Below are 230,686 nucleotides of genomic sequence, written 5' to 3'. Positions count from 1 at the left end.
AGCAATTGGATGCCGACGGGCAGCCCGTCCTCGTCGGCCAGGCCGCCGGGAAGGGACAGACCCGGGACTCCGGCCAGGTTGGCTGGGATGGTGGCGACGTCGTTGAGGTACATGGCCAGGGGGTCGTCCAGCTTCTCGCCAAGGCGGAATGCCGTGGTGGGCGCAGTGGGCGAAATCAGGACGTCGGCCACGGTGAAGGCGGCGTCGAAGTCGCGCTGCACCAGCGTGCGCACCTTCTGGGCCGAACCGTAGTAGGCGTCGTAGTAGCCGGCGCTCAGGGCGTAGGTGCCCAGGATGATGCGTCGTTTGACTTCGTCGCCGAAACCGGCGGCGCGGGTGGCGCCCATGACGCGTTCGATGGTCATGGGGCCGTCCTCGGGCAGGACGCGCAGGCCGTACCGGACGCCGTCGAACTTGGCGAGGTTGGAGGACGCCTCGGAGGGCATGATCAGGTAGTAGGCGCCCAGGGCGTACTGGAAGTTGGGGCAGGAGACCTCAACGATTTCCGCGCCGGCCTCCTTGAGGAGCTCCAGGGAGTCGTTGAAGCGGTTTTCGACGCCGGCCTGGTAGCCCTCGCCGTGGAGTTCCTTGATGATGCCGATCCGCATGCCCTCAACGCTGCCGGTTTTGGCCGCGGCCACGAGGTCTGCCAGCGGGTCCGGAAGGGAGGTGGAGTCGCGGGGGTCGTGCCCGCCGATGACCTCGTGCAGGAGGGCCGAGTCCAGGACCGTCCTTGAAACCGGGCCGATCTGGTCCAGCGAGGACGCCATGGCGATGGCGCCGTAGCGGGAAACGCTGCCGTAGGTCGGCTTCACACCGACGGTGCCGGTGACTGCCCCGGGCTGGCGGATGGACCCGCCGGTATCGGTGCCGAGGGCGAGGGGTGCTTCGAAGGCCGCGACGGCGGCAGCGGAGCCGCCGCCGGAGCCGCCCGGGATCCGGTCCAGGTCCCACGGGTTGCGGGTGGGCCCGTAGGCGGAATGTTCAGTGGAGGAGCCCATGGCGAACTCGTCCAGGTTGGTCTTGCCCAGGATGGGCATCTTCGCCGCGCGGAGGCGTTCCACCACAGTGGCGTCGTAGGGGCTGTGCCAGCCCTCGAGGATTTTGGAGCCGGCTGTGGTGGGCTGGCCCACCGTAACGATGAGGTCCTTAACGGCGATCGGGACGCCGGCCAGGACATGCAGGGATTCGGCCTCTGCACCGCCCGCAGCACGGATGGCGTCCACCTCGGCGGCGACGGCGAGGGCTTCCTCGGCGTTGACGTGCAGGAAAGCGTTGACGCCGCGTTCCCCGCCGTCAACAGCAGCGATCCGGTCCAGGTACGCCTGGGTGACCTCGACGGAGGTGACCTCACCGGCAGCCAGCTTTTCGGCCAGCCGGGCGGCGGAGAGGCGGATGAGTTCGTTGTTGTCAGTCATGCTTATGCCTCATCCAGGATTGCCGGGACCTTGAAACGGTTTTCGTCGGAGTCCGGTGCGCCGGAGAGCGCCTGTTCCGCGGTGAAGGTGTGGCCCACAACGTCCTCGCGGAACACGTTGTTCAGCGGGATGGGGTGGGACGTCGCCGGGACGTCGTCACCGGCAGCCTGGCTCACGGACTTGACCGAATCAACGATGACCGCGAGTTCTCCGGCCATCCTGTCCAGCTCTTGGGCACTCATCTCAATGTGAGCGAGCCGCGCGAGATGCGCAACGTCGTCACGGTTGATCGCAGCCATGGATCTCCCCTGCAAAGTTTGAATTGATTTCCGACCCATTCTAGTGGGGAAACGATGATGCCCGTCTGACGGCCCCCAGCGGGCGTCAGACGGGCACCTTCATACCGGCCGGCGCCCACGAGGGGCAGCAGCACGGCAGCTACAGACTAACCGATTCCGATGGCTCCGGTCAGCATGCCAATTCCCAGCATGACCAGGGACACCACGGCGCTGCGCCACAGCACCTTCTTGTGGTGGTCGCCGAGGTCAACCTTGGCAAGCGACACCAGGAGCAGGATTGCGGGAACCAGCGGGCTCTGCATGTGGAACGGCTGGCCGGTGATGGAGGCGCGGGCCATCTCGGCTGCGCTGATCCCGTAATGGGCGGCGGTCTCGCTCAGGACGGGGAGAACACCGAAGTAGAAGGCGTCGTTGCTCATGAAGAACGTCATGGGGATGCTGAGGATGCCGGTGATGACCGCCAGGAACGGGCCCATGGACGTGGGGATGATTTGTACCAGCCACGCGGACATGGCTTCCACCATGCCGGTGCCGGTGAGGACGCCGGTCAGGACTGCCGCGGCCATAACCATGCTGACCACCGCCACGATCGACGGCGCGTGGGCCACGATCTGGGTGGCCTGGTCCTTGACGTTGGGGAAGTTCACCAGCAGGGCGATGGCGGAGCCCACCATAAACACGTACGGCAGGGGCACGAGGTCGGCGATCAGCATGCCCATAACGGCGACGGTCAGGCCGAGGTTGAACCACTGCAGCTTGGGGCGCAGGGTCTTGCGGTTCGGGTCCAATGCGGTGTCCGCCATGGCGGTGTCGCTGTCATCCACCAGGTCTTCGGTGCGTTCGAGCACGGCCACGCCGGAGCCGGTTGAACCGGCGACGGCGGGAGCTGCTCCGGCAGGAGCTGTTCCGGAAGGGCCGGACCCCTTGCGTCCGCGGCCGGTTCCGGAACCGCCGGCGGGAGCGCCGCCGTCGAACCCTTCAGCGGTGAAAGGCTCTGCCGTAGACGGCGCTTCCCAGATTTCCGGGGCAGTGGCCCGGAGGCGGTTGCGCTCCTGCAGGCCAAGCAGCCAAGCAAAGGCCAGGACGACGGCGATGCCGGCGAGGAGGGAGGGAAGCATCGGGACAAAGACATCGTTGACGTCGATCTTCAACGCGCTGGCGGCGCGGGCCGTGGGGCCGCCCCAGGGAACGATGTTCATGGTGCCGTTAGCCAGGCCGGCCACACAGGTAAGGACCACGGGGCTCATCTTCAGCCGGAGGTAGATCGGCAGCATGGCGGCCGTGGTGAGGATGAAGGTGGTGGAGCCGTCGCCGTCGAGGGACACGGCGGCCGCGAGGATGGCGGTACCCAGCACTACCTTGGCGGGGTCGTTGCCCAGCTTGCGGAGGATAAACCGGACCAGCGGGTCAAAAAGCCCCACGTCGATCATCAGCCCGAAGTAGATGATGGCGAACATCAGCAGGGCTGCTGTTGAGGTCATGGCCTTCATCGAGTCCATCACCATGTCGCCGATGCCAAGGCCGGCACCGGCGAAAAGACCAAAAACAGTAGGGACGATGATCAACGCCAGCACTGGCGTCAACTTTTTCGTCATGATCAGCACCATGAATACCGCGATCATTGCGAATCCAAGTAATACCAGCACGGCCGGCTCCTTCTTAGTGAACAGCGGCACAGCGTTGTGACGCGTGCTACAGACTGTAGAGTGGCCGCCGTCACGGCCGTGCCTTTGGCTCAATTGATTGGCATACTGCTTATTGCGAGCATTTTGCTCATTCTGCTCACAGCACCCCGCACGCCCCGGCGGGCCACCCGAAACAAGGAGGATCATGCAGCGTTCCAGCCCCAGCGCGCCGCTGCGGTTCTCCACCCAGACGCTCCTGCTCCAACTTGCGGTGGTCCTTCTGGTGGTTCTGCTCAGCGCCGGCGTCCACGCCTGGCTGACCTATGACAGGGTGGGCAGCGAGGCGGAGAACCAGGCGCTGACGCTTGCCCGGACGGTGGCCTCGGACCCCTCGGTGCGGGCGGACGTGCTGGCCATCAGTGAACAGGCCGGCACTCCCCCGGCTGCCGAACTGGCCGCCGGGCCGCTGATGGCGTCGGCCGAAGCAGCACGGACCCGGACCGGTGCCCTGTTTGTGGTCATCACCGACGAAACGGGCCTTCGGCTGGCGCATCCGGACCCCCAGCGGCTCGGGGAACGGGTGAGTACGGATCCGTCCGAGGCCCTGTCCGGCCGCGAGGTGACCACCAGGAACACCGGGACGCTCGGCCCGTCGGCCGGGGCCAAGGTGCCCGTCTACGCTCCGGGCAGCACCACTGTGGTGGGCGAGGTCAGCGTGGGCTACTCGATGGAGACAGTAGGCCAAAGCGTGGCACGCGACATTGGCCCGGTTGCCCTCACCGCCACAGGTGCCCTCATCGCCGGCGTCCTGGGATCCTTCCTGCTGCGCCGCCGCCTCCAGCGCCTCACCTTGGGCCTGGAACCGGAGGAAATCAGCAGCCTGGTCCACGACCAGGTGGCAGTTCTCCAGGGCGTGGACGACGGCGTGATCGGCGTTTCGGCCGACGGCCGGATCAGTGTCTTCAACGCCGCAGCGCAGCGGCTGCTGGACTTGCCGGACCTGACCGGAACCGCGTGGGAGGAGGCACCGCTGCCGGACCAGCTGAAGTCCCTGACCCGGCCCGGCCCCGGCCCGGATGCCGCCCTGGAACTGGTGGCCGGCGGGCGGGTTTTGGTGGCCAACGCCCGCAAGGCACTCCACCGGCGTGAGGACCTGGGCTGGGTGGTGATGCTCCGCGACCGGACAGAACTGCAGCAGCTCACCCGGCAGTTGGACGCCGTGGGCACCATGTCCACTGCCCTGCGGGCGCAGCGCCATGAGTTCGCCAACCAGCTGCACACCATCGCCGGGCTTATGAGCATCGGAGAGCACCAGCAGGCACGCGGGTACCTTGCGCAGCTGGCGGCGACGGGACCGCTGAAGTTCCCGGTTGACCAGGCCGAGCTGCTTCAGGACCCTTACCTCCAGGCCTTCGTGGGAGCGAAGGGGGTGGAGGCCGACGAGCGGGGCGTGGCCTTGCGCATCGGACCGGAAACCCTGGTCCGCGGCCAGGTCACCGATGCCCAGGACGTCACCACCGTGCTGGGAAACCTGATCGATAACGCCGTCAACGCGGCCGTCGCAGGCTCAGCTCGGGACCGTTGGGTTGAACTGGAAGTCATGGATGACCCGGGCGACGACGGCGGCACCCTCCACGTGGTGGTCGCGGACTCCGGCGACGGGCTGGCTGAGGGGACGGATGCGGAAGCCGTTTTCGCCGAGGGTTTCACCACCGCTTCCGGTCCCGTCCGTGCAGGCGGCGGCCAGGGCTTCGGGCTGGCCTTGGCGCGGCAGCTCGCGCGGCGACGCGGCGGTGACGTTAAACTGCTGGATCCGGGCACCCGCGGCGGGCCCGGAGCCGTCTTTATGGCCACGCTCCCCGGCACCACAGCCGGAATCAGGAATGCAGAACAGACGGACGCAGGGCTGAAGGATGCAGCCGGAAAGGACAACGATGGCTGAGGACTTTCGGGTGCTGATCGTGGATGACGATTTCCACGTCGCGAAGCTGCACGCCGCCTATGTGGATTCGGTGGCGGGCTTCCTGGCGCTGGCACCGGTGGGAACGGCGTCGCTCGCGCTCCAGGCCATTCACAGCCTTCGGCCGGACCTGGTGCTGCTGGACGTCTATCTCCCGGACGCCTCCGGCCTGGACCTGCTGCAGCAACTGGATGTTGACACCATGATCCTCAGTGCGGCCTCGGACGCTGCCTCCGTCCGGGTGGCGTTCCGCCGGGGCGCGCTGGGCTACCTGCTGAAGCCGTTCACGTCCGAGTCACTGTCCCAGCAGCTGCGTTCCTATGCACGGTACCGGCGCCTGCTGGGCCAGCCCGGCGCCCTTGACCAGGATGCGGTGGAGCGGGCCAAGCGCGCCCTGATCCCCGGCGACGTCACGCCGTCGTCAAAGCCCCGCTCGGCGACGGAAGCAGCGGTGCTTGAATCGCTGGTGCCGGGTGAGCAGTATTCGGCAGCGGAAGTGGCCGGCCGGGTGGGTGTTTCCCGGGCAACGGCGCAGCGGTACCTGTCCTCGCTGGCCGACGACGGCGCAGTGGACATCCAGCTGCGCTACGGGACCACCGGCAGGCCGGAGCACCGCTACGGCCTGCCGGTGGCACCGTAAGCCGAAAGGGGTATAGGGCTAGCTTGCGCTCTTCTGCGCCACGAGCTCGATTTCCACCAGCATCTCCGGATGCAGGAACGGAAGGACATGGACCAGGGCCAGGGTGGGCCGGATGTCGCCGAAAACCTCGCCGTGGGCCCGCCCCGCTTCTTCCCACTGGCTGATGTCCGTCAGGTACAGCTTGGACTGCACCACGTCCTCGAAACCGAAGCCGGCGTCCGCCAGGACCTTGCCGAGCTTCTGCAGGATGAACTGGGTCTGGGTGTAGAAGTCATTGCCCACGATGCCGTCCTCGCCGCTCGCGGCGGTGGCGGAAATGTAGAGGGTGTTGTCCACCTGGACGGCCCGGGAGTAGCCGAGGGTCTGTTCCCAAACGGAGCCGGTGCCGAAGGTTTTGCGCATGGTGGGCCTTTCGAAGCTGGAGTGAGTCGGCACCACTTTAGGGCGGCTAGAGGTCCAGCCGGTAAACCAGCAGTTTTATGTCAGTCCCAGGCACGAACCAGTCCCGTTCCGGGACCCTGGCGAACCCGGTTTTGCTGTACAGGCCGCGGGCGCTTTCCCAGGTGCTCCCGGTGGTCAGGGACACACCATTGACCCCGTCCAGTTCCCTGGCGTGTTCCAGGATCGCCGCCATCATGGCCTTGCCGGCACCGCTGCGCTGCACGGCCGGATCCACCACCAGCATGCGGAACTCCAGCTCATCGTGCAGGGCGATGTCCGCGTAGGGCTCACCGGCGCGGGCAAGCGTGACGGATCCGACCACCTGCCCGGCCCGTTCGGCCACCCACACGGTTGCCTGGCCTGCCCGCAGTGCAACGTCCTGGACCTTGCGCATATAGGGGTGGTCGGCGTCGTCAAAGTACCCGGCAGCCAGGTAGGAATCCCTGGTGATGCGGGCAACGGCGTCGAAATCTGTTTCGACGGCGGGACGGACAGTTATCTGCGAATGCACCCGTCAATGGTAGTGCTACCAGCCAGTAGCAGTGTGCAAAACGGGGGTTTCCGTGACTGAACTATCACCCCGTTGAGCGGGCCAGGGCCCAGATGCCGCCTCAGAGCGGGAACTTGCCGGACAGCTCCAGGCTCGCCGCGCACGTCCAGGCATCCAGGCGTTCCTGGTCGCTGGGCCCGCCGTCGAGCGGACTGGTCAGCCGGGGCCGGCGGACCCAGCAGCCGGCTTCCTCGGCGATCAGTGCCCCGGCTGCAAAGTCGTGCTCGTTCAGCCCCCGCTCACCGAACGCGTCGTGGGTGCCGTCCGCCACCAGGCACAGGTCCAAGGCGGCTGATCCCAACCTGCGGACGTCCGCAAAACCCTCCAGCAGTTCGGCGAACTGGGCGGCCTGTTCGGAGCGGACCTGCGGGTCGTAGTTGAACCCGGTGGCGAGGATCTGGCCCTTGCGCCCGGGGACCGGCCCCTGGAGCCGGGTCAGGGCGCCGTATTCCTCCAGCCACGCGCCCTCGCCGCGGGCAGCGTAGTACACGCGCCCCAACGCAGGGGCATTAACGACGCCGGCCAGCCAGACGCCGTTGGCATCGGCCACTGCCACCGAGGTGCCGTAGTAGACGATATTGCGGATGAAGTTGGTGGTGCCGTCCAGCGGGTCGATGGACCAGCGGTAGCCGGTGGCCTCCGCCGGCCTGGTGGTTCCGTGCTCTTCACCGGTGATGCTGTCATTGGGACGGGACGCGGAAATGACGTCCCGGACCGCATGCTCTGCGGCAACGTCGAAGGCGGTGACCCAATCACCGGCGTCACCCTTGTTGCTGGCCTGAAGGGCCTCGGCGCTGCGGCCGGCCAGGACTGCGGCGCCGGCGGCGGCAGCGCGTTTGGCTACCTCCAGCAACCCGGCAGGCGATACCTGGGCGCCGGCTCCCCCAACGCCGCTTCCGGGATTACCGCCGCTCACGGGGTTGCCTCCGCCGCGGCTGCGTCTGCCGCGTCACCCAGTGCTGCAGCGTCCCCGAGTGCTGCCGGACCGCCGGCCAGGAGTTGCCGGAAGCCGTCCTCGTCCAGGACTGGAACGCCAAGCTGCTCGGCCTTGTCCAGCTTGGTGCCGGCGTTCTCGCCCGCCACCACGTAGCTGGTGTTCTTGGAAACGGACCCTGAGGCCTTGCCGCCGCGGATGAGGATGGCTTCCTTCGCCTCGTCCCGGCTGAAGTTCGGCAGCGAGCCGGTGACCACCACGGTCAGTCCGTCCAGCGTGCGGGGCACGGATTCGTCCCGCTCGTCTTCCATCCTGACGCCTGCTGCGGCCCACCGGTCGATAATTTCCAGGTGCCAGTCCTCGGCGAACCATTCCTTCAGTGCGGCGGCGATGGTGGGTCCCACTCCGTCCACATGGGCCAGTTCCTCCTCCGATGCTTTCCGGATCGCGTCCATCGTGCCGAAGGCCGTGGCCAGCGCCCGGGAGGCGCGCGGCCCGACGTGCCGGATGGACAGCGCCACCAGCACCCGCCACAAGGGCTGGGTTTTGGCCTTCTCGAGTTCGCGGAAAAGCTTCTCGGTGGTGGCGGTGGGCTTGGACGGCGATTTCGCGGTGCCCTTGCTGTAGAAGTACGGCACCAGCTCGTATTCCCCGGTGGCCACACCCTTGGAGCGCTTTTCACGCCGGATCCTGACCTCGGCCAGCAGTTCCGGCGTGAGATCGAACAGTGCCGCCTCGGTGGTCATCGGCGGGACGTCCGGTTCCGCCGGTTGGGTCAGGGCGATGGCCGCTTCCCAGCCCAGGGCTTCAATGTCGAAAGCACCGCGGCCGGCGAGGTGGAACACCCGCTCGCGCAGCTGGGAAGGGCAGGATTTTGAGTTGGGGCAGCGGATGTCCACGTCGCCCTCCTTGGCCGGGGCCAGGGGCGTGGCGCAGGAGGGGCATTCGGTGGGCATCACGAAGTCGCGGACCGGAGGATCCTGCTGGTCCCGCAGGGCCAGGACCGGGCCCACGATTTCCGGAATGACGTCGCCCGCCTTGCGCAGGATAACGATGTCGCCGATCTTCACGCCTTTGGCCTTGACCACGTCCTGGTTGTGCAGGGTAGCCATCTCCACGGTGGAGCCGGCGACTTTCACGGGCTCCATCATGCCGAAGGGCGTGACGCGTCCGGTGCGGCCCACGTTGACCTGGATGTCCAGGAGCTTGGTGTGGACTTCCTCGGGCGGGTATTTGTAGGCGACCGCCCACCGGGGCACGCGGGTGGTGTAGCCGAGGGCACGCTGGGTGGCGAAATCGTCAACCTTGACCACAATGCCGTCAATCTCGTGCAGCAGCTTGTGGCGCTTGTCCCCGTACCGTTTGATGAAGCCAAGGACCTCGTCCAGGCTCCCCAGCACTTCGGAATAGGGGCTGACCGGCAGGCCCCAGTCCCTCAATAAGTCATAGGTTTCGGACTGGCTGCGCGCCTGGAGTCCTTCACGGGCACCGATGCCGTGAACGAACATCTTCAGGGGCCGCTTGGCCGTCTCGGCCGGGTCCTTCTGGCGGAGTGAACCGGCTGCGGCGTTGCGGGGGTTGGCCAGGGGCGCTTTGCCGGCTTCGATCAGGGCTTCATTGAACTCGGCGAACGCCTGCGACGGGATAAACACCTCGCCCCTGATCTCCATCTCCGCAGGAAACCCCTGACCGCTCAACTCCTGCGGGATTTCCTTGATGGTGAGCACGTTGTGGGTGATGTCCTCACCGGTGGTACCGTCACCACGGGTAGCGGCGCGCACCAGCTTGCCGTCCCGGTACAGCAGGTTGACCGCGAGGCCGTCAATCTTCAGTTCGGTCAGCCACGCCGGCTGCTGCGAGCCGTCTCCCAGTTTGGCGATGCCGGCCGATGCTTTGGTGAGCCAGGCCTCGAGTTCCTCCAGGGAGAAGACGTCCTCGAGGCTGTACATCCGCTGCAGGTGCTCCACGGCGGCGAAGGCCGCCGAGACTTCCCCTCCCACCTCCTGGGTGGGTGAGTCGTTGGACACCAGCTCCGGATGAAGGGCTTCGATCTCCTCCAGCCGCCGAAACAGTTCGTCGAATTCGGCGTCGGAAACCAGGGGGGTGTCCTCCTGGTAATACGCGAACCGATACTTCCGGACGAGGTCGACGAGGTTCTCGTATTCCTCGCGGACCGACTCACTGGGGATGGCTTCCGGTTCGCCGGGGGCGGCGGTCCGGGTGGCGGTCTGTTCTAAGGGGCCTGGTCCTGTGCTCACAGACCTATCTTGCCCTACCCCGGCAGCTGGACGCTGGCAGCGGGGCTGCCTGGCCCTGGGGACGCCGTCGGCGCCTGGACAGGTCAGTGCGCTCCGACGCGCTGCCTGCCCCACCACGTAAGGGCGGCGCCGGCCACACCCACCAGCAGGACGCCGGCGGTGATCGGGAGGAGTTCGGGACCACCGGGGCCCCGGCCGTCCGCAGGGGAAACGGCAGCCACCTGCGTGGCCTTGGCCGACTTCGTGACCGGGGTGTTCCAGTTCGAGGCGCTGGCGGGGCCGTTCGACGGCGTGGGGCCGGCGCTCGCTGTGGAGTCCTCGGGGGCAGCCTGGACCGGGTCAGTTTCTTCCGGGTCAGTTTCTACCGGCGCCGGAGCAGCGGAAGGGTCGGCTGGAGCGGGAACAATTGCCGGCGCAGCAGGCGCGGCAGGCTGCTCCGGCGGTGCAGGGGCTGCGGGTTGGGCGGGCGGGGGTGCCGGTTCCTTTGCCTTCCGCGGCCGCTCGGTCTCCGCGGGGGTCGAATCTTCCCCGAGGACAGGCAGGCAGAGAATCAGCTGGCATTCGGCGGGAGCCTGCGTGGAAGATGGTGTGGCGGCAGGCGTTGGATGCGGAGAATCAGCTGCTGCCGGGCCGCCCGGAAAGAGGCCCACGAAGATCGCCAGAACCGTTGCTGATGCCGACGCCGAGGCAATGCGGAGGACCTGTGAGGACGGGGTCATTGCTACCTTTCGATGCGCGCAGTCCCCCCACCGCGGCTTTCTGGTGTTCCCGGTAGTCTTCTACACCGCGCTGCGGGGCCGCAAATCCTCCGGCCCCGCGGCCCTGCCGTTGCGTGCCCGTCAGTCCCTGTTTTCGGGCGGCAATGCCACCTGGATCTTGCGCGCCTTTCCGCGGCCCACCACGTACCCCCGGCCAGGGATGAAATCCGGGCTGACCCGGCCCAGGGACGTGTTCAACAGGCTGTCGCCCTCGATGTCGCCAGGATTCAGCAGCAGTCCCCGGCGGCCCGACTTGAAGGGCTGCGCCAGGGACCAGGCCGAGGACCAGGTGGAGGTTTCGGATTCCCCGATGACCCACTGGTCGGCTTTGATGGAAGCGGTGACCAGTTGGCCCACCCCGGATTCGGCCAGGGTGTCCGTGAACTCCGTCAGCCCCTCGATGAAGATCCCCAGCGCGCCCGGGTTTCCCGAGGAATGCTCCACCAGGTCTTCCACCACCTCAGCAACATCGTCGGCGCCTACCACCGAGCGGTTCCAGATGGGCAAGGAGGCGACGGCGGACCGCCGGGCCCCGATGTAGATGAGCTCCGTCCCGGGGTTGGACCGGCGGAGGGCGTAGGCGAGGGTCACCAGTGCGACCGTACGGCCTGCACCGGGAGGGCCGGCGAGGAGCAGCGGGCCCCTCGCCATGATCCCGGCCGGCTGGAGCGTTTCGTCGTCCACACCAATGACGGGCAGGTCGGGACCGCCGGCAGGAAGGACGTCCAGGTCCACCTGGTCCGGCAACCGTTCGATGCCGGGGGCCTTATCCAGGCCCTGGCGCAGCATCGCTTCACTGAGCTTGTGCACCTCGCGGGCCTGCAGGGCAAGGTTGGAGTTCCCGCCCAGGACGGCGAGCTGGACTTCCAGGCCGTCCAGCAAGCCCCGGCCGGGCGGTGATCCGGCACCAAGCACATCCCGGGGGACGTCCAGGGAAATGTAGTCGTCCTCAGAGGACAGGCGCAGCACCAGGCGGCGCTGGATGGAAGCCAGCAGGGAGGCAGGGACCGCATTGGGCCTGTCCCCCGTGACCACCAGGTGGATGCCCAGGGCCCGGCCGTCGGTGGCCAGCTGGAGGAAGATGTCCCACAGTGCGGACAGCCGGCTGTGTTCGTACAGGTCCCGGAAGGCGGACATGCCGTCCACCAGGACAAAGATCCGCTTCTCTCCGGGCCTGTTGGCGAGCTTCCGGTACTCCACGATGGTGGACGCACGCACCTCGGCGAAGGCCGCGGAGCGCTGCTCGGCGATGTCCTGCAGCAGGCGCAGCAGGCGCCCGACGCGTTCGACGTCGTCGCCACTGATGATCTGTCCAACGTGGGGCAGCTCCTCAAGCATCCGCAGCCCCGAGGATCCGCAGTCGATCCCGTAGACGTGGACGGGCCCGCCCCGGGGGGTTACCGCGGCGGCAATGGCAATGCCCCGGAGGGCGGCCGATTTGCCTGATCCGCCCGTTCCGTAGATGGCCATGTTGCCGTCTTTGTCCGGTTCGTAGAAGACGGTGGGCTGGTCCTGGCGGACGGGGTCATCTGCCACCCCGAGGAGCAGTTGTTCGTCGGTGCGGGGGTTGGGCAGCTTTGAGAAGTCGTAGGTTTTGGCCAGTTCGTCCAGCCAGGGTTTGCGCGGCGGCCGGATGGCCAGTGTGCCGGCGGCACGGACGATGGTTGCGGTCATCCTGGCGATGTCATTCGGGCCGGCCGGCGCCTCGACTTCCGGCCTTTCGGGGGCCGGCGCCTCCCAGCTGGGTCCGGAGCCGAACGCCATTTCCACGACGTCGATCTGGGGCCGCTGGGGCCTATCCGTAGTCCAGCCGCCGGCGTAGCCGGTCTGGAAGCCCTGGATCCGGCCGGGTCCGGTCTTCGCAGCGCCGCGGCCCGGAATGGAGGGGTCGAAGTAGGCGGCATCGGGGACGCCGAGGATGTCCGTGGCGTCGTCCTCGTCCGCCATCCGCAGCGCCACCCGGAGGTTGGTGTTGGCCCGCAGGCTGTCCTTGATCACACCGGCCGGGCGCTGGGTGGCCAGGATGAGGTGCAGGCCCAGGGACCGGCCGCGTGCTGCAACATCCACCACGCCATCCACGAACTCCGGAACCTCATTGGCGAGCGCCGCGAATTCGTCCACGATGATGATCAGGTACGGCGGCGCTTCCGGGTCGGCCTCGCGCTGCAGTGCCAGCAGGTCCTTGGCCTTCTTGCGGTTCAGCAGCTGCTCGCGGTGATGGAGTTCGGCGCGGAGCGAGGTGAGGGCGCGGCGGACCAGGTGCGGCGAAAGGTCCGTTACCAGCCCCACGGTGTGGGGCAGGTTGATGCAGTCCGCGAACGCCGCTCCGCCTTTATAGTCAACGAACAGGAAACTGACCCTGTCCGGGCTGTAGGCAGCCGCCATGCCCATCACCCACGACTGCAGGAACTCGGACTTGCCGGCGCCGGTGGTTCCGCCCACCAGGGCGTGCGGGCCCTCGTTCTTCAGGTCCAGGTAGAGCGGTTCAATACCCTTGGAGCCCACCAGGGCGCGCAGCGTGCCGTTGTCCTTGCGGTTGGCCACCGCGCTGGCGTGCACGGAATTGTTTTCCGTCCAGCGCTCGGCAATGGCCTGGGGGTTGTCCAGGAAGTCCTTGCCAATCAGCGTGGCATAGGAGACGGCGCGCGGGAGGTCGGAATCGTCGGTGACGGGCTTGCCCACATCCACCACGGGAGTCAGCATCCGGGCAAGCTGGGCGGCAAGCTCCGCGTCCACGCTTTCGCAGCTGACGGGATAGGTGTGGCGGCCAAGGCGCACCTGCCCGGTGGTGGTGCCGTGCTCGCCGTCCACCGCCATGAAGTCGCGGCAGGCAGCAGGCAGTGCTTGGATGCTGGTGGCGACCCACAGCACGTGGACGCCGGCGTCGGGTCCGCGTTCGGCCAGGCGGGTGAGCCGCCCCCGGTCCACGGGGGCGTCGTCCTCCACGATGACGAGCACCGCAGGAACCACTGGCTCCTCCACCTCGTGCTTGGCCGGGTCCAGCCCCGGGCGAAGGTCCGGGCCGGCCCGCTTCGCGGCAGCCTCCCTTGCCTCCACCAGGTCCTCGAGCCGGGCCACCAGGGATGCGCCGCCGGCAGAACCGGCAGCAAGGTGGTCACCGGACAGGGGGCTGTGCCCGGAACCGACATGCGGCAGCCACTGCAGCCAGTTCCAGCGTTCCCGGGACTGGGCGGACGTGATGGCCGTGAGCACCACCTCGGCCGGCGAGTGCAAACCGGCAAGCTGGAGCACCATGCCGCGTGCCACGTCGTCCACCAGCCCGCGGGCACCGGCGATGCCCAGCGAGCCGGCCGTCCGGAACTGGGACACCACCGGAACGCCCTCGATGTCCCGGAACTGTTTGAGGCAGTCCTGGATTTCGCGGGCGTACTCCGCCTCGGTGTCGTTGTTCGGCGGTTCCTCCATGCGGATGCGCGACGGGGCAGTACCCAGGCCAAAACGCAGGCCCAGGAACCCGTGGTGTTCGGGCCGGTGGGTCCAGAGCAGCGGACCCAGTTTGTAAATGGCGTCAACGGTGTCGCTGACGGAAGGTGCTTCCTGCAGCCGGACGGCGCGTTCCACATGCTGGAGTTCGGTGATGTCCTCGCGGAAGGCGGCCATGGAAGCACGGAAGTGCTTAAGCTGTTCCTTCTGCTGGCGCCGGCTCCGCATCTTCTGGTCCACATAGTGGCCCAGAATGAACAGCGGCATCATCATCATGAACAGCACCGAGAGCGGGTTGCTGGTAACGGCGAAGATCACGGCGCCCATCAGCAGCGGAGCGATCATCATGATGTACGGGAACGGGTTGTCTTCCGGACGCTTCGGTCCGGCCGGCACCACGCGCTTGGGTTCCTCAAACCGGGGAACGACGCGCGGTGACCGGTTAAAGTCCACCAGGGGCGACGTCGGCGCTGCCGCCCGGTTATGTCCCAGCGGAACCACAGTGATGGTGGTGTCGCCCAGCGTCACGGTATCCGAGGAGTTGAGGGTGGCACGCGTCACCGCAAGGCCATCCATCAGGAGCCCGTTCGCCGAGTTGGTGTCCACGATTTCCACGGCCTCCCCTACCGTGATGCGGGCGTGGCGTTTGGACGTCAGTGGATCCGTCAGCCGGATGTCCACGTCCCGGTCCCGGCCGATGTAGCTGGTGCCCGAAGGCAGCGGAAATTCGCTGCCGACGTCGGGCCCTGAGAGGACGCGCAGGGTGGCGGCCGCCGGGCCGCGGTTCGCCCCCGGGGCACCGAAGTGCTCGCTGACCTGGGCCAGCGACACCACGGAGCCGGGCCGCAGCCCGGATTCAAGGAGGTTCTCTTCGCGGGCGAGGATGTTGCCGCGCATGCCGCCGCCCACAAACGCTTCTTCGATGCGCAGCGAGAGGTTCTCCGGGGGCGGTGTTCCCTTGCGGGCAGGGTCCGCCGCCCACAGCACTGTTGCCACATCGGCCACCGTTGCAAGGCCGTCAACGGTGATGGCCAGGTCCTTGGCCTCGGCCGGATCCCGGCGGAGTGTCAGCCGGATCCTCATCCTTCGTCCACGCCCCTCATCTTCTCGAGGAGGTGCAGGTCATCGGCCGTGACGAGGTGCGAGGTGACGGCGTGTTCCACGAGCCGGGCGCGGCGGTTGGTGGCAAGTTTGCCGCCGCCACCGCGCAGGCCTGCGACGCCCACCCGGTCCAGCTTGTCGCACACATTGTCGAGCTTGCGGTTGAAGCGCGTCAGCGCCCAGCCGAGCGTCTTGGCGGCCGCGGCCGAGGACGGGATGGCGCTGAACCCGGTCCCCTCGCGCCGGAGCATGGGTTCGGCGAGCGCTACGATGAGCGCCTTTTGCGAGTCGGTGAACACCACCGGACCGATGGTGGTATCGCCGTTGCTGTCCTCGTCCCGCGCCTCCTGGCGGAAGGACGGCGTTTTCAGGTGCACGGCGAATTCGTAGGTGGTGGGCCCTGCCGTGAAGATGATGTTGGTGTGGCTGAAGACCAGCGGGATCCGGGCACCGGGCGAGAGCCAGGCCTGCATGCCGCCCGAACCGTCCGCCACAGTGGCCGAGAGCATGCTGCCCACGTTGCTGAGCCACCAGATTCCGTCGTAGCGGGCCACCTGCAGGAACTGCCGGTGCAGGTACGGGTTGTCGTCCAGCTCAAGGTCGCCTTCACGGCCAATGTTGAAGACGTCCTCGTCGGATGGCTCGTACCACTCCCCACAGAAATCTATTGCCAGATCCCCCATTTTCCGTGCCTCCTCGTCGGGCAAAACTTTGCGTATCGTCGTCATGCTGCTGATTGTGCTGGTGCAGGCTGTGCTGGTTCCCGGTTGTCTTGTTACCGGGGCAGGGCCGGGGCTCATGTACCGATGCGGCTCATGTGCCGGTGCAGGCGATGGAGCCCGCTTCCAGCGGGGAGAAGGCTCCATCCGAGCGGACGATCATCACCTGCACGCAGGTCTCCCCCGACGGATTGGTTTTCACGCGTACCGGAGGCTGTGCGATGGACTGGTATTCCCCGCCGCCGCCGATGGTGTAGACCCGCCATTTGTAGGTGTCGCCCTCTTTGGGCTGCGGGTTAACCCAGGTGAAGGACGCGTCGCCGTCGCCGCCTACGGTTCCGGTGAGGCCTTCCACGTCCGGTACCGTGCCGTTGTCCAGGGCATCGGCGGGCTGCCTGCTGGCTTCCTGGCTTTGAACTGCCTTGGGTGCTTCCGGTGCGGCGTTGGCCATCACGATGCCCACCACCGCAGCGAGGGCCAGGAGGGTTCCACCGGCGGCAGCCAGCCAGAGGTTGCGCTTTCCGTGGTCCGCGCCGGGAGCCGGAGCCTCTGCCGGTTCCCCGGTGCTCGCCGGGCGGTGGACGGTAGTGTCGGCAACGTCGGCGCCCTCCTGGGGACCGGCGTCGGGAGCCTTCCCCTGGGCGGCTGCCGTGGTGCTGCCCGAAGCACCGCGCAGAACTGTGGACTGCGCCCACTCCTGGGGCTGGGGTGAGGGAGCAAACGGAGCCACCGGTGCCAGGGCGGCGGGCGGGGTAACCCGCGACGGCGGGGCTTCCGCTGCCGGGGCTTCCGGCCGCGTGCGTGCCGGGAAGGTGGGGGCACTGCCCGTCCGTTCAGGATCGATGGCCGCGATGCTCCGGACGCGGGTTTCCTCGAAGCCGTCGTCCGGGTGGCTCTCCTCCTGGTGCGGCTCTTCAAGGACTTCGAAGGGCGTTACCGAGAGGTTAAGCTCAGCCTGGATGCGCTGCAGGGCCAGGGCGAAGGCGTGCGCGGACGAGTAGCGGGACTGCGGAGACTTCGCCATGGCCGTGGACAGGGCCAGTTCCAGCGATTCGGGGACGTCGGCCCGGCCCAGCTGCGGCACCGGGACGTTGCTGATCCGGTTGATCAGCTCCCGCTGGGAATTGTCCGCGCCCGGCATCACAAAGGGCGAGCGGCCGGCCAGCAGGGTGTACAGCGTTGCGCCGAGGGCCCACACGTCCACCATGACGCCGTCCACGTTGCCGTCGGAGAACTGTTCCGGCGGGGACCAGGGGATGGACATCCCGGAATCGTCCTCGTTGTCGCCGGCGAGGGTTCCGGAGATCCCAAAGTCCGTCAGGGCGGGACGGTTGTAGTCGGTCACCAGGATATTGGCGGGCTTGATGTCCCGGTGGGCGATGCCGGCGCGGTGGGCTGTTTCGACGGCGGATGCCACCTGGATGCCGACCGCCAGCACTTCGTCCACACTGAACCGCTGCCGCCGGTACCGTACGTCCAGGCTGGGCCGGGAGCAGTACTCCATCGCCAGGTAGGAATGCCCGGCGTCGGTCACCTCAGCTTCGAAGATGGTGACGATGTAGGGGTGGGAGGACAGCTGCGCCATCAGGTTGGCCTCGGACTCGAACCGGCGGCGGGCGCCCTCGGTCTTCAGGTCCGAGAGCAGCACCTTGACGGCAACCTTCCGCCGGGGCCTGTCCTGCTCATAAAGGTAGACGTCGGAAAACCCGCCGGAACCGAGCAGGCTGATATACGTGAACCCCGGAATGTGGGGCGGCGGCGCAGGCGGCCGTTTGGAACTCAAGGAATCTCCTCAAAGCGCAGGGAGATGTTGTCTCCCAGTTCAGCGATATCACCGTCAAGCAGGATGGCCATCTCGTTCTGGGCCAGGCGGCGCGGGGCCTGGCCTTCGCGGACCAGGACGGTTCCATTGGTGGCCTTCAGGTCGCAGAGCATCACGTGCCAGCCCTCCAGCCGGACTTCGACATGAGAGCGCGAAATGTCTCCGCCGGGGCTGGCAACCTGGACCAGCCGGGGCATCACCCCGCCCTGGACCCGGGAAACCGATGGCTGCCGGCCGATCACCAGCGACTGGTCAAGGTCCACCAGTTCTCCGGTGGAAATCCGCATCCGTCCCAGGCGGGGCCGGGCAACCTGGACGGCGTCCGGCAGCAGTGCAGCGCCGCAGGTGGCGCAGTGGGCGCTGGTCGGTGGATTCGCGTGGTCCTGCGGGCAGACCCGGGCCAGGACCAGGGGTCCTGCAGCGGATGCGTCACTCACTGCTGCTGCAGGACGCGGGGACATTCCGGGCAGTTGGCTTTTTATGACCGTCTGCCCGTCGTGGTCTGTGTCGTAGTCACCGATCACGGCCTGCGGCGCCGGTTTCGCGGGGGCTGCCTCGCCGGCGGCGGGGACTGCTGCCAGCATCGGTGACGGCGCTGCTGGTACTGGTGACGGCGTTGCTGGTACAGGTGACGGCGCTGCTGGTACTGGTGACGGCGTTGCAGGTGCAGGCAGGGGCGGCAGGGCTGCCGCCGGTGCCGGTTGGCTGTCCGTTCCGCCTGTCCGCCAGGGGACGGAATCGATGAGGCCGCCGGCAGCGGGCGGCGTGGAAGGCTGGCCGGATTCGCGGGCGGCAGGAACGTACGGGGCAGCAGCCTCGGCTGCCGCCGGCACCTGGTCCACTCCCTCCTCCGGCGGGTTCCCTCCCTGCACGGCAGGCCCGGAGCCAGTGGCGTCTGCCGGTGGCTCCGCTTCCTCCACGACGTCGGCGTCGGGATCATCGCGCACCGCGGCGTCTTCAATAGTGCGTACAACGGTCCGCTCCCACAGGTGGTCGTAGGAGCTGGTCACGTCGCTGGCCGGGACCGGGGCGGTCGACCCTGTGACGCCGTCGGAAGAGCTGCCCTCCTGCACTGCCGCGGCGTCCAATCCTGTGGCGCCGTGGGATGCGATGCCGCCCGACCCTGTGGGGCCGTCAGGTGCTTCACCCTCCGACCTGGTGGCGCCGTCGGAGGCTGCGCCGGCGGATACTGCGCCGGCGGATGCCGCCACGCCATCGGCTGCCCCGGATTCCTCGAAATCCTCGTCAATCACCGCGTACACCGTCTCAGCCGAGGCGCCGTGCTCGGGTGCGGCGGTTAGCTCTGGAAGCTGTGCGACTTCCTCTTGTTCCGCAGGTCCACGTGCCGGCCGGGGCACCTGGTGAATCCTGACTTCCTGCTGAGGCTGGACTTCCTGGTGAGCCTGGACTTCCTGCTCAGGGAGGACCGAAACGTCGTCGTCCAAGGCTTCAACGGCCAGGGCTTCAACGGCTGCGGCACCGGTGGTGGCAGCGGCACCGTGAGTTCCGTGCTCTTCCGGAAGCAGCAGGGACTGCAGCAGCACCACGCCTTCGGCCAGCGGCAGCTCCGGGAGGCCGTCGTGCGCGGTGCCGCCGGCAGCCGGAATCGTCAGTTGGCACAGTCCGGGCAGGGCGAGGGGCCGTTCGGTCCAGGTGGTGACGTCCCGGCCGTTAAGCTGCACTACGCCGTCGGGCGATTGGACTGTCACGTCCAGGTCCCCCCGAAGGAACACGCGAAGGGGGCCGTTGAAGTCGAGAAGGCCGAACGAAGGGATGTTCGCCAGGGATCCCCCGTGGCTGTTCGTCACTGCATGCAGTACCTCGTGCACCTCCGGTCCGGTTGCCAGCAGGTCCCAGAGTGCAGCAACCAGGGCCGGCGGGGTATCCGGTCCCAGGAGGACGGCCGTGCGGGAGCGGATAATACCGAGCCAGGTCCCGGGAAGGTAACTGGTCCCGGGGATGTAACTAGTGGCTGCCATCGCCCGGGTCCCCGCTTTCGCTTGCAGGGACGGAATCCGGCGCGGGCTGCGCTGATGGCGGGACTGCTGATGGCGCGGCTGCTGGTGATTGGGCCGTCTGCTGGGCCGCCTGCGACCGAGGCAGCGTCACTTCGTCCTCGGCTGCGTCCGGGCGCGGGGCTGTGGCGGCTGCGCCGGCATCGTTCAGCACGTTCCGGGCGTCCACGACGATCGCCGTCACGTTATCCCTGCCGCCGCTGCGGAGGGAGGCCTGGATCAGTTCATCCACGGCGTCCTGGGGATGGCCCACGGTGCTGAGGACCCTGAAGATCTGCTCGTCCGTCAGCTCGCCGGTCAGTCCGTCGGAGCAGATGAGGATGCGGTCCCCCTCCTCCACCGGCAGAAGCCAGTAGTCCGCTTCCGTCTCGTCACCGGTACCCAGTGCCCGCGTCACCACATGCCGCCGCGGATGGACGGTGGCCTGCTCCGTGGTAATCTCCCCGGCGTCCACGAGCTCCTGGACCTCCGAGTGGTCCACGCTGATCTGTTCGAACTTTCCCTGGCTCAGGCGGTAGGTCCGGGAGTCCCCGATGTTCATGACCAGCCAGTAGGGCATGCCCATCTGCTCCACAATGACTGCACCGGCCAGGGTGGTGCCGGCCCGGGCACCGGTGGCCTCGCGGATGGAGCTGTCCGCCCGGACCAGGTACTCCTGAAGAACGGCTGCCGTGACGCTCCGCTCGCCCGTGGCGAGCTGGGGAATCGCGGCGAGGGCGCGGACACACATTCCGCTGGCAATCTCGCCGGCTTCATGGCCGCCCATCCCGTCCGCCACTGCGAACACAGGGTCAGAGGCAATGTAGGAATCCTCGTTCAGCTCGCGACGGAGTCCCCGGTCCGTCCCGTAACCGACGCTCAGGTTTGGCCCCGCCCCCGGTTCGACGCTGGAGGGAACGCTTGCGGGTTGTTGGTTCATGCCTGTCCTAGGTAAAAAGTGCGGTCTCCAAAGTGGACACTGGATCCCGGGGTAACAAATGCGGGGACTCCCGGCTGGAGTGGCGTGCGGTGGCCGTCGGGGGTGGTCACTGCGCTGCCGTTGGTCGAATTCCGGTCCGTCACCCAGATACCGGCTCCGTCCGTCAGCAGATGGAGGTGGGTCTTGGAAATGGACCGGCCGGGGTCGTCGACGGCGAGCAGCTGGGCCTGCTGTTCACCCGACTGGCCCACGGGGTTCCGGCCGACCAGCACGCTGCGGTCCAGCTGGAAGTCGCGGCCGTCGTCCAGCCGGATCCGAAGGACGGCGACGGGCGCAGGGGCGGCCGCTCCCGGGCGCACCTGGGTGCGGTCAACGTCGTCGTCCGGATGGTGCTGCCGGGCCCGCGGTTCCGGAACGTGAATTCCAGGGACCTGCTGCGGAGCCTGGAACTGCAGGACATGGGCCTGCGGTGTCTGTGCCTGCTGTGCCTGGGGAGTTCCTGCAGGGCTGGACACCGGCGCGTGCTGGACCGGGGTGTGGGCCGGCTGGGCATCAATCACCTTAGGCACGTTCGCGCTGGGCACCGGCGCGTGCTGAACCGGGGTGTGGGCCGGCTGGGCATCAATCACCTTAGGCACGCTGGCGCCGGCCACCGGCGATAACACCTGCTGCACGGGCGGCAGATCCATGGGCGCGAAGCTGTAGGGTCCCTGGATTCCGCCGGTGGTGATCGGGTTCCGCCCGGCCTTGACGTCAAAGGCCAGCGTCTTGGCTGCGGCATCGTGCCAGCCACGCAATTTGCCGTTTCTGTCCCACGTGTTGGAGACCACCACCAGCACGGCCCAGACCCCGCCCGCCAGCACCAGCGGAGCGAGGATCAGCAGGGCCGCCCCGAACCATGTAAAGACCACCACGAGGACCGCGACGAGCAGCGCCAGGAGGATGCCTGCACCCGTGATCAAGCCACGCAGGAAAACCGCACGGGCACCGGGGGCGTAGCCGTCGTTGTCAGCGCTGCGGATTCCCATGAGCAGGTTCCCGGGGGTTTTGCCCGTCCGGGCTTCCATGCCCATCACAGCCACCAGGTAGACAAGGGTGAGTCCCAGGCCAATGCTGCCGAACAGCACAAGGGACGCTGTGTCGTAAATAATGAACCCGCCGCTTCGGGTGCGCGTTATCCCGGCGAAGCCAAGGGCAAACGTCACCACCAGCACTGCCAGGGGCGGCAGCCAGTCAATGACGGCAGCGCCAAGCCGCTTGCCCGCCGCCGCCGGAACAAGCTGAAGATTCACTGCCATTCCCGTTCCTCCCCCTGGACCGGATCCCACCTGCACGATGGACCCGCCGGCGCTCCCCTGGCCCGTGCCCGCATTCACGATGCCCGGAGCCTGAAGCGCCCGGGGCCTTTCCACTACCGGGATAGTACCGGGAATCCCGGACGGGCGCGCAGCGGCAGGCGGTGCTTGCGGGTCCGGCACCGGCTCAACCCTGCCGAGGCTGCGCGCTGCCCGGTTGGGCAGCGGCGCCCCGCAGGCAGTGCAAAAGGCGGCTCCGCCGCGGACCAGTTGCCGGCAGTGCGGGCAGCGCACGGTGTCGTCTGTCACTGGGTACTGCGTCCCTGGATCGGGGATTCCTGCGTGGCTTCCGGCGTTGGAGATCCCGGTGTGGGAGATTCCGGTGACCCGGATAGCGGAGCCGTGGTGTCCGGCGCCGGCACTTCGCCTGCGGCACTGCCGGAAGGACGACGGCGGCCAGTTCCCTTAAGCAACGGCCGAACCGGCAGTACCAGCCTGGCCCCGCGGAGGTTAAGGACATGCCGGGCGTCGGCGAGCAGCGAGCGGGGAGAGAACCTCGCCTGCTGCCGGCGCCAGAACCCCACTGTGGAGGTCATTTCCTTCAGCGAACCGTCAACAATGGTCCAGTATTCGCGGACCTCGTCCTCGCTGGGCTGGCCGGCGCCAAAAATCGATGCGTCGGCGCGCCGCGCGAGCATGGTGGTGGTACCGCCACTGGTCGGGAATGCCTCGGCGAGCACGGCGGCGCTTTCGCGGCGCGTTGAACGGGTATCGACGGCAGCTCCCATGTCGGTGGCAAGGCTCACCACCTCATTCCAGCCTCCCCCAACCCGCTGTGCGGCGTCGCCGTCCCTGAAACGGGCCTTCCGTCGTCGTGATTTCATCAGGGCAATCAGCAACAGCGGCAGGGCGAGGATCGACAGCGGGATCAGGGCAATGCCCAGCGCGCCCAGCAGGGCGCCCCAGAACAGCCAGGGGTTGTTCTTTTTCTGGTCCGCGTCCAGGGCATCGGGTGAGGAGTCCGGCGGCAGGTCAGCAGGTTCCTGCGGCGGTGGCGGCGGCTGCAGGACCTGGGGCTTGGGCTTGGACTTGTTCTCCGGGTCCGGCGGAATGGGGACGTTGTCCTTGGGCGGAGTGGGGTCGAAGCTGACCCAGCCCACCCGCTCAAACGCAACCTCCACCCAGGCGTGCACGTTCTTGCCGGTGATCTTGACCTCGCCCGCCCCGTTTTCGGGGCTGGTGGGATCAGGATAGAAGCCCATCACCACGCGGGACGGGATGCCCAGGTGGCGCAGCATCAGGGACATCGCCACGGCGTACTGTTCATCGTCGCCGAGCATCTGCTTTGCCGTCAAGAGGTTCCTGATCCGGGCCGAACCGTGGCCGGAGACGCTGGGCAGCTGGCCTTCACTGACCAGTCCGTTGCTGAAGGCGCCCGTCTTCTGGAAGTGGGCTTCGATCTGGCGGACGCGGTCAATGGCGGTGGGGGCATCTGCTGAGAGGTCGTTGGCCTGCGACCCCACCACCGGCGGAACCTCAACGGCCTCGGGAAGGGACACCGGCGCGAAATCGTACTGCGTCAGCTGCCCATGTTCGAGCTTGACCGGATCGGACACCCGGACGCTGTACGAATCGCCCCGGGACAAGCCGTTGGTGGTGACGGCAGTATCGGTGCCGGAGTTGAAGTAGAGGCCCTGGGCCGCCGCCGAACCGCCCCGGTCAAAGCTGAGGCCGGTGGTCTTGCGGCCGCCGGGAACGAAGAAGCCCTGGTAGTCCTCGATGGTGATGCCAATGGAGTACTCGTTGGTGGGAACCGCAGCGGAGGTGTCGGCGAGGGTGTTGATGGACTGGGCATCCCCCACCTTGCTGAAGTTGCCGGAGCCGTTGGGGTCCATGGTGTAGTTGGTGCCGTTGAAGGCATCCAGGGCCCCCAACCTGACCCGGGCGTCGCGCGGAAGCCCCTTGACCACAAACAGGGTGTCATCCTTCTTGTCCTTGACGAACGTCCGGAAACTGGCCAGCGGAGTGATGTAGTCCTTGGGATCGAACGGCGGGACCACAACGTTCCGGAGGACCTTCCGGTCACCTCCGGCCGTCACCAGCGGAGCGGACAGCGCGGTGACGGCCACGCTGACGGCGATGACGCCGGCGGCCATGCCCAGCCTGCGGATTTTGGCCCGCCGGAGCGTGGCGGAATCCGTCTGGGGGTTGTTGACCGCGACTTTCCCGGACGTGTTTCTCCGCAGGGCATCCCGGCGGAACGTTGCCCAGGCGATCCCGAGGACGGTCAGGCCGATGCCGCGTTCAAGGGTGAGGAAGGCTGCGTTCGTGCTGAAGGCGATGCCCGTCACGAAGAGGACCAGTACCGGGATCAGCGGGAGGTAGGGGCTCCTGGCCCGCCAGGTCAGGACGGCCGCCACGAGCCCTGTGACCAGGGAACTGAGGAACGGGACAATGAGGACACCACCCGCTGTTCCCACCGGAACGCCGACAGTCAGCATGTCCTTCCAGGCGAACACGATGCCCAAAAGAAGGGTCCGGAGCGAGTCCAGGGTGGGCACGAAGCCGGCGATGGCCGAGTCCGGCACCGCCAGCAGCGTCCCGAAGACGAGGTAGGCGCCGAGGGCAAGGGCGGTGGTGATGAGCAGGCCCAAGCGCAGGTGCGCGTTGAGGACGCCGATGGCCAGGCCCAGGATGATCCCGCCGAATCCCGACAGGAGGTAGTAAGGATCGCCGCCGAAGCTGAGTCCGAACCCGAGCAGGCCCAGCCCCAGGAGTGCGGTCAGGGCGCCGGCGTCGAGCAGGAAATGCCAGAGTGGCTGGCCGTCTGCAAAAGCTGATTCCGGCGCGTTGCGCGATGGCTGCCGCGCGGACGGGGTGCGTGGGCGCAGGCCTGGTGCCGAGGTCATGCTGCCGCCTTCCGGAGGACGATGCCGAGATCGTCGAGGTCGCCCAGGGTGAGCACTGTCAGGTCGGCGATGTTGGCCCTGCTGGATGCCGCGCCGGCCTCGACGCGGACGGCGAGGCTGCGGACACCGGGCGGCACGGAGGCGGCGGCGGACCGGAGCTGGGTGGCGGTGACGTTGCTGCCGACAACAAAGAAGACCACGGAGGCGTTGGGAACGGTGTCGGCCAACGTCCTGGCGAGGTCGACGGCGGTGCGGCGCATGGGTGCTCCGACGATCCTGGTCATGTCATCGAGCATGGTCCGGCCGGTTTCGCAGCGCAGCGGGCCTTTCTGGGTGAGGACGTCCAGTTCACGCTGCTCGCGGATTGCCTGGCGTCCGATGGAGGCGGCCGCGGAGATGGCCATCTCGAATTCCGCCTCCGACGCGTATTCGTCAGTGTTGATGGACAGCGAGACGGCCAGGTGGGCGCGGCGGGTCTCTTCGAACTGGCGGACCATCAGCTTGTTGGTCCGTGCGGTTGTTTTCCAGTGGATGTGCCTCCTGTCATCGCCGGGGACATAGTCCCGCAGCGCGTGGAAGGACACATCGGCGCTGGAAAGTTCGGTGGTGGGCATGCCTTCCAGGTCCCGGATGAATCCGGCGGCGGAGCCGGCAAGGGCAACGGTCCGGGGGTGGACAAAGAGGTCCTCCGGTTCGGTCCACAGGACCTGCCGGCGCAGGAGGTGCAGCGGGTCCGCCCGCACCGAGCGCACGGGCCCGACGACGATCACGGCGCGGCGTGCAGTGGGAATGGTAAAGAGGTCCTCGTGGACCTGCTGCGGCTTCATGCGGGGCAGGTGGAAGACGGCCGTGACGCCGCCCACCGGCAGCTCCACCGCTGCGGGCAGCAGCGGGCGGTTGGAGGTGTTGGCAACGGCGATGCTGCCCACGGCGCTGTCGCCCACGGCAACGCGGGTCCGGGCGAGGTCCAGGACCACGCCGTAGGTGGACCGGCCGAGGATGAATCCCACAGCGATCACGAACATCACAAAGGCTGCGACCGCTGCTGCTTTTGCTTCCTGCCACCCGTAGGCCTGCCCGGCTGTCCAGAGCAGGACGGCGGCGCCAAGGACTGACCAGCCCAGAATACTGACCACCGAAAGTACGGGCCAGGCGTACTTCAGCCAGGCCGCGCGGACAGCACGCCAGGCCGGCGCCAGGGCGAGTCCTGCAGTTGTACCGGCCTCACCCCAGACGGACGAGGGGTGCAGCGCGGTGGGGTGGCCGATCCTGGGGAAGGGGTGCTTGAGACGCTCCGCGATCCGGGTCAACGGGGTGCCGCTGGACATATGTGTGCCTTCGTTGTTGCGCTTGGTTTGGGTTGTGCCGGGTTGGGAGTGCGGCGTCAGACGTTGGTTCGCTGCTGGGGAGCAGCGACGTCCGCGAGGATGCGGGTCAGGACGGCCTCAGCAGTGGCTCCGGAGAATTCGGCTTCGGGGTCCATCACAAAGCGGTGGGACCACACCACCGGAGCAAGTTCCTTGACGTCGTCTGGAAGGACGAAGTTGCGTCCCTGGGCTGCTGCCCACACCTTTGCGGCCCTGACCATGGCCAGTGCGCCCCGCACCGAGACTCCAAGCCGGGTTTCCGGCGCGCTGCGGGTCTCTTCGCAGAGCCGGGAGATGTACTCGAGGACCGCGGTGTCCACGTGGGCCGTTGCGGCCAGGTCCGCCATGTCCGCGATTGCCTGCGTGGTGATGACGGCCGATAGCTCCTTGGACCGGTCCTTCAAGTTGGATCCGCCCAGGAGCCGGACGGTGGAGGCGTGGTCCGGGTAGCCGATGGAGGTCTTGATCAGGAAGCGGTCCAGCTGCGCTTCCGGCAAACGGTAGGTGCCGGCCTGTTCGATGGGGTTCTGCGTAGCCATCACCATAAACGGGCGGCCGGCGGAGTAGGTGACGCCGTCAACGGTGACCCGGGATTCCTCCATGACCTCCAGCAGTGCCGACTGGGTTTTGGGCGAAGCGCGGTTGATTTCGTCGGCCAGGACGATGTTGTTGAAGATCGGGCCCTTGTGGAACTCGAACTTCTGCGTCTTCTGGTCATAGATGGTCACACCGGTGACGTCCGAGGGCAGCAGGTCCGGGGTGAACTGGATGCGGTTGTTGGAGCCCTGCACCGTGGCGGCCAGGGCCCGGGCGAGGGAGGTCTTGCCGGTGCCCGGCGCGTCCTCGAACAGGACGTGCCCCTCGGCAAGCATGGCGGTGAAGGTCAGCCGGATGACGTGTTCCTTGCCCAGCACAGCCTGGCCGACATTGGCAACAAGCTTCTCGAAGGTGCCTGCAAACCATTCGGCCTGCTCGGTGGTCATGGTCATGAGTAAGTCCTTTTCAGTCTTGGTGGTGCTCGAAGTGGATCGGTATGCCTAGCGTTGCGGCATGCCCGCGGGCGGACCCTGGCCGTCCCGGTTGGTGGTGTCGTGCCGGACGTAGTTTCCTTGGGCGGGGCCGGTGGTCAGGTGGTACCAGATGCCCGAGGGGTTCTCGGATGTCTTGTACCAGACCACGTAGAAGTCCGATTGCGATGGCGTGTTCTCCGGCAGCCACTTACCGCCGCCGACGCAGGACGACGGGTTGCCCGCCCGGAAGCTGTCGACGCCGTAACCGGGCTCGGTGCAGCTGCGCACCGGTGTGGCGGTGATGGTCCAGGATGTGGGGACGGGGGGCGGTGGTTCTGCCCCGCTGCGGGAGGTATCGCTGCCAATGCGGCCGGCCTGGCCGGCGCTCATGGCGCGGACCTCAAGCTTGTGGGTCTCACTGAAGCCCACACTCTTGGAGAAGGAGCGCTGCTCGGTGTTTTGCCACGGTCCGTTGTCCAGGCTGTACTGGTAACCCGTCACGGCGCGGCCGTTGCCGTCCGGCTGGTTCCAGGTCCAGGAGACAGTTTTGTCTCCAACGCCGCTGCTGTTGCTGCCAGTAACGTTCGGGGCGAAGGCGAGGCCATATGGATTGACGGAGTTGGACGGGGCGCTTGCGTCACCTGCAGCAGAACTGCGGGACGAAACCGCCCATACCACAACCGCTGTATTCGTTCCATTTGGGGCGGCCACCACACCTCCACCTGCAGGGATGCTGCCGCTTCCACCCCCTGAGGTAAGGCTGTATCGGTAGGAAATTTCGCCGGCGGTGGAGCCGTTCCGCTGCGCATCCGTTAGCTGGGGGAAGCGCACATCGATCTTGCCGCCATTGCCGTTTGTTTCCACCAGTGATGCCGTGGGAGCGGCCACGGTTCCGGGCTTGCCTACGGCCCGGATGGCCGCCGACTGCGCGCTGGTCCCGCTGGTTCCGGCCTTGTTGGTGGCGGACACCGTGAAGGTGTAGTTGGCCTCGGAGTTGTCCACCGTGACGTTCTGCGAGGTGCCGGCGACCTGCTGGCTGGACACCACCGCGCCGCCGCGGAGGGTGGTGAGGGTGTAGGCCGAGACGGCGTCGCCATTGTTGTTTGGCGCCGTCCAGGTGACCTTCAGCTGGCTTTGCGCCCCAAGGGAACCTGCCTGGGAAGCCGTGGGGGCTGCAGGCGTTGCCGGCACGCCGGCCGGCACTTCGGCAGCCGAGTACGGGCTCCACTCGGAGGGCTCCTTGGCATCGTTGCGCGCCAGGACCCGGACTTTGTAGGAGACGCCGTTCTGCAGGCCCTTCCAGACGTAGCTGACAGCGGTCAGGTTCTGGATCTGGGCGTTCTGGCCGGCCGGCGGCGGAGAGATCTCCAGGTCGTAGGACTTGACCGGTGATCCCTTGCTCGCCGGCGCGGTCCAGTTGATGGACAGTTCCTTGTCGCCAAACTTCAGCGACGGCGCCAGGGGGGTATCCGGCTTCACGTCCGGACGCACCTCTGCTGAGGCGGGTGAACGGTCCGATTCGCCGAACTCATTGGTGGCCGTCACCTGGAAGTGGTACTTGGTGTTGTTCACCAGGCCGTTGAGGGTGCAGGTGTTGGCCGGGCAGTCCTGCTGGAACCCGCCCTCGCCGTAGACGGTGTACTTGGTAATGGGCGAGCCGCGGTCCGCCGGTGCGGACCAGGTGAGCAGTGCCGTCTGGTCCCCCACGCTCTGCGCCTGCGCGGTGGCGGGGGCCTGCGGCTTGTCCTTGACGGTGAGCCGGACGCGGGCAGTAGCCTGCCGGGACGGGTCCTCCGTTTTGTCGGACACCGTGTAGGACACCACCATCGTTCCGGTGAAGCCGGGTGCGGGGGTCACGGTCACGGAATCACCGTTCACCTCAACGTTGCCGCTGCCCGTTTCGGCGCCGGCCGCGATGATCTTCAGCGCGGTCTCCGGGAACGGGTTAGCGTCGTTGGCCAGGACGTTCACTGTCACAGGCTTGCCGGCGGCAGCGTTGGGTTCCAGGTCGTCGTTGGCCACCGGCTTGGGCCGGTTCGAAGCCGTCACCGCCAGCTGGTACGTTGCGGTGGCTTCGAGGCCGCGCGGGTCCCTGGCCTTGACCTGGACGGCGGCGGTGGTTCCGGTGCCGCTGGAATCGGCAGCCGACACCTTCAGGTTTTTGCCGTCAACCCTGGCGTTGAATCCGGTGGGTGAACCGCCCACCAGTTCGTACTTCATCTTCTCGACGTCGTCGCCGTCCGGGTCCGAGGTCAGCTTGCCCAGGTCCGTGCTGGCGGAGTCCCCCTTGGGGATGTCCACGCTGGCACCCAGCAGCTCCGGCGGGTTGTTTTTGCTGGGATCCGGCAGCACCTTGGTGCGGATGCTGAGCGTGGACTTCAGACCGGCAGGATCATCCGGTCCGGTTCCGTCCGTCACCTCAAAGGTGAGTGAACCCGGGCCGACGTAGTCCGTGCCGGCCGTGTACTTCAGGCCCGTGCCGTCACCGGTCACCGGGTCAGCGCCGTCGGCCCCGATGAGTTTGATCCGGTCAGCCTGGGTCAGGCGCGGAGAGCGGCCTTCCCGGACCTTTACCCATTCGTCGAGGTCGACGTCCATGGACTGGCCGGCGACAACCTCGATGACCTCGTCCTTGGCCAAAGTGGGAAGCTGCTGGCCGAGGCCCGGTACCCAGATGACCGCCGTCGACTGCTGGCCGTCCACGTCCTCCACGGTGTACGGAATGAGCTGTGGCTGCTCGGTGAGGTCCACGATCATGGTGCCTTCGGCGCCGGGCCGGGCAGTGGTGGCCTCGGTGCTGACCCGCAGGTTCTCCCCCACGCCGTCGGGGTCCTCATCGTTTTTCAGGACGGGGACGTCGACGGCGGTCTTCCCCATGGTCTGGGCGGACGTCACCCTGTCATCCCGGGCGATGGGGGCCTTGAGGGGCACGTTGTTGTCCACCACAACACGGATGGTCGCCTGCGCCGACGAGTCCCTGTCGTCGGCGATGGTGTAGCGCACATTGACGGTTCCGGCTTCACCCGGCGCGAGCAGGATGATCCGGCCGCTCGTCCTGCTGACGGTTGCCTGGAGGGCAGGATCAGCTTCGATGCCGTCGGTGAGGATGCGGATCAGGTCTCCGTCGGGATCGGTGTCGTTCCCGGTGGCGTCGACGGCGATCTGGCGCCCGGGGCGTACCCGAACTTCGTCGTCCACGGGCGTTGGTTTCTGGTTGATCTCGCCGCGGGGTGCGATGCCGACAGTGACTGTTCCGGTATTGACGGCCCCTTGCCGGTCCACCACTTTGTACCGGAACGTGTCCGTGCCGGCACCGTCACCGGCAGCGGTGAAGTCGATGAAGTTGCTGCCGACGGTCGCCGTGCCCATGGCCGGAGTGCTGTCGATCCCGGTCAGCTGCACCGAGTCGCCGTCGGGATCAATACCGTCCAGCGGGACGGGAATCCGGACAGTGCCGGCGGCCACCACACGGGCAGTGAGGTTGCGCGGCTGCGGGCGCGAGTTCTCAGCGCCTTCCAGCGGCAGGATATGGATGGTCACCGCCGCGGCGCTCTTCTGGCCCTGCGGGTCCACGGCGTTGTAGATGGCCCGGACTGTCTTGGGCTGGCTGCCGGCGATAAAGCGGAGGGTGTCCTCCGAGACAAAGCTCTTCCCGTCCAGGGGATCCACGCCCTGCGGCAAGGCCGGATCGACCGTGAGTTCCTGGCCCTGCGGGTGGGTGTCGTTGTCCAGCACCGGAATGGTGACGACGTCGTTGACCCGGACGTTCACCTCGTCCGGCTTCGGCTGGGGTGCTTCCACCACGCTGGGCGCCGGGACCGGCACCACGGAGACGCTGCCGGTGGCAGACTTTTTCCCGTTGGACATCGTGTATTCGAAGAGAATCGGGTCCTTGGTTCCCAGGATGTCGGTGATGCGCAGGACGCTGTGGTTGATCACGCTGACGGACGCCGTCGAATTTTCCGGCAGCTTCACGGACTGCAGGACCAGCACACCGCCGGAAGGATCGGAGTCGTTCGCCAACGGATCCACCAGAACGCTGCCGCCCGTGGGCATCAGCGCCACGTCGTGGACGGCAACCGGGTTGCCCGTATCGTCACCGGATTCCACGTCGACGCGGATCAGGCCCTGGCTGCTTTGCGGACCGTTGCTGGCGATGTACGTGAGATAGACCGGGCCGGGGGTGGTGCTGCGGAACGTAAAGGTGCCGCCGTCGGTCACAGGGCCCAGTTCGGCGGGGCCGTTGGCTTCCACCTGGGCAAGCCGGAGGGCACCTCCGTTGGGGTCCACGTCATTTTTCAGCGGCCCGATGACCAGGTCCTGGCCCACCACGGCGGTGACGTGGTCGGCGTTGACTACCGGTGCCAGTGCTCCGGGCGGCTGGACGTTGACCACGACTTTTCCGGTGACGGTGGCGCGGCCGTCCCAGATTGTGACTTCCACGTTCTTTTTCCCGGCTGTTGCGCCGGAGTCCTGGAAGGTGAGCAGGCCGTCGCGGCGGACCTTCACCTGATCCTGCTCGTTGTCAGCCTTGGCGTCGAGGAGGACCAGGTCATCGCCGTCGGGGTCGATCCAGTCCGTGAGGATGTTCTGGCTGACGGTTTTGCCCTGCTCCACGAGCAGGGTGGTTGAGTCGCCGCGCTTGAACTGCGGCGGCTTGTTCTCCTCCGGAGCCATCACGCTGAGGGTCACCTGGCCGGCGGCGGAGAGGCCGCGGCCGTCCGAGGCGTTGTAGCTGAACGTCTCGGTCCCTGGCTTGGCATCGGCAGGGACCGAGACCTGGAAGGCGGTGCCGCCGTAGATGTTTTCCAGCGTTCCGGTTTGGGGACCGGAGCCTGCTATGGCTGCGGTAAGGACGTCGCCGTCGGGGTCGGAATCATTGTCCAGGACACTGAGGATGGTGGTTCGTCCGGGTCGCACGCCGACGGCGTCGGGCTTGGTTTCCGGCGGACGGTTGGGTTTGGTGCGGTCCGGCAGGACGTTGATGGTGTTGTTGTCCGCCGATTCCTGGTCCTGCTCGTCGGACTCGTTCTTGGGCGGGATGACGTCGTCCCAGTTGTTGACCAGCTGCATGTTCTGGTTCACCAGCCAGACATTGCCGGAGTTCACATCGTTCAGGACCACCAGGTCCCGGTTCACCCGGAAAACATACGACGGCGAGGCACTCGCCTTGGGCACGTCCACGTTTTTGTCATCAGCGTCGTTCGTGCAGTCTCGGACGTACTTGTTGGCACCGGACCAGGCCGCGTGGACACACCCGCCCAGCTGGACGGGCGCGGCCGGGACGCCCTCGCCGTCGAACGCCACCGTTTTTGCCGTGCCGCCGTCGAGGGGCTGCTTCAGCAACGCCTTCTGCGTGGAAATCGCCACAAAATCACTGGCGGGACCGCCCTGCTGCAGCTTTGCCTCGCGGGCGTTATCCAACTGCAGGCGCCTGCCACCGGGCAGGATGAGCTTCCCCGCGGCCGCATCAAGGACAACCGGCTTGTCCCCCACCACGGTCAGCTGCAGGTCCCCCGCACCCTTTAGCTCGCCCCAGGTTTCGGACTCCGAGGACGTGACTTCACCGTTGGCGTCAACCCCGGTGACCGTCACCACCCCTGACTTCGGATCCGCCGAGTAGATCCGGTCATCCTCCCCCACAGCCGAAACAATGCCCTCGGAGCCCACCAGCACCGGCTCGGTGGCCTCCTCGTCAAAACCATTGACAGTGGACGGCGACACCGCCCACACCTTCCCCGATGCCGCGTCCGTCACCGAAATTACCTCTGAGCCGAAACTGACATCAGCCGCGCCCGGCAACTGCTTGTCCCCGCCCAGGCGCATATTCGCAGGCGACACCTGGTTCAACGTCGAACCGGTTTCGTCATCCACAAACACATCCCCGGCATCCTGCAGGATGTCGAAGGTAGTCGACGCCGGCGTCACCGCACCATCCAAGACCCGCGACGGGTAATTCAACCGCCCCACCGCATTCTTGGACTTCGAAACCACCCACACGCCACCGTCGTTCAACTCCACCTCAGTGGTCTTAAACCCCGGATAGAGCACAGCTCCGGTCACCACAACAGCCACGGCGGCACCAAAGGCAGTGCCGGTGACAATTTTTTTCTGGCGCCTTTTGAGACCCAGCTTCCCCAGCATCGTTGTCACAGCTTTTCTATTTCCCTGAAGTTTGTGGCCCCCCGGCCGAACCGTCCAGCGACCCGGTACCGGGCTCCCTGTTCCCGCGCTAGCCTACCCAAGCGTGGCCGGGGCCGCGATGGGCAGCGCTCCCCCAGGGCCTTACCTGCGGCGATGTCCGTGATCAGCATTGCGGGATCCCGTGGCCCTCGGGCTCACCCAAGGTGGTGTTGCCCACCTGGACGGTGCGGCCCACGTATCGGCCGTCGGGATGGGAATTGATGCGGTACCACTTGTACGTACCGCGGGCGTCGGGCACTGTACGCCACATGAAGCAGTTGACTGTAAAAGCCGGACCTGAGCCGTAAATCCAGGGATAGTCGCGGATAACACCGTCGCAGGTATGTTCCGCGCTCGTCGGCGACCTCCATGAGGTTTGGCCTGAGGCTGCCGCGTCCGTGCACGTGCGGTACCCAACGATCGAGTTGTCCCAATTAGTCTTGGCCGGCCCGGATCTGGCAGTCGCTCCGGCAACGGCTCCGCCTGTGCCCATGGAGTTCACGGTCTGCACCTGGATCGAGTGAGGTTCGTCGAAGCCGCCTGTGTTCACTGTCCGGCTTCCCGACGCCGCGACCCTTTCCCAGCCCCGGCCGTCAATGTTTATCTGTGTATAGGCGACGTCGTTCGTCGCCGTCGATGGCGAGGTCCAACTGAAGGACAATGACTTCTGGTTCTGTCCACCGTCCTGGCCCGAGGCGGAGGGCGTACCCGGAGAACCGTATGGCGTGGCGTTGGCGGGGGCGCTGGCGTTTGAACTTGGCGCCACACTGGAGTTGGCAACCACAGTGATGGAGGTGGCCGTACCGTTCGTGAAACCACCCACAGTCTGCCCGGGCCGGATGGGACCGCTCTGGCCGGTGCTGGCGTTGTAGGTGTAGCTGACCTCGCCATACGCGGAACCGTTGCGTTCGGCCGCTGTCAGTTCCTTGAAGTTGATGGTCAGTTGGCGCCCAGCCCCTGCAGTATCCGCAGCGGTGGCACTCACCCCTGAAACCTGGCCCAGCTTGCCGGTGGCTCGCCGGGGCGCGGAATTGGGGCTGACAGCCCCCTTGCCTGCCTTATTCTCGGCCTGGACCGTAAACGTGTACTCGGCTTCGGAGTTGTTTGCCGTGAAGTTGGCCGTGCGCACGGTGCCCGCGATGGTCTGGGTCTGCGGCGCCCCGCCGCCACCGGCCATAGTGACGTAGTAATTCCTGATTGCGTCCCCGTTGGTATCGGGTTCGGTCCAGTTCACCCGCAACTGGTTGGTGGTCCCGACGGAGGAGGCCACGGCTGAGGTCGGCGCCGCAGGTGCAGCCGGCACCCCGGCCGGGTTGTCTTCGGAGGAGTAAATCCCCCAGTCGGACGGGCCCAGTTCGTTGACTGCCTGGGCGCGCACCTTGTAACGGACGCCGTTTGTCAGGCCGGGCCAGGTGTAGGTCAGGCCAGTCACGCCGTTCTTCACGGCGACGCCGCTGGCAGGCGGCGGCGAGATCTCCAGGTTGTAGCTCTTGACGGCCGAGCCCTCGGTCCTGGCAGGTGCCCAGTTGATGACCATGTTGGTGTCGCCGGCCTGCACCATGGGCGCCTCGGGCGGGGACGGCTTTTCGTCGGGACGGATTTCGTTCGACTGCGCAGACGGCTGGGAGTCGCCCACCTCGTTGGTGGCAATCACCGTGAAGACATACTTCACATCGTTGGTGAGCCCGCTGAGTGTGCAGGTGGTGGTGGCGCACTTTTGCTCGAAACCGTTGTTGGACCGGACCGTGTATCCGGTAATCGTTGCTCCGTTATCCGACGGCGGGGCCCACTTGAGCACTGCAGTCCGGCTGCGTACATCTGTGGCGTTGGGAGCCGAGGGCGCGTCCGGCTTGTCCCGGACCGTGATCCTGACGCGGCCGTTCGCCTGGCGGGAGGGATCGTCAGTTTTGTCCGCGACGGTGTAGCGGAGCACCAAAACACCCTTGAATCCCTCGGCGGGCGTCACCGTGACGGAATTTCCGCTACTGACCGGCTGCCCGGCGGCTGAGCCCGTTTCGACACTGACCGAGACGATCTTCAGCGGGGTGTCGCTGAAGGGGTTGAAGTCGTTGGCAAGGACGTTGATCGTCTCGGCCCGGCCGGCGTTTGCCTTGTCGACAGTGTCTTCACTGGCTGTGGGGAGTGGCCTGTTGGAGGCCACAACCGTGGCCGTTACCGAAGCCTTGACCGGTTCCGAGCGGCCGTCCGTGACCTTCAGCGGGATGCTCCCCTTACGGCCTACGGACAAGCCCGCTGCGGCACTGACTTTGAGCGTCTGCCCCTCAATGCTTGCGGTAAAGCCTTCGGGCGTGGTCCCGTCCAACTCGAAGGTGAGCTTCTCCTGGTCTCCGGCGTCCACGTCCTTCGCCAGGTTGCCCAGTTCCAGGCTGGCCGTTTCGGCCTTCGGCACCTCAAGGTCGGTTCCGCTGAATGTGGGCTCATGGTTTGCTGCCGGGTCCGGGATGACCCGGGTGATGATGGTCAGGGTGGATTTCAGGCCCTGCGGATCTTCCGGGCCGGACCCGTCCGTCACTTCGAACGTCACGGAGCCCGGGCCCACGTAGTCCTTGAGGGCCGCGTAGCGCAGGGCGTCGCCGTTTCCGGCGATGACGTCCAGGGTGTCAGCGCCCTGGACGCGGACCTTGTCCGCCTGCGTGATCCGGGGTGAACGCCCTTCGCGGACTTTGACGTACTCACTGAGGTCGAGCTTGATTTCCTTGCCGGCCATCACTTCCACAGCGTCGGTACGGGCAAGGGTGGGGTGCTCTTCACCTTGACCGGGCACCCAGATGACAGCCGTGGCGCTCTGGCCGTCAACGTCGGTGACGGTGTACGGGACCAACTGGTCTCCCGGCGCCAGGCTGACCACAACGTTGCCGTCGCCGCCCGGGCGCGCATTCGGGTTGCCGTCCGGCAGGCTGATTTTGAGATCCGCGGCCACGCCGTCGGGGTCCGAATCGTTCTTCAGGACCGGCACGTCGACGGCGGACTTGCCCAGCGTCTCGGCTGGAGTGATGACATCGTCCTTTGCCAGCGGAGCCTTGAGGGCGGCGTCGGGGCTGACCCTGACACGGATCACTGCACCGCCCTGGGCTTTTTTGTCGTCCTGGATCTTGTAACTGACGTTCTGATTGCCGGCGGTGCCGGGAGCCGTGAGCACTACCCTGCCGTCAGCAGTCTCGACGCCGAGTTCAGCCGGGGCTTCAAGGGCGTTGGAGACGAGCCCGATGGGGTCGCCGTCGGGGTCGGAATCGTTGGTGAGTGCGTCGACGGCGATCTTGCGTCCGGGGCGGACGTCAACGGAATCGTCCACGGCGATGGGTTTCTGGTTGTTGGCTTCGGGAGGTGCGATCCCCACAATCACCGTGCCGGTGTTCTCGGCGCCGATCCGGTCCCGGACGCGGTATGTGAAGGTATCTGTCCCGGCCGCCGTGCCCGTGGCTGTGAATTCGAGGTAGCCGTCCTTCGCCACGGCCGTGCCCATGGCGGGGGCTTTGTCCACCCCGATCAGCTGCACCGAATCGCCGTCCGAGTCGATGCCGTCCAACGGCACCGGGATCCGGACCACCATTCCGGAGACCACACGGGCGGTGAGGTTCTTTGGCTCCGGACGGCTGTTCCGCTCGTCGTCGCGCGCGCGGATGCGGATGGTCACCTGTTGTGAATCCGACTGGCCGGATTCATTGGTGACCTTGTAAATCGCGTAGACGGTCTTGGGCACGTCTCCGGCGATGAAGCGCAACGAGTCCCCGGACTGGAACATCCGCCCGTCGGCCTCGTCGGGCTTCTGTGCCAACGCCGGGTCAAGCGCGAGCTTTCCGCCGTTGGGGTCGGAGTCGTTCTCGAGGACAGGGATGGTCACCACGTCGCCCACCCGGACCGACACTTCATCTGGTTTCGCTTGCGGAGCCTGGAGCTTTGCCGGGGCCGGCACCACCAGGACTGCGATGTCGCCGCTGGCCGAGGACTTGCCATTCGAGATTGTGTACCTGACATTAAGTTGGCCCTGAGCGCGCACGTCCGTAATCCTGATCACGGAGTGGTCCAGCACCGAAACACTGACCGGCAACCCGTCAGCAGCTGTGACGGACTGCACCACGAGCACACCGCCGGAGGGGTCGGAGTCGTTGCCGAGGACGTCCACCAGTACGGTTCCGCCGCTGGGCAGCAGTGCTACGTCGCGCACCGCCACGGGGGCGCTGTCCCCGTCTCCCGAGACCACGTCAATCCGGACCAGCTGCTGCGCGCTCCCGGGGCCGTTGGTCACAAGGTAGGACACGTAGTGCGTGCCCACGGATGCGGAGTTGAAGGTGAAGGTCTGCTGGTCCGCCCCCATGGTGGCTGTGGAGTTGCCATCCGGCGTGACTTGGGCGAGGCGGAGCGCACCCCCTTGCGGGTCCGAGTCGTTCTTCAGTGGTGCAATCACCGTGTTGACGCCTGCGAGGGCAACCACGTGGTCCGCATTTGCGACCGGCGGCAAATCGCCGGGGCCGCGCACGTCTACGGTCACCTTGCCTTCCGTGGTGGATTCGCCGTCGGAAACTGTTAAGGTGACCACCTTGCGGCCGGGGTCAGTGCCGGCGTCCTGGAAGGTGAGCAGTCCGTCGGGCCGGACTTTGACCTGGTCCCGGGGATCGCTGCCCGCAGCGGCGACTACATACAGATCGTCGCCGTCGGGATCGATCCAATCGGTGAGGATGTTCTGAGTGACACTTTTGCCGGCCTGCACCACCAGGGTGGTGTTGCGGTTCGGCTTCTGCCGCGGAGCCGAGTTCTCCCCCGGCGGCACAATATTGAGCGTGACGTCGGAGGAAGCGCTGAGGCCCCGGCCGTCGTCCACCGTGTATTTGAAGGTCTCGGAACCCGTCCTGTCCGCAGGCACTGTCACTTGGAAGCCGGTGGAGCCGTAGATCGGAGCCAGCAACCCGGACTTGATTTGCTCGGCGCGGACCGTCAGGATGTCGCCGTCGGCGTCGGTGTCGTTGTCCAGCACGGGCAGGATCACCGTCCTTCCGGCGCGGACGCCGAAAGTGTCCGGGTTCGCCACCGGAGGAGTATTGGGTTTGGTGCGGTCCGGCAGCACCGTCTGCTGGACTTCGTCGGCGGAGTCCTTGTCCGCGTCATCCGAGGTTTCCTTGGGCGGGATAACGTCGTCCCAGTTGTTGACCAGCTGCATGTTCTGGTTCACCAGCCAGACATTGCCGGAGTTCACATCGTTCAGGACCACCAGGTCCCGGTTCACCCGGAAAACATACGACGGCGAGGCACTCGCCTTGGGCACGTCCACGTTTTTGTCATCAGCGTCGTTCGTGCAGTCTCGGACGTACTTGTTGGCACCGGACCAGGCCGCGTGGACACACCCGCCCAGCTGGACGGGCGCGGCCGGGACGCCCTCGCCGTCGAACGCCACTGTTTTTGCCGTGCCGCCGTCGAGGGGCTGCTTCAGCAACGCCTTCTGCGTGGAAATCGCCACAAAATCACTGGCGGGACCGCCCTGCTGCAGCTTTGCCTCGCGGGCGTTATCCAACTGCAGGCGCCTGCCACCGGGCAGGATGAGCTTCCCCGCGGCCGCATCAAGGACAACCGGCTTGTCCCCCACCACGGTCAGCTGCAGGTCCCCCGCACCCTTTAGCTCGCCCCAGGTTTCGGACTCCGAGGACGTGACTTCACCGTTGGCGTCAACCCCGGTGACCGTCACCACCCCTGACTTCGGATCCGCCGAGTAGATCCGGTCATCCTCCCCCACAGCCGAAACAATGCCCTCGGAGCCCACCAGCACCGGCTCGGTGGCCTCCTCGTCAAAACCATTGACAGTGGACGGCGACACCGCCCACACCTTCCCCGATGCCGCGTCCGTCACCGAAATTACCTCTGAGCCGAAACTGACATCAGCCGCGCCCGGCAACTGCTTGTCCCCGCCCAGGCGCATATTCGCAGGCGACACCTGGTTCAACGTCGAACCGGTTTCGTCATCCACAAACACATCCCCGGCATCCTGCAGGATGTCGAAGGTAGTCGACGCCGGCGTCACCGCACCATCCAAGACCCGCGACGGGTAATTCAACCGCCCCACCGCATTCTTGGACTTCGAAACCACCCACACGCCACCGTCGTTCAACTCCACCTCGGTGGTCTTAAACCCCGGGTAGACCACCGCCCCAACCACCAGCACGGCGAGAGCCAGCCCCAGGACGGTACCGCTGAAAAGACGCGATTGCAGGAGCGGACGGCGAGGTGCCGGCGTGATGGAGGCGCGTTTAGCGCGCGCTCGTCCGCGAAAGTTCATGGAACGGTTCCCCCAGGTAGACCCCGGCAATGGCCGGCTTCCGGCATTTACAGCCGGGCACAACAAATATAACGGAATAAACCAACAAATGGATAAATGTGTGCCGTTAGTCCAGGACCAGCCCTTTGCCAAGCCCGCGGGTGAGGCGCACCGGGCGGATCTCGCCGAAACCACGGACGTTCTCGGGCGGCTGCGGCACCATCACAAACCGTTCGTCGTGCTCCAGGGCCGAGGCAGTCATGGAGTCCACGAGCACCGTGCCCGGGTCCGCCAGCGTGGTGAGTCGGGCCGCAAGGTTCACGGTGGGGCCGTAGATATCGCCGAGCCGGGACAGGATCCTGCCCCAGACCATCGCCACCCGGGCTTCCGGCAGAATCTCGTCCTCGGTGAAGGCCTGGGCGAGTGCCAAGGAGATTTCGGCACCGGCCGCGGGCGTTTCCGCGATGTAGAGGACTTCGTCGCCCACGGTCTTGACCAGGCGGCCACCGCCAACAGAGATGATTTCCGCGCACTTGTTTTCAAACCGCTGGACCAGCCGGGCCAGGGTCTTTTCGTTCATCCGGCGGGACAGGCTGGTGTAGGAAACCAGGTCCGCGAAGCCGACAGCACGTGCCAGGGGCAACGGGGCGTCGTCCTCGTCGCCTTCGCGGCCTTCTTCACTGGCCTGCAGGCCGGCTTCGGCGCGGACGGCGAGCCGCTGGACGCCGGCGTTGAGCTGGCGGCGCCAGGAGTAGACCAGCATTTCCTCCAGCGCATCCACCAGCGCCGGAAGTTCATTCACCAGGCGCTTGCGGGCAACGGCATCGGTGACGCCCTGTTCGTGCACCATGTCTTCCACCAGGGCCTCGATCTGCCAGACCACCATGCGGTCCGTCATTTGCCCGATGGAGCGGGTGACGGAGATGGCCGCTTCCTCCGTCAGCTTTCCTGAACGGACCAGGTCCACCACGTTGGAGAGTGCTGCCTGGTCACGCTCCGTGAAAGCAACATCCTCGTCGCCGAAGTTGGGAAACCCCAAGGCACGCCAAAGTTTGCGCGCCGACAGCAGGGACAGTCCCGCACCGGCGGCGACTTCACGACGGCGGAGCTTGCGTTCCCCGCCCAGCAGGCGGGCTTCCAGGGCCTTCATGGCCAGCCTTTCGGCGGACATGGTGCCGGTGGCCGGGTGGGCGTCAGCGGCGGGAGCGGGGGCGATGGATTCGACGCGTTCCTGCTGGTGCTCATCGTTCATCTGGTCCACCTTCTCTCATTTCCCACGGCAAAGCCCCGGCGGGGTAATCCGTTGTTCCGCCCGGCTGGGCATCGTCCTCGTCCGGCAGGTCCTCGATGGCATCGAGGATGAAGTCCCGGAACCTGGCCACTTCCGGCACATCCCGGAAGGTGACCACTCCCTGGTGTCCGATTTCCAAGGATATATTCCCGGAACGGAAGAGGCGTTGCAGGACCGACTCATGGACAGTCAGGTTTCGGACCGATGCCAGGTTCACCTGCTGGTCCTGCCGCTTCCACATACCGGACCTCGCCACCATCCTCCTGCTGGTCAGCGTATAGCGGGTCCCGTGCCACCGCAGGAGCCGGGGCAGGCAGAAGCCCAGCCACACCGAAGCAGCCGCGAGGATGCAGCCCGTCACGAGCCAAGGTGTCCAACGGCCGGAAAGAACGGGAACTGCCCGCCCGGCTTCGCCGCGAATCACCCAGGCCGAGAAATAGGCCGCAATTGCCGGCGAGAGGATAAAGGCAGCCGCGGCACCTGCGAGTTTCCTCGGCTGCGGGCGGGTGGTGACAATCACCTGTTCGCCCGGGACAAGGCTTTTACGCATAACCGCCTTGGCCGGAGGCGTCCGGGGAGGTCCACGGCCGCAGGTGCACCACATCCCCGGCGGTGACAACGTGCTCGCGGGAGTCGCGGTCCACCACCAGCAGCGACCCGTAGTCGTCGAGCCGGGACGCGTGGCCGATGATTTCGTGGTCTCCCGGAAGCTGGGCGCGCACCTGCTTGCCCAGGGTGACCATGGCCGCCTCAACCCGCTTGTGCAGTGAGGTGCCGCCCGCCATCCCTGCCGCCGGGTCGCCGTCGGCATTGCAGAAGCTGCGGTACAGGACAGCAAACTTCGACAGGTAGCTTTTCAGGAGCAGGGTCCGGTCCACCGTGGTGGCGTCCTCCAGCATCACGGAGGTGGCGGTGGGGACCGGAAGGTCCGCTGCGCTGAGGGTGACGTTCAGGCCGGTTCCCAGGATGACGGGCGGCACGGAACCATCCACCATGGGACCAAGTTGCGCCAGGATGCCCGCGATCTTCCTGCCCCGCACCAGCACATCATTGGGCCACTTCAGCTCGGCAGGGATACCGGCCGTTTCCAGGAGGGTTTCGCGCAGGGCCAGGGCGGCAACCAGTGACAGCCAGGAATAGGTCTGCGTGGGCAACGGCCGCCCCTCTGCGTTGGCGGGCCGCAGGACAACGGAGGCGGAAATGGAGCTCAGCGGCGGCGCTTCCCAGTGCCGGTCCAGCCGGCCGCGTGCTGCCGTCTGATATTCGGCAGTGAGCACGGACAGGTCGGGCCAGGCAGCAGGCTCGACGGTGACGGACCGAAGGAGGTCAGCATTGGTGGACCCGGTGGAGTCCACTACCTCCAGCCGGGGGATGCCGGTGGCGGACAGGAAGTCCTGATCCGCCAGGTCCCTCCGGTTCAGGGGCGTACCGGGGGTCTGTGCGTCATCCATAGCTAAATCCTACCGAGCTAAATCCTCCCGCTACGCGCCAGTGCTGCCCGCTACAGGAAGATGTCCGGAACCAGCCGGTCCTCCGGTGCCCCCAGGCTGTAGGGACGGAAGTCCTCCACGCCGGCTGCGGCCAGCACCTCTTCATCGGTGTAGAAGTTGCCGCTGGCGGCACCGCCGGGGCGAAGATTGGCGCCGGTCAATACGGCGTGGGCGGCATCAGCCATGATCTGCGGCCCGCGGGCGGCCTGGACCATGTGGTGGCCGCGGGGCATGTTGCGGATGGCTGCTGTATCGATCAGGGTGCACGGCCACAGTGAGTTGACGCTGATACCGTCGCCCTTCAGCTCCTCTGCGAGCCCCAGGGTGGTCAGGCTCATCCCGTACTTAGCCATGGTGTAGGCCAGGTGCTTTCCGGCCCAGTGCGGATCAAGGTTCAGCGGGGGTGAAAGCGTAAGGATGTGACCGCCGGCGGAGGCGCGCAGCACCGGCAATGCCAGTTTGGACAGCAGGAACGTCCCGCGGACATTGATGTCCTGCATCAGGTCGTACTTTTTCATGTCCACGGCATCGGTGCCGGACAGGTCTATGGCAGAGGCGTTGTTCACAACGATGTCGATGCCCCCGAAGCGGTCCAGGGCCGCAGAAACAGCTCCCGCGACGTCCTCGTCACGCCGGACGTCGCCAACCAGCGGAAGCGCCTGGCCGCCAGCCGCCTCCAACTGTTCGGCTGCCGTGTAGACGGTGCCTTCGAGTTTCGGATGCGGCTCCCCGGTCTTGGCCAGCAGCACTATGTTGGCGCCGTCCTGCGCCGCCCTGGTGGCGATGGCCAGCCCGATTCCACGGCTTCCGCCGGAGATCAGGATGGTGCGACCACGGAGGGTACCGGAGGGCTGGTAGGGGCTTGCAGGCGATCCCGAAGCGTCGTTGCTCAAAGTCATAAAACCACTCTAACCCAGTTATGTTACTGGCGAGTAACATAACTGGGCGGGCGGCGGCACGGCAGAAAATTGTAGGTTTTCTACAGCGGCGGGCGTCAGAAGCGTCACTAGACTAGCCAGCAGGGTTCGTTTTTTGTGTGGATGCTACTTAACTCCCGCATCAGACCTGCCACGAAGGACAGCGCCACAGGACCAATCTGCTACAGAGCCGGAGATATTTTGATGAGCCACGATCTGACAACGACAGCGGGAAAGATCGCCGATTTCCGCGACCGCCAGGCCCGTGCTGAACAGCCCTCCGGCCCCGAAGCGATCGAAAAGCAGCACGCCCGCGGCAAGAACACTGCCCGGGAACGCATCGCCCTCCTGCTCGATGAAGACTCCTTCGTGGAATTCGATGCCCTGGCGGTACACCGCTCCACTGCATTCGGGATGGAAAAGAAGAAGCCGCTGGGCGACGGCCTGGTCTCCGGGTACGGCACCGTGGACGGTCGCCCCGTAGCCGTTTACAGCCAGGACTTCTCCGTTTACGGCGGCTCCCTCAGCCAGGTCAACGGCGAAAAGATCGTCAAGGTGCAGGAGTTCGCACTTCGCAACGGCTGCCCCGTGGTGGGCATCCTGGACGGCGGCGGAGCCCGCATCCAGGAAGGCGTGGCCTCACTGGCCATGTTCGCCGATATCTTCCGCAACAACGTCCACGCCTCCGGTGTGGTGCCGCAGATCTCCCTGATCATGGGCCCCTCCGCCGGCGGTGCGGCCTACTCCCCCGCCCTCACCGACTACGTGGTGATGGTGGACAAAACCTCGCACATGTTCATCACCGGCCCGGACGTCATCAAGACCGTCACCGGCGAGGACGTGGACATGGAAACCCTGGGCGGCGCACGCCAGCACAACGCCACCACGGGCACCTCCACCTATCTTGCCTCCGACGAAGCCGACGCCATCGAATTCGTGCGTGAACTGCTGGACTTCCTGCCCTCCAACAACCTCGCCGAGGCACCCGTGCTGGAACACCAGCAGGAGCTGGAGGTCGACGACGACGACCTCGCCCTGGACACGCTGATCCCGGATTCAGCGAACCAGCCCTACGACATGCGCAGCGTTGTTGAGCAGATCGTGGACGACGCCCACTTCCTGGAGATGCAGGCCCTGTACGCGCCCAACGTGATGATCGGGTACGGCCGGGTGGAGGGCCACACGGTTGGCATCGTGGCCAACCAGCCCCTGCAGTTCGCGGGCACCCTGGACATCGCTGCTTCCGAAAAGGCCGCCCGCTTTGTCCGCCACTGCGACGCGTTCAACATCCCCATCATCACCCTGGTGGACGTCCCCGGGTTCCTGCCCGGCAAGGACCAGGAATTCCAGGGCATCATCCGCCGCGGCGCCAAGCTCCTGTACGCGTACGCCGAGGCTACCGTCCCCAAGCTCACTGTGATCACCCGCAAGGCCTATGGCGGCGCTTACATCGTGATGGGCTCCAAGAAGTTGGGCGCGGACCTGAACCTGGCGTGGCCCACCGCGCAGATCGGCGTGATGGGTGCGCAGGGGGCCGTGAACATCCTTTACCGCCGCGACCTCGTAGCCGTTGCCGAAGCCGGCGGAGACGTCGAGGCGCGGCGGGCCGAAGTGATCCGGCAGTACGAGGAAGAGCTTCTGAACCCGTACCAGGCAGCCGAACTGGGCTATGTCGACGCCGTCATCGCCCCCTCCGAAACCAGGACCCAGATCATCAAGGGGCTGCGTGCGCTCCGCGACAAACGCGCCAGCCTTCCCACCAAGAAGCATGGGAACATCCCGCTGTGACCGTCCCCACCGGCTCCCGGCCCTCGCAAGCTCAAGCCGGGTCCCTCGCCGGCGTGGGCCCAGCCACCGAGCCTGCCGCCCCCCTGCTGTCTGTTGTTAAAGGCCAGCCGACGGCCGAGGAACTGGCGGCACTGACCGCCGTCGTCCTTTCCCTGGGAGGCGGGGAGCCCGCACCCGCCGGCAAGCCGTCGGTGCGGCACTGGGTGCGCCGGCAGCAGCTGCGGCTGGCCCCTACGCCGGGGCCCGGGGCGTGGAAGCGAAGCCGTGGCTGAAAGGCGTACCTTCCCGCCTTTCGGGCGCTAGTCTCGTGGTGTGACTACAGACGCTGCTCCCGCCGCCCGCCCGAAAACCCGCATCGATGCCGTCGCGGACGAATACACGGACACGCTCATCCGGCTCAACCCGTCCTTCGCCACCACCCTCGGCGTGCCCGGCCACGAGACCGAATACCAGGATTTCTCCCCCGCCGGCATCGCGGAGTTCGCGGAGGCTGCCCGGAAGGCCCTCACCGACCTTGAGGGACTCGAGCCCGAGGACGACGTCGACGCCGTCACCCTTGACGCCATGCAGGAGCGGCTGGGCCTGCAGCTGCTGATCCATGCCTCCGGCTGGGAGTACGCGGACCTGAACAACATCGCCTCCCCCGCCCAGGACATCCGTGCCATCTTCGATCTCATGCCCACGGAAACAGAGCAGGACTGGCGGCACATCGCCGGCCGCGCATCTAACGTCCCGGGGGCTATTGCCGGCTACATCGACTCCCTGCGGCAGGCGAGGGACGCCGGCCGGGTTTCGGCCGCGCGCCAGGTAAACATAGTTATTGAGCAGACCACAAAGTACGCAGCGGAGGACGGCTTCTTCGCGAAGCTCGCGGCCGGAGCATCCACTGCCGCCGGGCCGCTGCCCGCCGCCGTTCAGGAGGAGCTCGACGCCGGTGCTGCCGCCGCCCGGAGCGCCTACGCCGGACTGGCCGGGTTCCTCCGGACCGAGCTGCTGCCCGCCGCGCCCGCAAAGGACGCCGTGGGCCGGGCCAGGTATACGCTGGCCTCGCGTTCCTTCCTTGGCGCAACCGTGGACCTGGAGGAAACCTACGCCTGGGGCGTAGAGGAACTCGACCGCCTCATCGCCCAGCAGGAACACGTGGCGCACACCATCAAGGCCGGTGCCACCATCGCCGAGGCCAAGGAGATCCTGAACAACGATCCCGCGCGCCAGCTCAAGGGTAAGGAAGCGCTGCGGGAGTGGATGCAGGAACTTTCAGACAAAGCCGTGGCGGAACTGGCCGGCGTCCACTTCGACATACCCGATGCCATGAGGAAACTCGAGTGCCTCATCGCCCCCACCGATGAGGGCGGCATCTACTACACCGGCCCGTCGGACGACTTCAGCCGTCCCGGCCGCATGTGGTGGTCCGTCCCCGCCGGTGAGGACACCTTTACCACCTGGGCCGAGACCACCACGGTGTTCCATGAAGGCGTTCCCGGCCACCACCTCCAGGTGGCCACTGCCACCTACCGCCGCGAACTGCTGAACAAATGGCGCCGGAACGTCTGCTGGACCTCCGGCCACGGCGAGGGCTGGGCACTCTACGCCGAGAAGCTCATGCAGGAACTGGGCTACCTGGCCGATCCCGGTGACCACATGGGCATGCTGGACATGCAGCGGATGCGCGCCGCCCGCGTGGTGTTCGACATCGGCGTCCACCTCGAACTCGAAGTCCCCGAACGCTGGGGCACCGGCACCTGGACCGCGGACAAGGGCTACGAATTCCTGAAACAGAACCTCCCCATCAGCGAAGGACAGCTCAACTTCGAGTTCACCCGATACCTCGGCTGGCCAGGCCAGGCACCCTCCTACAAGGTAGGCCAGCGCCTCTGGGAACAGATCCGCGCAGAACTCGAAGCCCGCCCCGGCTTCGACCTGAAGGAGTTCCACACAAGGGCTTTGAACATCGGCTCTGTTGGACTCGATACCCTGCGGCGGGCACTGCTCTGATAGTCCTTACCCCGTGGCCCCAAGGGGCCCCTCCTCGGCGCGCTGCTCGTTCCTCGCTTTGACGCGCGCTGCCGGAGGGCCCCCTTGTGTCCACTTTGAGCGAGACATTAACCACAGCGCGGGTGGGAATACTTAACAAAGCTCCTTCAAACCCTTGATTTCGCGGGGATTTTTTACTGCTGGAGAAACTTGGGCCGCGTAATATTTCTCAATGTTCGCTCGTCGTGATATGGAGCCGGAACCTATCGTATTCGGGTGAGCACTCAAACCCGCCCCTCAGAATCCGCAGGAAAGACCGGCTTCCAGCTCCCCAAGTGGGCTGGCTTGTTCGGCTTCCAAATCATCGCCGCCCTCATCGTCGGGCTTGGCCTCGGACTGCTGGCCAAGTACACCGGCAGCACCAAAGCCAGCCCCAACGGCCTCGGCGCCACACTGCAGACCATCGGCTCCAGCTACGTGTCCCTGCTGCAGACCGCCGTCGTGCCCCTGATCTTCACCGCCGTCGTCAGCTCCATCTCCAACCTCCGCCAGGTCTCCAACGCCGCCAAGCTCGCGTGGAACACCCTGCTGTGGTTCGCCATCACTTCCCTGATCGCCGTGCTGATCGGCATCGGCCTGGGTGTCCTGCTGCAGCCCGGCGCCAATACCGGCATCACCGAGGAAGCCAAGTACTCCGGCAAGTCCGGTGACTGGTGGGCCTTCCTGGTAGGCCTCTTCCCCAAGAACTTCCTCGGCCTGGGCGCCAGCTCCACCGTTGCCGAGTCCGGCGCCGTCACCACCTCGGTCAGCTTCAACGTGCTCCAGATCCTGGTGATCGCCATCGCCGTCGGTGTTGCCGCACTCAAGGTAGGCAAGGCCGCCGAGCCGTTCCTGAACCTGAACGCCTCTGCACTGGCCGTCATCCAGAAGGTGCTGTGGTGGATCATCCGCGTCGCACCGCTGGGTACCGTGGGCCTCATCGGCAACGCCGTGGCTGTCTACGGCTGGGACACCATCGGCTCGCTGGGCAAGTTCACCTTCGCCATCTACGTAGGCCTGGCCCTGGTCATCTTCGCGGTCTACCCCATCCTGGTCCGCACCCACGGACTGTCGGTCAAGCAATACTTCTCCGGCGTGTGGCCCGCCGTCCAGCTGGCCTTCGTCTCCCGCTCCTCGGTGGGCACCCTGCCCCTGACCCAGCGTGTGACCGAACGCAGCCTCGGTGTCCCCCGCGCCTACGCTTCCTTCGCCGTGCCGCTGGGCGCCACCACCAAGATGGACGGCTGCGCGGCAATCTACCCCGCCATCTCCGCCATCTTCGTCGCCCAGTTCTTCGGCATCCAGCTCGACTTCAGCCAGTACCTGCTGATCGCACTGGTATCGGTCCTGGGCTCTGCCGCAACGGCCGGCACCACCGGCGCCGTGGTGATGCTCACGCTGACCCTGTCCACGCTGGGACTGCCGCTTGCCGGCGTCGGCCTGCTCCTCGCCATCGATCCCATCCTGGACATGGGCCGCACCGCGGTGAACGTCGCCGGCCAGGCGCTCGTCCCCACCATCGTGGCCAAGCGCCAGGGCATCCTGGACGAGGAGCTGTACAACGCTCCCCGCAACGGCACACCTTTTGTTGACGACACTGCGGACACCGCCGCTGCCGCCCCGTCCGACGGAACCTCCACGGACACCACAACGCGCGAACTGGCGGACGCGAAGGCCTAAGGGTCTTGCGCTCACCCCTGCAGTAGAAAAAAGTCCCCTGGAATTTCCCCGGGGACTTTTTTTATGCCGTCAACACCTCAGCGGCCGCCGCCGATGACGCCGTTTTCCACCGCCTTGGTCACGGCGTCAGCCTCGGCCTGAGTCAGCTTTCCGTCCGCCACGGCCTGGTCCAGCCGCGTTGTGAGAGCCGCGGCCTTCTCTGCTCGTTTCTCCGCGCGGAGCTCCGCCAAGGCTGCGGTGACCTTGGACTCCTCGATGCCCAGCGTCCCGGACAGCGATGTGGCCAAGGCTGCGTCACGGGTGGCGGCATCGGGCTTCGTGCCTTCTGTGGGCGGGGTTGCGGGCTTGTTCGCTTCACGGAAAGCCTGCAGCGCCTCCGTCACTTTGGCTTCCTCCACCCCGAGCTTCTCTGCCAACGCGGATGCCTGTGCGATGCCGCGCTCCCCACCGCGGCCGCCGTGCCTGCCCATGCCTCCGCCCGGCGCGGTGCTGGTGCTCCCGTCCGCGGATGCGCTGGAGCTGGCACTGGGTGCCGGAGCCGGTGTTGTGGTGGCGGACGCTACGCCGGCAACTCCGATTCCGCCAACAAGGGCAAGCGCCGTGGCTGACAGCCCGAGGGTCATTTTCTTTGTGCGTGACATCTTCTTGTCTCCTGGATCCGCCGTCAGTGACGGCTGCTGATGGTTCGCCTCCTTCGAGGCACCACCAGCATCCCGAGGCAGGTTCTGGAAGAGCTGTTCGGAACCTTTCAGCTACCTGTGAAAGTGGGCGTACAAAAACTTGCCCACAGTGCAAACTTGCACATAGTGTAAAGGCGTGACCACTTCCGTCAGCCCGGCTGCTCCCTCGCCCGCAGGCCCTACCCGCCGCGAGTTGAACAAGGCTGCCACCCGGCAGGCGATCACGGACGCCGCCCTGTCGCTGCTGCAGAGCCGTGGCCCGGGCAGCTTCACGGTGGAGGACATCGCCGATGCCGCGGGAATTTCCCGGCGCACCTTCTTCAACTACTTCAGCAGCACCGACGCCGCCCTCGCCTCCGTCACCCACGGCTTCCTGGACAACGCCATCCAGCAGTTTCGGCTCCGCCCGGCCGAGGAACCCATCCTGCAGTCGGCCCAGGCAGCCCTGATGGCCCTGGCAGATCCCATGACCGTGGCTCCTTTGGCCGAGCTGTTTACCCTCACCCAGCAGAGCAGCCTGATGGCCCATTCAGAACTTGAAGCGTGGGACCACTGCAGGGAGCAGATCACCGCTGTGGCCAGGGAACGAGCGGCCGGAACGCCCGGCGCCGACGACGAGCTCTACCTCCGTGCCTTGGCGGGCTCCGTGATTTCCTGCGGCAAAGCGGCCATGGAAGTCTGGTTCACCCGCCGCGGCGCCGACCTCTCACCGGCGTCGCTCGCCGAACTCCGGCAACTGCTGATTGACGCCATGGCGCTCCTGGGTTCCGGTTTCACGGCAGTCCAACCCCCTTCCCCTTCACGTTCCGACTCCCGTTCCTCCTGATCAGATCGGTTACCCTTCATGGCACTGCTCCTTTACCGCTTGGGCAAGTTCTCCCACCGCCGCCGCTGGCTGGTCATCTCGCTGTGGCTGGCCGCCCTGGTGGCCGTGGGCGGCTCGGCCGCGGCCTTCCACGGCACGCTGTCCAACAACTTCCAGATTCCGGGCACCGAAACCCAGCGCATCGCGGACAAGCTGAAGGAAGAACTTCCCTCAGCATCCGGCGGCACCGCCACCATCGTTTTTGAAGCGCCCGACGGCGGATTCACCGCCGAAAGCCGCGCCGCCGTCACCAACGCGTTGAAGAAGCTTGAGACCGTCCCGGACGTCCGCGGCACGGTGGATCCGTTCGCAACCCAGGCGCAAGTGGACCAGGCCGGACGGGCCATTACCGCTGGCGAACAGCAGCTTGCGGCGGGCCAGGCACAATTGGACGCCTCCCGCGCCGAGCTGGACGCCGGCAAGGCGCAGCTTGCAGCCGCCGAACAGCAGCTGGCTGCAGCCGGCGCCCCGGCAACCCTCATCGAGGCACAGCTTGGCCAGCAGCAAGCTGCGCTCGCGGAAGGACAGGCAAAGCTCGACGCCGGCGCCCGGGAACTGGAAGCCAGCAAGGCGAAGCTGGAACTGGGTAAGCGCCAGGCAGAAGCTTCCTCGGCCATCCGGTTCGTCTCCGAGGACGGCCGCGCCGCCGTAGCGCAGGTACAGTTCAGCACCTCCATCAACGGCCTGAGCCCCGACGTCCGCCAGCAGGTCCAGGACATTGCCCATGAAACCTCGGCAGCCGGCGTCACCGCCTATGCCAGCAAGGAAATCACCGAGGACATTTCGGAACTCTTCGGCGCCGCAGAGATCATCGGCATCGCCGTCGCGGCCCTGGTGCTGATCATCATGCTGGGGACGCTGATCGCCGCCGGGCTGCCGCTGCTCATGGCAGTGGTGGGTGTCGGCGTGGGCGTCGGAATCACCTTCGCCCTCTCCGGCCTCTTCGACATGAGCTCCATCTCCCCCATGCTTGCCCTCATGCTGGGCCTGGCCGTGGGAATCGACTACTCCCTGTTCATCGTCAACCGGCACCGGACGCAGCTCCTCGCCGGCATGGCACAGGAGGAATCGGTAGCCCGCGCCACCGGCACCTCAGGAAACGCAGTGGTTTTCGCGGGCCTCACGGTGATCATCGCCCTGGCTGCGCTGGTGGTCCCCGGGCTTCCCTTCCTTGCCGTGATGGGCCTGGCTGCGGCCGGAACCGTGGCAGTGGCCGTGCTGGTGGCCATCACGCTCACGCCGGCCATGCTGTCCCTGATCGGACGCCGCATTATCTCCCGGCGCGCCTGGGCCAAAGCAGAAGCCCACAATGCCCAACCTGGCCATGAAGCTGACGATGAAGCCCAGGACCGCGAGCGCAGCACCCGCGGCTGGGGCGGCCTCGTCACCCGGTATCCTGTGCTGGCGCTCCTGGCCGGTGTGCTCCTCCTGGGTACCCTCGCCCTGCCCGCCACCCAACTGCAGCTTGCACTGCCCGATGGCGGTTCCGAGCCGGTGGAGTCCGAGGCGTACCAGGCCTATGACCTGACAGCCCGCAGCTTCGGCGAAGGCGTCACCGGCCCCATCGTGGCCGTGGGTGAGTTCCCGGCGGACCTGGACGATTCACAGGCGCAGGCCCTGCAGTACGACGTCGCAGACAAGCTCCGCGCCGTGGACAACGTGGTGGCCGCCGTACCCGTTGCCCTCAGTGACGACCGCCGCACCGCGGTATTCCAGGTCCTTCCAGAAGAAGGACCCGCCAGCGCCAGCACCGTGCAGGTGGTCTCCGAACTGCGCGGCCTTAACGACGAAATCCAGTCCGAGTACAACGTGGCGATGGGCCTGACGGGGCAGACTGCCGGGAACGTGGATGTCTCCACCAAGCTCGGTGACGCCCTGCCGCCCTACCTGGCGATCGTCGTCGGGCTTTCCCTGCTCCTCCTGCTGCTGGTGTTCCGCTCCATCGTTGTCCCGCTGCTCGCAACGGGCGGATTCCTGCTCTCCCTCGCCGCTGCATTCGGGGCCGTGGTGGCGGTGTACCAGTGGGGCTGGCTGGGAGGCGTGTTCGACGTCGCCAACCCCGGCGCCGTCCTGAGCTTCCTGCCCATCATCCTGATCGGCGTGCTCTTTGGACTGGCCATGGACTACCAGGTGTTCATTGCCTCGGGAATGCGTGAAGCGTACATGCACGGGTCCTCCGCCAAGCAGGCGGTCCGGGTGGGATTCCGGCATGCAGCCGCAGTGGTGACGGCGGCGGCGATCATTATGGTCAGTGTGTTCGCCGGCTTCATCTTCAGCCACCTCACCATGGTGCGGCCGCTTGGCTTCGCGATGGCGTTCGGCGTGCTGCTTGATGCCTTTGTGGTGCGCATGACCATCGTTCCTGCCGTGATGTACCTGCTGGGAGAGAAGTCCTGGTGGCTCCCCCGCTGGCTGGACCGGATCCTGCCGGACGTCGACGTGGAGGGCGCCAAGCTCAGCCGGCCCGAGGCGGCCCCGGCACCACAGGCGCTGGTCCACTAGGCTGAAACTGTGGTCCGCCTGATTCTCGCTTCCCAGTCCCCCGCCCGCACCAAACTCCTCGCCGAGGCCGGCATCAGGCATACGGTCCTGGTGTCGGACGTCGATGAGGATGCGGTCCAGGCGCGGTACGGCGTCACCGACGCGCACGACACCGCACTGCTGCTGGCCCGGGCGAAAGCGGAGGCTGTGGCGGCGCTGCCGGAAGCGGAGGGGGCGCTGGTACTCGGGTGCGACTCCGTGTTCGAGTTCGACGGCGAGGCGCACGGCAAACCGTACACTGCCGCCGTCGCCCGTGAGCGCATGCTGCGGATGAGCGGCAACGCCGGGGTCCTGCATACAGGGCATTGGCTGGTGGACTGCCGCGATACAGACCCCGACGACGGCGCAGCCCCCGGCACCGGCGCCACCCTGGGAACGGTGGCATCGGCGGAGGTTTCCTTCCTGGACATGGATGTGGCGGAGATCGATGCCTACATCGCCACCGGCGAGCCGCTGCACTGCGCCGGGTCCTTCACCATCGATGGCCTCGGCGGGGCGTTCATCCGAAAGGTCGACGGCGACCCGCACGCCGTCGTCGGCCTGTCCGTCTCCACGCTCCGCGGCTTGCTCGCCCAGGCGCAGGTGCGCATCACCGAACTCTGGCAGCCTGCGTAAAGCGGGACGATTTCGGGAAGTCTTGTAGCTTCCCTACAAAGCAACGCCGCTTTACACGCGGATTCCGCAAGTAATATCGGCGGAACCCTCAAAACCGCGCTAGGCTCCCTGAAGGAAAGAAGGAGACGCCTTGTCAGCAAATTTGGAGCAGTCCGCACGTCCCACGCAGTCGACCCTCACAAAGGTGCTGATCGCCAACCGCGGTGAAATCGCGGTACGCATCATCCGCGCCGCCCGTGATGAAGGCATCGCCTCCGTTGCCGTCTACGCCGACGCAGACCGCGACGCGCTGCACGTCCGCCTTGCTGACGAAGCCTACGCGCTGGGCGGGAACACCGCCGCCGAGTCCTACCTGGTGATGGACAAGATCATCGACGCAGCGCGCCAGTCCGGCGCCGATGCCATCCACCCCGGCTACGGATTCCTGGCCGAAAACGCCCAGTTCGCTGCCCGGGTGATCGAGGCCGGCATCACGTGGATCGGCCCGTCCCCGGAGGCCATCTCCGCCCTCGGCGACAAGGTCCAGGCCCGGCACATCGCAGAGAAGGTGGGCGCACCCCAGGTCCCCGGCACCGCGGACCCCGTCAAGTCCGCCGAGGAAATCCTTGACTTCGTGGACCAGTACGGGCTGCCCGTGGCCATCAAGGCAGCCTTCGGCGGCGGCGGGCGCGGCATCAAGGTGGCCCGCAGCCGCGACGAGATTCCCGAACTCTTTGAATCCGCTGTCCGTGAGGCCACTGCCGCCTTCGGCCGCGGCGAGTGCTTCATCGAGCGCTTCCTGGATGCGCCCCGCCATGTGGAAACGCAGTGCCTGGCCGACGCGCACGGAAACGTTGTGGTGGTCTCCACGCGCGACTGCTCGCTGCAGCGCCGCAACCAGAAGCTCGTGGAGGAGGCGCCGGCCCCGTTCCTGACCGAGGAGCAGAACCGCCGCCTGTACGAGTCCTCCAAGGCCATCCTGAAAGAGGCCGGCTACCTCGGCGCCGGCACCTGCGAATTCCTGGTGGGCCAGGACGGCACCATCTCCTTCCTTGAGGTGAACACCCGCCTGCAGGTGGAGCACTGTGTTTCCGAGGAAGTCACCGGCATCGACCTGGTGCGCGAGCAGTTCCGCCTGGCCCGCGGCGAGGAACTCGGCTACGACGATCCCGAAGTCCGTGGCCACTCCTTTGAATTCCGCATCACCGGCGAAGACCCGGGCCGGAACTTCCTGCCGGCCCCGGGCACTCTCCGGGTCCTGAAGAACCCCACCGGCCCCGGCATCCGCATCGACTCCGGTGTGGAGCAGGGCGATGTGATCAGCGGCAACTTTGATTCAATGCTGTCCAAGCTCATCGTGACGGGTGCCAGCCGGCCGCAGGCCCTGCAGCGGGCCCGCCGCGCCCTCGAAGAGATGGTGGTCGAGGGCATCCCCACGGTGATCCCGTTCGACCTTGCCGTGGTCTCGGACCCCGCATTCGCGCCGGCCGAGGGCCCCTTCCGCGTGCACACACGCTGGATCGAAACCGAGTTTGTCAACAACCTCCCGGCCTGGACCCCCGACGGCGGCGCCGGCACCGACGTGGACGCCGAAGAGCGGCAGCGCGTGGTGGTTGAAGTGGGCGGCAAACGGCTTGAGGTAGTACTCCCGGCCTCGCTCGGTTCCGTGGGAACCGGCTCCGCCGGCACTGCTCCCAAGGCCGGCAAGTCGAAGAAGCGCTCCCGCTCGGGCGGTACGGCAGCAGCGACCGGCAACGCGCTGACTTCCCCCATGCAGGGCACCATCGTCAAGGTGGCCGTGGCGGACGGCGATGTTGTGGCCGAGGGAGACCTCGTTGTGGTCCTCGAAGCGATGAAGATGGAGCAGCCGCTGACGGCACACCGCTCCGGAACCATCACCGGCCTCACCGCCGCACCCGGGGAAACGGTGTCAGCCGGCGCCGTCATCGCCACCATCGAAGACTAGCAAGCGCCGGAGGCCCCCCATGCTCGCACCAAGTTTTGAAGAAGAAGTGGACCGCTACCATCTGGCCGTCCCCGAAATCACCCGGGGCAACCCCGGACCTGTGAAGGAACTGTACTCGCGGCTTGACGACGTCACGCTGGCGAACCCCTTCGGCGGCATTGCCCGCGGCTGGGCGCAGGTGGAAGCCCGGCTGGACCAGGCTGCCCGCCAGTTCCAGGACGGCGAGATGCTCGGGTTCGACACCATCACGTCCTACACAGCACGCGACACTGCTTTCCTGGTGGAGACGGAACATTTCCGTGCGCGGCTGGACGGCGCCGCCGTCGCCGAGGAGTTCGCGCTCCGCGTGACCAGTGTCTTCCGCCGCGAGGAAGGGTACTGGAAGCTTGTGCACCGCCATGCTGATCCCGCTGCCCGGCCGCAGTCCCGCCGGTCCCTGAGCCAGCCCGCCAACAGCTGACAGGTTCCGGCGGAAGAGGCAGACTTAGCAGATGCTGCCTTTTCTGCTCCTGGCGTCAAGGGCCGAAGACGCCGCTGCTGAGGACGAATACGCCGCCTATCTGCGCTACGGCGGGCTGGAGCCCCAGGAGTTACGGCGCATCCGGCTGGAGGCCGCACCCCTGCCTGAGCTGGACCTCGCGGATTACTCGGGGGTGATCGTGGGCGGCAGCCCGTTCACGTCCAGCGACCCGCCGGAGCACAAGACTCCGACGCAGCACCGGGTGGAACGCGAATTGTCCGGTCTCCTGGACCAGCTGGTGGCCCGGGACTTCCCGTTCCTCGGTGCCTGCTATGGCGTTGGCACCCTGGGGACGCACCAGGGCGCCGTGATCGACAGGACCTTCGGAGAACCACTCGGCGCCGCGGAGGTTGAGCTGACGGACGCGGGCCTGGAGGATCCGGTGCTGGCCGGCATGCCCAGGAGGTTCACCGCCTTCACGGGGCACAAGGAGGCCTGCACGGTCCTGCCGCCGCACGCCGTACTGCTGGCCAGGTCCGCCGCCTGTCCAGTCCAGATGTTCCGCATCCGCAGGAACCTCTACGCCACCCAGTTCCACCCCGAACTGGACGTGGACGGCCTCGTCACGAGGATCGACATCTACCGCCACGCCGGCTACTTTCCGCCGGAGGCGGCGGAGGAGTTGATGGCGCAGGCCCGGCAGTTCACCGTCACCGAGCCGATGAACATCCTGAAGAATTTCGTGGCCCATTACGCCTCGGGGACGTAGAAATGCCCGGCGGGTCCGTGGACCACGCCGGGCATTTCCGGTCAATCAAGGGCGATATCTCAGGCCACGTTGTTCTCGTAGTCCACGTCGCGGGTTTCCTTGCTGACGAACAGTGCGATGAGGGTCAGCACGGCCATGGAAGTCAGGTAAATCCCCACCAGTACCGGGCTGCCGTCCGCCAGTTCCCACAGCGCCACGGCAATGAACGGAGCCACCGCTGCGCCCAGGATGCTGGAGAAGTTGTAGCTCACAGCCGATCCTGTGTAGCGGACGTTGGTGGGGAACAGCTCCGGCAGAAGCGCACCCATCGGCCCGAAGGTCAGGCCCATCAGGGAGAAGCCGATGACCAGCAGTGCCATGGTGCCAATGAATCCGCCGCTGAACAGCGGGACAAAAAGCAGGCCGAAAACGAAGATGCCGCCCGTGACCGCAAGAAGCATCTTGCGCCGGCCGTATTTCTCAGCCAGCGGCCCGGAGACCAGCGTGAAGATTCCGAAGAATACGACGCCGGCGATCAGCATCCACAGGAAGTCGTTCCGGGTGTAGCCCAGGCCGGGAACGAAGGCAGCCGCGGCGGCCTCCGTCATCGGCTTTCCAGCCTTTTCGGCGGCTGCCCGGGCATCCTCGAGGCTGTCCGGCCGGGTGCCGTAGGTCAGGGTGAACGTGGTCATCAGGTAGAAGAGCACGTAGGTGGCAAGCATGATGAACGTGCCAAGGATCAGCTGGCGCCAGCTCGTCTTGAACACCCGGCCCAGGGGCAGCTTGGCCACCTCGTTGGACTCAAGGACCTTGGTGAAGGCCGGAGTTTCGATCAGTTTCAGGCGGACGTAGAGGCCGATGATGACCATCACGGCACTGAGCAGGAACGGCACGCGCCAGCCCCAGGACTGGAAGTCAGCCGGGGACAGCGCGTAGCTGAAGACCAGGAAGATCACGTTGGCGATGATAAAGCCGATGGGGGCGCCCAGCTGCGGGAAGGTGCCGTAGATGGCGCGCTTGTTGGCCGGAGCGTTCTCCGTGGCCAGCAGCGCGGCGCCGCTCCATTCGCCACCCAGGGCCAGGCCCTGGGCGAACCGCATAACCACCAGCAGTGCCGGAGCCCAGAATCCCCAGCCTGGTACCAGCGCGGTGGGCAGGCAGCCGATCAGGAACGTCGCAATGCCCATGGTCAGCAGGGATGCCACCAGTGTGCCCTTGCGCCCGAACTTGTCGCCAAAGTGGCCAAAAACAATGGAACCCAGCGGGCGGGCGACAAATGCCACCCCAAAGACGGCAAAGGAGCTCAGGAGCTGGGTGGTTTCATTCTGGTTGGGGAAGAACAGCTGCGGGAAAACCAGTACGGCTGCCGTCGCGTAGACGTAGAAGTCGTAGAACTCCACTGTGGTGCCGATCAGGCTGGCGACGATCACGCGGCCGCGTGAATTCACCGGCTGCGGGGGTCCGGGCACCGTGGAGGTATTGGGGGATGACATAGGTAAACGCTTTCGTGAGAACCGGCCAGGCCGTGCCTTCAGGCCCGGCTCGAAATAGTTAGAGTTCAATATTAGTTCCCGCGGTCCAGTCAATGGACGAAAGGTCCACTATCCGGACATGTGCCGTGCGTCTCACTGTGTGGCCATCCTGCCAGCCTCACGTCCGTCCCGGGCCGCCGATAGGCAAATGTCACAGCGCGTTAACAAACATCGTCGGTCCACGAAACGCGGTGTCCCTACCTTGGAGGAACAACATCCCCCCGAAGGAGGTACCCCGTGACTGTTGACCGCACCGCTGATGCCGGCCCCGGCAATTCCCTTGATTTGGACGAAGCCGCAAGGCCCGGAACCCCCGCATCCGCCAGCGCACAGCCCGGCTCTACCCGCACCACAGACGCACCCGCCCTTGAATTCCGCCCCGGCCGCTGGATCGCCAACTGGGATGCCGAGAACAAGGACCAGTGGGAATCCGCAGGCCGCACCATTGCGCGCCGCAACCTCAACTGGTCAATCTTCGCCGAGTTCCTCGGCTTCGTTGTGTGGCAGCTCTGGTCCATCGTGGTGGTCCAGCTGCCCGCAGCAGGCTTCAACTTCTCCACTTCCGAAATTTTCTGGCTGATCTCCATGCCCAGCCTGGTGGGCGCAACCCTGCGCATCCCCTACACCTTTATGGTCCCCCGCTTCGGCGGCCGCAACTGGACCATCGTTTCCGCCCTGCTCCTCCTGATCCCCTCCATCGGCCTGGCACTGTGCGTCTCCAACCCGGAAACCCCGTTCGGCGTCATGCTGCTCGTGGCGGCCCTCGCCGGCTTCGGCGGCGGAAACTTCGCCAGCTCCATGGCCAACATCACCTTCTTCTATCCGGCACGGGAAAAGGGATGGGCGCTGGGCCTGAACGCCGCCGGCGGCAACATGGGTGCCGCCGTCGCACAGCTCGCTGTCCCGATCGTGATCACCCTGCTGGCCGTAGGCACCGTCAACCTGCCCATGGCCGGCTGGATGTGGGTGCCGTTCATCCTGGTGGCAGCCTTCGGCGCCTGGAAGTTCATGGACAACCTCACCAGCGCCAAGGGTGACATCGCGGGTTCAGTGGCTGCACTGAAGGAACCGCACCTGTGGATCATGGCCCTGCTGTACATCGGAACCTTCGGCTCCTTCATCGGCTTCGCCGGTGTGTTCCCCAAGCTCATCAAGGACTACTTCCCGGCCTTCTCCTCCATCGGAGTAGGCACCGTGGCACTCTCGCTGGCCTTCCTCGGCCCGCTGGTCGGCTCGCTGGCACGGCCGTACGGCGGACGCATGGCCGACAGGATGGGCGGCGCACGCATGACCGTGGCTGCCTTCGCTTCCATGGCCATCATCACCCTCACCATGATCTGGACCCTGCCGCTGAAGAACTTCTGGCTCTTCCTGGTCCTCTTCCTGATGCTCTTCACCGCCAGCGGCTTCGGCAACGGCGCAACCTACCGGATGATCCCCATCATCTTCGCCACCTCCAGCCGGGCCGCGAAGACCGGAGCCAGCACCGTGCAGACCCAGCGGCTCGCGTCCTCCGCCCTCGGCCTCATCTCGGCCATCGGCGCGTACGGCGGCTTTGTGATTCCACAGGTGCTGAACGCCTCCAACACCGCCAGCGGATCCTACACACCGGCCTTCTACGGATTCGTCGGGGCTTACGTCCTGATGCTGGTTGTCTGCTGGGCCTTCTACATCCGCAACGCCAACCGAAATGCGATGGGACACGTCTAAGATGACCAAAAGCGCCGACACGCACTGCCCTTACTGCGCCCTGCAGTGCGCCATGACGCTCACGTCTCCAGCGGAACTGGCCCCGGCTTCCCAGCCGGGGTCAGTCCCCGTGTCAGCACCGCCGGCAGCCGGGAGGCCCGGCCTTGGGGTGCCCGGCAAGGCACCCCTCGAGGTGAGCGGCCGGGACTTTCCCACCAACCGCGGCGGCCTCTGCCGCAAGGGCTGGACCTCCGCCGCCCTTTTGAACCACCCGGGCCGGATTACCGAGCCCCTCCTGAAGGGCGCCGACGGCGTCCACCGCCCCATCAGCTGGGACCATGCCCTGGACCTTGCGGCGTCCGCCGTTAAGGCCGCCCGCGCCCGCTACGGGCGGGACTCAGTGGGCGTTTTCGGCGGCGGCGGCCTCACCAACGAAAAGGCGTACATGCTGGGCAAGTTCGCCCGGCTCGCCCTGGGCACCTCGCGCATCGACTACAACGGACGGTTCTGCATGTCCTCGGCTGCGGCCGCGGGGATGCGGGCCTTCGGTGTTGACCGCGGCCTGCCCTTCCCGCTCGAAGCACTGGACACCGCGAGCACCATCCTGATGCTGGGTTCCAACGTGGCCGAAACCATGCCGCCCTTCGTCCAGCACCTGAAGGGAACGCGCGACGCCGGCGGGCTGGTCGTGGTGGATCCGCGCCGCTCAGCCACGGCCGCCTTTACAGCCGACGGCGGCGGCCTGCACCTCCAGCCCCTCCCGGGAACCGACCTCGCCCTCCTGCTGGGCATCTCCCACGTCGTCATCCACGAGAACCTGGTGGACACCACCTACCTCGAGGAACGTACCTCGGGCTACAGCGCCGTGGCCCGCAGCGTGAACTCCTTCTGGCCCGAACGGGTGCAGTCCATCACCGGCGTCCCCGCGGAACTGATCCGTGAAACCGCACGCCGGCTCGCCGAGGGTGCGCGAAAGGGCGGCAGCTACATCCTCACCGGCCGTGGCGTGGAGCAGCATGTGGATGGCACCGATACCGCCACGGCTGCCATCAACCTCAGCCTCCTGCTCGGCCTGCCCGGATCGGCCCGCAGCGGCTACGGCACCCTCACCGGCCAGGGCAACGGCCAGGGCGGCCGGGAGCACGGCCAAAAGGCGGACCAGCTCCCCGGCTACCGCAAGATCACCGATCCCGCCGCCCGCACCCACGTAGCCAAGGTGTGGGGCGTTCCGGAAAACCTGATCCCCGGGCCCGGCCTGCCGGCAGTCCAGCTGCTTCAGTCACTGGGAAAGCCCGACGGCGTCCGCTGCCTTTTTGTCCACGCCTCCAATATCGTGGTGGCCTCCCCCGACGCCAACGCCGTCATCAACGGCCTGCGCAGCCTGGACTTCCTGATGGTCTGCGACTTCTTTATGTCCGAGACTGCGGCCGAGGCAGACCTCATTCTTCCCGTGCTGCAATGGGCGGAGGAGGAAGGCACGCTGACCAACCTCGAAGGCCGTGTCCTCCGCCGCCGCCGCGCCCTCACCCCGCCCGCCGGGGCCCGCAGCGAGCTCTGGATCATGGCACGGCTGGCTGAAGCCCTCGAAGCCCCGTCCACGTACAGCGAAGACCCGGAAACAGTGTTCGAGGAACTCCGGCTCGCTTCAGCCGGCGGACTCGCAGACTACTCCGGCATCGACTACGCCATGCTGGACCGCGGTGAAGCGGCCTACTGGCCCTATCCGTCCGGCAGCAAGGGAACCCCACGGCTATTCCAGGACAAGTTTGCCCACGCCGACGGCAAAGCCGTGATGACCCCGGTGACGCCCCGCCGTCGTCGTACTCCCGCCGGGACCCCCGTTAGGGACGCCCCAGCTCCGGGCGCGAAAACCATGACCCTCATCACCGGCCGCCTCCTGGAGCACTACCAGTCCGGCGCGCAGACCCGCCGGGTGGCTGAACTGCTGGAGGCCCGGCCCGAGGCCAGGCTGCAGCTCCATCCGGCCGCTGCGGCGGCCATGGGCATCACCGAAGGCGTGCTCGTCTCGGTGGCCAATGAGCGCGGCGAGGTTCTGTGCCGGGCTGAGCTCAGCACGGCAATCCGCCCGGATACCGTCTTCCTGCCGTTCCACTTCCCCGAGCTTGAGAGCGCCAACCGCCTCACCGAGGCCGCCACGGACCCCATCTCCGGAATGCCCGAATTCAAGTTCAACAAGGTGTGGGTCCGGCTGGCTGCCACACCCGTTTCAACCAACGTGCTTCAAACGACGGAGGCCTCATGAGCGAGCAAGTTGTCATCGTAGGATTCGGGCCGGTGGCTGCCCGGCTGGTTGATGAACTCCTGCCTGCCGTCCGCAGCGGTTCCCTGAACCTCACCGTGGTGGGCGCGGAAGCGGAAGCCGCGTACAACCGCGTACTGGTTGCCGACCTCGGCGTGGGGCGGACCACCGCTGACGCCCTGGCGCTTTCCGACGCCGACGCCCTGGCTGCAGAGGGCGTGGACGTCCGGCTGGGCGTACGCGTCCGCCGCGTGGACCGTGCCAGGCAACAGGTCCTCCTGTCCGACGGTGCCGTGGCGCACTACGACCGGCTGGTTTTCGCCACCGGTTCGCGTCCGGTGATTCCCAACCTGACCGGCATCAACCCGGATCCCACCTCGCCGGTCCTCCCCGCGGGAGTTACTGCGCTCCGCGACCTCCGTGATGCGGAGGTGCTGCGAAAGGCTGTGGACGGCGGCAAACGGGTGGTGGTCCTGGGCGGCGGCGTGCTCGGGCTGGAGACGGCCCTGGCCGCGGCGGAAGAAGGCGCCACCGTCACGGTGGTCCACAACGGGCCCCACCCGCTGGGCCGGAACATCGACCGCGGCGGCGGCACCGTCCTCGCTGCCAGCCTCAGGCGCTGCGGCGTCCGGATGGCCGGCAACGCGCGCTCCACCGGGGTGGAGCACAACGGGACCGACGGCGGGTTCTCGGCCCTGCTGCTTGACGACGGCTCCGCGATCGACGGCGACCTCCTTGTCATCTCGTGCGGGGTCCGTCCCCGCACGGAACTGGCAGAGGGCTGCGGGCTGTCCACCTCCGCCGGGATCCTGGTGGACCACCGGCTGCGGGCCCACCACGAACCGCACATCTTCGCCATCGGCGACTGCGCCGAAGTCCGTTGCGCCGCTCCGGACTGCGCGCGGTGCCGGAACGCCAAAGGCCCGTCCGGCTTGGTGGGCCCCGGGTGGCGCCAGGCCGAATGGCTCGCCGAGTACCTCACGCTCCTGGCATCCGCTGCTCCAGAGGCAGCAGAGCTGTTGCCGGAATTGCCCGCCGAGCAGGCCGGCGTCATTGTCCTGAAGGCACGCGGCATGAACATGGCTGTGGCCGGCGACAACACTGCTGAACCGTGGGACGAAGAGATCCTCACGGCCGGTGCCGTCAACGGCCGGCCCCGGCTGCAGATTGCCCAGTGGGCGGACCCTGAGCACGGCCGCTACGTGAAGATGACCACCCGCGGCGGCGTCCTGGAGGGCCTCGTCGCCGTGGGCATGCCGCGGACCGCGGCCGAGCTGGTCGGCCTGTTTGAACGCGGCGCGGAACTCCCCGCCGACAGGTCGCTGCTGCTCCGCCTCGACGGGCCGGACCAGCTCCCGGGTGCGGCTGCGGATCCCGGGGGAACCGTCTGCCGGTGTGCGGGCGTCAGCGGGGCCGCCATCGCGGGCGCGGTGGAGGAAGGCTGCTCAACCGTGGCCGAGGTGTCCAAGGCAACCCGGGCCGGCACCGGCTGCGGAGGCTGCCACGAGGACATCAGGGGGCTCATCGAAAAACACTTCTCCCCAGCCGCCCCCTAACCTCGCACGGCCGCACCGGCGGCCGGCAATTGAGCGTGTCGAAGCCGGTGCTCTTACGCAGGGGCCTTTGGAATGATAATCCAGAGCGCGATGTAGACCAATTCGCCGATCCCCACCAGGCCGAAGATCACGAAGCCCAGCCGGACGAGGAATTTCGGGAGCCCGAACCGGGCTGCAAGGGCAGCGCAGACGCCGCCGATGATCTTGCCGCTGCGGGGACGTACAAGTGCCATTGACATGGCCCCGCCCTACCCTTCAGCCCGTGCTTGATCGGCGGCGAGCTCCCCGCCGGCCACTGCCTCGGCGTACTTCGTGAGGTCCGGCCCCGGCTGGAAGTCCACAAACTGGTCCTTCAGCTGCTCGAAAAGGAACTTGTACACCTCGTCCTTGTCCGCGTTGGACAAAGTGGTTGCTGCCTCCCGGACCGCTTCCTGCAGGGCCCTGTCAGCGTCGAGCAGGATCTTCTCCCGGGCCTGCTCATTCCATGTAACGTCCTTCAGTTCCACGAACTTCTCCTTGCGTCGGTGGCTGATGCAGGGACGGCCGGGAAATTCCTGATGAAATTCCCGGCCGGTCCTTTGAGGAGTCTATGCAGTTGCCATGGGAGCGGTCCAGACTCCCGGTGCGGGCAACACCACCTACAGGTGGACGTGCAGGCGGCGTGCCCCCGGTGCGGGCAACACCACCTACAGGTGGACGTGCAGGCGGCGTGCGGCCTCGGAAATAGATCCGGTCAGGGACGGGTACACGGTGAAGGTGCTGGCAACATCGTCCACGTGCAGCTTTTGCTTGACGGCGATGGAGATCGGGAAGATCAGCTCGGAAGCGTTCGGCCCCACCACAACGCCTCCGATCACTGTGCCCGAACCCTTTCGGGCGAAGATCTTCACAAAGCCGTCCTTGTGGTTGCGCATCTTGGCGCGGGCGTTGCTGCGCAGGGAAAGCTTGACCACGTCGCCCTGGTATTTGCCGGAGTCGATCTCCGCCTCGGACACACCAACGTTCGCAATCTCCGGCGAGGTGAAGATGTTGGATGCCACCTGGTGCAGCTTGAGCGGGGTGACGGTGTCGCCCATAAAGTGGGCCACGGCGATGCGTCCCTGCATGGCCGCCACAGAGGCCAGCGGCAACACCCCGGTGCAGTCACCCGCGGCGTAAATGTTGGGCGCCGAGGTCCGGGAAACGCCGTCCACCTTGATGTGGCCGCTCTCGCTGAGCGCCACGCCGGCCTCTTCGAGTCCGATGCCGGCAGTGTTGGGAATGGAGCCCAGGCACAGCAGGCAGTGGCTGCCGGTGACCTTGGAGCCGTCGCTGAGGGTGACCACCACGCCGTCGTCCGTCCGTTCCACGGTTTCCGCGCGGGAGCGGGACAGGACCCGGACGCCGCGGCGCTCGAACACTTCCTCCAGCACTACTGCCGCGTCCACGTCGGAGCCCGGGAGCACCCGGTCGCGGCTGGAAATGAGTGTCACCTTGGAGCCCAGGCCGTTGTACGCGGAGGCAAACTCGGCCCCGGTCACGCCCGAACCCACCACGATCAGGTCCTCGGGCAGCTCATCGAGGTCGTAAATCTGTGTCCAGTTCAGGATCCGGTCGCCGTCCGGGCGGGCGGTGGCAAGCTCACGCGGATGGGCGCCCACCGCAAGGAGGATGGTGTCCGCCTCGACCGTCTCGGTGCCCTCGGCCGTGAGGACCTCGATGGTGTGGTCATCCACGAGCCGGCCGGACCCGGCAAGGATGCGCACGCCCTGCTGGACCAGGCCGTCGTGGATGTCCTTGGACTGGCTGCGGGCCAGGTTAAGGAGGCGGTCATTGATGTGTTTGAGGTCCGCGCGCATCACGGGCACAAAGTCGCCGCCGTCGACGTCGAACTTCACTCCCAGCTCCCCCGCCTCGGCGACGCGGGTCATCAGGTCCGCCGTCGCAATCAGCGTCTTGGACGGGACGACGTCGGTCAGCACGGCTGAGCCGCCCAGCCCCGCCCGTTCGATGATCGTTACCTGCGCTCCGAGCGAGGCGGCCACCATGGCGGCTTCGTATCCGCCGGGACCACCTCCCAGAATTGCGATCCGGGGTGAGCTGAAATCTGGATGCGTAGTCACAATCAACCATTCTCCCGCATCCGCAGCCGGACCACCAAAGAAAACGGTCTCTGGCGGATCCGGCCAAAGGGTGGGCGCGCGCGGAGCGGCAGGATAACTTGTACCAGTGAGTACAACAGACTTCCTGAAGACCGATCCGTTCGCTGCCGCACGCGCCGCCGCCGAGTACATTGCCGAAGAAACAGGCGTGGACAGCCACGACGTCGCCCTCGTGCTTGGTTCCGGCTGGGCCGAGGCAGCCGACCTCATCGGCGAAACCACCGCCACCCTGTCCGCCGAGGAGGTCCCAGGCTTCCACGCTCCCGCTGTTGTTGGGCACGTGGGCACCATCCGCTCGGTGCTCACCAAGGAGGGCAAACGGGCGCTGGTCCTGGGCGCGCGGACCCACTACTACGAGGGCAAGGGCGTCCGTGCCGTCGTGCACGGCATCAGGACGGCGGCAGCTGCGGGCTGCAGCACCCTGGTACTGACCAATGGCTGCGGCGGGCTGAACGAAAACTGGGCCCCCGGGACGCCAGTGCTGATCAGCGATCACATCAATCTCACCGCCGCCTCACCTTTGGAGGGCGCCACGTTCGTTGACCTGACAGATCTCTACTCCGCCAGGATCCGTGGACTGGCCCGCGAAGTTGATGCAACCCTGGAGGAGGGTGTCTACGCCCAGTTCCCCGGCCCGCACTACGAGACGCCTGCCGAGGTGCAGTACGCCAAGCGCATCGGGGCCGACCTGGTGGGAATGTCCACGGCCTTGGAGGCCATTGCCGGACGCCACGCCGGGATGGAAGTCTTCGGTATCTCACTCGTGACCAACCTTGCCGCCGGCATCAGCCCGCAGCCCCTCAGCCACGAGGAAGTCCTTGAGTCAGGACAGGCTGCAGGCCCGCGGATTTCCAAACTCCTTGCCGAAATCATCGCCAAACTCTGAAGCACCAGCACGGTGTCACTTCAGGCCCAATACTGGTCGCTTTTTGGGCGGTACCTGACCCCGCGTTGCACGAAGTGAGGGAGCAATGACGATAGCGTTATGCCCATGACGTCCTCCGATGCCGATTCCCGCCTGCTGACCGAAGCCCGCGAATGGGCTGCCCAGGACCCGGATGCGGAAACCTCGGCTTCCCTCCTGGAACTCGTCCGGCTCGTTGGAGAAGGCGCCCCGGCGGCCCGGCAGGAACTCGAAGACAGCTTCCGCGGGACCCTGCAGTTCGGCACCGCCGGCTTGCGGGCGGCGCTGGGCCCCGGACCCAACCGGATGAACCGGGTGGTGGTGCGCCGGGCCGCCGCCGGCCTGGCGGACTTCCTCATTCAGGCAGTGGGCGAAGCGTCGCCGGGGACCCGGCCGCGCGCCGTCGTCGGCTATGACGCCCGGTACAACTCGGATATCTTCGCTGAAGAAACCGCCGCCATCTTTACCGCGGCCGGAATAGAAACTTTCCTGATGCCGGCGGCGCTGCCCACTCCCCTGCTGGCTTACGCGGTGCGGGCCCTGGAGTGCGACGGCGGCGTGATGGTCACGGCCAGCCACAACCCGCCGCAGGACAACGGCTACAAGGTGTATCTGGGCCGCCATGCCGTCACGGAGAGCGGCAACGGCGCGCAGATCGTGGCGCCTTATGACGAGCAGATCGCGGCCCGGATTAACGCTGTGGGGCCGGTGGAGTCCATTGTTCTCGCCTCCAGCGGCTGGACTGTGCTCGACGGGTCCCTGGCCGCGGGTTACGAGCAGGCAACCGCGGCATTGGTCCTTCCGGAGCGCTTCCCCGCCCGTGACCTGCGCATCGTTCTCACGCCGATGCACGGTGTGGGCGGCGAAACCGCGAAGGCGGTGCTGAAGGCTGCCGGTTTCACCGACGTTACGCTTGTGGCCGAGCAGGCAGAACCGGACCCGGACTTTCCCACCGTCAGTTTCCCGAACCCGGAGGAACCCGGAGCGCTGGACCTGGCGCTGGAAACGGCAGAGCGGCTCGCCGCTGACATCGTAATTGCCAATGATCCCGACGCCGACAGGGCTGCGGTTGCGGCGAAGGATCCCGATACCGGGGCCTGGCGGATGCTCCGCGGAGACGAAGTTGGCGCGCTGCTCGGAGCCCACATCGCGGCGAGGCTGGCCGCAGCTGACGGTGTTGAAGGCGGCCGGGACAGCCACGGTGTGTTCGCGAATTCGATCGTGTCATCACGGCTCCTGGCGCGGATCGCTGCCGCGGCAGGCTACGCGCATGAAGAAACGTTGACAGGATTCAAGTGGATTTCGCGCGTGCCCGGCCTGCTGTACGGCTATGAGGAAGCCCTGGGCTACTGCGTGGCGCCTGATGTTGTGAAGGACAAGGACGGCATCTCCGCGGCGGTGCTGATCGCGGAACTTGCGGCCGCCGCCAAGGCTGACGGGAAGACTGTCTTTGACACCCTGGACGAGCTGTACCTGCAGCACGGCCTGCACGCCAGCGACCAGCTCAGCATCCGGGTGGCGGACCTGGGTCTCCTGGACGCCATGATGAACCGGCTCCGGGTCAGCCCGCCGGAGTCCTTCGGGTCATCCGCGGTGGAGGTTTTCACGGACCTGGCGGAGGGCGGCGGGCAGCTTCCTCCCACCGACGGGCTCCTTTACCTCACAAGGGACCTCACCCGGGTGATCATCCGGCCCAGCGGCACCGAGCCCAAGCTCAAGTGCTACCTCGAAGTGATTCACCACGTAGGTACCGCGGCCGAACTGCCGGAAGCCCGGCTGGCAGCGCGGGCAGCGCTGGATGAGGTGCTGCAGGACGTCAGTGAGGCCCTGGGGCTTTAGCCCGGGCCCCTGCGCTAAAACCTGTTAAAGCTCGATCTCGATGAAACCGTCGGTGATCCGGGTGCTGAACGTTGCAAGGCTCAGGCCCGGGGTACTGAAGCATTCGCCGGTCTCCAGGTCGTAGACCTCTTTGTGCAGCGGTGAAGCGATGGTGGGACGGGCGCCCCGTGATCCTAGGATTCCCCGCGCCATCACATGGGCACCGGTGGCCGGGTCCTCGTGTGCCACCGCGAAAACTTCGTTGGGTCCGGTGCGGAAGAGTGCGATCTGTCGTCCCGCGATGAGGGCTGCTTCGCCCCAGGCGGGTTCCAGGTCATCCACCAGGCAGACGCGGTGCCAGTCGGCGCCGGTTACGGCCTCGTCGATGCCGGCTGCGAGTGCCCCAAGTTCCAGTGTTGCCGTCATGTTGGCCCCTCTCCCTGTGCGTGTAGTCCTTGCGATTGGCTGCCTCTGCGGCCGTGTTCCACGCTAGGCTCCCGGTGTTTCAAGGGGGTGCAGTGAATGTGTCCGGCGCGTAAAAGACACCTCACGCCGCCGGAAACGCGTTCGTGATGCAGAAGTTAAGTTGACGAAACAATTGGGAAACTGAAGCGAAACTGCGTCTCCCTAGTCTGGATGGACAGCTCGACAGAGAAGGCTGCAGGAACACACTGCGGCCCATGCGAAAGGCCCACAGTGACCGAACAGACTTCAAGCACAGAGACTCCGCGCCGCATTGTCGTCGCCGGCGGCGGCCCCGCGGCCCACCGTTTTGCGGACGCCATGCATGCCCGTGGCCTCGATGGCTGGCATGTCACGGTCCTCACTGAGGAAGCCCACCTCCCCTACGACCGCGTCGCACTCAGCAAGGCCCTGACGGAAATGGACTACGACCTCACCCTGGGTGAGGCGAGCATGTGGGACCACGAGGCCATGTCCCTGAAGACCGGCGAGCGCGTCGTCAAAATCCACCACGAAGCCAAGTACGTGGAGACCGCGGCGGGCAACGCCTTCGAATACGACGAACTTGTAGTCGCGACCGGTTCGAATGCCGCCCGCCTGCCGATCCCCGGCGCCGAGCACACCCACGTCTACCGCACGCTGGAAGATGTCTGGGCCATCAACAAGGCCATTGCCGAACTCACCGAAAAGCTCGGCCGCAAGGTCAACGCGGTCACCATCGGTGGCGGCCTTCTCGGGCTCGAGTCGGCGGCCGGCACGGAGCAGCTGGGAGCCAACCCCATCGTCATCGACGGTTCCCAGTGGCTCATGGCCACCCAGCTTGACGAAGGCGCCGGCCAGGCAATGGGCCGGCTCATCAAGGCCAAGGGCTTCGAGGTCCACGGCGGCGTCTTCCCGTCGGAAGTCTTGTCGGACGACGACGGACAGGTCACCGGCGTCCTGATGGCTGACGGCCGCGTCATCGAAGCAGACCTCGTCATTGTCGCCATCGGCGTCCGGCCGCGCGACGAACTGTTCCGGGCGGCCGAAGGCGAGGAGCAGCTGTTCAGCCTCGGCCCGCGCGGCGGCGTGGTCATCAACGACTACTGCGCCACGGAAGTACCCGGCATCTGGGCCATCGGTGAAGTGGCCAACTTCGAAGGCATGTGCCTGGGCCTCGTGGCCCCCGCCAACACCATGGCCGAGATCGTGGCCGACCGCCTCCACGGCGGCGACGCAACCTTCCCCGGCTTTGACACCGCCACGAAGCTGAAGCTCTCCGGGGTGGACGTCGCCAGCTTCGGTGACGCCTTCGCCAAGACGGAGCACGCCCTGGAAATTGTCTACGCCGACCCTGCCCGCGGCGTGTACCAGAAGATCGTCACCACGGACGATGCCAAGACCCTCCTGGGCGGCATCTTCGTGGGCGACGCTTCACCGTACATGTCCCTGCGTCCGCTGCTGGGCCGCGAACTTCCCGCCGAGCCGGGTGCGTTCCTCAGCGCCGCGGGCGGCGGCGAAGCCCCCGAAACTGAACTGCCGGACGACGCCACCCTCTGCTCCTGCAACAACGTCACCGCCGGCAGCATCCGGGACGCCATCAACGGCTGCGGTGCCTGCGAGGGCAACGCCCCCGTCCAGGAACTGGGCGAGCTGAAGGGCTGCACCCGGGCCGGGACGCGGGGCGGATCCTGCGTGCCCATGCTGAAGAAGCTGCTGGAAACCGAGCTGACCAAGTCCGGCGTCGAGGTTTCGAAGGCCCTGTGCGAGCACATCGAGCTTTCCCGCCAGGAACTGTTCGACGCCATCCGCGTCCTGGAACTGACCTCGTTCGAAGAGATCATGGCCAAGTACGGCACCGGCGCGGGCTGCGACATTTGCAAGCCGACCATCGCCAACATCCTGGCCAGCCAGCACAGCGCGTACGTCCTGGACGCCGGCCGCGGCACTCTGCAGGACACGAACGACCGCGCCCTGGCCAACATGCAGAAGGACGGCACCTACTCGGTGGTCCCCCGCATCGCCGGCGGCGAGATCACTCCCAAGAAGCTGGGCGTCATCGCAGCCGTCGCCGAAAAGTACAACCTGTACACCAAGATCACCGGCGGCCAGCGGATCGACATGTTCGGGGCCCGCCTGGAGCAGTTGCCGGAGATCTGGAAGGAACTGGTGGACGCCGGCTTCGAATCCGGCCAGGCCTACGGCAAGAGCCTGCGCACGGTGAAGTCCTGCGTCGGGTCCACCTGGTGCCGCTTCGGCGTCCAGGATTCCGTGGCCATGGCCATCCAGCTGGAACTGCGCTACCGCGGCCTGCGCAGCCCGCACAAGCTGAAGATGGGCGTCTCCGGCTGCGCCCGTGAATGCGCCGAGGCCCGCGGCAAGGACGTCGGAGTGATCGCCACCGCCGACGGCTGGAACCTGTACGTCGGCGGCAACGGCGGCGCCACCCCGGCACACGCCCAGCTGCTCGCCAAGGACCTGGACGATGAGACGCTGATCAAGTACATCGACCGTTACTTCATGTACTACATCCGCACAGCGGACCGCCTGCAGCGCACGGCCCGCTGGCAGGAAGAGCTCGACGGCGGCATCAAGCACGTCGAGGACGTGGTGGTCAAGGACACCCTGGGCATCGCCGCGGACCTTGAAGATGCCATGGCGAAGCACGTGGACACCTATGTCGACGAGTGGGCGGACACCCTCAAGGACCCCGAGCGCCTGCGCCGGTTCCGTTCCTTCGTCAACGCCCCCGACCAGAAGGATGACTCCATCACCTTCGTCCCGGACGAGCGCGGCCAGATGCGCCCGGCTACGCCCGAGGAAAAGGGCAAGGTCCTGATCGGGGCCTCCATTCCCGTCCGGCCCACCACGCCCGACCTGCTGGACAAGAACGAGGTATAGGCATGCAGCTCAGCATTGATCTCACCGGCCGCGAGGTCCTGGTCACCGGCTCTGACCACGCCGCACGCCAGGCGGTCCGCCGCTACGAAGCCGCCGGCGCCGTCGTCTACCGCCTCAGCACCCCCCACGGTGCCGGCCACGATGGCCCGCTGCCCGAACGTCCCTTCCTGGTCGCCGCGGTCGACGACGGCCAGCCGGGCTGGGAGGCCCTGCTGGGCAGGTGCCGGGACACCGGGATTCCGGTCGCCGCCGAGCCGGCGGCCGGACCCGTTGGCCACGTCACCCTCGTGGGTGGCGGCCCCGGAACAGCCGAGTTGCTCACCGTCGGTGCCGTCAACGCCCTCCGTGACGCCGACGTCGTCTTTTATGACCGCCTCGCCCCGTGCCAGGAGCTGGCATCCCTGACCTCGGCCGAACTGGTGGATGTAGGCAAGAAACCCGGGCACCACAAGGTCAGCCAGGGCGACATCGAAAAGCTGATGGTGGAAAGTGCCCTCGCAGGCAACAACGTGGTCCGGCTCAAGGGCGGCGACCCTTATGTCTTTGGCCGCGGCGGCGAGGAAGTCGCTTCCTGCGTTGCCGCCGGGGTGCCCGTACGCGTCATCTCCGGTGTTACGAGTGCCATCTCCGTTCCGGCGGCCGCCGGAATCCCGGTCACGCACCGGGAAGTCAGCCACATGTTCACCGTTGTCTCCGGGCACGCCCCGCTGACCGAAAAGGAGCACGGCCACCTGGCCGGCCTGGGCGGGACCATCGTTGTCCTGATGGGCATCGGTACCCTCCACCAGCTCGCAGCCGGACTCCGCAGGGCCGGGATGCGCGCCGATATGCCCATGGCCGTTGTTGAACGCGGTTACCGGCCCGGGCAGCGCACCACCATCGCGGACCTTGGCACCATCACCACCGCAGCCGCTGGCTGCAGCAACCCGGCTGTGCTGGTCATCGGCGAGGTGGTTCGGGTGGCGGAAGCCAACCGTGGGCACGCTGAGGCCGCCGCCGACCTGGACAGGCTGGCGGCCTCGCTGCTGGGCTCGTGAAAGGATTGACCTCCATGACTGCACTTGCACCGGCCGAAACTCCGCAGGTTGAAGAAGCGCCCGACGCCACAGAAGCTCCGCTGGAGGGTTTCCGCATTGGTGTCACCTCGCACCGGCGCTCGCAGGACCTGATTGAGGCCCTGGAACGCCGCGGCGCGGAGGTGCTGCATGCTCCCGCGCTGAAAATCGCTCCCGTGCAGGAGGACATGCGCCTCATCGAGGACACCAGGGCCATCATCGCGGCCAAGCCGGACCTCTGCATCGCCACTACCGCTTACGGCATGCGCCGGTGGTGCGAGGCCGCTGATTCCTTCGGGATCGGCGACGAGCTGTTGGAAACCCTGGGTGCCTGCCGGATGCTCGTCCGCGGCCCCAAAGCCCGCGGCGCCGTGCGCGCGGCAGGGCTTGCCGACGTCGGTATCAGCAGCGACGAAACCACCGCGACACTGGTAGACATGCTGCTCACCGAGGGCGTCCGGGGCAAGACCGTAGCCGTCCAGCTGCACGGCTACACCGACGTCCGGCAGCTGGAGCGGTTGCGTATGTCCGGTGCCAACGTCCTGACGGTCACGCCCTACCGCTGGGTGAAGCCCGACGGCGAGGACAGGCTTCCCCGGCTCATCGAGGCCGCGTGCAGCGGCAACCTGGACGTCCTGACATTTACCAGCGCCCCGGCCGTGGATGCCATGTGGAGCACAGCCCACGAGATGGGCGTATACAAACAGCTGATCGAAAGCCTGAAGACCAACGTCACCACCGCCGTGGTGGGGCCGGTCACGGCGCAGCCCCTGCTCGACGCCGGGGTGACGCCGCTGGTTCCGGAACGGTTCCGGATGGGCGCGCTCATCCGGCTGGTGTGTGAGCACCTCGCCCTGAACCACGTCCGGCGGCTGGATACCAGGTCCGGCAACATCGAACTGCGTGGGCGCAGCCTGCGGATTGACGGCCAGCCCGTGGAACTGGCCCCCGCCCCGCTGCTGCTGCTCCGGGCACTGCTTGGCGCCGGAGGTGCCGTCCTGTCCCGCGAATCGCTGTCCGAACTGCTGGAACTGCGTGGCTCCGTCCACGCCCTGGACATGACTGTCAGCCGGCTCCGTTCCTCACTGCCGGATGGACGGCTGGTGGAGACGGTGGTTAAACGGGGCTACCGCATCCGGGTCTAGCCTGTACTGCATCCAGCTGTGCGGCCGCGGCGAATGTGTCGGTTGCCGGACGGATGAGAAGCACGTCACAGGTTCTGTTACCGGCCGGTAAACACTGGCGAACACAGGGCCGATAAACGGCAACTGCAGGGAAACACGCCGGAAAAAGCAACGGCCTACGCTGGTTCCATCACGAAGTTCCGGCCGTTTCACGGCCGCCAGCGAAAGGGCCAGCACATGTCCGCTCCGGCACCCTCCACCTCCACTGCTCCCGCCACCCGCATCGTCATCGCAGGAGCTGGTCCGGCCGCACAGGCTCTCGTCCGCCAGCTTGACCGCGCCCGGTTCACCGGCACCATCACTGTGCTGAGCAACCGGGACGACACCCCGGAGGAACTGCTGGAGCTGGCGCTCCTCCCCCAGGTCTCCGTCCGCTTCGGCCAGCCGGCCAGCCACATCGACCCGGAAAACCGGACTGTCGCCACGGCGGACGGCATGGAATTCAGCTACGACCAGCTGGTCATCGCCACCGGATCGGCACCGGTGGCCAGCCCGGTGGAGGGCGCCAGCGGCTGCCTTAGCTACTCCACCATTGATGACGCGGCCCGCATCGGCGAAGCCGTCAGTGAAGTGACGAGGGAACTTGGCAGGCGCCCGCTAGGGATCCTCGTGGGCACAGGTGCTGCTGCCGGCCAGGCTGAAGCAGTGCTTCGGGCCAGGGGCGTACGCCCCATCCGCACTACTGCCCGGCCGGCCGCCGTAATGCCCGGTGCAACAGCGTCAGGTTTCGCGGCGTCCGGTGTGGTCTTCGAGGACGGCAGCAGCATGTACGGCGACCTGGTGGTCCTGGCCGAGGAGCGGGTGTCCCGGGACGGGCTCGCCGCCAGCGCAGGCCTGCGGACTGCGCCCACCGGCGGGATTGTCATTAACCAGGACTTCCGGACGTCCGTCCCCGGCGTCTGGGCCATCGGTGACGCGGCAGCGTTCGACGGCGTCCGCCTGGGCCTGCTGGTTGCTGCCGCTTCCGCGGCGGGTGCCTGCGCCACCCAGCTGCTTACGGCTTCTGCTCCTGCCGCTTTGCCGGCCGCTGCCTGATGGAGGACGGCGCCCGGCCGGGCTTCCCGCGGAGGGCGGCTCCGGCTGTGGCAAGATGGTTCCCGAAACGAGTCATGGGCGTTACAACGCCCGGCCCAAGGGCCCCTGGAGAGGACCATCATGAGCAACGAAGCCACCCCTTCCGTTGAAACTGCAGCCGCAGGTTCCGGCAGCATCGCGTCCTTTATCGACCACACGCTGCTGAAACCCGAAGCTGGAGAGGCTGACGTCCTCAAGGTTTGTGCGGAAGCGGCCGAATACCACTTCAAGTCGGTGTGCGTTAACCCCATTTGGGTGAAAACAGTCAAGAAGGCCCTCAAGGGGACCGGCGTCCTGACCTGTTCCGTGGTGGGCTTCCCGCTGGGTGCCACCCCCACCGACGTCAAGACCTTTGAAGCCCGCGGTGCGGTGCTGGACGGTGCTGACGAGGTGGACATGGTCATCAACATTGCTGCCGCCAGGGCCGGGGACAAGGGTGCCCTGGTTGAGGACATCTCTGCGGTGGCGGAGGCTGTCCACGCCAGCGGCGCGATCCTCAAGGTCATTATCGAAACAGCGCTGCTCGACGACGCCCGGAAGGTTCTTGCCTGCGAGGCCGCGGTGGAGGCCGGGGCTGATTTCGTGAAGACGTCAACAGGCTTCAACGGAGGAGGTGCAACCGCGGAGGACATCGCCCTGATGCGCCGTACTGTGGGCCCCGACCTCGGTGTGAAGGCCTCCGGCGGTGTGCGTTCCCTCGAGGACGCGCAGGCTATGATTGCTGCAGGTGCAACACGTATTGGTGCCAGCTCCGGAATTGCCATCGTCAAGGGTGAACAGGGTTCATCCTCCTACTGACAGCAGCCGGAGTCGCCACAGATTGAGGCCCCCGCGGCCAAGGAGGAATGAATGTCCAGCAAGATCACGGCTTCCAACCAGGGCCCCGCATCTCACGAAGGGTCGCTCCAGACCCCCCAGAATGAGAACAAGCTTGCCACCAGTGTCATTCTCTTTGTGGTATGCATGGCCTTGTTCCTGGGCGCCATCTACTCGCTGTCCTTCCTCACGCTCGACAACCCGTGGCCGATGGCCGTCTGCATCGGGCTCTTCGGCCTGACCTACTGGATCCCGCAGACCATCCTGGGCCGCTCCGACTCAGCCGGCGAGCACTGATCCCAAGTAAGTAGCAGTAACTGTCGTTTTGAACGCTCATAGCGACACTTAGTGCTACCCAGTTGGGCAGCAAGCCAACGAAACCCCCGGGACCTCTGTCCCGGGGGTTTCTGCGTACCTAGAACCACATCCGGGTCCAGGCCTCCGCAGCGGCTGCAACCCTGGGCCATTGGCCTTGGGCTATGGACCACCCTGCCACGCACAGCCCCACCATCGCGTAGGCACTGACCGGGATCAGCAGCAGCCATTCACGCTTTGATCCTGCACGGCCCAGCAACGGCAGGGAAAGCGCGCCGTTGGGACGCCAGACCTGGCGCAGCAGCGGCACCTTGCGCAACGGCTTGGGCGGGCGGATGACGATCGGCCACAGCAGCGGCACGCCTCCGGTGGTAATCAGGTCACCGACGATATGGACCACCACGCCGGTCAGCATCGAGACGGGAAGCCACGTCCACTGGTCCGGCGCGAACCAGGTCACCAGCCCGGCCATCACCAGCCCGAAAATCCAGTTGGTGAGGAACCCGGACCTGGGGAAAAGCTTGAGCGCCTTCGCCGCGATGTTGATCATAAACATGCACAGCAGCCCCGCCCCCACGGACAGCAGTCCCCATTCCGTCTGCAGCTGGAACTGCCCGGCCAGGGTGGCCAGCAGCACAAAGAATGCCGCCCCGAGCACGGAGTGGGTGCCCTGCCGGTGCCCGCCGCTGGCATTCTCAATCCCGACGGCGATTACGTTGGACAGCGGCGGCAGGGAATTCGCCACGGTGCTGTGCCTGTGGTCCCAGTCGCACACCAGGGCCGTTCCCGCCGTCGCCATCCCGCCGATCAGGATTCCGGTGGCGTCCAGCGGGTACCAACCGAGCGTGTACGGCCCTGTTGAGGCAATAGCTACCCACGCCGCGGCTCCCGACGCGGCGTGATGTCCTCCCATCAAGTCCTAACCGCTTACTGCCGGAGCGGCCAGTGGTGCGTCCGAGAAGATGTTCCGGATGACGCCGTTGGCCCATTCGAGGATTTCCGCGTCCTGTAGGTCCCGGCCGCCGATCTTGGCGGTCTTTGGTTTGGGAATCAGCACGGCATCGAGGGCTGGCTTGGACTGGGACCCCGGGTACATCCGGTTCAGGCGCATGACCTTGGACTCCGGAAGGGTGGCTGGCGAGAACTTGATGAAGTTGCCCTGCAGTGCCACGTCCGACAATCCGGCTTCCCGGGCACCGACGCGGAAGCGGGCCACGGACACAAGGTTCTGGGCAGGCAGCGGCGGCTCGCCGTACCGGTCCACGAGCTCGGCCAGGACTTCGTCGATGGCCTCGTTGGTGAGCGCCGACGCGAGTTTGCGGTAGGCCTCCAGGCGCAGCCGCTCCCCCGGCACGTAGTCGTGCGGCAGGTGGGCATTAACCGGGAGTTCGATCTTCATTTCGGCGGCCTTCTCCTCAGCCTCGCCGCGGAAGTCTGCCACCGCCTCGCCCACCAGGCGGATGTAAAGGTCGAAGCCCACGCCCTGGATGTGCCCGGACTGCTCGCCGCCCAGCAGGTTGCCGGCACCGCGGATTTCCAGGTCCTTCATGGCCAGCTGCATGCCCGCGCCGAGCTCGTTGTGCGTGGCGACGGCCTTGAGCCGTTCGAGCGCCACCTCGCCCAGCGGCTTCTCGGAGGGGTACAGGAAGTAGGCGTAGGCGCGTTCGCGGCCGCGCCCCACGCGGCCACGGAGCTGGTGCAGCTGGGACAGTCCATACTTGTCTGCGCCGTCCACGATCAGGGTGTTGGCGTTGGAGATGTCCAGGCCGGTTTCGATGATGGTGGTGCACACCAGCACGTCAAAACGCTTCTCCCAGAAGTCCACGATGATCTGTTCCAGGCGGCTTTCGGACATCTGGCCGTGGGCCACCTCCACCCGCGCTTCCGGCACCAGCTCACGGATCTTGGCCGCGGTGCGTTCAATGGTGGACACCCGGTTGTGGACCAGGAACACCTGGCCTTCGCGCATCAGCTCACGCCGGATGGCGGCGGAGGCCTGCTTGTCCGTGTAAGGCCCCACGTAGGTCAGGACGGGGTGGCGTTCCTCGGGCGGTGTGGCCAGGGTGGACGTTTCCCGGATGCCGGTGAGGGACATCTCCAGCGTGCGGGGGATGGGGGTGGCGCTCATGGCCAGCACGTCCACGTTGGTGCGCATCTTCTTGAGCGCTTCCTTGTGCTCCACACCGAAACGCTGTTCCTCGTCCACAATCACCAGGCCCAGGTCCTTGAATTCAAAGTCCTTGGACAGCAGGCGGTGGGTACCGATGACGACGTCGACCGTCCCGTTCTTGACGCCCTCCGCCGTCTCCTTCGCTTCCTTGCCTGCCTGGAAGCGGGACAAAGGCTTCACGCGCAGGGGGAAGCCCGAGAACCGCTCGGTGAAGGTTTCATAGTGCTGCTGGGCCAGCAGGGTGGTGGGGACGAGCACCGCCACCTGTTTGCCGTCCTGAACCGCCTTGAAGGCGGCGCGCACGGCGATCTCCGTCTTGCCGTAGCCCACGTCGCCGGAAACCAGCCGGTCCATGGGGATCTCACGTTCCATGTCCGCCTTGACCTCGTTGATGGTGGTCAGCTGGTCCGGCGTCTCCACGTAGGGGAAGGCTTCCTCGAGTTCGCGCTGCCATGGGGTGTCCGGCCCAAAGGCGTGTCCGCGCGATGCCATCCGGGCCGAGTACAGCCGGATCAGTTCGCCGGCGATCTCCTTGACGGCTTTCCGGGCCTTGGACTTGGTGCTCGCCCAGTCGGCACCGCCCATCTTGCTCAGCACGGGGGTGTCGCCGCCAACGTACCGCGTCACCTGGTCCAGCTGGTCGGTGGGCACAAACAGCCGGTCTCCCGGCGCGCCGCGCTTGGAAGGGGCGTATTCCAGGACCAGGTACTCGCGCACACCGTCGCCACCGCCGGCGACTTTTCGCTGGATCAACTCGACAAAGCGTCCAATGCCGTGCTGCTCATGCACCACGTGGTCCCCCGCCACCAGCTGCAGCGGATCCACCGCGTTGCGGCGCTTGGACGGCATGCGGCGCATGTCCTTGGTGGATCCGGCCGACGTCCGTCCCAGCAGGTCAGCTTCCGTCAGCAGGCCCAGCTTCAGCCCGTCCAGGACAAAACCGCGTCCGACGGCGGCAGTGGTCACTTCGATGATGCCCGCCTGGGGCTCGTGGTCCAGGCTGTCCACGCGGGCGCACGGGATGTCGTTCTCATGGAACAGCTCCGCCAGCCGCTGCGCGGGCCCGGGACCTTCGGTGGCCACAACAATCCGCCACTGGTCGCGGACGTGGGAGCCGATGAAGTCCATCATCTCCGCCACGTCGCCCTGGTAGCCCCGCGGTTCCCGCGCATGCAGGTTCAGGACGTCGATCTCGGGCAGCAGTTCCTCGTCCTGGGCGAGCGAGGTGATGGACCACCAGGACACTCCGTGCTCCAGGGAGGAGCTGCGCGTTTCGGTCAGCGACCGGAAGCTGGCGGAATGGAGCGCAGCACTTGCCTGCGAGCTCAGGTCCAACGGGGCAGTTCCGCCGTCCGAGGCGGTGGACCAGGCCGCCTCGAGGAATTCCTCATTGGTGGCAGCGAGGTCGTGGGCGCGGGTACGGACCTTCTCCGGCTCGATGATCACCGAAATGGAACCCGCAGGCAGCTGCTCCACGAAAGGAACCATCGAGTCCACCAGCACCGGGGCCAGGGACTCCATGCCCTCCACGGTGATGCCGCCGGCGATCTTTTCCAGCATGTCCGCCGCGGCCGGAAGCTGGGATTTGAGGGTGGCTGCCCGCGACATCACCGAAGGGGTGATGAGGATTTCCCGGCAGGGCGGCGCGTGCAGCTCCGTGGGGTGGTGGAGCCCGGGTGAGGACAGCGAGCGCTGGTCGGCGACGGCGAACCAGCGCATCTGGTCCACTTCGTCACCGAAGAATTCAACCCGGATGGGGTGGTCCTCCGTGGGTGGAAAGACGTCGATGATGCCGCCGCGGACCGCGAACTCCCCACGGTGCGTCACCATGTCCACACGGGCGTATGCGGCGTCTGCCAGGCTCCGCACCACGTCGGTGAAGGGCATCTCCTGGCCTACCTTCAGCGTGACCGGAACCAGCTCACCCAAGCCGGCCACCACGGGCTGGACCACGGCGCGGACCGGCGCCACCACCACACGGAGCGGCCCCGCCGTCGAGGTTTCCGGGTGCGCAAGGCGGCGCAGCACGGAGAGGCGGCGGCCCACGGTGTCCGAGCGCGGGGAGAGCCGTTCGTGCGGGAGTGTTTCCCAGCTGGGGAACTCTGCCACGGCCTCGGCGGGAAGGTAGGCCCGCAGCGCGGCGGCCAGGTCCTCTGCCTCCCGGCCGGTAGCGGTGACGGCCAGCACCACGCCCGGCCCGCCGCCGTCGTGCCCGTTGTCGCCAGCCCCTTCGGCAGCGGCCGCGATGCCGTCAGCCATTTCGGCGAGCAGCACCGGACGGAGCCCTGCCGGTGCGCTGATCTGGTAGTCCTGGCCCCGGACGTCGAAGCCGCGGGCGGCCTCGGCCCGGACGCGGGCAAAGGTCTGGTCCGGGGCGAGGGCGCGGCGCAGTCCGTCCAGCGACGGGCCTGCGCTGGAATGGCCGGCGGTGGACGGGCCGGGAAGGCTCATGGCAGAAGCTCCTGTGGTGTTCAGTGGATCGCAGGCAACGCGAAAACCCGAAATTCGCTTCGAATCCCGGGTAAACCCAGCCTACCCTCCTGCGCTGACATGGCGGGCTGATGGGGCGCGGTTAGGCTGGCAATGGCCAGGAAGGCAGGCAGGGCGGCCGTCCAGGCGCGCTGCGGCTCCGAACAGCTTAAGGACGAAGAGGAGACAGCATGACCGGAACCAGCAATACCCAGCGTTCACCCAAAACTGTCCTGGTTACCGGGTCCACCGGCTACATCGGCGGCCGGCTGGTGCCAAAGCTCCTGGAGGAGGGCCACAGCGTCAAAGTCCTGGTGCGCTCCCCTGACAAAATTGCCGGTGTCCCGTGGCGCGAGAGGGTGGAGCTTGTGGAAAGCAGCCTGGACGACGGCGACGCGTTGCGGGCGGCGCTTTCCGGCGTCGACGTCTTTTACTACCTGGTGCATTCCATGGCTGCCGGGGCAGGCTTCGAAGCCAAGGAACAGGCGATGGCACGGGCGGCGGCGGAGGCCGCAGCCGCCGCGGACGTTGGCCGGATCATCTACCTGGGCGGTCTCCACCCCAAGGGCGTGGACCTGTCCACCCATATGCGCTCCCGCGAGGCCGTGGGCAAAGTGTTCCTGGACTGTCCGGTGGACGCCATCGTGTTCCAGGCGGGAGTGGTGATCGGTTCCGGTTCGGCCTCCTTCGAAATGATCCGCCACCTCTCCGAGACATTGCCGCTGATGCCGGCACCCAGCTGGGTCCGCAACCGGATCGAGGCCATCGCCGTGCGGGACGTGCTGTACTACCTCGTGTCAGCGGCATCTTTGGAGGGACCCATCAACCGCACGTTCGACGTTGGTTGCCGCCAGGTGCTGACGTATGCCGGAATGATGAAGGAGTACGCCGCCGAAGCGGGCTTGCCGTACCGGGTGGTGCTGGCACTGCCTGTCCCTGCGCCGAAGCTTGCCGGGATGTGGGTGGCCCTGACCACTCCCATCCCGCTGTCCATGGCCGTGCCCCTGGTCCAGTCCCTCCAGCACGACGCAGTGTCCAATGAGCACGACATCGACGAGTACATCCCGCGGCCCGACGGCGGCCTCACCGGCTACCGCACCGCCGTCGCCCTGGCCCTTGGCAAGGAACGCGACGGCCAGGTGGAGACCACGTGGGCCAACGCCGGGGTGGCCGCCGATCCCCTGCCCAGCGACCCCGACTGGGCCGGCCACAAGGTATACATCGACGAACGGACCTTCCACGGCGACGTGGATCCCGCCCACGTATGGACGGTCATCGAGGGTATCGGCGGCCGGAACGGCTGGTACTCCCTGCCGCTGGCCTGGCAGGTCCGCGGCTGGCTGGACAAGCTCACGGGCGGCGCCGGACTGCTCCGCGGACGCCGGCACCCCCACACGCTGGCCTCCGGAGAGGTAGTTGACTGGTGGCGGGTGGAGCGGATCGACCACGGAAAGCTGCTGCGGCTCCGCGCGGAGATGCGCGCTCCCGGCAGGGCATGGCTGGAGCTGTCCGTGGAGCCGGACGGGAATGGCAGCCGCTACCGCCAGCGGGCCATCTTCTTCCCCAAGGGCCTCAGCGGGCGGCTGTACTGGCTGGCCGTCCTTCCCTTCCACAGCCTGATCTTTCCGGCCATGGCAAGGAACATCACCGGAGCGGCCCGGAACATGGTGGATGCGGAATGGGCAGCCCGGACCCCGTAGGATGTTTGGAGCCTAATCCGATCCCACGTCCCAGGAGGACCCATGGCCTTGAGCGCAACCACCACCCTTCCGCACTCCGTCCCCAACGTTGCAGCTGTCCTGGTGGATGAAGATTTCCAGCGCCACGTCAGCCAGCTTGTAGGCGGCAGCCTCGAATCCTTCACGGTCGACGGCGACGTTGCCGGGGCGTTCAGCGCCACGTCCGTGCGTACCCTTCCCACCACCCGGCTTCCCGAGTTCGCCCGCAAGTTCGTGGGTGAGCACCTCAAGGTGACGCAGGTGGAAAACTGGGATGCCCCCGCGGCGGACGGTTCCCGCCAAAGCAACATCTCGCTGAAGATCGCCGGAGCCCCCGTAGACGTTACCGCCGTGCAGCGGCTCGTTGCTGCCGACGGCGGCACGCGCGTAGAGCTTGAAGGCGAAGTAAAGTCTTCGGTGCCGTTCCTCGGCGGAAAGATTGCCGACGCCGCAGAACCCATGGTTGCCAAGGCACTGAACCTCCAGGCCAAGCAGGCACAGGCCTGGCTGGAAAGCCACTAGTCCGTGGAGCTGCCCGTCTTCGCCGCGCTGGTCCTGGTCATCGCCGGCCTCTGGTCCCTGGTGGTCTGGCCTCAATTCCTGCGCAGGGTCATGAAGGATTCCCGCGCCCGGGACGCCGCCGGCAAGGCCACGAAGTTCCTCACCGTACACGTGGTGCTGGTCAGCATCTCCATGGTGCTGGGGGCGGCCACCGCCATCATCGGCATCATGGGCCTGTTCAGCTAGGTTCGTTCTTAAAGACGTCCGGCCCTCCTTCCCGCGGGAAGGAGGGCCGGACGTCTTTGAGTCAAAACTGTTGTCAGGCGGCCTGGTTGAGCGCGTCCTCGGCGGCAACCCAGGAGATCATGGCGCACTTGACGCGGGCGGCGTACCGCGCCACTCCCTCAAATGCCGCGGCGTCACCGAGGATTTCGGGATCGGCGGGTATCTTGCCCCGGGACCGGAGGACCTCGCGGAAGTTGTCGATCACCTCGTGCATCTCGGCCACTGTCATTCCCTCGGCCAGGTCCGTGAGGACGGAGGCGGACGCCATGGAAATGGAGCAGCCTGCGCCGTCCCAGGCAATCTGTGCCACTTTGCCGTCGGCTACGGCCAGGCGCAGGGTTACTTCGTCGCCGCAGACGGGGTTCAGCTGGTGTGACTGCCCCGTGGTGGCGCCGTCCGGTGCTTTCGTCCCGGCCAGTCCGCTGCCATGGCGGGCTTTGGAATGGTCAAGGATGATCTGCTGGTACAGGTGGTCAAGGCTCATGTCATACCTTCGATGTGCGTCTGCGTTTGATGTGTTAGGCGCGGAAGTAGGCGCGCACGCCCGCAACGGCATCCAGGAACTGGTCCACGTCGTCGGTGGTGTTGTACAGGTAAGCGCTGGCCCGGGTGGTGGCTGTCAGTCCCAGCCGGCGGTGCAGCGGCTGGGCGCAGTGATGGCCAACACGCACGGCGATTCCCCGCGAATCGAGGAACTGGCCCACATCATGGGCGTGCACTCCTTCGACGTCGAACGCGGCGAGCCCTATCCGGTCCTGCCCGGCAGCAGGGCCCAGGACCCGGATTCCCGGAATGGTCTCCAGCCCGGTGATCATCCGCTGGCCCAGCTCAGCCTCCCAGCGGTGGATCCGGTCCAACCCTGTTTCGGTCAGGTAGTTCGCTGCAGCAGCCAGCGCCACAGCCTGGGAGATCCGCTGGGTTCCGGCCTCAAAGCGCTGGGGCGCGGGGAGGTATTCAGCGCGTTCCATGGTCACCGTGGTGATCATGGAACCACCTGTCAGGAACGGCGGCAGGATGTCCAGGACGTCCTGCCGTCCGTAAAGTACGCCGATTCCCGTGGGGGCGAGCATCTTGTGGCCGGAAAAGACAGCGAAGTCGATGTCCAGATCCTTGACGTCCAAGGGCATATGGGGTGCAGACTGGCAGGCGTCCAGGACCACCAGGGCGCCCGCGTTGCGGCCCAGGGCGGTCAGTTCCCGGACGGGGTTGATGGTGCCCAGGACGTTGGAGGCGTGCGTAAAAGCCAGCACCTTGGTACGCCCACCGACGATGTCCGGGGCGAGGTCCATGCGGAGGCTTCCGGCGTCGTCCACGGGAATGTAGCGCAGGGCCGCCCCGGTACGGAAGGCAAGTTCCTGCCACGGTATGAGGTTCGCGTGGTGCTCCATCTCCGTCACCACGATCTCGTCGCCCGGGTTCAGCGCGAGGTCCTTCAGCCGGGCATCACCCCGCCCTTGTGCGGCCCAGAGGCCGGCATTGGACAGCGCATAACTGAGCAGGTTGAGGCCCTCGGTGGCATTGGAGGTCCAGATAATTTCGGAGTAATCGGCGCCTACGAAGTCGGCCACGGTCTGCCGGGCGTCCTCGAATGCTTCGGTGGCCTCGACCGCAAGATGGTGGGCGCCCCGGTGCACGGCAGCATTGCGCTGCTCATAGAATTCCTGCTCGGCTTCGATGACACTCAGCGGATTCTGCGACGTGGCTCCGGAGTCCAGGTAGATCAGCGGGCGTCCGTTGACCAGCTGGTCCAGGACCGGGAAGTCATTGCGGATGCGCTGCACCTCGGCGTTATCCATGACCGGCAAGGCGCGTTCCAGTGTGGCTGGCGTTGATACTACGGCCAAAACTAACTCCTTGAGATGCCAACGGATGACACTCAATTGTCCCACAGCACGGCTGTGGCGGCCGCCTGGAGGGGCAGCCGCCACAGTCGCTCCGGGCTTCAGCCCGCGGAATGAAGGGCCGGCGACGGCTGGGGGGAGAGTCTCGGTCTCAGAAGACTCTGACGCCGCCGGCCCCGTCCAGCCCGGCCCACAAGGACCGGAAGTTTGTCGGGACGGAGGAGCTTGTTCTGCTGTAAGCAACTTGTGCGGCTTCTTTTGCGCCGTTCCTTTTGCTTCCTTAAGTAAATACTCCGGCGCCAACCCTGCACACGAGTAGGGTGTACTCGAATTCGTCGTCCCCGGACTACCGGGGCACCCCGCGGTACCCGCATTACTGCGGTGGCAGCCGGTCGAAGGGCTGAGCCGGCATGCAGCCTCGCGGCTTGAGTAGGCGGAAGGGGCAGGGGGAAGGTGTTGGGCAGCCCTTATTTGGGGAGGGCTGACTCGAGCTCGTCACGGCTGCGTACACCCAGCTTTACGTACGTCCGGTACAGGTGCCCTTCCACCGTGCGTACAGAGACCATCAGCCGTTGGGCGATTTCCCTGTCAGTAAGGCCCTGCACGGCCAAGCCGACGATGTCCTGCTCGCGGCGGGTGAGGTGGACGGCGGGAGCAGCAGCGATGAAGCGCCCTTCCCTGAACCGCTCCCCCAGTTCGTGGTCGCATTTTTCGCGCAGCGCCACTGCCTGCCTGGACCGCCGGCGTTCTCCGGCCTGCTCCAGGAGGGTACTCGCGCGGGCATAAGCCTCGCGCGCGAGATTCACAAAGCCTGATTCCTCGAGTGAGCTGGCCGTGTCCATCAGGGCATCCCTATCAGCGGCTTCCCAGCCGGTTGCCAGTGCCAGCATCGCCTGGGCGTATCGCCCTTCTATCGCCTGCGCCACCGACTGCACCATTGGAATGACCGATGGGTCACCCAGGTCCCAGCAGATGGACAGGATTTCGAGCAGGGTTCCGGCCCTTGAAGTGGCATCATGCGTGGTGGCCAGGGTATGGAGCGTTGCCAGCCCCTTGCCGTCCCGGGACAGATATTCGGAGGCAGCGGCACCGTATGCTGAAGCCAGCAGCTCGTGGGCGGGCCCTCCGGCCACTGCGTCGGTGAAGTCCTCTTCGAGTCGTTTGGCCTGCGCTGCATCACCCAGCCGTGCTGCCGCGTAGAAGCCCAGCGAAGACCCGAAGCGGAACAGCTGCAGCGGATCGTTCAACCTCAGCGACTCCACGGCCGGCAGCAGCACCTGGTACGCCCGCTCCATCCGGCCTTGCCGCAGAAGCGAGTAGCCGCGAAGCACCTCCAGGCTTCCGTTGAAGGTGGCGGCTCCGCGCGCATGGCCAGCCGCATAATTATCGAGTTCGCGCTCGGCCGACTCCCATTCGCCCATCGCCAGATAATCAATCACCAGCCGGCCCAGCACGAACTCGGTGAAAAAGAACAGGCTGTCCTCCAGCGCAGGCAGCTCCGAGGCAGCCAGGAGGGCGGAATCCAGCCCCTGGCCAGCCCGGCCGGCTGCAGCAAGGGCGTGGGCCAGAAGCGCCTCGCCAAGCGCCCTGACGGCTTCGCTTCCGGCTTCCTCGGAGGCTGTGTTCCGGATCTCCCCGACCTCAGCGGTGAGCGCCCCGGCATCCACAGCCGCGCCCAGCTGCAGGAGGTGCAGGACCTGCAGGAGCCAGTCCTGCCGTTTCTGCTCTCCGTCAACAGGCTGTTGAGTGTTTAGGCCCTCGGCCAATGCGTTCAAGGACTGGCCGGCGGCCTGGTGGGCCGCTGCGCGGAGCAGGAGGACGGCGGGGCCCTCGGCGTCTTCGGAAAGCTGACGCCAGCAGGCATCAAGAAGGTGGGCGGCCTGGCCGTAGGCACCCTCGTTGTAGAGGGCGCGTGCTTGGATGGCCCTGGCCAATGGCACCAGTGCGGGATCCTGGATTTTGGCTGCGATGGAACGGGCGCTGACGTTGCGGAACCGCCTCAGGGCCTCGCGGGCAGCGTCAAGCATTTCGGGGTCCGAGACGCGCAGCCCGCACTCAAAAGCCCACTCTACGGACCTGAGCTTGCCCTCCCCGCGCAGGACCGTGCCGTTCTGGTGGACCCGGATCTTTTCGAGCAGCTGCAGGCTTCGCGACACCGAGAGTGTATTCCGGATGGCGGTGGCGAAGAGGGCATTCCAGATGGACAGTTCAGCCGGCACTCCGGAACTCTCGGTGATCATCTGCTGGTCGAGGAGAGAGCGGACCACCGCGGCCCCGCTGATGTCCTCGATTACCTTCCGGCCCACGGGTCCGGCAAGCGCGATGAGCTTCAGCGCCTCCTGTTCCTCCGGCGCCCGCCGGATGTGGTCCTTGGTCACTACTGCCGTGAGTTGGCCGCCGTCGGCGGGCAACGGACCAAGCAGCATCCAGATGCCGTTCCGCTTGGCCAGGACACCGCTTTCGGCAGCGTCGTGCAGCAGTGCGTCGAGGATGCGGGGATTGCCGCCTGAAGCGATCCACACTGAATCCACTGTGGCCGCCGGCACCGTTCCATCCAGGACGTGGTCGAGTACTTCCTCAATCTGTTCCCTGTTCAGGGGCCGAAGGTCCACCCGCTCGGCAAGGCCGTCGTACCAGAGCTGGTCCAGCGGCTGCGGGAGGCCCGGCCGGGGCCTGGCAGCAGCTACCACAGTTGCCCAACCTGCCGAGATCAGGTCCGCCAGTACCCCGGCAGAGGAGTCGTCCAGGTGGTGGGCATCATCCACCACCAGAAGGACCGGGGCGCCCCTGCCGCCCTTCAGCTTCTCGAAGTACGTCCACATGGAACGCAGAACCGCCACGGGTGAGACCGACTCTTCGGCGCTCAGCTCTCCGGTATACGGCGTCAGTACGCCGAAGGGCACAGTGGCCAAGGCAGAACTGCCATGAATCTGCAGGATGTTGAGCTCTCCGGAAAGCCGCTCCAGGATCGCCTCAGTCAGGGACGTCTTACCGATCCCGGGCCCCGCCATCACAAAAACCGCATGACTGGTCCCGTTCCGGACAATGTTGCAGATGCGTTCCAAAGGCTCGCGCCGGCCGGTGACGGGGCGGTGTGCCGGTTTGTGGCCGTTAGACGAGTCCAGTCAGATCACCCCTGGAAGTTACGCCAAGCTTGGTGAAGACCTGGTACAGGTGGCCTTCCACCGTGCGGACGGACACACCCATTTCCAGGGCGATGTCACGGTTGGACGCCCCGCGGCCGGCCAGCCGTGCGATCTGGCGCTCCCGGGCGGTCAGCAGAGGGCTGCCACTGCTGGGCACGATGGGAAGATTCGCCACAGTGGCAGCCAGGATGTCCAGCCGGGCCTGGGCGGTCCGGGCGGAAATGGTATCTCCGTCCTGCCGGGCGAAGTCCACCGCCAACGCCATGCAACGGGCCTCCACGGTGTCCAGTTCGAGGGTGGCCGCGATTTCCCCTGCTGCGAGAAGGATTTTGGCATCCTTGGTCCGGCTCCCCACCGCCAACAGCCGGGCGACTTCCGCCAGCGGTCCCTGCCGGTGATCCGAGATCTCCTCCAGGAGGCGGAAGTCGGCATCGCTGCCGTTCACGGTGGCTGCCAGCAGGCTGATCCCGGCGTTTGTGTAAAGACCGGCCTCCATGTTCCGCCGGGCGGACTGTTTCAAGCCGGCAGCGGACTCGGAATCGCCCAGCCAGCGCCCCGCAACCAGGGCGCAGAACTCGATGATGCTCTCCGTGGAGAAACTTGACTTGCCCGGTATCCGCTGGAGTTTGGCCAGGAATCTGCGTGCCTGGGCAGCATTGCCCGTCTGCGCGTGGGCCAGTGCCGTGGCTGCGTAGGCACAGCGAAGGGCATTCTGGAGCGGCTGGAGCTCAAGCTGCGCCACCGCCGAAATCAGGGGGTCCAGGGCAGCGCCACCCCGGCCGGAATAAACATAGGCGAGCCCGACGGCCAGTTCAGTGGCCGCGCTCCGGTACGGGAGGCGGTCGTATTCACCGCCGTGGTGTGGACCCAGGAGGTCGATGCAACGCCGCCACTGCCCGGCCGTCAGCAACACCAGGTAGGCCTCCCTGGTGTATTGCTCGCGCAAACCCACCACGTGCGAAGCGTCCGTTATCTGGCCCCCAAGCTGCCGCATCAGGCTCAGCGCATCCATTTCCCGTCCGGTCAGCGCCAACGCCGTCATCAGGATGACGGCGGACTGCATCCGGTGGGCTGTGTCCGGGTTCCGTGCCGGATCTGCAGCGGCCTCCAGCTCGGGAATCATGGCCGCGTAGTCACCGACGAACGCGCGGTATTCGAACTCGCTGAGCGCCACGCGGTGGGCGGCAGCCACTGCCGGGTGGGGCCAGGCTGCGTTGTTAGCCACGGCGTCCAGCCGCTCACGGGCTTCGGCCAGAAGGGCCGGGACGTTGCCTGCCTGGTCCGGAAGCCACAACATCACCTTGGCTTTGGCCGCCACCACCCGTGCGTATTCCTCGACACCGACATCCTCAAGTTCCGGCTGGGAGATATCGTCCAAGGCAGCAAGTGCCTGGATGGGCAGGTCCAGTTGAAGATATGCGGCAGCCTTCTGGCGCTGGGCGGGTACCCACTCCTGGTCTGTCCGCTTCAACATGTCTGCGTAGGTCAAGGCGAAGCGGGGATCAAAGAGCTGGACGGCGGCTTCGGCAGCGGCGAGGGCCAGTGCGGAGCTCAGCTCAGCTTCACACTCGTGTGTCCACGCGGCGAAGGCCATCAGTTCCTCGACGGTCATGTTCGCCGGCTCGGGTTCCGTACCGCCCAAAAGCCCGCTGCGCAGTTCCCGGCGCCGGGCAATGCTTAGCCATGACCGCACGACGTCGCCGATGTATTTTTCACGCAAAGCAACCCAGCGGTGGTCCGAATCATCGATCTCCAGCAGGCCGGCGTCCTCCATGTCCGCCACCACTTCGGCGGGGTAAATGGCAGTGAGCCTGGAGAGTTCCACCCGCCTGGCGCAGGAGAGCATCTCAATGACTTCCCTGGTTTCCGGGGTCTCCCTCGACCAGCGGGACCTGACGATGTCGTCAAGGCTGGCGGCGCCGTCGAGTACCACCTTGTCCCGGAGGGTCCAGACGGAGTCGGACAAAACGAGGTTTCCCGAGAGCCGCTGTTCGGTGACAAGTGCCTTCAACAGCAGGGGGTTGCCGCCCACCATGTGGTGATAGGTGCTGACCAGCGATGCAGACACCCGTTGGCCCAGCAGGGACAACAGAACCTGGCGGGTCTGCAGCTCGTTGAGGTTGTTGAGCCGGACCTCAGTCAGGCGACGGTCGGTGAGCAGCCAGTGGAAGTCGGCGGGAAGGTCACTGATCTTTGGGGCAACGGCGATGATTTTGGCTGTGCCGGTCAGAAGGACGTTCAGGAGCACGCCCGCGCTCATATCGTCAATGCTTCCGGAGGTGTCCAGTGTGATGATGCAGCGCCGGCCGGCGGCGTCGCTCCGGATCAGCGACGTGATCCCACGCAGGATGGCTGTGGGAGATCCCATGTAGGCCTGGGGCAGGCGCGCCAGCAGGAAGGAGAGGCAGCCGTACGGTGTGTTGGCGCCGGCGGGCCCGCTTCGGAGTTGCAGGGACCAGACGTCGGGGCCGAGGTCTGAAACGGCGGCCCGGGCGAGGGAGGACTTTCCTACACCCCGCCCTCCGGTGATAACAACACCCAGCGAGTCTTCGCTGACCAGCGCTGTTCGGACGGCTTCAAGGTTTGCGCCGCGGGCAGGCGCCGACCACTGTTGCGCCCCGGGCGCGCCGGAATTTTCGGTATGCAGCCCAACGTCGTGAGATGTTGCCCCACGCCCCCAGCTAAGTGGCTCGATTGACATGAACTTATCCCCTACGTCCCGCGATAGCGGGATGTAGCCCCATTGCTCCCCCGCCTACGAAAAGACTACCCGTGGCGCAGACAAGGAAACAGGTAGGCGGGGGTTTAAGTTTTTATGTTGCTAGCGCTCGGACTTCGCAGGATGGAATTTCTGCTGCGCGGATGTGAGCCCTTCCCGCAGCAATAGCTCCACCGCGTCAGCGGCTTCGTCCAGCAGGAAAGGCAGTTCCTTGAGCTCGGCAGTGCCAAAATCACGCAGGACGTAGTCCGCAGTGTCCATTCGGCCCGGCGGCCTGCCGACCCCCACCCGGACCCGCAGATAGTCCTTGGTGCCAAGCGCTTTGGAGATGTCCCGCAGCCCGTTGTGGCCGCCTTCTCCCCCGCCGGTCTTGAGTTTCACCGTATTGAAGGGAATATCGATTTCGTCGTGTACCGCCACCACATGGTCCGGCGTGATGCCGTAGAAGCTTGCCAGCGCCGAGACCGGCCCGCCTGAAACATTCATGTAGCTCATGGGTTTCGCCAGCACCACCCGCGGACTGCCGATGCCGAGCCTGCCCTCCACCACTTGGGCCCGGGCTTTGTGCGTCTTGAATCCCGCGCCCACGCGTCCGGCGAGTTCGTCAAGGACCATCTGTCCGACGTTATGCCTGTTGCCCTGGTATTGCGCACCCGGGTTTCCGAGGCCAACGATCAACCAGGTGTCAGTCATGAATCAATCCTAAGCGGAGGTTTGTGGTGAGGACGGCGGGGCAGACACGGCAGTGGCCGGACCCTGGGGATCCGGCCACTGTTGAAACGTGCAGGCTGTTACTCTGCTGCTGCCTCGGAGGAAGCACCAGCGGCTTCTTCGGTGCCTTCCTCGGCGGACTCGGTGGCCTCGGAGATGTTCACCACGAGGGCATCGGCATCGGCGAGGAGGACTGCGCCCTTGGGCAGGACCAGGTCGGACGCGTGGATGTGCTCGCCGGCGGTGCGGCCTTCGATGCTGACCTCGACGGCGGTGGGCAGGTGGGTTGCCTCGGCCTCAAGGGAGATGACGGTGAGTTCCTGGTTGAAGACGTTGCCCGGAGCAAGCTCGCCGACGACGTGGACCGGAATGTCAACGGTCACCTTTTCACCCTGGCGGACGGTGAGGAGGTCGATGTGCTCGATGATCTGCTTGATCGGGTCGCGCTGGACGTCCTTGACCAGGGCCAGGTGGCTCTCGCCGTTGATGTCCAGCGACAGCAGGGCGTTGGCGGTACGGACGGCCAGGGTGGTGGCCTTCGCCGGGAGGGTCACGTGGATGGGCTCTGCGCCATGGCCGTAGATGACGGCCGGGATGAGGTTCGCCATACGGGCGCGGCGGGCGTAGCCCTTGCCGAATTCGGTGCGTACTTCTGCTGCGAGCTTCTGCTCAGACATGGATATCTCCTTGAAAACTAAACGGTGTTCAGCAAGGGCGGAGGTCTGTTGCGACCTTCAACGCCGGGCGGCCGTGGCCGGGCCCATCTTCGAAGGGAGATTCAGACCCAGTCGATAACGGAGACTGCGGTCCGGTTTCCGTGCATACGGTTACCGGCACTCTCCCTCGCCAAGGTATCGCTGAAGAGTCTACCAGCGCCGCCCGTGATTCATGAAAACGGCCCCGCTCCCGGCAGCCGAACGATCGGCCACCGGGCGCAGGGCCCTGTTAACTAAGGGTCAGGCTTTGCCGTCGAACAGGCTGGTGACGGACCCGTCGTCGAAGACTTCCCGGACGGCACGGGCGATCAGCGGAGCGATGGACAGCACGGTCAGCTGCGGGAAGCGCTGTGACGCGGTGAGCGGCAGCGTGTTGGTGACCACCACTTCCCGGGCGCCCGACTCCGAAAGGCGCTGGGCTGCCGGCTCGGAGAAGACAGCGTGCGTGGCGGCGATAATAACGTCCTTGGCGCCGGCGTTCTTGAGCACGTTGACGGCACCGGAAATGGTGCCGCCGGTATCGATCATGTCGTCGATCAGGACGCAGGTGCGTCCTTCGATCTGGCCCACCACTGTCTTCGAAACGGCCTGGTTGGGAACGGTGAGGTCCCGGCTCTTGTGCACGAACGCCAGCGGGGCGCCGCCCAGGCGTTCCGCCCACTGCTCCGCAACCCGGACGCGGCCGGTGTCCGGCGAGACCACGGTGATGTTTTCGGCGTCCACCCTGGTCCGGATGTAGTCCGCCAGCAGCGGGATGGCCATCAGGTGGTCCACCGGGCCGTCAAAGAAGCCCTGGATCTGCGAGGTGTGCAGGTCCACGCTCATGATGCGGTCGGCGCCGGCGGTTTTGTACAGGTCGGCCACCAGGCGGGCCGAGATGGGCTCGCGGCCGCGTCCCTTTTTGTCCTGGCGCGCGTAAGGGTAGAACGGCGACACAACCGTAATGCGCTTGGCGGAGGCACGCTTCAGCGAGTCGATCATGATCAGCTGTTCCATGAGCCAATTGTTCAGCGGTGCGGGGTGTGCCTGGATGACAAAAGCGTCGGTTCCGCGGACACTCTCGCCGGCGCGGACGTAGATCTCACCGTTGGCGAAGTCGTAGGCGTCTACCGGGAGGAGGTCGGTGCCGAGCTCCTTGGCGATCTCCCGGGCCAGTTCGGGGTGGGCGCGGCCTGTAGCGAGCACCAGCTTCTTTTCGCCGCGTGCCGTAATTTCGCTCATTATTGGTTGCCCTCTTCTGTAGATGCCGGGGTACTTGAGGAATCTGTGGTGGCTGCCTGGGCCAGTTCGGCGGAGCGCGTACCAGGGCGGTTGGCCGCCACCCAGCCCTCGGTGTTGCTCTGGGCGGCAACCGTCAGCGCGAGCGCGCCCGCCGGGACGTCCTTGCGGATCACCGCGCCGGCGCCGCTGTAGGCGCCGTCCCCCACGGTGACCGGGGCAACGAATACTGTGTTTGAGCCTGTCCTGACGCCTGAGCCAATGACCGTCCGGTGCTTCTTGTCGCCGTCGTAATTGGCTGTGATATTTCCGCAGCCGATGTTGGTGTCCTCGCCGATTTCGGCGTCGCCGGCATAGCCGAGGTGGGAGAGCTTGGAACCACGGCCGATGGTGACGTTCTTCGTTTCGTAGAACGCGCCGATCTTGCCGCTTTCGCCCAGGACAGTGCCGGGGCGCAGGTAGGTGAAGGGGCCGACGGCGGCGTCCGGGCCGATGATCGCCCCTGATCCGTGCGTCCGGACCACCTTGGCACCTTCACCGATGGTGACGTCCGTGAGAGTGGTGTCGGGGCCGACGACGGCGTCCCTCGCCACCGTGGTGGCGCCGTGCAGTTGGGTGTTGGGCAGGATCCGGACGTCCTCGTCAAGGGTCACGGAAGAGTCGATCCAGGTGGTTGCCGGATCCACAACTGTCACCCCGGCCCGCATCCAGGCCTCGACGATGCGGCGGTTCAACTCCGCGCCCAGGGCGGAGAGCTGCACGCGGTCGTTGGCGCCTTCCACCTGCCATCGGTCAGCGGTGACGACGGCGGCGACGCGGCCGCCCGCCTGCCTTGCCAGTCCGAGGACGTCGGTGAGGTACTTCTCGCCCTGGGAGTTGTCTGTGGTGACATGCGTAAGTGCGTCACGGAGGACGGCAGCGTCAAAGGCGTAGATGCCGGAGTTGACCTCGCCGATGAGCCGCTGGGCGTCGGAGGCGTCCTTGTGTTCAACGATGCCGGTGACGGTACCGTCGTCGCCGCGCAGGATGCGGCCGTAGCCGGTGGCGTCGTCAAGGACTGCCGTGAGGACGGTGACAGCATTGGCTTCGCGTTCGTGCGTGGCCACGAGTTCGGCCAGCAGCTGACCGGAGAGGAGCGGCACGTCGCCGTAGGTCACCACAACGGTTCCGGTGAGGTGCTGTTCGCCGTCCAGGGCCTGGAGGGCGACCTCCACGGCACGTCCGGTGCCGGGAATCTCATCCTGGTCCACGATGACGGCAGCAGGATCGAGCTCTGAGAGGTGGCGGGCCACCAGGTCACGTTCATGGCGGACCACGATGGCGAGCTGGCGGGGATTGATGCTCCGTGCGGCGAGCAGCGCGTGGCCCACCATGGACCGGCCGCCAATCTCATGCAGGATCTTGGGAGTGCGCGATTTCATCCGGGTACCGGCGCCTGCCGCCAGAACGATGACCGCGGCCGGTCCGGTATTCTCGGGGATCACGTACGGGCTCTCCTTGCTAAGTTACGCTGGCGTTTTTCGGTGCTCCCGCGGCCTGAAGCCGTCCCGGCACCGAATGTCATCCTACTGATGGCTCCTCGCACAGCAGTTCCGCCCATAGGATTCGAACCTATACTCCACGGCTCCAAAGGCCGGGGTGCTGCCATTACACCAGAGCGGACCGTGCCGTGGCGCGCGGCCGGGCACAAGTAGTTATTTTGCCACGGGTTCGGGGCGCCGCGCGACATGGGCCGTTCATCCCCCGTCCTTGCCCCGCTTCTCCCCCCTGGTTCGCCCATTGTTCGGCATGGCGGGCGGCTGCAATTCGGCGGGGGCGGGTAGTGCATGATGGAAATGTGAGCAACAACCCTCCGCGGACACGGATGACCGGCCTTCAGCGGCGGAGCCAGCTGATCGACATCGGGCGGGGCCTTTTCGCAGTCCGCGGACTTGACGGCACCACAATTGAGGAGATCGCCGCCTGCGCGGGAGTATCCAAGCCGGTCATCTATGAGCACTTCGGATCCAAGGAAGGCCTGTACACGCAGGTAGTGGACTTCGAGTTCCGGATCCTCCTGGACGCCATCAACGCCGCCCTTACCGCGGAGGCGAAGCCGCGCGTCCTGGTGGAACGGGCCGCCCTGGCGCTGCTCACCTACATCGAGGACCGCACCGAAGGGTTCCGGATCCTGATGCGGGATGCCCCGCCGTCGCAGCCCGAGGGCGCCTTCTCCACCCTGCTCTCCCACGTCACCGCCAAAGTGGAACACATCCTCTCCGACGAGTTCGACCGCCGGGGCTTCAGCGCCCAGGACGGCGCCATGTACGCCCAGATGCTCGTCGGCATGGTCGCGATGACCGGCCAATGGTGGCAGGACAGCCGCCAGCCCGACAAACACACTGTTGCGGCCCACCTGGTAAACCTCGCCTGGAACGGCCTCACCGGCCTCAAGAAGGACCCCGAGCTAAAGTCCGAGGGCTAAGCTTTCTGATCACCTCCGGGACAGGTTAGGTCGCCTCCGGGACGTGCGTGTGGTTGCCTTCGCGACGCAGGGGCCCTTCGCCATCGGCCCGTGGGTACGTTCGCGGCGCAGGAGACCTTCGCCGTCGCTTAGACACGACGCATAGGGGCACCTGCGGTCGCTGGGCGACCTCCGGCGTCCGATGCGCCGCGATGCGCTCCTACGCGAAGGCCCCCCGCGCCACTTGTGCTGAAAGTTGCGTTTCCGCGTTCGGCACCGCGCCGCGGCAGCCGTACACCTTACTTCGGGCGCCCTCCACAAGTACCCCTGCCGAATGTCCCGCGCGGGCTTCCTGCTGTTCCACAACCGGAGGTGAGGCTCGTGGTCGGGAGGTGGTCTATCGGATAGGTGACTTCCGCACGCCGGAGGCGGTCCTTCGGAAAGGAGCGCATCGCGGGACATCGGAGCGCGGAGGTCGCCCAGCGACCGGAGCGGTCCCTATGTCCTGTGTCTAAGCGACGCCGAAGGGCCGGCTCCGGCACCCAACCCGGGCACAGCCGGTCGCAAGAAGCGATTACTCGCCGAGGACCTCGAGGGCCTCAAGCCATTCGAGTTCGAGGGCTTCGCGTTCCCCTGCGAGGTCCTTGAGCTTTTTGTTTTGGTCGGCCAGGGCGTCGAAGTCCGATTGTTCGGTGCTCTTGACCATTTGGTCGTGGAGCTTCTTTTCCTGCTGTTCCAGTTTCCCGAGCTGGCGTTCGATGCGGTTCTTGGCCTTGCGCGCGTCCCGTTTTTCGGCCTCGGACGGTCCTGCGGGAGCCGCCTCAGCAGTGGCTGAACCGCCGCTGGTGACGGGGTTGCCGCCGCCGGTGACCGTGGACCCGGCCAGGGCGGACTCGCGCAGCTCCAGGTACTGGTCCACGCCGCGCGGGAGGGCGCGGATCTTGCCGTCGCCCAGCAGCGCCATCTGATGGTCCGTCACGCGCTCCAGGAGGTAACGGTCGTGGCTCACCACAACGAGTGTCCCCGGCCAGCCGTCCAGGACGTCCTCGACGGCGGCGAGGGTATCGGTGTCGAGGTCGTTGGTGGGCTCGTCGAGCATCAGCACGTTGGGCTCCCCCACCAGCAGGCGCAGCAGCTGGAGACGGCGGCGCTCACCGCCGGAAAGGTCCCGCACGGGAGTCCACTGCTTCTCATTCGTGAAGCCAAGCTGCTCCACCAGCTGGCCCGCCGTGAACTCCTTGCCGCCCACGTTGATGGACCGTTTCTCGCGCTCGATCACTTCGATAACGCGCAGGTCCGAGACGTCGTCGAGCTCTTTGACCTCCTGGGTAAGCACCGCAGTAACCACGGTCTTGCCACGCTTGAGCCTGCCCGACGTGGGCTCGATCTGGCCGTTCAGGAGCTTGAGCAGGGTGGTCTTGCCGGCGCCGTTGACGCCCACCAGGCCCAGCCGCTCACCAGGTGCCAGCCTCAGGGTGATGTTGTCGAAGAGTTTCTGCCCTTCTTCACCCCCAAGGAAGTCCAGCGAAACGTTCTCCAAATCCAGGACGTCCTTGCCCAGGCGCGCAGTCGCCATTTTGCTCAGCGCCATGGAATCCCTGGGCTCGGGCACATCGGCGATGAGCGCGTTCGCCGCTTCAATCCGGAACTTCGGTTTGGCGGTGCGGGCAGGCGCGCCGCGGCGAAGCCAGGCGAGTTCCTTCTTGACCAGCTGCTGGCGCTTGCTTTCCATCACGGTGGCCGAGCGGTCACGCTCGGCGCGGGCCAGCACGTACGCTGCATAGCCGCCGTCGAAAGGATCCACGATGCCATCGTGGACTTCCCAGGTCTTGTTGCAGACCTCGTCGAGGAACCAGCGGTCGTGGGTGACCACCAGGAAAGCGCCCTGGTTCGCACGCCACCGGGTCTTCAGGTGCCGGGAAAGCCAGGCAACGCCCTCGACGTCGAGGTGGTTGGTGGGCTCATCGAGCATGATGACGTCATGGTCCTCGATCAGGAGCTTGGCCAGGGCCACCCGCCGCTTCTGCCCGCCGGACAGGGCGTGGACGTTGGCGTGCCAGTCGACGTCGGACACCAGGCCGCCCATGATCTCGCGGATCTGCGGGTTCCGCGCCCACTCATAATCCGCCTGGTCCCCCACGATAGCGGCGCCCACCGTCAGGTCGCCGTCGAGCACGTCGCTTTGGTCCAGGTAGCCCACGTTGACGTCGCCACGCTTGGTGACACGCCCGGAATCCGGCGTGGACCGCAGGGCCAGCAGTCGCATCAGGGTGGACTTTCCGTCACCGTTCCGGCCCACCATGCCGATCCGGTCGCCCTCTTCGAGTCCGAGGGTGATGCCGTCCAGGACGGTGCGGGTTGCGTAGGAGACCGTCAGGTTCTCGCCGCCAAGAAGGTGTGCCAAAAGGGAACTGCTTTCTGCTGCTGAGTAGGAACTGAAGGTTTTACAGAAGGATGTCGGACATGATGCGGGCCCCCGGAACCGGGCCGTGGACGGCGAGGGCCGTCAGCCCGTAGCGCCGCAGGTTTTCCGCCAGGCCTTCCGCGGCGACAGGATCATCGGCCAGCAGGGCCACCGTGGGACCCGAGCCTGAGACGATGCCTGCGATGGCTCCGTGTGCTTCGCCAATTCCCAGCGTATCGCGCAACGAAGGCGCCAGCTCAATGGAAGCCCGTTGGAGGTCATTGACCAGGACACGGCTGAGGGCTTCGGCGTCCCCGCTGCGGAGGGCGGTGAGAATCTGCGGATCTACCCCTGTTGGTTCGGCAACGTCGATGCCCTCTGCAGCCCGCAGGCGGTCCAGCGTCCTGTACACCTCGGGCGTGGGGAGGCCGTAATCCGCCGTGACCAGGACCCAGTCAGTCTGCGCCTTGGCCAGGGCCGGGGAAAGCTCATCGCCCAGGCCCAGGCCCACGGCTGTCCCGCCGAGCAGCGAGAAAGGAACGTCAGCACCCAATTCGGCCGCAAGGTGCGCCAGTTCCTCCCGGGACAGCCCACTGTTCCACAGTGCGTCACAGGCCAGGAGCGTGGCCGCAGCGTCAGCGGAACCGCCGCCCATGCCGCCCGCCACTGGCACCCGCTTCGTGATTTCCAGATGGACGCCCGTGGCATGCTCGGAAACGTCCGCCATGATGGCTGCCGCCTTGTACGCCAGGTTGTTCTGGTCCAGGGGGATATCGACGTCGTCCAGGTCCAGGGTGCTGTCCGGGCTGAGGGCCACCGTAATCCCGGGGGCTTCGGTGCTGGTGGCCGTTACTTCCTCGTACAGCGATACGGCCAGGTAGACGCTGGCCACGGAATGGTAGCCGTCGGGCCGGAGCGGTCCGACGTCCAGGGAAACGTTGACCTTCCCCGGAGCCTTGGCACGGACAGTCCTGGCGGCAAACCGCCCTGCCGGTGCGTTCATGGCCGGGCCTCACGCGCTTCCGCGATCCTCGCGAAGGCTGCAATGTCGATCACTTCGCCCCTGGCTGTGGGGTCGACGCCGGCAGCCACCAGGCAGCGTTCGGCTTCTGCGGCGCTCCCGGCCCAGCCCGCGAGGGCGGCGCGGAGCGTCTTGCGCCGCTGAGCGAAGGCAGCGTCCACCACGGCGAAGACCTGCTCACGGCCGGCGGTGGTGGCCGGGGGTTCATGACGGACAAAGGACACCAGCCCGGAGTGGATCTTGGGTGCGGGCCAGAACACGTTCATGCCAATCACACCGGCCTTGCGCATCCGGCTGTACCAAGCAGCCTTCACCGACGGCACACCATAGGTTTTGGATCCCGGCCCGGCAGCGAGGCGGTCAGCCACCTCGTCCTGGACCATGACCAGGCCATGCTGGAGGCTGGGGAAATGCTGCAGCAGATGCAGCACAACGGGCACGGCCACGTTGTAGGGCAGATTGGCCACCAGGGCGGTTGGCTGGACCGGAAGTTCCGTGACTTTCATGGCATCGGCCTGCACCAGGTGGAAGCTGCCGGCTGCGGCCGGGCGCCATTCCTTCACCGTGGCTGGAAGCTTTGCGGCCAGCACCGGGTCGATTTCGACTGCCACTACCGAAGCGGCGGCGTCCAGCAGCCCCAGAGTCAACGATCCGAGGCCAGGCCCCACCTCCAGCACGGTTTCGTCCGGGCCAACGCCCGCCGCGGCAACGATCCTGCGAATAGTGTTGCCATCAATCACGAAGTTCTGGCCTAGGGTTTTCGTGGGGCGGATACCGATCTCTTCCGCCAGCCGGCGTATGTCGGAAGCACCAAAAAGCGGTGCGGGCGCGGCGGGGATGGGTTCAGTCACCTAGGTATCCTATCCCGGGCGGCACTTGCTCCCGGCCCGTTTAAGTGCTGCGGCCGGGCCCGGAGATCCGGACCCGGCCGCACTTCCCCGCGGGGAGTTGACGTCTTCTTGTGTCAGCTGGTGGCAGCCCAGCCGCAGCCCCATGGCTGCAGGCCCCGCTGTGCGTACACGCGGTTGGCGATGTCGATTTGCTGGGCCTTCGTGGCAAGGCTCGCGTTGGGAGCGTATGCGCCGCCGCCGGCTCCAAGCCAGGTCCTGATGTCGAACTGGAGGCCGCCGTAATAGCCGTTGCCGGTGTTGATAGACCAGTTTCCGGTTGATTCACACTGGGCAATCTTGTCCCACATGGCCTCATTCATCATGGCCGGGGCAGCGGCACCGGTGTTGGCACCGGCAGAGGCAGCAGGGGCTGCCGGGGCAGCTTTGGCTACGGGCTCCGGCTTGGCCTTGGTACCCACCGTGATCTTCTCGGTCACAGGCTGGGCGGTAACGGTTTCGGACACCAGGGTGCGGGACGCTTCGCGGCCGTCAACCAGCACGAGCTTGAAGGTCTTTTCGACCTTCCCTGCGGAGCCTGCCTGGGTGACTTCCTTTTCACCCTTGAACATCTCGGCGCTCTCGATGGTCTCCGACGTGAACGGGACGTCGGCGGTGGTCACTGCAGTCTGGCCGGTGTCCACGCGGGAGACCTTGATGACCATGTTGTTGACAACGTGGGCGTTGGCGGGCTGGGAAGAACGGTCATTGGCACCGAGGGTCAGGCCTGCATCTTCAAGTACCTTGCCCACCGTGGCGGCAGTTGTGGTGGCCGTCTCCACTTTGCCGTCGGCAACAATGCTCACTGACTTGGGAGTGGAAATGGAGACGAAGGACCCTGCAACCGAGAGCTGGGCGTCTGTGGGCACAGAAATCGACGACGCACTTGCGACACCGAGCTCGGTCACCAGTCCGGCAACGTCCTGGGCAGTGGTGTTCACGGTCTTTTCGGCGCCGTCCAGGCTGACCTTGACTTCCTTGGCCATGTTGACGTTGATGACCGTGCCGTTCTGGACAGTGGCATCAACGGACGGGGAAACCCGGTCCGCGGGCTTCAGCTCGACGTTGGCGCTCTTGACTACCTGTCCCACAGTTCCGCCGAAGGTCTGGACGGACGTTACCTTGCCGTCGACGTTCAGCGTGATGGTTTTGTTATTGCCGACGAAGGCTACGAGGCCCACCACCAGCGCGCACAGCACCAGGAGTTGCGTTCCAATCTTGATAAAGCTGAACTTGCCGTCCGTTGTGAAGAACTTGACCACGATTGCCCGTAACTTTAGGTCCTTCCGGGCACGGGGAGAGCGCAATAAAATGCCCGGTACCACCTGAAAAAGGGGTAGTCCGGGCATCTTCGCACCGCCACACTCCGCACAGCAGGCAGGCTGGAATCAGGCCCAGCAGATCCTGCTGCAAATGAAGTGAATTTACCCGGTGGCCTTCCCCGACCCCGGCTAATAGTTTTCCACTGTAACCGTAGCGTTATAAACTGGCCAAGAATTGTGCATACCCGGTATTGCCAGATGCGTTGGCTGGTGGTGTGACGTTAATCCCAGGATCCGTACGCCCGCACCGTGTTTTGACTGATTTGGGCGCCCAGCGCGGCAAGGTCCGTACCTGTCAATTCGGCCATGGCACGCACAGTGTAGGGGACCATGTAGCTGGCGTTCGGACGGCCCCGGTGCGGATGCGGAGTAAGGAAGGGAGCGTCCGTCTCCACCAGGACCAGTTCCGGGTCCGCGACGGCGAGCGCGGCCCGCAGGTTCGCTGCGTTCTTGAAGGTCAATGTGCCGGCGAAGGACATCCACCAGCCTTCCTTGTTACACGTGGCCGCCAGCTCCTCATCACCGGAAAAGCAATGGAAAACCACGCGTTCAGGGGCTCCTTCTTCCTTCAGCACCTGCACAACGTCACTGTGGGCATCCCGGTCGTGAATCTGCAGCGTCAGGTCCAGCCGCTTGGCGATATCTATGTGGCGGCGGAAGGAGTACCGCTGGTGCGCCAGGCCCTCGCCCTCGGTGCGGAAAAAGTCGAGCCCCGTCTCGCCGATGGCCCGGACGCGAGGATGAGCCGCCAGCCGCTCAATCTCCGCCAGAGCCTCTTCCAGTTCACCGCGTTCGGCATAGCGCGGAGCGTCGTTGGGGTGAAGCGCCACAGCTCCGAGCAGCCGGTCGTCCAGGTCCACTGCCTGGACCGTGAACCGCGAGGATTCCAGATCGCAGCCCACCTGGACCGCCCCCTGGACGCCTACCGCCGCGGCGGCGTCAAGCGCTTCTTTGATCCCCACCGGCGCTTTTCCGTCCGGGAAGTCCAGGTGCGTGTGGTTGTCCATAACTGGCACCGGCAAAGGCTCCGGAGCAGGGGGAAATTCCCGTTGCGAAGAACTGCCTGCTTCCGGAGCGCCGCCGTCAGCGGAAGCACGGTAAGCGGCGGGAATCAGCGGATTGCACATCCATCAAGCCTAAACCGCTAAGTTGGCCGCATATTTGTTGGAACTCTCTGTTAGCTGCGGCAGTTGTGTTAGTAGTCTGGTACGAACACATGCGGACGCCCACCGACGGGCGAAGGCAGGGCTCTCTGTCCCGTCCAGGTGAACCCGGGCTGAAAGGTTGCCGATGGAATCCCACCGACGCACTGCCAACGATGTGAGCGCCACGAACCGCAACCTGGCGGGGTTCACGGACCCCGTCAGCCGCCTCAACGGGCACCGGCCCAACGCGATGGACAGTACATCCTTCCACGCCGCGAGCCAGCGGATCCTGGACACCATCAACACGGTGATCGACGGGAAGTCCGATGCCGCGAAGCTGGCATTAACGGTCCTGCTGGCCCAGGGCCACCTGCTCCTGGAAGATGTGCCGGGTGTGGGAAAGACGCTTCTGGCCAAGACACTCGCCCGGACCATCGACTGCACGGTCAACCGGATCCAGTTCACCCCGGACCTGCTGCCCTCCGACGTCACCGGCGTTTCCATCTACAACCAGTCCTCCAGGCTCTTCGAGTTCCGCCCAGGTGCGGTGTTCGCCAATATCGTGATCGGCGACGAGATCAACCGGGCGTCAGCGAAGACCCAGTCAGCCCTGCTCGAGTGTATGGAGGAGCACCAGGTGACGGTGGACGGCAAGTCCTACCGGCTTGACGAGCCGTTCATGGTGGTGGCAACGCAAAACCCGATCGAGATGGAGGGCACGTACCCGCTGCCCGAAGCCCAGCGGGACCGCTTTATGGCACGCATTTCCATGGGCTACCCGGACAAGGACTCCGAGATCGAAATGCTCGAGACCCACCAGGCAACGTCACCCCTTGCCAAGGTAGCGGCAGTGGTAACCACTGCCGACGTGGCAGCCATGATCGCCATGGTGCAGCAGGTCTACGTCTCGCAGGCAGTCAAGGAGTACACCGTGTCCGTGGGCAGGGCCACCCGGGAGAGTCCTCTGCTTCGTCTGGGCGCGAGTCCCCGGTCCATGCTGCAGCTGCTGCGGGCTGCCAAGGCCACGGCGGCCCTGGACGGCCGGGACTTTGTCCTGCCGGACGACGTCGTGGATGTTGCGGAAGCTGTGCTGGCGCACCGGATCATCCTTGACCGGAAGGCCGCCGGAGCCGGCGAAACCCCGCACAGCGTTCTCCGTGCCATCCTGTCCCGGCTGCCCGTCACACACAGGCCGGCCGACGCCGGAAACAAGGCTTCCGCGGCCACGGGCAGAACCACCCGTGTGGCAGGCCTGAGCAGGAACCACTAGGCGGGTTTCCCATGGCGCTGCTGGACAGACTGCCCCGACACCTCTTCACCCAGCGCGGCTGGGGCATGCTGGCTGCAGGGGCCGCAGCACTTGCCGCTGCGCAAGTGATGGGCCGGAGGGACCTGTTAAGCCTGGCAGTACTGCTGTTCGTGCTTCCGCTGGTCTCCCTCGCGGGGATCCGGCTGGTGAAGCCCCGCTTCCAGGTGTACCGCGAATTCAACCCCTCTCCGGTGGAAACATCGGCCTCCACTACCGTCCGGCTCGCGGTAGCGCGGACCGGGGCAGCCAGCGGCAGGGCCACCATGGAGGAAAAGCTGCCTCCCCGGTTCGGTGAGTCGCCCGCCTTCCGGTTTCCGTCCCGCTCCGCCAACGGCGGCACCAGCAGGTACGAGTACCACCTCCACTCCGCCCAGCGCGGCCAGTTCCTGATCGGACCCGTGACTGCCGAATTTACCGACCCGTTCGGACTGTCCCTGCACCGGCAGGCAATAGACGACGGCGACACGCTCACCGTCACGCCCGCCGCCGTTGTGCTTCCCCTGACCGGGCTGGCCGGCGCCCGCGGCAACGACGGCGTCACGGCGACCAGGATCCGGGCAAATCCCAGCGACGACGACGTCATGACCCGCGAATACCGGCATGGAGATCCGATGCGCCGGGTGCACTGGGCCGCTACTGCACGCCACGGCTCCCTGATGGTGCGGCAGGAGGAATCCGTCACCACGCCCGAAGCCACGATCATCCTGGACCACAGATTCACCGCGTTCTCCGGGGGTTCAGGTGTGGTACCCGCAGGAAGCGCAGCCCAGGACGGCTACGCCATGATCAGCAGCGAAACCTTCGAGTGGGCCGTAGTTGCTGCCATGTCGATCAGCGCCCACCTGGCCGAGCGGAACTACGCCCTGCGCCTCCTGGACGCGCGCGGGGAACCTGCGTTCCTGCATTCGCCCTCCGCTCCCGAACCCGAGGTGGAGGAGTACAGCGGGGCATCCGGGCTCCAGTCCATCGCTGAAAGTCTCGCGGCAATTCAACTCACCGGTCCGCATGCCCGCCGCGACTCCGGACGCAAAGGCATCGCCGGTCCCCGGGAATCGCACGGACACCAGGACTCCGGACCGCCACCCTTTGAGGACAACCTGATGGACAAGTTGTCAGCGCACCGCATGCGGGGACCCCTGATTGCTGTCCTGGGCAGGATCTCACCCTTGGATGCTTTGTCCCTCGCCCCGGCCGCCGGCTACGGCACCAACGCCTTTGCCATCATTATCACCGAGCGGCCCGTCGAATTCGAGGACGCACTCGACAAGCTGCGGCAGGGAGGCTGGCGGGCTGCTGCCGTGCCGCCGTCAGTATCCGTGGCAGCCGCCTGGAACCAGTTCGACCAGGACGTCGCCTTGCCGGAAACTCCGGCAACAGAGGTCCGCCGGGGAGCGGAGGTGACAGGATGACCATTGCACCGCCCCGGAATTCGGGAACGGACCGGCAACCCGTGCTGCCCGCAGGGAACTCAGCAGGACGACCCCGCGTTGGCGCCTACCCCTGGATGATGGCAGGCTCAATTGCCGTGGCAGTGGCTGGCGCCGCCCTTTCCCTGAACGGAGTCCTGAGGGGCTGGGGCTGGTACTGGCCCGTTGTCACCACCGTGCTGGTAGTCTGCCTCAGCCTGGCCGCCCTGCGTTCGGCCCGGGCACAGCCCCTGCTGGTGACAGCCGGCGGGTTCCTTGCCCTGGGCGCCATCCTCACCCTGACGTTCTTCCGCGGCTCCAGCATTGCCGGTGTCTTCCCTACCGGAGCCAGCGTCGCCGAGCTGGACCGGTTGATCCGCCGGGCCAGTGAAACAGTTCTGTCCGAAACAGCACCCGTCGCCCCCAACGTGGGGATCGTTATGGTGATCTGCGCCGTCCTGGGCCTGGCTGTCATCCTTGTTGACGCGCTCGCCGTGCCGCTGGGTATGCCTGCCGCCACGGGTGCTGGATTGCTGGCCATCCTCGTGGTACCTGCCATGATCAAGCCGCAGAGCGTCGGCTTTTGGGGGTTCACGGCCGCCGTGGCGGGGTACCTGATGATCCTGGCATGCAGCCAGTGGTTTGTTCCGGATTCCCGGGGCCCTGTCGATTCAGCCCGCAACCCGGGCCAGGTCCGGAGGGCTGCCTTGACGGGGTCCGTGGCGCTGGTTGCCACCATGCTGGTGCCGATGGCGATCCCGGGCTTCGACCAGGGCACGTTCCCGCAGGGCTCACGGCTCAATCCGTGGGGCAACTCCACTGGCCTTAACCCGATGATCACCCTGGGCAACAGCCTGCGCACTCCTGCCGGCACCGGACGGATCACGTATGCCACCAATTCCAAGGCCCCGCTGTACCTGCGGACCGTCACCGTGGACCATTTCGACGGCGACTCCTGGGGCCCGGATGACCGCAACGCGTCCCGGCGCCCCCTTGGCAGCCAGATCGATCCCGGCTACACCGTCCTCGCCGACGAACAGCAGCCTGTAGTCACGGCTATCGACGCCGGAACCTTCACCAGCCCCTATCTGCCGGCACCGTACCCGCCCGAATCAGTGCGGGGCCTGGATGGCCGGTGGACCTGGGATCCCGCCACGTTGAGCATCAAGGGGACGGACACTACCACCCGGCGGCAGGAGTACCTGGTCACTTCCTCCGTTCCAAAGCTGACGGCCGGGCTGCTGGCGCGGTCCTCGTCAGACGTGCAAGGCATCTCCGAGGACTTCACCAGGATTCCCGGCAACGTGCCCGATATCGTTCGGACAACGGCCAGTACGGTGGCAGGTCCCAGCGCCACGCCCTACGAGAAAGCGATGGCCATCCAGAAGTACCTCCGGTCCCCGGAGTTCACCTACTCCCTGCAATCACCTGTGCAGGGCGGATATGACGGAAACGGGCTCTCGGTCCTGGCGGACTTCCTGGAACAGAAGAGCGGCTACTGCATCCATTACGCGTCCGCAATGGCCGTGATGGCCCGGCTGGAGGGAATCCCTAGCCGCATTGCAGTGGGCTTCGCCCCAGGCAGGTTGACCGGCGCCACTGTTTCCGTGGCCGGACAGGGCGCACTGCCCGAATACGAGGTGGATGCGAGGGACGCCCACGCCTGGCCGGAACTGTACTTCCAGGGACTGGGATGGGTGCCTTTTGAGCCAACGCCGTCCCGCGGGGTTGTGCCTGACTACGCTACGGAAGCATCCGCCCCGTCAGCCCCGGGCGCCCTTGAGAACAATGACGACCTTGTCCCGGAGGCCACGCCGGCACCTGCCCCGGCACCCAGCGCCGCTCCCCTGCCCGCCCCGGGTGGAGGCGGGGGCACTGAAGCCGGAATACAGCTCGTGCCGTTGCTTCTGGGCCTGGGCGGTGTCCTGGGGGCCGCGCTTCTCGCCGCGGCGCCGCGCCTGGCCAGGACAGGCCTCCGGGCACGGCGGCTTCGACCGGCAGAACCAGGCACGGCCGCGGTGCTGGCCTGGAGCGAAGTGGTGGACCTGGGAACGGACTATGGCCTGCCGCCGAAGTCCAGTGAGACCCCGCGAGCCTACAGCGCGCGCTTGCGTGAATCCGGGCTGCTGGGGGAACCCCGGGGACTTGACGACGCTGCCCATCAGGCCGCCGCCGCGTTGACCTCAAACTTCGAACGCCGCGAGTATGGGCCTCCGCCGGCAGGCCCCGAAGTCCCTGAAGGCACCGGCCGCACCGATCCGGGGCCACAAGCCGCTGAGCAGGACGTAACCGGCGCCCGGATCGCGGCACTTGAAGCAGCGTTGCGGGCCCATGCCCCCGCCCTGCGGCGACTGCGCGCCTTGTGGGTGCCGCCGTCGGTGATTGGACGGCTGGGACGCCTGCTGACGGCGCCGTTCCGGACTGCCGGAGCAGCGACGGTCCACATGGCGAAAGCCGCCACCCGCTTCTGGTCAGCGCGCTGGCCCGCGCGTTCCTGACTTCCCGGCAGGCGGCGGCTTTGCCGTCGTGAAGGAAGGCCTACACTGCGTACGGGTCAGCGATGCCGATGTACTGCGTGTAGAGGTATTCCTCGATGCCTTCAAGTCCGCCTTCACGCCCGAGGCCGGACTGCTTGACGCCGCCGAAGGGTGCTGCGGCGTTGGAGATAACGCCGGCGTTCAGGCCCAGCATGCCGGTTTCGAGCCGTTCGCCCATCCGGATGCCGCGGTTGAGGTCCTTCGTGAAGACGTAGGCCACCAGCCCGTATTCGGTGTTGTTGGCCAGCCGGACGGCGTCGTCTTCGGTGCTGAAGGTGGTGATCGGGGCCACTGGGCCGAAGATTTCCTCGGCCAGGATCCGGGTGCCCTCGGTAACGCCGGAGAGGATGGTGGGCTGGTAGAAGTAGCCCGGACCCTCCACCCGGCCGCCACCCAGAACCGCCTTGGCACCGGATGCGACGGCGTCCGAGACCAGTTCATGGACCTTGTCCCGGCTCTTGGCGTCGATCAGCGGGCCCACCTTGGACTCGGGCTCGGTGCCGCGGGCTGTGGTCATGTCCTTCATCTTCGCGGCGAACTTTTCCGCGAATTCAGCGGCGATGGATTCGTGGACGATGAAGCGGTTGGCCGCGGTGCAGGCCTCGCCCATGTTCCGCAGCTTCGCGAGCATGGCTCCGGCGACGGCAGCGTCAAGGTCAGCGTCCTCGAAGACCACGAAGGGGGCGTTGCCGCCGAGCTCCATGGAGGTCCGCAGCACAGTTTCGGAAGCGTCCGCCAGCAGGCGGCGGCCCACTTCGGTGGAGCCGGTGAAGGACAGTTTGCGGAGCCGGGAGTCCTTGATCAACGGACCGGTGGTGGCGCCGGCGGTAGAGGTGGGAATGACGTTTAGGACGCCGGCGGGCAGCCCGGCCTCCATCATGACGGCGGCGAACAGTTGGGAAGTCAGCGGTGTAAGGTTCGCGGACTTCAGCACCATGGTGCAGCCCGCGGCCACCGCGGGAGCGATCTTGCGCGTGGCCATGGCCAGCGGGAAGTTCCACGGCGTGATCAGCAGGCAGGGGCCCACCGGCTTCTTGGTGACCAGCAGCCGGGATTTGCCGTCAGGGGACACGGAATAGCGGCCGAAGGCGCGGACGGCTTCCTCCGAGAACCAGCGCAGGAATTCGGCGCCGTAGGTGACTTCGCCCCGGGCTTCCGCGAGCGGCTTGCCCATCTCCATGGTCATGAGCAGCGCGAAGTCCTCAGCCCGCTCCGTCACGAGCTCAAAGGCGCGGCGCAGGATTTCGCCGCGCTCACGCGCGGGAACCTTCGCCCAGGACTCCTGGGCGGCAGCGGCCGCGTCCAGGGCCGCGGCACCATCTTCAGGTCCGGCGTCGGCAATGCTCAACAGCACCTTGCCCGTGGCTGGATCTTCGACGTCGAAGGTCTTGCCCGAAGCGGCAGCCCGCCACTCACCATTGATAAGCAGGCCGGTGGGAACAGAGGCCAAAAGGGCGCTTTCGCGTTCTGCGGAAACGGCCGGCTGTGCAGTGACAGTCACGATGACTCCCTCGTCAGTAGGGTTATTGCAGCCCAGGTCGTCGGCCGGAGTGGCCGCCGTCGTCAAGGCTGATTAGTTGCCAGACTACTGCTGTGCCACCTGCGGGTCTACGCCTTCACGCACTACGGAAAGACGGAAGGGCTGTGCACCTGCACAGCCCTTCCCCGGCCGCCAGCGGCCCGCTTTAGCGGGCGGCGAGCACGGCGGAGTAGAGCTCGCGCTTGCTCACCCGGACGTCTTCCGCCACGGCCGCAACAGCCTCCTTAAGGCGGATCCCCTGGGACACAAGTTCGTTGACCGCGGCCACGTGGTCCTCCGGAGTCCCCGGAGCCTGTTCAGGTGCGCCGGCCAGGACAACGGCGATTTCACCGCGGACTTCGGTGGTCTCCGCCCATTGCAGAAGCTCCCCGAGCGAACCCCGGATGACTTCTTCGTAGGTTTTGGTCAATTCCCGGCATACGGCGACGCGCCGCTCAGCGCCGAAGCGTTCACGCAGCGCCCGCAGCATCACCTCCAGCCGGTGCGGCGCTTCGAAGAACACCATCGTTCGGCGCTCCCTCGCAAGGTCAGCCAGGCGGGATGCCCTTTCGCCTGCCTTTCGGGGCAGGAATCCCTCGAAGCAGAAACGGTCCGTGGGCAGGCCGGACAGCGCCAGCGCCGTCAGGACAGCCGACGGGCCGGGCACCGCAGTGACGGTAAGCCCGCCTGCGACTGCCCCTTCCACCAGCCGGAACCCGGGATCGGACACCGACGGCATCCCTGCGTCGGTGACCATCACCAGGGTCTTGCCTGCCCTCACCTGTTCAAGAAGCTCGGCTGTCTTCGCTGCCTCGTTGTGCTCGTGATAGCTGATCACCCGCCCGGCCACAGTGACGCCCAGGCTTTGCACCAGCCGGTGCAGGCGGCGGGTGTCTTCGGCGGCAACGATGTCGGCTGTGCCCAGCAGCTCCACCAGGCGGGCGGACGCATCACCCGTATTACCGATCGGGGTGGCCGCCAGCACGATCCGGCCTCCAGGAGGCGCTGGTACCGCGGCTGCCTCCGAACCCCGTGACGGCTGTCCTTCGGCTTCCTCCTCGGGGGTGGCGGTGCCGGAAGCGGGAAAGGGGCTGGGGTTAGGGTCCACGCCACCAGCCTACTGCTGCGGGCGCGGCCGGCCGCAAACGGTAGCATGGGGCTCGTGACGCAGACCTCGACGCGGCCGGCCGGGGCCGAACACGCCACATCCCCGGAGTCCGCCAGTTCACCCCCCGGAACTGTTGCCCGGCCGGGAAACCCGCCGGACCGTCCGTGGGTCATCCGGCCGTCACAGGCCTTCACGGCGGAGTCCCTGCGCGCGCGGCTGCTGGGGTCCGTCCACAGCTGGCGGGACTACCCGCCGTCGCTGCGGCTTTGGTTCCTGGTGGTTCCCCTCCTGACTGCGGCAGCCGGCGGCGTCCTGCGGTTTGTCCGGCTTGAGGTGCCGCAAAAGCTTGTCTTTGACGAAACGTATTACGTCAAGGATGCCTACTCGTACCTGATCAGCGGTTATGAGCGCAGCTGGCCGGACAAAGCCAATGATTCCTTTAACGCAGGCAACCCAGCTTTGCTCCTGGATTCTCCTGAGTACGTTGTCCACCCCCCGGTGGGAAAGTGGATGATCGCCGCCGGCATGTGGCTCTTCGGTGCAGACAACTCCTTCGGTTGGCGCTTCGCCGCGGCCCTGACCGGCACCTTGTCCATCCTGCTCCTGGCCCTGATAACGCTCAAACTCTTCCGTTCACTTCCGCTGGCGGCTGCCGCGGGACTCCTCCTGGCCGTGGACGGCCATCACCTGGTGATGTCGCGGACATCGCTGCTGGATATCTTCCTGATGTTCTGGATCCTCGCAGCGTTTGGCGCCTTGCTGATGGACCGGGATGACGGCCGACGTCGGCTGGCCGCACGGCTGGCGAACGCTGCCTCCGCCAACGGGGGACTTCCCACGCCCGCGCAGCTGCTGTCCGGGCCATGGCTGGGGATCCGCTGGTGGCGGATCGCGGCCGGAATCTTCTTGGGGCTCGCCGTCGGGACCAAGTGGTCAGGTTTGTTCTTCCTGGCCGGTTTCGGCATCCTCACCGTCCTGTGGGACCTCAGCGCCCGTCGGGTGGCGGGGATCCGCGGCTGGATCAGCGGCGGCGTGATCAAGGACGGCATCCCGGCGTTCCTGAGCGTGGTCCCGGTCGCCGCGCTGGTTTACGCCGCCACCTGGACCGGCTGGTTCCGCTCAGAGGACGCCTACTTCCGCCGCTGGGCGCTGAGCAATCCGTCAGCGGAGTGGGGCTGGCTGCCGGATTCGATCCGGTCCCTGGCGCACTACCACCTGGAAGCGTACAAGTTCCACCAGGGCCTGGGGTCCGAGCATCCCTATGAGGCGAGCGCCTGGAGTTGGCTGCTGATGGGCAGGCCTACGTCGTTCTTCTATGAATCACCGGAACGCGGCACACCGGGCTGCGACGTGGACAAGTGCACATCCGCCATCCTGTCCGTGGGAAATCCCCTCATCTGGTGGGCGGCAGCCATATCCCTGATAGTGCTCTTGTTCTGGTGGGCGGGGCGCCGGGACTGGCGGGCGGGAGCGGTGCTGGCCGGTGTCGCCGCCGGGTACCTGCCCTGGTTCCTGTACCCGGAACGCACCATGTTCTACTTCTACGCCGTGTCCTTTGAACCGTTCCTGGTGCTGGCCCTCGTCTATTGCCTGGGCCTGGTCCTGGGCAGGACGACGGACCCGCCCTGGCGCCGGCGGTCCGGGCTGTACCTGGTGGCCTTGTTCGTTGCGGCTGCAGTCCTGCTGGCAGCCTTCTTCTATCCTGTCTGGGCCGCCGAAGTCATCCCGTACCAGGAGTGGCGGCTCAGGATGTGGATGCCCTCCTGGATCTAGGGCAGGATGGCAGGAGAGCCCCGACGGAGCCGCTGCCGCGGCATGGCAGCGGAACGGAGACCCCAGTGAGAGAAGCGAGCACCGAACTGCTGGTTGAGCTTGATGCCGCCAGTAACGTCACGGACCTGCTGCTGGAGCAACAGGCCGCCAATCCGGCCCGCGCCCTCTACCGGCGCAAGGGGCCGAACGGCTGGATGGACGTCACGGCGCAAAAATTCCTGCAGGATGTCAGCGCCCTTGCCAAGGGCCTGATCGCCGGCGGACTCGAGCCGGGCGACACGGTTGCCGTTATGTCCGCCACCTCCTACGAATGGACGCTGGTTGATTTCGCCATCTGGTTTGCCGGCGGCGTGACCGTTCCCATTTATGAGACGTCCTCCCCCAGCCAGGTGGAATGGATCCTCCACGACGCCGGAGTGCGGCGTGTCTTCGCCGAGGACCGTGCCAAGGTGCGGCTTGTGACGGATGTCCTTGCCGGTTCCGCGCTGCTCCGGGACCGCCTCGTCAACGTGGTCCGGATGGACTTCGACGGCGAAGCCCCCGATCTCGCGAGCCTGGCCGCCGCCGGCACGGGTGTCACCGATGCGGAGCTGGAACGGCACCGGAGCCGGGCAGGGCTGGATGACGTGGCGTCCCTGGTTTATACCTCCGGAACCACCGGCAACCCCAAAGGCTGCGAAATCACCCACGGCAACTTCGCCCTGGTGGCAAAGAACATCGCCGCGTTCCTCCCGGAACTGCTGCTCCAGGACCAGGCGCGCACCCTGATGTTCCTGCCGCTCGCCCACGTCCTGGCCCGGGCGGTGCAGGTGGTCTGCCTCACCGCCGGCGCTACCCTGGGGCACACCCCGGGGGCCGCCCAGCTCCTGGAGGACCTGGCCACGTTCCGGCCCACGTTCCTGCTGGTGGTTCCGCGGATTTTCGAAAAGGTCCGCGCCACCGCAGCGCACAAGGCAACAGTGGCGGGCAAGGCGCGGCTTTTCGACGCCGCGTCGGCAACAGCCATTGAGTACTCGCAGGAGGAAGACAGGCGCAGCCGGGGCGAGGGCAGCGGTCCCGGTCTGCTCTGCCGGATCCGCCACGGAATCTTCGACAGGCTGCTGTATCCCCGGCTTCGCCAGGCCTTCGGCGGCCAGGTGGGGTACACCGTGTCAGGCGCCAGTGCCCTTGCGCCGGAGGACGCCCATTTCTTCCGTGGTGCCGGGATTCCTGTCCTTGAGGGGTACGGCCTGACTGAGACCACGGCACCGTGCACTGCCAATACGCCTTCTCTCACGCGGGTGGGATCAGTGGGCATCCCCATCCCCGGCACCACTGTCCGGGTAGCCGACGACGGCGAGATCCTGGTCAAGGGCATCGGCGTCTTCCGGGGTTACCACGCCAACCAGGCGGCGAACGCTGAGGCCTTCGTGGACGGCTTCTTCCGCACCGGCGACCTCGGGGAGCTTGACCCCCAGGGCTTCCTGACCATCACAGGGCGGAAAAAGGACCTGCTCGTCACCGCCGGCGGCAAGAACATTGCACCCGGGCCATTGGAGGAAAGGATCCGCGCTCACCAGTTGGTGGCCCACGCCGTGGTGGTGGGCGACCGAAAGCCTTTTGTCTCGGCGCTCGTAAGCCTGGACCCGGAAGGCCTGGACAACTGGCGTTCCGAGCAGGGGCTGCCCGCCCTTGCCATGCAGGATGCCGTCAAGGACGCGCAGGTAGCGGCAGCAATACAGGAGGCGGTGGATCAGGCGAACCAATTGGTGTCCAAAGCAGAGTCCATCCGCAAGTTCACCGTGCTGGATGCCCAGTTCACCGTGGAGTCAGGTCACCTGACGCCTTCCCTCAAGCTGAAGCGTTCCGCCGTCGTGCATGACTACGAAACCGAAATCGCCAGGCTATACGCTTGATCGGTTGACTGATCGGCCGGCTGTCCGGCTACGCCTGGTGGGCTGCCTGCTCTGCGGCCGGTTCATCCTTGGCGAGGCCGCGGCGCCGGCGTGTTGGCCACGTGAGGATCAACGTGACGAGCGCAGTCAACAGCACCAGGCCTGCGATCACCATTCCGGCGTCAATCCAGAACTGGCCGGGGAACAGCCGGATCAGGGTGTCGTCAAGGCTGAATGTCCATGATCCCTCCGCGAAGAAGATCCGGTGGAACTCGGTAAAGAACTGCTGCCAGCCCAGCACGGCCAGGGAACCGAGGCCCAGGATCAGAACGAGCGTGATGATGGAGCCGGCAAAGAGGCCCCTGCGGACTCCCCCGGTGCTTCGCCTGCGCAGGTAGAGGACAGCGATGAGGCTTACCAGGATTAGCAGCACGCCGGCACCAAAGGTGGACAGGATCACCAGCTTGACGTCCGCCATGTGGCTGACTTCGCCGTCCTTGAACAGCTTGTCGCCGCCGCGGTGCACCAGGTCCCCCAGGTAGCGTGGGCCTGCCCAGTTGCTGAGGTAATCAACCGCGTAGGAGCCGTAGGTCATCCTGTCGTCGGTGCTGAACCCGTAGCCGTCCCCGGGAAATCCCGGACGGTTGTACTCCACCCACAGGAACAGCGGGCTGGTCACGGCACGGACAGCAAGGATGAGCAGGATCAGTGGGAAGAAGAGGGCAAGCAGGACCTGCATCACCCGCGGCGCCACCGGTTTGGCATTGGCGGCACTCTCACGCTGGGCGTTGCGGCGCTCCACCTCTTCCTCCGGCGGCCGGACCTGCAGCGCGGAGGTGGGCAGCCGTTCCTTGAACACCGGAGAGCTGTCTTGCCCGGATGCGCGCCCTGAATCCTCCATGGCGGACTCTGCGGCTTTTCGGTCAGCCCGGCTCTCCGGCTGGAGGGCTTGGCGGGCCTCCGGGGCCGGGGCGGCCATGGCAGCGGTTGCGGCGGTCGTGGACGAGCCTCCGGCGCCTGCCTCGGTTGGGCCGCCGTCTGTCGCGGAGGAACCGGCGCCGGCAGTCCCGGCGTGCACCGGCGTCGTGCCTTGCCTGTACCCGGATAGGTCCTCCGGGGCTTCCGCGTCTGAATCACCGGAGCGGTCTGCGGCAGAACTCCCCGTGCCTGAGCCGGCGGGGGTCAACCACGAAAACGCAGGCTCGTCAGAATCCCCTGATGTGTCAAGGACCGGTTCCGGCTGCGGTTCGGCGCGCCTGGCGCGGGCAGGAGTTTCGTCTTTCACATCAGCGTCACTTCCGTTGGGTTTCCGCGCCAGGTTCTTGGTCCGCCGGCACGCTTCATCTGTTGACGAGCCTACCGTCCGGGCTTCCGGCTGTGCGAGGAACCACCCCGCATCGATTACAACGATTCAGGCAGCGATTTCCGAATAGCCTGCGTCTTCCCGGCGGAGGCCGCCGCGTTCCCCTGCCTGGTAGGCGTGCCGTCCGCAGGTGAGGACGTACAGCCAGTAGCCGGCCAGCACCGCCGCCCCGATGCCAATCTTTGCCCAGACCGGCAGCGCGCTGGGTGTGACGAACCCTTCCACCAGCCCGGAGACGAACAGCACCAGGACCAGGCCCAGGGCTACGGTGATCAGGGACCTGCCTTCCTCGGCAACCGCCCGGCCCCGCGTGCGGGGACCCGGCGAGACCATGGCCCAGAAGATCCGGAGGCCGGCGGCGCAGGCGATGAACACCGCAGTGAGTTCCATCAGGCCGTGCGGCAGGATGTAGCTGTAGAAGACATCCGACTTTCCCGCGGCCGCGAAGATGCCGGCGGCTATCCCCACTCCTTGGGCGTTGCTGAACAGGATCATCGGCACCCACACGCCGGTGATCCCCAGGGCTACAGCCTGGGCGCTGATCCAGGCGTTGTTGGTCCAGACCGCGCCGGCGAAGGACGCAGCAGGATTCGCTGAGTAATAGTTGATGAAGTCTTCCTCGACGTACTGGCGGGCCGCCGCTTCGGACGCCACCGCCCGCAGGGCTTCGGGCGAGCTGCTGATCCAAAGTGCGTAGGCCGCGCCGATCAGGACAAAGGCTGCCCCGCAGGCCAAGGTGAGCCAGGTGAGCCGGTAGAAGGCAGCGGGAAGGGCCACCACAAAAAACCGTGCCAGATCCTCCATTACGTTGGACCGCGCACCGGTGAAGCGCGTTCGCGCCTGTGCAAGCGTGGCGGACAGGGAGGCGGACAGTCCGCTTTCCGGGGCCAGCGACCGGATGAGGGAGAGGTGGGCGGAGGTGGACTGGTACAGCGTCAGCAGTTCATCTGCTTCCGGCCCGCTGAGCCTGCCCTTGTAGGCAAGTTCATGCAGCCGCGACCATCTGTCCGCGTTGACGGCGGAGAACGCGTCCATGTCCACGGCACCAGCCTAGCGGCCCGCACTAGACTATGAGCGTCCCGTAAGCCGCGAGGAACAGGAACAGCGTGAGTTCGATCGTCACCGGTGAGGCCGTTGTCCTGGAGTTGCGTCCGGCATCGTTTGCGGCCCGCGCGCTGGGCCTGCTCCTGGACATGGCCTTGAGCATCGTTTTGCTGGTGGTCATCCTGATCGGAATAGCGGCCGCGGGCGAGGACCTGGACGAGGCCGCCCTGCGGGCCTTGATGCTGGCCAGTGTTGTCTTCTGCCTGGTCATCGTTCCGGTGGCGGTGGAAACCCTGAGCCGCGGGCTGTCGCTGGGCAAGCTCGCAGCGGGCCTGCGGGTGGTGCGGGATGACGGCGGCGCCATCCGGTTCCGGCACGCACTCATCCGCGGCCTGACGGGGTTCCTCGAGATCTACCTGACCTTTGGCGGGCTTGCCATTGCCGTGGCCCTGTTCAATAACAGGTCCCGCCGGCTGGGCGACCTGATGGCCGGGACCTACGCAATCCGCAGCCGTGTCCCGGTTGAAGAGGCCACGCCGGTGCTCGTTCCGCCCAGGCTGCGGTCCTGGGCCGGCGCAGCGGATATCGGACGGATTCCGGACGCGACGGCCCGCCGGGCATCCCAGTTCATCCGCCAGGCCGGCCGGATGGCGCCCCTGTCCAGGGCGGGCATGGCCGAGTCAATCGCCACCGAGCTCGCCGCCCATGTTGCCCCGCCCCCGCCGCCCGGGACCAGTCCCGGCGACTACCTTGCCGCCGTCGTGGCTGAGCGGCGGAGCAGGGAGCTCGCCAGGTTGTCGCAGGCACGACGGCGGAGCGCTGAGACGGGTGAGCGGCTGCACCGTCTGCCTTTCGGCAGCTAGGCGCTAATTGTCGTATTCGCTCCACGGGATGTTCCAGTCGCCGAAACCGTCCGTGTCGGCCGCGTAGTCGCCCTCGGTGTTGACGATTTGGACGACGTCGCCGGTGCCCATGTTGTCAAAGACCCAGGCGGCGCCGTCGGGAGCGAACCCGATGCAGCCATGCGAGACGTTCGTGTTGCCAATGAAAGGGAACGCGGACGGCAGGGCCTGGTGGAGGTAGGCGCCGCTGAGCGTAAGCCGGATGGTGTACTCGACGTCCACGTCCCCGTAATAGGCGGGGTCGTCCGGCTTCAGTCCGATGCTCGAGGCCCGGAAGCGGTCATAGCGCTTCTTCTCCATCAGCACGCCGTAGCCCCGGGCGGACGGGAAGCGCTGGTCCCCCATGCTCACCGGAAGCGTCCTGACCACCTGGTCGTTGACACTCAGCGTAAAAGTATGGGCCGCAGCGTCCGCCACCGCCACCTTCTTATCGCCGATGGAAACGTTCACCTTTTTGTTGAAGTTGGCAATCTGGCCGTTGCCCAGGTCTACGCCGAACAGCTTCATGTCCATGGTGATGGTGGAGTTCGCCGCCCAGAAGCTCTCCGCCCGGTACCGCACCATCGTGTCGCTGTACCAGTGGAAGGCGCCCACCTGGCCGGCACTGCTGGTGATGCTGATGGCCTTTTCCACGGCCTCGCGGTTGACCACAGGTTCACTGAAGATGACCTGCAGCGGCTGCCCGACGCCCACCTTCATGCCGTCCAGCGGGTAGATGGCGGCGTCCGCCTCATGGGAACTGGACACGGTACTGAAGGATTGTGTGGTGCTGGTTTCGCGTCCGGCGCCGTCTTTCACCACGTACGTGTAGCTGTAGTCCGTGTTGAACTTCAGGGGGCCGGACGCCGTCCAGCCTGTCCCCGCGGCGTCGATGCTGCCCTCCACCGTCTCGCCCGCGGTGCTGGTGAGCGTCACGCGTTCAATGGTGCCGTTGGCCACCTTCAAGGACACCGGGGCGGCCGGGTTCACCTGCTTGGAACCGTTCGCGGGCGCGGCGTCAAGCTTCACGGGCGCAATGACGGGCGAAGCGATGCCGGGCGATGTCCGGACCGCGGTCCCTGCCTCGGATTCGATGGCTCCGCGGGCGATTCCCGGCGCCACTGCAGCGAAGACGCCGCCCACGGCGGCGAGGAGGCAGACAGCGACCACCACAAGAATCTTTTTGACCCTACCCGGACGGCGGGGTTGGACTTCAGGCTCCATATTTTGATCCTAGGCGCAGAAAGTAACAGCCCGGGTGTTCTCGGCACCCGGGCACTTTACTTCTTAGTAACGATAGTGCTCGGGCTTGTACGGGCCGGCGACGTCCAGATCCAGGTACTCAGCCTGGTCCTTGGTCAGTTCGGTCAACTCCACACCCAGGGCGTCCAGGTGCAGGCGGGCCACCTTTTCGTCCAGGACCTTCGGCAGGACGTAGACCTGGTTTTCGTACTCGCGCTCTCCTTCGGGCTGGTCCTTCTTGGTCCACAGCTCGATCTGGGCGATGGTCTGGTTGGCGAACGAGTTGCTCATCACGAAGGACGGGTGCCCCGTGGCGTTGCCCAGGTTCAGCAGGCGGCCTTCGGAGAGGACAATGATGGACCGCTCGGCGTCAGTCCCCGCTTCGAAAACCCATTCGTGGACCTGCGGCTTGATTTCAACCTTCTTGATGCCGGGGATCCTGGCGAGTCCGGCCATGTCGATCTCGTTGTCGAAGTGGCCGATGTTGCCCACGATCGCCTTGTTCTTCATGCCCGCCATGTGCTCGGCCATGATGACATCCTTGTTGCCGGTGGTGGTGATGAAGATATCGCCTGTGGCCAGGACGGATTCAAGCTTGGCCACCTGGTAGCCGTCCATCGCAGCCTGCAATGCGCAGATGGGGTCGATCTCGGTGACGATGACGCGCGAACCCTGGCCGCGCAGTGCCTCCGCTGCGCCCTTGCCGACGTCGCCGTAGCCGCAGACGACGGCGACCTTGCCGCCCATGAGCACGTCCGTTGCCCGGTTGATGCCGTCCGGCAGTGAGTGCCGGATGCCGTACTTGTTGTCGAACTTGCTCTTGGTGACGGAGTCGTTGACATTGATGGCGGGGAAGAGCAGCTTGCCCTGTTCAGCCAACTGGTACAGGCGGTGCACACCGGTGGTGGTTTCTTCGCTGACGCCCTTGATGGTGGCGGCCGTGCGGGTCCACTTGTGCGGGTCCGCTGCGAGTGAGCGGCGAAGGACGTCAAGGAAGATGCCGTACTCTTCCGAATCGGTGGGGTCGGCGGAGGGGACGTTGCCCACTGCTTCGAATTCGGCGCCCTTGTGCACCAGCATGGTGGCGTCTCCGCCGTCGTCCAGGATCATGTTGGGGCCAAGTTCCGGGTTGGTTTCCGCGCCGGGCCAGGTGAGGATCTGCTCGGCAGTCCACCAGTACTCCTCCAGGGTTTCGCCCTTCCAGGCGAACACGGGCACGCCCTGGGGGTCCTCCACCGTGCCCTTTCCGACCACTACAGCGGCGGCGGCCTCATCCTGCGTGGAGAAGATGTTGCAGGAAGCCCAGCGGACCTCGGCACCCAGTGCCGTGAGGGTTTCGATCAGCACCGCGGTCTGCACCGTCATATGCAGCGATCCTGCGATCCGCGCACCCTTCAGCGGCTGGGTGGGTCCGAACTCCTCGCGGAGGGACATGAGGCCGGGCATTTCGTGCTCTGCCAGGCGGATCTGGTGCCTGCCGGCCTCGGCCAGAGAGATATCGGCAACCTTGTAATCAAAAGCCATGGGTGAATCCTTTACTCTGCCCGGCGGTGGCCGGGTGCTGCTTGCGGCGCCCGGCGCGGGAGCCGCGGCGTGGATGCCTGTGGTGTGGTGCTGTTGGAGGGCTAGGCGGGTGTGCCGGCGGCTGGGTCGTGCTGGTCTAAACCCGCCGCAGCCGCTGCTGCCAGCAGTTCGGGCGGAAGAAGGAGGGGGATGCCGTCCTCGATGGCGTAGCGGGGCTTCACTCCGGATTCGTCCGCAACGGCTGCAACGAGTTCCTCGCCGTCCTGGATCAGGGACGCCCCTGTCACAGGGCAACGCAGGATGGACAGGAGTTCAGGACTGATCTTTGGCATTACTCATGCTCCCTGGCGGGCGCTCTGGCGCCGGTAGCGGACGGAATTGCAGCTTCCAGCCTACCGCCAGATGCCCGTCAGGACGGTTCCCGCAGTACGCGGAGGTGGCCCCTGCGGGTGCCTTCCGCCCCGGCCGGTGCTTCCAGTGCCGAATGGGGGCCGCGTTTGCCGGACGTTGGCTGGGTCTGGGCCGGCAAGGCAGCGGCATCGCGGACCGCATTGGCCAGGGCCAGGAGGTCGTCCGGTCCCGGTTGCTGCGGAGTTGAGGGCATGGCCAGGCGCAGAACCTCCCAGCCCCGCGGGACGGTAAGGGAATCGGCGTGCTGCTCGCACAGATCGTAACAGTGGGGCTCGGCGTAGGTGGCCAGCGGCCCAAGGACCGCGGTGGAATCCGCGTAGACGTACGTCAGGGTAGCTACCGCTGACTGGCGGCACGCAGATCTTGAACACTGACGGATAGCTCCCACGACATCACAGACTACTCCGTGCAGGCTGCAAAACCCTGCATTGTCGCCCCGGGTCGACGCGCCCTCAGGTGGGCGGGCCATGTGTCGCGTAAATCCTCCCCCGGGTTTACAGTCAATGTATGCAGTCATCGAACCATGAATCAGGCTTTACGGTCCGGTTGGCTGAGCCGGATACCCGCACGGACCAGCGCACGGCGTCCCCTGGCAGAAGCTTTATGATGCGCCGCCGAAACCGCCACGGGCGGGGTCTTCGGGGCGAAGTGATGCTCCCCACCCATCCTGGTTACCGCACACGCTCGGACCGCTTTGATGACATGGTGATGGACTCCGCGCAACGGCTTCACGACATCTGGGGCAAGACCCTGGATGGCGTCCGCTTTGGCGTCGATGAGATCCCGCCGGACCTGGAGCAGTTGGCGGCCAATGCAGCCACTCCCCCCATGGGTTCCTACACCCCTGCCACCGGCGAGGACGGGCCGATGATTACCGTCTACCGGCGCGTGGTTGAGCAGGCGTGCGGGAGCGTGGAGGAACTCCAGGACCTGGTCCATGACGTGGTGGTGGAGCATACGGCTGAGATGCTGGGTGTTGCCCCGGAAACCCTCGATCCGGTGTACCGGCGCAGGTACTGAACCCGGCATCAGCAAGTCTTGCCCCGCTGCATCAGCAGGGTCCTGTGACGGAATTGCAGGCTCAGTAACTCAGGGTGACAGGTACCGTTTCCTGGCCCGCCGCCGCCGGCAGGAAGGCCAGGGAGGAGACGTCATTCCTTCCCTCCTGCTGCAACAGCAGGGCCCCGTAGGCGGCGTCGCCCGAAGCCGACACCACATAGCCCACGACGTCGGAATCCTCAACCTTTTCGGGAATGGTGATGGACGCCGTCGTTCCGCCGGCGATATCGGCGGTGGACGGCGCCCGGACCTTACCGTCGGCAGTGATCGCCGAATAGGTGATGGTGGCGCGGTTGTCGAGAGCGCCGAAAACCAGGTGGCGCTGGCCCCCCTGTGGAACGGGGACCACGTGCTGACTGCCCAGCCTGACTCCCGACGCCGCCCACGCGACGTCTGCTGGCTGGGTGTCCTGGAGGCCGCGGGTGACCCGGGCAGCGGCCACGAACGTGACATCCGACGAGGCAACCACGGTGTAATGGCCGGCCGGGACGCCGGTCAGCGGGATTTCCGTGACGGTGCCCGCTTTGGCAGTCATGACTCCGCCATTGGGCAATGCCTTCTGGCCGTCGCGCCCGTAGAGCTTGACCTCCACCACGGCGTCTGAAGGGCCGGGCACGGTGAGCTGCAGGGCGGGACCTGCGTCCTCGTACCCCGATCTTCCGGTGAGCGCCGCTACCTGGCCCGGGTCCTGGATATCAACGCCGGTCATGACCTGCCGGACGGCCGGCGCTGCTCCGGGTGCGATGAAGTCCACGCCGCCAGGGGTCAGGCCCCGGAGGACACTCTGCTGGATCACGGCTGCAACAGGGCCTCCGGCGCTGCGCACGTGCACGGTCAGCTGGGCCTCCCCCGGAGCCAGGCCGGCCAGAACCACAGGCCGCGACGTACCGGGCGCCACCAGAAGTCCCCGGCTGCCGGGTGCCTGGATCTGCCCGCCGGACCCGAACAGCTCCAGGCTGACCGTGGCCGGGGTGGTGGAAGCGTTAGTCAGGACAAGCACTGACGTACGGCCCACAGTGGTACCCGCGCCGGCCAGCCATTGATCGTTGGATGGCTGCAGGCAGTTGGCTGCTGCGGTACCCTGCAGGTCGCCGTCCGTTGCCGTGAACTTCATGGCCGCTGCGGCCGACGCCTTCTGGCTTGCCAGGGCGTCGGCGCTGAGGACGCTCACCTGGTCAACGGAACGGCCCGCCACCACACCTGCGAGAATTTCCTGGGAATTGCCCGCGGCACTGGGCTGGGCCTGCTCCTTGGCGATCTCGACAGTTGTTGTTCCGCGCAGGTCCGACAGCCGGCTGGCCGGCAGCACTCCACCGGCACTGAGTACTGCCCCGGTGACCGAGCTGGCGGCAGTTGCGGACTTGGGGCTGAATTGCGGATCGGTGCCCGCGTCAGTGCCTTCAAGCAGCCGGGCCGGGCCTGGACAGACTCCGACGCTGCTGCCGGCAGGAACTGCCGACACCCCGGCGGGAACGGTACGGCTGGAAACGGGCTGCGGGAGTACGGAGCCGGCTGCCACCACGGCTCCTGCACCGGCGATGATAACGGCGGCGGACGCCAGGCTGGAAAACAACGCATTCCGCCCCTTGGCCGCCGGGCGCTTCGACGGCTCGGTGCTTTCCTTGGTTTCGTCGCCGGCGGCGCCGCTTCCCTCTGGTGCCTCCGCTGACATGGAAGTGTTATGCATTCTGGCGTTCCTTACGCAGCGAGCCTTCGTCCCGGGAAAGACCCGTCCTCTGGCGCCGGGCAGGCATCGGCACCGCGAGCATGACCGTCAGCCCGATGACGATGGCCTGGGCGATCCCGGACCACAGGGCCCACGGGTTTTCGTATCGCACGGTCAGGTGGCCCGCCGAGGCCGGAAGGGTGAAAGCCTGGGACCATCCGGACGTTGTGGCTGTCAGCCTGCGGCCGTCCAGCCACGCACTCCAGCCGGGATCTGACCGTTCCGCCAGCACCACCAACCGGCCCTCCGGCCCCTCCGGAACAGCAGCATCAACGTCGTCGTACCCCGAAGGGACCAGCGCGATGGCGGCGCCACCCGGGTCGACAACCCGCACGCGGTGGGCAACATCCGCTGCTTCGAGCACAGGCTGGTTCAGCGGGGAGATCCGCCACAGCCAGCCGACGTCGGTCTGCCCCACCGCAATAAGCCCGGGTACCGCGTCCATCCTGCTGGCAGTGAGCTGGGCAGCTGTGTCTGCTGCCCGAAGAACCACAAAGCCGGCGCCGAGCTGTTCCAGGTCGCTCCGGGGGTCCACGCCTTGGCCGGCCACCAGCGTTGCCACCACGCGACGGACCGCGGCAGTGACGTCGTCGTCATCGCGCACTGTTTCCGATCCCGGACGGCCGAGGATGTTGCGCGCGGAGGCGATGGCCGAGAGGCTATCGAGCGTTGTTCCCGCGCCGCGCATTAGGGAAGCGTTATACGTGCCGTTCTCACCGGTGCTGATCAAGAGCGTGCGCGTCTGTTCGGGCCCGGTTCCGCGGTCGGTGGCCGTGGCCGGGAGAATGCGAATGCCGGCAGCCTCCACGAGGCGGGGCGTGCCGAGGGCAGCGGAAGCCGGCGGCATTTGGGCCGTCGCAACAGAGGGACGGAGGATGTTCTGCGCAGACCAGGCAGCCATTCCTGCAAGGGGTCCTGCAAGCAGGAGCACCATGCCGAATGCTGTCGCTGACTGCAGGGCCGTCTTGTGTTTCAGGCTGCCGGCCGCCGCCGCGTTTGCCATTCCCAGAAGCCGTTCTGCTCCCAGGAGGCCGGCACCCAGCAGGGCGAACGCTGCTGCAGAAACCGCCGGTCCGGGGAAGGTTGCCACCATGGAGTCGGCATTCATGCCGACAGCCACCTGCCCTGCGAGTCAGCCTCCGGCCAGGGCAACAGTGGCGACAATCCACAGGGACCTGGCAGTACGGGCCCGGTTACCGGGCAGGCATATGCCCGCCACTGCCAGGAGCAGGACGGGGACGGCAAGAAGGAGGGCCAGCAACAGGGCCCAGGGCACGGTGCCGGCCGCAAAATAGGGCAGTCCGGCCAGTCCGCCGTGTGAATCGAATTCAAGCGGCTGGCCAAGCAGCTGCTGCCATAGCGGAGCGGCGTCGAAACCCAGGGGGACGCCGGGATCAGCCAGCAGGGCCCGCGGCCTGTCCAGGGCTGAAAGGCCGAACGGGATGAACAGGGCCGCGGTGGGCAGCAATGCCCACCACACCGTCCGGCCGCGGCGGCCGAGCAGGAGCCCGCAAAGAACGATCACCACTGTGGCCGGTATCAGCAGGGACGGCGCGGACGCGGTAACAACAGCCAGCGCCAGGCCGGCCGCCGCTGCCGACGTCCAGGACGGCATTCCGTTGATCCCTGGTTTGACCGGGGGCCGGTCGGTGAAACGGCGGTCACCGGGAGCCGGCAGCTGGAACCGGCCTTGCCCTACCGCGGAGCCGGTGGCCCGCAGCAGGGCCAGGGCGACCAGTGGAATCATGATGTGCGCAATAAGGGCCCCGGCCCGGCCCTGGTTGAGGGCCACCTGCAGGGCGGGGGCAGCCGCCCAGAAAAGTGCTGCTGCCAGGCGGAGCCGGCGGCGTACTGTCAGTCCGCCTGCCGCAAACCACGCCGTCAGGCCGGACAGCGGCGTGCCGAGCAGCAGCAGCCAGGCCATGGCGGCGTTGGCGTCGCCGCCGCCCAGAACGCCCAGGATCCAAAGGACGTAGCCGAAAGGGTCCCCACGGCCCGAAAGCCCGGCACCCAGCGAGATCCACCAACTGGACGCATGGTGCCAGATGTCGCCCAGGCCGCTTGAAACGGGAATGAGCGCCCCGCCCGACACACCGGGGGCACCGAAGAGTCCGGTCAAACCCAGGAGGGAGGTGACGGACGCAACGATTACGGCGGCCAGGGCACCATTGCCCACCCAGCCACGCTTGCTGGTGGCAAGCGCCGCGAAGTCATCTGATGCGTCTCCGCTGGGCTGGTGCGCCAGAGGGTCCTGCACAAGGTCGTCCACAGGGCTGCCGTCCGAGCCCAGGGCCTCCATCAGGGAGCGTCGATGGCTCCATACCTCACGGCGGGGTGTCTGGAGCTTCCGGATGACGGACCGGCGGATCCGGCGCGTCTTCCTGGCGTTCGCGCTAGCCCTCACCACGGCGCGGGGGCGGCCCAGCGCTGCAAGGGTCGCACCAAGCTGCGTGATACCGTGCGCGGGATCCTTTACGGCGATACTCAACACCAGTTTGAAAATGCTGCCGAGAAGGGCAGCCGCGCCGTGGACGGGCACCATCCACAGCGGCGCGTGCTTCAGCCGCAGGTGGACCTGGGCTTTCCTCGCTGCGGCAGTGTTGCCCAGCGCGTGCGGGCGGTGCGCGACGTGGTACATCCTGGCCGCGGGTACAACCACTACGCGGTGTCCTGCCAGGCGGTTGCGCCAGCAGAAATCGACGTCGTCTCCGCTGCCGGGCAGGGCGGGATCGAAACCGCCGAGTTGTTCCCAGATGTCACGGCGCACCAGCATTCCGGCGGAATTCACGGCAAAGGTATCGGTGCGGCCGTCGTATTGCCCCTGGTCGAGTTCGTCAGCGTCGATCAGGGTCAGCCGCTCCGCCCAGCGGCTGGTTGAAAGGCCGACGTCCACCAGCTTGCGGCCCTCGTGCCAGTCCAACTGCTTGCAGCCGGCAACTGTCACGGACGGTGCCCGTTCGACTGCGAGGAGAAGTTCGGCGAGGGCTTCAGGAGCCGGCGCGGCGTCGTCGTGAAGCAGCCAGATCCACTCTGACCTGCCGTTGCCGTGATCTCCAACCCAGGGGGCGAGTCGGGCAAGGCCGGTGGATACCGCGGCGCCCATTCCACTCTTCCCGCGGTGGGTTACTACATGTGCCCCGCCCAGGGCCTGCTCAAGGAGGACCTTGGAATTGTCGCGGGACCCGGTATCGACGCCGATGGTGTAGTCCGCGCGCCGGGTCTGGTCCGCCAGGGCTGCCAGGGTTCTGGGGAGATAATCACTGCCGTTGTGGGCAACCACAACGGCAGTGACGTGAACATCCTGATGAATTAGATTGCTCGCTTCCTTAGCCGCCGGCGCTCACGCTCGGAAAGGCCTCCCCAGATGCCGAACCGTTCATCGTTGGCCAGGGCGTACTCAAGGCACTGGGACCGCACGTTGCAGGCACCGCAGACCTTTTTGGCGTCGCGGGTGGAGCCACCCTTTTCGGGGAAGAACGCCTCGGGATCGGTTTGGGCGCACAGCGCATCCGTCTGCCAGCCGAGCTCGCCTTCGTCGCCAAAGTCCTGCTGGAAAGGCAGCCCGATCCAAACTGGCTGCGCCGGTCCGGCAGTCAGCTCCATTGGAGGATCGAGCTCGTCCTCGGGGTCCTGCCCGCCGCCCAGGAGTGCTTCATGCGCGGCGAGGAAAGCTGTGGCCTGGTCCTGCAGGAAGTCCTTGTTGTTCGTGTTGAACCGCTCCGCAGCATCAGGATCCGCCGGGTCTACATACCAATCACTGGGCACCCCCCGCGCACGGTATTTGGCCGTTGCCTGACCGGCTACGACGGCATCTTCCTGGATACGCTCTGCTTGCCCCACGGCGACCCTCCTGATGTTGCAGCCTCTGCCTGGATACATGGACACTCGGTTGTGTGCCGGTATTTACGCAGTTGCCTTTAGTTATCTAATTACACGCGTGTAACTAGGGTGAGTCAAGCCGCTGCCCGGATAATAATCACCAGCAGCAACCAATATGGTGCACGCCACGCCCGGTATTTTTTCCCGAACACCACCATTCCGGCCGGCATCAGCGGGTCAGGCGGCGGAAAGCTTCCAAAAAACGCCTGTTGGCGCGGAAAATACCCGGCTGCCGGAAAATTAGCAAGCACGCTTAGCATCAGAAAACGTGATAAATATCACGTCGCTGCCCAGTATTCGGCGGGGCGCAGCCTGCTTTGGTGACCTGCTGTGGTGCCGGTGGCAGGATTGAGGCATGACTACCCCGGCAATCGATCTGATGACCAGCCTTCGATCAGGCAACTCCACTGCTCCACGCCTCACCTGGTACGGCCCGGACTCGGAGCGCGTTGAGCTGTCCGGAAAGGTGCTGGACAACTGGGTGGCCAAAACCAGCAACCTCCTCCAGGACGAACTGGACGCCGAACCCGGCATGCGGCTGGCGCTCGACCTGCCTGCGCACTGGAAGGGCATGGTCTGGGCACTTGCCGCCTGGCAGCTCGGCCTTGAAACGGTCCTGGACGGCGGCACGGCGGACCTGCTGGCCACCACCCGGCCGGAGCCGGCAGCAGGACAGTATGGTGCCGTCGTGGCAGTTGCCCTGCCCGCGCTTGCCATGCGCTGGGACGGCACCCTTCCGGCAGGTTGCCTGGATTATGCAGCGGAAGTGCGCTCCCACGGAGACGTGTTTATGCAGCACGCCGAGGCCGACCCCTCGGCGTGCGCGATTGTGGGGCAGGACGGCCGCCGGCACCTCCACCAGGACCTGCTTGACGGGTTTGCAGTCCCGCACGAAGAGGGCGTGCGGTTGCACATCCCGGGGCGGGACGGGCTGGAGGCAGCGCTGGCCAACGCACTGGGCGCGTGGCGGCGCGGGGGTTCTGTGGTGATAACGCACCCCGATGTTGAGCCCACTGACAAGCTGCTCGCGGCGGAACGCATCCACGGCAACTGAACGGCTGCTTTGCTGCCTGGCCTACTTCTGGGGCTGGGCCGGGTCCTCCGTGAGGGGCCCGGGCTCCGCCACAGCGGCACCATCGCCGGTGTCCCTGCTGCCATGGTGGTGGAGTTCGATGAGCTCGTGGTCGTGTGAGAACTCCGGTTCCTGGTCCAGTTCCTTGTTGAACACCAGGAACCGGTAGGCAAAGAACCTAACCACAGTGGCCACCAGGATGCCCGCTACTCCCGCGAAGAAGAGCATGTTCTTGTCCGTGACGCCCAGGCCATATTTGGCAAGGGCGGTAAAGCCTGTGGAGATGCCGATGCCTATCCCGTTGATGAGGATGAACATCAGGAACTCGCGGAGTACGTTGTCCTGCCGCCGGTGCCGGAAGGTCCAAAGGCGGTTCGCAATCCAGGAGAAGATCGTTGCCACGGACGCGCCGACAAAGCGCGCCTTGGCCTCGCTGTCGGTCATTGGGCCGTGCATGAGGTAATACGTCATACCGTTGTCGATGACGAAAGCCACACCGCCGACGGCGCCGAACTTGGCCACTTCACGCCAAAAGAGCGAGGCGAGCCCCCGGATGCGATCTGCAAGCGTGCTAAACATGACCCTCCATGGCCGTTGAACGATGGGCCACACGGCCAGAGGTCCATTTTAGCCCGTCAAATTCCTGTGGCGGTCCGGCAACCACCCCTAATGCCGTGCCACAGAACGGTCCGGGAGCCCAAAAGACCACCGAAGAAGGCAGGGAACGCGGGATCCGGGCAGGTCTTCGGTAGGCTGGCCCATGTGACTTTTCCAGTAATAGGTGTAGTTGGCGGCGGCCAACTTGCGCGAATGATGGCCCCAGCCGCAACCGCACTCGGCTTCGAACTCCGCGTCCTTGCCGAAGGCGACGACGTTTCAGCCGTCTCGGCAGTGTCCTCCTCACCGGTGGGCGACTACAAGGACCTGCAGACCCTCCTGGAGTTCTCCGAGGGCCTGGACGTCATGACCTTTGACCACGAGCATGTTCCCACGGCGCATCTGCGGGCGCTGCAGGAAGCCGGCGTGAACGTCCAGCCCGGCCCCGATGCCCTGGTCCATGCGCAGGACAAGCTGGTAATGCGCGCCGCCATTGACCGGCTGGAACTTCCCAACCCCGCCTGGGCTTCGGTGGCGGACGTGGCCGCGCTTGTCAGCTTCGGGGAGGAGACCGGATGGCCTGTGGTTTTGAAGACTCCCCGCGGCGGCTACGACGGCAAAGGTGTCCGGATCATTTCCTCCGCGGAGGAGGCTGCCGAAACCACTGAATGGTTTGAGGCCATGAGCCCCCTCCTGGCAGAAGCAAAAGTTGATTTCACCCGTGAGCTTTCCGCCTTGGTTGCCAGGACGCCCGACGGCGAAGCCCGGGCCTGGCCCGTGGTGCACACCATCCAGGTTGACGGGGTCTGCGACGAAGTCATCGCACCTGCCCTGGACATTCCGGTGGAGGTTGCGGCCGCCGCTGAGGATGCAGCCTTGCGGATAGCCCAGGAACTGGGCGTGACAGGGGTCCTCGCGGTGGAACTCTTCGAAACCCCGGGCATCGGGTCAGGGTTCCTCATCAATGAACTTGCCATGCGCCCGCACAACACCGGGCACTGGACACAGGACGGGTCGGTCACCAGCCAGTTCGAACAGCACCTTCGCGCGGTCCTTAACCTCCCGCTGGGTGCCACCGATGTGCTGGGTCCGGTAGTGGTGATGAAGAACTTCCTGGGCGGCGACAACCAGGACCTGTTTTCCGCCTTCCCGCTGGCGCTGGCCAGCGAACCGGCGGCCAAGGTGCACTGCTACGGCAAGTCTGTGCGCCCGGGCCGAAAGATCGGCCACGTTAACCTGGTGGGCTCGTCCACAACAGAGGTTGATTCCGTTCGACGCCGGGCAGGCACCGTAGCGGGCATCCTCCGGGACGGGCGGGTACCCGTCGAAGAACCACCAGCAATTTTTGAGGAGAAAGCATGAGTCCCGAAGCCACGCCCGCCCCCGGTCCCGCCGGCAACCCGCTGGTGGGCCTGGTGATGGGATCGGACTCGGACTGGCCGGTCATGGAAGCGGCGGCTGACGCCCTGGCAGAGTTCGGCATTCCGTTCGAAGCTGACGTTGTGTCCGCCCACCGGATGCCTACCGAAATGATCCGCTACGGCCAGACAGCTCACGAGCGCGGGCTGAGGGTGATTATCGCCGGCGCCGGCGGTGCCGCCCATTTGCCGGGGATGCTGGCCAGCGTCACTCCGCTCCCCGTGATCGGAGTGCCGGTCCCGCTGAAGACCCTGGACGGCATGGACTCCCTGCTCTCCATCGTTCAGATGCCTGCCGGCGTTCCCGTGGCTACGGTTTCCATCGCCGGAGCCCGTAATGCCGGACTCCTGGCGGTCCGAATGCTCGCAGCAGGCACCGATGAGCTTGCGGCATCACTGCGCGCCGACCTCCTCGAATTCGCCGCAGACCTCAATGCCGTGGCCGCCCGCAAGGGAGCCAACCTGCGGCAAAAGGTCAGCGAGGTTTTCGCCGAAGGCAACGGTCCGCTCCGGGGCAGCCGTTAGGAAGGCGGCCATGACCAGCAGCAAGGTCCAGCAGTCCCTTTCCGGCGCAGCGCTCACCGACCCCGTCCGCTACCCGGCCAGTGCTTCCTTTCCGGTCCGGACCAAGCGCGGCTTCGTCCTTGTGCTTCTGACCCTCCTGGTCCCAGGCAGCGCGCAGCTTGTGGCCGGGGACCGTAAACTGGGCCGCGCGGCATTGAGGGTGACGCTCTGTGCCTGGGCAGCCCTGGTGCTTGCGGTGCTCCTGCTGCTGCTCAACCGGACCCTGCTCATCAACATCATCACCAACCCCTTCGCCTCGCTGGCACTGGTGATCCTGCTGGTGGCACTCGCTGCCGGCTGGGCAATCCTGTTTATCAACACCCTGCGGCTCATCCGCCCGGTCCTGCTGGCGCCGCAGGCGCGGCCCGCCGTCGTGATTGCCCTGGTGTTGGCGATGGTCCTTGGCAGCGGGTCCCTTGGTTACGCTGCATACCTGCTCAATGTGGGACGGAACGCGATCGGCAGCATCTTCTCCTCCGGCCCCGCCATCGACCCGGTGGAGGGCCGCTACAACTTCCTGATGATGGGAGGCGACGCCGGTGAGGACCGTACCGGCAGGCGCCCGGACAGCCTGTCCGTCCTCAGCGTGGACGCCGAGACGGGCCAGACCGCGATCATCTCCGTGCCGCGTAACCTGCAGAACGCCCAGTTCAGCGAGGACTCCCCCATGCGCACCGTCTATCCGGACGGCTACAACTGCGGGGATGAGTGCCTGATCAATGCCATCAACACTGAAGTGACCAACGAGTACGCTGACCTTTACCCGGGCGTGGCCGACCCCGGTGCGCAGGCAACCCTTGAAGCCGTCTCCGGAACGCTGGGGATTACTGTCCAGGCGTACGTTTTGGTGGACATGCAAGGCTTCTCCTCCCTCATCGACGCCATGGGCGGCATCAGGATCAAGGCCGGCGGCTGGGTTCCCATGAGCGGCTTCTTCGACGATTACACCCAGACCCACGGTATGCCCCTCGGGTGGATCCCGGCCGGGGAGCAAACGCTCAATGGAGACCAGGCGCTGTGGTACGGACGGTCGCGCGAGTATGTGGACGACTACTCCCGCATCCAGCGCCAGCAATGCGTGCAGCAGGCCATGCTGAAGCAGCTGGATCCCGCCACGCTGCTGGCCAAGTTCGAGGACATCGCCAACGCGGGAACCAAGGTGGTGGAATCCAACGTCTCCTCGTCCCAGTTGGGCAGCTTCGTGGACCTCGCCATCAAGGCGAAAGGCCAGGACGTCAAACGGCTCACCATCGGCCCGCCGGATTTCGATGCCTCCTTCTCCACGGTTCCGGACTTCGACGAGATCCACGCCCGGGTGGACGAATTGCTGGCATCCGCGTCCGCGCAGGGGGCGCAGTCGGCAGGAGTTCCCGACGACGCCATGGTGGTCCCGGCCGCAGGCGCCGGGCCTGTCCAGGCGGCCGGAGCCTCGCCCGCCAGCGTGCTCGCAGGCGGCGCCGCAAAACAGCAGCCCACGCCGTCGGACTTTGTTCCGGTGACCACCACTCCCGACGGCGAGCCGATTACGGAAGAGATGCTGACCCAGCTCAAGCGCGAAGGAAACGAGGAGGCCATCCGGCAGCTCGTGGCCACGAACGGCCAATGCGCGCCGTTGTAGCCGACATCCACATCAGACCTACCTAGGAAACGGACACTGCCTTGTACGAGATTGATAATGTCCTCCGGGACTATGCCTGGGGATCGACGACGGCGATCGCCGCCTTGCTCGGGCGGCCGGAGTCTGGCGGACCGGAAGCAGAGTTGTGGATTGGCGCGCATCCGGACTCACCATCCATGGCCCACGTGCCCGATGACGGGTCCACGGTCACCCTCGATGCCCTGATCGCGGGCGACCCCGAGCATTTCCTCGGCGCGGACTCCGTGGCGCGGTTTGGTCCGCGGTTGCCGTTCCTTGCCAAAATTCTGGCGGCTGCCCAGCCGCTCTCCCTGCAGGTCCACCCAAGCCTGGAGCAGGCGAAGGCGGGCTTCGCACGGGAGAACGCCCAGGGCCTCGCCGCCGACGCCCCCAACCGGAATTACCGGGATGACAACCACAAGCCCGAGATGATTCTTGCCCTGACGCCGTTTGAGGCCCTATGCGGTTTCCGCCCGGCGGGCCAGGCCCGGGAGATCCTCCAGCACGTGGCCGCAGCCTTTGACGCCGTGGAGGGCGAGCCGCCCGCGCTGATCAGCTCACTGCTGGCGGATCTTGAGGACAGCAACGAAGGCGCCGGTTTGCGGAAGGCCTTCGAGCGCCTGATCTCCGGCGGCACGTCCGTGGCTGAGGACACGGCCCTGGTGGTGGCCGCGCTGCTTTCCGGAACCCCGCTGGCTCCCTACGACGCCGAACTTTCAACGGCCATCAGCCTTAATGAGAAGTACCCCGGCGATCCGGGAGTCCTGATCTCGCTGCTGCTGAACCGTATCTCGCTTGAGCCGGGTGAGGCGGTCTACCTGCCGGCCGGGAATGTCCACGCCTATCTGCATGGCCTTGGCGTTGAAGTCATGGCGTCCTCTGACAACGTCCTGCGGGGCGGACTCACCCCAAAGCACATTGATGTCCCCGAACTGCTGCGGACCATCGATTTCCACCCCGTGGCCGTGCCGATGCTTGAGCCCGAGCGGACCGTCATGGACCAGGAACTCTTCCGACCGCCTTTCGAGGAGTTCCAGCTGCAGCGCATTGAACTCACCCCGGAAGCAGGGCCTGTCCCGCTGGCACAGTCCGGCGCGGCAGTGGTGATCGTGGTTGCCGGAAACGTCTACCTGGATTCACCCAAGGGCGACCTCCAGTTGTCCCGGGGCGGGAGCGCTTTCCTGGCTGCCGCCGAGGCGCCCGTCAATGTTCATCCGGTAGCCGGCAGTACCGAACCCGCGCTGGCATTCGCTGTCACTACCGGGTTGCGGGAGGGTCTCGCCCGCGCCTAGCAAAAGGGCGACGACGGCACCATGGCGGGTGCCGTCGTCGCCCTTGTTCCTGGCGCTGTCCTGGCGCTGCCAGCTGTCCTGGCGCTGCCAACTGTCCTGGCGCTGCTAGCTGCCCGGGCGCACCCTCTGGATCAGTGGACGGACCTTCCCGGCAGCAGTCTTCAGGAGCCGGCGTGCGGTTTGGAGTCCGCGGCGTGCCAGGGGCATGGCCTGCGCATATGCCGGGTACAGCGGGGAGAGCGGCTTCTCCCAGGTTCCCAGGAGCATGTTCTCGTGCTTCGCGAACTGCTTTTTGAAGTCGGAGATGCCGTCGTTGAGGAGGCCGTTAAAGTCGTAACGTCCGCAGCCGTCCTCGCGCATCGCCTGCAGGGCCGCCCATTTCACACCGTAATTGACGCGCTGCTTCTGCCCTTCCGCGGAGACACCGCCGTACAGCTCGAAAGCGGTGGAACCGCTCTTGGCGAGCCAGACGAACGCCAGCAACTGCTCGCCGTCGAAGGCCCCGATTATGGGTGAGCCGTCCCCCATGTTCCGGAAGATGTCCCGGTAGTACTGGTCCTCGTGGATCCCGAACCCGGCGCGTTCGGCCGTCTCGTGGTAGATCGCGAGCACCTGCTCAAGTTCGGCGTCATTCTTCACCTTGCGGAACTCGACGTCGCTGCGCATCGACTTGCGGATGTTCGCACGGGTGGACTTGGACATGTCAGCCATGAGTTCGTCATCGGACCTGCTGAGGTCAAGGATCAGCGTGCGCGGGATCAGTACCGTATTGGTGGATGAACGGAACCCTGCATCTTTCACCGCGGCCGCGTACGGCGAGTCCTGGTCCCAGTCCGGTTCAATGCTGAGGGCCACTCCGCGGTGGCGGGCGGCGGCGTGCCCGGCAAGGCTGTCGAGGACGGCCTGGGTATTCTCCGGCGCACACATGGGCCCGCGGGGAATGTAGACCAGTGCGCGGAAGGGCAGCGGCAGCCGCCGGATCAGCAGCTGGGCGCAGCCGATGGTGTTGTCGCCATCGTTCAGCAGCACCCGGTCTACGGACCAGCCGTGCATGGCCTTGGTCTCACCCCAGCCCCAGAGCTGTTGCGGGTGCCCCTGGAACCGGTCGACGTATTCGTCCCAAAGGGCGCGGTCAGTACAGGGCACAACAGCTGGAATCATGGCTTAAACCCTATACCAACGCATTAACGCCAAAGCCCCGGAATGCGCTGGGCGCTTTCCGGGGCTTCGTTTGGCGTGGGCGGCTATGGATCAGCTCTTGCGGGCGTAGCCTTCCCACTTGCTGGCCTGGTGTTCGCCGTCAACAAAGCGGATGGTGCCGGACTTGGAACGCATCACGATGGACTGGGTCAGGACCTTGTCCTTGGAGTAGCGGACGCCCTTGAGCAGGTCGCCGTCGGTGATGCCGGTGGCAGCGAAGTAGCAGTTGTCGCTGGAGACGAGGTCGTTGGTGGAGAGGACCCGTTCCAGATCGTGGCCGGCGTCGATGGCCTTCTGCTTCTCTTCGTCGCTGGTGGGCCACAGCCGGCCCTGGATGACGCCGCCCAGCGACTTGATGGCACAAGCCGCCACGATGCCCTCGGGGGTGCCGCCGATGCCCATCAGGGCGTCCACGCCAGTGCCCGAGCGGGCCGCTGCGATGGCGCCGGCAACGTCACCGTCCATGATGAACTTGGTGCGGGCGCCGGCCTCGCGGATTTCCTCCACCAGCGGGCGGTGGCGGTCGCGGTCGAGGATCATAACGTTGAGCTGGTTGACCTTGACGCCCTTGGCCTTGGCGATCAGGTGCAGGTTCTGCTTCACGGGGAGGCGGAGGTCCACCATGTCCGCGGCTTCAGGACCGGTGACCAGCTTCTCCATGTAGAACACGGCGGAGGGGTCGAACATCGATCCGCGCTCGGCCACAGCCAGGACGGCCAGGGCATTGTTGATGCCCAGTGCGGTGAGCCTGGTTCCATCGATGGGGTCCACTGCCACATCGCATTCCGGACCGGTGCCATCTCCCACGCGTTCGCCGTTGAAGAGCATGGGGGCTTCGTCTTTTTCGCCTTCGCCGATGACCACTACGCCGTTGAAGTGGACGGTCTGAAGGAAGGAGCGCATGGCGTCAACCGCAGCGCCGTCGGCCGTGTTCTTGTCGCCGAAGCCTACCCAGTGTCCGCCGGCGATTGCTGCCGCTTCGGTAACGCGGACCAGCTCGAGGGCAAGGTTGCGGTCCGGCTCATCGTTGCCCACCGCCAGGGAGGGGGAGATCGTGGAGTACTTCTGGGTCATGGACGCTGGTGACACGTGAACCTCTTCTTCGAGTGGCGATCATTGAACCCGCCCAGCCGGAACAGCCGCGCGGTGATTCCTCTGATATCGATCATAGTCGCGGCACCGGGTTCCGGCTGCGGGATGACGCGGCCGCGCAATGTAGTCCGGGGGTAGTTGCCGGAGCGGCAGCGGCCCCGGCGGACCGAGTGTGAGTTGCGGACCGGCATGGGCGACTATAGAGGGGTGAATGAAATGCAGGAAAAGACCAGTCCCTCCCCCGAACCAGCAGGATCCGGAAGCAACAGCGGATCCAGCGCGGCCGGAGGGCAGGGCCCGGTCAAGCCTGTCATTCCGGCGGCGGCAGCCAAGCGGGCCAACGCCTCAGTGATCGGCATGATCATTGCCCTGGTGCTGAGCATCGCCGCGTTCCTGCCCATCATCCTGATGAACCCCTCCCCGAAGAGCGACGGCTACCGACCCAATATAGACGTCAGCGCCGCGGCCCGGAATGCAACGGACGTGGCAGGATTCACGCCGGTAGCGCCGGACACCGGCAACTCCTTCCGGCCCAACTACGCCAGATGGGAAGGGGGCACGGGAAGCGGCGTGCCTGCATGGGAGGTCGGCTACATAACGCCGAAGGAGTCCTTCATTGGACTGGTCCAGACCCGTACGGCCAACCCCACCTGGCTGCTTCAGCAAACGAACAATGCCCCTGTTACCGGCTCCCGCAACGCAGGCGGCCGGGAATGGGAGCTCCGCGATACTGGCAAGGGTGAGAAATCAATGGTGCTGGAATACCGCGGCACCACGGTCATCCTCACCGGCGCCGCCCCGCTGGACGAGTTCGGCACCCTGGCAGACGCCGTCGTGAAGTCCCTGGACAGCAATCCTGCCGTCACAGTTTCACCTGCGGCCACCACCGCCCCCTAAAGTAAGCAAGGTGACTACCTATCTGACTCCTGCCCTTGCCTGGCGCCGGATGCGCGAAGGAAATGAACGCTTCGTCGCCGGCCAGTCCTCCCACCCGAACCAGGACTCCTCGCGCCGGTCCTCGCTTGTGGAGAACCAGCACCCGTTCGCCGTGATTTTCGGCTGCTCGGACTCCCGGCTCGCCGCCGAGATCATTTTCGACGTCGGACTGGGTGACGTTTTTGTGGTCCGTACGGCTGGGCAGGTTATTGACGACGCCGTCCTCGGCTCGCTGGAGTACAGCGTGGGTGTGCTCGGCGTACCGCTGATCGCCATCCTGGGACACGACAGCTGCGGTGCCGTCAGCGCCACCAAGGCCGCGGTTGACACCGGCGAGATGCCCCCGGGCTTCATTCGCGACCTGGTGGAGCGCATCACGCCGTCGGTCCTCACCTCCATGCGCCAGGACAAGCATGAGGTCAACGACATGGTGGTAGAGCACGTCAAGCAGACATCCAAACGGTTGGTGGACAGCTCACGTGTGATTTCGGACGCAATTGAAAGCGGTCGCACCGCGGTCATCGGCCTCTCGTACAGCTTGGCGGAGGGGCGCGCCAACGTTGTTTCCGGGATCGGTGAGCTGTAGGGCGGGGGTAAAAACCCGCCCGTAGCATGCTCTTCACGGTTTTCGATGGGGTGCCGGATCGCCCTAAGCTAGCCCCATGACTTCCACTGAAGAGTTCCGCATTGAACATGACACGATGGGCGAAGTCCGCGTCCCCGTGAACGCACTGTACCGCGCGCAGACGCAGCGGGCAGTGGAGAATTTCCCTATTTCCGGCAAGACTCTGGAACGTGCCCACATTGAAGCGCTGGCCCGGGTCAAGAAGGCTGCCGCCCAGGCCAACGCTGAACTGGGTGTGCTCGACGGCGAGCTTGCCAAGGCCATCGCAGACGCCGCTGATGCGGTGGCCACCGGAAAGTACGACGGTGATTTCCCCATCGACGTCTTCCAGACCGGCTCCGGCACGTCCTCGAACATGAACACGAACGAGGTCATCGCCGAGCTTGCCACCCGTGCCCTGAAGGCCGCCGGCAGCGAGAAGGTGGTCCACCCGAACGACCACGTCAACGCCTCGCAGTCCTCCAACGACGTCTTCCCGACGTCCGTGCACGTAGCAGCGACGTCCGCCCTGATCAACGACCTCATTCCTGCCCTCGGCTACCTGGCCGAGTCACTGGAGCGCAAGGCCGTGGAGTTCAAGGACGTCGTGAAGTCCGGCCGCACCCACCTCATGGATGCCACACCCGTGACGCTTGGCCAGGAGTTCGGCGGCTACGCGGCACAGGTGCGCTACGGCATTGAGCGCATTAACGCTTCCCTCCCCCGCGTCGCCGAGGTTCCCCTGGGCGGCACGGCCGTGGGCACCGGCATCAACACCCCGGCCGGCTTCCCGGAGCGGGTCATCGAACTGCTGGCGACGGACACCGGACTGCCCCTGACTGAGGCCCGCGACCACTTCGAGGCCCAGGCCAACCGTGACGGCCTCATCGAGGCGTCCAGCCAGCTGCGCAACATCGCGATCTCGTTCATGAAGATCAACAACGATCTCCGCTGGATGGGCTCGGGCCCCAACACCGGCCTCGGCGAAATCGCCATTCCGGACCTGCAGCCGGGCTCTTCGATCATGCCCGGCAAGGTCAACCCGGTCATCTGCGAGGCATCCATCATGGTGGCCGCCCAGGTCATCGGCAACGACACCGCCATCGCGTGGTCCGGCACCAACGGCGCCTTCGAGCTGAACGTTGGCATCCCGGTCATGGCCTCCAACCTGCTCGAGTCCATCCGCCTGCTGGCCAACACCAGCCGCGTGATGGCGGACAAGATGATCGACGGCATCACCGCCAACGTGGAGCGCGCCCGCTTCCTCGCCGAAGCCTCCCCGTCCATCGTGACGCCGCTGAACAAGTACATCGGCTACGAGAACGCGGCCAAGATCGCCAAGACGGCCGTGGCCGAAGGCCTCACCGTCCGCCAGGCCACAGAGAAGCTCGGCTTCGTGGGTGACGGCGAAGGCAAGGTCTCCGAAGCCGACCTTGAGAAGGCCCTGGACGTGACCACCATGACCGCCCCTGCCCACAAGGCCTAAGCCCCAGCGCCACCTGCCTGCGGCGGCCCCGCTTACGACGACGGCCGGTACTTTTCACACGAAAGGTACCGGCCGTCGTCGTACTGCTTTCCCCTCCAATTAGCCTCTAGGTCAGCTAAAGTTGCACCAATAGGGGATGAGTGCAAAACTTTACTTTGTGAATGAAAGTGCAGTTATTGTAGGCGGCCTCCGTGAACGGAAGCGCGCCGCTACACGTGCAGCCATCACTGCCGCGGCACGGGCACTGACGGGCGAACGGGGACTTAATGGCTACACGGTGGAGGAAGTGTGCGGGCGCGCCGGCATCTCCCGCCGCACGTTCTTCAACTACTTTCCCACTAAGGAAGATGCGATCATCGGCCACGCGGACGATGACATCCCCGCCGACGTCATCGCGGAATTCATCGAAGGCGGCGCCTCGTCCCCTCCCGGCGAGATCTCCCCCACCCTGTTCCAGGACCTGGTGCGGCTCTCCCTGCAACTTTCCGAGGACATGGCCGGCTCCGAGGAGGAAACCCGGCAGCTGATCGCCGTGGTTAAGAAGGAACCCCAGCTGATCCTCAGGATCATCGGAATCACCGAACAGCGCGAAGCCCAGTTCGCCCGGGACGTCGCCCGCCGTGAAGGCGTAGCCGCCGACCATCCCGTGGTGCAGATGGCTGTGGTGCTGCTGGGCACCATCGCCCGCAAGAGCAGCATGGCCTACTTCTCCGACGGCAACACCCGGCCCTACCGGGATCTGCTGATGGAGAACATCACGGCCGCCAGCACACTCTTCTCCCAGCCCCTCGGGCACCCTGAAATCCCCGCCGCAGAAGGACAACCATGAGTATCGCCGTCAGTAAGAGGACAACAGCAGCGGGTCCCCTGTTGCTCACCCAAAAACGTATCTGGATCATCTTCTCGGCGCTTATCGCCGGCATGCTGCTCTCGAGCCTGGACCAGACCATCGTCTCCACCGCGATGCCTACCATCGTGGGCAAACTGGGCGGCGTGGAACACCAGGCCTGGATCACCACCGCGTACCTGCTCGCCACCACAATCGTGATGCCGATTTACGGCAAGTTCGGTGACGTCCTCGGCCGGCGGAACCTGTTTCTTGTAGCCATCGCGTTGTTCACGCTCGCCTCGGTGGGCTGTGCCCTTGCCACGGATTTCTGGGGCTTCGTGATCTTCCGGGCCGTCCAGGGCCTGGGCGGCGGCGGCCTGATGATCCTCTCGCAGGCGATCATTGCCGACATCGTGCCGGCCAAGGACCGCGGCAAGTACATGGGGCCGCTGGGCGCCATCTTCGGCCTTTCCGCCGTGGCTCATTGCCGACATCGTGCCGGCCAAGGACCGCGGCAAGTACATGGGGCCGCTGGGCGCCATCTTCGGCCTTTCCGCCGTGGCCGGCCCCCTGCTGGGTGGATTCTTCGTGGACCACCTGACGTGGGAATGGGCTTTTTACATCAACATCCCCATCGGCATCGCAGCCTTCGCCATCGCCTGGTTCACACTGACACTGCCGAACAAGAAGGCTGAAAAGCGGATCGACATCCTGGGTGTTGTGCTGCTGTCCGCAGCCACCACCTGCCTCATCTTCTTCACCGACTTTGGCGGCAAGAAGGACGAGGGCTGGGATTCCCCCCTCACCTGGGCCTTTGGTGCGGGCATGGTCCTGTCCGCCGCAGCCTTCGTTATGGTGGAGCGCCGGGCCGAGGATCCCATCATCCCGCTGAGCCTGTTCCGCAACCGGATCTTCGTCAACGCCACGGCCATCGGCTTCACCCTTGGCCTGGGCATGTTCTCCGCGATTGCTTTCGTCCCCACGTTCCTGCAGATGTCCTCCGGCATCATTGCCGACATCGTGCCGGCCAAGGACCGCGGCAAGTACATGGGGCCGCTGGGCGCCATCTTCGGCCTTTCCGCCGTGGCCGGCCCCCTGCTGGGTGGATTCTTCGTGGACCACCTGACGTGGGAGTGGGCTTTTTACATCAACATCCCCATCGGCATCGCAGCTTTCGCCATCGCCTGGTTCACATTGACACTGCCGAACAAGAAGGCTGAAAAGCGGATCGACATCCTGGGTGTGGTGCTGCTGTCCGCAGCCACCACCTGCCTCATCTTCTTCACCGACTTTGGCGGAAAGAAGGACGAGGGCTGGGACTCCCCCCTCACCTGGGCCTTTGGTGCCGGCATGGTCCTGTCCGCCGCAGCCTTCGTTGTGGTGGAGCGCCGGGCCGAAGATCCGATCATCCCGCTGAGCCTGTTCCGCAACCGGATCTTCGTCAACGCCACGGCCATCGGCTTCACCCTTGGCCTGGGCATGTTCTCCGCGATTGCTTTCGTCCCCACGTTCCTGCAGATGTCCTCCGGCACCAGTACGCCCATCTGGGTCATCTGCGTCCAGCTGTTCATCTTCGGAGCCGGCCTGGGCCTGATCATGCAGGTAGTGGTCCTAGTGGTGCAGAACTCCGTCCCCGCGGACCAGATCGGCACCGCCACGAGCACCAACAACTACTTCCGTGAAGTGGGCGCCGCCATGGGTGTTGCAGTTTTCGGCGCGATTTTCACCAACCGCCTCTCCGAGTCCCTCACCAGCGCCTTCACCGGTGCAGGCGCGTCGGCGGACCAGGCTGCCCAATCCACCAGTACCCTGGACCCGCAGGCGCTGAGCCAGCTTCCGGACCAGCTGCGTGATGCAATCGTCAACGCCTACGCCGAGTCGCTCGCCCCGGTCTTCTGGTACCTGATCCCGTTCATCGCGGTTGCCTTGATCCTGGCCGTCACGCTGAAGCAAATCCCCTTGTCGGACACTGCCGGAATGGTGGCCCGCGGCGAAGCCGTGGGCGGCGAGGAGGCCGAACGCCTTGCCGCCGGTCTGCCGGTGTCAGCGTCGGAGGGAAAGCCGGCGGCCGCTGGGCTGCCGGACAATGCCAAAGACGACGACGGCGAGCTGGTCTCCCAGCGCAACTGACCGCCGTCGTACCGCCAGCCTGCATGCCGCCGGCTGAAAGCCAGCAGGGGCGCCGCAATCTTTGGGGGTTGCGGCGCCCCCGCGCTGTCCCGAGGCGGATTCCTGAGTGTCAACGGTCAGGGTTCGAAGTGGGCGGCGTCGGCCGGAGCGAGGGCGCGGTGGATGCTGGTGAGGTGCCCGGGCATCAGCTCAGGGAGCTCATTGACGCCGAACCAGCCGACCGCCAGGGATTCGTCGTCATTCACGCGGGCAGTCCCGGAGACGTAGCGGCAGCGGAACACCACGTCCAGGAACTCGCACACATCGCCGTTGGGGTAAGTGAACGGGCCTACAGCCCCCACAGACACAAGCCGCTCCGGTTCCGCCACGACAGCCGTTTCCTCAAAGATCTCCCGCACCAGGCCTCGCGCTGGCTCCTCTCCCGGCTCCAGCATTCCGCTGACCAGCGCCCACTGTTTGTTGTCGGCCCTCTGGGCGAGCAGGACACGTCCCGAATCATCGATCACTACGCCCCGGACGCCGGGAACCCAAAGCGGATCGTTGCCGATTTTCTTGCGGAGTTTCAGGATGTAGTCAGGCGCAGGCATCCCGCCAGCCTACCGAACTGACAGGCCGCTGTACCGGCACGGAGGTAAGTTCAGGGCCACGTGGCAGGTTGGGTCATGCCGGCAGCAGCATGGCCGCAGCGGCACCGGCGAGCATAAACGGACCGAACGGGATGGACGATTTCAGCGTCCCCCTGCGTGCAGCCAGAAGGGCGATTGACCAGAGCCCGCCGAGGAGGAACGCCAGGAAAGTACCTGCAAACAGGTGCCCCCAGCCGAGATAACCGAGGTACATCCCCAGGACCCCAGCGAGTTTCACATCCCCGAAACCCATGCCGGGCGGATACGCGAACCGCAGTATGAAGTAAAAGAGCCACAGGATCGCGGCTCCGGCCACAACCCGGAGCGCCGGTACAGCCATGAGTCCCGCCAGGGAACCTGCAGTGCCATGGCCTGCGCCGGCCCCGGCTCCGGCAAAGGCCGCTGCCGCGAGGAGCAGGACACCGGCCACGGCGTAGGAGGGGAAGACGATCCGATTGGGCAGGAGGTGATGCCGGACGTCAATCACCGTGAGCCGGACGGCCATAACCGCGAAGTAGGCGCAGGCAGCGAGCACCAGCCAGAAGGCCAGCGGGGTGTCCTGCCATAGTTCGCCCAGTCGTTGGATCACCCTCGGATGCTACTGGATTTCCGCCCGCCGCCGCACCGCCCACGCGTAAACTGTGGATATGGCGACGTGGGACTCCCGGCACCGGATGGATCCGGCCAGCACTTCAGCCGCCGCGCACCCTGCCCTGTTCCGGAACCTTTGCACGTCCTCGCCCTGGAAATGGCAGTCCCTGCGCTTTGAGTATTGGGATGAGCCCTTCGCGGATGCGCCTAGCCCGACGGCGTCCCTGGTGCGGGCGTGGCTTCGGCGGCCAGGCGCACTCCGTCTTGAAACCGCGGACGGACTTGTCCTGCACAGCACCACAGGAATCAACGATTCCCGGGACGGCCTCTATGTCAGTGCCACCCGGAAGTCCTGGCTTTTGCCACCGCACCTGGTGACGCCCGTTTACGACGACCATGGCCTGGTGCGCAGGCGGCCGGAAGCAGCCTACGGCGAGCCAGGATTCGGCAACGGGCGGTTCTCCGCGGCCTTGGATCCCGTGGAAGTGGCCGGGAACGCCCCTGTGCCTCTGGAGTTTCCCGGCAGCAATGCGGTGGAAATACAGGAAGTCCAGCAGCAGGAGCACGAAGGACGCCCTGTCCTTGAAGCAGTTGTGGTCCCTACAGCCGCATACCATCCCGCCCATCCGGCAGCGCCGCTGTGCCTTCCCGGCAGATCCCGGATCCGGGTGGACCTGGGCACTGGTGTGTGCGTGGCGAGTCAGTCCCTGGAGCCCGGGAGGGAGGGATACGGTCACTGGCTGCGCATCCTCGCGGTGGACGAGTACATGCTGGACGACCTCTTCCTGGCCCAGTCAATGAATCTCACCGACGTCCGGCAGCACATCCCCTGGGAGGTCCCTGCCTGACTGTTACAAGCCGCAGCAGGTCGCATCGGCTAGGCTTCGCTGATGACATCACTGAGCGACGTTTGGCCACTTTTCGGCCTGAGGCTGGCCACACCACGGCTGGAACTCCGCCCCATCCAGGACCAGGAAATTCCTGCGGCCGTTGCAGCAGCGCAGAGCGGCATCCACGAGGCAGGCAGGAGCCCGTTCAGCACTCCGTGGACAGAGCTTCCGGCAGATGAACTGGCGCCCAACATGGCCCGCTGGTACTGGCGCTGCCGGGCCGAATGCTCCCCCGAATCCTGGACCCTGCTCCTGGGCATCTGGCACGAGGGCGCCTTCATCGGCTGCCAGGACGTCGGCGCCAAGGACTTCGCCGCACTCAAAACCGTCACCACAGGCTCCTGGCTTAAGCAGTCAATGCAGGGCCGCGGCCTGGGCAAGGAGATGCGCGCCGCCGTCGCCCTCTATTCCTTTGACTGGTTGGGCGCCGAAGTAGCAGAGTCCGAAGCAGCGACGTGGAACGAAGCCTCCCTCGGCGTCTCCCGCTCCCTCGGCTACGAACTGAACGGCACCACCAGGAAAGCCTGGGGCACCAAGGTCGAAACAGTCCAGCACGTCCGCCTCACCCCGGAGACCTTCAAACGCCCCGACTGGGAACTCCAAGTTAGCGGCCATGAACCTGCAGCTGCGTTCCTGAAGGTCACCTGAGCTCCTTGCTGTGGCTGGGTTCGCCATGCCACCGTCCTTCTCCGTCGCTTAGGTTCGCCGCAGCTGGGTTCGTCCGCCCCCAGCGCTTCGCCGTCGCTTAGACACCTCCCGCCGCGCTGCTACGGTCGCTGGGCGACCTAAGCAACGCTCTGGTCGGCGATGCGCTCCTACGCGAAGCACTGGGACCGGACGTGTGCCGAGGCGTCCGGCTTGTAGGTGGTCGGGAAGTGCGAGATTTCCAGCTGGTGTGGCCTCGGTCCTTCTCGGCGATGCCCTGGGACCAGACGCGTGCCAAGGCCCACGTCAGTGCGGGCGCGCACACGTCGGGTTACGGTCCTTCGCGTAGGAGCGCATCGCGGCGCATCGGGCGCCGGAGGTCGCTCAGCGACCGCAGGTGCCCCTATGTGGCGTGTCTAAGCGACGGCGAAGGGCCGTTGCCCGGCGGAACCCAGCAACGGCCCCTCGTCTACGTGACTTAGCCTTCGAGCAGTTCCGTGACCAGGGCTGCTATTGGCGAGCGTTCTGAGCGGGTCAGGGTGATGTGGCCGAAGAGGGGGTGTCCTTTCAGGGTTTCGACGACGGCGGCGATTCCGTCGTGGCGTCCGACGCGGAGGTTGTCGCGCTGGGCGACGTCGTGGGTCAGGACGATCTTCGAGTTCTGGCCGATGCGGCTCATGACGGTCAGCAGGACGTTCTTTTCGAGTGACTGGGCCTCGTCAACGATCACGAAGGCGTCGTGGAGGGAGCGCCCGCGGATGTGGGTGAGGGGCATAACCTCGAGCATGCCGCGGTCCATGACCTCCTCCACCACTTCCTGACTGACCAGCGCCCCGAGGGTGTCGAAAACCGCCTGCGCCCAGGGGTTCATCTTTTCGGACTCGGAGCCGGGCAGGTAGCCAAGTTCCTGGCCGCCCACGGCGTACAGGGGCCGGAAAACGATCACCTTACGGTGCTCCCGGCGCTCGAGAACCGCTTCCAGGCCGGCGCACAAGGCCAGGGCAGACTTGCCGGTGCCTGCCCGGCCTCCGATGGAGACGATGCCGACGGCGGGATCCATCAGCATGTCGATGGCGAGCCGCTGCTCCGCGGACCGTCCGTGCAGTCCGAATACGTCGCGGTCGCCCTTCACCAGGCGGACCTGCTTGTCCGGGCCTACCCGGCCGAGCGCGGAGCCGCGGTTTGACAGCAGGACCAGGCCGGTGTTGACGGGCAGTTCCGCTGCCGCCGGAATAAACACGGGTTCGTGGCCGTAGAGCGTGGAAATCTCCTGCTCGCCGGCCTCCACCTCGGCCACGCCGGTCCAGCCGGAGTCCTTCACCAACTCGTTGCGGTATTCGTCGGCGGTAAGCCCCATGGCTGAAGCCTTGACCCGCATGGGCAGGTCCTTGGACACCACGGTGACGTCCCTGCCTTCGTTTGCGAGGTTCTTTGCCACCGCGAGAATACGGCTGTCATTGTCGCCGCTGCGGAACCCCAGCGGCAGCACCTCGGCGGAGATGTGGTTCAGTTCCACCATGAGGGTGCCGCCGTCGTCGCCGATGGGGATCGGCTGGCTCAAGCCGCCGTGTTTGACCCGAAGATCGTCAAGGAGCCGGAGCGCCTTCCGCGCAAAGTAGCCAAGTTCAGGGTCGTGCCGCTTGGCCTCAAGCTCGGTAATGACCACCACCGGCACGATCACCTCATGCTCAGCAAAGCGCAGCAGCGCGCGCGGGTCGGACAGCAGGACGGAGGTGTCGATCACGAAGGTGTGGATGTTGGCTTCCCTTCCGGAAACAGCAAAACCGGCCGCAGCATCTTTCGCTGCGCCGGTTTCTGACGTGGCTCGCATGGCGCGAGAGGTAGCTTTCCCGCCCTGGCCGAAAAGGACCTCGGGCAGTTGTTCAGAAGTAGCCACATCGACTCCAGCCCCGGGCGCATGCCCGGATTTGTTAGTGGTGAGGCGGCTCGGCCAAGAGGCCGGGTCCGGCCTCCCATACACCCGGTGCGATGTCTCGCTCCATGTACTGGCCTCCCCGATCAGCCGGCGGTTTTGCCTGCTGATGGATATAACGTAAATCCATCGGAAGTAATTTCCGCAACCATTACGCGGCGATTCCTGTTGCAGCCGTGTGAACTGTCGGTGAACCCGGAATGTCAGGTGCCGAAGCGGCGCTGCCGGCCTGCATAGTCCCGGAGGGCGCGCAGGAAGTCCACTTTGCGGAATGCCGGCCACAGCGCCTCGCAGAAGTAGAACTCGCTGTAGGCGCTCTGCCACATCAGGAACCCGGAGAGCCGTTGTTCGCCGGACGTGCGGATCACCAGGTCCGGATCCGGCTGCCCCCGGGTGTAGAGGAACCGGGAGATATCGTCCACGCACAGGTCGTCGGCGAGCTTGCCAATATCGGCGCCCCTGGCGACGGCGTCGTGCAGCAGTTCCCGCACGGCGTCAACGATTTCCCGGCGTCCGCCGTACCCCACCGCCACGTTGACATGGATCTTTTCCCGGACCGGGGTGCGTGCCGTGAGCTTGTTCAGCCGCTCGGCAAGATAGTCCGGCAGCAGCTCAGGTGCACCCATGGCGTGCACTGATATGTTCGCGTCGTCGTCAAGCCGGTCCAGGGTGTTGGCGATGATGCCCATGAGGAGGTCCAGTTCTTCGCTGGACCGGTTCATGTTGTCGGTGGACAGCATGTATAGCGTGACCACCTTGACCCCAAGTTCCTGGCACCAGCCAAGGAATTCGTGGACCTTGTCTGCGCCTGCCTGATGGCCTTGGCTGGTGGGCGCGTTGAACTGTTTGGCCCAGCGCCGGTTGCCGTCAACCATCACACCAATGTGCCGGGGGATGCGGTCGCGCGCGAGGTCCTTGAGCAGCCGGCGCTCGTAAAAGCCATAGAGGAACCCGGGCAACTCCACGCGGCCTCTCACCTGACTTCCTTGCTGTACGTTCGGCTTGCACATCCTAGGCTACCGTCCGGCGCGGACGGGGACGGTCTTCTGCGCGCCGCCCTGCACCAATCCCTTGTTACTCATGGGTAACTCACCGGCCCGTAAGTTATTCTGGAGCCATGAACAGCGACACCCCGGACGGTCCCCGGACGCCGCAGCCCAAGGACATTGCAGGCGCGGGAGCCAGCCCGGATACGAACGCCGGCACCTCCCCCATGGACGACGCAGCCGTGCGCCTGGCCGAGCTCCTGATGATCAAGCCGAAGTGGCGCGGCTGGATCCACACCGTGACGGCTCCACTGGCACTCGCGGCGGGGATTGTCCTCGTCCTCCTGGCTCCGACCGTTGACCGCAAGATCACGTCGGCCATCTACGCGGCCACTGGAGTGCTGCTGTTCGGGGTCAGCGCCGTGTACCACCGAGGCAACTGGTCCCCGCGGGTAAAAATGACGCTCAAGCGGCTGGACCATACCAACATCATGCTGGTGATCGCAGGCAGCTACACGCCGCTCGCCTGGACCCTGCTGGAACGGGCCCAGGCCATCCTTCTGCTATGGGTAATCTGGTCGGGTGCAATTCTTGGCGTGTTGTTCCGGCTGCTTTGGACCCAGGCACCCCGCTGGCTGTATGTTCCGATCTACATCGCCCTCGGCTGCGGCGCGCTGTTCTATCTTCCGCAGTTTTTCCAGGCCAGCGCGCCCGCCGCCGTCCTCATCTGCGTGGGCGGCGTGCTGTACATCACCGGCGCGGTCTTTTACGCCCTGAAAAAGCCCAACATCAGCTACCACCACTTTGGCTTCCACGAACTCTTCCATGCCTTGACCGTGGTGGCCTTCGCTACGCATTTCACAGCCATAGCCCTGGCAGTGCTCAGCTAACGCTGCCACGGGCTGCCCGGTACCTGCCAGCCGGCACCACGGGCCGGATAAGGCCTCCGCCGCTTTCAATGTCGGCGGCAGTGGCCGCGGCGAGGCGCTCCTCCTCCACCAGGGCCGTGGCTACCACGAAGAAAGCCGTCATGATGAAGCCCATGAGGCCCGGCGCCCGCCCGGCCCTCGGAGAGGCCCCCACGCAAGGAGGGCGGGGGCAGGGGGCGAGGGGGTTGGCAGCCAGGATGAGGAGCAGACGATGCACCTTCTACGGCACGGGTGTCAGCAGGCAGCACATCGGCGCCCGGATCCGGGCGCATCCTCTACACGGCATAGCAATGCCTGCCGCCCTATCTTAGCCCCGCGAACAGGTCCTTCTCCGGGAGCTCGGACGGCACCCGGGACTGGATGAGTGAGTAATCTTCCCAGGGCCACGCCCGGCGCTGCATTTCCGGGGATACGGCAAAGAAGAACCCCAGCGGATCCACCTGCGTACGGTGTGCCCGCAGGGCGTCGTCGCGCACTTCGAAAAAGTCTCCGCAGTCCACCTGCGTGGTGGTGAGATGGGAGGCAGGCGGCGGAGTGTGGCCTTCGGCGTCGGACTCCAGCCATGCCGCGAGCCGCTCGGCGTAAGGGGACTGGAGGCCCGCCTCCTCAAGGGCGAAATGCAGCGCACGGAATCGTTCCGGACTGAAGGCGCGGTCGTAGTACAGCTTGCCCGGTTCCCAGGGTTCGCCAGCGTCCGGATAACGGGCAGGGTCACCGGCCGCGTCAAAAGCCTCAACGGCAACCCTGTGCGCCATGATGTGGTCCGGGTGCGGATAGCCGCCGTTCTCGTCATAGCTGAGGATGACGTGGGGCTTGAAGGAGCGCACCAGCCGGACCAGCGGGGCGGCCGCATGGTGCAGCGGCAGGGTGGCGAAGGACCCGGCCGGCAGGGGCGGAAGCGGATCACCTTCGGGCAGGCCCGAATCCACAAAGCCCAGCCACCGCTGCTTGATCCCCAGGATCCGGGCTGCCCGTTCCATCTCCAGGCGCCTGGCACCCGCCATGTCCCGCTTGGGATGGGGCTCGCCTTCCACAGCAGGGTTCTGGATGTCCCCCCGCGAGCCGTCCGTGCAGGTGGCCACCATCACCTCCACCCCCGACGCTGCGTACATGGCCATTGTGGCCGCACCCTTGCTGGACTCGTCGTCGGGGTGGGCATGGACGGCGAGCAGCCGGAGCGGTGCGTGGGAGTTACTGGACGCTGTCATCGAAGGACGGCTCCTTATTCTTCATTGCGGCTTGTGGCTGCTGAACGGTTGCTGAACGGGCGGGGACTGCAAGGCCTGCTATGCCACCGGCCGGGAAAGCTCCGCCGGAAGGGGCACTAAACTGGTCTGGTGACTTCCCCGGACCAGCCGGCCCATTCCGAGCCCGCGAACACTAGCCTAGCCAATCGTTATGGTGCTAAAAAGCGCCGGTTCTCCCCTGCCGCCAAGCGCACGATAGGGGGCGCCGCCCTGGCCGCAGGGATCGGCTTTATGGCCTGGGTTTCCACGTCGAATGCCCTCACTGAGGTGAGCTTCAAGGACATCGGCTATGTCACCACGGACGCCACGCTTGCTGAGGTGGACTTCCAGGTGACCCGGCAACCTGGAACCTCGGTGCAGTGCGCCATCAAGGCGCTGGATTCCAAATACGCCGTGGTGGGGTGGAAAGTTGTGGACATTCCGCCTTCGGAGGCAAATGGTACGGCCGACGGCGGGCGAACGGTTTCGCAGCGGGTCCCGGTCAGGACCGAGTCACAGTCCGTATCCGGCGTGGTGGACAGCTGCTGGATTTCCGGCGGCTCCGGGCAGAAGATGTGATGCGCGCCGCTTCCTTGTTGGGTTAAATCCACAGGATTGACTACAATGGAGCAATACCTTTACCCCGCTGAGCTGGTTACTGTTCCACAAGTGGCCACCGTGGCGGGGTCTTTTGCATGTAGGACCATTAGAGGAGAAGTCCGTGTCTACCACCAACAGCGCAGCTGCAGCCTGGCTTACCCAGGAAGCTTTTGACCGCCTGAAGGCAGAGCTGGACCACCTTTCCGGCGCTGGCCGGGCGGAGATCGTCCAGAAAATTGAATCAGCCCGGCAAGAGGGTGACCTCAAGGAAAACGGCGGCTACCATGCGGCCAAGGAGGAGCAGGGCAAGATCGAGGCCCGCATCCGCCAGCTGACGGCCCTGCTTCGGGACGCCCACGTTGGCGAGTCTCCGGCAGATGACGGAATCGTGGAACCCGGCATGATCGTCGTCGCCAGGATTGCCGGTGACGAAGAGACCTTCCTGCTCGGTTCCCGCGAGATCGCAGGCGATTCCGATCTTGACGTCTTCAGCGAGAAGTCTCCGCTGGGTGCCGCCATCCTTGGGCACAAGGAAGGCGACACGTTGAGCTACACGGCGCCCAACGGCAAGGACATCAAAGTGGAAATCCTTTCCGCCAAGCCGTACGCGGCATAGGCGCAGGCCTTTAAGAAACGCTGGCCGTCCGGAAGGGCGGCCAGCGTTTCACTTTAATGGGGAAGGCTCCGGGCGGAGGTCAGGACCTGGTGTCTGCTGCATCTTTGCGGGGCCGCAGGAGCAGCGCGGCCACCACTCCCCCGGCTGCGCCGCCGAGATGTGCCTGCCAGGAGACGAAGCCCGAAACCAGCGGGAGGACGCCCAGCAGGATGCTGCCGTAGCCCATAAACAGCACAACGGCCAGCAGGATCTGCCGCCAGCTGCGGTTGAAAAAGCCCCGGACCAGCAGGAAAGAGAACAGTCCGAAGACCAGGCCGGAAGCGCCCACGGTGATGCCGCCATTCCCGATCAGCCAGACTGTCAGCCCTGATCCGAGCCAGCTGAAGGCCAACGCCGTCAGGAAGACCCGGAGTCCGGAGAGGAAGACCAGGAAGCCGAAAATTATCAGCGGCAGGCTGTTGGACAGCAGGTGGTTCAGGTTGGCGTGCAGGAGCGGGAAGGTGAAGATGTCCAGCAGCCCGTCGGCGCTTCTGGGCCGCAGGCCGAATGTGCGGTTCAATGAACGCAGCATCAGCGCGTTGAACAGTTCTATGGCGAACAGGAGGGCAACAAAGCCGCCCAGCACCAGCAGTCCGCCTTTTGCCCGGGCGGCAATGGTCCGCCGCTCCCAGCCTCCGCTTCCCGTCAGTCCGGCCATGGCGCGTCCTAGTGCACCACTATGGGCTGGAAACCCTCGGCGCGGAGCGCGCTCAGGACCTGCTCGCAGTGCTCGTGGCCCTTGGTTTCCAGGTTGACGGTGATGGAGACGTCGCCCATGCTGATTGACCCGCCCACCCGGGTATGGTCCAGCCCGGTGACGTTTGCGTCGTTCTCGGCGATGATCCGGGCGATGGTGGCAAGCGAACCCGGCCTGTCGTCCAGCATCATGCGGACGGTCATGTAACGCCCGGCTGCGGAGAGGCCCCGCTGGATGACTTTAAGCATCAGCATGGGGTCGATGTTGCCGCCCGAGAGGACCACGGCCGTGGTGCCCGGGTTCTCGATCTTGCCGTCCATGAGTGCGGCCACACCTACAGCGCCGGCAGGCTCCACCACCATCTTCGCGCGCTCCAGGAGGAAAATCAGCGCACGTGCCAGAGAGTCTTCGCTGACCGTTACGACGTCGTCCACCAGTTCACGGATGATGCTGAAGGGAAGCTGCCCCGGGCGGCCGACGGCAATGCCGTCGGCCATGGTGGACACCTTTTTCAACGGAACGAGTGCATCGGCAGCAAGTGAGGGCGGATACGCAGCAGCGTTCTCCGCCTGCACGCCGATGATACGGATCTCCCGGCCCAGTTCCCTGGCCCGGGCTTTGATGGCGACGGCGACACCCGCCAGGAGTCCCCCGCCGCCCACGCCCATCAGCACGGTGTCAACGTTGGGTACCTGCTCCAGGATTTCGAGTCCCAGCGTGCCTTGGCCTGCGACGACATCCACGTTGTCGAACGGGTGGACGAAGACAGTTCCGGTTTCGTTGCTGTACCGCTGGGCTTCGGCGAGCGCTTCGTCGACATTGTGCCCGTGCAGGATAACTTCTGCCCCGTGGCTGCGGGTGGCAGCCAGTTTCGGCAGGGCTACTCCCAGGGGCATGTAGATGCGGGCTTTGATCCCGAGGCTCTTGGCTGCCACGGCCACACCCTGGGCGTGGTTGCCTGCGGACGCGGCCACCACGCCGCGCTTTTTCTCTTCCGGGGACAGCCGCGCCATCCGCACGTAGGCGCCGCGGACCTTGAACGATCCTGCCCGCTGGAGGTTTTCGCATTTGAAGTAGACGTCCCCGCCGACGAGGGCACCCAGCGCCCGTGATGATTCCACCGGGGTCCGCGCAATAATCCCGTCGAGCAGCTTCTGCGCCTCCAGGACATCGTCCAGCGTGACGGGAAGGGTTTCAAGGATGTTCACGGACTAATCTCCTCTGGATTTCGGCCCCGGCGCCGCGTCGTTGGAACGGGCGCCAGGTTGTTCTGCGTCGGTGCTGGCTGCGGCGTCCTTGCCGCCTTTGAGGGCGTCCGGCGGGTCGACACGCGTAATGGTGTTGTCCGGGCCGGCGCCGGCAGCCACCGAGCCTGCAGGTGATGCCAACACCTGTTCATGTTCCCACGTTCTGGCGGCGATGTAGCGAACGGCCGAATTTGCGACGGCGAGAATGGGCACCGAGAACAGCGCTCCCGGAATTCCGGCCAGGTAGGAACCGGCCGCTACCGAGAGGATCACTGCCACCGGATGCAGGGCTACCGCCTTGCCCATCACGAGTGGCTGAAGGATGTGGCTTTCCAGCTGCTGGACTAGCAGCACGATTCCGAGCATAACAAGGGCGTTGATGGGGCCGTTGGCTACCAGCGCGAGCAGTACTGCGATGGCACCGGTCACCAGGGCGCCAACGATCGGGATAAACGAACCTATAAACACCAGCACACTCAGGGGCAGCGCCAGCGGGACGCCGATAATCGCCGCACCCAGGCCGATGCCCACAGCATCCACGAAGGCCACAAACATCTGGATACGGGCATAGCTGACCATCGAAGCCCAGCCCTTGCGCCCGGCCCCGAACGTCGCCGCCCGCGCCTTCCGTGGCAGCAGCCGGACGAGGAACGCCCAGATCCGGTCACCCTCGAGCAGGAAAAAGATGAGGACGAAGAGCGCAAGGACCAATCCCGCAGCGAAATGTCCTGCGCTGCTGCCAAAGGACAGTGCCCCGCTGAGGATATTGCTGGTGTTGTCCTGCAGCGCCGTACTGGCCTCCTGCAGGTACTTATCGATCTGGTCGGCCGTCAGGTGGAGGGGCCCCTCGGACAACCAGTTCTGGATCTGCCGGATACCGGTCAGCGCTTCGGACCAGAGTTCCCCGAAGCCCGCGACCAGTTGCCTGCCCACCAGCGCCAGCGATCCGCCGATCAGGCCCAGGAAGCCCACCACCGTGATGGCCACAGCAGCGCCACCCGGGACCCGGCGGCGTTTCAGCCAGCCCACCACAGGGCTCAGCAGGCCGGCCAGGAGGGCGGCGACCATTACCGGGATGATGAGGAAACTGATTCCCCGCAGCAGCCATACCAGGGCGCCGCCCACAAGGAGGATGAGTCCCAGGCGCCAGGCCCATGATGCGGCGATGCGCACTCCGTAGGGAATGTCCTTGTCCAGTTCACGGTCCGTCAGGACGCGCAGCGGCGGCGTCCCGCTTGCCGGTGCAGCGGATGGTTGCCGTACGGGAAGTTGAGGGTCGGGCGAAACGGGATCCTCGGCTGGCGTCATAGCCTAATAATTCCCCAGCCACGGCCTAATGGGAAACTGCTAGCCGGCGGCACCGGAACTGTAGTCGATACCCCACGACATCGTGAAGGATTCCCCCGGCTGCAGCCAGCGGAGGCCGTCGCCGGAGTTGAACGCATTGGCGGGACCGGTCATGGGTTCAACAGCCACCGCGCGGCTGCGGCCCGGGTACAGGGTACTGACATAGACGTGGACGTACTGGCAGGATTCGTCCTGCCAGAGGCTCACCTGCCGGCCGTCCGGAGCCGCCAGAGTGTGCCGTGCCTTCCCCCCTTCGAACTGCAGGCCGGTCAGGGCGACGTCCACGTTCAGCGGGGCAACATGCAGACCCGCCCGGAAGTCGGTGTCACCCTCGACGGGTGCGCTGCCGCGCGGAATGAGGCGCTCGTCTGCCAGCAACTGGGTGTCAGCGGACACGGTCAACACCAGTTCCTCAACTGCGGTGTCCCCCAGCCGCAGATACGGGTGGGCACCCAGGACGAACGGCGCCGCCTTTTTGGAATCGTTGGCCAGCGTCTGGCGGACAACAAGGCCGAGGTCTTCGGTGAGGAGGTACTGCACCCGGTGGCGCGCCAGGAAGGGGTAACCGTGCTGGGGAAAAATGGTGGCCTCGAGCGTAACGGAATGTTCGGACTCATCAACCAGCGCGTAGGAGGCGTTGCGGAGGAGTCCGTGGCTTGCGTTGTTGCGTGCCACCTCGGTGATGGCCAGCTGCTGCTTCTTGCCGTCCAGGAACCAGGTGCCGTCTTCAACGCGATTGGCCCACGGCGCAAGCGTGATCCCTGACCCGCCGGGCGGGATCTCATCGTCGCCGTACGTTTCCGTCAGCTGGACGCCGGACCTGCTGAACAAGCGGAGTCCGGCGGCCAGTTCGGTGACCACTGCCAAGGCGTCTCCCCGGCGGAGTTCGTACTGCCGGCCGGTGGCATACGCCCGGTAGCCTGAAGCGACGCTGGTTTCGAGGGGTGAATCGGAAGTCATGAGCAATACCGTACAGCGCGGCCCGGCTGCATGCATTCAAGACTTGTTGCATTTTGTTAGTTTCTATTCCTTTTTGGGCGAACCGTGGCACAATGGTGTTAAGTTGCAGCGATACCAACAGGACGGGTTTCATGACGGGAATTACCAGCACCAGGCTCTCCGATGGCAGGGAGCTGATCTATTTTGACGACGCCCATGCCTCCAAAGCGCGGACCGCTGACACAACCACTGACCACCGTGCCCTGCCTCCCAGGGGCGAGCCGGGTGAGGTCCGCTTCGATGCCCTCACCGATGAATGGGTGGCGGTAGCAGCCCACCGCCAAAGCCGCACCCACCTCCCGCCCGCAGACCAATGCCCGATCTGCCCCACCACGGCCAGCAATCCATCGGAGATACCGGCTGACGACTACGACGTCGTGGTGTTCGAAAACCGCTTCCCGTCCCTCGGTCCCGCTCTCGGCACCGTGCCCGCGGAAGCGGCCTGGGGAACAACGGGCCCGGCTTACGGCCGCTGCGAAGTGGTGGCGTTCACCCCGGCACACACCGGGTCCTTCAGCGGTCTGAGTGAAGCCCGCTCCCGCACAGTGATTGAGGCATGGGCGCAGCGCACCGCTGCCCTGAGTGCCCTGCCGGGAATCAAACAGGTTTTCCCTTTCGAAAACCGTGGCGCGGATATCGGCGTCACTCTCCACCATCCCCACGGCCAGATCTATGCCTACCCCTACGTGACCCCGCGCGCCGGCGTCCTCGGCGCCGCTGCCCGGAAGTTCTTCGACGCGGCGGACGGCCGTGAAACTCTCACCGGCTCACTGCTGCGCTCTGAACGCGAGGACGGCAGCCGGATGGTCATGGAAGGCGAAAACTTCAGCGCCTACGTCCCGTTTGCGGCGCGCTGGCCGCTCGAGATCCACCTGGTTCCGCACCGCCAGGTTCCGGACCTGGCGGCGCTGAGCGGGGAGGAAAAGGATGAACTGGCGCACGTCTACCTTGATCTGCTCAAGCGGCTGGATGCCCTCTACCCCACACCCACGCCGTACATCTCCGCATGGCACCAGGCCCCGCTGGACGCACTGCTGCGTCCCGCAAGCTATCTCCACCTCCAGCTGACGTCGCCGCGGCGTGCCGCCGACAAGCTCAAGTTCCTCGCGGGGTCGGAGGCAGCCATGGGAGCCTTTATCAATGACACCACCCCGGAAAGCGTGGCGGAGCGCCTGCGCAATGTCACCGTTCCAGCTTCAACACCCTCCCCGGCTGCCTTTCGGGCAGCCCTGCCCGAAGGAGCCCCCGCTTGAGTGCCGCATCTGACCCGCTGACCGCACCGGAAAGCACTGCTGTCGAAGACCTCGCCGCCCGGTTTACCCGGGAGTTCGGCGGGGTCGCGGCGGGAGTCTGGCAGGCGCCGGGGCGGGTGAACCTTATCGGGGAGCACACGGACTACAACGAGGGTTTTGTCCTGCCTTTCGCCATCGACCGGACAGCCCGCGTGGCGGTAGCCGTCCGCCCTGACAACACCGTGCGGCTCTTGTCCACCTACGGCGACCAGGGCGTGGTCACCACGTCGCTGGATTCCCTGCAGCCTGGTTCGGCCAAGGGCTGGACCAAATATCCGCTGGGCGTTATGTGGGCGCTCCGGCAGCGGGGCATCGGTGTTCCGGGCGTTGACCTGCTGCTGGACTCGAACGTCCCGCTGGGCGCTGGGCTTTCCTCCTCCCACGCCATCGAGTGCGCCGTCATCTCCGCCTTGAACGAACTGACCGGCGCAGGGCTGGAAGCCGAGGACATGGTCCTCGCCACACAGCAGGCCGAAAACGACTTCGTGGGTGCGCCCACGGGAATCATGGACCAGTCCGCCTCGCTGCGGGGGTCAAAGGGCCACGCCGTGTTCCTGGACTGCAGGGACCAGCATGTCAGCCTGGTTCCGTTTGAGACGGAACCGGCAGACCTGGTGATGCTGGTCATTGACACCAAGGTGTCCCATTCGCATGCCGACGGCGGCTACGCTTCGCGCCGGGCATCCTGCGAGCTGGGGGCTGAGGTTTTGGGAGTGAAGGCACTGCGTGACGTGCAGGTGGCCGACCTCGAGGAGGCAGCCGGGCTGCTGGACGAAGTGACGTTCCGCCGGGTGCGCCACGTGGTCACCGAGAATGACCGCGTCCTCCAGACTGTGGACCTCCTCGCGGGCCAGGGGCCGGCGGCGATCGGCCCCCTCCTGGACGCGAGCCACGCCTCCATGCGCGATGACTTTGAAATCTCCTGCCCCGAACTGGACTTGGCCGTGGAGGCTTCGCGCGCGAATGGAGCCATTGGTGCCCGGATGACCGGCGGCGGGTTTGGCGGCGCCGCCATTGCTCTCACTCCGGTCGGCGCGGAGCAAAAGGTGCGCGACGCCGTCGTCCAGGCTTTCGCCGGTGCCGGCTTCACCGCACCTGACATCTTCACGGTGACGCCGGCGGCGGGCGCCATACGGATCGCCTAGGTCCGACACAACGGCTGAGGGCCCCACCGGAAGGTGGGGCCCTCAGCTTTTGCGGCTTTACCGCAGGAGGCGTCCGACGGCGGGACGCCGCTTTTGCGGTTAGTCGTCCCCGCGCAGGATGGCGAGCAGGCGGATGATTTCCACGTACAGCCACACGAGGGTGACGGTGAGGCCGAAGGCCGCCGTCCACGAGAAGCGCTGCGGAGCGCCGCTGCGGACGCCCGCTTCGATGCTGGTGAAGTCCATGATCAGCGAGAAGGCTGCGAGGCCAATGGCAAGCAGGCCGATGAAAACACCCAGCGGAATGCCGAAGATTTCGATCTCGGTGCGCAGGCCGAAAGGCGACTGGACCGCGCCGGTCCACATCATCACCATGTTGATCAGTGCAAAGACCGCGTAGCCGATGACAGCAATCATAAAGAACCGCATGGCCTTGGGCGTGGCGCGGACCTTGCCGCTCTTGAACAGAACGAGGGTCACGGCGAACACGGACAGGGTGCCGATCACTGCCTGCAGGCCAACGCCCGGGAACTGCGCGTCGAGGATACGGGTCAGGCCGCCGAGGAAGAGGCCTTCCAGTCCGGCGTAAGCGAGGATGAGGGCCGGTGAAGGCTGCTTTTTGAAAGTGTTGACCAGTGCCAGGACGAAGCCGCCCAGTGCGCCCACGATCATTAAAAGCGAAGCAAGGCCCATGCTGACGAACATGGTGACGGCGGCACCGGCAACCACGACGCCAAGGCAGGCCGCCGTCTTGACGATGACGGCGTCGAACGTCATCCGGCCGGTGTCAGCCGGACCCGCCGCAGGCTGGTTGTACATCTGCTGCAGCTGCGCGTCGGTCATGGGCTGCTGCCCGTAGCCCTGCTGGCCGTAGGGCGCCTGGCCGTAAGGAGCCTGGCCATACGGCTGCTGGCCATAAGGAGCCTGGCCATAGGGAGCCTGCGGGACAGGCGGTGCCTGGGTGGCTCCACGGAAGCTTTTTCCGTTGAAGATCGGGTTGCCGCCAAGTGCCATTGCGGGATTCCTCCATTGATGGGATGTGTTTGTGAACCTTATGGTTTACGCTACCAATTTTCACGTCGCGGCACCGCTAAAAGTTCCCTGCTGCCGCGGGTGCAACCCAACCGTGACGTGCCGAAACCGCACTGAGGGTGGGCGACCAGAGCTCACTGGCCGGTCGGGACGTCCGGGAAGCACCGTGGCTCAACAAAGGTTTCCTCCTGCTCTCCCACGGTTTCGGGCCCACGGTACACCGCAGTTGTTACCTGATCGCTATGCTGACGCCTCCAATCAGGGCATTTATAGGTTCTTCCGCGCTGTAGCATAAGCCAAGCAGGGTGACGGAACTCACATGCGTGGCGGGTGCAGGGCGTTATGGCATCATCCCAGCCCTGCATCCGTTCGCAGCGGCTGCAATGGCGCAGCCGAGACCGCCCCCAAGTGGAGGTTTTCAATTTGAGAAGTACATCCCAAGGCCTGCCGGCCGGAGGACGCCGCGGGTTGCTAAGACTTTTGGGAGCCATCAGCGCCTCCATCCTGGCAATCCTCCTCGTGGCGGCCCCGGCATCCCAGGCCACTTCCCCCTCACCGACACCATCCCCGTCGAACCAAACCTTCCAGAACAACATCAGCGGATTTCTCCGTGACGATACCCGTGCACCGCTGGCGGACGTGACCATCACCGCCAAGAGCGGCGACTTCACCGGTACCACCAAGTCGTCCGCCAACGGGTCCTGGAGCATTGGGGTGCCCGAGCAGGGGACCTACACGGTGGAGCTGGACGAATCGACCCTGCCTGAGGGCATTACCCTGGCCGAGGGCCAGGAGAATCCCCGTGACGTCACGTTCAGCCAGACGTCCAATCTGTCGGTCATCTTCGCCTTCGGCAAAGGCATCGTGGTCCAGGAGCAGGACTTCGGACAAAACCTGCTCAACCGGCTCGTGGCCGGATTGAGTTTTGGGCTGCTGCTGGCGCTGGCGTCCGTAGGCCTCTCGCTCATCTTCGGTACCACAGGACTGACCAACTTCGCCCACGGCGAGATGGTCACCCTCGGTGCGGTACTGGTGTTTGCCTTCAATGCGATCGGCCTTCCGTTCTGGCTGGCCATCATCCTCTCCCTGCTGGGCGGCGGGTTGTTCGGCTACGTCCAGGACAGGGGGCTGTGGCGGCCCCTGCGTCGCCGCGGCACCAGCTTGGTGCCAATGATGATCGTCAGTATCGGCCTTGCCCTTGCCGTGCGGTATGTCATCCAGTTCTTCTTCGGCGGGGCCACCCAACAGCTGCCGTTCGCCCAAAGCCCTGAGATTCAGCTCGGCCCGGTATCCATATCACCCAACAACCTCTGGTCCCTGGGCATCAGCGCGGTGGTCATCGCCCTCATCGGCATCGTGCTGCTGAAAACCAGGCTGGGCAAAGCCACCCGCGCGGTGGCGGACAACCCCGCCCTCGCTGCGGCGTCGGGAATCGACGTCGACGGCGTGGTCCGGCTGGTCTGGATCACCGGCGGCATGCTGGCCTCGCTCGGCGGCATCCTGTGGGCCTATTACCGTCCAGGCGTCACGTTCGACATGGGCTCCGCCATCCTGCTGCTGATCTTTGCCGGCGTAACCCTCGGCGGGCTCGGCACCGTTTTCGGCGCCCTGATCGGTTCAATCATCGTCGGCATCTTTGTGGAGCTGACCACCGTGTTCGGCCTCGCTGCCGACCTCAAATATGTGGGAGCCCTGTTCATCATGATCGTTGTCCTCTTGTTCCGGCCGCAGGGAATCCTGGGCCGACGCGAGCGCGTGGGTTAGGAGACAGCCATGGACTTTGGATTCATTCTTGCCAGTGCCGCCACTGAGATTTTCAGCCCGACGACGGCCGCCTACGCCCTGGCCGCACTCGGCCTCGCGGTACATTTCGGGTACTCAGGGCTGCTCAACTTCGGCCAGGCGGGCTTTATGGCCGTAGGTGCCTATGGCTTCGCGATCTCCACCCTCAGCTTCGGCGTCCCGTTCTTCGTTGGGCTGCTGATTGCCGTCATTGCCTCGGCCATTTTTGCGCTGCTGCTTGGCATCCCCACCCTGAGGCTCCGTGCCGACTACCTGGCCATCGTCACCATTGCGGCGGCCGAAATCGTGCGGTACATCGTCACCACCAACCAGCTCACTTCGGTCACCGGATCGGCCAACGGCCTGGCGGCCTTCGAGGGCGGGTTCTACTCCATGAACCCGTTCCCTGAAGGCTCCTACTTCGGCATGAACAACCGTGACTTCTTTATCCGCGTGGTGGGATGGGCGCTGGTGGTCATCTGCTGCACGCTCGTGTGGCTGTTGATGCGCAGCCCTTGGGGCCGGGTGCTCAAAGGCATCCGCGAAGACGAGAACGCCGTACGCTCGCTGGGCAAGAACGTCTACGCCTACAAGATGCAGGCCCTTATCATCGGCGGCGTGCTGGGCGCCCTCGCCGGCATGGTCTTCACGCTTCCCCGCGGAGCGGTACAACCGGCAAACTACGGAACGGAACTTACGTTCTTCCTCTATACCTGCCTCCTGCTTGGTGGCATGGCCACGGTCCTCGGACCGGTCATCGGCGCCATGATCTTCTGGGTGGTTTTGTCCTTGACCCAGGGGATCCTCTATGGCCTGATCGAATCAGGTGCCGTTACGTGGCTTAACACGGTCCAGGCCGGGCAGCTGCGCTACATCCTGGTTGGTGTCGCCCTCATGCTGCTGATGATCTTCAGGCCGCAGGGCGTCTTCGGAAACAAGAAGGAGCTGGCGTTCGCATGAGCAAGCACAGTGAAGAAATCACCACCCCACGGGCCGGGGAACCGGACTACATGACAGACACCCGTCCCATAGCTGCCGGCGAAACCGCTCCCGGGTGCAAGAAGCGGGACCCTATCGTCGTGGCCGAAAACGTCACCCGGAGCTTCGGCGGCATCAATGCGGTGGACGTTGAGTACCTCGAGATCCCCCGCCATAAGATCACTGCACTCATTGGCCCCAACGGAGCCGGCAAAACCACCCTCTTCAACCTGCTGACGGGTTTTGATACGCCCAACAGCGGCAAATGGCAGTTCGAAGGCCAGAGCCTGGCCGGGGTGTCCCCGTACAAGGTGGCGCGGATGGGAATGGTGCGCACGTTCCAGCTCACCAAGGTCATGGGCAAGCTCACCGTGATGGAGAACATGCGCCTCGGCGCGGCAAACCAGCCCGGTGAAAGCCTCGCCAAGGCCCTGTTCAAGGGAATCTGGGGCGGCAGGGAAAAGCAAATTACTGCCGAAGCGGATGTCCTGCTGGAGAAGTTCAAGCTCGACGCCAAAAAGGACGACTACGCGGCTTCCCTTTCCGGCGGGCAGCGCAAGCTCCTGGAGATGGCACGCTCCCTCATGGTCCGGCCCAAGCTTGTGATGCTTGATGAGCCCATGGCAGGCGTTAATCCCGCGCTGACGCAGTCCCTGCTGGACCACATCAAGAACCTCAAAGCCGAAGGCATGACGGTCCTCTTCGTCGAACACGACATGCACATGGTCCGGCACATCGCCGACTGGGTGGTGGTCATGGCTGAAGGAAAGGTGGTTGCCGAAGGTCCTCCCGGGGAGGTCATGAAGAACCCCGCAGTCATCGACGCCTACCTGGGCGCCCACCACGACGTTGACCTTGGAGACTCCGAGGGCATCAAGGAGCTGGCAGCGGAACTCGTGGCTGATGAGGAATCCATCGTTGGAACAGAAAATGCGGGCATCATCGCGGTGGACGTAGTGGCCGCAGAGGGCGGCGAACCTGCCCGCAGCGACGACGGCGGGCCACAGCGCGAACAACCCCGCGGCCGCCACGGAAGCACGGAGACCGGCAGCGCAGAGAAGGATGGCCAATGAGCAGCACCAGCACGGCACCCGCCGCACAGCCAGTCAGCGACAGCGACTCGGTGGTTAAGGTCACCGATCTTGTGGCCGGTTACCTTCCCGGGGTCAATATCCTGAACGGCTGCAGCATCGAGGCCCGCAAAGGTGAACTGATCGGCATCATCGGGCCCAACGGAGCCGGCAAGTCCACACTGCTGAAAGCGATGTTCGGCCTCGTCAAGGTTCATTCCGGAACAGTAATTGTGCGTGGGCAGGACATCACCGGGCTGAAAGCGAACAAACTCGTGTCCCGGGGCGTAGGTTTCGTTCCGCAAACCAACAACGTGTTCGCCACCCTCACCATCGAGGAAAACCTGCAGATGGGAATGTTCCAGCGGCCCAAGGACTTCGCGGAGCGGTTCGACTTCGTCACCGGCCTGTTTCCTGAACTCGGCAAGCGCCGCGCCCAGCGCGCCGGCTCCCTCTCAGGCGGCGAGCGCCAGATGGTGGCCATGGGCAGGGCACTGATGATGGATCCGGCGGTGCTGCTGCTCGACGAACCGTCCGCGGGCCTTTCCCCCGTCAAGCAAGACGAAACCTTCCTGCGTGTGCACGAGATCAACCGCGCCGGCGTCTCGGTGATCATGGTGGAACAGAACGCCCGGCGGTGCCTCCAGATCTGCGACCGCGGCTACGTCCTGGACCAGGGCAGGGATGCCTACACCGGCACGGGACGCGAACTCATGAAGGACCCCAAGGTCATTCAGCTGTATCTGGGCACGCTGGCCGATACGGTCGAGTAACAACAAAAGGCCACATACAAAGAGCCCCTGTCCGGCTGGACAGGGGCTCTTTGGTGTATCAGGAGTAGTGATTACAGCTTGCCGAACTCTGACTGGAGGGGTTTGAGCTTGTTGTCGTTGGTGTACTCGTAGATGCCGATGTAGGCCTCGGTCGGGTCACCGGCGTCGGAGAACGTCACGGGGCCGGACTGGCCGTCGTAATCGATGTCCTTGCCCTCGCGCAGCAGGGTGACGCAGGAGGGGAAGCTGGTGCACTTCTCCCCGGCCTCCGAGACTCCCTTGAGCTGCTTGGCGATTTCAGGGCCGCTGGTGCTTCCGGCAGCTTCAGCCGCCAGCGCGATCAGGTTCACGGCATCGTAGGATTCACCACCGTAGGTGAAGTCCTTCAGCGCCGGGTCCACTTCAAGAAGCTTCTTGGTGAAGGATTCGTTGGCAAACGTTCCCGGGAAGGTGCCGTGGGCTCCGAGCATGGTGCCTGCCTGGAAGTCCTTGCTGTAATCCGAGGTGTTGCCGTCCACCAGGAACATCTGGGTGGGCTTTACGCCCTTGCCGGTCATCAGCGGAACGATGCTCTTGGCCTGGTCGAAAGTGATCAGGGCGATGGCATCGGGCTTGGCTGCGATGACCTTGTCCACCTGGCTGCTGAACTGGGTATCGCCCTCATTGAACAGCTCCTCGGCGACGACCTTGCCACCGGCCGATTCGAAGGCTGCCTTGATGTTGGTCGCGAGCCCCGTGCCGTAGGCGTCATTCAGGACGATCATGCCGACCGTCTGGGCGCCACAGGTGGCCATGTAGTTGCCCAGGACCTTGCCCTGGAGAACGTCCGACGGCGCTGTGCGCCAGTACAGGTCCTTGTCATCCCACGTGGTGAAGTCCGGTGAGGTGTTGGCGGGAGAGAACTGGAGCACGTTGGCGCCCGTGATCTGGTTGATGACCGTCTTGGAGACGCCGGAGGAGGCTGCACCGATGATGGCGTTGACGCCCTGGCCGAGCAAAGCTGCTGTGGACTGGGTTGCGATGTCCGTCTTGGTGTCACCGGAGTCGCGGTGTACCACTTCAACGGGCTTACCGAGGACGCCGCCGGCGTCGTTGACTTCCTTGACACCGAGGTTAACGCCCGCGATTTCCGGCGGGCCGAGGTACGCCAGCGAACCCGTGGTGGGCAGGAGGGAGCCGAGCTTCAGCGCAGTCTCGGTTGTGCCCTTGGACGGTGGGACCGCGCCGCCCGCGCCAGTGGGCTGGGCGGTGCTTCCACCGGTGGAGCCGGGGGCAGGGCAGGCAATTCCTGCCGCCGAACCGGTGGCGGTTTCGGACGCCGTGGGTGTGGACGAACCGCCGCAAGCCGTTGCCATAAAGGCGACGCCGATGCCAAGCACTGTCAGCTTGGCAACGCGGGTTCCCGCCTGGGGGAATAAAGTCATTTACGAGCTCCTCGATCTAAAGGTGCGAACGGCCTTTGACACGAAAAATCAGGTGTTCCTGATTTAGCTTCAAGCTAGTGCATATCCAGGGCGAAGATAAGTGACTGAGGTCACATCCTTATAACAGTCGTTGCATATGTGGAATTAAATGCGGGAAGCCGCCCGCGCAGCGGACGGCTTCCTCTGTCACCCGGCGCTCTGCGCCAGGTTCTGCCAAGTACCCCAGGTGGGACTCGAACCCACAACACGCGGATTTTAAGTCCGCTGCCTCTGCCAATTGGGCTACTGGGGCAACGGCTCAATGGCATCCCGTCAGAGGCGCGTGAACGGTTCGGCATACCGGAAGGTCCCCCGGACCCCGCCATGCCACAGCGCGAGCGGCAGAAGCTGGAAATAATCACCCCACGCCTCCTCCGGCGGGAGCACACCCATGGTGGCGGCCGGGACGAAACCGAAACGGGAGTAGTAGTCGGGGCTGCCCAGCAGAGCGATGCCGATCTCCCCCGCAGCGTTCGCCCTCTCGATGCTCTCCTTCATCAGGGCAGTGCCGATGCCCTGCCTTTGGAGCCGCGGCGTGACTCCAAGAGGGCCCAGGCCCAAGAGTTCCTGGTCCCCCGCCCACCCGCGGGTGCTGATCACGTGCCCCACCACCTGGCCGTCAAGCACCGCAACGACGCTGAGCCCGGGGAGGTACTCCTCGGCGTCAAAGAGCTCCCGGAGCACGTTGACTTCAACCGGTTCCCCGTCCGCCGGGAGCCCGGTGGCCGGGGAGATGGCGAAGGCGTCCGCTGTCAGGGCGAGGATCGCGTCCCGGTCGGCTGGAGTCTCGTCGCGCAGCACCAGCCCGGGCGGGGGCAGCTGCCCATGATCCTGAACCTGCCCCCGCCCGGAGAGTTCAGCCAGCACCCCAAGGGCGCGTCCGGCGTCGGCCACCGGCACGAGCAGGTGGTCGTGATGGAACCCGGCCAGGACGTTGCAGCTGATTCTCGCATCCGTGAGGGCCTTGCTCACGGCGGCAGTCAATCCGACGGCTTCCAGTGCCGAGTGGATCTGCAACGTGATCCACGCGGCGACGAAGTCGTAGGACAGCCCTTCCTTGTCCGCCTCGGCACGGGGCAGGACCACAGTAAGGCCCTCTGCTTCCCTGACCGCCGCTTCGATTCCGGGCGCCAGCGGCCGTCCATGCGGCCACAGGACGTAAACGTATTCGCCCGGCCGCCGCACCGGGTGCATCCCTGCCAGCAGGGCCTGAAGGTTCATCTCGCCAGTCATGCTGCCCAGTCTAGAAGGCGCGGCAGCGGGCTGCCCGGTAAGCAGCCGCTATCAGGCTGCCGGGCAAACGCAAACGGCGGCCATCCCCGGAAGGGGACAGCCGCCGTCGTGCATTAAAGCCGGGCCGGTCTATTTGGCGTTGGCCGTAACCGATTCCTTGGAGTCCACCGCAGTGGAACCGGAGCCGCCGGCCACCGGGGCAGGGGCGCCGGGCGCGGCGGCAGCGGGCGCGGCGGCCGGCTTCGGAGCCGGGGTAGCTGCGGCCACGAAAGCACCGCGCGGGTTGTCCAGGTCCATCAGCTGCGTGGTGTCGCGGCCTGCGAAGAAGCTGATGATCCAGTTGAAGATCACCCGGAACTTGCGCTCGAACGTGGGCATGGCCATGCCGTGGTAGCCGCGGTGCGCGAGCCAGGCGAGTCCGCCCTTGAGCCCGATGCTGCCCACAAGATTGATGTTGGCAACGCCCTTCCACTCACCGAAGCCGGCAACAGCGCCCAGGTTCTTGTGCTTGTAGTCCTTCAGCGGCTTGTCCCAGCGGGAGGCCCAAAGGTTCTTGGCGAGGCGCTTCGCCTGGCGGAGCGCGTGCTGGGCGTTGGGGACGCAGGTACCGTCCGGGAGGCCCTTGCCGGTGAGGTCGGGAACGGCGGCGACGTCCCCTGCTGCCCAGGCGTTGTCGATGATGCCTTCATCGCCGGCAACCCGGAGGTCCGGCAGGACGCGGACGCGGCCGCGCGGTTCGAGCGGGAAGTCGGTGGACCGGACCATGGGGTTGGCCTGCACGCCGGCGGTCCACACGAGGGTGTCCGTTTCGAACTCCTGCGCGGGGGTCTTGTCCGGGAGGTTAATGAGCTTGAGGCTGCCCTCAGCGTTGTCCAGGGACGTGTTGAGGAGTACCTCGATGCCGCGGCTGCGGAGGTGCTCCACAACCCATTCCGCCTGCTTGGCGGTAACTTCGGGCATGATCCGGCCCATGGCTTCAACCAGGACGAAGCGGACTTCCTCCTGCTTGATGCGCGGGTTGTTCCGAACGGCGGCACGGGCAAGGTCCTCCATCTCGGTGATGCACTCGATGCCGGCAAACCCGCCGCCCACCACAACAAAGGTGAGGGCCTTGGCTCGGGCTGCGGGGTCGGTCATCGTGGAGGCAACTTCGATGCGCTCCAGGACCTTGTTGCGGAGGGCAACAGCTTCCTCGATGGTCTTCAGGCCGATGCCCTTGTCCGCGAGGCCCTTGATGGGGAACGTGCGGGTGATGGCACCTGCCGCCATCACAACGTCGAAGTAGGGAACCTCGAAGTGCGCACCGCCGTCGGCGGGAGCCACCACAGCCGTGCGGTTGGCGTGGTCGATCGAGGTCACGCGGCCCTGGATCAGTTCGGTCTGCTTGAGGTGCTGGCGGTGGGAGACCACAGCGTGGCGCGCCTCGATGTTGCCGCCGGCCACCTCGGGCAGGAACGGCTGGTAGGTCATGTAGGGCAGTGGATCCACGAGGGTGACGATGCCACCGGCATTCGCGATCTTCTTCTGCAGTTTGAGTGCTACGTACAGGCCGACGTACCCGCCGCCGACGACGAGTACCCTGGGACGGTCCTGGAGCTCTGGGGTGGTTGCCATAGTTTAAGGATACAGCAGTTTGTGAAAATCTTCACTAACTGCCGGACAGGCTTCCCGCCTCAGGTTTCCGGCTGGATTCGACGCTGTCCATCACGCCGGTGTCAGGCTCTTCCGCCACCGCTCCCGGGCTCCTCGCCGCCCGCCGGAGTTGAACGACGGCTGCCGCGATGATCGCCACGAACAAGAGGCTGAAACCGATCACGACGGCGGCGCCGAGGGCAGTGTCCCGCTGCGACGGCGGCTTGGCCGCGGGCACGGTGGCCTCCGGCAGGGTAGGCACGGCGCTGGGGACTTCCGAGGTAGGCAGCGGGGCGGGGGTGGCGAGGTTACCCCGCCGGTGAACGCGGATCCATTCCGCAATGGAGCCAAGCGGGTTGGCGCCTGCCTCCGGAACGTTGCCCTTCAAAGCCGCCTCGGCATCGAGCACACCGAAGCCGTACAGGGGGTCCTTGCCGGGTGCTCCGGCGTCCTTTGCAGTCGTAACAATCCTGTTGATGACCTGCTTTGCGGACATCTCCGGCCACTTGGACCGGATCAGCGCCGCAACGCCGGAGACAATGGGCGTCGCACCCGAGGTGCCTGCCCATTCCGCATAGCTGCCGCCGGGAAGACCGCCCAGCAGGTTTTCAGCGGGCGCCGCAACCCCGATGCTGATTCCCTGGGAGGATGCGTCAACGCTGGCTGCGCCCTTGCGGTCCACGCCGGCGACGGTGAGGACGCCGGGAATGGTGGCAGGAGCGCCCACCTGCGTGTTGCCACCCACCCGGTTGCCAGCCGCTGCCACGATCACGACGTCTTTTTGCTCTGCGTAGAGAAAGGCGGCGTCCCAGCTTTGCGGCCACTCCGTCGTGGTGCTGCCCAGGGAAATGTTGATGACCTTTGCACCGTTGTCCACCGCCCAGCGGACAGCCTCGGGAATCTGGTCCTGGTCGCTTTTACCCGAGGGATTCGCTGAGCCCAGCCAGGTGGAAACCGCAAGGATCTGGGCCTCCGGGGCCACGCCTATGATTCCGTCGGGGGGAACAGCTGCGGGGCCGGGTGTTGGACTGGCAGTGGCGTCCGCGGGCTGATGGCCCCGTCCGGCAAGCATGGTGGCCACGAGGGTGCCGTGTTCAGTCTTGGAGCCCACACCTTTTTGGCCGTTGGGCTGCCCCGAACCGGAGGCGTCGTAGCCGCCGGCAACTGCTCCCTTAAGGTCGGGATGCTGGGCGTCCACGCCGCTGTCGATGACGGCAACTTTCACGCCGGCGCCCTTGGAAACCTCCCAGGCCTTGGTGATGCCGGACTCGCCCAGCCAGTACTGCTTGTCGCGCCATTCATCCGCGTGGGCTGCCGGGGCGGTGAGAAGACCGGTGACAAGGCAGCCGCCGGCCAGGACCAGCGCGAGCAGTGCTGCGCCGGCCCGTTCAAGCGGTTGCATTCCAGTGGTGTGTTTCTGCATGGGCCGTCAGCCGATGCTCAGGGCAATGCCGTCGAGAATGTCGTGTTCGCTGGCGGTGGCTGTTGCAATGCGCCCGCCGGTCAACCCGGCCAGCCGCTCAAGGATGCGCCGCCAGACCAGTCCGCCTGCACCGATGACGTCCACCCGGCCCGGATGCATGTAGGGCAGCGCAGCCCGGGCTGAACGCGTCATGGTGAGGAGATCGGTGCCGGCAGCACGGACCGTGTCCAGGGGAAGTTCCCTGCCGTGGATCGCGTTGGGCGAATATTCCGTCAGCCGAAGGGCGTGGGCAGTGATGGTGGTGATGGAGCCGGCAACGCCGACGACGGCGGTGGCGCGTTCCAGCGGAACGTCCTGTCCGGCGCGGGCGATGGCGGCGTACACATCAGCTTCCGCGGCGGCTATCTGTTCGGGGCTGGGCGGGTCCTGGCGCAGATGCCGTTCGGTCAGCCGCACACAGCCGATATCCACTGATTTTGCTGCTGTCACGCCGGCTGCCGTGCCCAGGACGAATTCGGTACTTCCGCCGCCCAGGTCAACTACCAGCACCTCCTGGCCGTCCAGGATGGGCAGGACGCTGCTGGCGCCGGCAAAGGACAGCGCGGCTTCCTCGTCACCGGAAATCACCTCAGGTTCCACGCCCAGGAGCTCCCGGATGCCGTCCACGAAGACGTCCCTGTTCCGCGCGTCACGGCTGGCAGAGGTGGCAACGAAACGTACCTTGCCGGCACCGTGCTGCTGGATCAGGCGGGCGTAGTCGGCGGCCGCCGCGAAGGTGCGCTCGAGCGCTTCGGGAGCCAGTTCGCCGGTGGCATCCACTCCTTGGCCCAGCCGCACCACACGCATCTCGCGCACCACGTCCTTGAGGCTGGTGGTCCCGTTGCTGCGTTCGATGTCGGCGATGAGGAGGCGGATGGAGTTGGTGCCGCAGTCAATGGCGGCGACGCGGGTCATTGCCCGGCCTCTGCAGTGCCGGAGGCCTTCCGAACGGGCGCGGGACGGCCTACGATGTCCGGCAACCCCTGCGGTCCGTGGCGGCTGAGGTCCCGGGACGGGGCTTCACCGGTAGTGTCCCATGCGCCTTCGCAGTAACACGCGTCGGCGGTCCACCACTCGCTGATGGCGGAGATGGTCTGGTCCCCCAGCGGATTGACTCCCGGACCGGCCGCGAGTGAGTGCCCCACCAGGACGTGGAGGCATTTGACGCGGGTGGGCATGCCGCCGGCGGAGATCCCATCGATTTCGGGGACGGCTCCGATCCCGGACCGTTCACCGATGTCCGAGCGTGCCTTCAGGTACGCGTTGTGGGCAGAGCGGTAGGCGGCCGCCAGTACGTCATCGCCGGCCAGTTGCTCGTTCATCACGTTCATAACGCCCGCGGCTTCGAGCCGGGAAACTGCAGAGGTAATGACCGGATGCGTCAGGTAGAAGGTGGTGGGGAACGGGGTTCCGTTGCCGAGGCGGGGAGCGGTGGCGGCCACCAGCGGGTTGCCGCAGACGCAGCGCGCAGGAATCTCCACGACGTCCCTGACCGGCCGTCCCAGCTGGCGGCTCAGTACTTCCAGGTCTTGCGGTGATGGTTGGCGGGATTCATCCCGGGCGGCTGCCGTGTTGGGTTCCACTGTCGCGGGCCGTCCTTCCTTTTGCGGTTCAGTCTGTGGCCGCGCGCGTGATGGACTCCCACAGGGAATCCACCCACGGCAGATCGGCGGGGTCTTGTGCTGCTGCACCGGTTTGGCTACTGCTTTCCCCGGCCGGCACATCGCTGCCGAAGACCCAGTAGCCGGTTTCGCCCGGCATAACCATGTTAATGCGGTCGCGGGCCTGCTGTTTCACGTAGTTGGGGTCCTGCCACCGGGAAACCTGCTGCCGGAGGCTGTTGCCTTCGGCCTCGCGGGCGGCAATGTCAGCGTTCAGGGCCGCTATTTCAGCCCTTTTGTCGAAGAATATCTTCACCGTGGGAGCCAGCATGATGGTGATGGCAATCATGACCACCGCCAGCGCGAGCATCCGTCCGGAAAACGCCTTGGCCGGAACGGGCTGCTGGTCTTCGGGCGTTTCGGCGCCGGCCGCCGGTGCGGCGCCTTGGGAATTGCTCCCCTTTCCTGCGCCGGCAGGCGAGGTAGCGCCGTGTGGCCCCGGGGCCTTCCTGGAGCCGGGCGAGTGGGCACCCGCTGCGTTGCCGGCCGTCGGTGCGGCAGCTTTCCGGCCGGCCCCGTTGGTGCCGGGCTTCTCTTTGGCGGAACGGAAATCCGCCCGGATGACAGCTGCTTCGTGGTCCGTTTCCTGGTTTGACCGCGGTGTGCCCGATCGGGAAGAGGCGACCTTTGGAACTTTGGGACGGCGGGTAGCCATGACACTCCTGAAACACGCAGCCTGCCTGGGCCGCCGCTAGCTGGGCTGAAACTATGTTGCCGAAACAACAACAGTGGCTATGGTCTTTCAACCATAGCCACCGCCTCGTTGTTTATGCGGCTACTAGCCCTTGAAACGCGGGAACGCGCTGCGGCCTGCGTAGCGTGCGGCATCGTCGAGTTCCTCTTCGATGCGCAGCAGCTGGTTGTACTTGGCAACGCGCTCGGAGCGGGCCGGTGCGCCGGTCTTGATCTGGCCGGCGTTGGTGGCCACCGAGATGTCGGCGATGGTGGTGTCCTCGGTTTCGCCGGAGCGGTGCGAGGTGATGGTGGTGTAGCCGGCACGCTGGGCCAGGCTCACTGCGTCAAGCGTTTCGGTGAGGGAACCGATCTGGTTGACCTTGACCAGCAGCGAGTTGGCGGTCTTGGTGTCAATGCCGCGCTGCAGGATGGCGGGGTTGGTGACGAAGAGGTCATCGCCCACCAGCTGCACCTTGTCGCCGATGGAGTCGGTGAGGGTCTTCCAGCCGTCCCAGTCGTTTTCGTCCAGCGGGTCCTCGATGGAGACCAGCGGGTAGTCAGCGACGAGTTCGGTGTAGTAAGCGCTCATCTCGGCGGAGGTCAGCGACTTGCCTTCGAACTGGTAGGCGCCGTCGGTGAAGAACTCGGAGGAGGCGACGTCCAGGGCCGGCGCGATGTCCTTGCCCGGGGTGTAGCCGGCGTTCTTGATGGCTTCCTGGATCAGGTCCAGCGCTGCACGGTTGGACGGCAGGTTCGGGGCGAAGCCGCCTTCGTCGCCGAGGCCGGTTGCGAGGCCCTTTTCCTTCAGCACGGACTTGAGGGCGTGGTAAACCTCAACGCCCCAGCGCAGGCCCTCGGAGAAGGTCTCCGCACCCAGCGGGACAACCATGAATTCCTGGATGTCGACATCGGAATCAGCGTGCGAGCCGCCGTTGAGGATGTTCATCAGCGGAACCGGCAGGACGTGGGCGTTCGGACCGCCCAGGTACTTGTACAGGGGCAGATCTGCCGAGGCGGCAGCTGCGTTCGCAACGGCCAGGGAAACGCCCAGGATGGCGTTGGCGCCCAGCTTGCCCTTGTTCGGCGTGCCGTCCAGGTCCAGCATTGCCTGGTCGATGCTGCGCTGGTCCGTGGCGTCGAACCCGGTCAGGGCCGGGGCGATCTGGTCGATGATGGCGTCAACAGCCTTCTGGACACCCTTGCCGAGGTAACGGCCCTTGTCGCCGTCACGCAGCTCAACGGCCTCGTGCTCGCCGGTGGAAGCACCGGACGGCACTGCAGCGCGGCCGATCTGGCCGTCGGAGAGCAGTACTTCAACTTCTACTGTGGGATTGCCGCGGGAATCGAGGATCTCGCGGGCGTGGATGGCATCGATAAGCGCCATGAATTTGCTCCTTATGGGCGATTAACGGGGGGATCTTGCAGAAAGACTCGACGTACTCGTCACGGACCAGCGTAGTCGAGAGTGGTCCGGGTTACGGAAACCTATCCAGCCCCCGGACGTCATGATATTGCGGTTATCTCTGGTGGTGCTGCTCGGGGACACGCTGCTGGTAGGTCCGGACCGCGCCGCGCAGGGCACGCTCAGCGTCCAATCCGCTGGCCCGGGCGGAATGCACGACGGCGAGCAGCAGCTCGCCGAGTTCTTCTTCGGACGTGAAGGGGCCAACGTTTGCCGGCGGTTGAAGTTGCGGAAACCCCGCCCTGGCCGCGCGGTCAACGGATTTTTGGGCCCGGGCCAGCGCCGGGAGGGCCAGCGGGATCCCTTCAAACGGATCCCGCCGCTCCGGCCGCTCGGCGCGCTTGACGGCGTCCCACTTCTGGACGATCTTATCAATGGTGGCCGGAAAGTTATCCTGCAGGGAGCCGTCCGGGCGGAACACATGGGGGTTCCGGCGGACCATCTTGGCACTGAGCCCGCGCGCGACGTCGTCGAACGTGAAGGCGCCGCGCTCCTCGGCAAGCCGGGCGTGCAGCACCACCTGGAGCAGGACGTCGCCCAGCTCGCCCTGGAGTTCGGCGTCGGCGGCCTCAGCCGTGGTGCCGCCAGAGGTTCCGGCCTCAATCGTTTCGGCAACCTCAAAGGCCTCTTCGAGGAGGTACTCCACCAGCGACGCGTGGGTGAGCGCCCCCATCCACGGGCAGTGTTCCCGGAGGGAAGCGACTATCCCCAGCAGCTCCCCCACCGGGGAGCTGCTCGTGGAGCTGCTGGGGAACTCCCCCAGCGGGGAGCTGCTCGGGGAGCTGCTGGGGAGCTCCCCCACCGGGGAGCTGCCGGCGTCCGGCTCGTTAGCCAAGGTTCGCGTAAGCGTCGTTGATGTACTCCACCAGGGCTTCCTTCTCCTCCAACGGCAGGAAGGATGCCTCGGCGGCGTTCAGGGTCAGCTCCAGCAGGTCGTCGAGATCGTAGTCGAAGGTTTCCACCAGGAGGTCGAACTCGTCCGTCAGGGTGACCCCGCTCATCAGGCGGTTGTCGGTGTTGATGGTGACGTTGAAGCCGAGCTGGTACAGCATGTCCAGCGGGTGGCTTTCGATGCCGTCGCCGAACCCCGCGATCGCACCGGTCTGGAGATTGGAGGACGGGCAGATTTCCAGGGCAATACCTCGGTCGCGGACCCAGCTGGAGAGGTCGCCGAGGGTCACCAGTCCGATGGTGTCCTCGGTCTCGTCATCGTCGTCGAACTCCACCATGATGTCCTCGGCGATCCTGACGCCGTGTCCCAGCCGGAGCGCCCGGCCATCCACCAGGGCTGACTGGATGCTCTCCAGGCCGGCGGCCTCGCCCGCGTGCACGGTGGCCGGGAAGTTGTTCTGCGCCAGGTAGGTGAAGGCCTCCCTGAAGCGGGAGGGCAGGAACCCGTCTTCGGCTCCGGCGATGTCAAAGCCAACAGCGCCTTTGTTGCGATGCCGGACTGCGAGTTCAGCGATCTCCTGGCCGCGGTCGGCGTGGCGCATGGCCGTGATGAGCTGGCCCACCTGGATTTCCCGTCCGGTCTCCCCCACGGCCTCGACGCCCGCCTCAAGGCCTTCCTGCACCGCTTCCACGGCTTCATCCAGTGTGAGGCCGTTCTGCAGATGCTGCTCGGGGGCCCACCGTACTTCGCCGTACACCACGCCGTCGTCGGCGAGGTCCTCGACGAATTCCTTCGCGACGCGGAAGAGGCCTTCGGCGGTCTGCATCACGGCGACGGTGTGGTCGAACGTCTCAAGGTAGCGGACCAGGGAGCCGGAGTCCGCCGACTCGCGGAACCACTGGCCCAGCGCCACCGGATCGGTGGACGGAAGGGTGTGGCCAACTGCCTCGGCCAGTTCGATGATGGTGGCCGGACGGAGTCCTCCGTCCAGGTGGTCATGAAGTGAAACCTTCGGGAGGTTCTTCAGGTCAAAATCGATGGCAGGGGCAGCGTCAACAATAGGCTCAGTCACGTTCCCACCTTAGGGTGGGCAGGGGTTCAATGCCAGCGGCTACATGGCGGCAGGCTTCCCGTCCGCGGCCGCGGGTGTCAGGAGGGCGTTGCCTCCGGTTTGGCTGTCCCGTGTCCCGTCCGGGCCGGCGTCGAGCCACTCATCCACGTCCTGGGCGTCGTTGCGGGCAAGGTGCTTGTGCCACCACCGGAGCAGGTGGTCGATGAGGATGCCGAGCACAATCGCGAACACCACCGCTATGCCCGCACTGAGCAGGGGGTTGTCGTGCAGCCACGGGAAGGAACTGGCCAGCAGTCCGATGCCGATGGAATAGCCTACCCACGTGATGCAGGCGAAGGCGTCCAGCAGGAAGAAGCGGCGGTGGGCGAAGCCGGTGCTTCCAGCCACGTAGTTCACGGCCACCCGGCCCCAGGGGATGTAGCGGGCAGTGAAGATCAGCACCGCTCCGCGCTTCTCGAGTTCATAGCGGGCCCAGCCGAAGGCCTTCTGGACCTTGGGCCGGCGCATCCATTTCCACCGGTTCAGGCCAATCCGGCGTCCGAGCATAAAAGCCATGTTGTCCCCGGCGATGGCACCGACCAGGGCGGTGATGCCCAGGATCCAGAGATTGGGTTCCCCACTGTGCCGGGAGAACGCCGCAAGGGCCACGATGAGGGTTTCGCTGGGGACCACCATGGCGAAGCCGTCCACAAAGAAGAACAGCAGCAGTACCGGGTAGATCCACCACTGGCCCGCTGCATGGAGCACAGCCTCATTAATAAACTCCACGCGGTCTTGCTCCTATGCAAAATGGCACAGCCAAAAGTGACGCAGCCAAAGCGGAAATCGTTCCTAAGTGTCCCACGGCCGCGGCGCAACACGCTACGCCACTGCCTGCCCGAACAACGGTTGAACTACGCTTCCGGTTCCTTCATCTGCTCCACCATGGGCGCCTTTCGCCGGACCCGGTTGATAACGAGGTCCACCACGATCCCCAGCGCCACTGCGCAGATGATGGCGATGGCGGCGCCCAGGAGGTGGTTGTCTTCAAACCACTGGCCGAAGAACAGCCCGATTCCCACCGAGTAGGCCGCCCACAGGGTGGCCGAGAGGACCGTCAGCCCCACGAAGCGCAGGTGCGGATAATGCGTGACCCCGGCTGTGAGGTTCACAGCTACCCGTCCGATCGGGACGAACCGCGCCACGAGAATGAGCGAGGCCGGGCGCTTGCGCAGCTCCCGGCCTGCCCACCGGAAGGCGCTTTGCATCCGCGGGCCCCGCATCCACGACCACCTGTTGGTTCCTACCCTGCGGCCGATCAGGTACGCAATGTTGTCGCCGGTGAAGGCGCCAAGGGCAGCCACCAGCATCAGGAGCCAGGGGTTGGGTACATCCGCGGTGGCAGCCACTGCGGAGAGGCCCACCACCACTGATTCACTCGGTACGGGCGGAAAGAAGCCGTCAATGATGCAGCAGGCCAAAACAAGGAACAGCACCCAGGGCTGTCCGGCTGCCGCGAGGATGAAGTCATTGATGGCCTGCATGGGTCCCTATGCTATGCGGTCAATGATCAGGCGCTGGGCCGGCCGCGATCCCTCGGGGGCGATGACTGCTGCGTTCTCGAGCGCTTCCTTTGCCCTGGCAAACCGTTCCGGAGTGTCCGTGAGGAGGGTCATCAGGGGCTCTCCCGCCCGGACTACGGCACCGGGCTTGGCATGCATCCGGACTCCCGCGCCTGCCTGGACGATATCTTCCTTCCGTGCCCGCCCTGCGCCGAGCCGCCAGGCTGCCACCCCCACGGCAAGGGCGTCGAGTTCCACCAGCACTCCATCGGCCGGGGCGTAGACCACCTCGGATTCCCGGGCCACCGGCAGCTTGGCCCGCGGGTCGCCGCCCTGCGCCTCGATCATCCGGTTCCAGACGTCCATGGCACGGCCGTCTTTCAAGGCGGCGGCGGGATCGGCGTCGTGCACTCCTGCAGCGGCAAGCATTTCCTCGGCGAGCCGGACCGTCAACTCCACCACATCATCAGGGCCGCCGCCCGCCAGCACCTCGACGGATTCCTCCACCTCGATAGCATTGCCGGCAGTCAGGCCCAGGGGCGTGCTCATGTTGGTGAGGAGAGCCACGGTGTTGACCCCGGCATCCTTACCAAGCGCCACCATGGTCTCCGCCAGCTCGCGCGCCTTGGCCTCATCCTTCATAAAGGCACCGCTGCCCACCTTGACGTCCAGGACCAGTGAGCCTGTGCCCTCGGCAATCTTCTTGCTCATGATGGACGAGGCAATCAGCGGGATGGCCTCAACGGTGCCCGTAACGTCCCGGAGTGCATAGAGCTTCTTGTCTGCAGGAGCCAGGCCTGCGCCGGCTGCGCAGATGACGGCGCCCACGTCCTGGAGCTGGGCCAGCATCTCCTCGTTGGTGAGTGAGGCCCGCCAGCCGGGGATGGCCTCCAGCTTGTCCAGCGTGCCGCCGGTGTGGCCCAGTCCCCGGCCGGAGAGCTGGGGAACGGCGACGCCGAACACGGCTACCAATGGCGCCAGCGGCAGGGTGATCTTGTCCCCCACGCCTCCGGTGGAGTGCTTGTCCGAGGTGTACTTCAGCCCGCCGTCCGGACGGCGCAGGCTGGAGAAGTCCATCCGCTCGCCGGAAGCGATCATTGCGGCCGTCCACCGGGCAATTTCGCTGCGCGTCATGCCATTGAGCAGGATGGCCATGTTGAGGGCGGCCATCTGCTCGTCCGCGATGACTCCCCGCGTGTAGGCGTCAATGGTCCAGTCGATCTGTTCCGGGCTCAGGGTGCCCTTGTCCCGCTTAGTGCGGATGATATCGACGGCGTCGAACGCTTCGGCCACGTTGATCGCTGCGCGGGTGTCTGTCATCGCGTTCCCTCCAGGTGTTCGGGACCAAAGGCGTCTGGCAGCACCTGGTCCATGGTCTTGATGCCTTGGGTGGTCATAAGCTCCATGCCGGAGGCACGGAATTCATACAGCAACTGGCGGCAGCGCCCGCAGGGCATCAGGATGTTGCCGGCGCCGTCCACACAGTAGAACGCGCGGAGCAGGCCGCCGCCGGTCATGTGCAGGTTCCCCACCAGCGCGCATTCGGCGCAGAGGGTCAGGCCCTAGCTTGCGTTCTCCACGTTGCAACCACTGACGATCCGGCCGTCCTCGGTGAGGGCCGCCGCCCCCACCGGAAACTTGGAGTACGGCACGTAAGCCTTTCGCATGGCTTCGACGGCGGCCGCCTCCAGTGCTGGCCAGTCCACGTGCCCTTCGCCGGCCACGCCGTCAACCCTTGACATACGGGATGCCGCTGGCTGCCGGCCCTCGTGACCTGCCCACCAGCCCGGCCACGGCCAGAACCGTCACCAGGTAGGGCAGCATGGCCATGAACTGGCTGGGCACAGGGGTGCCGATGATGGTCACGATGCTCTGCAGGTTGTCAGCGAACCCGAACAGCAGGGCGGCAAAGAAAGCACCGATCGGATTCCACCGGCCAAAGATCAGGGCAGCCAACGCGATGAAGCCGCGGCCGCCGGAGATCTCTTTGGTGAAGCTGTCGATCGCCACCAGGGTGAAGAACGATCCGCCGATGCCGGCTACTGCCCCGCCGAGGGTGACGTTCCAGAACCGGGTGGCATTGACGTTGATGCCCAGGGTGTCGGCCGCCTGCGGGTGTTCACCGACAGCGCGTACACGCAGCCCCCAACGGGTTTTGAAGAGGCCTACCCAAACCACCAGGACCGCTACGTACATCAGGTATCCCACCAACGACTGGCGGAAAAGGATGGGCCCGATGATTGGGATGCTGGACAGGACGGGAATCTCGATGATGTCCAGCCCGGGAGGCGAATTGAACTGCGCCTTGTTGGCCTGCATCACCGTGCTGAACAGGAAGCCGGTGACGCCGGAGACCAGGACGTTCAGCACCACGCCCACGATGATCTGGTTCACGAGGTATTTGATGCTGAACAGGGCCAGGACCATGGAAACAACTGCACCGGCCACAGCGGCGGCCAGCAGCCCGATGAACGGGTTTTGCGTCATGCTGGCAACGATGGCGGCGGTGAATGCGCCGCCGAGGAGCTGGCCCTCGATGGCGATGTTGACCACGCCCACCCGCTCACACAGGACGCCGGAGAGTGAACCGAACACCAGCGGGACGGCAAGGGTGACCGACCCGGCGATGAGCCCGGCCAAGGAGATGCTCGGGGTGCGGGCACCGCCTACCACCCATATGAGGAAGGCGGCCACGAACAGGACGATAAAGGTAACTGTCAGCCAGCCCGGGGCGGGCCGGTCCTCGGTTTTGAGGTACACCGCGTAGGCTGCGAGGCCCAAGAGGAGGACGGACAACACGATGCCCCCGGCGAACGCGTTCACCGCCAGGGCGGGCAGTTGGAAAAAGTCCTCGCCGGTGGAGATACCGAAACTGGCGGTCTGGTTGGGTGCCATCAGACCGAAGAAGACCAGTGCAATCAGTCCGAAGGCCGTGAGCAGGACCGGCGTGCGCCAGGTCACCGGCTTCGCTGAGACGGCTGCGGTGCCGGTGCCTACCGGGGTGTTACCCGGCTGCGGCTTTCCCGGGAGGGGCGACGATACTTTTGTGCTCATGCTGCACCTCCGGTTGTGGCTGCCTGGCGGGACTTGGCCGCGCGGGCAGGCTTCTTGCGGCGGGGGTTCAGGCCGAAGACGGCCCGCACCAGCGGCGGAGCCGCAATGAAGAGGACGATCAGGGACTGGACCACCAAAACGATATCGATGGGAGTTCCGGTCTGGATCTGCATCTGGACGGCTCCGGCGCGGAAGGCGCCGAACAGAAGGCCGGCAGCGAAGGTACCCCACGGCGTCGAACGTCCCAGCAGGGCGACGGTGATCGCGTCGAATCCATAGGTGGCAGCCACGCCGTCGGTAAGGACTCTCTCCGTGCCCGCTACCTGGGCGACGCCGGACATGCCGGCGAGTCCGCCCGCAATGGCCATCACCAGGATAGTGGAGCGGGAAACGTTGATGCCCGCAGTCTGTGCTGCCTTGGGGTTGGCACCCACGGCACGGAACTCGAAGCCCACCGTGGAGCGGTTCAGGAGCCACCACACCAGCACGGTGGCTGCAATGGCCAGGAGGAAGCCCAGGTGGAGCCGGTACTGGGTGCCGAAAATCTGGGGGTAGACGGCGGTGGGACCAAGGATGGGCGAAATGGGGTTCGTCTCCCCCGGCCGCTGGAAGGCCGGGGTGTTCAACAGGTACCGCAGGAAGTACAGCGCGATGTAGTTGAACATGATGGTCAGGATGACTTCGTGGGCCCCCGTCCGGGCTTTAAGCAGCCCCACAAGTCCGCCCCAGAAAGCGCCGCCGATGATGCCGGCCACCAGGACCAGCAGCAGGTGCAGCCCCAGCGGCAGGTGCATTGCGAAGCCAACCCAGGCGGCAAGGATGCCGGCCACAATGATCTGTCCCTGTGCACCGATGTTGAAGAGTCCGGCGCGGAAGGCCAATGCTACGCCGAGGCCGGCCGTGATAAGCGGCGTGGCGATGGTGAGGGTTTCCATGAACGGTGCGAACTGGGCCGCGACGCTGTTGCCCCGGGGGTTGAAGACCGAACCCTGGAACAGCGCCACGTAAGAGCGCGTTGCGGCGTTCCAGACTGCTGACAGGAAATCAGAGGGACGGGCAAAGAGGTAGGTGGACGTGGTGGCCACCTGTTTGTCCGTGCTGGCAATGAGGAGGCCGCCGATGACGAGCGCCAGCAGCACGGCCAGGACCGAGACCATGCCGCTCCCGGTAAAGATTTTGCGGAGCAGCGTGTCCGGGCCGCCCGGAAGCTGCCCGCTTTGCGCGGCGGCCGGAACGGCGGAGGGTTCCATGGCGCCGCCGGCAGTATCAACGGATACGACGGCGGCCGTCTCCTCTGCGGCGGGCATTGCCTCGTGCGCTTTGCCGCTGTGTTCGCCGGCCGCGTGTTTGGGGGGATGCTTCTCAGACATGGTCGCCTCCTTCGGCGTCGGAAGTGGAGGCCGTGGCAGCGGAGGGCGCCTGCCCCGTCGGATGGCCGTGTTCCTCGGGCGGGATGCCCGCCATCATGAGGCCCAGGACGTCGCGGCTGGTGCCGGCCGGAACGATGCCCACCAGCTTGCCTTTATAGAGCACCGCGATCCGGTCGGCCAGTTCCATGACCTCGTCCAGCTCGGTGGAAATGATCATCACGGGGGTGCCCTGGTCCCGCTCCGCGACGATCCGGCGGTGCAGGAACTCGATGGACCCCACGTCCACGCCGCGGGTGGGCTGGGAGGCGATGAACAGCCGCAGCGGGCGGGAGAGCTCGCGCGCCATCACCACTTTCTGCTGGTTGCCGCCGGACAGCGTACCTGCCGCGGCTGCGGCTGATGGCGTCCGCACGTCGAATTCGCCGATGCGGGCCTTGGCGTTCTCGAGGATTTTCGCGGGGCTCATGCTGATGCCCTTCGCGAAGGGAGGCTTGTCATAGAGGTCCAGGACCAGGTTCTCGGCCACGGAGAACGTGCCCACCAGCCCGTCCACCTTGCGGTCTTCCGGCACGAATCCGACGCCGGCGTGCAGGACTTCCTTGACGGACCGGCCCAGGAGTTCCTTGCCGTCCAGCGTGATGGAGCCGGAGACCCGGTCCTGGAGGCCAAGGATAGCTTCGGTGAGCTCCGTCTGGCCGTTGCCCTGGACTCCGGCTACTGCCAGGATCTCGCCGCGGGCAATTTCGAAGCTGAGTCCGTCCACCACGTGCTGGCCGTTGGGAGCGATGACTGTGAGGTCCCGGACTTCGAAGGTTTTTTCCTTCGGCTGGGCGGGTGCTTTGTCCAGGTTCAGGCTGACGGCGCGCCCCACCATCATGGAGGCGAGTTCGGCAGTGGGGGCAGCGGGGTCCGCCGTGCCCACCACCTTTCCGCGCCTGATCACGGTGATGGTGTCCGAGACTTCCTTTACTTCCCGCAGCTTGTGCGAAATAAACACGATGGACGTGCCGCTGGCCTTGAGCTGGCGCATGATGTCCAGCAGTTCGTCAGTCTCCTGGGGCGTCAGGACGGCAGTGGGCTCGTCCAGGATCAGGACCTTGGCGTTGCGGACCAGTGCCTTGATGATTTCGACGCGCTGCTGGACGCCCACCGGCAGGTCCTCCACCAGGGCGTCCGGATCGACGTCGAAGCCGTATTGATCGGAGATTTCCTTGATCCGGCGGCGCGTCTCTTCCAGGTTGAGGAAGCCGGCGGCCTTGGTGGGTTCTGCGCCCAGCGCCACGTTCTCGGCCACCGTAAAGACGGGGACCAGCATGAAGTGCTGGTGCACCATTCCGATCCCGGCGGCCATCGCATCGCCGGGTCCGCGGAAGGACACTACTTTGTCATCAACGAGGATTTCGCCCTCGGACGGCTCGTACAGGCCGTACAGCACATTCATCAGGGTGGATTTTCCGGCCCCGTTTTCGCCCAGGAGGCAGTGTATTTGTCCGGGCTCAACCACCACGTCGATATGGTCGTTGGCGAGCAGGGTCCCGAAGCGTTTGGTGATCCCTCTGAGTTCAAGTTTCAAAACTCTGACCAATCTCGAAGCGTCCAGTGATCGACCGGACGGGATATGTGGCTGCGGCACCAGCCTAGTAGGCGCAGTCGTGGGATGAGCGGGCGGTAACCCGAAAGAGGAAGGCAACAGCAAAAGCGCCACCGCCTGGCCAGTCATTGACCAACCGGCGGTGGCGCTTCAAGCAGGGTCAGGCCTTGGGGCTGGCGGCGGACTCCACCTTCAGCTTGCCGTCCACGATGTCCTTCTTGATCTGCTCAAGCTCGGTCTTCAGGTCAGCAGGAACCTGGGATTCGAGGTCGTGGAACGGAGCCAGCTGGACACCTTCGTTGGCCAGCGTTCCCACGTACGGGGTGTTGCTGAACTTGCCGTTTTCGTCGTCCTTCACCACGGCTTCCACGGCCTCACCCATCGTCTTCATGACAGAGGACAGCATGATGTCCTTGTAGTCCGGGGCGGTGAGGTAGCCGTCGGAGTCAACCCAGATCAGCTTGACGTCCTTGCCGGCGGCCTTGGCTTCCTTCAGGGCAGCACCGGCGCCCTTGCCGACGGGCCCGGCGACCGGCATCACGATGTCGGCGCCCTGGTCCAGGAAGTTCTGGGTCAGCTGCTTGCCCACGTCCTGCTTCTCGAAGTCGCCGGTGAAGCTGCCGTCCTGCGCCTCCTTGTTCCAGCCAAGGAGCTTAACGTCCTTGCCCTTCTGCTCGTTGTAGTACTTCACGCCGTCGGCATAGCCGTCCATAAAGATGGTCACGGTGGGAATCTTGATGCCGCCGAAGGTGGCCACTGTGCCGGTCTTGGTGGTTCCGGCGGCAAGGTAGCCCGCGAGGAACGCTGCCTGTGCGGTGTCGTAGATGATCGGCTTGACGTTGTCGATGGGTGTTTCGTAGCCGAAGTCAACGATGGCGAAGTGGCTGTCCGGGTTGGCCAGCGCCTGTGCTTTGGTGGCGTCGCCCAGCAGGAAGCCAACAGTGACGGTGAGGTCGCAGCCCGCGGTGACCATGGCGCGCAGGTTGGGCTCGAAGTCGTTGTTGGTCTTGGACTCCACCTGGTTCACCTTGATGCCCAGATCGGCTTCAGCCTTTACCAGTCCCTCATAGGAGGATTGGTTGAAGGACTGGTCGTCGAATCCGCCGGAGTCGGAAACGATGCAGCCGGTGTAGTCGGTGGCTCCGGCGGACGAGGTGCTTCCGGCTTCCGGGGCTGCGCCGCAGGCGGTTAACAGAAGGGCCGAAGCACTGACGGTAGCCAGGCCGGCCATTGAACCGCGCTGAAATTGTGCACGCAGTGATGACTTCAATTTTCCTCCAGGATGAAGAGAGTGGCGCTACGGCTCGAATTCAATGAGTGTCCGTTTCTACACTGAAATTCTGTTTTCACTGAGGTCCGCAGCACTGCGCCTGAGCGCACTGATGGCAACTACCTTAGTGGCCTGCGCCACGTCCAATAGCACAGCTGGACCCGCTCGCGGAGATCGTTGACAAGTTGTTACCAACCAGTAGGGGTACCGCTCCGTGACGCGGCACCCCTACCTGGTCCGGCTGCTGTTACTAAGGCTGGAGGCGGACCAGCATCTTGCCGGTGTTGGCTCCGTCCAGCAGATCCATAAAGGCCTGCGGGGCGTTCTCGAGCCCATCGACGATGGTCTCGTCATAGCGGACGGTGCCGTCAGCCAGCCAGCCGGCCATTGTGGCGGCGAACTCGGCCGCGTGCTGCCGCTGGCCGCCCACCAGGAAGCCCCGGAGGGTGAGCTGTTTTCCAATGGCCAGCATCAGGTTGTGCGGTGCCGGCGTCGGCTCGGTGGAGTTGTACTGCGCGATGGCCCCGCACATGGCCACCCGCCCTCCGACGTTGAGGGTGGCCAGGGCTGCCTCGAGGTGCTCGCCGCCCACATTGTCGAAATAGACGTCGATGCCGTCCGGACCGGCAGCCTTCTTCAGCTGGTCGCGCACGGGACCGTCGTGGTAGTCGAACGCCGCGTCAAAGCCGAGCTCAAGGAGCCGGGCAACCTTCGCGGGCGAGCCCGCCGAGCCGATCACGCGGGAGGCGCCCCTGGCCTTGGCAATCTGGCCTACCAGGGAACCCACGGCACCTGCCGCGCCCGAAACGAAGACGGCGTCGCCGGGCACGAACTCAGCCACCTTCAGCAGTCCGGCGTATGCCGTCAGGCCGGTCATGCCCAGCGCACCCAGGAAAGCCGAAGCGGGGGCAAGATCGGTCCGCGCAGGCGTGACGGCGGCCGCGTCCACCACCGAGTATTCCCGCCAGCCGAGGGAATGCACGACGACGTCCCCCTCCTTGTGGGCTGCGGAACGGGACGCGATTACCTCCCCCACCGCACCGCCGTCGAGCGCATTGTCCAGGGCAAACGGGGCGGAGTACGACTTCACGTCATTCATCCGTCCGCGCATGTAGGGGTCCACGGACATGTAAAGGTTCCGGACCAGGATCTGGCCGTCGCCAAGTTCAGGCAGCGCCGACTCGGCAAGCCGGAAATTTTCCGGCGACGGCCGCCCCACCGGGCGGGAGGCCAGCTGGATTTCGCGGGTGGTGGCGGGAAGGGTTCGGAGGCTCATGCGGCGAACTCCATGATCTTGATGTCCACAGTGATGTTTCCGCGCGTCGCGTTGGAGTACGGGCAGATCTCGTGGGCCTTGGCCACGAGCGTCTCGGCGGTGGCCAGGTCCAGTGCGGGCAGCGCTATTTCCAGTTCTGCGGCAAGGCCGAAACCTGAGTTGTCCAGCTGGCCGAGGTGGACCTTGGCAGCCACGGCCGAGTCTGTCAGGTCGGCACGCTCTTTGCGGCCAACGAGACGGAGCGCGGAGTGGAAGCAGGCCGCGTAGCCGGCGGCAAAGAGCTGCTCCGGGTTGGTTCCCTGGCCGTTTCCGCCCAGCTCCACCGGGCTGGACAGGGTCACGTCCAGCTTGCCGTCGTTGGTCCGCGCATTGCCGTCGCGTCCTTCGCCCGAGGCCAGTGCCTCGGCAGTGTAAAGAGGTTTCACGGGGATATATCCGTCCTGTAGGTGGATTGGAAAATTGCGGACTGATGCCGTCAGTGGGCGTTATGCAGGGCGGCCGTCAGCCGCGCCAGGGTGTTGTGCAGCTGGTCGAGCTCCTCGGCGGTAAGCCCTGCAGCCTCGGCCAGCCGCTTCGGCAGGGCGCCGGCCTTGCTGCTCAGTTCCCGACCGGCGGCCGTCAGGTGGATGGCGACGCGGCGCTCGTCCTCGCCGGACCGGCGGCGCTCCACCACGCCCAGGGACTCCAGGCGCTTCAGCAGGGGTGACAGCGTGCCGGAATCCAGGCCGAGCTCATCTCCCAGCTCCTTCACCCCGCGCGGCTCGTCCTCCCAGAGCACCAGCATCACCAGGTACTGGGGATAGGTCAGGCCGAGTTCTTCAAGGACCGGCCGGTAGACAGCAGTTGCGGCACGGGAGGCCGAATAGAGGGCAAAGCACACCTGGCGGTTCAGCCGTGGAGCATCAGTCATGTAATAACTGTAGGACGCAATTCAATTGCACACAACTTAACTTCAGGAACTCGACCGGGGGCTCATATGCAGTGAAGCGCGGCGTCAGTGAAGCACGACGGCGTCCGCGCACCTTTGGATTACAGGTCGCGGATGGTGCGCAACGCCGCAGCGGTGAGGACCCGGATGCCAAGGCCCAGGGCCCGTTCGTCCAGGATGTAGTCGCCGCGGTGGAGGTCGTATTCCTCGCCGCCCGGCGTTTTGGTGCCGAGCCGCATCATGGCGCCCGGCAGCTCGGCGAGGAACCAGGCGAAGTCCTCCCCGCCCATGGACTGCGGAGTCAGCACCACGGCGCTTTCGCCGATTTCGGCACGGGCAGATGCTTCGATGATGGCTGTTTCGTGCTCGGAGTTCACCACTGGCGGCACTCCCCTGGTGTGCTCGAGGCGGACGTCAACGCCGTAGGGGGCTGCCACCTGGTGCACCACCTCGTCCAGCAGTTCACCGGCGGCGTGCCACGCCTCGCGGTCCAGGCAGCGCATGGTCCCGGCCATGTAACCGGTGCCGGGAATGGCGTTAGGGGCGGAGCCGGCCGAGATCTGGCCCCACACCACAGAAACACCGCTCCGGACGTCCACGCGGCGGGACAGTACGGCCGGAACGTTGACGGCGATTTGCGCCAATGCGAACACAAGGTCCTCGGTCAGGTGCGGGCGGGACGTGTGGCCGCCGCGGCCGGAGAGTTCAATCCGGATGGTGTCGGAGGCCGAGGTGATGGCACCGATGCGCGTGCCGATCTTGCCCACTTCGATGCGCGGATCACAATGCAGGGCCAGGATCCGGGGAACCCCGTCCAGGACCCCCTGTTCAATACACGAGTGCGCGCCGCCCGGCATGGTTTCCTCGGCGGGCTGGAAAATGATGCGGACGGTGGCGCCGAGCGGCTCCTCCTGGTGCATCCGGTGCAGTACCAGGGCGATGCCCAGCATGGTGGTGGTATGCACGTCGTGGCCGCAGGCGTGCGTCACACCGTGATTTTTTGAGGCAAAGGGCAAACCCGTTTCCTCGATGATGGGCAGGGCATCGATATCGCCGCGAAGGGCAGTGGCGATGGGGCCCTCCCCCACATCCACGGTAAGCCCGGTGCCCTCAAGGCGGCGCGGGCTGAGGCCTGCAGCTTCCAGCCTGTCAGCCAGCTTGTCGGTGGTGCGGAATTCCTTGAAGGACAGTTCCGGATGCGCGTGCAGGTCACGGCGGAAATCGATCAGTTCCGGCAGGAGCGGCTCAAGCCATGGAGCTACCAGGGCGGTGGGCTCGGCTTCCGTAGTGTAATTGCGCACTGCTTCACTCTAGCGAGGGTGGCTGGAATCCGGGCCATCGCGGTCCCCGCGTTACATCCGGGGACCGCGATGCCTCAGAGCGCGATGCCTCAGAGAACGTCGGTATCCCCGCTGGCCTTCAACGCGTCGACCGCTGCCTTAACCCGCTGCGAGTTAGCCATGGTGGTGACCAGCAGCGCATCGGGGGTGTCCACGATGACAACGTCCTGGATTCCGATCAGCGCAATGACGCGCTTGGTGTCCGTGACCACCACGCCGCTGGAGTTCTCGGTGAAGACGCGCGCGCCCTCCCCCAGCACCGTGACGTCGTCCACTTCCCTGGCACTGTTGAGCCGGCCCACGGAAGCGAAGTCGCCGACGTCGTCCCAGCGGAAGGAGCCGGGCACGACGGCGACGTCCCCGGCTTCGGCCGCAGGTTCGGCAACGGCGTAATCGATGGCGATCTTGGGCAGCGTGGGCCATACCCGTGCCGTTACCTCGCCGCGGGCGGGGGTGTCCCAGGCGCGCGCGATTTCCTGCAGGCCCTGGAACAGCGCGGGCTGGTTGGCTTCAAGGTGCTTGAGCAGCAGTGCGACGGGTGCCACGAACATGCCCGCGTTCCAGACGTAGTTGCCGCTGTCCACGTACTGCTGGGCAACTTCTTCGTTCGGCTTTTCAACGAACTCCACCACATCCTGGGCGCTGGGGGCGCCTTCGATGTGCAGGTCCTGCCCCGAGCGGATGTAGCCGAACCCGGTAGACGGGTGGGTGGGCTTAATGCCGATGGTCACAATCTTGCCGGCGGCGGCTGTGTGGATCGCCTCGCGGACAGCTTTCTGGAAAAGGCGGTCGGGGCTGATCACCTGGTCGGCGGCGAAGGAACCCATGATGGTGTCCGGATCGCGTTCGTGGAGGATGGCGGCGGCAAGGCCAATCGCCGCGGCGGAGTCCTTGGGCTCGGACTCCAGGACAAGGTCCGAATCCTGAAGTTCGGGAAGCTGCCGGCACACCGCTTCACGGTGGGCCTTGCCGGTGACCACCAACATGCGGCTTCCGGCAAGCGGGTGCAGCCGGTCGTAGGTGGCGCGCAGCAAGGTGCTGCCCGAACCGGTGAGATCGTGCAGGAACTTGGGAGCTGCGGCTCGCGACAGGGGCCATAGGCGGGTCCCCACTCCGCCTGCCGGGATCACCGCGATAAAGCGGTCAAGGGGTGAAGCCGGGCTTGTCACTTTGTCTGTACTCATCACGGCCTACTTTAGCCGACCCGGTGCCGGGGAGCCCTTCCGCCCCCTTGGGCGCAGCTTAGGACTCTTTCCGGGCTCCGCGCCGCAACAAAGTCAGCCGGGCTGGCAGGAGATTGTGGCGTTTGTCTCATTAATCGACGGAATCCTTGCCACTGCTGGGCACCAAGGAGTTCCTAAATTGAATAAGCTGTTAGCTGAGCCTAGATTTAGGCCTGAGCTACGAGTGCTCTCGCAGCAGGCGTTCCCCCCGCGTGGATCTCATGCCAGCGCCGCTGTGTTGCAGGGAGGTTTATCAGTGCCGACAAAACCAGCTGGCACCTTGTACCGCGGCCGTGAAGGCATGTGGTCCTGGGTAGGACACCGTATTACCGGTGTAGTGATCTTTTTCTTCTTGTTGGTCCATGTCCTGGACACCTCCTTGGTACGGGTGTCCCCGGAGGCCTACACCGCGGTGATCGGTGCATACAAGAACCCCCTGATGGCCCTGGGTGAGACCGGACTTGTTGCCGCCATCGTTTTCCACGCCTTCAACGGCCTGCGCATCATTGCGGTGGACTTCTGGAAGAAGGGCGCGAAGTACCAGCGCCAGATGCTCTGGGCCGTCCTGGGCCTCTGGGTGGTCACCATGGTCGGTTTCTCCATCCGCCACCTTTCCCTCGCCTTCGGAGGTCACTAAACCATGGCTGTAACTATTGAGAGCCCCCGCAGCGGACGGATTGCGCCCCAGTACCGCCGTACCGGCGGAAGCCGGGGCAACTTCGAAATGATTGCCTGGCTGTTCATGCGGCTCTCCGGCGTGGTGCTGGTGGTCCTCATCTTCGGCCACCTTTTTGTGAACCTCCTGGTGGGCGACGGCATTCGCGCCATCGACTTCGGCTTCGTGGCAGGCAAGTGGGCCGACCCGTTCTGGCAGTTCTGGGACCTCACCATGCTGTGGCTGGCCATGCTGCACGGGACCAACGGCGTACGCACCATCATCAACGACTACGCCGAAAAGGATTCAACCCGCCGCTGGCTGAAGACGGTCCTGTACTCGGCCACCGTCGTCATCATCGTCCTGGGCACCCTGGTGATCTTCACCTTCGATCCGTGCCCCGTGGTGGACGGCGTTCCCCTGCCTGGCGGATTTTGCCCTGCCTAGCACCGGCAGCATCCCGGGCCCGCGGGTACAACCGCGGGCCTTGTTTTGCGGAGCGGGCAACGCCCGCCCGTTGTTTTATTGCGAATTTTGAGAGAAAGAGCGTCTGGTATGCAGGTCCATAAGTACGACGTCGTCATCGTCGGTGCCGGTGGCGCTGGCATGCGCGCCGCGATCGAGTCCGGTCAACGCGCCCGCACAGCAGTACTGACCAAGCTCTACCCCACCCGCTCGCACACTGGTGCGGCGCAGGGTGGCATGTGTGCAGCCCTTGCCAACGTCGAGGAAGACAACTGGGAATGGCACACGTTCGACACCGTCAAGGGCGGCGACTACCTGGTTGACCAGGACGCGGCAGAGGTCATGGCCAAAGAGGCCATCGACGCCGTGCTGGACCTGGAGAAGATGGGCCTGCCGTTCAACCGCACGCCGGAAGGACGGATTGACCAGCGCCGGTTCGGCGGCCACACCCGCGACCACGGCAAGGCTCCCGTCCGCCGTGCATGCTACGCCGCTGACCGCACCGGCCACATGATCCTGCAGACCCTGTACCAAAACTGCGTCAAGCACAACGTTGAGTTCTACAACGAGTACTACGTGCTGGACCTGCTGACGGTGGAAGAGGATGCGGTCCGCGAGGACGGCACCCCGTACAAGCAGAAGCGCGTTGCCGGCGTGGTCTCCTACGACCTCGCATCAGGCGAGCTCCACGTATTCCAAGCCAAGTCGGTAGTGTTTGCCTCCGGCGGCGCCGGCAAGGTCTTCAAGACCACCTCCAACGCCCACACACTCACCGGTGACGGCATGGGCATCGCGTTCCGCCGCGGCATCCCCCTGGAAGACATGGAGTTCTTCCAGTTCCACCCTACCGGCCTGGCCGGCCTGGGCATCCTCCTTTCCGAGGCCGCCCGCGGCGAAGGCGCCATTCTGCGCAACTCCGAGGGTGAGCGGTTCATGGAGCGCTACGCCCCCACCATCAAGGACCTGGCGCCCCGTGACATCGTGGCCCGCTCCATGGCCAACGAGGTCCGCGAAGGCCGCGGCTGCGGCCCGAACAAGGACTACGTCCTCCTGGACCTCACGCACCTGGAGCCCGCGCACATCGATGCCAAGCTCCCGGACATCACCGAATTCGCCCGTACCTACCTCGGCGTTGAGCCCTACACGGAGCCCGTCCCGGTGTTCCCGACCGCGCACTACGCCATGGGCGGCATCCCCACCAACATCACTACCGAAGTCCTGCAGGACAACGACACCGTGGTCCCCGGCCTGTACGCAGCCGGCGAGGTTGCGTGCGTCTCCGTGCATGGTTCCAACCGGTTGGGCACCAACTCGCTGCTTGACATCAACGTGTTCGGCAAGCGTGCCGGTATCGCTGCGGCAGAGTACGCCAGGACGGCTGACTTTGTGGAGCTGCCGGAGAACCCCATCGCGTACACCACCGAACTGCTGGACATTGCCCGCAACGGCACCGGTGATGAAAAGGTGGCCGTAATCCGCAAGGAACTGCAGGACACCATGGACGCCAACATGCAGGTGTTCCGCACCGCAGAGACCCTGAACCAGGTGCTGCGCGATATCGCGTCCTTCGAGGAGCGCTACAAGCGCATCAACGTCCAGGACAAGGGCAAGCGCTTCAACCTTGACCTGCTCGAGGCCGTTGAGCTGGGCTTCCTGCTGGAACTGGCCAAGGTGATGACTGTGGCAGCCCTGCACCGTGAGGAATCCCGCGGCGGACACTTCCGCGAGGACTTCCCGGAACGCAACGACGAGAAATTTATGAAGCACTCCATGGCGTACAAGGACCACCACGCCCCGGCGGACGGATCGGCGGAATCAATCGCCGGCATCCGCCTTGCCACCAAGCCGGTCGTCTTTACCCGCTACGAGCCGATGGTGAGGAAGTACTAAGATGACCGCTGAAATCGCTGAGCCAGCCTCAAAGATTGAACTGCCTGCCGGCGTCGGCGGGGGCGGCGAAATCCCCACGTTCGATGTGCACCTGCGCGTGCGCCGGTACAACCCGGAAGTTTCCGAGGACGCCACGTGGGATGACTTCCACCTCACCATGTACGGCACCGACCGTGTCCTCGACGCCCTGCACAAGGTCAAGTGGGAAACGGACGGCAGCCTCTCGTTCCGCCGCTCCTGCGCCCACGGCGTCTGCGGGTCCGATGCCATGCGCATCAACGGCCGCAACCGCCTCGCCTGCAAGACGCTCCTGAAGGACCTGGACACCTCCAAGCCCATCACCGTTGAGCCCATCAAGGGTTTGCCGGTGGAGAAGGACCTCATCGTGGACATGGAGCCGTTCTTCCAGTCCTACCGCGAGGTTATGCCGTTCCTTATCAACAAGGGTCACGAGCCCACCCGGGAACGCCTTCAGTCCGCCGAGGACCGTGAGCGCTTCGATGACACCACCAAGTGCATCCTCTGCGCCGCCTGCACCTCATCCTGCCCGGTGTTCTGGACGGACGGCCAGTATTTCGGTCCGGCTGCAATCGTCAACGCGCACCGTTTCATCTTTGATTCGCGCGATGACGCAGGCGACATGCGCCTGGAGATCCTCAACGACAAGGAAGGCGTGTGGCGCTGCCGCACCACCTTCAACTGCTCCGAAGCATGCCCCCGTGGCATCCAGGTCACCCAGGCCATCCAAGAGGTCAAGCAGGCCATCCTCTCCCGCAAGATCTGACTTAGGATTTAGCGGACGACGGCGCTGTCCCCCACGCAAGGGGGGGGGACAGCGCCGTCGTCGTTTACCAGCTAAGCACCGCCAGTTGCGCTATCAGATCCAGGCCCCAAAACTCCGGTTTGGGGACCACAACTGATGGGGCATCCGCAACGAAAGAAAGGGGACGCTGTGTCCCGCTCCGAAAAAGTCTCCTTTGCAGGTTCCACCGGCGAGCTGCTCTCCGGCATCATCGACATCCCGGAGGGCCCGATAAAAGGTTGGGGCGTCTTCTCCCACGGATTCACGCTTGGAAAGGACGCGCCCTCCGCCTCGCGGATGTGCAAGGCGCTGGCGGACAGCGGCGTGGGCATGCTCCGGTTCGACAACCTGGGCCTGGGCGGCTCTGCCGGTGAGTGGTCCGCGGGTTCCTTCAGCCACAAGGTGGCGGACACGGTGAAGGCGGCGGAGTTTATGCGCAGCGAGGGAAAGCAGATTTCCCTGCTGGTGGGCCATTCCTTCGGCGGCGCCGCGGTGCTGGCTGCGGCGCGCGAGATCCCAGAGCTCGACGCCGTTGCTACCGTTGGGGCGCCCTTCTCGCCCAAGCACGTGGCGCATGTCTTCGACGCTGCGCTGGACAAGATCCTGAGCGAAGGCTCCGCTGAGGTGGACCTCGGCGGGAAACGGGTGGAGATCCGCAAGCATTTTGTTGAGGACCTCGAGAACGCCGACCTGACGGACTGCATCAAGCAACTGCACAAGCCTCTCATGGTGCTGCACTCCCCAACGGACAACACCGTGGGAATCGAGAACGCCAGCACCATCTTCCAGACGGCCCGGCATCCCCGGAACTTCGTGTCGCTCGAAGGCAGCGACCACCTCCTGACCGGAAAGGGCCAGGCGGCGCGGGCGGCCCGGATCATCGCTGCCTGGGCCGACCAGTACCTCGACGCCGGGAACCCTTCCTGACGCCGCCGGCCACCGCTGCCGGCGCCGTTCTGCCATTGTGGCTTCTCTTACTTGCCGATGGCAGCTTTGCTTTCGCTGATCCACTGCAAAGTCCATCTTGCCGATCTGGTCAATGTACTCGGCCTCCACCTTGCCCTGCGGCGTCAGCAGATCCTGGATCGCGGTACGCATTTCTGAGTTGCTGGGCACACCGCGGTCGCTCTGGATGATCTTGGCGGCAGACTCGTTGTTCACCAGGAAGTCCACCAGCTTTGCCGCAGCTTTGGTGTGCTGGCTGCGTGCGGAGAAGGTGTAAAACTGCGAGGACTGGAGCCAAATTCCGGGAGTGGGCGTCTCGCCGGGGAGCTGAAGTCGGCAAGCTGCTCATGCTGCGTGGTCAAGCTTCGGCGATCGCGGCTACGCCATGGGAATTGCGCGCAGCCACCTGGCCCACCCCGTCTACGTCACCGACGGACCCTACTTGTTCAGGCTCAGCAGCGTTGGATGGTGGGCTCTTCCTGACTCTGCACCAGCCGAACACGAGCCCCCACGAAAGGGCTTCCTTTTATGCCCTCCGGGAACTCGAGGACACAGTGGTTTTCGCATCGGCGCCGGGATTGAGCGGCCCCTGAACCGCCCAAGGCTTGACAGGGGCTTGAGCCGCCACAAGGATTGGACGCGTCCAGAAAACGTTTTCTTACGTCGCTTCCTTCAGGAGGGCGTGCATAGTGCACAGCCAAACCACCGCTACTCCCCCGGTTCTCCCTTCCCCCGGCGCCGTCACAGGCGGCATGATCAAGAGGGAAGAACTCGTCCGGCGGCACAATGTCCGCCAGCTGGCCTTTGACCCGGCAAGCCCCGCGTCGGTGGGCAACGGCGAGTTCGCTTTCACCATGGACCTGACCGGGCTTCAATCGCTGCCGGACGCCTACCCGGTGGGCTCAAGGGACGAACTGCCGCCCGGAACGCTCCTTGGCACGCAGGCCCAATGGGGGTGGCATTCGACCCTCCCGGCGCAACGGTATGACCTGGCGGACTCCACGGTCCTCTACGACTCGCCGCGCGGGCCGGTGCCGTATGTGGACATGGTAGGCGACATCGTCAACGACCGTGAAACAGGTACCTCCCTTGGTGAAACATGGCTGCGTGCCAACCCGCACCGCCTGGATCTGGGACGCATCGGCTTCAGGCTGGCAGAGGCCGGAACAGAACGTGCGCTCACCGAAGCTGATATCACCGACACCGAACAAACGCTCGACCTGTGGACCGGGGTGGTAACCAGCCGCTTCACACTTGCCGGTCACCCGGTCACCGTCACCACGGCATGCCATCCCCACCGCGACGAGCTCAGCCTTCGCGTGGAGTCGCCCGCTCTCCTTGAGGGTTTAGTGATCGGCATCGATTTCCCCTACGGCTCGGAGGCGTGGCACGATGCGGCCGATTGGAACAGCCCGAACGCCCACACCACCCGCCTCGGCGAACCCACAGGGTCCCAACAGCATGCCGGCTCCACCTGCTGGACCGCCAGCCGCGAGTTGGACAACTCCCGCTACCAGGTGCTAATCACAGGAGGCCTGCTCAAGGTGGAACAGACCGGGCAGCACCACCTCCGGATAACGCCCGACAACGGCGTCCTGGACCGTCTGGACGTCCTTGACTGCAGTATTGCGTTCATCTCGGCCGGCGACGGCGATTGCCTCCCGCGAGGCGACAGGGAGGTGACCCTGCCCGCAGCAAAGCCGGGCAATGCCGCATCTGGCCGGGCCGCCGTCGGCCTTCCACAGGGCAACAGCCTTGAGGCCGGCAGCAGCGTGATCGCCGCCTCGGCGGCGTATTGGCCTCTGTTCTGGACCTCGGGCGGAGCAATCGAGCTTGATGCGACGGACGATCCGCGGGCCAAAGAACTGGAACGCCGGATCGTTCTCTCGCAGTACTTGACCGCGGTCAACTGTTCGGGCTCCATGCCCCCGCAGGAAACGGGGCTCGTGTGCAATTCGTGGCGTGGCCGCTTCCACCTCGAAATGCACTGGTGGCACGCCGCACACTTTGCACTCTGGAACCGTGTGGACCTCCTGCTGCCGTCGTTGCGGTGGTACTCCACAGTATTGGAGACCTCGCGGGAGACTGCCAGGACGCAGGGTTTCGACGGCGTGCGCTGGCCAAAGCAGGTAGGCCCGGACGGGAGGGAAAGCCCCAGTCCCATCGGAACCTTCCTGATCTGGCAGCAGCCGCACCCCATCTACCTGGCTGAACTCGTATACCGCTCCAATCCCAGCCGGGAGGTGCTCGAGGAGTTTGCGGAGATCGTCTTCGAGTCGGCTGCCTTTATGGCCAGCTTCGCGCATCCCACAGAGCGCGGCTTTGAGCTGGGTCCGCCCCTGATTCCCGCGCAGGAGAGCTATGGCTCCATCCGGGCATCCGTCACCAATCCCACCTTCGAGTTGGCGTATTGGCAGTGGGCCCTTCGGACTGCCGCCAGGTGGCGGGAACGGCTGGGGCTCGAACCTGTCGGAGCCTGGCGCACGGTGGCCGATGGCCTGGTAAAGCCACGCGTGACCGATGGCGTTTACGCAGCCATCGACGTGGAACCGTTCACCATCAGGACGGACCACCCCTCGATGCTCTGCGCCCTCGGCGTCGTGCCGAAGACAGACCTGATCGACGAGGACATCATGCGGGCAACACTCGCCGATGTCCGTGCCGACTGGGACTGGGGCAGTACCTGGGGCTGGGACTACCCCGTTATGGCCATGACTGCCGCCCGCCTCGAGGACCCGGAGGCGGCTGTCAACGCGCTCCTGCTCGACGCCGGGAAGAACACGGTGCTGCCCAACGGACATAACCGCCAAACAGACTCCCTGCCGCTGTACCTGCCCGGTAACGGCGGCGTGCTCGCCGCCGCCGCACTGATGGCGGCGGGGTGGGACAACGGACCGGACCGGAACGCCCCGGGCTTCCCACCCGACTGGACAGTGAGGTGGGAAGGACTGGTGGCAGCACCGTAGCGTCCAGCGGGCGCGGGCTACCGCTGCCTGGGGCGGCCAATACCGCGACGCCGGCCAGTAGCCGGAACGGCGCTGTCATTCTGGACCGGGGCCTTGCCCGGCTGGACAGGCACCTTGCCCGGCTGGACCTGGCGGGCTCCCCACATGCCCTTCTCGTGCCCGGATGAATCGTGCTTAAGGTCTGCCTCGCGGACCGCTGCCCATCCTGCCGAGACGAGGTAGACCTGGCTGACCAGGTTGAACCAGATCAGCAGGCCGATGATGATGGCAAAGGGGGCCAGGATGGGGTTGCGGCCGGCCCCGGCCAGCAGCTCGGTGCTGAAGATCTGCAGGACAGTGGTGCCCACCGCCGCCAGGATGGTGCCTTCGAGCAGCGCCCGGCGGGACAGCTTCAGGCTGCCTGCCAGTCTGAACATGATGATTGCTGTTACCCAGCTCAGCACCAGTGGCACGGCAATCTTGATCGATGTGGTCAGCGGACCCGCCAGGGCGGCGTCGAGCCGCAGGAACTCTGAAACCCACCCCGCAGCTGTGCCAAAGATCAGGGAAGCGCCGGCGCTGATGACCAGGGCTACTCCCAGCAGAAGCAGGGTGCCGGCGTCGCGCAGCTTCAAAAGGATGGGGTTCACCACCAGCGGGGGCAGCACCATAACGCCGCGCAGCCCGTCCCGAAGCCCGGCAATCCAACCCAGCGACGTGACGACCGTAACCACCGCGCCAACCAGCGCTGTCAGACCGAGCCCGTCCGGGTTGAGCAGGTCCTGCGGATCGACGAGCCCTTCACCGCCGTTCAGCTTCAGGAGTCCGGGCGCGCTCTGGGCCACGCTGCCGATGATGGTGTCCAGGAGTGCCGGCTGTCCGCGCAGCACCAGCCCGGCGATGGAGAAACCTGTAGTCAGCAGGCCGGTAATCGAGAAGAACATGTTGAAGCCGATGCCGGCGCTCATCAGCGGACCGTGCTGGAGTGTGTAATGCCGGAAGGCACGCATGGGGCGGAAGGCATTCAGGCGGGCGAGAAGCCACTGGAACGTGGCCATCAGGGTGGCGAACGGGCCGCCGCCGGCCCTGCGCGCCTTGCCCAGCTCCATCCGCTTTTGGATGACGGCGAGCTTCAGGCGGGCCTGCTCAGTGGGAAGTGGCTGTTGTTCCGCTTGCTTCGGCTGCTGTATCCGCGGCGGTGTCCGCGAGTCGGGCGCCGGCGTCGTTGTCAGTTTCGGTCCCAAAGTCCAGCTCTTCCCGTAGCTGCCAGATGCCGTCAGCATCGTGCTCGTAAAGTCCCATGCTAACCACGGGGAAGGTGGCCCTGTAGTTTTTCAGCACCGTTTCGGCTTCATCGAGGCTTTCCGGGGCCACATCGTGGGCGATGGTGACATGCGGGTGGTATGCGAAAGGCAGCTCCCGCTGAAGGGGACCCTGCTGGAGCTTTTCGTGCAGGTCCACGCAGTCCGTGAAGCCGTCCTCCACATTGATGAACACCACGGGGGAAACCGGACGGAATGTCCCGGTTCCGGCGATGGTGACCATAAACGGCCTCTGGCGGCGCGCCACTTCCCGCACATGCTCCCTGGTGGCTTCCCAGTCCCGGGTCGGGGTGGTGGTCACCAGCGTGATATGGGCCGGAACCACATCAGCGAGCGGGTCGCCGAACGAAGCCCGCCACCGCTGCAGCTCGTCAGCGACATCCGGCGGAAATCCCAGGATGACGCCCACGCTGACGTTTTCCGCACGGGGCGCACCGGCATCCTCTCTGCCGGTGGCCACCGCTGGGTCGCCTTGGGGGTTACCGGACATTCCCGCCACCTGAGTGGAGCGGGAGCCTTCCCTTGCGGTGACTTTGCTGGATGGCATGGCGCTAGCGGACTCCAGCGAGGGAGAAGGACGGCAGGAAGCCCATGCGCTCGTAAACGTGGCCGAGGGTTACCGACGCGATTTCGCGGGCACGCTCCGCACCCTGCGCGAGCAGCCGGTCCAGTTCCGCGGGGTCATCCATCAACTCGTTGGTGCGGTCGCGCAGCGGCGTGACGAACTCCACCACCACCTCCGCAAGGTCCACCTTCAGGTGGCCATACATCTTGCCCTGGTACTCGGCTTCGAGTTCTGCAACCGATTTTCCGGTCAGGGACGAGTAGATGGTCAGCAGGTTCGAAACGCCGGGCTTTTCCTCGGAGTCGAACCGGATTTCGGTGCCGGCATCGGTCACTGCGGACTTGATGCGCTTGGCTGCGATCTTGGGATCCTCCAGCAGCTGGATGGCCCCGTTGGGCGACTCGCCGGTCTTGGACATCTTGGCGCTGGGGTTCTGGAGATCGTAGATCTTGGCGCGTTCCTTGACGATGGTGGCCTCCGGAACGGTGAACGTGGGGCCGAACCTCGTGTTGAAGCGCTGGGCCAGGTTCCGCGTCAGCTCCAGGTGCTGGCGCTGGTCCTCCCCCACCGGCACAAGGTCGGTCTGGTACAGCAGGATGTCCGCGGCCATGAGCGTGGGGTAGGCGAAGAGCCCTAGGGTGGCGGCGTCGGCGCCGGACTTCTGGGTCTTGTCCTTGAACTGGGTCATGCGGGATGCCTCACCGAATCCGGTGATGCAGTTCAAGGCCCAGGCCAGCTGCGCGTGCTCCGGCACGTGGGACTGGACGAAGAAGATGCTCTTGTCCGGGTCGATGCCGGCGGCGATGTACTGGGCGGCCACGATGCGGGTGCGCCTGGCCAGCTCAGTGGGATCAAAGTCCACGGTGATGGCGTGCAGGTCCGGGATGAAGAAGACGGCGTCGTACTCCGCCTGCATGTCCACCCAGTTGCGGACGGCGCCGATGTAGTTGCCCAGATGCAGGGAGTCGGCGGTGGGCTTGGCGCCGGAGAGGATGCGCTTCTTGGTTGCCGGGGAAGTCTGGCTAGTCATTGGGGAGGAAACCTTCGGGGCTCAGAGCTGGTAGTCCACTACCAGCGGGGCATGGTCGGAGAAGCGGGTGTCCCACGAGGCCGCCCGGTCCACAACCGCCGAGATGGCGGCTGAAGCCAGTGCCGGGGTGGCCAGGTGGTAGTCGATGCGCCAACCGGTGTCGTTGTCGAACGCCTTCCCGCGCTGGGACCACCACGTATACGGTCCGTCAACCTCGCCCGACAGGTTGCGGTGGACATCCTGCCAGCCAATGTCCTCACCGAAGAACCGGTCGAAGTAGGCACGTTCCTCCGGCAGGTGGCCCGCCTTCTTAACGTTGCCCTTCGAGTTCCGGATGTCCAGTGGCGTGTGGGCCACGTTGAGGTCGCCCACCACCAGGGCATGGTCGCTGTGTTTGGTCAGTTCCGGGAGGCGGGTGCTCATGGCATCCAGGAACCGGAACTTGTCCTCCTGCTTGGGCGTGCCCACCTCACCGGAGTGGACGTAGGCGCTTGCCACGGTGAGCTGGACCGGGTGGCCGGCAGCATCGGCAAACCGGAAATCAGCCTCAACCCAGCGGCCGGCGGTGGCGAAGTAATCGTCGCCGATGCCGTTCCGGGTTGCCAGGGGTTCTTCGCGTGAAGCAATCGCGACTCCGGCGCGGCCCTTGGCTTCAGCCTCGGCGTGCAGGATGTGCCAGCCTTCGCCCAGCAGCTGCCGGACGATGGCATCGGGGGCGCGGACTTCCTGCAGGCAGAGGATGTCCACTTCGCGCGGTTCAAGCCACGCCGCCATGCCGTTTTTGTAGGCGGCCCGAAGGCCGTTGACATTAACGGATGCGATGCGAAGGTGGTCCTTCTTCAATGCCGAGATCACCCGCTCCACTCTAGTCGATGATGGTTCCGGTGACCGGCTCTCCGCTGCCGCCGGAGGACTTGATCATGTCCCTGGCATTCGTGGCTGTGATCTCGATGGTTTCCAGTGCCCGGTTGATCGTGTCCTGGTTTGCTGCAGCGCCCTTGGCGCGTTCCTCCTCCACCACGCGGATCTGCACCTGGACAATTTTGAAGGAGTGGTCCAGTTTGAGGTCCCGCACTTCGTCCGCCTGGCTGCGCTCTGCAACCACACGGGTGCCGCCCTGGTCGGCGGAGGCGTAGGGGCCGCGCCCCGCAGCCGTGGTGAAGGCATTCTGGGCTTCAGTCAGCTTGGCTCCCGCCTTCCTGGCTGCCTTCTGGATGCTGAAGACAACAAAGCAGGCGAGGGCGAGCCAGAAGGCGGCGATGACGGCAACAACCCAGCCCACGACGTCGTTCTGGTTGGCCGCGAAGATGACGGCCACAACGAACGCGGTGACGAGGACCATCAGTCCCGGCCCGCTGATGCGGAACATGGAGAATCCGCCCCTGGCGGGTTTGGAGGATGACCTGGAGCTGCCCAAAGATTGCATGCACCCATTCTCTCAAACGCCGGAGTATGCTCCCGCCGCCTTCCACCCCGGGCGAACAGGGGCTACTTCAGGAAGAGCTGCCGCAGCCGCACGGTGGTGAGCAGCATTCCCAGCGCCGTCATCACCAGGTAGTAGCCGATGTGGATCGGGGTGGCCGCCGTGAACGTGCCCACGCTGATCTGGCGCAGCAGTTCCACCCCGTGCCACAGCGGCATGGCCTGGATGAGCCACTGAATGGCCTGCGGGTACACGCTGAGCGGGTAGAACGTGGCGCTGAACAGGAACATGGGCAGCATGATGAAGTTGATCCAGTCCATCTGCTGGAAGGTCTTCAGGAAGCTCGTAATCCCCATCCCGATGCTCGCGAACCCGAAGGCGATCAGCACCGAAGCCGGGATCATCAGCAACGCCCAGGGCGTGGTGATCAACCCCATAACACCCATCACTGCCGTGAACCCCATGGCGTAGAGCAGTCCGCGCAGGAGGGCGAGGAAGATCTCCCCCAAGGCAACGTCCAGCGGCCCCAGCGACGTGTACAGCATGCCCTGGTATAGCTTCGCGAAGTTCATTTTGAAAAACACGTTCCAGGTGGAGTCGTAAACGGCCCCGTTCATCGCGGAGACAGCCAGCAGTGCGGGGGCGATGTAGGCGGCGTAACTGATCTCCCCGCCACCCGGATCCTGCACCGAACCCACAATCGCGCCGAGCCCCACTCCCATGGAGATCAGGAACAGGACCGGTTCGAAGAACCCGGAGAGCATCACCAGCCAGTTGGTGCTCTTCGTGGCGAGCAGCCCACGGGAAATCACGGCCCTGGCGTTGCGCGAATACAGCGGCCCGAAGCTCCTGTTGCGGGCCGCGTCCGTCGCGCTTGTCGGGGGCAGCAGAGCGCTCATCGGCCCATCCTTGCGGCGAACTGTTTCCGGGTCAGGACCCAGCCCAGCACGGCCAGGCCCGCCAGCACCACAATATGCAGGACGGTCAACAGCGGAGGTTCCCGGTACCCGTAGCTGAAGACCCGGCCCAGTTCCGTACCGTGCCAGATGGGTGAGATCCACCCGATCCAGCGCACCGCCAGCGGGAGGCTGTCCAGGGGAAAGAACGTTCCGGAGAACAGGAACAGCGGCATCACGATAAACCGCATTACCAGGGCGAACTGGCCCTTGTCCTCAGTGAGGGATGCGGAGTACGCCATCAGTGGCAGGCCAAAGGCGAGCCCCGCGAGCGTGGCCACCAGGATGGTCACCCAGCCCCAGCCGTCCGGCGCCGCACCAAAAAGTGCAACAGCCGCAAAATAGACGGCGGACTGCAGCAGGAAGCGCAGGGTCACCGCCATGATGTGGCCGGCAGCGATCTGCTGGGGCGTCAGCGGCGAGGCGTGGGGCCCGTAGTAAGTCCGGCGCCACTTGAAGCCGTCCATCACGGGGAAGGTGAATTCGTTCGCGGCGGTCATGACTGCCGCTGAGACCAGCAGCGCCGGCGCCACGAACGTCACGTAGCCCACTCCCCCGAAGGCTCCAGCGCCCTGCGAGTCAACCAGGGTTGCCAGGCCCACGCCCATGGCAAACAGGTAGGCCACCGGGTGGCCCACGCTGTACATGATGATGGACCAGCTGTAGCCCTTCATGACCCGGAGCACCTGCTCGGCGTAGTAGAAGGCACCCCAGCGCCTCGCCTTGGCGGCCGCTACTTCGGGGCTGTGCGCCCGTGCAGGCGCCTCCGCCACGTCCGCCTTCCCCGCGAGGCCCGCGTCCGGGCTCAACCCCGCCTTCTCACTCAACGAGGCTCCTGCCGGTCAGCCGGAGGAACACATCTTCCAGCGAGGACCTCCGTACCAGCGAGGTCAGCGGCCGCAAGCCGCGGGACGCTACCTGCTCAAGGGCCGCCTCGCCGTCGTGCGCGTAAATCAGCACCCGGTCCGGGAGGACCTCCAGGCGCTCCCCGATGCCCTCCAGTTCAGCGGCGATGGTGGTATTCCGTTCGGAGCCGAAGCGCAGCTCGACCACCTCCCGCGTGGAATGCTCGCGGGTCAGCTGCGCCGGGGACCCCTCGGCCATGATCCGGCCCTTGTCCACCACGATGAGCCGGTCGCACAACTGCTCGGCCTCGTCCATATAGTGCGTGGTCAGGATCAGTGTGACGCCCTGCTCCTTGAGCCGGAAAAGTCGGTCCCAGAGGATGTGCCGCGCCTGCGGGTCCAGCCCGGTGGTGGGTTCGTCCAGCAGCAGGATCCGCGGTTCGTTGATCAGCGAACGTGCGATGGTCAGCCGCCGCTTCATGCCGCCGGACAGTGCATCCACCTTGGACTTTGCCTTGTCCGTCAGCTGGGCGAACTCCAGCAGTTCGTCAGCCTTTGGCCTCAGGTAGCTCATGGGCAGGCCGAAGTACCGGCCGTACACCAGGAGGTTGTCGCGGACCCGCAGTTCCTCGTCCAGGTTGTCCTGCTGCGGCACCACCCCAAGGTGTGCCCGCACCTCCGGCCCGTGCGAGTCCGGGTCCAGGCCCATGATGTGCAGGTCCCCGGAAGTGCGGCGGGTGACTCCGCCGATCATCTTCATGGTGGTGGATTTGCCGGCACCGTTGGGCCCGAGCAGGCCGAAGGATTCTCCGGCGGGGACGCTGAAGGAGATGCCGTCCACGGCGGTAACGTCGCCGTAGGTCTTGGTCAGGTTTTCTGCCGTGATGACGATCCGGCGGGGTTCGGTGTGGGGCTCTTCGGCGGGCTGGACGGCGCCGGCAGCGGCGCCGGAGGACACGGTGGCTTTGTTATGCACCCTCCGCAGACTAGTAGAGCTGACCGGCAGGTGGAAGGGGACTTTCAGTTCAGTGCTTAAAGTCCGACGGCGGCCCGCCCCTCGTGTGCAAGGGGCGGGCCGCCGTCGGGCCTGAAGAAAGAAACTACCGGGCGATTCCCGCCTGGCGTTCAGCGGCTTCGACAACATTGGTCATCAGCAGCGCCACGGTCATGGGACCCACACCCCCGGGGTTCGGCGAGATCCAGCCGGCTACCTCGGCAGCGGCGGGTTCAATGTCGCCGTGGACCTTGCTCTTGCCCGTCTCGGGGTCGGTCTCGCGGGTGACGCCGACGTCGAGCAGGGCAGCGCCCGGCTTCACATCCGCAGCCTTGACGATGTGCTTGGCACCCGCCGCACCCACAATGACGTCCGCCTGCCGCAACAGGTCCGAAAGGTTCTCGGTGCCGGTGTGCGTCAGGGTCACGGTGGCGTTCACGGCCCGCCGGGTGAGCAGCAGCCCGATGGAGCGGCCGATCGTCACGCCGCGGCCCACCACCACAACATGCTTGCCGGCGAGGCTGTAACCGTTGCGCTCCAGGAGCTCGATGACGCCGCGGGGCGTGCACGGCAGCGGTGAGGTGATCTCGCCGCTGACGTTGAGCACCAGCCGGCCAAGGTTGGTGGGGTGCAGGCCGTCGGCATCCTTGGCGGGGTCGATGCGCTCAAGGATGGCATCGGTGTCCAGGTGCTTGGGCAGGGGCAGCTGCACGATGTAGCCGTGGCAGGCGGGGTCCGCATTGAGTTCGTCAATGAGGGCCTCCACCTGGGCCTGGGTGGCATCCGCCGGGAGCTCGCGCTGGATCGAGTTCATCCCGATCTCCACAGACTGCTTGTGCTTCATGGACACATAGAGCTGCGAGGCAGGATCCGCACCGACCAGCACGGTGGCAATGCCGGGAGTGACGCCCTGGGATTTCAGTGCCGCGACCCGCTCGGTGAGCTCGGACTTGATGGCCGCAGCGGCCGCCCTGCCGTCGAGGATCTTCGCGGTCTGCCTGGTTTCAGTCATGGATCACCACTGCTCGTGCTGCGGGTACAGCGGGAAGTCGGCGGCGAGCTTGTCCACGCGGGCCTGCAGGGCCTCGACGTCTGCGCTGTTGCCGGCCTTCAGCGCGGTGGCGATGATCTCTGCCACCTCGGTGAACTCGGCGGCGCCGAAGCCGCGGGTGGCCAGGGCCGGGGTGCCGATGCGCAGGCCGGAGGTGACCATCGGCGGGCGGGGGTCGAACGGAACAGCATTGCGGTTGACCGTAATGCCCACGGAGTGCAGGAGGTCTTCGGCCTGCTGGCCGTCCAGCTGGGAGTTGCGCAGGTCAACGAGGACCAGGTGCACGTCGGTGCCGCCGGTGAGGACGGAGACGCCGGCTTCGGCGACGTCGGCCTGGTTGAGGCGGTCGGCGATGATCTTCGCACCTTCGAGGACGCGCTCCTGGCGCTCCTTAAATTCCTCGGTGCCGGCGATCTTGAAGGCCACCGCCTTGGCTGCGATGACGTGCATCAGCGGCCCGCCCTGCTGGCCCGGGAAGACGTTGGAGTTCAGCTTCTTGGCCCACTCCTGCTTCGCCAGGATTACACCCGAGCGCGGACCGGCGAGGGTCTTGTGCACGGTGGAGGTGACGACGTCGGAGTACGGCACCGGGCTCGGGTGCAGTCCGGCGGCAACCAGGCCGGCGAAGTGCGCCATGTCGGTCCAGAGCAGCGCGCCGACCTCATCGGCGATGGAGCGGAAGGCAGCGAAGTCCAGGTGGCGCGGGTAGGCGGACCAGCCGGCAATGATCACCTGGGGCTTCTCGGCGATGGCCTGCTCCCGGAGCTTGTCCATGTCCACGCGGAAGTTGTCTTCCTCCACCTGGTAGGCAGCCACGTTGTAGAGCTTGCCCGAGAAGTTCAGCTTCATGCCGTGCGTCAGGTGGCCGCCGTGGGCCAGGGACAGGCCGAGGATCTTGTCGCCCGGAGTGATCATTGCGGACAGCGCGGCTGCGTTGGCCTGGGCACCGGAGTGCGGCTGGACGTTGGCGTACTCGGCGCCGAAGAGGGCCTTGACCCGGTCAATGGCCAGCTGCTCTGCGACGTCAACGTATTCGCAGCCACCGTAGTAGCGGCGGCCCGGGTAGCCCTCGGCGTACTTGTTGGTCAGGACGGAGCCCTGGGCTTCCATCACGGCGCGGGGGGCAAAGTTTTCGGAGGCAATCATCTCCAGGGTGCCGCGCTGGCGGCCGAGTTCCTGGTCCAGGACTGCTGCGATTTCGGGGTCGAGCTCAGCCAGCGGCTGATTGCTGACGGCGGTTGTTGAGGTGGCTGTAGTAGTCACGAAGAACTCCTGGCTAGGGATACGGGCACTGCTTAGGTCAGGCTACCGGCTGGCGCACTTTCACACACTTGATGACAGGGCGTGAAAGCGCAGGCTGATGGCGCTGCAGTACTGACGCAGGTGCAGCCCCAATTCCGGCAAGACATGACCCTCGGCCCAGGCGTACGATCCGTGGTCTTCGTGATTGCCGCTCCCTGGTGGTTAGCCACCCAACGCCAGTTGCGACGCTCCCAGCCTACCAAATCGGCAGCGCCCTGCGCGGGTAGGCTTGTAGGCGTGAGTGAAGAGCAGCTGAACCAAGCGTACGTAGTAACCCTGTCCTGCCCGGACCGCCCGGGAATCGTCCATGCGGTGGCCGGCGCCCTGCTGGTAGCGGGATGCAATATTACGGATTCGCAGCAGTACGGAAGCCCGGCCACCGGCAACTTCTTTATGCGGGTAGAGGTGACGACGCCGGCTGCCGCGTCGGAGCTCCGGGCAGCTTTGGAGCCCGTAACAGCGGCATTCGGCATGCAGTGGAGCCTCAACGGCGTGGGGCAGAAGGTACGGACCCTGGTGATGGCCAGCACCTCCGCCCACTGCCTTAACGATCTGCTGTTCCAGCAGCGGTCCGGAACGCTGCCCATCGAGATCCCCGCCATTGTGTCCAACCACCAGGACCTCGCGGGGCTGGCCGAGTTCTACGGAATTCCGTTCCACCACATCCCCGTCACGAAGGACACCAAGGCGCAGGCGGAAGACAAGCTGCGGGCCATCATGGCCGAGCACGATATCGAACTGACGGTCCTGGCCCGCTACATGCAGATCCTTTCCGACGAGCTCTGCACCGAGCTCACCGGCAAGGCCATCAACATCCACCACTCGTTCCTGCCGTCCTTCAAGGGCGCCAAGCCGTACCACCAAGCCCATGCCCGCGGTGTGAAGCTGATCGGTGCCACTGCCCATTATGTGACGGCGGCACTGGATGAGGGCCCCATCATTGAGCAGGAAGTCATCCGGGTGGATCATGCCCGGACGCCGGAGCAGTTCGTCCAGATGGGCCGGGACGTGGAAGGCCGCACCCTGGTCCAGGCGGTGCAGTGGCACGCGGAGCACCGGGTCCTGCTGGACGGCAACAGGACTGTCGTCTTCAACTGACCGTGTTGAACTGACCGGGCTGAGCGTCGGGGAGGCGCGATGGAAGCGGGGGCGGAGGACGGCGAGCGCCGCCTTGCCGATTTCTACAACCGGCGGGCCGCTTCCGGCGCCGACCATCCGCCGTCGCTCCATCGTGTGGAGCAGCGCCGCCGCTTCATCGCCCTGCTGAAGTCCGAAGGGCGGCACTCCGTCCTGGAGATTGGAGCCGGAACCGGCCTGGACGGGTTGCAGTTCGTGCAGGCGGGCATCCATTACACGGGCGTGGACCTCGCGGAGGGGCAGGTCCGGCGTGCCCGTGCCAGGCGTCTGGATGTATCGGTTGCGAGCGCCCGGAGCCTGCCGTTCCCGGACGGCTCGTTCCCGGCGATGTGGTGCATGAGTACTTTGCTGCACATTCCCGCCAGGGACCTGGACGCGGTCCTGGCAGAGCTGGTGCGGGTGTGCGCGCCGGGCGCGCTGATCGCCGTCGGCCTGTGGTCCGGAAACGATGAAGCGGAACTGAACCCGGAGGACGACGTCGTGCCCCGCTTTTTCTGCAGGCGCACCGACGCAACGGTCCGGGAAGTCTTTGGGCGCCACGGAACCATCGAAGACTTTGCCACCTGGCCCGAAGGTACCGGCACCGAGTCCGGACCCGGCGGCGGCTACTGGACGCAGCACTACCAGTTCCTGGTCCTCCGCACCCCCTGATGTCCTAGGCTTGGCCCATGGCTCCTCTTTATCCCTTCGCCGGGAACACCCCTGCCGTCCATGAATCCGCGTTTATTGCACCCACGGCCTCGATCATTGGCAACGCCACCCTGGCCGAGGACTCCAGCGCCTTCTACGGTGTCTCCGTCCGTGCCGACACCGCCGCCATCTCGGTGGGCGCGGGCAGCAACCTGCAGGACAACGTGGTGCTGCACGCGGACCCCGGCTTTCCCTGCACGGTGGGCGAACGGGTCAGCGTGGGGCACGCCGCCGTCGTGCATGGCTGCACTGTCGAGGACGACTGCCTGGTCGGCATGGGCGCCACCATCCTCAACGGAGCCGTGATCGGCGCCGGTTCGCTCGTGGCTGCCGGGGCCGTCGTCCTGGAGGGTACCGTTGTCCCGCCCCGCTCACTGGTGGCAGGCGTCCCAGGCAAGGTCCGCCGCGAGCTTACCGGTGAGGAGTACGACGGCGTCCGGGCCAACGCGTCCCGCTACATCGAGCTGGCCCGGGCGCACCGGGAGCTCCACACTTAGTCCAACGAGATGGGTCCGAATTCCTCGAGCAGGTCACCCGGTCCGGGGTTGCCCGGGGCCGAGGCGCCGCCCAGGTGGTTGACCACGCCCCACACGGCGTTCAGCCCGGTGGTGACGGCGCCTTCTGCCCAGCCGGCGGTAAAGGAGACGTCGTCACCGGCCAGGAAGATGCCGCGCTGGGATTCCGGCAGGGCATCCTGCTTGAAGTGGGTGAACAGCCGCTGCTGGTAGCGGTAGTGCCCCGGCAGGTTCGCCTTGAAGGCACCCATGAAGTTGGGGTCGGCCTCCCAGGAGACGGTGATGGGCTGGCCCACGATGTGGCCGGCGATGTCCACCCCGGGGTAGATCTGCTCGAGCGAATGCAGCATCAGTTCCACGCGCTCGTCCGCGTCCAGCGCCAGCCATTTCAGTGCGTCGTCGTTCCAGGTGTAGGAGAGCAGGATGACGGCGGGCTGGTCCGGCCCGTTGTCCAGCAGGTACGTGGCGCGGTTGAGCCGGTCCGTGAGCGTCATCGAGAGGACCTCATTGCCGGTGTCCGGATCAATGTCCTTCCAGAAGGGCCGGTCCACCATCACAAACGTCTTGGAGGACTGCATGTAGTGCGAGCGCTCGATGGCCGTCCACAGTTCGGCCGGGAACAGCGCCTCCTCGGTGTGGATCCGGGTGGACAGCAGCCAGGACTGGCAGGTGGTGACCACGGCGGGGTAGCTGGCTTCGCGCCCCCAGCGTTCGCGGATGCGCAGGTTTCCGTCCGGATCGCGGCTGATCCTGCCCACCGCGCCCCGCGGCGAACCGGCGTGCAGTGACGACAGTGAGGTTCCTTCCGGCCAGTGGGCCATGCCCGACGGCGCGTGCTGCCAGAGTGCCTCGGGCAGCCGCTGGGCTCCCCCGCTGATGAGCCGGTGCTGGTCATCTGCATCGGTGTAGACCACGCGGAGGATCTCGAGGATGGAGTTGGGGAAGTCGGTGTCCCAGCCGCCGGTGCCGAAGCCCACCTGGCCGAAGGCTTCCCGGTGGGCGAACCCGGCCTTCTTGAACGACTCGCTGGCCGCGATGAAGCCGTAGAAGGTTTGCTCGTCCATCAGTGGCAGCAGTTCGTTCCACAGCTCCTTGATCCGGCCGGTGTCCCGGGATCGGATTGCGGCCTGCATCTCAACGAACGCGGCGCCGTCGTTAACGGCTGCCTTCCAGGCGTCCGCCACTTCGCGGAAGAACGGCGGAAGGTCGCCTGGTTTTTCCGCGTAGTGTTTCTGGCCGGCCAGCTCAATCACGGTGCTGGAGGTGGCCGGGGACAGCGGGTTGGGGAATTCCTGGGTTTCGAGGCCCAGCAGGTCCACGTAGTGGTAGAACGCCTTGCCGGATTCCGGGAAGCGCATCCCACCGAGGTCCGCCACCACGCCGGGCGCCGCGGGGAACGAGGCGGTGCGCAGGCGGCCGCCGATCCGGTCGGCCTCGTAAACCACGGGCCGCAGCCCCAGCTTCATCAGCTCATAGGCGGTGACCAGGCCGGAAAGGCCTGCTCCGATGACGGCAACTTCCGTCCCCAGCAGTTCGGGCGGCACAGTTCCCAGGCCGTCCGGGTGGGCCAGGTAGTGGTCGTAGCTGAACGGGAAGTCCGGGTTCAGCATGGTGATGGGATCCGCAGCGGCACCGCCGGGCGCTGCAGCGGAGGTGGCCGAGGTGCTGGACGGATCTGAGGCCGGCAGTTCGGTGGCGATGGTCATGGAAGTTGTGCCTTCGTCGGTTAGGAGGTGTGCTGGGGTGAGAGTTGTGGTCCGGACAGCTCGCGGTATTCCTCGTTGGTGAGGGCGGCCACCCGTGAGTTCCGGCGTCCGTAGCCGAAGTAGGCGGCCACGCCCACGAGCATCCAGAGGGCGAAGACCACCCAGGTGTCAGCCCCGAGGTTGGCCATGAGGTAGGCGCACATTGCCGCGCCGAGGATGGGCGTGAGCGGGAAGAGGGGCACACGGAAGGTCCGCTCCAGCTCCGGCCGGGTGCGGCGGAGGTAGATGACGGCGACGTTCACCAGCGCGAACGCAAACAGGGTGCCGATGCTGGTGGCGTCGGCGAGCGCACCCAACGGAACCAGCCCTGCAGTCAGCGCGACGGCGATCCCTACCAGGAGCGTCCCGGCCACCGGGGTGCCGGTACGGCGGGAAACGCGGCCGAAGACCTTGGGGATGAGTCCGTCACGGGACATCGAGAGCAGGATCCGGGTCTGCCCGTAGAGGACCGTCAGGACGATGCTGGCGATGGCCAGGACGGCGCCCACCGCGAAGACAAGGGCGATCCAGGGCTGGCCGGTGGTTTCCTCAAGGATTTTGACCAGGGCGGCCTCGGTTCCGTCGAACCAGCCCCACGGCCTGGCGCCGATGGCGGCGACCGCCACCAGGACGTAGATGGTGGTGACAATCAGCATGGACAACATGATGGCCTTGGGCAGGTCGCGCTTCGGGTCCCGCGCTTCCTCACCCGCCGTGGAGGCGGCATCGAAGCCGATGTAGGAGAAGAAGACGCGGGAGGCGGCGGCCGAGACGCCTGCGGCGCCCATGGGCAGCAGGGGTTCAAAGTTGCCCGCATTGAAGGCGGTGAAGGCCACGGCGCAGAAGAACAGCAGGATGCCCACCTTCACCACCACGATGGAGGTGTTGATCCAGGCGCTCTCCTTGGCACCGCGCACCAGCAGGATGGTTGCAAGCACCACGATGACCATGGCCGGGACATTGACCACGCCGCCGTCGCCGGGCGGTTGGGACACTGCATCGGGGAGGACGGAGCCGAAAACGGCAAGCGTTTCATTGACGTATTGTCCGGCACCTACAGCCACTGCGGCCACGGATACTGCGTACTCCAGCACCAGGCACCAGCCGCAGATCCAGGCCATCCCCTCGCCCATGGTGGCGTACGTGTAGGAATAGCTGGAGCCGGCGACGGGCACTAATCCGGCCATCTCCGCGTAGGACACCGCGGACAGCAGCGCTGCCAGGCCGGCGATCGCGAACGAAATCCAAATGGCGGGCCCGGCGAGCGGAACGGATTCACCCAGGATGACCAGGATGCCTGTGCCGAGGGTTGCCCCTACGGAGATCATGGTCAGCTGCAGGACACCGAAACTGCGGACCAGGCGGGGACCACCGTTGTTGGTTTCTGCCTCGTTGACCATCTGGGAGATGGGCTTGCGGCGCAGCAGCTGGGCTCCCAGGGCGGGACGGGCCGTTGTTCCGGTCGCGCCGTCCGGGGCCTGGCCGGAGAGTGTAGGCACAGTCATCGTTGACGTCCGTTCGTGTCGTTGGCTGGTTGAACTGGTTTTCCCCTCACCCACAGTAGGCGTGTGAGCCGCATCTCAAGGAGGTGCAAAGTGACCTATAGTGTTCACCCATGAGACGTAATGCACCAGCTATCGACAGCCCCGACCAGCTGGACGCGGTCACGCTGGGGCAGTTCCTCGCGGCACTGCCCGCGGAAGTAAGGATGGTGCACGACGCCGGGAATGGCCAGGTGCCCCTGCGCTGGGTGGAGCCGAGCGAGCTGGAAGACCCCACCCCCTATCTGCTGGACGGGGAGTTTGTCCTTACCGCCGGCCTGCCGTTCCGTGACGGCGGCTACGATGACGCCGGCACGGACGGGAGCCACAGCGTCCCCCGGGTTCAGGAATATGTCCGCCGGCTGGTTGATGCAGGAGTGGCTGCCCTGGGCTTTGGCCTGCAGCCTTATTACGACGCCGTTCCGAACCACGTGGTTGCGGCCTGCCGGCAGTACGGGCTCACTTTGGTGGAGGTGCCCGCCACCGTGCCGTTTGCCGCCCTGGGCCTGGAATTCTCCAAGCTGCTTGAGTCCGGCAATGCACAGGTGTTCCGGCAGCTGGCGGAAACCAACCGCCACCTCATGCGCGCAGTGCTTTCGGCCCGGCCGGAACACGAGCTGCTGGCGGCACTGATCCAGCGCGTTCCGGTGTGGGCCGTCCTCTTTGGCGCCGACGGCCGCGTCCGCGCCCGAGCGGGCGCCGCCGTCGACACCGCCCAGCTTCAGCCCCTCCTCAAGAAACTCCTCACCGGGAGCGGCCCCCGCGTGGAAACGGAAACTTTTGACGCCCCGGGCCCGGCGCTGGTGTTCGGCCACCCGCTCCGCAGCACCAAGGACGCTACGCTGGGCAGCCTGGTGCTGGGCGCGGACAAGGCACTGACCCCCGCCCAGAACAGTGTGGTCTCATCAGTTGTGGGGCTTCTTGAACTCCTGGTCCGCCAACGCACCAGCGGATCCCTGGCACCCAGCCAGCTGGCCACCGCCCTGCTCCTGCGCCCCGAGAGCCTGGCCGCCGGCAACACCCGGCAACTGAACGTGCTGAAGGACCTGCTGGCACAAAGCGTCGCGGGAACCCGGTCCGGCCCGGTCCGGGTGGTCCAGGGCCTCCGGTGGGCCGGTGCCCCCGCCGCGGAGGACGGGCCGGTGCGGGAGCTGCTGCAGTGGCGCCGGATTTTCGACAGCAAAATGGTGGAACTGACCGATTACGGATTCGCCGCAGTCACCAGGCTGAAGGTGGATGACCAGTTGATGGCCGAGGTGGAGCAGCTGGGCTGGCGCCTGGTGGTGGGTGAGCCCACTGAACTGTCCGGCCTGCCGGAAACCTACCGGCGGGCCACCTCGCTCCGGGCCCGCGTGCTGGCCACGGGGAAAAGCGCGCGGGTGGAAGAGGTGACCTGGTCAGTGACCGGCCTGCTGGGCAATGAGGCCGGGACCATTCTTGCGGGAAAGCTTTTGGCACCCGTCCTGGAACTGGAGCCCGAACGCCGTGATGTCCAGCTCCGCGTCCTCCGTGCCTGGCTGGCCGCGAATGGAAGCTGGGACGCCACGGCCAAGGATTTGGGCCTGCACCGGAACAGCGTGCGGCGCCAGGTAAATGCCATCGCGGAACTGTTGGAGCTGGACCTGGGCCAGGCCCAGTCCAGGGCGGAGCTTTGGATTGCGCTGCAGTATGCGGACGGCCCGGTAGCAGAAAACCCTTAGCCGCCCCAGGAGCGGTAGAGATCAGGCCGGCGTTCGTTGAGGTACGGCACGTCTCCGCGCGCCCTGGTTGCGGCGCCTTCGTCCAGTTCCGCGAAAAGGAGCTGCGGTTCCTCGCCTGCCGCGGCCAGCAACCTGCCGTCCGGCCCGGCGATGACGCTGCCGCCGAGGAACCTGCAGCCCTCCTCCACGCCCGAGTGATTGGCGTAGGCAATGGACAGCTGGCTTTCCAGCGCGCGCGCCCGCAGCAACACCTGCGGGACGTCGTCATACCCGTGCGCGAGCGCAGTTGGCACCAGGAGCAGTTCGGCTCCGGCCACAGCGGCTGCCCGGACTGCTTCGGGGAATTCAACGTCGTAGCAAATCACCATGGAGGTGCGGACACCATTGAAATCCACGACGGCGGGAGGCTGGGCCGCCGGGCTGAAGGCAGCACGTTCGTCGGGGCCAAAAAGGTGCACCTTTGCGTAGCTGAGCAAAGTATCGCCGCCGGCGTCAAGAAGCGTGGCACTGATGTGCCACTCCCCTTGACCGGTGAGCTGGGGAAGGCTGTACACCAGGCCTATGTTGTGGCGGCGTGCCATGGTGGCCAGCTTCGCGTGCAGCCCGGGCAGGGAGTCGGGATCCAGCTCTGCGCGGACCCGGCGGGGTGCATAACCCACGGGAAAGAGTTCTGGCGTCACCAGGACTGCAGCGCCGGCAGCAGCAGCGGCCTCTGCCGCTGCGTCAATGGCGGCACAGTTGGCATCCATATCCATCACAACGGCGTTCGCCTGCAGGAGTGCCAGCAACACAGCGGCCACCTTCCATCGTCGGAACTGGCCCTCGAAGGAAGGCCTTAGTTCAGACTAGCGACGGCCCGTGCTGGACAAGCGGGGTCTTTTGCACCTCCGTCGCGGCCTAAGCGGGCACAATATCCTGTTTGCTTCCAGGTCTTTTGCAGGCCCCATTGCGTTAACTTCTTGACTACAAGAGTTGGAATGAGGCAATCTTCTAAGCATGCCCGCAACTTCGCGCTCAACGAGGAGCAAACCTAAAAATCCCGGCTCGCAATCCGCGCTCAGGCAACTGAACCAGCAACGGATCATCGAGTCGCTGATGGGCGGGCCCTCCACGCAGGCAGAACTGGCGCGGCAGACCGGTCTCTCCACCGCAACAGTCTCCAACATCGTCAAGATCATGCTTGATTCAGGCCTGGCATCCACGGAGCCGATCACCAGTTCCGGCCGGCGGGCGCTCAACGTCAGGCTCAACAGCAATGGCGCGGTGGCAGTGGGGATTGACTTTGGCCGCCGGCATCTGCGGGTGGTCCTGGCCTCGCTGAGCTATCACGTCATTGCCGAGGAATCCGTCACGCTGCCGCTGGGCCACCAGGCCGAGGAGGGCATCCAGGCGGCAGTGGTCCTGCTCGAGAAGCTCCTGGACGAAAACGGGATTGCGCGCAGCGCAGTGGTGGGCGCCGGCGTCGGAATTCCAGGACCGATCGACCGGCGCACCGGCACCGTGGCCCAGGGAGCCATCCTCCCCGAATGGGTGGGCATCAGCATCCTCCAGCACATGGAGGAACGGCTCAAAATCCCCGTCTTCGTTGACAACGACGCCAACCTGGGCGCCTGGTCCGAGGTGACATGGGGGCAGCACACCGGGGTCAGCAACCTGCTGTTCATCAAGATCGGGTCCGGCATTGGGGCGGGCCTGATCCTCAATGGGGCACCCTATTACGGCAACGTGGGGATCACGGGTGAAATCGGCCATGCCACCATCCACGAACAGGGACTCGTGTGCCGCTGCGGCAACCGCGGCTGCCTGGAGACGATCGCTTCCACCACCACCATGATCGAACTCCTCAGCCGTGGCGAGGACCGTCCGCTCACCCCTGCGGACATCGTGCGCAAGGCCCTGGCCCGCGACTCGGCAACTCTTCGGGTGCTGGACGACGCGGGGCTCGCCGTCGGCCGCGCGCTCGGTAACGTCGCCAACCTGATCAACCCTGAGGTGATCGTCGTCGGGGGGCCTCTGGCGGGCCTCGGCAACCTCCTCCTGGACCCGATCAAGAGGGGCCTGGTAAGGCACGCCGTCCCCGTCATAGGGGAAACGACAGAATTGGCGATGTCCTCCCTGGGTGACCGCGCCGAGGCCCTGGGAGCGGCAGCGTTGGTGTTCCAACACGCCGGGATCCGGAAGACCTAGACCGTTTCGTTACCTGCCATATGCGTTAAAGACTTGACGACAACCGGCGTGATCCAGTTTACTTTTTCATCAGACGGCCCTGCGCTTTGCCGGCCGGACAAAGAAGTCATTGCATTGGAGGGTTAGGGCAACATGACGTCCCAGACCACGCAAAACGAGCCGATCATCCTCGAGATGCGGTCCATTACGAAGGAATTCCCCGGCGTTAAAGCGTTGGATAACGTGAGCCTGCGGGTGAAGGCCGGTGAGATCCACGCCATCTGTGGCGAGAACGGTGCCGGCAAGTCCACCCTGATGAAGGTCCTCTCGGGCGTCTACCCCTATGGGAGCTACGACGGCGACATCGTCTACCAGGGCCAGGTCCAGCAGTTCCGGGACATCCGTGCCAGCGAACACGCGGGCATCGTGATCATCCACCAGGAACTCGCGCTGATCCCGGAGCTCTCCATCATGGAGAACATCTTCCTCGGCAACGAGCCCACCAAGCGCGGCGTCATCGACTGGGCCGAAGCCCGGCTGCGTTCCCTGGACCTGCTGGCCCGCGTGGGCCTGCGCGAGGACCCGGATACGCCGATCAAGGAAATCGGCGTCGGCAAGCAGCAGCTCGTGGAAATCGCCAAGGCACTGAACAAATCCGTGAAGATCCTCATTTTGGACGAGCCAACGGCGGCACTGAACGAGTCCGATTCACAGCACCTGCTGGACCTGATGCTCGGCCTGAAGGCGAAGGGCATTACAAGCATCATCATTTCGCACAAGCTCAATGAGATTGAACAGATCGCCGATTCCATCACCATCATCCGTGACGGCAAATCCATCGAGACGTTGAATGTAAAGGCCGACGGCGTCGACGAGGACCGCATCATCAAGGGCATGGTGGGCCGCACGCTGGAATCCCGCTTCCCGGAGCACACTCCGAAAATCGGCGAAGTGTTCTTCGAGGTCAAGGACTGGAACGTTGCCCACCCCAACGTCCAGGACCGGCTGGTATGCAAGAACTCCAGCTTCTTCGTCCGCCGGGGCGAGATCGTGGGCTTCGCCGGGCTCATGGGAGCAGGACGCACCGAATTGGCCCGGTCCGTGTTCGGACGCTCCTACGGCCGGTTCGTCAGCGGCCAGATCTATAAGGACGGGAAAGAGATCACCCTTAAATCCGTCCGCCAGGCCATTGACGCCGGGCTCGGCTACGTCACCGAGGACCGGAAATCCCTGGGACTGAACCTGCTGGACGACATCAAGACCACTACGGTGGCGGCCAACCTGCGGAAGATCAGCCGTAATTCCGTTGTGGACCCGAACCAGGAATTCACGGTGGCTGAGCAGTACCGCAAATCGCTGCGGACCAAGACCCCGTCAGTGGAGGAAGGCGTAGCCAAGCTCTCCGGCGGCAACCAGCAAAAGGTGGTCCTCGCGAAATGGATGTTCACGGACCCTGACCTGCTGATCCTGGACGAACCGACCCGCGGCATTGACGTGGGCGCCAAGTACGAGATCTACGGCATCATCCAGCAGCTCGCCAACCAGGGCAAGGGAGTCATCGTCATCTCCTCGGAGCTCCCCGAGCTCCTGGGCCTTTCCGACCGTATCTACACCATCTTCGAAGGCGCCATCACCGGTGTCCTGAATAAAGACGAGGCCAGCCAGGAGAGCCTGATGAAACTGATGACCTCCGCCCGCAAAGCCGAAGCCGCCTGACCCTCTGGATTATCCAGACCTTCCGGACACAAGGACTGACACCATGAACGCCCTCAAGAAGCTGTTTGGCGGCAACACCCGCCAATTCGGCATGATCTTCGCCCTGGTAGCACTGATCATCTTCTTCCAGATCGCCACCGACGGCCGGACCCTCACTCCCGGCAACGTCATTAACCTCTTCAACGGCAACTCCTACATCCTGATCCTGGCCATCGGCATGGTCCTGGTCATCATTGCCGGCCACATCGACCTCTCGGTAGGTTCCGTGGCAGCATTCGTCGGCGTCACCGTTGCCCTGGCAATCCGCGACTGGGGGATCCCCTGGTACGCCGGTGTGCTCCTGGGCCTGGCGCTCGGCGCGGTGATTGGCGCCTGGCAGGGCTGGTGGACAGCATATGTGGGAATACCGGCGTTCATCGTCACCCTGGCCGGCATGCTCCTGTTCCGTGGCTTCAACCAGTTCGTCGGCAAGTCCAACACCATCCCGGTCCCCAGCGACTTCCAGTACCTGGGCGCCGGTTACCTCCCCGAAGTGGGACCCGACACCGGATTCAACAACCTGACCCTGGTGCTGGGCATCGCCGCAGTTGCGTTCGTGGTGTGGAGCGAGCTCCGCTCCCGTGCCCGCGCCAAAGCCCTCGGCGCCGAAGTCCCGGAAATGTGGGTGACTGCCCTGAAGCTGGTCCTGATCGGCGGCGCCATCCTTTACGCCACCTACCTGTTCGCCACCGGCCGGCCGGGCACCTCCTTCCCCATCCCCGGCCTGATCCTGGCTGTACTGGTCCTGGTCTACGGCTTCGTCTCCTCACGCACCATCCTCGGCCGGCATGTCTACGCCGTCGGCGGCAACCGGCACGCAGCCGAGCTGTCCGGCGTCCAATCCAAGAAGGTCAACTTCCTGGTCATGATGAACATGTCCATCCTGGCCGGCCTGGCCGGCATGATCTTCGTGGGCCGGTCCACCGCCTCAGGCCCGTTCGACGGCGTCGGCTGGGAACTTGATGCGATCGCAGCAGTCTTCATCGGCGGCGCTGCGGTCACAGGCGGCGTGGGTACCGTCGTCGGGTCCATCATTGGAGGCCTGGTGATGGCTGTGCTGAACAACGGCCTGCAGCTCCTGGGCATCGGCGCCGACCTCACCCAGATCATCAAGGGCCTGGTGCTCCTGATCGCGGTCGCCTTCGACGTCTACAACAAGAGCCAGGGCAAAAAGTCGATCATCAGCCTGCTGATGAGGAACGTCGGGGGCGGCCGCGCCGGCGGCGGACCCAGCAACCCGCTCCAGCCCGACGAGACCACCTCCACCAAGGAAGCGATCGCCAGGGAAGCCTGAGCCTTGCAGCCTGAATCGCGTTACACCACCACAAAGAAAGAGAACCAACAATGAGAATGTTTGGTAAAGCAGGAAAGGCCGCAGCGGTAGCTGCCATCGCAGCGCTGACGCTGACGGGCTGCGGCCGCTCCGAGCCCAGCACGGGCGGCGGAACCGAAGGCGCCGGTGGGTTCGAGCAGGACGCCTCCATCGCCGTTGCACTTCCGCAGAAGACCAGTGAAAACTGGGTCCTCGCCGAAAAGCTGTTCAACGACGGCCTCAGCGAGGCCGGATTCAAGCCTGATGTCCAGTTCGCGAATGCCGGTGTTTCCGAGCAGCAGAACCAAATCAGCGCCATGATCACCAAGAATCCCAAAGTCCTCATCGTCGGGGCTGTCGACGGCACCCAGCTGGGCACCCAGCTGAAGCAGGCCAAGGATGCCGGCGCCACCATCATCGCGTACGACCGCCTGCTGCTGAACACCGAAAACGTGGACTACTACGTGGCTTACGACAACTTTAAGGTGGGCGAGCTCCAGGGCCAGGCACTGCTGGAAGGCCTGAAGGCCAAGAAGCCGAACGGCCCCTACAACATCGAACTGTTCGCCGGCTCCCCCGACGATGCCAACGCCAAGGTCTTCTTTGATGGCGCAATGAGCGTCCTGAAGCCGAAGATCGATGACGGCACCCTCAAGGTCCTCTCCGGCCAGACCAGCTTCGAACAGGCCGTAACCCAGGCGTGGAAGGGCGAGAACGCCCAGCGCCGTGCCGACACCCTGATCAGTGGCAGCTACACCACCGAACCCCTGGACGGCGTCCTGTCACCGAACGATCTCCTGGCCCGCTCAATTCTGACGTCCGTGAAGGCCGCCGGCAAGCCGACCCCCGTGATCACAGGCCAGGACTCCGAGGTGGAGTCGGTCAAGTCGATCCTGGCAGGCGAGCAGTACTCCACCATCAACAAGGACACCCGGAAGCTCGTTGAGCACGCCATCACCATGGCGAAGGACCTCCAGGCCGGCAAGGAACTGGAAATCAACGACAAGGATTCCTACAAGAACGGCGTGAAGACCGTCCCGGCCTACCTGCTGGAACCGGTCATCGTGACCTCTGCCAACGTGAAGACGGCCTACGTGGACGATCCGGTACTCGGACCGATCACCAAGTAAGCACTCTGATCACTGGAGAAGCCCGGTCCCCATTTCGGGGGCCGGGCTTTTCCGTGCCCTGGCCCGGCGGCCCCCCGTCCTACCCATTTCCAACGCTCCATCACATGCTGTCCCCTCTCCACGGACGCCCCATCACTTTTCGTCCCGCTTCGGCCGCCGACCCTCCATCACTTCCTGCCGGTAATATCCGAAGCACCCGCGCATTGCAGTGAGAGGATGGGCACCATGAGTGCGCCTATCGCCAAGCCGTGGTTGTCCAGCCAGTCCGATCAGGATCCCCGTTCCGCTACAGGAACTCCCCTTCGCTGGGGTGTCATCGCCACTGGCGGAATTGCCCGCTCGGTGTCCCAGGACCTGGCGCTGCTCGCCGATGCAGAACTGTATGCCGTCAGCTCCCGGGGGCAGGACACAGCCGATGCCTTTGCCGTCGCATACGACTTTGCCAAAGCCTACGGGGACGACGGCGGCGTCCGCGGCTACGAGCGACTGCTCGCCGACGATGCGGTGGACGTGGTGTACGTGGCAACGCCGCATGCGCAGCATTATGAAGTTGTGCTGGCGGCGCTCAATGCCGGCAAACACGTCCTGTGCGAAAAGGCGTTCACCGTCAACGCCAGGGAAGCCGCCGAGCTCATCGAGGTTGCCCGGTCCCGGAAGCTCTTCCTGATGGAGGCAGTCTGGAGCCGGTTCCTGCCGGCAATGCAGCGGGCTTTCGAAATCGCCACCTCAGGCGAAATCGGGGACATCCACTGGGTGACTGCCGACCTCGGCTTCCCTGCCCCCTACTCACCCGCTGCCAGGCTCTGGGCCAGGCAGGACGGTGGCGGCGCGCTTCTCGATCTTTCGGTTTACCCCCTGCTCTGGGCGCTGGGAACCCTCGGGTTTCCCCAGACAGTAAGTGCCACAGGACATGTAAATGACGACGGCGTTGACGCCCAGAATGCGATGACCCTCGGCTACAACCACGGAGCGCAGGTGCAGCTCACGTCGTCGCTGCTCGCATATGGCCCGCGCACGGCCACCGTCGCCGGCAGCAAGGGTTTCCTGCAGAGCATCGGATCCATCAACAACCCGCGGGAACTGGTCATTGGAACAGGATGGGACGAACGCCGGGTCGAATCCTTTGACGTCGTGGGACGTGGATACACATACGAGCTGCGCGAGGTGACGCGCTGCGTTCAGCAGGGGCTCACGGAGAGCCCCGTGATGCCGCTGGAGGACACGTTGAACACCATGCGCCTCTTTGACGGAGTGCGGGCGCAGCTGGGCGTCAGCTACCCCAATGATGAGCGGCAAACGACAAAGGTGACACAGCCGTAAACTGCGGCAAAAGAACGTCAACGCCGTGACAACGCTCCTGGCTGCTGTCACGGGACGGAAGATAAGCAGCGGCATTTAGTCGAATTGTTGGGTGAATTTCCTAGACTTTCTGCAACATTCGGTCTTACCCTGTAGGCATCCGTCGATTTCAACGGTACTGGGGGTGGTACGCATGGCTAAGGCTCGTTCTCCGTGGCGTGCCCTGCGTCCTGTGCTCCTGGCCGGCGCGGTGACCCTTACGTGGCTGACGTTTTCATCTCCAGCGGCTTCGGCAGATGCGCTTTCTGATACCACGTCCCTGTTGGGCGGCGTCACGAGTTCGGTGTCGTCGGTAACAGAAAAACTTGCCGTGCCTGCACCCGCCGCCCCATCTACACCTCCGGCTGCTGCATCCTCTACAGGGCTGCTTCAACCAGTAGTGGGCCAACTGTCGGGGCTAGCGGACCATATCGTCTCGGCGGTACCGGTTGTGAACCAGGTGGTTCCCACTGGTACCGTTACGGCTGTCTCCGCTCCTATCGCTGGAGTTGCGGACGGGGCCACTGCGGGCCTTGTTGACGTTGTCGTTCCACCCGTTGCCGCGGCTGTTCCTGTTCTTGAACCCGTTCTGGAGCCCGTCTCTGACCTGGCGACAGGTAACGCTCCCCTACCCGTAGCGGTTCCTGAACTGCCCGTCGTTCCGGTCGATGCTGACACCTCCGGTGGCGCCACGGTCGTCACAGATGACCCCGCTGCTGCCGGGAATTTGGGCGCAGCTACCGAAAGCCCAACACCTTCCGGCGTGCCCGTTGTTGACGCTGTGAAAGGACCCGGTCTCGCCGTCTCCCCTGTCGGTACCGTTGCCCTTACGGGTATCGCGCCGGTTCTTTGGGTTGCAGACGCAGCATCTGGCGTTGAGGCAGAGCAGCAGGACATTGCGGACCCTTCGCCCGTCCATGCCCAGGCTCCTGCCGCTCCCGGTTCGGGGGCGGGAAGTGGGGCCTCCACATCCGGCTCCTCGGGTTCCGCGGCATGGTTGAGCACCTTCACGTTTGACCTTCCTTTTGCCGGTGCCGTCCGCGCTGGCGAGACCTCTGAGAACGTCCCTGCGCCGGTGTCTTACGACCCCGGCTCCTCTCCTGACTAGTTGAGACCCGTCTGCCCATGTCGGGCAGAACGCGGCATTACGGGTTGCTGACAGCGCCCTTACCTCAACTTTTCAGGAGACATCATCATGAGTTCCAACCTTCGCAGGGGGATGCTCGGCACCCTCTTTGCCGGTGGGCTACTGGCCTTCGGCTGCACCGCGGCGAACGCCGCGGACACCACCAGCGGATCGGATCTTTCCGCATCTGCCCTCATCTCGGCGGAGACGTCCGCTGACACGGCGTCGTTGGGCCTGCTGGGTGGCCCAACGCCGTCAGAGTCAACGGGCGTCGCCGCCGTAGTCGACCTCGACCTCGGTCTCGGTAGTGCCGGCACCGACGCAACTACGCCGACCACGACCGATCTCGCGGTCGCAGCAGATGTCGTGGTCGACCTCGGGAACGCAACCGGCCAAACCAGCAGCCCCGACCTCACCGCGGCAGCCGTCGTAGACCTAGGTCTCGGCAACGCCGCTACAGCCGGAACCGCACCAACCACGACCGATCTCGCGGTCGCAGCAGATGTCGTGGTCGACCTCGGGAACGCAACCGGCCAAACCAGCAGCCCCGACCTCGGCGCGGCAGCCGTCGTAGACCTAGGTCTCGGCAACGCCGCTACAGCCGGAACCGCACCAACCACGACCGATCTCGCGGTCACAGCAGATGTCGTGGTCGACCTCGGGAACGCAACCGGCCAAACCAGCAGCCCCGACCTCGGCGCGGCAGCCGTCGTAGACCTAGGTCTCGGCAACGCCGCTACAGCCGGAACCGCACCAAGCACGACGGATCTCGCAGTCGCAGCAGACGCTGCAGTCGACCTGGGGGCAGTCGCAGGGGACGGCACCACGGGCGTACCCAACGCCGCTGTGGATGCAATCGTGGATGTCAGCCTCGGCGGAACCAACGGAACCAACGGCACCACCAGCGGACTCAACGCCGCCGTAGACGCAGCAGTCAACCTTGGGACCGTCACAGGCACGGACCTCACCACCGGCGTACCCAACGCCGCTGTGGATGCAGTCGTGGATGCCAATCTTGGCGGCACCAGCGGAACCGGCACCAACGCCGCTCTCGTGGACGCCCTCGTCGACGTCAACCTCGGCGGCACCAGCGGAACCGGCACCAACGGCGCTCTCGTGGATGCCCTCGTCGAGGTCAACCTCGGCGGCACCAACGCCGTTCTCGTGGACGCCCTGGTTGACGCCGCCGTCGGCATCAACCTCGGCGGCACCAACGGAACCGACACCACCAGCGGACTCGACGCCGCCGTAGACGCAGGAATCGGTATTGGAACAGGCACTACCGGTAGCACGGGTGGACTGGCTGCAGTCGTTGACTTGGGGCTGGACCTTGGCCTCGGGCTGGGCAGTGACGGCAATGGCACGGAAAACCCAGGCACGGGCACGCCGGGCACGGAGAACCCGGGAACCGGGACTCCCGGTGACGGAAACACCGGAGGCACCGGCACCCTTGACCCCGGGACCAATGCTCCAGGCACGAACACACCCGGCACCGACAATGGCACCGACAGTGGCACCGGAAACGGCACTACCGGTTCGAACAACGGTTCTGACACCGGCACGGCAGGCACCGGCGGCTTGTCCGCGGCCCCGGCAGGTTCCACCGCAGTCGGCGGCGCCATCTCCGTGGACACCACTCCTCGCAGCACCCCTGCGCAGGGTGGCGCCGCCGAGGGTGCCAACGCCTTGGCCAAGACGGGCGTGGACGTTTCCCTGGTCCCGCTGGCCCTGCTGCTTCTGGTGGCAGGAATCCTCCTGATGCTCCGCAAGCGCAGGGTGTCCTAGGACAACTAAGGCTTGCTGACGGTGCCTGCACCATGCGCCTGAAGCGGCAGCAGCAAGCAGGCTGAGCGGAAGGAGGACCCGCAAAAGACAAAACGCAACCACACGAATCAACGCAAACATGTCATCAGCACACATGTCCTTGTGGCCGGTGGTCCGGCGGCGAAATAGTTACACGGTTCGCCGCCGGACCGTCGGCGTGTCACAGAACGGAAGCCGAGGCCAATCGTCCGTTTACCCCACCGCCCGTATAATTTGTTGTACGACAGTGCCGCAGCGCACCGGGAGGAACGGGTTATGGTGGCGGAATCGCCTAGCTCCATCAAGAATGAAGTGGTTGGCGGACGTTATCGGTTGGGTGAGGTTATTGGCCGCGGTGGAATGTCGTCCGTTTACTGTGCCCGGGATGAAAATCTGGGCCGCGACGTTGCCCTGAAGCTCTTTGCCCCGCAGGCACCGGACGCCGACGAGTTGAAGCGGCAGGAAGCAGAGATCCAGCTTCTGGCGACGCTGAACCACCCGGGATTGGTGACCCTGTTCGACGCCGGTATCGATACCCGCGTCCCCGACGAGCCGAGGCCTTTCCTCACCATGGAACTCGTGGACGGCCAGGACCTGCGCACCAGGATCCGGCACAGCCGAGTCCCGCTGGAGGAACTCGCAGTCATCGGTGCAGGCATCGCCGACGCGCTGGCGTATGTCCACGGTCTTGGGATCATCCACCGCGACATCAAACCTGCCAATATCCTGCTGGTACAGATCCGCCCCGGGGAGCCACTGCGTCCGAAGCTCACGGACTTCGGCATTGCCCGGATTGCGGACTCCACACGGCTAACCGCCACGGGAACAATGGTGGGCACTGCCGCTTACCTCAGCCCTGAGCAGGCCCTGGGCCAGCCCCTCTCCCCCGCGACCGACATCTACTCCCTCGGCCTTGTGCTGCTCGAATGCATCAAGGGCACGATTGAATATCCTGGCGGCGCAGTTGAATCTGCCGTGGCCCGCCTCCACCGCGCTCCCGAGATTCCAGAAGACCTGCCGCCTGAATGGGCTGACCTGATTCGTTCCATGACGGCCATCGAACCGCTGGAGCGTCCCGCCGCCGCGGACATCGAAACCGCCCTCAGGCAAGCCTTGGTTTCGCCGGCATCAACCCCGGGAGAACTCGCCCCCGAGACCACGAGGGTTCTGCCGGCAATGCCGTTCCACCCGCCCTCCATCACTGCTGAGGAATCGGTGGATGAACTGCGTGAGGCGGCAGGACCAGTGGGTGATGCTTCACCGGTTGCCCCTGGGCAAGGGACTAAGGGCAAACAGCCCCGAAAGGAGCGCCCCACAGAGTCCCGGCGCAGGCGCCTGTGGCTGGCAGTGCTTCTCGCGGCGGTGCTGATAGCTGCCGCCACAGCGGCCGTGTTGGCGAGCCTGTCCGCCCAGTCCACGCCCGACGTCGTGCCCTACCCCACGGTGACCGGCATCCTTGGTGACCACCTCGAGGAACTTCAAAAGAGCGTGGAGCCATGAGGACCGTGAGGCACACCCCGGGTGGCGGTCAGAAGCGGGTGGTGATCTGGACGGCGGCCGTGCTTACGGTCGGGCTGCTGGCTGGCTGCTCTCCCAGCGACCCAGGCCTGCAGCCCGCCACTGCGCGTCAGCTCCAGGCGCGGGTCCTGGAAGTGAGCGAGGCTTCCTCGAGGAATGATCCCGCCACAGCCATGAAAGCCCTCGAAGGTTTTGAGGCGGAGCTGGCCGCGGCACAGGGCAAGGGTCAGGTTTCCGAGGAGCGGCGCCAGACCATCACCACCATCGCAGCGGCCGTCCGCGCCGACTTGGAACAAGCTATCGCGGCGGCGGCGAAGGCAGCCGAAGACGCGAAAACCACGGCGGAACAAGCGCCCGCCGAGACGGCGGCACCATCCACCGGGACGCCGTCACCGGCTCCGGCCCCCGTGTCCGCCTCCGCTCCGGCCACCGCGTCTGCCTCCGCATCTGAGTCCGGAAATGATGACGATAAGAGGGACAACGAGGGCAAAGGGAAAGGCAAAGACTGAACGCCGGCCATCAACGCACGACGACGTCGCTTAAGCAGCGAGCGACGCCGTCGTTCCAGCCCCAACAGCAAGGAGGCGGCGCCCCAGGAATAAACCCGGGGCGCCGCCTCCTTCGCGTTGCCGGGCCAGCTGCCGCCGCAGCCCTAACCTAGCTCAGGGTGGCGAGAACCTTGTTCAGCGTCGCGGACGGGCGCATCACGGCGGAAGCCTTGGCGTCGTCCGGGTTGTAGTAGCCCCCGATGTCCACCGGCGAGCCCTGGACCTCGGCCAGCTCGCCCACGATCGTTTCCTCCTTCGAGGAGAGCTCCCCGGCGATGGAACTGAACGAGGCGGCCAGCTCGGCGTCGTCCGTCTGCTTGGCCAGTTCCTCTGCCCAGTAGCGGGCCAGGAAGTAGTGGCTGCCACGGTTGTCCAGCTCACCGGCACGGCGGCTGGGCGACTTGTTTTCCAGCAGGAAGGTGCCGGTGGCCCGGTCCAGGGTATCGGCGAGGACCTGGGCGCGGGCGTTGCCCGTGGTGGTGGCCAGGTGCTCGAAGCTGACGGCCAGGGCCAGGAACTCACCCAGGCTGTCCCAGCGCAGGTGGTTTTCCTTGAGCAGCTGCTGGACGTGCTTCGGGGCGGATCCGCCGGCGCCGGTCTCGAACAGTCCGCCGCCGTTCATCAGCGGAACAACCGAAAGCATCTTGGCGCTGGTGCCCAGCTCCAGGATGGGGAACAGGTCAGTGAGGTAGTCGCGGAGCACGTTGCCGGAAACCGAGATGGTGTCCTCGCCCTTGCGGATACGGTCCAGGGTAAAGGCGATGGCCTTCACGGGGGACATGATCCGGATGTCCAGGCCCTCGGTGTCGTGGTCCTTCAGGTACTCGTTGACCTTGGCGATGAGGTTGGCGTCGTGGGCGCGTTCCTCGTCCAGCCAGAACACGGCGGGTGTCTGGGACGCCCGGGCGCGGGTCACGGCCAGCTTGACCCAGTCGCGGATGGGCAGGTCCTTGGTCTGGCAGGCACGCCAGATGTCACCCTCGGAGACCTGGTGTTCGATCAGGACGTTGCCGGAACCGTCCACGATCTGAACGGTGCCGGCTTCCTGGAGTTCGAAGGTCTTGTCGTGGCTGCCGTATTCCTCGGCGGCCTGCGCCATCAGGCCCACGTTCGGCACGGTTCCCATGGTGGTGGGGTCGTAGGCGCCGTTGGCGCGGCAGTCATCAATGACCACCTGGTAGATGCCGGCGTAGGAGCTGTCGGGCAGCACAGCCAGGGTGTCAGCTTCCTTGCCGTCCGGACCCCACATGTGGCCGGAGCTGCGGATCATGGCGGGCATGGACGCGTCCACGATGACGTCGCTGGGAACGTTCAGGGTGGTAATGCCCTTGTCCGAGTCCACCATGGCCAGGGCAGGGCCCTCTTCGAGGCCCTTCTTGATGAGGTTCTGCACGCCTTCGCGCACGTCTTCCGGCAGGTCTTCGAGGCTGCTCAGGATGGCGGCGAGACCGTTGTTGGGGCTGATGCCGGCGGCGGCGAGCTGCTTGCCGTAAGTCTCGAAAAGCTCCGAGAAGTAGGCCTTGACCACGTGGCCGAAGATGATGGGGTCCGAAACCTTCATCATGGTGGCCTTGAGGTGGGCCGAGAACAGAACGCCTTCTTCCTTGGCGCGGGCAACCTGTGCCTTCAGGAACTCGTCCAGGGCTGCCGCGCGCATCACGGTGCCGTCGATGACTTCGCCGGCCAGCACGGGGAAGGCCTTCTTCAGGACCTTCACGGAGCCGTCCTCGCGGACCAGCTGGATGGCGATGGTGCCCTCTGACTCGATGACAACCGACTTCTCGTTGGAGCGGAAGTCGTCCTTGCCCATGGTGGCCACATTGGTCTTGGAGTCCGCGGTCCAGGCGCCCATGGAGTGCGGGTTCTGGCGTGCGTAGTTCTTCACGGACAGGGGTGCGCGGCGGTCCGAGTTGCCTTCACGCAGGACCGGGTTCACGGCGGAGCCCTTGATTTTGTCGTAGCGGGAGCGGACAGCCGTCTCCTCGTCCGAGGAAGGGTTGTCCGGGTAGTCCGGCAGCGCGTAGCCCTGGCCCTGCAGCTCCGCGATGGCTGCCTTCAGCTGCGGGATGGAGGCGCTGATGTTGGGCAGCTTGATGATGTTGGCTTCCGGCGTCTTCGCCAGTTCACCGAGTTCAGCGAGGGCATCACCGATCTGCTGCTCGGGGGTCAGGTAGTCACCGAAAACGGCGATGATGCGGCCGGCGAGCGAAATGTCGCGGGTCTCCACCTCCACACCTGCTGTCGAGGCGAACGCCTCGATGATCGGCAGGAACGAATAGGTAGCCAGCATCGGCGCTTCGTCGGTGTGGGTGTAGATAATCTTGGACATGCGCGGGCGTCTCCCTGTGGGTCGGCTTGGTTGTGAAAATTCGGTCTATTTCACCATCTACAACTTACCCGAGGACGCCGGTTTGAACCCTACTGAGGCGTCAGGATTACCCTGCCGGCTGGCAGGACTACAGCGATGGAGAACGGCCGACGACGTCACGCGCGCGGGAGCCCTGCCGCGGCGGTTCTTTCGGTTCCGGCCAGTGACTAAAGGCGGCGGCAAGCCGTACACGATAGGTCACTAGTATTTACATACTTGTCATGTGACGATAAATTCGCTAAGTCACTCCTGGCCCGTACTGGGGGCCGCACTCCGTTCAGACAGGACAACAATGACACGCACCAGGTCTCTGGCTACCGGCTTCCTGAGCCTCTCAGCCGCCGCCGCTTTGGCACTAAGCACCGCCGGCGGGGCCGCCGCTGCACCGGCCGATTCCGAGGACAAAAAGTACCCGTCTGTAGTCAGTGAAGTCCTGGACGCCGCCGGTGTGGCCGACTACTGGACGTCCGAGCGCATGCGCAGTGCCATTCCCGGGGACGTTTTGGCGGGCAAGGCTCTAGAGAGGGGCAACCGCGCGAGCGCGCTGCTTGTGGAAAAGGGCAAGAAGAGTGAGGCCAAGGCCACCAAGGGCAAGCCGATCATCGCCCAAAGCGAAGCCCCCGTCAAGCACGTCGGCAAGGTCTTCTTCACGCTCGGCAACACCAACTACGTCTGCTCGGGCAACGCCGTCGCCTCCGGCAACAAAAGCACAGTGGCCACAGCCGGGCACTGCCTCAACGAGGGACCCGGCGAATTCGCCACCAACTTCGTTTTCGTGCCAGCGTACGAAAACGGCACCGCCCCCTACGGACAGTGGACCGCCACGTCATTGCACGCACCCACCCAGTGGAGCTCCAAGGGTGACATGGCCTATGACACCGGCTTCGCCGTGGTGGGCCCCAATAAAAGCGGCCAGACCCTGACCGACGTCGTTGGCGGATCCGGAGTGCTCTTCAACCAGCCGTACGGCCTGAACTACAAGGCGTTTGGCTACCCCGCCGCATCACCGTTCAACGGCGAGACCCTCAAGAGCTGCACCGGAACTGCCGGCAGCGACAAGCGCAATCCGCACTTTGGTTCGCAGGGTATTCCGTGCGATATGACAGGCGGATCCTCTGGTGGCCCCTGGTTCATCCAGACGAGCACGGATACCGGTGCCACCGGATACCAGAACTCAATCAACAGCTACGGCTATAACAACGGCTCAGCTGTCATGTATGGCCCCTATTGGGGATCCGTCATCAAGGAGGCCTACGACTTTGCGTCAACACGCTGAGGAAACCCCAGCCGGCGGGGATTCCGTCAGCCACAGCGATGTCACTCAGTCCCGCGAGGAGATCCTCGAGTACTGGACACAGCAGCGGATGGCGGAAGCCAGGCCCCGGGAGCTCCGGCTTCCGCAGGAGGGTCCGGAAACCGGCACCACTGAGCAGGACTAACGAAGGCTGCAGATAACGACGGCGCCTGTCCCCCTAAGCAGGGGACAGGCGCCGTCGTTCATTTTACTGGGGCCACGCCGGCAGGGTTCCCTGGCCGAGCTTGCGAGGTTAGGGAGCCGGTTTGGGCCCACGCCGGCAGGGTTCCCTGGCCGAGCTTGCGAGGTTAGGGAGCCGGTTTGGGCCCACGCCGGCAGGGTTC

Annotated in this window: 181 protein-coding genes, 2 tRNA genes, 4 pseudogenes and 1 riboswitch (1 of these 188 cut by a window edge); of the genes and pseudogenes, 77 read left to right on the top strand and 110 right to left on the bottom strand. The window is 65.7% G+C overall.

The window, feature by feature from the left end; translation table 11 throughout:
* The 3 genes from gatA to M8J71_RS05220 form a co-directional block, all read right to left on the bottom strand.
* Window positions 1-1,418, bottom strand: the 5' portion of a protein-coding gene (gatA, locus tag M8J71_RS05230; protein ID WP_256246917.1) for an Asp-tRNA(Asn)/Glu-tRNA(Gln) amidotransferase subunit GatA. It extends 139 nt beyond the left edge of the window; only the first 1,418 of its 1,557 coding nucleotides appear in the window; its start codon is at window positions 1,416-1,418; its stop codon lies beyond the left edge, outside the window.
* A 2-nt stretch (window positions 1,419-1,420) separates the two neighbouring features.
* Window positions 1,421-1,717: an Asp-tRNA(Asn)/Glu-tRNA(Gln) amidotransferase subunit GatC gene (gene gatC / locus M8J71_RS05225; RefSeq protein ID WP_163164358.1), complete on the bottom strand. Its 297-nt coding sequence runs from the start codon at window positions 1,715-1,717 to the stop codon at window positions 1,421-1,423.
* A 146-nt stretch (window positions 1,718-1,863) separates the two neighbouring features.
* Window positions 1,864-3,363, bottom strand: coding sequence for a CitMHS family transporter (locus M8J71_RS05220; protein WP_256246916.1), 1,500 nt, complete (start codon window positions 3,361-3,363; stop codon window positions 1,864-1,866).
* 184 nt (window positions 3,364-3,547) lie between these two features.
* On the opposite strand from M8J71_RS05220, the gene M8J71_RS05215 reads away from it, so the two are divergent.
* Window positions 3,548-5,284: a sensor histidine kinase gene (locus M8J71_RS05215; RefSeq protein ID WP_256246915.1), complete on the top strand. Its 1,737-nt coding sequence runs from the start codon at window positions 3,548-3,550 to the stop codon at window positions 5,282-5,284.
* Window positions 5,277-5,942, top strand: coding sequence for a response regulator (locus tag M8J71_RS05210; RefSeq protein ID WP_256246914.1), 666 nt, complete (start codon window positions 5,277-5,279; stop codon window positions 5,940-5,942). The genes M8J71_RS05215 and M8J71_RS05210 overlap by 8 nt, the downstream gene beginning before the upstream one ends.
* 18 nt (window positions 5,943-5,960) lie before the next feature.
* Here the strand turns inward: M8J71_RS05210 and M8J71_RS05205 are convergent, their stop codons facing one another.
* The 20 genes from M8J71_RS05205 to M8J71_RS05110 all read right to left on the bottom strand — a co-directional run bounded on the left by M8J71_RS05205 (window position 5,961) and on the right by M8J71_RS05110 (window position 43,612).
* Entirely contained in the window at window positions 5,961-6,344 is a 384-nt protein-coding gene (locus M8J71_RS05205; protein ID WP_256246913.1) for a RidA family protein, read from the bottom strand.
* Window positions 6,345-6,390: 46 nt separating this feature from the next.
* Window positions 6,391-6,894 carry a GNAT family N-acetyltransferase gene (locus M8J71_RS05200; RefSeq protein WP_256246912.1) on the bottom strand — a complete coding sequence of 168 codons (504 nt, stop codon included), beginning with the start codon at window positions 6,892-6,894 and terminating at the stop codon, window positions 6,391-6,393.
* A gap of 100 nt (window positions 6,895-6,994) precedes the next feature.
* Window positions 6,995-7,849 (bottom strand): inositol monophosphatase family protein, encoded by an 855-nt coding sequence (locus M8J71_RS05195; RefSeq protein ID WP_374114810.1) that lies wholly within the window; start codon window positions 7,847-7,849, stop codon window positions 6,995-6,997.
* On the bottom strand, window positions 7,846-10,125 hold the full coding sequence (ligA, locus tag M8J71_RS05190) for an NAD-dependent DNA ligase LigA (RefSeq protein ID WP_256246911.1): 2,280 nt from the start codon (window positions 10,123-10,125) through the stop codon (window positions 7,846-7,848). The genes M8J71_RS05195 and ligA overlap by 4 nt, the downstream gene beginning before the upstream one ends.
* Before the next feature lie 83 nt (window positions 10,126-10,208).
* Window positions 10,209-10,844, bottom strand: a complete 636-nt coding sequence (locus M8J71_RS05185; protein WP_256246910.1) for a hypothetical protein — start codon at window positions 10,842-10,844, stop codon at window positions 10,209-10,211.
* Between the two features lie 120 nt (window positions 10,845-10,964).
* A complete protein-coding gene (locus M8J71_RS05180; RefSeq protein WP_256246909.1) occupies window positions 10,965-15,410 on the bottom strand; it encodes an FtsK/SpoIIIE domain-containing protein in 4,446 nt (1,481 codons plus the stop codon).
* On the bottom strand, window positions 15,407-16,111 hold the full coding sequence (locus M8J71_RS05175) for a hypothetical protein (protein ID WP_256247061.1): 705 nt from the start codon (window positions 16,109-16,111) through the stop codon (window positions 15,407-15,409). Before M8J71_RS05175 ends, M8J71_RS05180 begins: the two co-directional genes overlap by 4 nt.
* 130 nt (window positions 16,112-16,241) lie before the next feature.
* Window positions 16,242-17,930 (bottom strand): serine/threonine-protein kinase, encoded by a 1,689-nt coding sequence (locus M8J71_RS05170; protein WP_256246908.1) that lies wholly within the window; start codon window positions 17,928-17,930, stop codon window positions 16,242-16,244.
* Entirely contained in the window at window positions 17,927-19,948 is a 2,022-nt protein-coding gene (locus tag M8J71_RS05165; protein ID WP_256246907.1) for an FHA domain-containing protein, read from the bottom strand. Before M8J71_RS05165 ends, M8J71_RS05170 begins: the two co-directional genes overlap by 4 nt.
* The gene (locus tag M8J71_RS05160) at window positions 19,935-20,903 is read right to left on the bottom strand and encodes a PP2C family protein-serine/threonine phosphatase (protein ID WP_256246906.1); all 969 of its coding nucleotides are present in this window, start codon (window positions 20,901-20,903) and stop codon (window positions 19,935-19,937) included. The genes M8J71_RS05165 and M8J71_RS05160 overlap by 14 nt, the downstream gene beginning before the upstream one ends.
* Window positions 20,900-22,201, bottom strand: a complete 1,302-nt coding sequence (locus M8J71_RS05155) for an RDD family protein (protein ID WP_256246905.1) — start codon at window positions 22,199-22,201, stop codon at window positions 20,900-20,902. Before M8J71_RS05155 ends, M8J71_RS05160 begins: the two co-directional genes overlap by 4 nt.
* Window positions 22,202-22,503: 302 nt before the next feature.
* Window positions 22,504-25,107, bottom strand: coding sequence for a transglutaminase domain-containing protein (locus tag M8J71_RS05150; protein ID WP_256246904.1), 2,604 nt, complete (start codon window positions 25,105-25,107; stop codon window positions 22,504-22,506).
* Window positions 25,104-26,435, bottom strand: a complete 1,332-nt coding sequence (locus tag M8J71_RS05145) for a DUF58 domain-containing protein (RefSeq protein ID WP_256246903.1) — start codon at window positions 26,433-26,435, stop codon at window positions 25,104-25,106. The genes M8J71_RS05150 and M8J71_RS05145 overlap by 4 nt, the downstream gene beginning before the upstream one ends.
* 56 nt (window positions 26,436-26,491) lie before the next feature.
* Complete coding sequence (locus M8J71_RS05140) at window positions 26,492-27,463, bottom strand: AAA family ATPase (RefSeq protein WP_256246902.1); 972 nt, start codon at window positions 27,461-27,463, stop codon at window positions 26,492-26,494.
* Window positions 27,464-27,511: 48 nt separating this feature from the next.
* Window positions 27,512-33,637, bottom strand: a complete 6,126-nt coding sequence (locus M8J71_RS05135; RefSeq protein WP_256246901.1) for an Ig-like domain-containing protein — start codon at window positions 33,635-33,637, stop codon at window positions 27,512-27,514.
* Between the two features lie 154 nt (window positions 33,638-33,791).
* The gene (locus M8J71_RS05130; protein ID WP_256246900.1) at window positions 33,792-39,953 is read right to left on the bottom strand and encodes an Ig-like domain-containing protein; all 6,162 of its coding nucleotides are present in this window, start codon (window positions 39,951-39,953) and stop codon (window positions 33,792-33,794) included.
* Between the two features lie 106 nt (window positions 39,954-40,059).
* Complete coding sequence (locus M8J71_RS05125; RefSeq protein ID WP_256246899.1) at window positions 40,060-41,184, bottom strand: adenylate/guanylate cyclase domain-containing protein; 1,125 nt, start codon at window positions 41,182-41,184, stop codon at window positions 40,060-40,062.
* Entirely contained in the window at window positions 41,174-41,773 is a 600-nt protein-coding gene (locus M8J71_RS05120; RefSeq protein ID WP_256246898.1) for a PH domain-containing protein, read from the bottom strand. Before M8J71_RS05120 ends, M8J71_RS05125 begins: the two co-directional genes overlap by 11 nt.
* Window positions 41,766-42,674, bottom strand: coding sequence for a biotin--[acetyl-CoA-carboxylase] ligase (locus M8J71_RS05115; protein WP_256246897.1), 909 nt, complete (start codon window positions 42,672-42,674; stop codon window positions 41,766-41,768). The genes M8J71_RS05120 and M8J71_RS05115 overlap by 8 nt, the downstream gene beginning before the upstream one ends.
* Before the next feature lie 50 nt (window positions 42,675-42,724).
* Window positions 42,725-43,612, bottom strand: a complete 888-nt coding sequence (locus M8J71_RS05110; protein ID WP_256246896.1) for an SDR family oxidoreductase — start codon at window positions 43,610-43,612, stop codon at window positions 42,725-42,727.
* A gap of 222 nt (window positions 43,613-43,834) precedes the next feature.
* On the opposite strand from M8J71_RS05110, the gene M8J71_RS05105 reads away from it, so the two are divergent.
* The 4 genes from M8J71_RS05105 (at window position 43,835) to M8J71_RS05090 (ending at window position 49,111) form a co-directional block, all read left to right on the top strand.
* Window positions 43,835-45,418: an acyl-CoA carboxylase subunit beta gene (locus tag M8J71_RS05105; RefSeq protein WP_256246895.1), complete on the top strand. Its 1,584-nt coding sequence runs from the start codon at window positions 43,835-43,837 to the stop codon at window positions 45,416-45,418.
* 53 nt (window positions 45,419-45,471) lie between these two features.
* The gene (locus tag M8J71_RS05100; protein ID WP_256247060.1) at window positions 45,472-45,690 is read left to right on the top strand and encodes an acyl-CoA carboxylase subunit epsilon; all 219 of its coding nucleotides are present in this window, start codon (window positions 45,472-45,474) and stop codon (window positions 45,688-45,690) included.
* Between the two features lie 40 nt (window positions 45,691-45,730).
* Complete coding sequence (locus M8J71_RS05095; protein ID WP_256246894.1) at window positions 45,731-47,413, top strand: DUF885 domain-containing protein; 1,683 nt, start codon at window positions 45,731-45,733, stop codon at window positions 47,411-47,413.
* 255 nt (window positions 47,414-47,668) lie between these two features.
* Window positions 47,669-49,111, top strand: a complete 1,443-nt coding sequence (locus tag M8J71_RS05090) for a dicarboxylate/amino acid:cation symporter (protein WP_256246893.1) — start codon at window positions 47,669-47,671, stop codon at window positions 49,109-49,111.
* A gap of 77 nt (window positions 49,112-49,188) precedes the next feature.
* Here M8J71_RS05090 and M8J71_RS05085 read toward each other — a convergent pair whose 3' ends face one another.
* Window positions 49,189-49,752, bottom strand: coding sequence for a hypothetical protein (locus M8J71_RS05085; protein WP_256246892.1), 564 nt, complete (start codon window positions 49,750-49,752; stop codon window positions 49,189-49,191).
* Window positions 49,753-49,927: 175 nt separating this feature from the next.
* On the opposite strand from M8J71_RS05085, the gene M8J71_RS05080 reads away from it, so the two are divergent.
* From M8J71_RS05080 to M8J71_RS05055, 6 genes are all read left to right on the top strand, one after another.
* Complete coding sequence (locus M8J71_RS05080) at window positions 49,928-50,617, top strand: TetR/AcrR family transcriptional regulator (protein ID WP_256246891.1); 690 nt, start codon at window positions 49,928-49,930, stop codon at window positions 50,615-50,617.
* Window positions 50,618-50,635: 18 nt separating this feature from the next.
* A complete protein-coding gene (locus M8J71_RS05075) occupies window positions 50,636-53,158 on the top strand; it encodes an MMPL family transporter (RefSeq protein WP_256246890.1) in 2,523 nt (840 codons plus the stop codon).
* Window positions 53,159-53,167: 9 nt separating this feature from the next.
* Window positions 53,168-53,812: a Maf family protein gene (locus M8J71_RS05070; protein WP_256246889.1), complete on the top strand. Its 645-nt coding sequence runs from the start codon at window positions 53,168-53,170 to the stop codon at window positions 53,810-53,812.
* Window positions 53,813-53,942: 130 nt separating this feature from the next.
* Window positions 53,943-55,757, top strand: a complete 1,815-nt coding sequence (locus M8J71_RS05065; protein ID WP_256246888.1) for an acetyl/propionyl/methylcrotonyl-CoA carboxylase subunit alpha — start codon at window positions 53,943-53,945, stop codon at window positions 55,755-55,757.
* A 19-nt stretch (window positions 55,758-55,776) separates the two neighbouring features.
* The gene (locus M8J71_RS05060) at window positions 55,777-56,217 is read left to right on the top strand and encodes a YybH family protein (protein WP_163164330.1); all 441 of its coding nucleotides are present in this window, start codon (window positions 55,777-55,779) and stop codon (window positions 56,215-56,217) included.
* 31 nt (window positions 56,218-56,248) lie between these two features.
* Entirely contained in the window at window positions 56,249-56,986 is a 738-nt protein-coding gene (locus M8J71_RS05055; RefSeq protein WP_256246887.1) for a glutamine amidotransferase, read from the top strand.
* Window positions 56,987-57,045: 59 nt separating this feature from the next.
* Here M8J71_RS05055 and M8J71_RS05050 read toward each other — a convergent pair whose 3' ends face one another.
* A complete protein-coding gene (locus tag M8J71_RS05050; protein ID WP_256246886.1) occupies window positions 57,046-58,458 on the bottom strand; it encodes an MFS transporter in 1,413 nt (470 codons plus the stop codon).
* 276 nt (window positions 58,459-58,734) lie between these two features.
* Here M8J71_RS05050 and M8J71_RS05045 point away from each other — a divergent pair, with 276 nt between their 5' ends.
* Genes M8J71_RS05045 through M8J71_RS05035 form a run of 3 tightly spaced genes read left to right on the top strand, consistent with a single transcriptional unit; the run spans window position 58,735 to window position 64,002 of the window.
* Window positions 58,735-60,207 carry an MFS transporter gene (locus tag M8J71_RS05045; protein ID WP_256246885.1) on the top strand — a complete coding sequence of 491 codons (1,473 nt, stop codon included), beginning with the start codon at window positions 58,735-58,737 and terminating at the stop codon, window positions 60,205-60,207.
* A gap of 1 nt (window position 60,208) precedes the next feature.
* On the top strand, window positions 60,209-62,449 hold the full coding sequence (locus M8J71_RS05040) for a molybdopterin oxidoreductase family protein (protein ID WP_256246884.1): 2,241 nt from the start codon (window positions 60,209-60,211) through the stop codon (window positions 62,447-62,449).
* Window positions 62,446-64,002 carry an FAD-dependent oxidoreductase gene (locus tag M8J71_RS05035; RefSeq protein ID WP_256246883.1) on the top strand — a complete coding sequence of 519 codons (1,557 nt, stop codon included), beginning with the start codon at window positions 62,446-62,448 and terminating at the stop codon, window positions 64,000-64,002. The genes M8J71_RS05040 and M8J71_RS05035 overlap by 4 nt, the downstream gene beginning before the upstream one ends.
* 53 nt (window positions 64,003-64,055) lie before the next feature.
* On the opposite strand, the gene M8J71_RS05030 is transcribed toward M8J71_RS05035, so the two are convergent.
* The 3 genes from M8J71_RS05030 to M8J71_RS05020 form a co-directional block, all read right to left on the bottom strand.
* Window positions 64,056-64,241: a PspC domain-containing protein gene (locus tag M8J71_RS05030; protein ID WP_256246882.1), complete on the bottom strand. Its 186-nt coding sequence runs from the start codon at window positions 64,239-64,241 to the stop codon at window positions 64,056-64,058.
* A gap of 9 nt (window positions 64,242-64,250) precedes the next feature.
* Window positions 64,251-64,508: a hypothetical protein gene (locus M8J71_RS05025; protein WP_256246880.1), complete on the bottom strand. Its 258-nt coding sequence runs from the start codon at window positions 64,506-64,508 to the stop codon at window positions 64,251-64,253.
* A gap of 180 nt (window positions 64,509-64,688) precedes the next feature.
* Window positions 64,689-66,104 carry an NAD(P)H-quinone dehydrogenase gene (locus M8J71_RS05020; protein WP_163164324.1) on the bottom strand — a complete coding sequence of 472 codons (1,416 nt, stop codon included), beginning with the start codon at window positions 66,102-66,104 and terminating at the stop codon, window positions 64,689-64,691.
* 106 nt (window positions 66,105-66,210) lie between these two features.
* Here M8J71_RS05020 and M8J71_RS05015 point away from each other — a divergent pair, with 106 nt between their 5' ends.
* Both M8J71_RS05015 and M8J71_RS05010 read left to right on the top strand, forming a co-directional pair.
* The gene (locus M8J71_RS05015; RefSeq protein ID WP_163164323.1) at window positions 66,211-67,029 is read left to right on the top strand and encodes a purine-nucleoside phosphorylase; all 819 of its coding nucleotides are present in this window, start codon (window positions 66,211-66,213) and stop codon (window positions 67,027-67,029) included.
* A gap of 105 nt (window positions 67,030-67,134) precedes the next feature.
* Window positions 67,135-68,886, top strand: coding sequence for a phospho-sugar mutase (locus tag M8J71_RS05010; protein ID WP_256246879.1), 1,752 nt, complete (start codon window positions 67,135-67,137; stop codon window positions 68,884-68,886).
* Between the two features lie 24 nt (window positions 68,887-68,910).
* Here the strand turns inward: M8J71_RS05010 and nirD are convergent, their stop codons facing one another.
* Entirely contained in the window at window positions 68,911-69,291 is a 381-nt protein-coding gene (nirD, locus tag M8J71_RS05005) for a nitrite reductase small subunit NirD (RefSeq protein WP_256246878.1), read from the bottom strand.
* 270 nt (window positions 69,292-69,561) lie between these two features.
* On the opposite strand from nirD, the gene nirB reads away from it, so the two are divergent.
* The 6 genes from nirB to M8J71_RS04975 all read left to right on the top strand — a co-directional run bounded on the left by nirB (window position 69,562) and on the right by M8J71_RS04975 (window position 76,633).
* Window positions 69,562-72,207 (top strand): nitrite reductase large subunit NirB, encoded by a 2,646-nt coding sequence (gene nirB, locus M8J71_RS05000; RefSeq protein ID WP_256246877.1) that lies wholly within the window; start codon window positions 69,562-69,564, stop codon window positions 72,205-72,207.
* A gap of 2 nt (window positions 72,208-72,209) precedes the next feature.
* Window positions 72,210-73,244, top strand: coding sequence for a uroporphyrinogen-III C-methyltransferase (gene cobA / locus M8J71_RS04995; RefSeq protein WP_256246876.1), 1,035 nt, complete (start codon window positions 72,210-72,212; stop codon window positions 73,242-73,244).
* Window positions 73,245-73,258: 14 nt separating this feature from the next.
* Window positions 73,259-74,407 carry a uroporphyrinogen-III synthase gene (locus tag M8J71_RS04990; RefSeq protein WP_256246875.1) on the top strand — a complete coding sequence of 383 codons (1,149 nt, stop codon included), beginning with the start codon at window positions 73,259-73,261 and terminating at the stop codon, window positions 74,405-74,407.
* Between the two features lie 216 nt (window positions 74,408-74,623).
* Entirely contained in the window at window positions 74,624-75,481 is an 858-nt protein-coding gene (locus M8J71_RS04985; RefSeq protein WP_256246874.1) for an FAD-dependent oxidoreductase, read from the top strand.
* Between the two features lie 120 nt (window positions 75,482-75,601).
* A complete protein-coding gene (gene deoC, locus M8J71_RS04980) occupies window positions 75,602-76,318 on the top strand; it encodes a deoxyribose-phosphate aldolase (protein WP_163164316.1) in 717 nt (238 codons plus the stop codon).
* Window positions 76,319-76,369: 51 nt separating this feature from the next.
* A complete protein-coding gene (locus M8J71_RS04975) occupies window positions 76,370-76,633 on the top strand; it encodes a hypothetical protein (protein WP_256246873.1) in 264 nt (87 codons plus the stop codon).
* Between the two features lie 118 nt (window positions 76,634-76,751).
* On the opposite strand, the gene M8J71_RS04970 is transcribed toward M8J71_RS04975, so the two are convergent.
* Both M8J71_RS04970 and mfd read right to left on the bottom strand, forming a co-directional pair.
* A complete protein-coding gene (locus M8J71_RS04970) occupies window positions 76,752-77,564 on the bottom strand; it encodes a metal-dependent hydrolase (protein WP_256246872.1) in 813 nt (270 codons plus the stop codon).
* Window positions 77,565-77,570: 6 nt separating this feature from the next.
* On the bottom strand, window positions 77,571-81,272 hold the full coding sequence (mfd, locus tag M8J71_RS04965) for a transcription-repair coupling factor (protein WP_256246871.1): 3,702 nt from the start codon (window positions 81,270-81,272) through the stop codon (window positions 77,571-77,573).
* 209 nt (window positions 81,273-81,481) lie between these two features.
* On the opposite strand from mfd, the gene M8J71_RS04960 reads away from it, so the two are divergent.
* The 3 genes from M8J71_RS04960 to M8J71_RS04950 are packed head-to-tail and all read left to right on the top strand — an operon-like array spanning window position 81,482 to window position 83,755.
* Window positions 81,482-82,990 carry an SDR family oxidoreductase gene (locus M8J71_RS04960; protein WP_256246870.1) on the top strand — a complete coding sequence of 503 codons (1,509 nt, stop codon included), beginning with the start codon at window positions 81,482-81,484 and terminating at the stop codon, window positions 82,988-82,990.
* Window positions 82,991-83,032: 42 nt separating this feature from the next.
* On the top strand, window positions 83,033-83,530 hold the full coding sequence (locus tag M8J71_RS04955; protein ID WP_256246869.1) for a DUF2505 domain-containing protein: 498 nt from the start codon (window positions 83,033-83,035) through the stop codon (window positions 83,528-83,530).
* 3 nt (window positions 83,531-83,533) lie between these two features.
* Window positions 83,534-83,755, top strand: a complete 222-nt coding sequence (locus M8J71_RS04950) for an SCO4848 family membrane protein (RefSeq protein WP_256246868.1) — start codon at window positions 83,534-83,536, stop codon at window positions 83,753-83,755.
* Between the two features lie 73 nt (window positions 83,756-83,828).
* Here M8J71_RS04950 and sufU read toward each other — a convergent pair whose 3' ends face one another.
* From sufU to M8J71_RS04905, 9 genes are all read right to left on the bottom strand, one after another.
* Entirely contained in the window at window positions 83,829-84,278 is a 450-nt protein-coding gene (gene sufU, locus M8J71_RS04945; protein ID WP_256246867.1) for a Fe-S cluster assembly sulfur transfer protein SufU, read from the bottom strand.
* Between the two features lie 34 nt (window positions 84,279-84,312).
* On the bottom strand, window positions 84,313-85,638 hold the full coding sequence (locus tag M8J71_RS04940; RefSeq protein WP_256246866.1) for a SufS family cysteine desulfurase: 1,326 nt from the start codon (window positions 85,636-85,638) through the stop codon (window positions 84,313-84,315).
* Window positions 85,639-86,102: 464 nt separating this feature from the next.
* Window positions 86,103-88,700 (bottom strand): LuxR C-terminal-related transcriptional regulator, encoded by a 2,598-nt coding sequence (locus M8J71_RS04935; RefSeq protein WP_374114809.1) that lies wholly within the window; start codon window positions 88,698-88,700, stop codon window positions 86,103-86,105.
* Between the two features lie 46 nt (window positions 88,701-88,746).
* On the bottom strand, window positions 88,747-91,482 hold the full coding sequence (locus tag M8J71_RS04930; RefSeq protein ID WP_256246864.1) for a LuxR family transcriptional regulator: 2,736 nt from the start codon (window positions 91,480-91,482) through the stop codon (window positions 88,747-88,749).
* A 120-nt stretch (window positions 91,483-91,602) separates the two neighbouring features.
* Window positions 91,603-92,193 carry an aminoacyl-tRNA hydrolase gene (gene pth, locus M8J71_RS04925; RefSeq protein WP_256246863.1) on the bottom strand — a complete coding sequence of 197 codons (591 nt, stop codon included), beginning with the start codon at window positions 92,191-92,193 and terminating at the stop codon, window positions 91,603-91,605.
* Window positions 92,194-92,291: 98 nt separating this feature from the next.
* Window positions 92,292-92,888, bottom strand: coding sequence for a 50S ribosomal protein L25/general stress protein Ctc (locus M8J71_RS04920; protein WP_163164304.1), 597 nt, complete (start codon window positions 92,886-92,888; stop codon window positions 92,292-92,294).
* 279 nt (window positions 92,889-93,167) lie between these two features.
* Window positions 93,168-94,148, bottom strand: a complete 981-nt coding sequence (locus tag M8J71_RS04915) for a ribose-phosphate diphosphokinase (RefSeq protein WP_163164303.1) — start codon at window positions 94,146-94,148, stop codon at window positions 93,168-93,170.
* Window positions 94,148-95,629: a bifunctional UDP-N-acetylglucosamine diphosphorylase/glucosamine-1-phosphate N-acetyltransferase GlmU gene (gene glmU / locus M8J71_RS04910; protein ID WP_256246862.1), complete on the bottom strand. Its 1,482-nt coding sequence runs from the start codon at window positions 95,627-95,629 to the stop codon at window positions 94,148-94,150. Before glmU ends, M8J71_RS04915 begins: the two co-directional genes overlap by 1 nt.
* 106 nt (window positions 95,630-95,735) lie before the next feature.
* A tRNA-Gln gene (locus tag M8J71_RS04905) sits at window positions 95,736-95,807 on the bottom strand.
* Window positions 95,808-95,982: 175 nt separating this feature from the next.
* Here M8J71_RS04905 and M8J71_RS04900 point away from each other — a divergent pair.
* A complete protein-coding gene (locus tag M8J71_RS04900) occupies window positions 95,983-96,609 on the top strand; it encodes a TetR/AcrR family transcriptional regulator (RefSeq protein ID WP_256246861.1) in 627 nt (208 codons plus the stop codon).
* 553 nt (window positions 96,610-97,162) lie between these two features.
* On the opposite strand, the gene M8J71_RS04895 is transcribed toward M8J71_RS04900, so the two are convergent.
* The 5 genes from M8J71_RS04895 to M8J71_RS04875 form a co-directional block, all read right to left on the bottom strand.
* Complete coding sequence (locus tag M8J71_RS04895) at window positions 97,163-98,992, bottom strand: ABC-F family ATP-binding cassette domain-containing protein (protein WP_256246860.1); 1,830 nt, start codon at window positions 98,990-98,992, stop codon at window positions 97,163-97,165.
* Between the two features lie 40 nt (window positions 98,993-99,032).
* On the bottom strand, window positions 99,033-99,995 hold the full coding sequence (locus M8J71_RS04890; protein ID WP_256246859.1) for a 4-(cytidine 5'-diphospho)-2-C-methyl-D-erythritol kinase: 963 nt from the start codon (window positions 99,993-99,995) through the stop codon (window positions 99,033-99,035).
* Complete coding sequence (gene rsmA, locus M8J71_RS04885; protein ID WP_256246858.1) at window positions 99,992-100,864, bottom strand: 16S rRNA (adenine(1518)-N(6)/adenine(1519)-N(6))-dimethyltransferase RsmA; 873 nt, start codon at window positions 100,862-100,864, stop codon at window positions 99,992-99,994. The genes M8J71_RS04890 and rsmA overlap by 4 nt, the downstream gene beginning before the upstream one ends.
* A 113-nt stretch (window positions 100,865-100,977) precedes the next feature.
* On the bottom strand, window positions 100,978-102,162 hold the full coding sequence (locus tag M8J71_RS04880) for a transglycosylase family protein (RefSeq protein ID WP_256246857.1): 1,185 nt from the start codon (window positions 102,160-102,162) through the stop codon (window positions 100,978-100,980).
* Between the two features lie 281 nt (window positions 102,163-102,443).
* Window positions 102,444-103,349: a TatD family hydrolase gene (locus tag M8J71_RS04875; protein WP_256246856.1), complete on the bottom strand. Its 906-nt coding sequence runs from the start codon at window positions 103,347-103,349 to the stop codon at window positions 102,444-102,446.
* A 163-nt stretch (window positions 103,350-103,512) separates the two neighbouring features.
* Between M8J71_RS04875 and M8J71_RS04870 the strand changes: the two genes are divergently transcribed.
* Genes M8J71_RS04870 through M8J71_RS04860 form a run of 3 tightly spaced genes read left to right on the top strand, consistent with a single transcriptional unit; the run spans window position 103,513 to window position 108,580 of the window.
* On the top strand, window positions 103,513-104,637 hold the full coding sequence (locus M8J71_RS04870) for an AAA family ATPase (RefSeq protein WP_256246855.1): 1,125 nt from the start codon (window positions 103,513-103,515) through the stop codon (window positions 104,635-104,637).
* 11 nt (window positions 104,638-104,648) lie between these two features.
* Window positions 104,649-106,085, top strand: coding sequence for a DUF58 domain-containing protein (locus tag M8J71_RS04865; protein ID WP_256246854.1), 1,437 nt, complete (start codon window positions 104,649-104,651; stop codon window positions 106,083-106,085).
* Window positions 106,082-108,580 carry a transglutaminase family protein gene (locus tag M8J71_RS04860; protein WP_256246853.1) on the top strand — a complete coding sequence of 833 codons (2,499 nt, stop codon included), beginning with the start codon at window positions 106,082-106,084 and terminating at the stop codon, window positions 108,578-108,580. Before M8J71_RS04865 ends, M8J71_RS04860 begins: the two co-directional genes overlap by 4 nt.
* 40 nt (window positions 108,581-108,620) lie before the next feature.
* On the opposite strand, the gene M8J71_RS04855 is transcribed toward M8J71_RS04860, so the two are convergent.
* Window positions 108,621-110,120, bottom strand: coding sequence for an NAD-dependent succinate-semialdehyde dehydrogenase (locus tag M8J71_RS04855; protein ID WP_256246852.1), 1,500 nt, complete (start codon window positions 110,118-110,120; stop codon window positions 108,621-108,623).
* A gap of 184 nt (window positions 110,121-110,304) precedes the next feature.
* Complete coding sequence (gene rsmI / locus M8J71_RS04850) at window positions 110,305-111,246, bottom strand: 16S rRNA (cytidine(1402)-2'-O)-methyltransferase (RefSeq protein WP_374114808.1); 942 nt, start codon at window positions 111,244-111,246, stop codon at window positions 110,305-110,307.
* A 45-nt stretch (window positions 111,247-111,291) separates the two neighbouring features.
* On the opposite strand from rsmI, the gene M8J71_RS04845 reads away from it, so the two are divergent.
* Together M8J71_RS04845 and M8J71_RS04840 are read left to right on the top strand one after the other, a co-directional pair.
* Window positions 111,292-113,019 carry a dolichyl-phosphate-mannose--protein mannosyltransferase gene (locus tag M8J71_RS04845; RefSeq protein ID WP_256246851.1) on the top strand — a complete coding sequence of 576 codons (1,728 nt, stop codon included), beginning with the start codon at window positions 111,292-111,294 and terminating at the stop codon, window positions 113,017-113,019.
* Window positions 113,020-113,084: 65 nt separating this feature from the next.
* Window positions 113,085-114,914, top strand: a complete 1,830-nt coding sequence (locus M8J71_RS04840) for an AMP-dependent synthetase/ligase (RefSeq protein WP_256246850.1) — start codon at window positions 113,085-113,087, stop codon at window positions 114,912-114,914.
* A gap of 28 nt (window positions 114,915-114,942) precedes the next feature.
* Here the strand turns inward: M8J71_RS04840 and M8J71_RS04835 are convergent, their stop codons facing one another.
* Together M8J71_RS04835 and M8J71_RS04830 are read right to left on the bottom strand one after the other, a co-directional pair.
* The gene (locus M8J71_RS04835) at window positions 114,943-116,178 is read right to left on the bottom strand and encodes a TIGR01906 family membrane protein (protein ID WP_256246849.1); all 1,236 of its coding nucleotides are present in this window, start codon (window positions 116,176-116,178) and stop codon (window positions 114,943-114,945) included.
* Between the two features lie 126 nt (window positions 116,179-116,304).
* A complete protein-coding gene (locus tag M8J71_RS04830) occupies window positions 116,305-117,297 on the bottom strand; it encodes a stage II sporulation protein M (RefSeq protein ID WP_256246848.1) in 993 nt (330 codons plus the stop codon).
* Window positions 117,298-117,362: 65 nt separating this feature from the next.
* Here M8J71_RS04830 and M8J71_RS04825 point away from each other — a divergent pair, with 65 nt between their 5' ends.
* A complete protein-coding gene (locus M8J71_RS04825; protein ID WP_256246847.1) occupies window positions 117,363-118,163 on the top strand; it encodes an RDD family protein in 801 nt (266 codons plus the stop codon).
* Window positions 118,164-118,166: 3 nt separating this feature from the next.
* Here the strand turns inward: M8J71_RS04825 and M8J71_RS04820 are convergent, their stop codons facing one another.
* The 4 genes from M8J71_RS04820 to M8J71_RS04805 all read right to left on the bottom strand — a co-directional run bounded on the left by M8J71_RS04820 (window position 118,167) and on the right by M8J71_RS04805 (window position 121,746).
* Window positions 118,167-119,405: a L,D-transpeptidase gene (locus tag M8J71_RS04820; protein ID WP_256246846.1), complete on the bottom strand. Its 1,239-nt coding sequence runs from the start codon at window positions 119,403-119,405 to the stop codon at window positions 118,167-118,169.
* A 63-nt stretch (window positions 119,406-119,468) separates the two neighbouring features.
* Window positions 119,469-120,947 (bottom strand): adenosylhomocysteinase, encoded by a 1,479-nt coding sequence (gene ahcY, locus M8J71_RS04815; protein ID WP_163164286.1) that lies wholly within the window; start codon window positions 120,945-120,947, stop codon window positions 119,469-119,471.
* A gap of 101 nt (window positions 120,948-121,048) precedes the next feature.
* Window positions 121,049-121,279, bottom strand: a complete 231-nt coding sequence (locus M8J71_RS04810) for a hypothetical protein (RefSeq protein WP_256246845.1) — start codon at window positions 121,277-121,279, stop codon at window positions 121,049-121,051.
* A 77-nt stretch (window positions 121,280-121,356) separates the two neighbouring features.
* Window positions 121,357-121,746, bottom strand: coding sequence for a DUF3499 domain-containing protein (locus M8J71_RS04805; protein ID WP_256246844.1), 390 nt, complete (start codon window positions 121,744-121,746; stop codon window positions 121,357-121,359).
* 119 nt (window positions 121,747-121,865) lie between these two features.
* Here M8J71_RS04805 and M8J71_RS04800 point away from each other — a divergent pair, with 119 nt between their 5' ends.
* Complete coding sequence (locus tag M8J71_RS04800) at window positions 121,866-122,378, top strand: metallopeptidase family protein (RefSeq protein ID WP_256246843.1); 513 nt, start codon at window positions 121,866-121,868, stop codon at window positions 122,376-122,378.
* 61 nt (window positions 122,379-122,439) lie between these two features.
* Here the strand turns inward: M8J71_RS04800 and M8J71_RS04795 are convergent, their stop codons facing one another.
* The 4 genes and pseudogenes from M8J71_RS04795 to M8J71_RS04780 form a co-directional block, all read right to left on the bottom strand.
* The gene (locus M8J71_RS04795) at window positions 122,440-124,104 is read right to left on the bottom strand and encodes a DUF5719 family protein (protein ID WP_256246842.1); all 1,665 of its coding nucleotides are present in this window, start codon (window positions 124,102-124,104) and stop codon (window positions 122,440-122,442) included.
* Window positions 124,097-127,423 (bottom strand): annotated as a pseudogene (locus M8J71_RS04790) (glycosyltransferase). The gene M8J71_RS04795 and the pseudogene M8J71_RS04790 overlap by 8 nt, the downstream one beginning before the upstream one ends.
* A gap of 29 nt (window positions 127,424-127,452) precedes the next feature.
* Entirely contained in the window at window positions 127,453-127,983 is a 531-nt protein-coding gene (locus tag M8J71_RS04785) for a WhiB family transcriptional regulator (protein ID WP_163164280.1), read from the bottom strand.
* Between the two features lie 113 nt (window positions 127,984-128,096).
* Window positions 128,097-128,282, bottom strand: coding sequence for a hypothetical protein (locus tag M8J71_RS04780; RefSeq protein ID WP_256246841.1), 186 nt, complete (start codon window positions 128,280-128,282; stop codon window positions 128,097-128,099).
* Between the two features lie 95 nt (window positions 128,283-128,377).
* On the opposite strand from M8J71_RS04780, the gene M8J71_RS04775 reads away from it, so the two are divergent.
* Entirely contained in the window at window positions 128,378-129,076 is a 699-nt protein-coding gene (locus tag M8J71_RS04775) for a TIGR03089 family protein (protein WP_256246840.1), read from the top strand.
* Between the two features lie 21 nt (window positions 129,077-129,097).
* Here the strand turns inward: M8J71_RS04775 and M8J71_RS04770 are convergent, their stop codons facing one another.
* Complete coding sequence (locus tag M8J71_RS04770; RefSeq protein ID WP_256246839.1) at window positions 129,098-129,673, bottom strand: GtrA family protein; 576 nt, start codon at window positions 129,671-129,673, stop codon at window positions 129,098-129,100.
* Window positions 129,674-129,856: 183 nt separating this feature from the next.
* Between M8J71_RS04770 and M8J71_RS04765 the strand changes: the two genes are divergently transcribed.
* From M8J71_RS04765 to manA, 4 genes are read left to right on the top strand one after another with little or no spacing between them, the layout of a single operon-like run.
* Window positions 129,857-131,053: a 5-(carboxyamino)imidazole ribonucleotide synthase gene (locus M8J71_RS04765; RefSeq protein WP_256246838.1), complete on the top strand. Its 1,197-nt coding sequence runs from the start codon at window positions 129,857-129,859 to the stop codon at window positions 131,051-131,053.
* Complete coding sequence (gene purE / locus M8J71_RS04760; RefSeq protein ID WP_163164276.1) at window positions 131,050-131,634, top strand: 5-(carboxyamino)imidazole ribonucleotide mutase; 585 nt, start codon at window positions 131,050-131,052, stop codon at window positions 131,632-131,634. The genes M8J71_RS04765 and purE overlap by 4 nt, the downstream gene beginning before the upstream one ends.
* 10 nt (window positions 131,635-131,644) lie before the next feature.
* Window positions 131,645-133,291 carry an LCP family protein gene (locus tag M8J71_RS04755; protein ID WP_256246837.1) on the top strand — a complete coding sequence of 549 codons (1,647 nt, stop codon included), beginning with the start codon at window positions 131,645-131,647 and terminating at the stop codon, window positions 133,289-133,291.
* Window positions 133,292-133,332: 41 nt separating this feature from the next.
* Window positions 133,333-134,601: a mannose-6-phosphate isomerase, class I gene (gene manA, locus M8J71_RS04750; RefSeq protein ID WP_256246836.1), complete on the top strand. Its 1,269-nt coding sequence runs from the start codon at window positions 133,333-133,335 to the stop codon at window positions 134,599-134,601.
* 105 nt (window positions 134,602-134,706) lie between these two features.
* Here manA and M8J71_RS04745 read toward each other — a convergent pair whose 3' ends face one another.
* A complete protein-coding gene (locus M8J71_RS04745; protein ID WP_256246835.1) occupies window positions 134,707-135,762 on the bottom strand; it encodes a lipid II:glycine glycyltransferase FemX in 1,056 nt (351 codons plus the stop codon).
* Between the two features lie 90 nt (window positions 135,763-135,852).
* Entirely contained in the window at window positions 135,853-136,875 is a 1,023-nt protein-coding gene (glpX, locus tag M8J71_RS04740; protein ID WP_176156781.1) for a class II fructose-bisphosphatase, read from the bottom strand.
* Window positions 136,876-137,109: 234 nt separating this feature from the next.
* Here glpX and M8J71_RS04735 point away from each other — a divergent pair, with 234 nt between their 5' ends.
* The 6 genes and pseudogenes from M8J71_RS04735 to M8J71_RS04710 all read left to right on the top strand — a co-directional run bounded on the left by M8J71_RS04735 (window position 137,110) and on the right by M8J71_RS04710 (window position 142,878).
* Window positions 137,110-137,790: a DUF4245 domain-containing protein gene (locus tag M8J71_RS04735; RefSeq protein ID WP_256246834.1), complete on the top strand. Its 681-nt coding sequence runs from the start codon at window positions 137,110-137,112 to the stop codon at window positions 137,788-137,790.
* Window positions 137,791-137,800: 10 nt separating this feature from the next.
* Window positions 137,801-138,415 (top strand): carbonic anhydrase, encoded by a 615-nt coding sequence (locus M8J71_RS04730; RefSeq protein WP_256246833.1) that lies wholly within the window; start codon window positions 137,801-137,803, stop codon window positions 138,413-138,415.
* A 76-nt stretch (window positions 138,416-138,491) separates the two neighbouring features.
* A complete protein-coding gene (locus M8J71_RS04725; protein ID WP_256246832.1) occupies window positions 138,492-139,919 on the top strand; it encodes a class II fumarate hydratase in 1,428 nt (475 codons plus the stop codon).
* A gap of 157 nt (window positions 139,920-140,076) precedes the next feature.
* Complete coding sequence (locus M8J71_RS04720; protein WP_256246831.1) at window positions 140,077-140,748, top strand: TetR/AcrR family transcriptional regulator; 672 nt, start codon at window positions 140,077-140,079, stop codon at window positions 140,746-140,748.
* A pseudogene (locus M8J71_RS04715) lies at window positions 140,745-141,167 on the top strand (MFS transporter); the annotation flags it as partial. The gene M8J71_RS04720 and the pseudogene M8J71_RS04715, both read left to right, overlap by 4 nt.
* A gap of 103 nt (window positions 141,168-141,270) precedes the next feature.
* Window positions 141,271-142,878 (top strand): MFS transporter, encoded by a 1,608-nt coding sequence (locus tag M8J71_RS04710; protein ID WP_256246830.1) that lies wholly within the window; start codon window positions 141,271-141,273, stop codon window positions 142,876-142,878.
* Window positions 142,879-142,994: 116 nt separating this feature from the next.
* Here M8J71_RS04710 and M8J71_RS04705 read toward each other — a convergent pair whose 3' ends face one another.
* Window positions 142,995-143,465: an NUDIX hydrolase gene (locus tag M8J71_RS04705; RefSeq protein WP_256246829.1), complete on the bottom strand. Its 471-nt coding sequence runs from the start codon at window positions 143,463-143,465 to the stop codon at window positions 142,995-142,997.
* A gap of 73 nt (window positions 143,466-143,538) precedes the next feature.
* On the bottom strand, window positions 143,539-144,093 hold the full coding sequence (locus tag M8J71_RS04700) for a prepilin peptidase (RefSeq protein ID WP_256246828.1): 555 nt from the start codon (window positions 144,091-144,093) through the stop codon (window positions 143,539-143,541).
* Between the two features lie 58 nt (window positions 144,094-144,151).
* On the opposite strand from M8J71_RS04700, the gene M8J71_RS04695 reads away from it, so the two are divergent.
* Together M8J71_RS04695 and M8J71_RS04690 are read left to right on the top strand one after the other, a co-directional pair.
* Window positions 144,152-144,943 (top strand): hypothetical protein, encoded by a 792-nt coding sequence (locus tag M8J71_RS04695; protein ID WP_256246827.1) that lies wholly within the window; start codon window positions 144,152-144,154, stop codon window positions 144,941-144,943.
* 42 nt (window positions 144,944-144,985) lie between these two features.
* Window positions 144,986-145,633 carry a GNAT family N-acetyltransferase gene (locus M8J71_RS04690; RefSeq protein ID WP_256246826.1) on the top strand — a complete coding sequence of 216 codons (648 nt, stop codon included), beginning with the start codon at window positions 144,986-144,988 and terminating at the stop codon, window positions 145,631-145,633.
* Window positions 145,634-146,108: 475 nt separating this feature from the next.
* On the opposite strand, the gene M8J71_RS04685 is transcribed toward M8J71_RS04690, so the two are convergent.
* Window positions 146,109-147,527 (bottom strand): PhoH family protein, encoded by a 1,419-nt coding sequence (locus M8J71_RS04685; RefSeq protein ID WP_256246825.1) that lies wholly within the window; start codon window positions 147,525-147,527, stop codon window positions 146,109-146,111.
* A 239-nt stretch (window positions 147,528-147,766) separates the two neighbouring features.
* A complete protein-coding gene (locus M8J71_RS04680) occupies window positions 147,767-148,528 on the bottom strand; it encodes an isoprenyl transferase (protein ID WP_256247058.1) in 762 nt (253 codons plus the stop codon).
* 152 nt (window positions 148,529-148,680) lie between these two features.
* Here M8J71_RS04680 and trhA point away from each other — a divergent pair, with 152 nt between their 5' ends.
* Window positions 148,681-149,439 (top strand): PAQR family membrane homeostasis protein TrhA, encoded by a 759-nt coding sequence (trhA, locus tag M8J71_RS04675; protein WP_374114806.1) that lies wholly within the window; start codon window positions 148,681-148,683, stop codon window positions 149,437-149,439.
* Here the strand turns inward: trhA and M8J71_RS04670 are convergent.
* Both M8J71_RS04670 and mca read right to left on the bottom strand, forming a co-directional pair.
* A complete protein-coding gene (locus M8J71_RS04670) occupies window positions 149,432-149,581 on the bottom strand; it encodes a hypothetical protein (protein ID WP_256246824.1) in 150 nt (49 codons plus the stop codon). The two genes, trhA and M8J71_RS04670, sit on opposite strands and share 8 nt — an antisense overlap.
* Window positions 149,582-149,780: 199 nt before the next feature.
* Entirely contained in the window at window positions 149,781-150,686 is a 906-nt protein-coding gene (mca, locus tag M8J71_RS04665) for a mycothiol conjugate amidase Mca (RefSeq protein WP_256246823.1), read from the bottom strand.
* A gap of 129 nt (window positions 150,687-150,815) precedes the next feature.
* Here mca and M8J71_RS04660 point away from each other — a divergent pair, with 129 nt between their 5' ends.
* Both M8J71_RS04660 and greA read left to right on the top strand, forming a co-directional pair.
* Window positions 150,816-151,283 (top strand): DUF4307 domain-containing protein, encoded by a 468-nt coding sequence (locus tag M8J71_RS04660; protein WP_256246822.1) that lies wholly within the window; start codon window positions 150,816-150,818, stop codon window positions 151,281-151,283.
* 142 nt (window positions 151,284-151,425) lie between these two features.
* Window positions 151,426-151,920: a transcription elongation factor GreA gene (gene greA, locus M8J71_RS04655; RefSeq protein ID WP_163164261.1), complete on the top strand. Its 495-nt coding sequence runs from the start codon at window positions 151,426-151,428 to the stop codon at window positions 151,918-151,920.
* Between the two features lie 79 nt (window positions 151,921-151,999).
* On the opposite strand, the gene M8J71_RS04650 is transcribed toward greA, so the two are convergent.
* Genes M8J71_RS04650 through M8J71_RS04635 form a run of 4 tightly spaced genes read right to left on the bottom strand, consistent with a single transcriptional unit; the run spans window position 152,000 to window position 156,210 of the window.
* Window positions 152,000-152,617, bottom strand: a complete 618-nt coding sequence (locus M8J71_RS04650) for a rhomboid family intramembrane serine protease (RefSeq protein WP_256246821.1) — start codon at window positions 152,615-152,617, stop codon at window positions 152,000-152,002.
* 8 nt (window positions 152,618-152,625) lie between these two features.
* Entirely contained in the window at window positions 152,626-153,864 is a 1,239-nt protein-coding gene (ilvA, locus tag M8J71_RS04645; RefSeq protein ID WP_256246820.1) for a threonine ammonia-lyase, read from the bottom strand.
* Between the two features lie 3 nt (window positions 153,865-153,867).
* Window positions 153,868-155,211, bottom strand: a complete 1,344-nt coding sequence (locus tag M8J71_RS04640; protein WP_256246819.1) for an AI-2E family transporter — start codon at window positions 155,209-155,211, stop codon at window positions 153,868-153,870.
* A gap of 39 nt (window positions 155,212-155,250) precedes the next feature.
* The gene (locus M8J71_RS04635) at window positions 155,251-156,210 is read right to left on the bottom strand and encodes an aldose 1-epimerase family protein (protein WP_256246818.1); all 960 of its coding nucleotides are present in this window, start codon (window positions 156,208-156,210) and stop codon (window positions 155,251-155,253) included.
* A 131-nt stretch (window positions 156,211-156,341) separates the two neighbouring features.
* Between M8J71_RS04635 and galT the strand changes: the two genes are divergently transcribed.
* Together galT and galK are read left to right on the top strand one after the other, a co-directional pair.
* On the top strand, window positions 156,342-157,502 hold the full coding sequence (gene galT / locus M8J71_RS04630) for a galactose-1-phosphate uridylyltransferase (RefSeq protein ID WP_256246817.1): 1,161 nt from the start codon (window positions 156,342-156,344) through the stop codon (window positions 157,500-157,502).
* Window positions 157,499-158,686 carry a galactokinase gene (galK, locus tag M8J71_RS04625; RefSeq protein ID WP_256246816.1) on the top strand — a complete coding sequence of 396 codons (1,188 nt, stop codon included), beginning with the start codon at window positions 157,499-157,501 and terminating at the stop codon, window positions 158,684-158,686. The genes galT and galK overlap by 4 nt, the downstream gene beginning before the upstream one ends.
* A 99-nt stretch (window positions 158,687-158,785) precedes the next feature.
* Here the strand turns inward: galK and M8J71_RS04620 are convergent, their stop codons facing one another.
* On the bottom strand, window positions 158,786-159,700 hold the full coding sequence (locus M8J71_RS04620; RefSeq protein WP_256246815.1) for a Bax inhibitor-1/YccA family membrane protein: 915 nt from the start codon (window positions 159,698-159,700) through the stop codon (window positions 158,786-158,788).
* A gap of 486 nt (window positions 159,701-160,186) precedes the next feature.
* Here M8J71_RS04620 and M8J71_RS04615 point away from each other — a divergent pair, with 486 nt between their 5' ends.
* The 4 genes from M8J71_RS04615 to M8J71_RS04600 are packed head-to-tail and all read left to right on the top strand — an operon-like array spanning window position 160,187 to window position 164,321.
* The gene (locus M8J71_RS04615) at window positions 160,187-161,482 is read left to right on the top strand and encodes a branched-chain amino acid ABC transporter permease (RefSeq protein ID WP_374114816.1); all 1,296 of its coding nucleotides are present in this window, start codon (window positions 160,187-160,189) and stop codon (window positions 161,480-161,482) included.
* A 9-nt stretch (window positions 161,483-161,491) separates the two neighbouring features.
* A complete protein-coding gene (locus M8J71_RS04610) occupies window positions 161,492-162,460 on the top strand; it encodes a branched-chain amino acid ABC transporter permease (RefSeq protein ID WP_163164254.1) in 969 nt (322 codons plus the stop codon).
* Window positions 162,457-163,551 (top strand): ABC transporter ATP-binding protein, encoded by a 1,095-nt coding sequence (locus M8J71_RS04605; protein WP_256246814.1) that lies wholly within the window; start codon window positions 162,457-162,459, stop codon window positions 163,549-163,551. Before M8J71_RS04610 ends, M8J71_RS04605 begins: the two co-directional genes overlap by 4 nt.
* Window positions 163,548-164,321 (top strand): ABC transporter ATP-binding protein, encoded by a 774-nt coding sequence (locus M8J71_RS04600; RefSeq protein ID WP_163164253.1) that lies wholly within the window; start codon window positions 163,548-163,550, stop codon window positions 164,319-164,321. The genes M8J71_RS04605 and M8J71_RS04600 overlap by 4 nt, the downstream gene beginning before the upstream one ends.
* A gap of 71 nt (window positions 164,322-164,392) precedes the next feature.
* Here M8J71_RS04600 and M8J71_RS04595 read toward each other — a convergent pair whose 3' ends face one another.
* From M8J71_RS04595 to M8J71_RS04480, 24 genes and pseudogenes are all read right to left on the bottom strand, one after another.
* Window positions 164,393-165,745, bottom strand: a complete 1,353-nt coding sequence (locus M8J71_RS04595; RefSeq protein ID WP_256246813.1) for an ABC transporter substrate-binding protein — start codon at window positions 165,743-165,745, stop codon at window positions 164,393-164,395.
* A 218-nt stretch (window positions 165,746-165,963) separates the two neighbouring features.
* Window positions 165,964-166,037: transfer RNA gene (locus tag M8J71_RS04590), tRNA-Leu, on the bottom strand.
* A gap of 20 nt (window positions 166,038-166,057) precedes the next feature.
* Entirely contained in the window at window positions 166,058-167,017 is a 960-nt protein-coding gene (locus M8J71_RS04585; RefSeq protein WP_256246812.1) for an N-acetyltransferase, read from the bottom strand.
* A gap of 129 nt (window positions 167,018-167,146) precedes the next feature.
* Window positions 167,147-168,631, bottom strand: coding sequence for an NAD(P)/FAD-dependent oxidoreductase (locus M8J71_RS04580; protein WP_256246811.1), 1,485 nt, complete (start codon window positions 168,629-168,631; stop codon window positions 167,147-167,149).
* Window positions 168,632-168,665: 34 nt separating this feature from the next.
* The gene (locus M8J71_RS04575) at window positions 168,666-170,051 is read right to left on the bottom strand and encodes a S8 family serine peptidase (protein ID WP_256246810.1); all 1,386 of its coding nucleotides are present in this window, start codon (window positions 170,049-170,051) and stop codon (window positions 168,666-168,668) included.
* 27 nt (window positions 170,052-170,078) lie between these two features.
* Window positions 170,079-171,026 (bottom strand): Ppx/GppA phosphatase family protein, encoded by a 948-nt coding sequence (locus M8J71_RS04570; protein WP_256246809.1) that lies wholly within the window; start codon window positions 171,024-171,026, stop codon window positions 170,079-170,081.
* Window positions 171,023-171,694, bottom strand: coding sequence for a DUF501 domain-containing protein (locus M8J71_RS04565; RefSeq protein ID WP_256246808.1), 672 nt, complete (start codon window positions 171,692-171,694; stop codon window positions 171,023-171,025). The genes M8J71_RS04570 and M8J71_RS04565 overlap by 4 nt, the downstream gene beginning before the upstream one ends.
* A 28-nt stretch (window positions 171,695-171,722) precedes the next feature.
* The gene (locus M8J71_RS04560) at window positions 171,723-172,427 is read right to left on the bottom strand and encodes an FtsB family cell division protein (protein WP_256246807.1); all 705 of its coding nucleotides are present in this window, start codon (window positions 172,425-172,427) and stop codon (window positions 171,723-171,725) included.
* A 123-nt stretch (window positions 172,428-172,550) separates the two neighbouring features.
* Window positions 172,551-173,831, bottom strand: coding sequence for a phosphopyruvate hydratase (eno, locus tag M8J71_RS04555; protein WP_256246806.1), 1,281 nt, complete (start codon window positions 173,829-173,831; stop codon window positions 172,551-172,553).
* 133 nt (window positions 173,832-173,964) lie between these two features.
* Window positions 173,965-174,582, bottom strand: a complete 618-nt coding sequence (locus M8J71_RS04550) for a MazG nucleotide pyrophosphohydrolase domain-containing protein (RefSeq protein ID WP_256247055.1) — start codon at window positions 174,580-174,582, stop codon at window positions 173,965-173,967.
* A 154-nt stretch (window positions 174,583-174,736) separates the two neighbouring features.
* Entirely contained in the window at window positions 174,737-175,873 is a 1,137-nt protein-coding gene (locus M8J71_RS04545) for an adenosine deaminase (protein ID WP_256246805.1), read from the bottom strand.
* Between the two features lie 39 nt (window positions 175,874-175,912).
* On the bottom strand, window positions 175,913-176,641 hold the full coding sequence (locus M8J71_RS04540; protein ID WP_256246804.1) for a DedA family protein: 729 nt from the start codon (window positions 176,639-176,641) through the stop codon (window positions 175,913-175,915).
* 125 nt (window positions 176,642-176,766) lie between these two features.
* Window positions 176,767-177,396, bottom strand: coding sequence for a DedA family protein (locus tag M8J71_RS04535; protein ID WP_256246803.1), 630 nt, complete (start codon window positions 177,394-177,396; stop codon window positions 176,767-176,769).
* Window positions 177,397-177,402: 6 nt separating this feature from the next.
* Complete coding sequence (locus M8J71_RS04530; protein WP_256246802.1) at window positions 177,403-178,734, bottom strand: thymidine phosphorylase; 1,332 nt, start codon at window positions 178,732-178,734, stop codon at window positions 177,403-177,405.
* Window positions 178,731-179,156 (bottom strand): annotated as a pseudogene (locus M8J71_RS04525) (cytidine deaminase). Before M8J71_RS04525 ends, M8J71_RS04530 begins: the two are co-directional and overlap by 4 nt.
* Window positions 179,143-180,468: an ABC transporter permease gene (locus tag M8J71_RS04520; RefSeq protein ID WP_256246801.1), complete on the bottom strand. Its 1,326-nt coding sequence runs from the start codon at window positions 180,466-180,468 to the stop codon at window positions 179,143-179,145. Before M8J71_RS04520 ends, M8J71_RS04525 begins: the two are co-directional and overlap by 14 nt.
* Window positions 180,465-181,838 (bottom strand): ABC transporter permease, encoded by a 1,374-nt coding sequence (locus M8J71_RS04515; protein ID WP_256246800.1) that lies wholly within the window; start codon window positions 181,836-181,838, stop codon window positions 180,465-180,467. The genes M8J71_RS04520 and M8J71_RS04515 overlap by 4 nt, the downstream gene beginning before the upstream one ends.
* Window positions 181,831-183,411: an ABC transporter ATP-binding protein gene (locus M8J71_RS04510; RefSeq protein ID WP_256246799.1), complete on the bottom strand. Its 1,581-nt coding sequence runs from the start codon at window positions 183,409-183,411 to the stop codon at window positions 181,831-181,833. Before M8J71_RS04510 ends, M8J71_RS04515 begins: the two co-directional genes overlap by 8 nt.
* A 178-nt stretch (window positions 183,412-183,589) precedes the next feature.
* The gene (locus M8J71_RS04505) at window positions 183,590-184,699 is read right to left on the bottom strand and encodes a BMP family lipoprotein (protein WP_441338912.1); all 1,110 of its coding nucleotides are present in this window, start codon (window positions 184,697-184,699) and stop codon (window positions 183,590-183,592) included.
* Window positions 184,700-184,949: 250 nt separating this feature from the next.
* Window positions 184,950-185,975 carry an NADP-dependent oxidoreductase gene (locus M8J71_RS04500; protein ID WP_256246797.1) on the bottom strand — a complete coding sequence of 342 codons (1,026 nt, stop codon included), beginning with the start codon at window positions 185,973-185,975 and terminating at the stop codon, window positions 184,950-184,952.
* Complete coding sequence (locus M8J71_RS04495; RefSeq protein ID WP_256246796.1) at window positions 185,972-186,400, bottom strand: organic hydroperoxide resistance protein; 429 nt, start codon at window positions 186,398-186,400, stop codon at window positions 185,972-185,974. Before M8J71_RS04495 ends, M8J71_RS04500 begins: the two co-directional genes overlap by 4 nt.
* A 50-nt stretch (window positions 186,401-186,450) precedes the next feature.
* Window positions 186,451-186,885 carry a MarR family winged helix-turn-helix transcriptional regulator gene (locus M8J71_RS04490; protein WP_256246795.1) on the bottom strand — a complete coding sequence of 145 codons (435 nt, stop codon included), beginning with the start codon at window positions 186,883-186,885 and terminating at the stop codon, window positions 186,451-186,453.
* A 119-nt stretch (window positions 186,886-187,004) separates the two neighbouring features.
* On the bottom strand, window positions 187,005-188,204 hold the full coding sequence (locus M8J71_RS04485) for an amidohydrolase (RefSeq protein WP_163164233.1): 1,200 nt from the start codon (window positions 188,202-188,204) through the stop codon (window positions 187,005-187,007).
* Window positions 188,205-188,293: 89 nt separating this feature from the next.
* Window positions 188,294-189,427, bottom strand: a complete 1,134-nt coding sequence (locus tag M8J71_RS04480; RefSeq protein ID WP_256246794.1) for a mannose-1-phosphate guanylyltransferase — start codon at window positions 189,425-189,427, stop codon at window positions 188,294-188,296.
* Window positions 189,428-189,722: 295 nt separating this feature from the next.
* Between M8J71_RS04480 and sdhC the strand changes: the two genes are divergently transcribed.
* From sdhC to M8J71_RS04455, 5 genes are all read left to right on the top strand, one after another.
* A complete protein-coding gene (sdhC, locus tag M8J71_RS04475; RefSeq protein ID WP_256246793.1) occupies window positions 189,723-190,103 on the top strand; it encodes a succinate dehydrogenase, cytochrome b556 subunit in 381 nt (126 codons plus the stop codon).
* Window positions 190,104-190,106: 3 nt separating this feature from the next.
* Window positions 190,107-190,568: a succinate dehydrogenase hydrophobic membrane anchor subunit gene (locus M8J71_RS04470; protein ID WP_256246792.1), complete on the top strand. Its 462-nt coding sequence runs from the start codon at window positions 190,107-190,109 to the stop codon at window positions 190,566-190,568.
* A 108-nt stretch (window positions 190,569-190,676) separates the two neighbouring features.
* The gene (gene sdhA / locus M8J71_RS04465; protein WP_256246791.1) at window positions 190,677-192,476 is read left to right on the top strand and encodes a succinate dehydrogenase flavoprotein subunit; all 1,800 of its coding nucleotides are present in this window, start codon (window positions 190,677-190,679) and stop codon (window positions 192,474-192,476) included.
* A 1-nt stretch (window position 192,477) separates the two neighbouring features.
* Window positions 192,478-193,260 (top strand): succinate dehydrogenase iron-sulfur subunit, encoded by a 783-nt coding sequence (locus M8J71_RS04460; protein WP_256246790.1) that lies wholly within the window; start codon window positions 192,478-192,480, stop codon window positions 193,258-193,260.
* A 168-nt stretch (window positions 193,261-193,428) separates the two neighbouring features.
* The gene (locus M8J71_RS04455; protein WP_163164229.1) at window positions 193,429-194,205 is read left to right on the top strand and encodes an alpha/beta hydrolase family protein; all 777 of its coding nucleotides are present in this window, start codon (window positions 193,429-193,431) and stop codon (window positions 194,203-194,205) included.
* 84 nt (window positions 194,206-194,289) lie between these two features.
* Here M8J71_RS04455 and M8J71_RS04450 read toward each other — a convergent pair.
* Window positions 194,290-194,556 (bottom strand): annotated as a pseudogene (locus M8J71_RS04450) (ABC transporter substrate-binding protein); the annotation flags it as partial.
* Window positions 194,557-194,912: 356 nt separating this feature from the next.
* On the opposite strand from M8J71_RS04450, the gene M8J71_RS04445 reads away from it, so the two are divergent.
* The gene (locus M8J71_RS04445) at window positions 194,913-197,189 is read left to right on the top strand and encodes a hypothetical protein (RefSeq protein ID WP_374114805.1); all 2,277 of its coding nucleotides are present in this window, start codon (window positions 194,913-194,915) and stop codon (window positions 197,187-197,189) included.
* A 17-nt stretch (window positions 197,190-197,206) separates the two neighbouring features.
* Here M8J71_RS04445 and M8J71_RS04440 read toward each other — a convergent pair whose 3' ends face one another.
* The 10 genes from M8J71_RS04440 to glyA form a co-directional block, all read right to left on the bottom strand.
* The gene (locus M8J71_RS04440; RefSeq protein ID WP_256246789.1) at window positions 197,207-198,277 is read right to left on the bottom strand and encodes a YihY/virulence factor BrkB family protein; all 1,071 of its coding nucleotides are present in this window, start codon (window positions 198,275-198,277) and stop codon (window positions 197,207-197,209) included.
* A 37-nt stretch (window positions 198,278-198,314) separates the two neighbouring features.
* Complete coding sequence (locus tag M8J71_RS04435; protein ID WP_256246788.1) at window positions 198,315-199,037, bottom strand: 2'-5' RNA ligase family protein; 723 nt, start codon at window positions 199,035-199,037, stop codon at window positions 198,315-198,317.
* A 4-nt stretch (window positions 199,038-199,041) separates the two neighbouring features.
* Window positions 199,042-200,085 carry a tryptophan--tRNA ligase gene (gene trpS, locus M8J71_RS04430; protein WP_256246787.1) on the bottom strand — a complete coding sequence of 348 codons (1,044 nt, stop codon included), beginning with the start codon at window positions 200,083-200,085 and terminating at the stop codon, window positions 199,042-199,044.
* A gap of 21 nt (window positions 200,086-200,106) precedes the next feature.
* Window positions 200,107-200,940: an exodeoxyribonuclease III gene (locus tag M8J71_RS04425; protein WP_256246786.1), complete on the bottom strand. Its 834-nt coding sequence runs from the start codon at window positions 200,938-200,940 to the stop codon at window positions 200,107-200,109.
* Window positions 200,941-200,950: 10 nt separating this feature from the next.
* Window positions 200,951-201,511 carry a hypothetical protein gene (locus M8J71_RS04420; RefSeq protein WP_256246785.1) on the bottom strand — a complete coding sequence of 187 codons (561 nt, stop codon included), beginning with the start codon at window positions 201,509-201,511 and terminating at the stop codon, window positions 200,951-200,953.
* 62 nt (window positions 201,512-201,573) lie between these two features.
* Complete coding sequence (locus tag M8J71_RS04415) at window positions 201,574-202,407, bottom strand: ABC transporter permease (RefSeq protein WP_256246784.1); 834 nt, start codon at window positions 202,405-202,407, stop codon at window positions 201,574-201,576.
* The gene (locus M8J71_RS04410) at window positions 202,404-203,237 is read right to left on the bottom strand and encodes an ABC transporter permease (protein WP_256247053.1); all 834 of its coding nucleotides are present in this window, start codon (window positions 203,235-203,237) and stop codon (window positions 202,404-202,406) included. Before M8J71_RS04410 ends, M8J71_RS04415 begins: the two co-directional genes overlap by 4 nt.
* Before the next feature lie 46 nt (window positions 203,238-203,283).
* Window positions 203,284-204,267, bottom strand: coding sequence for an ABC transporter ATP-binding protein (locus M8J71_RS04405; RefSeq protein WP_374114815.1), 984 nt, complete (start codon window positions 204,265-204,267; stop codon window positions 203,284-203,286).
* A gap of 142 nt (window positions 204,268-204,409) precedes the next feature.
* Window positions 204,410-205,315: a bifunctional methylenetetrahydrofolate dehydrogenase/methenyltetrahydrofolate cyclohydrolase gene (locus M8J71_RS04400; protein WP_256246783.1), complete on the bottom strand. Its 906-nt coding sequence runs from the start codon at window positions 205,313-205,315 to the stop codon at window positions 204,410-204,412.
* A 3-nt stretch (window positions 205,316-205,318) separates the two neighbouring features.
* Entirely contained in the window at window positions 205,319-206,617 is a 1,299-nt protein-coding gene (gene glyA, locus M8J71_RS04395) for a serine hydroxymethyltransferase (protein ID WP_163164220.1), read from the bottom strand.
* A gap of 147 nt (window positions 206,618-206,764) precedes the next feature.
* A riboswitch (ZMP/ZTP riboswitch) is annotated at window positions 206,765-206,850 on the bottom strand.
* Between the two features lie 43 nt (window positions 206,851-206,893).
* On the opposite strand from glyA, the gene purU reads away from it, so the two are divergent.
* Genes purU through M8J71_RS04380 form a run of 3 tightly spaced genes read left to right on the top strand, consistent with a single transcriptional unit; the run spans window position 206,894 to window position 208,980 of the window.
* Window positions 206,894-207,754 carry a formyltetrahydrofolate deformylase gene (purU, locus tag M8J71_RS04390; RefSeq protein ID WP_256246782.1) on the top strand — a complete coding sequence of 287 codons (861 nt, stop codon included), beginning with the start codon at window positions 206,894-206,896 and terminating at the stop codon, window positions 207,752-207,754.
* 39 nt (window positions 207,755-207,793) lie between these two features.
* Entirely contained in the window at window positions 207,794-208,444 is a 651-nt protein-coding gene (locus M8J71_RS04385; RefSeq protein WP_256246781.1) for a class I SAM-dependent methyltransferase, read from the top strand.
* Window positions 208,445-208,461: 17 nt separating this feature from the next.
* Window positions 208,462-208,980 carry a gamma carbonic anhydrase family protein gene (locus M8J71_RS04380; protein WP_256246780.1) on the top strand — a complete coding sequence of 173 codons (519 nt, stop codon included), beginning with the start codon at window positions 208,462-208,464 and terminating at the stop codon, window positions 208,978-208,980.
* Here M8J71_RS04380 and M8J71_RS04375 read toward each other — a convergent pair.
* Both M8J71_RS04375 and M8J71_RS04370 read right to left on the bottom strand, forming a co-directional pair.
* Window positions 208,977-210,704 (bottom strand): flavin monoamine oxidase family protein, encoded by a 1,728-nt coding sequence (locus tag M8J71_RS04375; RefSeq protein ID WP_256246779.1) that lies wholly within the window; start codon window positions 210,702-210,704, stop codon window positions 208,977-208,979. The genes M8J71_RS04380 and M8J71_RS04375 overlap by 4 nt on opposite strands.
* A gap of 20 nt (window positions 210,705-210,724) precedes the next feature.
* Window positions 210,725-212,248 (bottom strand): amino acid permease, encoded by a 1,524-nt coding sequence (locus M8J71_RS04370; protein ID WP_256246778.1) that lies wholly within the window; start codon window positions 212,246-212,248, stop codon window positions 210,725-210,727.
* 110 nt (window positions 212,249-212,358) lie between these two features.
* On the opposite strand from M8J71_RS04370, the gene M8J71_RS04365 reads away from it, so the two are divergent.
* Window positions 212,359-213,984 (top strand): PucR family transcriptional regulator, encoded by a 1,626-nt coding sequence (locus tag M8J71_RS04365; protein ID WP_256246777.1) that lies wholly within the window; start codon window positions 212,359-212,361, stop codon window positions 213,982-213,984.
* Here M8J71_RS04365 and M8J71_RS04360 read toward each other — a convergent pair.
* Window positions 213,981-214,775: a nitrilase-related carbon-nitrogen hydrolase gene (locus M8J71_RS04360; RefSeq protein WP_256246776.1), complete on the bottom strand. Its 795-nt coding sequence runs from the start codon at window positions 214,773-214,775 to the stop codon at window positions 213,981-213,983. The genes M8J71_RS04365 and M8J71_RS04360 overlap by 4 nt on opposite strands.
* A gap of 205 nt (window positions 214,776-214,980) precedes the next feature.
* On the opposite strand from M8J71_RS04360, the gene M8J71_RS04355 reads away from it, so the two are divergent.
* From M8J71_RS04355 to M8J71_RS04315, 9 genes are all read left to right on the top strand, one after another.
* Window positions 214,981-216,171 carry an ROK family transcriptional regulator gene (locus tag M8J71_RS04355; protein ID WP_256246775.1) on the top strand — a complete coding sequence of 397 codons (1,191 nt, stop codon included), beginning with the start codon at window positions 214,981-214,983 and terminating at the stop codon, window positions 216,169-216,171.
* Window positions 216,172-216,303: 132 nt separating this feature from the next.
* On the top strand, window positions 216,304-217,866 hold the full coding sequence (gene mmsA / locus M8J71_RS04350; RefSeq protein WP_256246774.1) for a multiple monosaccharide ABC transporter ATP-binding protein: 1,563 nt from the start codon (window positions 216,304-216,306) through the stop codon (window positions 217,864-217,866).
* A 43-nt stretch (window positions 217,867-217,909) separates the two neighbouring features.
* Window positions 217,910-219,199, top strand: coding sequence for a multiple monosaccharide ABC transporter permease (gene mmsB / locus M8J71_RS04345; protein ID WP_256246773.1), 1,290 nt, complete (start codon window positions 217,910-217,912; stop codon window positions 219,197-219,199).
* Window positions 219,200-219,249: 50 nt separating this feature from the next.
* Window positions 219,250-220,347 (top strand): substrate-binding domain-containing protein, encoded by a 1,098-nt coding sequence (locus M8J71_RS04340; RefSeq protein ID WP_256246772.1) that lies wholly within the window; start codon window positions 219,250-219,252, stop codon window positions 220,345-220,347.
* A gap of 225 nt (window positions 220,348-220,572) precedes the next feature.
* A complete protein-coding gene (locus M8J71_RS04335) occupies window positions 220,573-221,667 on the top strand; it encodes a Gfo/Idh/MocA family protein (RefSeq protein WP_256246771.1) in 1,095 nt (364 codons plus the stop codon).
* A gap of 349 nt (window positions 221,668-222,016) precedes the next feature.
* Window positions 222,017-222,793 (top strand): hypothetical protein, encoded by a 777-nt coding sequence (locus M8J71_RS04330; RefSeq protein ID WP_256246770.1) that lies wholly within the window; start codon window positions 222,017-222,019, stop codon window positions 222,791-222,793.
* An 87-nt stretch (window positions 222,794-222,880) separates the two neighbouring features.
* Window positions 222,881-224,596, top strand: coding sequence for a beta strand repeat-containing protein (locus M8J71_RS04325; RefSeq protein WP_256246769.1), 1,716 nt, complete (start codon window positions 222,881-222,883; stop codon window positions 224,594-224,596).
* 294 nt (window positions 224,597-224,890) lie between these two features.
* Window positions 224,891-226,114, top strand: a complete 1,224-nt coding sequence (locus tag M8J71_RS04320; RefSeq protein ID WP_256246768.1) for a serine/threonine-protein kinase — start codon at window positions 224,891-224,893, stop codon at window positions 226,112-226,114.
* Window positions 226,111-226,641 (top strand): FIMAH domain-containing protein, encoded by a 531-nt coding sequence (locus M8J71_RS04315; RefSeq protein WP_256246767.1) that lies wholly within the window; start codon window positions 226,111-226,113, stop codon window positions 226,639-226,641. Before M8J71_RS04320 ends, M8J71_RS04315 begins: the two co-directional genes overlap by 4 nt.
* 148 nt (window positions 226,642-226,789) lie before the next feature.
* Here the strand turns inward: M8J71_RS04315 and M8J71_RS04310 are convergent, their stop codons facing one another.
* Window positions 226,790-229,009: an NADP-dependent isocitrate dehydrogenase gene (locus M8J71_RS04310; RefSeq protein WP_256246766.1), complete on the bottom strand. Its 2,220-nt coding sequence runs from the start codon at window positions 229,007-229,009 to the stop codon at window positions 226,790-226,792.
* 331 nt (window positions 229,010-229,340) lie between these two features.
* On the opposite strand from M8J71_RS04310, the gene M8J71_RS04305 reads away from it, so the two are divergent.
* Both M8J71_RS04305 and M8J71_RS04300 read left to right on the top strand, forming a co-directional pair.
* Window positions 229,341-230,324: a trypsin-like serine peptidase gene (locus M8J71_RS04305; RefSeq protein ID WP_256246765.1), complete on the top strand. Its 984-nt coding sequence runs from the start codon at window positions 229,341-229,343 to the stop codon at window positions 230,322-230,324.
* Window positions 230,308-230,487, top strand: a complete 180-nt coding sequence (locus M8J71_RS04300) for a hypothetical protein (protein ID WP_256246764.1) — start codon at window positions 230,308-230,310, stop codon at window positions 230,485-230,487. The genes M8J71_RS04305 and M8J71_RS04300 overlap by 17 nt, the downstream gene beginning before the upstream one ends.
* Window positions 230,488-230,686: the final 199 nt, after the last annotated feature.

This window comes from Pseudarthrobacter sp. R1 (genome assembly GCF_024494415.1).
Classification (GTDB): Bacteria; Actinomycetota; Actinomycetes; order Actinomycetales; family Micrococcaceae; genus Arthrobacter.
The sequence above is the reverse complement of the archived record's forward strand: the minus strand, read 5'-3'. Positions and strand labels throughout refer to the sequence as shown.

Coding starts and splice junctions, on each gene's coding strand:
- gatC (WP_163164358.1), bottom strand. CDS start 1,717: ATGGCTGCGATCAACCGTGACGACGTTGCGCATCTCGCGCGGCTCGCT.
- M8J71_RS05215 (WP_256246915.1), top strand. CDS start 3,548: ATGCAGCGTTCCAGCCCCAGCGCGCCGCTGCGGTTCTCCACCCAGACG.
- M8J71_RS05210 (WP_256246914.1), top strand. CDS start 5,277: ATGGCTGAGGACTTTCGGGTGCTGATCGTGGATGACGATTTCCACGTC.
- M8J71_RS05205 (WP_256246913.1), bottom strand. CDS start 6,344: ATGCGCAAAACCTTCGGCACCGGCTCCGTTTGGGAACAGACCCTCGGC.
- M8J71_RS05185 (WP_256246910.1), bottom strand. CDS start 10,844: ATGACCCCGTCCTCACAGGTCCTCCGCATTGCCTCGGCGTCGGCATCA.
- M8J71_RS05180 (WP_256246909.1), bottom strand. CDS start 15,410: ATGAGGATCCGGCTGACACTCCGCCGGGATCCGGCCGAGGCCAAGGAC.
- M8J71_RS05175 (WP_256247061.1), bottom strand. CDS start 16,111: ATGGGGGATCTGGCAATAGATTTCTGTGGGGAGTGGTACGAGCCATCC.
- M8J71_RS05165 (WP_256246907.1), bottom strand. CDS start 19,948: ATGGCAGCCACTAGTTACATCCCCGGGACCAGTTACCTTCCCGGGACC.
- M8J71_RS05160 (WP_256246906.1), bottom strand. CDS start 20,903: ATGAACCAACAACCCGCAAGCGTTCCCTCCAGCGTCGAACCGGGGGCG.
- M8J71_RS05155 (WP_256246905.1), bottom strand. CDS start 22,201: ATGGCAGTGAATCTTCAGCTTGTTCCGGCGGCGGCGGGCAAGCGGCTT.
- M8J71_RS05150 (WP_256246904.1), bottom strand. CDS start 25,107: ATGACCTCGGCACCAGGCCTGCGCCCACGCACCCCGTCCGCGCGGCAG.
- M8J71_RS05145 (WP_256246903.1), bottom strand. CDS start 26,435: ATGTCCAGCGGCACCCCGTTGACCCGGATCGCGGAGCGTCTCAAGCAC.
- M8J71_RS05140 (WP_256246902.1), bottom strand. CDS start 27,463: ATGACCATGACCACCGAGCAGGCCGAATGGTTTGCAGGCACCTTCGAG.
- M8J71_RS05130 (WP_256246900.1), bottom strand. CDS start 39,953: ATGAACTTTCGCGGACGAGCGCGCGCTAAACGCGCCTCCATCACGCCG.
- M8J71_RS05125 (WP_256246899.1), bottom strand. CDS start 41,184: ATGAACGATGAGCACCAGCAGGAACGCGTCGAATCCATCGCCCCCGCT.
- M8J71_RS05120 (WP_256246898.1), bottom strand. CDS start 41,773: ATGCGTAAAAGCCTTGTCCCGGGCGAACAGGTGATTGTCACCACCCGC.
- M8J71_RS05115 (WP_256246897.1), bottom strand. CDS start 42,674: ATGGATGACGCACAGACCCCCGGTACGCCCCTGAACCGGAGGGACCTG.
- M8J71_RS05110 (WP_256246896.1), bottom strand. CDS start 43,612: ATGACTTTGAGCAACGACGCTTCGGGATCGCCTGCAAGCCCCTACCAG.
- M8J71_RS05105 (WP_256246895.1), top strand. CDS start 43,835: ATGAGCCACGATCTGACAACGACAGCGGGAAAGATCGCCGATTTCCGC.
- M8J71_RS05085 (WP_256246892.1), bottom strand. CDS start 49,752: ATGTCACGCACAAAGAAAATGACCCTCGGGCTGTCAGCCACGGCGCTT.
- M8J71_RS05075 (WP_256246890.1), top strand. CDS start 50,636: ATGGCACTGCTCCTTTACCGCTTGGGCAAGTTCTCCCACCGCCGCCGC.
- M8J71_RS05060 (WP_163164330.1), top strand. CDS start 55,777: ATGCTCGCACCAAGTTTTGAAGAAGAAGTGGACCGCTACCATCTGGCC.
- M8J71_RS05055 (WP_256246887.1), top strand. CDS start 56,249: ATGCTGCCTTTTCTGCTCCTGGCGTCAAGGGCCGAAGACGCCGCTGCT.
- M8J71_RS05050 (WP_256246886.1), bottom strand. CDS start 58,458: ATGTCATCCCCCAATACCTCCACGGTGCCCGGACCCCCGCAGCCGGTG.
- M8J71_RS05040 (WP_256246884.1), top strand. CDS start 60,209: ATGACCAAAAGCGCCGACACGCACTGCCCTTACTGCGCCCTGCAGTGC.
- M8J71_RS05035 (WP_256246883.1), top strand. CDS start 62,446: ATGAGCGAGCAAGTTGTCATCGTAGGATTCGGGCCGGTGGCTGCCCGG.
- M8J71_RS05030 (WP_256246882.1), bottom strand. CDS start 64,241: ATGTCAATGGCACTTGTACGTCCCCGCAGCGGCAAGATCATCGGCGGC.
- M8J71_RS05010 (WP_256246879.1), top strand. CDS start 67,135: ATGACGTCCTCCGATGCCGATTCCCGCCTGCTGACCGAAGCCCGCGAA.
- nirD (WP_256246878.1), bottom strand. CDS start 69,291: ATGACGGCAACACTGGAACTTGGGGCACTCGCAGCCGGCATCGACGAG.
- cobA (WP_256246876.1), top strand. CDS start 72,210: ATGCAGCTCAGCATTGATCTCACCGGCCGCGAGGTCCTGGTCACCGGC.
- M8J71_RS04990 (WP_256246875.1), top strand. CDS start 73,259: ATGACTGCACTTGCACCGGCCGAAACTCCGCAGGTTGAAGAAGCGCCC.
- M8J71_RS04985 (WP_256246874.1), top strand. CDS start 74,624: ATGTCCGCTCCGGCACCCTCCACCTCCACTGCTCCCGCCACCCGCATC.
- deoC (WP_163164316.1), top strand. CDS start 75,602: ATGAGCAACGAAGCCACCCCTTCCGTTGAAACTGCAGCCGCAGGTTCC.
- M8J71_RS04975 (WP_256246873.1), top strand. CDS start 76,370: ATGTCCAGCAAGATCACGGCTTCCAACCAGGGCCCCGCATCTCACGAA.
- M8J71_RS04970 (WP_256246872.1), bottom strand. CDS start 77,564: ATGGGAGGACATCACGCCGCGTCGGGAGCCGCGGCGTGGGTAGCTATT.
- mfd (WP_256246871.1), bottom strand. CDS start 81,272: ATGAGCCTTCCCGGCCCGTCCACCGCCGGCCATTCCAGCGCAGGCCCG.
- M8J71_RS04960 (WP_256246870.1), top strand. CDS start 81,482: ATGACCGGAACCAGCAATACCCAGCGTTCACCCAAAACTGTCCTGGTT.
- M8J71_RS04955 (WP_256246869.1), top strand. CDS start 83,033: ATGGCCTTGAGCGCAACCACCACCCTTCCGCACTCCGTCCCCAACGTT.
- sufU (WP_256246867.1), bottom strand. CDS start 84,278: ATGAGCCTTGACCACCTGTACCAGCAGATCATCCTTGACCATTCCAAA.
- M8J71_RS04930 (WP_256246864.1), bottom strand. CDS start 91,482: ATGTCAATCGAGCCACTTAGCTGGGGGCGTGGGGCAACATCTCACGAC.
- pth (WP_256246863.1), bottom strand. CDS start 92,193: ATGACTGACACCTGGTTGATCGTTGGCCTCGGAAACCCGGGTGCGCAA.
- M8J71_RS04920 (WP_163164304.1), bottom strand. CDS start 92,888: ATGTCTGAGCAGAAGCTCGCAGCAGAAGTACGCACCGAATTCGGCAAG.
- M8J71_RS04915 (WP_163164303.1), bottom strand. CDS start 94,148: ATGAGCGAAATTACGGCACGCGGCGAAAAGAAGCTGGTGCTCGCTACA.
- M8J71_RS04890 (WP_256246859.1), bottom strand. CDS start 99,995: ATGAACGCACCGGCAGGGCGGTTTGCCGCCAGGACTGTCCGTGCCAAG.
- M8J71_RS04875 (WP_256246856.1), bottom strand. CDS start 103,349: ATGTGCAATCCGCTGATTCCCGCCGCTTACCGTGCTTCCGCTGACGGC.
- M8J71_RS04870 (WP_256246855.1), top strand. CDS start 103,513: ATGGAATCCCACCGACGCACTGCCAACGATGTGAGCGCCACGAACCGC.
- M8J71_RS04865 (WP_256246854.1), top strand. CDS start 104,649: ATGGCGCTGCTGGACAGACTGCCCCGACACCTCTTCACCCAGCGCGGC.
- M8J71_RS04860 (WP_256246853.1), top strand. CDS start 106,082: ATGACCATTGCACCGCCCCGGAATTCGGGAACGGACCGGCAACCCGTG.
- M8J71_RS04845 (WP_256246851.1), top strand. CDS start 111,292: ATGGGGCTCGTGACGCAGACCTCGACGCGGCCGGCCGGGGCCGAACAC.
- M8J71_RS04820 (WP_256246846.1), bottom strand. CDS start 119,405: ATGGAGCCTGAAGTCCAACCCCGCCGTCCGGGTAGGGTCAAAAAGATT.
- ahcY (WP_163164286.1), bottom strand. CDS start 120,947: ATGGCTTTTGATTACAAGGTTGCCGATATCTCTCTGGCCGAGGCCGGC.
- M8J71_RS04810 (WP_256246845.1), bottom strand. CDS start 121,279: ATGCCAAAGATCAGTCCTGAACTCCTGTCCATCCTGCGTTGCCCTGTG.
- M8J71_RS04800 (WP_256246843.1), top strand. CDS start 121,866: ATGCAGTCATCGAACCATGAATCAGGCTTTACGGTCCGGTTGGCTGAG.
- M8J71_RS04795 (WP_256246842.1), bottom strand. CDS start 124,104: ATGCATAACACTTCCATGTCAGCGGAGGCACCAGAGGGAAGCGGCGCC.
- M8J71_RS04780 (WP_256246841.1), bottom strand. CDS start 128,282: ATGCTAAGCGTGCTTGCTAATTTTCCGGCAGCCGGGTATTTTCCGCGC.
- M8J71_RS04775 (WP_256246840.1), top strand. CDS start 128,378: ATGACTACCCCGGCAATCGATCTGATGACCAGCCTTCGATCAGGCAAC.
- M8J71_RS04770 (WP_256246839.1), bottom strand. CDS start 129,673: ATGTTTAGCACGCTTGCAGATCGCATCCGGGGGCTCGCCTCGCTCTTT.
- purE (WP_163164276.1), top strand. CDS start 131,050: ATGAGTCCCGAAGCCACGCCCGCCCCCGGTCCCGCCGGCAACCCGCTG.
- M8J71_RS04755 (WP_256246837.1), top strand. CDS start 131,645: ATGACCAGCAGCAAGGTCCAGCAGTCCCTTTCCGGCGCAGCGCTCACC.
- M8J71_RS04745 (WP_256246835.1), bottom strand. CDS start 135,762: ATGATTCCAGCTGTTGTGCCCTGTACTGACCGCGCCCTTTGGGACGAA.
- glpX (WP_176156781.1), bottom strand. CDS start 136,875: ATGACCCAGAAGTACTCCACGATCTCCCCCTCCCTGGCGGTGGGCAAC.
- M8J71_RS04735 (WP_256246834.1), top strand. CDS start 137,110: ATGCAGGAAAAGACCAGTCCCTCCCCCGAACCAGCAGGATCCGGAAGC.
- M8J71_RS04725 (WP_256246832.1), top strand. CDS start 138,492: ATGACTTCCACTGAAGAGTTCCGCATTGAACATGACACGATGGGCGAA.
- M8J71_RS04710 (WP_256246830.1), top strand. CDS start 141,271: ATGGGGCCGCTGGGCGCCATCTTCGGCCTTTCCGCCGTGGCCGGCCCC.
- M8J71_RS04705 (WP_256246829.1), bottom strand. CDS start 143,465: ATGCCTGCGCCTGACTACATCCTGAAACTCCGCAAGAAAATCGGCAAC.
- M8J71_RS04695 (WP_256246827.1), top strand. CDS start 144,152: ATGGCGACGTGGGACTCCCGGCACCGGATGGATCCGGCCAGCACTTCA.
- M8J71_RS04690 (WP_256246826.1), top strand. CDS start 144,986: ATGACATCACTGAGCGACGTTTGGCCACTTTTCGGCCTGAGGCTGGCC.
- trhA (WP_374114806.1), top strand. CDS start 148,681: ATGAACAGCGACACCCCGGACGGTCCCCGGACGCCGCAGCCCAAGGAC.
- M8J71_RS04670 (WP_256246824.1), bottom strand. CDS start 149,581: ATGACGGCTTTCTTCGTGGTAGCCACGGCCCTGGTGGAGGAGGAGCGC.
- mca (WP_256246823.1), bottom strand. CDS start 150,686: ATGACAGCGTCCAGTAACTCCCACGCACCGCTCCGGCTGCTCGCCGTC.
- M8J71_RS04650 (WP_256246821.1), bottom strand. CDS start 152,617: ATGGCCGGACTGACGGGAAGCGGAGGCTGGGAGCGGCGGACCATTGCC.
- M8J71_RS04640 (WP_256246819.1), bottom strand. CDS start 155,211: ATGACGCCAGCCGAGGATCCCGTTTCGCCCGACCCTCAACTTCCCGTA.
- M8J71_RS04635 (WP_256246818.1), bottom strand. CDS start 156,210: ATGACTTCCGATTCACCCCTCGAAACCAGCGTCGCTTCAGGCTACCGG.
- galT (WP_256246817.1), top strand. CDS start 156,342: ATGACGGGAATTACCAGCACCAGGCTCTCCGATGGCAGGGAGCTGATC.
- M8J71_RS04620 (WP_256246815.1), bottom strand. CDS start 159,700: ATGGCACTTGGCGGCAACCCGATCTTCAACGGAAAAAGCTTCCGTGGA.
- M8J71_RS04610 (WP_163164254.1), top strand. CDS start 161,492: ATGGACTTTGGATTCATTCTTGCCAGTGCCGCCACTGAGATTTTCAGC.
- M8J71_RS04605 (WP_256246814.1), top strand. CDS start 162,457: ATGAGCAAGCACAGTGAAGAAATCACCACCCCACGGGCCGGGGAACCG.
- M8J71_RS04600 (WP_163164253.1), top strand. CDS start 163,548: ATGAGCAGCACCAGCACGGCACCCGCCGCACAGCCAGTCAGCGACAGC.
- M8J71_RS04595 (WP_256246813.1), bottom strand. CDS start 165,745: ATGACTTTATTCCCCCAGGCGGGAACCCGCGTTGCCAAGCTGACAGTG.
- M8J71_RS04585 (WP_256246812.1), bottom strand. CDS start 167,017: ATGACTGGCGAGATGAACCTTCAGGCCCTGCTGGCAGGGATGCACCCG.
- M8J71_RS04580 (WP_256246811.1), bottom strand. CDS start 168,631: ATGGCAACCACCCCAGAGCTCCAGGACCGTCCCAGGGTACTCGTCGTC.
- M8J71_RS04575 (WP_256246810.1), bottom strand. CDS start 170,051: ATGCAACCGCTTGAACGGGCCGGCGCAGCACTGCTCGCGCTGGTCCTG.
- M8J71_RS04570 (WP_256246809.1), bottom strand. CDS start 171,026: ATGACCCGCGTCGCCGCCATTGACTGCGGCACCAACTCCATCCGCCTC.
- M8J71_RS04560 (WP_256246807.1), bottom strand. CDS start 172,427: ATGGCTACCCGCCGTCCCAAAGTTCCAAAGGTCGCCTCTTCCCGATCG.
- eno (WP_256246806.1), bottom strand. CDS start 173,831: ATGGCGCTTATCGATGCCATCCACGCCCGCGAGATCCTCGATTCCCGC.
- M8J71_RS04550 (WP_256247055.1), bottom strand. CDS start 174,582: ATGGGGGCGCTCACCCACGCGTCGCTGGTGGAGTACCTCCTCGAAGAG.
- M8J71_RS04535 (WP_256246803.1), bottom strand. CDS start 177,396: ATGCAGGCCATCAATGACTTCATCCTCGCGGCAGCCGGACAGCCCTGG.
- M8J71_RS04530 (WP_256246802.1), bottom strand. CDS start 178,734: ATGACAGACACCCGCGCAGCGATCAACGTGGCCGAAGCGTTCGACGCC.
- M8J71_RS04520 (WP_256246801.1), bottom strand. CDS start 180,468: ATGAGCACAAAAGTATCGTCGCCCCTCCCGGGAAAGCCGCAGCCGGGT.
- M8J71_RS04515 (WP_256246800.1), bottom strand. CDS start 181,838: ATGTCTGAGAAGCATCCCCCCAAACACGCGGCCGGCGAACACAGCGGC.
- M8J71_RS04500 (WP_256246797.1), bottom strand. CDS start 185,975: ATGAGCCTCCGAACCCTTCCCGCCACCACCCGCGAAATCCAGCTGGCC.
- M8J71_RS04490 (WP_256246795.1), bottom strand. CDS start 186,885: ATGACTGATGCTCCACGGCTGAACCGCCAGGTGTGCTTTGCCCTCTAT.
- M8J71_RS04480 (WP_256246794.1), bottom strand. CDS start 189,427: ATGAGTACAGACAAAGTGACAAGCCCGGCTTCACCCCTTGACCGCTTT.
- M8J71_RS04470 (WP_256246792.1), top strand. CDS start 190,107: ATGGCTGTAACTATTGAGAGCCCCCGCAGCGGACGGATTGCGCCCCAG.
- sdhA (WP_256246791.1), top strand. CDS start 190,677: ATGCAGGTCCATAAGTACGACGTCGTCATCGTCGGTGCCGGTGGCGCT.
- M8J71_RS04460 (WP_256246790.1), top strand. CDS start 192,478: ATGACCGCTGAAATCGCTGAGCCAGCCTCAAAGATTGAACTGCCTGCC.
- M8J71_RS04440 (WP_256246789.1), bottom strand. CDS start 198,277: ATGGAGCTGGGCAAGGCGCGCAGGGCCGGCGGCGGCCCGTTCGCCACC.
- M8J71_RS04435 (WP_256246788.1), bottom strand. CDS start 199,037: ATGCCATCCAGCAAAGTCACCGCAAGGGAAGGCTCCCGCTCCACTCAG.
- trpS (WP_256246787.1), bottom strand. CDS start 200,085: ATGACTAGCCAGACTTCCCCGGCAACCAAGAAGCGCATCCTCTCCGGC.
- M8J71_RS04420 (WP_256246785.1), bottom strand. CDS start 201,511: ATGCAATCTTTGGGCAGCTCCAGGTCATCCTCCAAACCCGCCAGGGGC.
- M8J71_RS04415 (WP_256246784.1), bottom strand. CDS start 202,407: ATGAGCGCTCTGCTGCCCCCGACAAGCGCGACGGACGCGGCCCGCAAC.
- M8J71_RS04400 (WP_256246783.1), bottom strand. CDS start 205,315: ATGACTGAAACCAGGCAGACCGCGAAGATCCTCGACGGCAGGGCGGCC.
- M8J71_RS04385 (WP_256246781.1), top strand. CDS start 207,794: ATGGAAGCGGGGGCGGAGGACGGCGAGCGCCGCCTTGCCGATTTCTAC.
- M8J71_RS04380 (WP_256246780.1), top strand. CDS start 208,462: ATGGCTCCTCTTTATCCCTTCGCCGGGAACACCCCTGCCGTCCATGAA.
- M8J71_RS04375 (WP_256246779.1), bottom strand. CDS start 210,704: ATGACCATCGCCACCGAACTGCCGGCCTCAGATCCGTCCAGCACCTCG.
- M8J71_RS04370 (WP_256246778.1), bottom strand. CDS start 212,248: ATGACTGTGCCTACACTCTCCGGCCAGGCCCCGGACGGCGCGACCGGA.
- M8J71_RS04365 (WP_256246777.1), top strand. CDS start 212,359: ATGAGACGTAATGCACCAGCTATCGACAGCCCCGACCAGCTGGACGCG.
- M8J71_RS04355 (WP_256246775.1), top strand. CDS start 214,981: ATGCCCGCAACTTCGCGCTCAACGAGGAGCAAACCTAAAAATCCCGGC.
- mmsA (WP_256246774.1), top strand. CDS start 216,304: ATGACGTCCCAGACCACGCAAAACGAGCCGATCATCCTCGAGATGCGG.
- mmsB (WP_256246773.1), top strand. CDS start 217,910: ATGAACGCCCTCAAGAAGCTGTTTGGCGGCAACACCCGCCAATTCGGC.
- M8J71_RS04340 (WP_256246772.1), top strand. CDS start 219,250: ATGAGAATGTTTGGTAAAGCAGGAAAGGCCGCAGCGGTAGCTGCCATC.
- M8J71_RS04335 (WP_256246771.1), top strand. CDS start 220,573: ATGAGTGCGCCTATCGCCAAGCCGTGGTTGTCCAGCCAGTCCGATCAG.
- M8J71_RS04325 (WP_256246769.1), top strand. CDS start 222,881: ATGAGTTCCAACCTTCGCAGGGGGATGCTCGGCACCCTCTTTGCCGGT.
- M8J71_RS04320 (WP_256246768.1), top strand. CDS start 224,891: ATGGTGGCGGAATCGCCTAGCTCCATCAAGAATGAAGTGGTTGGCGGA.
- M8J71_RS04315 (WP_256246767.1), top strand. CDS start 226,111: ATGAGGACCGTGAGGCACACCCCGGGTGGCGGTCAGAAGCGGGTGGTG.
- M8J71_RS04310 (WP_256246766.1), bottom strand. CDS start 229,009: ATGTCCAAGATTATCTACACCCACACCGACGAAGCGCCGATGCTGGCT.
- M8J71_RS04305 (WP_256246765.1), top strand. CDS start 229,341: ATGACACGCACCAGGTCTCTGGCTACCGGCTTCCTGAGCCTCTCAGCC.